Here is a 230,686-nt window from a genome sequence, read left to right as displayed (position 1 = left end):
TTTAGCAAGTTCAGGCGAATTGTCAATAACTTCTTTCACTCAATTATCATCTAAAAGTATAGGATTAATATTTGGTTCTCTAAAGTATTTATAATCTATTGCATCAGTTTTTACTCTCATTAAAATAGTTTCTTGCTTAGTTTCATCAAATCTTCTGGTTTCTTGTTGCACAACTTTTCCATCTAAAATTAATTTTGACTGTCTTTCAATTTCAAACTCTATTGCTTTTTTTACATTATTTAATGAGTTTAAATTTTTAATTTCAACCTTGTTTCCAAAACCTTCATACCCATATGGTCTTAAAGAAATATTTACATCACAACGTAAAGAACCTTCGCTCATCTTTACATCACTTACTCCAAGAAATAATAATATTTCTCTTAAATTATTTACGTATTCTACAGCTTCATAAGCACTTCTTATAACTGGTTTGGTAACTATTTCAACCAAACCAATTCCGCTACGATTATAATCTAAAAAAGTTAAATCACCTTTGTGAATTTGTTTTGCAGTATCTTCTTCAATATGCAATCTTTCAATTTCTATTTTTTTAGTTTCACCATTTTCTAAAATTATTTCTAAACTTCCTTCTTTTCCAATTGGGAAAAATTGTTGAGTTATTTGAAAACCTTTAACTAGATCAGGATAAAAATAATTTTTTCTATCAAATCTTAAAAGTTTATCAATTTGCATGTTCAATGCATTACAAGCTAAAAGAGCATATTTAACTCCTTCTTTATTCACACTTGGCATTGCCCCAGGATATCCTAAATCAATTTCACAAATTTGCGTATTTGGTTCTTTACCAAAACTTACAGGTGCTGGTGAAAACATTTTTGATTTCGTTTTTAATTCGACATGATTTTCAATTCCAATTATAACTTCAAAATTATTCATGTGAATCACCTCTTTTGCTATTTTTTATTAGATTTTCTAAAAACTTTGCAGCTTGTAAAACTTGTAAGTCATTTTTTGGTTTTGCATTTATATTTATTCCAATAGGTAAATTATTTTTTTCTATAAAAGGAATTGTAATTGAAGGCATACCATTAAAGTTTGCTAATTCTAAAATATCATCCACTCAGATTCCATCATGATCGCCTCTTTCTTCAACATCTGTTCCTAAAATATTTTTCACAGTTGGTGCAACATCTAATGATGGAGGTAAAAATAAAATATCAATCTGATTAAAAACTTTTGTTAATTCTTCAATAATTAATCTTCTAATTTTTTTTGATCTTAAAAGTAAGTCTTCTTGATTTTCTTTTTTTAATTGAAAACTTCCAATAGTAAATCTTCTCTTAACAGTATTTCCAAAATTTTTTGTACGTGTTTTTTTCATTATATCTTTATAATCTTTACCTTCTTCACGCTTACCAAAATTTATACCATCTAAATTTGCATGAGTAGAAACTCCTTCAGAAAAAGAAATCATCATATAAACAGCAGGAATTGTTGCTAATAATTTTTCATCAAAATCTATTTCAATTACTTCAAAACCTTCTGCTTTAATTTTTTCAAATAAATTAAGATAATCTTTTTTTAAATCTTCTTTAAAATATTTTAAAACTGATTTTAAAAATCCAAACTTAGTTTTTTTATCTAAATTATTTATATTTTTATAAAACTCATTTTCATTATTTATAGAAGTAAAATCTTTAGGATCATGTTTAAATGTTGCATCACTTAATATAGCAGCATCATCTACTGAGTTTGTAAAAAAACCTAAATGATCTAAACTTGGAGCATATGGTATAACACCATATCTTGAAATACTTCCATAAGTTGGTTTAAATCCAACAATACCACAATAACTTGCTGGTTTTCTTATAGAATCTCCTGTATCAGTTCCAGTTGCAAAAGGAACTAATCCAGCTGCAACAGCATACGCACTACCACTTGAACTACCGCCTGCTATTCTTTCGCTATCTTTAGGATGTCTTACCTCTCCATTGAAACCAAACAAACCAGTTCCACCCATTCCAAGTTCATCCAAAGAAGCCTTACCTAGTAAAATTGTATGTTCATTTTTTAAATGTTCAGTGATTGTTGCATCATAAGGAGGAAAATAATTTGATAAAATATTTGATCCTGCTGTAGTTAAAATATTTTTTGTTGAAATATTATCTTTTGTTACATAAGGAATTGCTGATAATAATTTATTTTCATCAAATAATTCTTGTAATTCTTTTTCACTATTTTTATTTTCAATCAATGTTACTAAAAAATTTGATTTAAACTCTGCTTTTAAATTTTCATAAACACTATCAACTAAATCTTTAACTTTTAATTCTTTATTTTTTATTTTATTGTGAATATCAACGATTGTTAAGTTTTTAAAATTCATAATTATTTAACCACCTTTTCTATAACAACATAGTCATTGTCTTTTTTAGGTGCATTTTTTAAAAAGTCTTGCTTGTCAATTTTTCTAATATCATCATCATCTCTTAAAAAAGTATTTGCATAATCAAAACAATAATGACTAGGTTCAACCCCTTCGATATTTATTGCATAAGCTTTATTAAACTTTTCTAAAAGTTGATTTTCTATTTTTAAAAAATCTTCTGCTTCTTTATCAGTTATTTCTAACATAATATCTTCAGCTAATTCAAATATTAAGTCTTTTTTTATTTTCATTATTTTTCTCCTAACATTTCTAAAAATTCTTGTTCATTAATTATTTTAACACCAAGTTTGTTTGCTTTTTCAAGTTTACTTCCAGCATCTTCACCAACTAGTAAATAATCTGTTTTTTTACTTACACTATCAATTACTTTTGCTCCATGTTCTTCTAAAATATTTTTGAAATAATTTCTAGAATTTGATAGGGTGCCTGTAATTACAAAACTTTTATTTGAAATAATTTCATTATATTTAGATCCAATGTTTCCTAAATAAGAAGTATTTACTCCAAGTGATACTAAATCTTCTAAAAGTTTTTTATTATTTTTATTTTCAAACCAATCAATTACCGATCTTGCCACAATTGGCCCTACATCACGAACTTTTTCTAGCTGTTCAAAACTAATTTTATCAAAGTCTTTTATATCTTTAAAATTTGTTACTAATAATTGAGCAGTTTTTTTACCAACATGTCTTACTCCCAAACCAAAAAATAATTTTTCTGCAGAGTTTGTTTTTGATTTTTCTATAGCTTCTAAAAGATTTTCAACAGATTTTTTTCCCATTTTATCTAGACTAATTAATTCTTCTTTAAAATTTTTTAATTTATAAATATCTGCTACATTATAAATAAAATTATTTTCAAAAAGTTTTTCTATTATTTTTATACTCAACCCTTCAATATTCATAGCTTCTCTTGAAACAAAGTGCTCCATCAATCTAACAACTTTTCTTCTACAAGAACTATTAATACAATATTGATCAACTTCATCTTCTACTCTCTCTAAAACCGAGTTACATTCAGGACAAACATGTGTTTCTTTTCAAACTGATAATAATTTAAAAGTTTCATCTTTAATTGGTTCTATTATTTCAGGAATAATATCTCCGGCTTTTTTTACTTTAACTATTGATCCAACTCTAATATCTCTTTGTTTAATAAAATCTGCATTATGTAAAGTTGCAGATTGAACAGTTGTTCCTGCAAGTTGAACTGGTTCAAGATTAGCATTGTAAGTAATTTTTCCTGTTCTTCCTACTGTTGCAAAAATATTTAAAAGCCTGGTATTTTTAATTTCTGCTGGAAACTTGAATGCTATGGCTCACTTAGGAAACTTTGAAGTATAACCAACTTTTTCATATAAATCAAAATTATTTACTTTAACTACGACTCCATCAATTTCATAATTTAGTTTGTTTCGTTGCTCACTAATATAATTGATGTGTTGCATAACTTCATCAATGTTTTTACAAATTTTTCCTAACTCGTTAATTTTAAATTTTAAGTTTTTTAAATAATTTAAGGATTCAGAATGTGTTTTAATTTTTTCTCTATCCATATAATAATAAAGATATGCATCTAAATTTCTTGAAGCAGCGATATTTGAATCAAGTTGTCGAATTGTTCCGGCAGCTGCGTTTCTAGGATTTGCAAATAAAGGTTCTTCATCAAGTTGTCTTTGTTGATTTATTTTTTCAAACTCTTTTTTTGACAAAAAAACTTCTCCTCTTATTTCAACATAGTCATCTTTATTTTCGATAACCAAAGGAATGCTTTTTATAGTTTTAACATTATTGGTAACATCTTCTCCAAATACTCCATCACCTCTTGTAACAGCTTTAAATAATTTTCCTTTTGAATAAATTAATGATATTGATAAACCATCAATTTTTGGTTCTACAAAAAAACTATAATTTTTATTTTCTATTTCTTTAAAAATTTGATCATCAAAATTTTTTAAATCTTTTTCATTAAATGCATTTGCGAGACTTAACATTGGAACTTTATGCTGATATTTTTCAAACTTATCTAAAACAATACCTCCAACTCTTTTAGTTGGTGAATCATATGTAATTAAATCAGGATGCTCTTGTTCTAGCTTAACTAGTTCATTAAATAACTTATCATACTCTGCATCATCAACAACAGGATCATCTAAAACATAATAGGCATAACCTCATTCGTTAAGTTTTTGTTTTATTTCTAAAATTTTTTCTTTAACATTATTCATAAAATTTCTCCTATAGTTTTAATCAATTAAAGTTTTTTATCACAACCACGCTTTTGTTTTTAGTATTTTTTTCTTCTTGTTTATTAAAGAATCAATAGACAAGAATATTCATAAGTACTGATCCTTGAACAATCATAATTAAACCATTCGACTGACTCATCATTGGATAAATTAAATTTATAAACTTAACAGCTATTGGATTATAAAAAGTTAAATAATTTATTAATGTTAAATCTACAATCCCTGTAATTAGTGATAGCTTAAACTTTTTTCTTAAAAAAACTCAAACAACAGACAAAATCAATATTGACATTGCAGCAATAAAGGTTGCTCAAAATCTTAAAGTGTTACTTGGCAATAAGTTTGTTCAAACATATAAAAAATTCAAATAGCTTTCTTTTGGATCAACAAAAGATCTATTTGTTTTTAAAGTCATTGCAATTGAAACTATCATAAAAACAATTGGTAGCAACAATGTTACTAATGTAATTTTTGAATCAACAAAAGTTTCAAACCGTACAACAGCTGAATATTTTTTTGACATAAAATAAGTCGTAACAATTATTAATAATAATATTGCTGCAAACAAAATTGTTGGAATGTAATATTTAGAAACTAAATTAAAGAATATTAAATCAATTACAGCAATAGAAGAAATCTTTAAAAAGTCTTTTGTAAAATTTGTATTATATTTTTTTTGAATAATAAACAAAATACAATAAATCAAAAATAAAACTTGATAGGAACTATTTCATGAAAATGAAATATATCCTCCAATAACTAAACCGATAAAAAGTGGCATCTTTCTTTCTCGAAAACCAATGTTTGTATATCTTAAAGCTAAAACCATAGCATAAAAAATTAAGTATAAGAAAATTGTATCTCCAGTTCAATAAGCATAATCATAATGTATAAATGCAATTTTTGTTAATGTAAATAAAAATAATGATAAGATGTATAAAGCATATTTTTTATAAGCTGTGCTAGTTTTATCAAACGAATCAAACATTGTTATAAATATTGAAGCACATAAAAATACATCAAGTATAAATGATAAAGGCATAATTATATCTTGATATTGATAGCTTTGTACTCCAGTTAAAATTATCATTGATAATTGGAAGGTATATCAACCTTGAAAAGGTCTAAAACCTAAGAAGTTAAATAATGTAGAATTGTTAAAAAATGAAACTGGATTATCTCTTAATCATGAAAGTATGGATAAAATATTTTTATGTCTAGAAAACTCATTTTCTATTCCTAATTTTTTATATTCAAAATATGTTGCAACACCAATAACTATTACTGCTAAAATAAAAAATCATAGATTTTTACTTAATAAATTTAAAGACAATCAATGTTTTGCAAAAACTAAGCAAAATATTATATAAACAATTGATAAGGCTCATAAATAATATATAAAAAATATATAAGGTAAAACTGAGATTAATTGTAATGGAAAGGTAAATATTGAAATAAATGTAAAATATGAAAAAAATCCTGCCGCAATTGCTGCATATGGATTTTTTGTTTTAAATTTAATTAACTCCAAAATAATTACACCAGATGCATAAAAAACAAATATACATGTTATCGCAATAGCTATTGGAATAATGATGTTTGAACTTCCCATTAATTTCACCATTTTGATTATATCATTATATAACTTTTGATATTAAGACTATATTCAAATAAAAAACCTTATTTAAATAAGGTTTAATCTTTTCCTTTTAAAACATAAATTTTATCATTTTTTTGTTCAACATTAATATCGATTGTATCAAGTGATAAATCTGCCGCTGAAGATTCGCTCACTATTCCATAAATTGCTGGAGCAAGTTCATCGGTTTTATCGACAATTTTTTCAATGTCAATACCATTTTCTTCAAATCTTTTTAATCTTGCATTTGTTTGTTTTTTATTTAAGATTCTACTTATTAAAGGCATATTTTTCATAATTCCATTCATCATTTTTGGTGAAAAAATATATGCAGTTAAAATTAAAACTATTCCGCTTATAAATATAACCCCAAAGAATAATATTACTAATGGCAATATTGGTGTATTTGTACCAGTTGCTTTTTCTTGTATATCAAAATGTTTTGTTAAATATAATAATGTAAACAATGTCATTGTTGTTGGTGCTGTGAATAATATAGCAATATTATTTCAAACATGTTTTCAAGTTGAGTTATAAGTTGCATATCTTCAAACATATAATCATAAATAACAATATCTAACAATTAAAAATAGTCCTTTTACAACATATAAAGTAACTATTCCAGAAATTAATTGATTATTTGCTCCACCAATTGCAAATTTTTTTGCTAAAAATACTAATCCTAAAACCACAAATATATAAACGGTTCCTAAAATATTTTGAAATTTAGAAACCTCTCCATATCTTCCTTTTGCATGAATTAAAGTAATTTGACCTTCACATAAAATTATAATTGCGGTTGAAAAAGCATATAAGATTGAAAATTTAGGACTAAAAAACATAAATGTTAAAGCATCTCTTTCGGCATTTGCAAAATGTCCTGATTCTAAATTTGATAACGCAAGATCTGAATATAAAGCACTTACAAAATATGGAGATAAAATTGCAATATTTATAAAAGTGAATGCAGCAACTAAATATGTATAAAGTTCATATTTTGAATAACTATCTCAATTTATTCTTCCTCTTTGAGCAACAAGTGTTATAAAAAATTCTCTAAAAGAAGTTATAAAGTTTGTCATAATCAATCTAACATTTATAGCAATAACCAAATATAAAGAAAGTGTTGAAGAAACGCCTAATCCTAATAACAAAGCAGCAACTATCATATCTGAGTTAATTAAAATTGATGTACCGATTGAAGAATATGATATTCTTTTTGAAATTGTAGTTAATTTAAAACTATTAAAATCTTTATAAAATTTTAACCACAAATATTTTCGCTTAACATATAGAGAAACTAAAAACCCTTTTATCGGACTATAAATTATTAAACTGAAAAATGGAATATACGGTGGAATGTTGTTTAAGCTCATCAAATAAAATACCAATGAGTAAATAAAAATATCGCTAAATAATATTATTAATCTTCTAACAGTATTTCTATTATCCGCTGCCATTACACACTCGATTGAGTTAAATCAAAAGTTACCAACAATATTTTTAGCCCCAAATGAAAATGCTATTAATATTAGCACTCAATAACTTGCATCTCCACTTACTTTTCCAGATAAAGGAATGGCAATATTTTCTCAGCTTTGTGCACTAAATATACCTTCTTGAGAAGATAATCCTGCATATAAAGGATATAACAAACAAATAGCAGCAGTAATGGCAAGTTCTGATTTACATGCTTTTCGATATAGTTTTCTTGATGTTGAATATACTTCATTTGCTGTGATTCAGTCATTATGCGCAATTGGTCTAACTAATAAAATAGTTGTTGCAATACCTAATGAACTCTCTGCTGTTGAAACAAGCATAGAAAAAGAACCAACAATTTTAACAAACCCGTTAAACTGTGTTCCATATTTTTCTAAAACTCAATAAATTAGTAAGAATTGTATGATTGTATTTAATAGGGAAATAAATGTTCCTATAATAGTACTAAAAATACTTTGTTTTGTAGATAACATAGTTTTTCCCCCTAACCTTATAATAATAACATTTTAGAAAATGAATGTGGAGCAAAATTCTTTGTCATTTAAATAACTTAATTCATCACTAAAGTTTTTAAATATTAATTTATACGCAATTAAATCAATTGATCTATTCTTAGATTTTTTAGCTCCATATCTAAAGTCATCAACTATTGGAGATTTAAAATAAGAACAAATTGCTCTGATTTGATGTTTTCTACCGGTCAAAAGTTTTACCTCTAAAATATTTTCTTCTTTATTAAATCAATTTTGTTCTTGAGAACAAGATTTAAAAAACTTGTTATCTTTTAAGCTGAAATTTGCTAATTGAGTATCACTATTATAATCAATAAAACCTTCAATTAGTCCTGTTTTAATATTGTTATTTTCCAATTTGGCTAGATAAAATTTTTCAATATTATCTTTATCTTGAATTGCTTGTAATAAGATATCTAAACTTTTTTTATTTTTGGCATAAATAACTAATCCCTTTGTTAATTTATCAAGGCGATGAACGTGGCTTATTACAAAACTATTTTCAAGTTCCACATCATATTTATTAGTATCTATCAAATAACTTCTTACTATTTGATCTAAACAAATGTTTATTAAAGAATGCATTTCAAGATTTGAAGGTTTATCTACAATTAATAAATTTTCATCTTCATATATTATTTTTAATTCAGAATAATCTACAAGTTTTTCTTCATTTCTTTTAGAAATAGAAGCACTATCATAAACTTTGATTTCATCTCCTAATTTTAAAACTCTCTTTTGATCTTTAATTCTTTTTTCATTTAATTTTATTTTATTGGTTCTAAATCATTTATATATAACTGATAAACTTGTTGTTTTAAAATTCTTTTTAATAAAATTAAAAATTGTTTGATTTTCATCATTTTTATTTACTTTTAATATTGTCATATTTCTCCTATCAACTTACGCTTACTAATAACACAATTACTGCAAATAAGTTGTTTCCCATGTGAACCAATCAACTGTATGTTATATTTCCTTTGGTTCATATAAATACTCCACCAAGAATAAATCCTCCTGCTGAATATGAAAGTACGTGTTCAAAATCTCCACTAAATCCATAGTGAATAAACCCAAATGCAATTGAGCTTGTTACATATGCTAATCATTTATTTGAAACGTTTAAAAATCAAGCACTTCTAAATGCCATTTCCTCAACAAAAGGAGCCACCATCACTGCATAAAGAACTAATAAAATTGCATATGTTATTTTTGTTGTTTTAGAAGCATTTTGATCAGATAATGCTCCTGCTAAATTAGACTCATTTTTAGATTCTGCTAACTTAAATAATTTTTGCTCTATCACTCCAGACACTAATAAATTTATTCCTATAATTATTATAAATCCAAAAACACAAGTGATTAAAAGTGTTAATCAATGTTTTTTAAATGTTTCTATAATTATTTTTCTTGTTTTTTTATCAATATAAAGTATCAAGATAAGTAATATGAATTTTGGAACTAAATTTACAACCATAGCTAAAATATATTGATTAGCATTTGAAAATGCGATAACCAAAATTAATGCTAATAAAGGTATTATTACAAATAAAAACTGTCATGCATAACCATATTTAAAATAACCAGATTTATGATATGCAATCAAAACAATTGCCCCAACTGTAACAGAAATAATATATATGAATTGCAATGCAGTTTCAGTTTTATCAGATCAAGTAAAAAGCAACTTTGCCATAACAGAAATTAAAAATGGAAAAAATAAAGTTGATGCCAGAAAAATTAAACCATCAGTTTTTCATTTTAAAGACTTAAAATTAAAACCACTTGTTGTTAAACCATAAACTTTTTCTTGAAAATTTGTAAACTTATTTAAAAAAATTTTGTTATTTGTATCTTTATATTTACCCATAAAAAATTTATAAGAATCATCAAAACTTAAAACTGTATAATTTTCTAGATTATTTCCATAAACTTTTTCAAAACCACCATTGTCATAAAGCCTTTTCTTTTTTTTATCAGTCAATACAATTGCAGCTTCACATAACTCTATAAAATCGTTTTTATTTTCCATGTCAACATTAACATTTAGTTCTTTTGCTTTGTCTTTATATGATTTTTTAATATCTTTAATTTTAGTTTCTTTATTAACATCTAAAATTTTATAATAGTCTTTTTTATTAATCATTTATTTCAGCTCCAAAATTAATCTAAGGTTATTTTACTCTATAAAAATAAAAAAAATGTTTATATATAAACATTTTTTTCTTATTTTACTATTGCTACTAAGTCACCTTTAGAAACTTTACCTTTTTTTACAATTTCAATTTGCTTACCTTGCATTGAATCAGTTGTAAAAATTAATGGTGTTTGCATTGATGGAACTTTTGAAGATACTTCTTTTAAATCTACTACTACAAGTAATTCACCTTTTGATACAGTTTGATTTTGTTTAACTTTAACATCAAACCCTTTTCCTTCAAGAGAAACTGTGTCAATTCCAATGTGTAGTAAAATTTCTACTCCATTTTTATTTGCAATTCCATAAGCATGTCCTGATGGAAATACTGTAACTAATTTTCCATCAATTGGAGCATAAAATTCTCCACTTGCAGGAACAAAAGCTAAACCATCACCTAGCATACCTTCTGCAAAAACATCATCTTTAACTGTTGATAAGTCTATTACTTCTCCATCAACAGGTGCAAAAACTTCTAAACTTTTATTTTTTGTAAATAATCCCATAAGAGTTATCCCCTTTCTAGATTATTTTACAATATAAAATAAGATTTTAATTAATATTATTTTATTTTAAAATACAGCATAAATTTAAGCTGCTATTGTTACTTCAATATCTACTACTGCATTGGCAACTAATAATTTTCCAGCGACAAATGGCAATAATACATCATGTCCATAAATTTTAGATGAGCCCGAAATGACATAAACTGTATATCCTGATTCTTTTTTTTCCACCCTTGAATATTTGATAAATTCGTTGACATCTACTTTGCTTTTTCAATTTCCTGTATTACCTAATTTATTATATGCCGCTTTTTTTATTTCAATGTAATTATTTTTTGAGTCTTGGTTAACGGTTTTATTTAGTTGTATGTTTTGAGTATCAGAACTTGTTAACACTACTCTATCATCTTTAACAAACTTAGTTTTAAATACCAAATCTTGTGCAGCTACAAATAATCCATCTAAAGAAGGTGTCTTTGAAATATTAAACTCAGTTGGAGTAAAACTTGTATTAGGTATTATTCCTGCAGCGCCATACATCATTGGTGTAGCTAATGCTTCAAGAGCTGGATTTGCAACTCCTATTTGTTCAATGATAAAAGCAGCAAATGCTTGCATATTACTTTCATTTTTCATTTGATTTTCTAAATCATTGAAAATATCTTCTTTAATGTATATATTATCTAAATTGGTATTACCAACTAGAGCTTTGAAATCAATACTTTGATTTAAAATTAAAGATGCTTCTCCTTTTGCTTTTTTTGATCCAGTTTTAGCTTTAATAACAGCTACTCCACCATAACCATTATGTGATTCTCCATTTGATATTTCAGAAATATCAACATCGTCACTTGATAAACTTAATTTATTCATTTGATTTAAAGAAAATAAAACAGACTCTGAATTAATTTTATAAAAATCTACTTGATTTTCATTATTTTCTGATCCTAAATTTTTCCCATTGTTTCTATCATAAGCACCAGCTTCCATGAAACCTGCTGGAAGATTTTTATATTGTAATTTTGCTAAATCAATCAAATCTTCATTTGGAGTATTTGGGTCTGTTGGACTTTCTGGATCAACTGGTTTGTTATTACTTGAATTATCAGATGTATTATCTTCTCCACAAGCTACAACTACCGAAGATGTTGTAGACATCATTGTTAATACTCCTAAAATAGCTAGTAATTTTTTCATTTTTTTTCTCCTTTTTTACTTAATTTAAGTATTTAAAATATAGTTTTACTGGTTCTTTTTGATCAAAAATAAATGAGTTTTTATCAAGTTGTTCATTACTTGCATCATTTGGATATTCATTTTTATATTCTTTAAAATAAATATTTACCATAAAATCTTTTCCTTCAATAGCATTTGGTTTATCTGATTTTTCTGGTTTAAATGAGTTTTGTTCTTCAGATAAAATATCATTTATTATTATTGGTCAATAAAATTGTGATTCACCAGTAGTAAAATTTGTAATAATTAAACTCATTAATAAACTATAAATATTAAATTGATTTATTATTCCAATATTATTAGGCATATTTATATCACTACTAGAAATATAATTTAAATTTTTTCAAAATTGATTAAATGTTATTCCTTTTTGATCATCATTTAATTTTGCATAATCAAATTTTTGTATTTCAAAATTAACTTCTATTGACCCATAAAACTTTTTAGGGATAACATCTTTTCCACCACTTAATTTTGGAAAATCATTATCTTCTGAAATTTTTATAATTGCAGATTTATTATTTTGATTGTAAATATAATTTTTTACATCAATTAACTGCTCTGAAATTTGTTCAATCATATTTATTAAGTTTAAATTCTTAGTTAGTAAACCTATCAATATTGATTTTGGACGACTGTCATAAATTGTTCCAATATTTAAAGCACTAAATATATCAGCTAAATTTAATGAGTTTGTAATAATTAGTTTTGCTTTTATATATTCTTTATCATTATTCTTATTAGAAAAAGTTCATTCATATGTTCCATTTCTAAATAAATCGGAATTATCTTTATCTAAAGTATTTATTCCGTTTTTTATAACACTTACATTAATATCATTTACATTATAATTTGCTTTTTTAAGCTGTTCAATTACTTGTTCATACAAATCATAGTTGTACATAATTTTATCAATTTCAATTGCATCAATATTTACATTTTCAAATCCCTGTTTAGAGATAGGTAAAATTGGTTCTGGTCTATCTATTAAAGTATTGGTTTGTTTTTTATCACAACTTACAATAATAATAGGTTGAACCATACTTGTAACTACTAAAAGTAATTTTAAAAGTTTTTTCATTTTATCCTCCTTGAACAGCAATTAGCATATTTACTCTTCTTAGTGCATTTCAACTTATAGCAACACTAATTAAGTAAAGAACAAATGTTCCAAACCCTCCAACGATTAAATATCAAATGTAGAAATTAAATGGTAATAATATTGAAGTTATTGCATTATATAAAGTTAGTTTCAAAAAGAACCAGCCTGCTACAAATCCTAGAATTGATCCTAGAATTGCAGGTGGAATATATATACCTATAAATAATCTAGAAATATAAACTTTGCTATATCCTAGTATTTTCATCATCGCAATAATTTTTTGATTTTTTGCAATAACAGAGTTAATTGTTAATAAAATTACTATAAAACTAATAATTAATATAATTGGCAACAATGTAAAAATAATCGAGTTAAGAGTTTTTTCAATTCTAGATAAAATTTCAATTGCAGCATCATATTGTCAAACGCTTTCAATTGGTGATTGTGAAAATGCTGAATATGAAGTTTGGTTAGCTCCATTTACTTTTCCACCTTTTAATCCAAATATTGTGTAATCTCCATATCTTTGAATTGTTGTAATACCCTTAGATAAATCACTAAATGATTTATCATTTGAGTTTTTATAATTAAATATCGGATACTCATTATTAAATAAAGTTAAATATTTATTAAAATCTTGGTTTGAATTTGTTCAATTTACAAAATTTTCATAATTACTATTAAATAAAGTTGATGTATTGTTAAACTCTTTCAACTTGTTTACAAAAATTTGTTCTTCTGAACCACTCACTAAACTTTTTGGATTTGATCATTCTTTAATAAATAAACTAAATAATAATGGTTTTGTTTTATTGTATTGTGCTTGTTCATTTGCAGTTTCATTATCTATTCATGCTTTTGAAACTCCATACTGATTTGCAATTCCTACAACTTTATATTCTTTATTTATTTTCTTAACCTTTTTTTTGATTGCTCCTTTTTTAATTTGTTTTGACATACTAGTTGGAGAAACCATACTATCACTTGATAAGTCTATTCTAGAATAATAAACTAAATCTTTTTCTTGCTCATCTACATCATCTTGAATCATTTTGCTATTAGTTCACCCTATTTTTTTTGAATTTAAAACTGAGTTTTTATAAATATTTTTAGAACTAGTATATCCTTCAGAATCTTGTGCATTGATCTTATTAGTATTTCAACTATCAACACCAAGTTCTTGACCATCTTTTTCTAAATATTCAATGATGTGATTAATATCAACTGTTTGTCCAACTTTTAATTTTAATTTCTTCGCTAATGTTTCATTTATTATTATTGAATCTTTTTCAACAAGTTTTGCTTTAATATCATTTGAATTATTGTCATAAAGTTTTTGTAATCCATTTTGATTAATACCATAAACTTTAAAATCAATATTTTTTAATTCAGAATTTAAATATGTTCCCAACTCTTCATTTTCTTGATTAAAAGGAGTTGTCCCAAAAGACATATTAAATGAGCCATTATCCTTTTCAAATTCTTTTAACATTATGTCTCTAATGTTTGAAGGTAAGCTTGTATAAATTCCTTGTAAAAAAATTTGTTGTAAGTTAGCTCTAAAATAAGCAACTATTCAATTATAAATCGGTCCACATATAACAACTGACTCTGACATATAATTTGAACTATTTACAAATTTATATAAAGAGTTTTGAAATACTTCATCATTCATTATGCTTCCGTCTTTTTCGATATTAACACTTATTGGTATTGAAGAATTACTTGCAAACTCATTTGCAGATATTAAGTCATTATTAGGTCCACCATCACTTGCAAGCGATGTAAGTAAAGATGTTCTTTTTACAAAGTAACCTTCTCTTCTAATATTTAATCCGATTGTATGTTTATATTTTAAATAAAATAATCTCATATTTTCTAAGTCTTCAATTGCATTTCTTGAGTTATTAGCATTAAATAGTACATCCATAAATTCTTTTTTATTATTTAATCATGAAGGTTTTACATATCTATATATATCAGGTCACAAACTTCCTGTTAGAGAAGTTATTAATAAATCAGAACTATTTTGTGAGTTATTTTGTAAATATAAATCTTTGCTTTTTAAATAATCTAAATCAATATTTTTATAACTCATATCATTTAATTCACCCAAGTCATTTGATGGATTAAAAAACTTTGAACTTATATTATTTTTTAAATAACTATCAATTAAATTTTTTGCATCTAAAGAGTCATAATTTTTATTTGTTGATTCAGGATTATAAGTTTTATAAAAAGAAACTGGATCATTATAAATTGGAGAATAATAAGTAACCTTATTATCATATTCATCACCGCTGTAAATATATTTTTGGTTTTCTTTTAGAACATGTGGCATAATTATGCTTGCTGTTGTCATTGTTGCTGCAACAAACATAGAAACTAAAACTGCAAACAATTTTAATACAGAGCTTGATAAGATTGCTCCTGAGAATTTAGAGTTAAAGTTTTTTGTTCTTCTAATAAATAATTTTTTAAAAAATAAATTAAATCTAGTTGTAGCACTTCTTTGTTCGTAATTTATCATTTCTAAAACAGTATTTTTGTTAAACATATAAATACATGTTATAAGAGTTACAAACTCTAAAAATGCAAAAATCCCAAAAATAGATATAATGAATGATTCTAAATTAAAACTAATTTGTTGAATTTGAATAGCAAAAAATTTATCAAAAACAGTAATTATTAAAAATTGTAAAAAGTATCCACAAATATATCCAATAGTTCCTCCAACTAATGCAATAATAAATGCATAAATACTATTTGAAAGTATCAACTGAATTTTTTTATAACCCAATGAAATCATTACTCCCATTTGGCCAAAAGCTTTTTCTAATTGCAATTTTAATTGTGCTATTAAAATTACAATTCCAATTCCTAAAATAATTGCAATTAAAACATATGAAACAACATTAAATATTATTAATATAAACGGAAAAGTACTAGTTCTAGCTCCCATTGAATAGTTAGAATCACCTGTTTTTGTAAATATTTTTGCATTTTCATTTAAAGCATTTATGTAATTAGACTTTAATCCAATTTCTTTTGATACTTCAAAACTTTCTATTAAATTATTCAAATATTCTATAGAATTTGCTTTATATTTTTCATTTGCAAATTTTCCTACAAAATAAATTTCTTTATCAGCATCAGATATAACTTTCAAAGTTTCATAGTTTGATATTTGATTGTCTGAATATCAAATTTTTGTAGAACCATAATTGTTTAAACTAAATTCATTATTTGCAAAAACTGTTTCATAGTATTTATATGTAATTCCAAAATTTAATGGGTTCACATAAACCAATGCTTCTTCTTTATAATTAGGAAGTGGTTTTTCAGAATTTACAATTGGTGTTACAAAATCAGCTGAACTACCAAATCCAACTACTTGAAATCAACTAAGTTCATTGTATGGAGTATTGTTCATTCACAAACTAATATCTTCATTTTCATGTTCTTTTAAAGTTTTATCAAAATCTTTATCCTTATTTTGGCTATTCTTTACAAGAATTGAACTACCAAATTTATCATCTTGTAATCTAATAATATCGTTTAATTTAATATTATTATAATCTGCAAATCTTCTATCAATATAAGCTCATTTTAAACTTAAATTATTTGTAGCTTTTGAATAAGTTGTCCAAGTGTTTAAATCCATACCTTCTTCAACAACAAATTTGTCTACTTTTTGTTCAGGATTTAAAATTACAACTTTTAAAGTTTTATTTGTAGATAATGAAAACTGTCTTGCTTCAACTCTATCAAAAACAAAACTGTTATTAGTATCTTGTAACTTATTTTTTATATAAGTTAAAACTAAATTATCTCTTATTAATGGATCAGATAATTTTTTAAAATTTATTTTGTCTTCATTGTCTTCGTTACTGATGTAAGAAGTTGAAGTGAAATCTGCAACAAAATCATGTAAATTACTTTCTTTTTGTGAAGAATATTCATTGTATGATTTATTTATTCTAGAAGTTGCAGAGTAACACATTGTAAAAACCAAACTACTTATAAAAATCAAAATAATAACAGTAATAAACTGAATTTTGTTTTTTAAAATGTTTTTAAATGCGTTTTTAAAAAAAGGTTTTTGTATCCGCATATTCATCAAGGTCGTTAAACCTATTCCTCTCTTAATATTAATTCATTAAAATTTTGAATAAAAAGAATTAAAAAGATAATCGAGGAGGAGTTGTTGCCTTTTTGTTATTGTTTAATAAAATAGAAAAATAACTATTAACTTTTAAGTTATGTTTTTCATTTTCAACTAAAATAAAAGCTCTAATGTTGTTTTCAAAAATAATATTAATTGAATTATAAAATTGATTTACTTTAATTTCAAATAAATCATTTGTATCTAAATTTAATTGATTTAGCAGCACTTCTTCTAAATCATTGTTTTTCAATATTAAGTTACGTTTTTTCATATCAATAAAATAAGAAACTATTAAAAAATAACTAGCTAATGATAACAATACTGCTAAAGTGCATATTATAAAAAGTGATAACAAATAATAGTTTTGATTAAAGTCTTTTAAAAATAGATTTGCTATTAATTTTACTCTATAGCAAGCTATTGGCGCTAAAACAATAATCAACTTATTTAACAAAATTGGTGTTTGTGATCTGTTAAAAGTTTTAATCAATGAATATTTAGAAATATTTAATTTTACTTCTTCAAAATATCTAGAAAAAATTATAATTATTGAAATTGATGAAAAAAGTAAAAATAAAACAAGTAAAAAAATCAAAACTTGATTAAAAAGAATTGATAAATTTTGATTTTTATCTAGACTACTAAATAAGAATCATAACAATATTGCAAAAATAACTATTTTAATAAAGCTATTTTGTTTTTTTTCTTTTTTCATATTTCACCTTTATTAATAAAATAATTATAACTTTAAAATTATAAAAATATATTTTTTTTATACTTAAATAAAATGTTTTTTCTAATTGTTTTTGACTTGTGCATTAACTCTAACAGATCCTTGTTCATCAAATAATTTACCTGACATAAAGAAAAGTAAAAAGTCATGACCATAAAGTTTTGAAGACCCAGCAATTACATTTATATAATACATATTTCTTTTTCCTTTCTGAACTCTTGTAAATTTTATAAATTCTTCTAAAGATACTTTGTTCTTTCAAGAATTAGAGTTATTTAACTTTTTGTATACTGTTTTTTTTAAGGAAATGTAATTTTCAGATGGGCTAACATCAGTATTTTTATCTAACTCCATATTTACTAATGGGAGCGAATCTTTATTTTTTATAAAAAATGCTCTTTCGTCTTTAACAAAATTTAATTCAAATTTTAAATTCTGATCAGCTACAAACAATCCATTAAGTGATGGTGTTTCCTGAATCACAAATTCTTTGCTTGTAAAATTGACTTTGGGTAATATTTTTTCTGCACCACTAACCATAGGTTCTGCAAGAGCCTCAAGAGCAGGATTTGAAACTCCGATTTGTTCTACTATATATGCAGCAAAAGCAGATTTGTTATTTGGATCTTTTATTTCAGTTTCTAAATTATCAAAAATATCTTGTTTAATATAAATATTATTAAGTTTTCTATTTCCAACTAAAGCTGAAAAATTAATATTTTGATTTAATATTAAACTAGTTTCTCCTTTGACACTTTTAGAACCAATTGCAGCTTTAATAACAGCAACTCCATTCATCCCAGCTGTTCCGTTATCGATTTCCGATATTTCAATGTCACTACTTTTTAAATCTATTTTGTTTAATTGGTTTAAAGAAAACAAAATAGATTCAGCATTAATTTTATACTCTAAATTTTTTTTATTTCCTAAATTTGCACCATTGTCTCTATCATAGACTCCGTTTTCCATATAGCCTGCTGGTAAGTTTTTATATTTTAATGCACTCAAATCTATTAATTCGTTATTTTCTTCTTGTGGTTTTTCTTCGTTATTATTTTCATTATTATTATTCACATTATTGTTTTCATTAGATGGGTTATCGTTTTTTTCGTTTTGTTGATTATTATTGCTATCACATGCAACAAGAATAGAAGCTGAAAATGAAGACATAGTTAATACACTTAAAATAGTAAGTAATTTTTTCATAAATTTTTCTCCTTTTATTTTTTTAGATATAACAAAAAATATTTTGTTTATTACAAAAATATAAATTTATAAAAGCTTTTAAAATACATATTTAATAAAAATCAGGAGGAGTGCTGGCCTTTTTCTTATTTGACAATAATAAAGAGAATCGCGCATTAATTATTAAATTATGTTTTTTACTTTCTATAAGTAAAAAAGATCTAATATTATCTTCAAAAATTAAATTTATATTTTCCAAAAAATTGTTTTTTTGTAACTCTACAATATTTCTAAATTCCAACTCAATTTTGCTATAAATAATCTCTTGTCATAACTCTTCTTTTTTTGTTAAATTTCTTTTTTTTGCTTCTAGTAAATAAGAAAAAATTAAAAAATAACTTACATAAGTCAAAATAACTGCTAATGCACAAATTACAGTTAAAGAAATTAAAAAGTTCTTTCCATCATCTGTATCCAAAATAATTTTTGAAGTAATATTTACTCTATAACAAGCTAGAGGTAATAAAAATAAAGTAATTTTATTCAGTAAAATTGATTTTTGAGATTTTCTAATATTTTTTATTAATGAATATTTAGATATATTTAATTTTACTTCTTCATAAAACTTTGAAAAAATTATTATTATTGAAAGTGATGATAAAAATAAAAAAAGCACCATTAAAAAAACTAATACTTGATCAAACAAAACCATAAATTTATTATTATTGTCTAAACTTTCAAAAAGTATAACTAACAAAAATGTAAATATTAATATTTGTAAGTAAACTTTTAATTTTTTATTTCTTTTCATAATGCACCTATTGAGTTTTATTATATATTTTTTTAGATTAAAATGACTATTTATAAAAATTGTTTATAATTAAAAAAATTTTTAGTAACAAAAAAATCCTATTTCAAATAGGATTTTTATATTATTTATCGCTCATTAATTTATGCACTAAATCTAAAACTTGACTTGATGTTTCACATTCTAATGCTTTTTTTGCAAGTTCTTGAGTTTCTACTAATGTTAATTTTGACATTATGCTTCTTGCTTTTGTAATACTTGTTGCAGACATTGAATAAGCATCAAGACCTAATCCCATTAATAATGGAACTGCGTCTGGTTCTCCAGCCATTTCTCCACACATACCAGCTCATTTTCCATGTTTATGAGCTCCATCTATTGTCAATTTTAATAATCTTAAAATTGATGGGTTAAATGGTTGGTATAAGTATGTAACATTTTCACTCATTCTATCTGCTGCCATTGAGTATTGAATTAAATCGTTTGTTCCAACACTAAAGAAGTCTGCATGTTTTGCAAAGTTTTCGGCATTAACTGCAGCTGCAGGAATTTCTACCATCATACCAATTTCTAAATCTTTTCCAACTGCAACCCCTTCTTTTTCGAGTTCTGCTTTACATTCAAGAGTGAATTTTTTTGCACTAACAAATTCATCAATTGTTGCTATCATTGGAAACATAATTCCAACAGGTCCAAATGCACTTGCTCTTAATAATGCTCTAATTTGATCTCTAAAGATGTCTTTTCTATCCATTGTAAATCTAATAGCACGATATCCTAAAAATGGGTTCATTTCTTCTGGGAATGCAAAATAACTTAGCTTTTTATCTCCACCAATATCAAGTGTTCTAATAACAGTCATTTTACCATTCATATCACTTACAACTTTTTTGTAAGCTTCAAATTGTTCTTCTTCAGTTGGGAAATGATCATTGTCCATGTATAAGAATTCAGATCTAAATAGTCCAACTCCTTCTCCACCATTTTCTAAAACAGCTGCAACATCTTTTGGACTACCTATATTTCCTTCTAAAATGAATTTATCATATCCATCTTTTGTAATTGTTGATTTTGTTTTAAATTGTTCTAACTCTGCTTTTTCTTCAAGGAATTTTTTTGCTTTTGCTTCTCAAACTGATTTGTCAGAAGGATTAATTTCAACATCTCCTGTACTTCCATCAATTGCTAAAACATCTCCTTCTTTAGCTGTTGATAAAATTGTTCTTAAACCTAAAACTGCAGGAATTTCTAAACTTCTTGCCATAATTGCAGCATGACTTGTTCTTCCCCCAACATTACATGCAAAACCTTTGACATATTTTGGGTTCAATTGTGCTGTTTGACTTGGTGTTAAGTCTTCTGCAACAATTATAACTTCACTACTAATTGATGCTAAATCTAAAACTGGCATTTTTAATACATAACGAATTAATCTTTGAGTTACATCTTTTACATCTGCTGCTCTTTCTTTGAAGTATGCATCTTCCATAGCTCCGAACATTTCGATGTATTTTTTAGAAACTTCATCAATAGCTCTTGCCGCATTATAGTTTTTTTCTTTTATTAATGCTGTAAATTCTTCAGCCATTGCTGGATCTTCTAAAATTGAAGCATGAGCTTCAAATATAGCTGCTTTTTCTTCTCCTAATTTTTCTTTTGCAATTGCTTGTAAACTTTCTAAGTCTTTTTTTGCTTTTGCGATTGAAGAGTTAATTAATTCTAATTCTTGCTCTAAATTGGTTGCATCCTTTTTAGGAATAACAATTGGTTGTTCATCTAAAACATATACGCTAGCCACTGCAATTCCGTTACTTGCTCCAATTCCGTTTAATTTATTTGACATGATTATATTCCTCCTAAAGTTTTATATCATATTAATTATACACAAAATAAAGTTTTATTTTAAAAGGTTAAATAAATTGAATGTTTTTAACCATAAAAAAAATATTTTGTACTATTCATACAAAATATTTTTTTATAAACTAGATTCTTGATTGTCTTCTAAATAGTAAGAAAACAAGGATTGTTGCTAATAATGAAAATGCAAAATATGATAATGCAGCTAAAATAATATTGAATCCCAATCCTTTTTGCAATGGATTTTCTTTAAAAATTGATTGCAATTTTGTTGTTGTATTTAAATTTTTTACAATTACTTTTACATCTTTAAAGTTATATTGACTTCCACTAGTTTCTTCTGGATTTTTTCAGTAACTTTGATTTTTGACTGGTCTAATATATCAATCACTTCCACTCTTTACAGCAGTTAATCCTGCAATAGAAACTGATTGTATATTATTTACATTATTTTTACTTGCTATAAGAGCTTTTTTATTAAGCATTTGTAATCCGTTAAATATTTTTTCTCTACTTAATTCACCATCAATATTCTCCAAAGTTATAGATCAATCTGTAACTTTACCTTCTGAGTCTTTTGGCATATAATCTGTTATTTGGTTTTTAAAATATGAATCACTGCTAAATTTGTATTTTATTTGTCTATCTGTTTTAGCAGTTGCGTATTTTGCATAATCAACAAAATTTTCAATGCTATTATTTACTCCTTTTGAAGCCAATTCATAAGTATTTGTGAATAATGCATCTCCATATGCACTATCATATATTAAACCTTCGTACATAATTCAAAAATGATTGAATAAGTTAAGTTGATTCATTTTTACAAAATCTTTCATATAATTTTGTAAACTATTTTGAGCTTCATCAATCCCTAAACTATCTTCAAAATTTAAATTTCCTAAAATTCTTAAAAATTCTGTTGAATAAGTCATTGTATTAATTCAATTTTGTATAATCAAATTATTTATCATCATCAATTCTGGATATCTTTTGTAAACCAATAAATTGCTATCCGTTTGTCCATTAATACTATATAAATCTGTTCCAGTATTTGCAGGCACTCTAAAAATTGATTGAGCTTCATTATCATTAAATGAATCTCCGGTTTGACTACTTGTTCATTTAGATCTATTAAATAAAATTTCATTATAGTTATTATATTGACTATTGATATATTTTAATAAATTACTATAGTCTGGCAATTTTTTTTCTAATCATTTAGATAATGAATCTATATCTAAGAATGACTGATTAATTGATTTAAGTTGTTCATCAACTGGATCTATAAACAATCCCCCTTGATATCCAGGGTATGAAACTGGTGCTTGATCTTCTGTAAAAATACTTTCTGCTACTTTATTATATATTTCATTTAAAACATTATTTATTTCTAATCCACTTAAAACCGTTTTTTGAGAAACAGTTGATGCTTTAAATCTTATAGATTCAAGATTGTTTTCTTTTAAAGCAATTTTTGTGTTTAAATTATCTTTACTATACTCATTAAAACTTCCTGAATTATTAGGATTTGAATTAATAATCTTTTCTTCAATATCATCTAAATGATTTTTATATTCTCTAATTGATGAATCTAATTCTAAGTTAAATTGTCCTGCGTACAAAGCCCTAATTAGTTTTGAAACAACTGTAGAATATGAAAAACTTATTTGTGAGTTTGAATCAGAATTACCATTTGGTCTACTTGATTCTGAGCTATTTGAGTTTATTGCTTCTTTAATAAGACCTGTTTCTAAATTATCTAATGCTAAATCTTCTAAATTTACTACTTCTAAATTATTAGCTATTGTTTTTAAAATATCTGTATCTGAATCTTCTTCAAAAATTCCTTTTACTTTATCATCAGTGATAAATTTTTTATAAAAATCATTTGCAAAACTTAATTTTGCAATTTGAGAACGAATTATAGCTCTATATTTAACTTTATCATAGTCTTCATTTACCCCAATCATACCATTAATAAATGGTGTTAATGATACAATTGCTCCTAAAAATATGTTACCAAATGTTCCCATTGCAACAGATGATATTAATGAAATTGTACATAAAATAGGAAATCATATTAATGTAAATAACATTAAAAATAATACTGGCGAGAAAATAAGTAAAGCTGAACTTAATGGTTGGTTTGAAAAAGTTGTTGATAAAATTGCTGCTATAATTAAATTAATTAATAAATATATATAGGTTACAGTAATGTAAGCTATATATTTAATTAAAAATGATTTAAATAGACTTATTCCAGCTCTTGTTTCAATTTGTTGAATACCTTCTAGAATTGGCACTTTAAATAAACTTACAACTATAATACTTGCAAAAACTAAATAGAAAAATATTATAAAAATATATCCAATAGTAATAGAAATTTGAGAGATAGATTGATCTACTCTAAAACCTTTATTTGTTAAAGCTGTTATTAATGTAAATATAAAACTTAAAATTAAAAATGTAATTCCAGTTCCTTTGCTTGCTTTGCTAGAAAATGATTTTCTAATAGTAATAAAAAATAATAGCATTTTCCCTTCAAAACGAGGCATAATTTTAAATGGTTTTTTTTCAGATTTATTTTTAACTAATTTTGCTTCCATTATTTTACTCCTCCTTGATCTATAGGAGAATAAATTTCTGATAATAATTTAATGTTATCTGATTTTTCAGCCATTAATTTTTTATATATTTGAGCAATGCTCTCTTTTTGATTATCAAAGTCTTTTTCATAGACTATTTCTCCATTTTTAATTAAAACTAAATAATTTGCCACCTCTTGAAGTTCTTCAAGAATATGACTAGTAATTAAAATTGTTACTCCGATTTTTGATAATTCATGCAAAATATTCATAAATGAAAGTTTTGCTTCAACGTCAACATTTGCTGTTGGCTCATCAAAAACTATAAATTCTGGAGATCTTATAAGAACGCTTGCCATAATAGCGCGTTTTTTTCATCCTGCAGATAGTTCTCTAAATTTTTTATTAATATATTTTTCTAAACCTAACATTTCAAATACTTCTTTTGATCTTTCTTTTGTTTGTTTAGAACTCATTGCATTAATAGCACATATGTATTTAACATAATCTTTTAATGTCATATCCATAGGTACATTGTTTGAGTCTGGAAAAAATGCTATTCTTTGTAAATTTTCATTAATAAAAAGACTTTCTCCATCTATTAATATTTCACCACTATCAAGTTTAATTTCACCAAACAAAGATTTAATTGTTGTAGTTTTACCAGCACCATTATCACCAACAAAAGCAACAACTGCACCTTTTTTAATTGTAAAACTTACTTGATTTAAGAAGAATCCACCTAGATCTCTAGTAATTTTTTTAATCTCTATCATTGTATTATCTCCTAAACTCTAATTTTTTTTCTATAAGCTAAATAACCTAAATAAGCTAGTGGTGAAGCAATTAATAAATACATTGCATATGCTAATGGTATAATAAATGAATTTTTATAAATAACCGCACCTTCTTCAAGGTAAGGTTTTTGTACATTATAACTATCTACATACTCTGGTAAATATTTCTCATAATCTAAAATATTTTTAATAGATGATGTTTGTCCTTGATAAATTGGTGCACCTGAATAATTATTATATGAGTCATTAATTGAACTATTTGATAATAATCCACTTGACATAACTGCAAAATGTCTAAATATATCAAAAGTTAATTTTGATCCATTTTTTGAATTTACATAGTAATCATATAGATCGTCAACTGAAGAAACCGCAATAGCAAGTGACTCATATCACATATTAACAATTAGTCAGTTAATTATTGTAATTTCAGGAAATTTTTTATACAAGTTTTCAACTTTTTTATTATTTTCTATTATACTTTTTTCATTATCATTAAGTTCTTCCAATCCTGTATCTCCCAGATCATACTCATTTTGGTTATTTGCTTCTTCGTTTGATTGAGCTTTGTACTTTTTGTACTCGCTAAAATATGCATAATCAACAGAGTAAGCTTCTCTATAATTTTTCCCTTTATTTGGATTATTTACAGGATTATAAAGTTGTCTAGAAGAAAATGAGTTTGCTCTAAAATCAGAAGTATAAAAATCTTCTGCTTTATATCCGTCGCTATTATAATTGTAAACAACATTAAGTGGTTTACTATTTTTTAAGATAGAAGTTTGTTGTTCATTAAATACAGCAGCATATTTATCATAAATTTTTGCTACTGAATTTAAAATATTTGAAAATTCTGGAATATAATTTCCAAGTTGCCTTGCAAAATTATTTACAAGAATTGTTTTTGTTTTTACAGCCTTATATTGTGATTGCTTATTGATAAATAAAGAAGGAATTTGGTTTTCGTTATTTGAGGAAATGTTGCTTTGATTTTTTTCTAAAGCATCATAAATTTTATCTAAGACATTTTTTATTTCTGTACCTTCAAAAATACTTTTTTTAATTCTTTGTGTTTTGCTTACTGATGGGACATAAGAAAAATCATAGTTAACTTGACCAATACTTAAAGAGTCAGTTAAAATTGAGTCTCATATTAAACTAGTAAAAGGAATACTCAAGAAATTATTATTCATTGTACTTGGATCATTATTAACAAGATTTCACTCATAAGGGTTGATTGGGTACTGTTCTTCTGATTCAGATTTTCTCATTAAATTATTTGAATAATCTTTTATGTTTTGAGGAATAGGAAATGCTAAACTTTTAAACTGAGAAGTTGATGAACCTACAAAATTTTTTTCAATAGTTGTTAAAAGTTTTGATCTAGAATCAGTTGTTGAAACCGCCTCATCTTGAAAAATTTTATTAACATTTTGATCATTTTTTGTTGCATTATAAAAATCATTAATTGCATTGAATTTTAAAGCATAATCATCTTGAACATCCCTTCCCATAAAACTATATCTAATTGATGCAAATATAGGACTTAATGAAAACGCAAACATTAAAACAGTTGATAATAATGTTCCTACCATAGTTGATGAATATATAAACAATGGCAATAAAATAAGAATAATAATGATTGCTAAAAAGAAATTAAACGCAGCTTGTGAATAAGGAAATGCTAAGTATAATTCATTTGAAACAGGCATTAAAATTCCTAATATTGCAACAAATCCTAAAATAATTAAATTAGCAATTGTAATAACTGAAAAAGCTACTAAAAATCTAATTATATATGATTTTCAAGTTGCAAGACCCGCTCTTAACTCAATTGCATGTATACCTGATTTTTTTTGTTTTTTAAACAAAAATAACATAAGCATCATCACAAAAAATATAGTTGATAATGTTGTTAGTACATAAAATAAAACTTTATATGTAGAAATATCTTTTATAGATTGTGGTTGAATTCCAACACTTGTTTCTACAAACAATATCGCAATTAATGCAAGCAAATGAAGTATGAATGCAACAATTACACCTGGGTTTTTAAATGTCATTTTAAGGTTAATACAAAAAATTACTCTCGTATTAACTTTTGGCTTTCTGAATTTTTCATTATGTTGTACTTGATTTTGTTCAAATGTTTTTTCCATTTTATAACTCCTTGTTATACAATTTTCTTAAAATTGATAAATCCTTAATTGGGTTTTTCATATATTTTTTATATACGTCCATAATGTGTTGTGTTTTATTATTAAATTCAGAAGCGTGAACAATTTCACCTTTTTTTATTAAAACAAGATAGTTAGCAACCTCTTGTAACTCTTCAATAATATGACTTGTTATCATAATTGTTATCCCTTGATTAATTAATAATTCTAAAATACTCATAAAATACATTTTTGACTCAACGTCAACATTAGCTGTTGGTTCATCAAATACTATATATTCTGGTCTTCTAATTAGAACACTTGCCATAATAGCTTTTTTCTTTCAACCAGCTGAAAGTTGTTTAATATACTTATTTTTATATGGTCTTAGTTCTAAAAGTTTGTAAACATCATCAATTTTTTTTGCAGCTTTTGATGATGGAATACCGTTAGCGGCACAAATATATAACATATAATCATGTACTTTGATATTTAACGGTATATTGTTTGAATCTGGAAAAAATGCTAATCTGTGTAAATTATTTTTTGAAAATAAATTTTCACCATCCATAAGAATTTCGCCACTATCAATTTTTAGTTCTCCAAAAATTGCTTTAATAGTTGTAGTTTTACCCGCGCCATTGTCACCAACAAAAGCAACAACAGCACCTTTTTTAATTTGAAAACTAACATCTTTTAGACTAAAATTACCAAGTTTTCTACAAACATTTTTTAGCTCTATCATTTTATAGTTATCCTTTCTTCTAAGTTACATAATCTCTATTTAAAATTTTTATCTTCAAAATACAGTATGAAAAAATTTGTTAAAATTAATATTAAAATAAATTTTTAAATACAAGATAATTATAACTTTAAATAAAAAAAAATGATTTTATTATAAAAAAACCATTTTATGTTTATATTTAGATAATTGAGTTTTCTCTCATAGCGTGTTCAATTGCTGTGATAGCTTCTTTTTCATCTTCTCCTGATGCTTGAATAGTTACTTCAGCCCCTGATTTAACCGCTAAAGCCATAACGTTCATAATTGATTTTAAGTTACCTTCTTTTTCACCACAAATAATTTTAATATCTGAAGCGTATTTTGAAGCTTCTTTTGTTAAAACTGATGCAGGTCTTGCATGTAACCCAACTGGATCAATAACTTTTGCTGTAAATGAAGTCATACTTTAATCCTCCTAACAAAGTATATTATATATAAAAAGTTTAATATTTTTGAAAAATACTATTTTTTATTTCAACTATTTGAACTTATTGGTATTAGTTTTGTTCCATAAGCCGGATTTGAAAATGATACTTGAATATATTTATCCATTATTTTATTAACAACACCTTCTCCAAACATCAAATGTTCAATAATTTCACCAGTTTTTACACCAGCATCTAGTTTTTGAGGTACTGTTTCAACTACTCCTGAGTCGTATTTTTTGCTTGACATTTCTGTTGAAGAGTGAAAAAAAATACTTTTTTCAATACTGTATAAATTTGGGTCTAATTCGTTGATAAAACGACTAGGTCCAAATTCACCGTTTGCTAAATATGAATACTCTCCTGAAACATAAGAAATATATAGTCTTTCTTGCGCTCTTGTTATAGCAACATAAAAAGTTCTTCTTTCTTCTTCTAACCCTTCTTTAGAATACATGCTCATTCTTGATGGAAAAACATCACTACTTAAACCAACTATGAATATAACTTTGTTTTCTAGCCCTTTAGCTGCATGGATAGTCATTAAAGTTACTTTATTTGGGGTTTCAAATATATCTTCTGAAGTCATATTTAATGTTTCTTCTTGTAGAAACTTAATTAATCTATTTCCATCTGATTCATTTGCTTCATAATCATTATCAAATCTTCTCATTTGATCTAAATAAGCATTTAAGTTTTCACTAGAATCTACTCCGTCTTTATCTTTTAAATCAAGTCTTTCTTTATATCCTGATTTGTTAATTGCATAGCTTGCAATTTCAACAACTGGTTTGTTATCTAAAAACATTTGATTACAATCTCTTAGAACATTTGTAATTTCACCTAAGTGCTTAGATATTTTTGCAACTAAATCTTCTCTTTGTGTTAATAGTTCAAACATATTTAAGTCATTTTCTTCTGCACAATTAAATAATCTATCAGCAGTTACTGCACCAACTTTAGGAACAAAACTAAATACTCTTTCAAAAGAAAAATTATCTTTTATTGCAATTGCTTTTAATAAGGCAGTTACATCTTTAATTACTTTTCTGTCTCTGAATTGAAATCCTCCAACTAATTGAAAAGGTATTTTAGAGTTTGCAAACTCTTTTTCAAAGTCTACTGATCAAGCATTTATTCTATACAAAACAAAAATATCTGAATATGCATATTTATGATTTTTAACTAATTCTTCAATTTTTTTTGCTATATATTTTGCTTCAAAATATTTTGTAGCACATTCTTTTACTTCTACTTTTTCTCCTTCTTTTTTTTGAGTATAAATATTTTTATCTTCTCTATTTTTATTATTTTGAATAAAACTATTTGCTAAATCTAAAATTGGTTTTGTTGAACGATAATTTTGGTCTAATAAAATTGTTCTTGCATTTTGAAACTCTCTTTCAAAATTTAAAATTATGTTAACCTTTGCACCTCTTCAAGAATAAATAGTTTGGTCTGGATCTCCAACTACTGTTAAACAACCTCTTTTATCTGTTAATCATTTTATTAAATCATATTGAACATTATTTGTATCTTGAAACTCATCAACTAAAATATAACTAAAACGATTTATTCATTTTTTTCTAGTTTCAATATTATATTTTAAAAGTGCATGAACCTTTAAAAGTAAATCATCAAAATCTACATATCCATTTTCTTTTAAATAATCTTCATAATCTCTATAAACTTTTGCATAACTTTTATCAGTAGGATTAAAACTACTTTCATATGCATCATCTCAAGTAACAAAACTAGACTTTCATTTACTTATTTTTGAAATTATTTTTCTTTCTGGTTTATTTTTAGAATCATCTAAATTTAAAGTTTTTAAAAGCTTTCTAATTATTTTTTCTTGCTCACTTGTATCAATGATAACGAAATCTTTTTTTAAATTTAAAAGTTCATAATCTTCTCTCAAAACTCTTACACAAAATGCATGAAAAGTCATTATGTGAGGAATAGTATATTTATTGTGTGATATTTTTTTTATTCTATTTTTCATTTCATTTGCAGCTTTATTTGTAAATGTAACTGCTAAAATTTTGAATGGATTTATTTGTTCTTGCTCTACAAGATAAGCAATTTTGTTTGTTATAACTCTTGTCTTACCGCTACCTGCTCCTGCAATAACTCTTAACGGAACATCTGTAGTAATTATACTTTCTAGTTGATTGTCATTAAGTCCTTCTAAAAAACTGTGCATATTTCTCCTTAAATTAATTTTTCTTCTTTTAAATCTTTATAAAAAGCATCTAAAAAATCATGCTCTATAATTTTATTATTTCCTGGTTTTGAACTTAACATAATTGTCATAGTGATTTTATTTTTAGGATCTACAAGCGCTGTTGAACCAAGTAATCCTCCTCAACCAAATTCTCCTATAGCTGTTAAAGGATAGTTCTCGTTTTTTATTCTGACTCTAACTCCATAACCATAACTGTAATCTTCATTTAAAGTTCATCTAAAATCTTTTTTTAATTCTTTAATTTGGTCTTTTGAAATTTCATTTATTAATCTTAACTCTAAAAGTTCATTTCCATTTTTATCTTTACCATCTAGTAGAAAATTCAAAAATACATTGTAGTCATTTGCTGTTGTAATAAGTCCAGAACCACCTAGCGCTATTGGAGTTTGCTCATGAACATCTTGAAATAAAAACTCAAAATTATTATTTTTTGTTAAAGTATTTATTTCATTCTCTGTAGTTAAATTATAAACACAAGCCTCGCGACTTCTATCAAAAATATTAAAAGCACTATCTTTCATATCTAGCTTGTCAAAAATTGTTTCTTTTACAAACTCATAAAATTTTTGTCCACTAACTTTTTCTATTACTGCTGATAAAACGTCTAAGCCAATTCCATAGTATCAACTTGTTCCTGGTTGAAATGCTAAAGGTACTTTTGCTAATTCTTTACAAAACTTATTATAATCTCAGTGACCAACTTCATTATTTTTTTCAAAATTATTTAAAAAAACTGATGTAAGTTTTTCAGTTTGATTAAACATACCATGATATGTAAACCCTGCTGTCATAGTTAATAAATGTTTCATTGTAATTTTATTTTTTATACTTTCTGTTTCTTTTGTTTTATGATCTTTAAAAACTTTTATATTTTTAAAATCTTCATATATATCTTCCAATTTTGTTTCTAATGAAATTAATCCTCTTTGTACTAAAATAAAAAAAGCAACTACAGTTAGTGGTTTAGTCATAGAATAAGCTTTGAATAATAAATTTTCTTTCATTGGTTCATTTATATCTGTATCATTTATTCCTATACAATCTTTAAAAATAACTTTTTTATTTTTTGAAACAACAAATACTGCTCCTGTATAATATTTTTTTTCAACTAGTTCATTAATTTTTCTTAATGAGTTTTCAAACTTATTCATATATTTCTCCTTTAAAAAATCTAGTTCATTCAGATTTATTAAACCTGGTCTATCATCTTTAAGATGAGTATGTTTTTTATTAATTAATTTTTCTTTTTTTAATTCTGTTAATTTTTTGATTTTATGTTTAACAAAAATTTTTCTTTTCATATCAAATCCAGTTTGATGTTGTTTTTGTAATGAAATTGTTATTATAATATATAAATACCAACAAACATAAAACAAGTAACTTATATTTTGAAGTAGTTTAATTGTTTCTTTTCCTTGGGGCTTCTCGTTATTATCTTTATTTATATTTCAAAAAACTGTAATAATAATAATTTGAAAAATAATTTGTATTATTATTGGTATGAAAGTAAAATAAATTTCTCTTAAAAAAATATCTCAAAAAGTTATTTTTTTATTTTCTTTTAATATTCTTAAGTTAAAAATTAATTTTCCAATAGTGTTACCCTTTAAAAAATAAGTTAAAACTACAAAGTAAAAAAATAAAAATATTAAATTAGTTGAAGTTACAACAACAGCTGTTTTTCAGTTTTCAGCTTTGTATGTAAAAAAAAGTATAATCATTGGAATTGAAGAAAGAACTATGTCAAATAGTCTAGCAAAAAAAATTCTTCCCAAATGTGGTACATTCCACTCTTGTGAAGAAGTGTATTCTTTATATTTATTTTTTGCATTTATTTCTTTTTGCATGATTGTCCTTACTTAGAAGTTTTTAATAAATCTTTTAAATATTTATTAAAGTCTTCACAAATGTTATTAAAAACTTCATCACGTTTTAATTTGAACACTTCATTATTTTTTATAAAGTCTTCTCTTTTTTCTGAAAATTTTCTTTCTGCAAAGCTAACAGCTTTTTTCATTAATAGTTTATTATCATATAATCTTATTAACTCTAATCAAACATAACATAAAGTTTTGTAATAAGCATAAGTAATATAATCTTTTAATAATTTATATTTTCCTATTCTACGATAATAATTTGTTATATGAGTTCACTGATTTACAATATCAAATGCAGAATGTTTTGATTGTTCTAAAAATCTTGTTCCCATTTTTAAATTATTTAATGCAAGAAATTTTTTTGTTTGTCCTAAAAATTTATACACAAACAACATATCAAACCTTACAAATCTTCTAAACTTAAATCCAAATTCATGAATTAATTTTGTTCTAAAAATTTTGTTAAATAAAATCGGATTTAAAAAAGCAAAAGGTTCGTAATTATTTTCAAGATTATAAATTCTTTGATTTTCTAAAAAATTCTGAGTTGATATTCCTTTTCCTATTCCATCTAGTTCTACCAAATGCTCAATAAGATCAATTTGATCCTTTGAATTTTTTTGCAAATTTTCTTTTAATACTACTACAAAATTCGGTTCAATTGAATCATTAGCTGCTATAAATTTTAAATATTCACCTTCAACTAAATCCATAGCTATATTTCAAGAAACAGAATATCCTTGAATAGAACTATTTAAGACTAATTTACAATTTTTTAATTCTCAAAACTTTTTTTTCAATTCTTTATCCTCAGAATTATCACTAATGTTATTATCACCAACAATTACAATTTCATAGTCATCAATAGTTTGCGCTAATATGCTATTCAAAGAGTTTTCAATGGTACTCAATGATCCTTCAGATACTAAAACGAATGATACTAACATATTTACCTCCATTATTGACAATTAAACTTTATATGATAATAATATCACTTATTAATTAAAAAACTCTTGCAAGAGTTTTTTAATTAAAATAATAAATTGTTTGGTGTTCTTGGGAATGATATAACATCTCTAATATTTGAAGCTCCAGTTATATACATAACTAATCTTTCAAATCCTAAACCAAAACCAGCTGATTTATAATATCCATATTTCCTTAAATTATTGTATCAATCTAATTCTTCAATATTTACTCCCATATCTTTACAACGTCTAATTAATTTTTCAAAGTCATCTTCTCTTTGGCTTCCTCCAACTAACTCACCGATTCCAGGAACTATTAAATCAGATGCAGCAACAGTTTTATTATCATCATTTTGTTTCATATAAAATGCTTTAATATCTTTTGGATAATTAATTATAAATGTAGGACCTTTATAAACAACTTCACAAATATATTTTTCATGTTCAGACCCTAGATCTGTTCCAAATTTTATGTCATTATTTTCAAATACATGACCTTCATCAACTGCTATTTTTAATGTATTAATTACTTCTTCATATGTACATACTTGAAATTTTGCATCTCTTACTTTTGTTAGTTTTTCAATTAAACCAAATTCTAAATTTTTTTCACAAAACTTAAGTTCATCTAAATTATTTTCCATTACATAATTAATTACAAATTTAACCATTGATTCAATTATTTCTAAATTTTTTTGTAAATCAATAAAAGCAATTTCTGGTTCAATCATTCAAAATTCTGCAGCATGTCTAGAAGTATTAGAGTCTTCTGCTCTAAAAGTTGGTCCAAAAGTATAAATTTTATTAAATGCTTGAGCATATGATTCTCCGTGCAATTGACCTGAAACGGATAAAGATGCTTTTTTTCCAAAGAAGTCTTCTTCATAATTTCCATCTTCTCTTGTAGTTACAACAAATGCTTCACCAGCACCTTCTGCATCATTTCCTGTAATAATTGGAGCATTTACATATACATAGTTTTGTTCTTGAAAAAATTTATGAATTGCGTATGCTAAAGAACTTCTTAGTCTAAATATAGATTGAAAAGTTTTTGTTCTTGCTCTTAGGTGAGCAATTTCTCTTAAAAATTCTGGTGAATGTTCTTTTTTTTGTAAAGGATATTCTTCAACTGCTTGATCTAGTAAAACAAGTTTTTTTGCTTGTATTTCAAATGGTTGAGGTTTTCTTGGTGTTACAATAACTTCTCCATATACTTCAACAATACTGCTCACTCTTGCGTCTTTAATTTTATCAAAGCCTTCAACTTCACTTTTGTAAACTACTTGAACGTCATTTAAAGATGTACCATCGTTTAAAACTAAAAAGCTCACAGCCTTACCTTGTCTATGACTCCTCACTCTTCCTAAAAAAGTAACATTTTGACTCTCATGTTTTTGATAATTTAAAAATAAATCTTTTAAATCCATACTACCTCCTATTTAAGATCTGCTGCTTCTTGATCTCTTTTATTATATTCTACCAAACTTCACTCATCTACTACATTATAAAAATCTTTTCTATTTTTATCCATACTAGAAATGTATTTGGCAATTTTAAAATTATAAGTTTTAAAGTGTTCTCTTATTGCTTGTGTATGCATTGAATAAGAATAAATAAGATAGTCATCACCAGCCATTTTATTTCTTTCAATAATAAATTCATAAGTATCAGTTGGTGGTGTTACTTTATCATCTTTACTGTGAAAAAATAAAGTTGGAAATACTGGTTTATACCCTTCTCTTAATAGTTTAAAAACACTCGCATCTCTTAAATCAATATTATGTTCCGACTCATTATATTTAGCTATAAGTTTTCTAATTATTTTTTTAACTCTTTTTTTACTAATAAATAATTTTAAATATATATTTCTAACATGAATTAATAAACGATAAACACTTCCATATGCACAATCCGAAACTATATATTTCAAATTTGCTTGCTTGAATTCATCACTATATTTTAATGCAACAAAATTTGAGCAAAACGCTCCCATGCTTATACCAAAAAGAGCAAGTTGATCTATAGTTTTATTTTCTTTAAGTCAGTCAAAAACTCCCATTAAATCATAAACTTCATTTAATCCCATTGTGGTTGGAATGTTTTGTGAATCACCATGCCCTCTGAAATCAAAAGCGATAATATTGTATCCCATTTTTGTAAAAACTTTTGCGTGGTGTAATGACCAGTTTTTATAACCACCGAACCAATGGCTTGCAATTACCCACTTGTTAGAATTTTTATTAGGAGTATAAAGATAAGCCGATATATTCACCCCATCTCTTGATTTACAATTTATTAGTTCAACATTTTCGTAATCTTCAATTACTAATTCTTCTCTTTTATAAAACCTTCTAACAACATTATTAGTTTTAATAAGTGGTCAGACACTCTTATCATATTTTTTTAAAAAGAATTTTGTCGGTGCAAATGGTTTTTCTAATGCACTATATAAATTGACAAAAACTTTTCTCACTTTATTGAAGGTACCAATTTTTTTTACTTTCATTTTTTCACCTTAATTAAGATTTAATTCATGATATTAAAATTTTTAAATCCCCTTCCATTTTTAAATCTTCATCTACTAAGTAGATCAATGATTCACTTTCTTTAACTTCAATATTATTTAATTTGCCATTACCTTCAATAATAGTCATCAACATTCATTCAACATTTTCTTCAATTTTAAAATTACTATTCTTTTCATATATAAACAATGAAAAATACTCTGATTCAAAAACCTTATCTTTTGCATTTCTTATAATAATATCTTTTGAATCTGGAATTTTTATATTATTTAAAGAATCATCGATATGTAATTCTCTTTTAACCCCATTTTGATCTGCTCTATCAAAATCATAAAGTCTATATGTAATATCACTTGATCTTTGCAATTCATATAATGTAACTCCTGGGGTAATAGCATGGATTTTTCCAGGTGGAACATATAAAAAGTCCCCTTTGCTAATTGGTACTCTTTTTAAAATTTTATCTCATTGATTATTTTCAATAGCTTTTTCAAATTCTTCTTTTGAAGTTGCGCTATGACCATAAATTAAAGTAGCATCTTTTGGACAATCTAAAATATATCAGCTTTCTGGTTTTCCAAGTGAATTATGCTTTTTTAAAGCATAATCATCATTTGGATGAACTTGGACTGATAAAAAATCATTTGCTGTAATTATTTTTACTAACAAAGGAAAATGCTCACTTTTATTTTTAAAAAAACTATTTTGTTTGTAAAAATCTTTTAAACTGATTTCTTTACCATTTCAATTCAAATAACCCATTCCATTTTCATGTGCCGAAACTACTCAAGCTTCACCAACATCATTGCTATTTATGTTAAAACCTAGTTCTTTTAATTTTGAGCTACCTCAAATTCTTTTTGAAAAACTAGGTTTTATTTTATAAATACTCATTTAATTATCCCTCTGAATTTAAATAATGATAAATTAATAGGTCATTAAAATAGTTAAATGGAACGGATTGAGAAATATGACCCTTAAATACTTTTTGATCTGGATTATCTACTATTAAAGTATGAATTGAAGTTAAATATTGTGTAATGTTATTTGAAGCCACTTTTCCAGAAACATAAACTATTTTTCTTTTAAGTTCTCCAATACTTTCTATAAAACTATTTAATCTAGATGAGTTTCCATATCTTGTGAAAAATACAAAAACATCATTTTCGACCGAAGAGTTTATTCTATCTTTTAAGATTTCTTGATCGCTATCTAGCAATATTGCATTATAACCTTCTTTATAAAAGAAGTTAAATAGTTCTTGTGCTGGTCCAGATAACAAATTCTCCCAATAACAGAAGAATACTCTTGCGTTTGAAACATCTCTAATTACATTTAATGTTTCAAAAATAGATCTTTTTTCAATTAGTGCATAATTTTGTTTTATTAAATTAATATAACCATAAACAACATTTTCATCATTTTTCGCTATATTAATTTCTTGGTTTTCTGCATCATTTGCTAATAAAATGGCAAAATCTCTAAATCCTTTTATATTTAGTTTCTTTAACAATCCATATATTGCACTATAACCAGTTCCAGCTTCCTGTGCCATTCTTTCAATCTTCATATTAGTTTCGACGATTTCTTTAAGGTGGTTTTTTATATAATCAACTATTTTCTTTTCTTTAATTGTTAAATCTTTTTCGTCAATTGTTGTTAATTTACTTAAAAATGATCTCATTTTTTATTGTTATTCTCCTGTCTATTGTTAAATTTATTTGATTAAATATTCATTGCATAATTTAGCAATCATTGCAGCATTATCGGTGCAGTATTGCAATTTCGGTACTATTGTTCTATCTATATTATACATTGAAGAAATGGAAAAAATTTTTTTTCTTAACATTTTGTTGGAAGAAACCCCTCCTGCAATTGTTATAGTTGCTGGAAAAAATTTTTTTATAGCTTTTTCAAACTTTATCATTAAGTTATCAATTGCTGATTTTTGAAAACTTGCACAAAAATTTTCTAAATTTATTTCTTCCTTGTTTTGCTTAAGTTTATTGATTAAATTAAGACTTGCTGTTTTTAAACCAGAATATGAAAAATCTAGACTTTCGTCATTTTTAACAATTGGAAATTTATAAAAATTTTCATTACCATTTTGTGCAAGTTTATCAATTTTAGGACCACCAGGATAACCAAGTCCAATTGCTCTCGCCACTTTATCATAACATTCACCTATTGCATCATCCTGAGTTGTTCCTATAATTTCAAAATTTAAAGACTCTTTCAAATAAACTATTTGAGTATGGCCTCCGCTTACAACAAGTGCTAAAACAGGATATTTAAAGTCTTCTTCAATAGCAGCCCCATATATATGACCTTGAATATGATTAAGACCCATAATTGGAATATCTAAATATAACGCTAATGTTTCTGCAACCATTTTTCCGATAATTAAACTCCCTATTAAACCTGGATTAGCAGTATATGCAATCTGGTTAATTTCTTCTATTTTTAAATTTGCTACATATAAAGCTTCTTTTAAAACATAAGAAAAATTTTTAACATGTAATCTTGAAGCAAGTTCTGGAATAACTCCTCCATATTTAGTATGATCTTTTATCTGCGAAGAAATTATATTTGCTTTAATTTTTCCATCAATCATTATAGCGATACTAAACTCATCGCAACTTGATTCTATTGCTAATATATTCATAAAACCCTTTCTTAAAAAAATAACAGTTTAATCTGTTATTTTCAAAACTGAATCCAAAGCCAGTTCTATCATTGATAAAAAATTATTTTGTCTTTCTTCTGCAGTTGTTTTTTCTTCAGTTATAAGACTATCTGAGACTGTTAATAAACATCCTGCTTGTTTTTTAGCATGAATTGCATTTGCAAATAATGCAAATGATTCCATTTCAACAACATCTAAATTATTATCTTCTGCAAAATTTTCTTTTGTTTCATATGTGTAAAAAACATCAGAAGAATAAATTCTTCCAGTATGCATGCTTATTTTTTTTTCAGCTGCTGTTTTTTGAATTATTTCATAAATTTTATTTCCAGCAGGAATAACTTTTTCATCAATATTAGCAGCGATTTTTGCATAATTACTATCTCCGTATGCTTCTTTGACGTTGTAAATATCATAAACTTTAATTTCTTTACGATAACTTCCACATGATCCAACTCTGATTATATAGTCAACATCATAAAAGTTAAACAATTCATATGAGTAAATACCTATACTAGGACAACCCATACCACTTCCTGCAACAGTAACTTCAATACCTTTATATTCACCAGTATACATAAACATATTTCTAACTTTATTTACTAATTTATAATTTTCTAAATATTTTTCAGCAATCATTTTAGCTCTTAATGGATCTCCTGGCATTAAAACAACTTTTGCAATTTCGTTTTTTTTAGCACTGATATGTGGCGTCATTAATTGTTCTCCTTTAAATATATACTTATTTTACACATATTTTTATTTATTTTTTGTGCTAAACTTATAAATAAAAATTTTTCCTAATTTTAATTTATAATAAAGTCTAGGTGATAAATATGGACTTCAAATTAGTAAAACCAGTTTTAAAAAAACCGCTTATTTGAATGGGAGCAATTATATTTACAACAATAATAATTCTTTTTATAGTTGTATTTACAATTTCGATTGATAAAAAACAAAAAGTTATATGATCATGTCAATTAGTTCTAAACTTTTTAGTGATATATTTTATTAGTATAGTTTTAAATTTCTCTAAAACTTCGGTAACTTTATTTAACGATATTCATACAACAACAAATTTAGAAACAAATGTAATTAGTGTAGAAGTTAAATCAAGTAGATACATCCATATATTTATAATATTTTTTGCAGTGATTTGTTTTTTTATTCATTTAACTAGTGGAGCACAAATTCAAAAACTAAAGTGGGCAGATTATGCAAGCGGTTATTGGTGAGCATTTATAATAGTAATGGTTTATAACTTAGTATATTTTTATATATTTTTTAATATAAATTCTTATCTATTAAATAACAATGATAAGTTTAAAAAAAATTATATTAATTTTTATAAAAAGTCAAAAGAACAAATTGAAAATAAAAAATCAGATAACATTAAAAATGAATAACTATCTGATTTTTTTTATAACTAATTTATTTATAGTTTTATTTTGACTATGAAATTTTTCTTCATATTCAGTAGCAATGTTATTAACTAAATTTTTTTCATACTTATATAGATCATTTGTACTAAATATTAATTCAAAATTTGAGTCTTTTATTTGTTCTAAACTAAACTCATATAAATTATCATTGTCGGTTTTTATTTCTATTAAGCCATCTTTTTTTAAAAGCTTTTCGTAAATATTTAAAAAACAAATATAAGTTAATCTTTTTTTATAATGTTTTTTCTTAGGTCAAGGATCTGAAAAATTTAAATAAATTCCGTCAAATGTGTTTTCTAAAAAAATGTCTAATAATTTTTCAGCATAACAATTTAAAAACTTTAAGTTTTTGGGATGACCTTTAAAAGTTTCTATAGCTTTTTTTATAGCAATACCAATAACAGTTGTTTCTTTTTCCATGGCTATATAATTTTGATTTTCATATTTAATTGCATTTTTAATAATAAATTGTCCTTTACCACAACCTATTTCTAAATATGTTTTTTGAGTTTTTTCAAAAAGATTTTCTACCATAACTTTGTTTTCTGTTTTAATCATTAAACTATTATTTTTTTCAATATATTCTTTTGTTCAATTTTTATTTCTTAATCTCATCTATAATTTTACTTTCTATAATACAACAAAAAAGAAAATCATTCCTATTCCAAAAAATATCGCTGTTGAAATTGCATCAATAATTGTTGTAAGTAATGGCCCTGCTGTTATAGCTGGATCAATTTTCATCTTTTGAGCTAGCAACGGAAATGTTGCTCCAATTACTTTTGAAAATACAATTGCTAAAAACATCGATATTGAAAGTGTTGCTATTGCATACCATAACTCTCTTTGATTGATATTTCCTTTAAACTCTACTGCATAAATTGCAATCATACGAACAAAGTTGATAGCAACTAAAATTAATCCAAGTGTTGTTGATACCCTTAGTTCTTTTCATAATATTCTTCAATAGTCTTTTGGTTCCACTTCTTTAAGTGAAAGCGCTCTAACAATCATAGTTGAAGATTGGTTACTTGCATTTCCCGTTGTCCCTGATATTACTGTTAGTAAAGGGGTCAATAGTATTGCCATTACATAACTTATTGAAAAATTATTATTTCCTATATCAAATGATGCAGTTTCTTTTGTAACACCATAAAGATTCATAAAAACTAAAATTATCACTTGAGTTATAGTTGCAGAAACCATTAGTAATAGCAATCAAATAATTCTTGATTTAACCATTTTAAATACACTTGTTTTAAAATATTCATCTTCTGTTGGATTTATTCCTGCCATAATATGTATATCTTCTGTAGCTTCTTCTTCTAAAACATCTAAAATGTCATCGACTGTAATTATTCCTACAAGTTTATTTTGACTATTAATAATCGGTAAAGTTGTTATGTCATATTTTTTAAACATATTTGCAACTTCTTCTTGATCTGTTTTTGTATTTGCATAAATGTATCTATCATCCATGATATCTTCAATTAATGCCTCATTTTTTGAAAAAAATAAAGTTTTTAGTTCAACTACTCCTTTTAAGTTATTTAAATCATCAACTACAAAGAAGTAATGAACTTCTTCTGCTTCATCTCTTTCTTTTTTAATAATATTTATCGCTTCTTTAACCGTTCAATTTATTTTTAAACTTGTATAATCAACAGACATTATACTTCCTGCAGTATTTACATTATATTTTAAAATTGAGTTAATCAATAATCTTGATTCTGGAGTAGTTGCTCTTAATATTTTTTCAACAATATTTGAAGGTAGTTCTTCTAAAATTTCTACAATATCATCTGTAAAAATTTGATCAAATAATTCTTTTATTTCTACTGAAGTATATGATTCAATAATTTCTTCTTGTATTTCATTATTAAAATGCGGAAATATTTCCGCCAAATCTTCTGTTGGCATAATTCTTAATGCAATTATTATTCTTTCTAATGGTAAACAACTTAAAGCCTCTGCTAAATCTGCGGGATAATAATTTTTTAAAGTTTCTCTATATAAAATAATATCATCTGCTTTTAAAATTTCATTCAATCTTTCGGCGAGCTGCTCTGGTACTATGTTTTGTTCTTTCATGTTTCTCCTTTTATTTTACTAATAAGTATTTTAATTCGTTTTCTAATTCCATTTTTGGTTCTATTCCATGACCAATAAGATTTCCCTCAAAATATTTGATACCAAGTTCTTTTAATGATTTGTAAATCATATATGTATCTACATCTGTTGCAACTAACTTTGCATTAATCTTATTACAAATATTAATAATATTTTTGATAATTTTTTCATTTTCTTTAATTAAATTTATTTTTTTTACAATACTTCTTTCCAAAAAAACATAATTTGGTCTATAAATTCCTAAAAGACCAAAATCTGTTGCTTCTGATCCCAAATCTGATACTGAAAAACTAACTCCATTTTCTCTTAGTTCATTAATGTTTTTTTCTAGTAAATCTCTATTCTCGACTTCTTGAGTTATAGGAAAGTTAAAAACTAGTTTTTTCAAATCTATTTTTAAAGATTTTAATTTCAAAATAAAACTATCTACACTAAAACTTTCACTGGAGATAAATAATGGATCATATTCAATAAAATTTCTTTTTTTATAAGATTTGTATTTAGCAATACTTTTCAAAGCATTCAAAGCTAAGTACCTTATAAATATTGAGTTAAGTCCATATTCTTTAATAGTTTCAAGTTTTTCTTTAAATAAATTGGATGTTATTTCAATACCTTCAACGGCACTATTTAAATAAAAACTTTCATAATCATTTTTTTCAATACTATAAATTGATTCAAAAATTGGTGCAGAATTATTTAATGAAACCAATTCATTTAAGGTTAAGATTTTTTTATATTTAGTCTTTTCTTTTAAAACTTTTCTTGGGTCTACTAATACAACTTTTTCTCTATCGCTAAAAGCTGCATTGTTTTGAGTAATAACATTATATTCAAAAAGAGTTTCCAAACTATTTGAATGAAACCCATAATATGAAACTACACCTCTAACTTTAATACTAACTTTAAAATTTTCTATTTTAAAAGTTGTTTGAATTTTAGAAATAGACCTTGAAATTTTTTCTGCAAATTTTAATCTTTGTTCTTCTTTAACACTATTTTGCATTTCAAGCATTGGAATAAATATGCCAAAAGTTTTGTAGTTAGGTTTAAAAAAAATTACTTGATTATAATTTTTAGTAAAAATTTCATGAGCTTGTTTTGCAATTGATGTAACTACTGTTTCTCTAATTTCATTATTTACTTTTTCATCAAACTTATCATAGTTAGAAATGAAAAATGTGAAATAAGTTCCAAATCTAATTTTATTTTTATGTATGTAATTTAATATTTCATCATGTGCTGATGCTTGATTTAAATAGTATTGATAGTCATAAGTAACTAAATTTCTTAATTTTAAAGCATGATTATAAATTTGATTTATAATAGCAAAATATGCATAAGTAATATATCCAGTTCCTAATCATAACAATATTGTTATTAAATAATCAACAGTGCCATCGGATTTAATATTTGGAAAAGCTAATACTATTCCAACGATTAATGATGTAATTGTAATGATTGATCAAATTACTCAGGTAGTTAATTTTTTATAAAAAATATTTATTATATATATTACAAAAGCCATCAAGTAACTTGTAATAATTAAAATAATTGAACTTGTGTTTAAAAATGATATAAAGTATTGTGGGAATAATGTTGGAAATAAAAATAAGCCTAACAAGTTTCAAACAACAACTCCAATAGTTGCATAAATTGAAATAAATATTAAACAAGTTCAATATAAAAAGATTGGTAATAAAATTAATAACATATAGTTTTTATTTTCTCCCATTGTTAACGAAAGAATAATAACTCCAAAAATAGATATAACTCCAAGAATAACTCCAAGAACTAATTCATAATAAATTTTTATTTTTTCAAATAAATGTCTAGATAATCCTCAAGCAAATGTATAAACAATTGCTACGATTGCAGTATAAGAAAGACATGCAATTGCTGCTAATAAAATATTCATAATAATCACAAACCTTTCTTATAAAACAAAAAAAAATGGTGGAGATGGCGGGAATCGAACCCGCGTCCAAAATACTCCGAACCACAACGTCTACAGTTTAGTTTCTTCTAACTTACACTATAAATCAACAGAAGAAGCGAGATTTAATTTATAGCGTTAGTAATAGATTTTCGATAATACTTATTACTAAAATCATATTATCTATCGTATTTAGTATTGCATTAATTTTGAAAAACACGAGTAACCAAAATTAACGTGAACTGCTATTAACTCTTAAAGGGTTAATTAAGCCATTAACATAGCTCCAGCTGATGCGTTATTGATCATAAATGCTGGCATTTCAATTTTTTCTGATTTTTTGTTTGCATTTTATCAAACCTAGAAGTAATTAAGGTCTACTACACCACTGCAATTATGGACTAAAGTTATCCTGTCGAAACCGGGACACCCCCATAAAATAATTATAAAACAATTTTATAATTATTTTTAAATAATTTAATAAATAAAAAATGCCAATTGGCATTTTTTATTTATTAGTCTTCAATAAAGAAGTTATTTGCTCATCTTTCAGCAAATGTTCCTTTTTTCATTATTATTGTAATAAAATTTATAATTAAAGGGATAAACAAAATACAGAAAAGTGCTTCTAAAATTCTGCATAAAAATAGTTTACCCATTGCAGAACTATCAGAGTAAGAAACTGATGCAGCATACATACCCATGTTTTTTTCTCCAGATCAAAATCTAATACAACAAATAATAAAATATACACCTAATGTCATAAATATTAATAAAGCATTAACAACATTCATAGCATATCTTTTTCAATATCCAGCGTTCATATATATATATCTCCTTTCTAAAAAATATTATCATAAATATAAAAATCTAAACAAAAAAGTGTTAATTTATTTACTTAAATATACTTTGTCAAGTATACATAATGTTTTTTATAAGAATGTTTCAACATAGTTTGAAACATTCTTTTTATTTTGTGTTAGTTTTAAATAAACATAGGCTGGTGGGGTTTTATGTTTTACCATTATTCTTTCATAATTATAAAATTCTATGTAATTATCAATTGATTTTTCTAAATCTAAAAAGTTATTTTGTTTTAGTTGTTGTTTTCATTCTTCTTTTAATGATGAAAAAAAAGTTTCACACATTGCATTATCTATAGAATTGCCGGGCCTAGATAACGAAATAATAATATTATTTCTTTTAGCATATTTTTTCGCAAATATAGAAGTGTATTGATTTACATTGTCAGAATGAATTATAAGCTTTTTAGATAAATCATTTCTATAAAAAGATGCCTTTTCAAGCGTTTTTCTATATAGTTCAACATCATTTTTTAGTGATAATTTATGACCAACAATAAAACCAGTATTAGCATCTTTAATAATGCTTAAATAAGCAAACTTTTTATTCAAAGGTATATAAGAAACATCAGTTACTCAACATTCGTTTTTTAAAAATATTGATCAGTTTCTATTGACGTAATTTGGACCATGAGTAATTGTTTTAATTTCTTTTGGCTTTCTATACATTTTTTTTACCCTTATAATTGAATATAATTTGAATATTTTCATAATCCTAGCTACTTTGGTTTGACTTACCTCTAAACCTTGATTATTTAAAATAATTCTAATTCTAGGTGATCCATATATTCCATTATTATTTGTAAAAATATTTTTAATCTTAAGAGCTAGATTCATATCAATTTTTAAATCATATTCTGGTTTACCTTTACAGCATCATCTATAATAACTTGCTCTTGTAATTTTAAATAGTTTACATAATGATAAAACAGTGTACTTATTTTTATATTTCTCTATGGTTTTATAGTAATTTATTACTCTTTTTCTGAATCCTCCATTAGTTCATTGAACTTTTTTAAAACTTCATTCTCCATTTCTAGCCATTTTAATTTTTTATTTAATTCTGCTATTTTTTAATCTTTTGGATCTTTTGAATTAATCTTAACTTTACCATTGTGCTTGTTGTGCTTTCCAGTTTTAGAAATAAGTACTGCTTCTCCATAAATTTCTCAATCTATACACATCCTTCTAGCCGCTGAATAAGAAATGTTATATATCATTGATAATTCTTTGTAAGAAATATGCTCATTGAAATGTTTATTCACATGATCTTTTTTAGCGTTTAAGTCTAAAATTGTTGATTTGTTGCCTTTATGATTTGCCATATAAAAAATTCTCCTTGTATAATTTTATGTTTTTTTTAACATAATGTATACTTAGAGAATTATATTTATTAGTTTATTTACTAAATTTTTTATTTTTTAATTATTCTATATTTTCTTTGTTTTCTTCTTTATTTAAATATGTATCATTATTTTTTTCATTTCTTTTATTCCTTGAACTAGAAACGATTCCAACCATTAAAAACACACAACTAATAACAGATATTGGACCTGTTTCAAATGATCAAAGTATTATAAGCATAACAAGTCCTGTAGTAATTGTTCATCTTTTTTTTGTAGTTAGATAAAGAATAAAGAATAATAAATTTAAAATCGCAAGTGCCATTGTGATTCCGTTTATATAGATAATTATATTTGTAAAATCATACCCTAAAAATTCAAATCTAAAATTTTTTTCATAAAAATTAATACCAGCAATAATTAAAGATATTAATATTGAAATAATGCCACATATTGCACCGTATTTAAAAAAAATAGCGTTTTTTTGATCAAAAGTAATGTTAGAATCCAAATTTTCTTTATTTTTTTCTAATATACTTTTACAGTAAATTCCAGTTATTAAACCACAAACAACAAGAGTAACACCCAATCTTGAATATTTCATTATTTTTTTATATTCAATATTCAATATTTCGTTAATTGCAAAAATAAATACAGTACCTACAATCGAAAGTGTTAAAAACAATACTATATAAAAGTCTTTTTTAGATTTATAAAACATAATACAAGAAATAATACCAGCTAATAAAGATAAAATACCTAAAGTGTCCATAACTACTTTTGTAAGTTGTTTTCATTTTTCACCATACATGTATTCATTTTTTATGATTTTTGGCAAATCAATAGCATATATAAATATACTATTTAAAAAAAACAATACCACAACAGTAGTAAAACCTCAAATTAATAGGGTTTTCATATTTTTGTAGTATTTCATAAATAACCTTCTTTCTAAAAATATAACAAAAGTATTATATCAAATTTATGAAAACTTATAGTGTAAATAAAAAAGACTTCCATATTTAAAAATTATTTTTTAAATATGGAAGTCTTATATTATAGAATTGTTATTCTTGGATTGCTGCTTTTGCAGTTTTGTATACTTCTTTTAATGTAACTCCAGAGTGACGTAATCCTTCAAGTTCATCATCTGATAATTTTCATTCAATGATTTGTTCGATACCTTTTGCTCCAACAATACATGGAACACTAATGTAAACATCTTCTACTCCATATTGTCCTGTTAAATATGCCCCAACCATCATTGATGCTTTTTCATCATTTAAAACCGCTTTTACAATTTTAGCTAAACAAGCTCCTATTCCATAAAATGTTGCTCGTTTTTTTTCTATAATTTTATAGGCCATATGAGTTGCATCATCTTTTACTTGTTCTAATTCAGCTTCAGTCACAACTCCTTCTTGAATATATTCAGCAATAGTTTTTCCCATAATGATTGATCTACTTCAAATAGCAACTGATGAATCACCATGTTCTCCGATTAGGTATGCTTTTACTGATCTAGGAGAAACATCTAATTTTGCTCCTAATAATTTTCTTAATCTTGATGAGTCTAATGTAGTTCCTGATGAGATAACTTTTGATGAGTCATATCCTGTAACTTCTTGATATACTTGAGTTAAAATATCAACTGGATTTGATGCAATAATTGTTATTCCTGAAAATCCTGAACCTTTAATTCCTAAAGCTACTTGTTTCATAATTTTTGCATTATCTGCAACCATTTGTAATCTTGTTTCTCCTGGTTTTTGAGGTCTTCCTGCTGTAATAACAACGATATCAGCATCTCCACAATCTGAATAATCTCCTGCTTTGATTGTTGCGAAAGGCGTAGGTAAAACAGCGTGAGTATCTGTTAAGTCCATTTCATTTCCTTCTGCAAAATCTTTTACAACATCTATTAATACATAGTGTTGTGCTAAACCTTGGTTAATTGCTGAGTAAACAAAACTAGTTCCTACAGCTCCACAACCTACTAAAACAATTTTTCTACCATTTGTCATATTTAATTCTCCTTATTTCTATTTAAAATATTAACATAGTAAATACTAGTTTTATTATAAATTACAATTATGAAAAAAATTTTATAAATTTTTAACAAATTAAAAAAATCCTCTAAAAAGGATTTTTTTAATTTTTATTTTATTGTTTTTTCTACTGTATCTGTGTCCTTTGGACCTTCTTTTCTTTGTTCTGCTAAAACTTCTCTCATATATGGTTTAATAACTTCTTGTTCTCCACCATATACAACTTGTACACTTGTACCTTTAGCAACAATTCCTGAAGCTCCTCCAAGAGCCATAATTCCTTGTTTATCAACAACACTTGCATCGACTACTGTCAATCTTAGTCTTGAAGCACATGAGTCAACAGCTTTAATATTTGCTTCTCCTCCGAGGAATTCAATTATTTTTGTAGCTTTTTCTCTGGCAGCTTCTTTTGTAGCTTCTCCAGTACTTCCTGCTTTTTTAGCTTTTACATCTGCTTTTGTAAATAGTTTTACTTCGCCAGATCTACCTGGAACTTGTACTTTTCCATATTTAACTGCAAAGAAGAATGCAAAGAAGTAGACGGGCGCCATAACCAGTGCAATTAATATTGCATATAATGCATTAGTTTTTAGGTTTAGTGGAATTAGACCAAATACTATGTAATCAATAAATCCACCTGAAACAGTCATTGTCACGTGGACATGTAATAAACCAGCTAATAAAAATGCAATAGAAGCCAGTGGCATGTGTACTCCATAGAATAATCAAGGTGCTAAAAATAAGAATGAGAATTCTATAGGTTCAGTAATACCAGTTAAGAAACAAGTAAATGCTGCTGAAAAGTAAATACCAATAACTGATTTTCGGTTTTGTTTAGGAACATTCAATCACATGGCAAGTCCAGCTGCTGGTAAACCAAATAACATAAATCCAAATTTTCCAGATTGAAATCTTCCTAAGTTAAGTCCCATTTTTTCTAAGTCTTTAAAATTTAATAGCGGAGCATTACTAGAGGCAAAATCAGGATTAATTCCAGACAATGCAGATAATTTATTTGCACCCCCTAAGATTCAATACATCATGTATTGATCACCTATTAATTGACTTTTATCTGGTAAACTATTTAAATAATCATAAACTTGTCTAATAGTTGCACCAGAAGCTAAAACATCAGTTTTATCTCAAGCGTCATTTTTATTTGCATAATTTTCTAATGCACCTATAATTGATCCTCCTGCTGATGATCACCATAATGGAGCATAAAAAACGTGGTGTAATCCAAATGGAATTAGAGAACGTTCAATTATTTCATAAATAAATGAGTCAAGACCTCCTGGTAATTCTCCAGATTTTGTTCCAAATCATTCTAATCCTTTACCCACTGCTGGTCATATAAATATAAATGCAAATGATAATGGTATAACTGCAAAGAAATTTATAATTGGAACTAGTTTTGAACCTGAAAAAAAACTTATAAATGATGGCAATTGAGTTTTATGAAATCTATTATACATATAAGCAGCAATAAAACCGACAAATATAGAAGCAAATACTCCAGTATTTAGTGATCTAATACCAACATTTGCAGTAATTAATCCTGCAGGAATTCCTTTTCATCATAATAAACTATATTCTGCAGGTCCATATGATTGTCAACCTTGTTTAATAATATCTCCTGCTGCATTTTTTTCCTCAGTTCAAAATCACCCATTTTGAAAAACACTACCTGCATTTTCCGCTTTGTTTTGATCACCATCAACAACTCATTGTCAGATAGCTTCATGATTTTCTTTTAATAATGCCGCTTGAATACCATTCATAACTAAAAATCCAACAATCGCAGTAATAGCAGCAACCCCTGAATCTTCAGTATATGCAATGGCTACTGAAACTGCAAATAATATGGGTAAGTTTCCAAATGCAACATCACCCATTGTATTCATAACTTTACCTAAATATCAAAAACCTGAATATTCAGTAGTTTGTGCAACAATTGTTGCACCAATCCCTAAGAAAACACCAGCAATTGGTAATAAAGCAATTGGTAATAAGAATGCTTTACTTAATTTAGAAAGTGTTGCACCACTAGATTGTCTAAATTTTTTTCAATAAATAGAACCTTTAGACGGTGGACCGCTTTTAATCTTTTTCTTAGATTTTTCTTTTGTCATTTCGTTTTGTGACATATTTCTATTTCCTTTCTACTTTCTATATTAACATATATAAAATTTTTTCTAAATAAAAAAAGAAAATTGAAAAAAATTTTTAATATTTTTTATTGAAACATCATAATAACGGCAATTATTCCAAATGCACCACATGCAAGTATAGCAAAAGAGAAAATATGTCTTTTTGTAAACTGTCATACTCCAGCTAAACCTGTATAGTTAATTTCTTTTAAAGTGATTTTTCCTAAATTGCGATTCCTTTTATCTAAAATTAGTTTTATAGTCATTAAAATAATCATTAAAATTAAAAAAGAAACAGCAACAGCTAAATAAATAATTCTTTGATGTGTTAATTCCATAAAATCACTCCTATTGTTTTATTTTTTTTAAGCGTCTTTCGACATCTCTTTTTTTGATAGTTTCTCTTTTGTCTACAAGTTTTTTACCTTTACCTAAGCCAATCTCTAGTTTTGCATAATTTCCTTTAAAATAAAGTTTTAATGGTACTAAAGTTAAGTTTTCTAACTGTATTCTTTTTAATATTTTTTTTATTTCTTGTTTATGAAGTAATAATTTTCTATTTCTAATTGAATCTTGATTAACATAATGAGCATACTCATACTTTTTAATATTCATATTTAAGATTTCAACTTGGCCTTTTCTAATTAAAATAAACGCTTCTTCAATCGAAACTTCTTTTCCTCTAATCGATTTTATTTCAGGCCCAGTTAAAACAATCCCTGCTTCTCAACTATCTAATATTTCATAATTGAAATAAGCTTTTTTATTCTTTAATATAACATGCTCTCCCATAATCAAGTTCCTTCTAATAATGATTATACTAGCACAAAATCAATAATACGTTTTTTTACATCTGCGTTTTTTACTTTAATTTTTACTTTTTGGCCTAGTCTAAAAATTTTATTTTGATTATTAATTAAAATATTTGTTTTTTCATCAAATTTAAAATCTGGTAATTCTGAAATGTGAATTAAGCCTTCAACGCAATTTGGTAATTGAACAAATAGCCCAAATTTTAATACAGCTGCTATTACTCCTTCGTATTCTTGATCTATATGTTTTGTCATATATTCAGCCATACAAACTTTGTTAACTTCTCTTTCTGCATTAACCGCTCTTTTTTCAGTATCATTAATTATTGAACAAGCTTTTACAATAAATTTTTCATTTAATTGTAATTTATGTTCATTGTAATCTTTATCAATTAAGTATTGTTTTAAGAATCTGTGAACCATTAGGTCACTATATCTTCTAATTGGACTTGTAAAATGAGTATAACATTCACTTGCTAATCCAAAGTGCCCTATATTTTCAAGATTATAGATTGCTTTTTCCATATATTTTAATAAAGTTACATTAATTACATCTCTTTCGGTTTGATCTTTCACTTGAGAAGATATTTGATCTAATGCCATTCTTATCGTTTTTGGATTTATTTTATCTAGTTCAGTTAACTTAACATTTATTCCAAGAGCTTTTAAATTAGTATGTCATTCAATTAAGTTTTCTTCTTTTGGAACACCATGATCTCTATAAACATAAGGCAAGTTTTTTTCAAAAATAATTTCTGCAACAGATTCATTAGCACTAACCATAAAGTTTTCAATTAGTTTTTCACTAATACCTCTATCTCTTGCTAGTATATCAATAACGTTACTATCTTTATCTAAAATAATTTTTGGTTCTGGAACATCAAATTCGATTGAACCTCTTGAAGTTCTTTCTTTATCTATTAACTCATGTAATTCCTTGGCTATAAACAGCATATCAATAATTTCTTGACTTCTTGAGCTTATGTTTTTTTCATATAATTCATTTACTTCTGAATAAGTCAATCTTGCTTTTGAGTTCATAATTGATTCATAAACTTTTTTACTTTTCATTTTTCCGTTATTATCAAAATCCATTTCTGAAACCATACATAATTTATCTTCATTTGGATTTAAAGAACAAACTCCATTTGATAGTTTTTCAGGTAACATTGGAATTACTTTATTAGCAAGATAAACTGAGTTTCCTCTAAATAAAGCAGAGTTATCTAATGGAGAAAATGGTTTTACATAATAACTTACATCAGCAATTGCAACAAATAATTTATAACCATAATTTGTTTTTTCAACATAAATAGCATCATCCAAATCCTTAGAGTCAACTCCATCAATTGTTACTAAATTTTTGTTTGTAATTAAATTTTTTCTTCTACTAACTTTTGGATCATTATAATCAATTGGTTTTGCAACAAGTTCTGCATTATCTAAAGTTTGTCTATTAAAATCAGGATTAATATCAAATTCATAAGCGATTGAAATTATTCTATCGACAGCTTTATTAGCATCTCCAATTACTTTTTGAATTTTTGTAAATAACTTTTTTTCTTTAACATATAAAATTTTTACTTTTATTATTAAGTCTTTTTTAAGTTGAAAGTCTTTTGCATTAACCATTACAATACGATAATTTTTAAATCCTGGTTCATTTGCATGGAAATCTAAAAATCTGCCATCTCTTGATGGACGAATTTCTCCAACTAGATTTGTTTTTGTTCTTAAAGATACATCTTCAATTACTGCTCTATAACGATTATCATCTTCTTTGTATACACTAAAAACAACTTCATCAGTTGTAATAGCTCCTTTTAAAGCATCTGGAGGTACAAAAAAATCTTGTTCAAGATCATTTAAATCTTTAACAAAACCAAAACCACGATCATTTATTCTTAAAGATCCGACTCTATATTTTTGTCCGATAAAATAAACTACATTATCTTTTGATCATCCAATTTTGTAGTCATACTGTAATTCTTTTAAAGAATTTGTGATTAATTCTTGATCAACATTTATTAATTTAATTATGTCATTTAAGTGAAGTATTTCTTTTTCTTTTATAATTGCTAAAACCTGGTCATTCATTTATTTTACCAACCTTCTAACTACAAATAAAAAGATTAAGAAGCAGATTGCGGCTCGACAAGTACAACATGTGTTATTACACCAATAGCTATTGTACAAACAAAAACAATTATTCCTAGACTAAACATTCATATTGATAAAGTTTTATCTAAACCTCTTTCTTTTGAGTTAGAGAATAACTCGTCATTTCCCCCGTTAAGAGCACTTAATCCAGTTTGAGAAGTTTTGTTTTGAATCATACCAATTGTTATCATCATAACAGATATTATTAATGCTAATATTTCAAACGCAAAAATGACTCTATTACCCAGCAATCTTTCAGAAGAACTTGCGAACATTTCAAGCATCATTTTTCGCCTCCAATTCTTATTTAATAGTTTAAACCTTACTATAATATTCTAAACTAATATGCTGAGTTTTACAACAATATTTAAAATAATATGTATAAGTTTATATTATTTTAAATATCTTTATGTTCTAATAGTTTTTTATCAAGTATTTAATTGACCTTTAATGTTTAATTTTTGACTCAAAATTTATTTTGTTTTTTTGTTTTAAAAATCAATGAATAAATATAGTAAATAGTCTCATACCTTTAATAATAATTGCTTTTTTAATTTCATGAATTATTTTAATAATAGTTGAGCAAAATATTATTGCAAAAACTGCATAGTTTAAAAAAATATGTGCAGGTCAAAAATAAAATTTTGGTATACATAAACTAAATTTTCTATTGCTAATTAACTACGAACTTCTAGACTAAAAAATGCAGCCTATATAAATAAAAAAAATTACCTATTAAGGTAATTTTTATAATTAAGCTTTTTTCTTAGGTGTTTTAACACCATCATCTCATGATCCATTAAATGCTTTTGCGAAGTCATATTCACCTAAATAACCCAGTCCGTGACTTACTAGTGATTTTGGTCTAGAAATATTGCTAATTTTTCCTCTATCATCGTTCATTGATCACATTCCAATGTATGAAATTCCATTATTTTGAGCTCAGTTGTATAAGTCTTTTGCATCTTCTAATGTAAATACTCCAGCAACTGTATCGTTTACCCCTATCATTGGTGTTGCACCAATTAGGTTGTAAACTTCTCCATTATTAATAGAACTTTTTTTGTAATTATTTAAGATTGATTTTGCAAGATTTTCTTTTGTATTTTCAATTGCTTCAACTGCAAGATCGTAATTTGTTTTTCCAGCATTTTTAGCTGCAATATAAATTGGATCTCCATAATCCATTAACATTAAGTTAACTACAGGAACTTCATTATAACTTAATCCCGCTTCTTTGTAAGCTTTTACAAAAGTATCCATAACTGCATATCCATCTCTTGTTAAACCTGATGGTAAAACAGGAAGTGTAACTGAGAAGTTTCATGATTTATCTTGTTTTTTCATATTAGCTAAAGTTTTTGCTAATACTTGATTTCCTGTTGTATCATGTTGAGCTTCTCCTTCAATATCAAAGTCAATATTTTTTGGTGTTGATAATGATTTGCCACTTTTTTGACTAGCAAAATCAGCTAAGTCTTTATTGTAATTTTCAAGAGCTGTTTGTAGTAAACTACTTGCTTGATTAATATCTCCTCCAGCTAATTTATATGCTAAGTTTCATGGATTTTTTTCAATATATCCACCAGTTGTAGCACCACCATATGCAACTTTAATATTTCCAAAATTATTTGAATTAATTAATGGTAATAAAGCTTTTTGATAAAATACTGATTCTTTTCATCAATTATATCCTTCACCTTTATTTTCAATTCCAGCTACCGATAAATCAATGTTATTATTGTGTGCATTTACTTGTTGAACAAATGCTAATGTTAAGTGATTTAATCCAGTTTGTTTTACAATATCATCCACATTATTTCCTTCATATAATCCAGCATCTAAGTAAGGTGAGAAATATGTTTGACCATTTTCTTTTGCTTTTTCAGTAACATTTTTAGTTCTGTTTGGGTTAGCATCTTCTCAACTTACATAGTTGTTTTTAGATGAAACAGTTGGAGTAGTTGGAGCGATAACGTTTCCATCATTTGTTGAAGGTTGACCTTCACTTCATTGATTTTCATTCCCCCCAGTTACACCATCTCAACCACTTGCTCCTTGTTGTTTTTGTATTTCATCTAATGAAGTATTTTGACGAATATCTCTATCATAATCCATAAAACCAGATAGTGATTTAACATTTTCACCTGTAGCTTCTTCTGGTATACTTGTACCTGATAATTTTCCTGTTAAGACTTTTGCATATGTAAATTTCTCATATCCGCTTCCAGATCTTATATTTTGATCGATTGGGTTTTTATCAGCTAATGCATCTTCGTTTAATCCGTTACTTTCAAATAATGAAGGGTAATCTCTTGTTAAATAAAACATTGAAATTTGACCAATTTTTTTAGCTTTTGCAAATACTCTTAACTTTTCTGCATCCTTTGCATTAAAGTCATAAATTGCTTTTTCAGCTCTTCTTCCAATTCAAGGTGTAATAGCCATTCTACTGTAAGCGTTATCTATTTTTATGGCATTTGAACCGTTAACTCTTTGATTGATAGTTTTTCAAGTATTTTCTGTATTAGTAATTGCTAATTCCATTATTTGTTCTTCTCAATTCTCTTTATCTTTTAATTGAGATGTGTTGAAATCAGATCAAGTTAAATAAGGTAGAACTAAATTAAGTCTAAAATTCATCCCTAAAAATTTTGTAAACATGTACAATGGAAACTCTTCGCTTCCAATTAAACTTATATCTCCATTTCATCCGCCTTGACTAGCTATTACACTTGAAATACCACTCTTTGTTGAAACAACTAATGATAATCTTAAATCAAATTCATTATCTCTTTCTAGTAATATTTTTAGCGCACCTGCTAATAATCTTTGTGAATCTGCATAACTTCCTGTATTAGTTAAATAAGGGGCCGCAAAATAAAAGTCAAATTTTTTTGTTCCATACTTTGTTGATATTTCAGCTAATTTATCTGCTAATTGTTCTTCTGTATAGTTATTTTTGTATGCTTCATGTCAAAATGAATTTGCAAAAGGTCCAAATGAGATAGTTACTTTTTTAGTATCCAATTCTTCTTTTACTCATTTATCTCATCTGTCTTGAAATCATTTTGCTGACTCATTAGAAGTTAAATTAGGTGCTGCGTCTCACATTGGCACTAATTCACTTTCATCGCTTGCGTTTTGCATAAACCCAAGTGTAATTCCATCTTCATTTTGATTAAAAAGGCCACTATTTTTTCATAGATATCCTAAATCATTATATTTATTATTTACTAAATCTGCATTTTTTTCAAATTTTACATCATCTCTGTAAGAAGAACCTAAACCTTTATTTTTTAGTAAATATTCAGTGCTGTCTTCTACAATTCCAATGTCTGTATATGGATTGAATGATAGAGTTTTATTAGCTAATCTATTTGAAACTAAATCTCTTGTTGCTAAAGTTGAAATTTGTTTATCTGAATCAGGAACTGCTGCTTGAGCTACATTTACTAAACTTCTACTTGAAATACTCTTTCCATTTAAGCTCATATAACTAGCTTTGCTTGAACTTGTATTTGTATAATCTTTTGTTAAAATACTTCCTCAGTTCATTTTTCTTGTACTCATTAGATTGCTAGCAGTAGAATCATTTGTTCCACCATCAGCATCAGGATTTTGAAAATCAACTGGTTTATTTCTGTGTGAGTTCACTGGAGAACATCCAATGGTTGCTGCTGATACTTGAGTTGATACTAAAACCGCACTCAAGAATCCAAGTAATTTTTTCATTATATTTACCTCCTAGTTTATAGGATAACAAAAAAAATTGTTTATATCAAATAAACAATTTTTATAATGTAAAAGTTATTTTATATATTTTCAGTTTCTCGACTACCAAATATCTTGCTTTCTAAATAGTCAGACTCTTTTTGATCATTTGACTCAATACCTTTATATCTATTTTGTCTTACTAACAAAACTATTCAATAAGCAAAATAAAGTATTCCGAAACATAAAAAAATACTTATAATTGTCATTACAAAAATTCCTTTTGTATAAACTATTTTTCCTTCTTTTCTAGCAGCTAACCTTCTATGAATTATTGACGCAAATATTATTGCAAAAAATCCACTAGCAAAAAATAAAACATGAACTATTATGAGATATTTTATTTGGTTTAATTCAAACATTGCATAAATAACAGGTCAAATTCCATATTTAAAACTAAATTTTACAATAAAATATAGTGTTCAAATTTCTTGTAATAATACAAAAGCTCCAATTACAATAATTGCAACTGAAAATCTTGAAATCATTTTATCGTATTTAAGAACATCGTCATTGTTAGTGCTTTTGCTAATATTTTTCATTTTTAAATCCTTTTTAAAACCTATGCTTAAGATTTTAAAATTCTTTCTATTGCTTTTATTATTTTACTATAATTATCTAATTTTACATTAATTGCATAAGGAATAATATTTTTTGGGTAACTATGACCAAAATTAATATTTAAAACTATTGGTAAATTATATTTTTGAGAGTATTTTAAAAGTATTTTTTTATATTCATCATAATATATATTATCTTGAGGTTTTCCCAAAATTAAGCATTTTACGTTTTTTAAAATATCTCTTTTTTCAAATTCTTTTAACATGTTTTTAAAAGTAATCTCATTTGGTTTTTCTTCACTAGTTTCTAAAAATAAAACAATTTTTTTTCATTCATCAAGAGTTGGTAGAATATTATATTTTTCAAAAACCTCTGTTTGATCATTATATCGATCGCTTGTAAAAATTGAGTAAAAACTTTCTAAACAACCTCCATATAAAATTCCTTCTAAAGGTTTTTTGAAATTGATAAACTCATATCCAACTTTTTCTATATGTTCTACTCTTGGTTGTTTATACTCAGATTTATCAAAAGATTTTCTTTCTTCAAACCAAGTGTTTGAAGAAAGAATCTCATAACTTTCGAAATTTTCAAATAATGATAAAAAAGATTTCTTAGTATATTCTAGCATTCTTGTGTCTAATTCTGCAATATCTGTTAAAAAAGCATGACCATAAATTGTAGAAACCCCTAATTTAGTTAAAAATAAATGTATATTAGTTGTGTCTGAATATCCTATAAATATTTTTGGATTATTTTGTACTATCGATTTAAATTCATCATTCATCAAGTAAGGTATTATCTTATAACTGTCATCTCCCCCAATAGCTGACATAATTATTTTTACATCTTTATCTAAAAATGCTTGTTTTAAATCCTCTGCCCTTTTTTGTGGATTACTTTTTATATATTCTTCACCTTTTAAAGTATTATTCATAAACTTTACTTTTAATCCAAACTCTTCTAATCTTTTAGTTCCAATTTCAAGTTGATATTTACAAAAATCTTCTCCTAATATTCCATTTGATAAACTTACTATTGCAATGCTATCACCTTTTTTTAGTCTAAAAGGTTTTATAATATTATTAAACATCTTGATTTCTCCTATTTATTTTTTTGCTAAAAAGTTTTAATTTAATCAAATTATAATATAATTTTTAAAGGTGATAGCATGCAATGATTAGATTATGTATTTAAATTTATAAGCAAGGTATTTGCTTCAAATGCTTTTAAAAAAAAGTATAAAGTAAAAACAGCAAATAAATTATTAAAAATTTTAAAAAATAATAAATGACAAGTAGTAGATATAAGAGGTCCACTTGTTTATGCAAGTAATCATATAAAAAATACTATTAATATACCAGTTATGACTTTTAACTATAACTACTATAAAAAATTAGAAAAACATAAAAAAATTTTACTAATTAACAGTAACTACCGAAGTGATTTAAATATATATAGGACCTTAAAGTCTAAAGGTTTTAAGACTTATATTTTATATTCTAATTATGCAGATCTTATAATCAATCCAGAAATTGATGAAATGACAAAAATAATGATATATGACTAATTAATAGCTTTTTTTTTCTTTTTTTTTATTTTATAATTTTAGTATGAAAAAAATACTTATGATTGGTACTGGTCATATGGGTGAAGCTATTTTAAAAGCTTTATCGATTAAACTAGAAAAAACAAAATATAAAATGTTTATATTAAATAGAAACGAGCAAAAATCACAAAACTTAGCAAATTTATATAAATGTAATTATTTAGATTACAAACAAGTAATTAATTTTAATCAGTTTGACATATTTATACTTGGTTTTAGACCGAGTGACGCAAAAAATTTTTTTAAAACTTTTAAATTAAATGATCAAAAAAATAAGTTAATAATATCAATGTTGAATGCTTATACAATTGATACTATAAAATTAAATTTTGAAAATAATATAAACATTGTAAGAATTATGCCTAATATGAATGCAAGCGAATGCAAATCATCAACAGGTTATGTTACTTATGGAGTTAATAAAAACTTAATAAATATAGGAATTGATATTATTAAGTATTTTGGAAAAGCATATGAGCTTGAGGAAAGTAATTTTTCAGGGTTTGTTGCACTTACAGGTTGTGCACCTGCTTTTATTTATGAATTTATAAATGGGTTTAAAGAATTTGCAAAAGAGTGTGGTTATGATCTAAAACAAGCAAATGAATTTATTAAAGATACAATTGTAGCGACAACTAATTTTGCTTTAAGTGAAGAATATAAATTAGATGATTTAATAAATAAAATAATAGTTCCTGGTGGTCCAACTGAAGCTGGTCATAATGTTTTAATACATAATAACTTTAAAGATATATTAATTAAATGTTTTGAAGCATCAAAAGAAAAAAGCTAAAAAAAATATGCAAACACGTATTGCATATTTTTTATTTATTTAGTAATAGTACTATTATTAAATAGTTCTTGGATTGTAACTCCAAGTCCAGCTGCTATTTTTTCCACAGCTTTTAGTGATACATTTCTGCGACCACGCTCTGTATCAGATATATAGTTTCTGTGGATACCTGCTTTAAAACTTAGTTCTTCTTGAGTTAAGCCTTTTTGCACTCTTAACTCTTTCATGTTTTGACTAAAAATAGCTATTACATCGTTACTTTTCATAAATTTCACCTATGCTTTCCGATAGTTTTGCAATTATTTTAAATAAATTGCTAATACCAGATTTAGTAATACTAATACCTTCATCATTCATAAGTTCTTCTAAGCGACTAAATGATGCATCCGGGTGAACCAAACGTATGTTGGCCAATTTTTGAGCCTTATCTGACAATTCACTAAATAGATTATTCTTTTGAATTGCTTCTATTTGTGAAATTTGTTTATCACTAGTCTTGGATGTTTTTTTAATGTTATAAACATCAATATTATTGATACGATTAACATTATTTGTAAAGTCTCTTGATATACGTGTATTTTCAAACTTTAAAACTGCTTCAGGAGCATCTATAAACTTTAAAAAATCAGAAACAACTAAACATCTTTTAACATAGCAGATATAATTGCTTTTTCTTGTGATTACTTTAAAACCAAATTCAAATTTATTAAGAAGATCTCTAATATAAATAGCAGATTCTTCTTCTTTGAATTGGAGTTCTAGATGATAGTTAACGGTATCTGGATTATTGACGCTGCCAACGGCAATAAAAACCCCAGAGATATATGCGCGTACCAAGCTATTATCGAAATCCTCGTTTAAACTAATCTTTATAATTTTAGCACTTTTATCAATATCATATAAGTTATATTTACTTAAAAAGTGTATCACGTTGTCAGTCAATAAAAGTTGATAAACTTTATCTTTTTTTAATATTTGAGTTTGAATAATAGATATTTCTATATTTCCACTATATACTATTTTTAGTAACTCATAAATTTTTCGTATTACATGATTTGATTTTGAATGGAGACGCAAAGAAAAACCTGATAAAGTATAAATTAATTCTCCATTATATTTTATAAATCCAGACAGCAACATAATTGCTTGTTCTTTATCAAAGTTATGATCAAGTATTTCTTCTTTAACAGTTGTTGCAAAAGACATTGCATCACCTTCTTAATATATTAAATTATTTTTTTTTTCGATTTAGTCCTTGAGTTTTGATATTTTGATGTTTTGCACGCTTGCTTTGAATTTGCATTCTTCTACTTGGATGTTTAACATAAGTTGATTTATTAACTTCTCTTTTTTTAGAATCTTGATTTTTCATTTGAGTTTGTACTTTTGCTTGTTGTTTTCTTTCAGCCTCTATTGCTAATTGCTCACTCATTTTTACCACGCTATTTTTAATTTTTCGATCTGCGATTTTGTTATCTTTTTCTAGTACTTCTCTTGTAAAGAAATAAGGTTTTTCATAAATATATCCTGGAGTTCTAAATAAATATGGTCCAATAAATTGAGCATATATCATTATTATTACTCCAACAATTCCAGTAATTGCAACTAATGCAAGTGAAAGTTCTGGTTTATGCATAACAAATAAACCTTCTTCACTTCTGTTTGTCTCGACATAAAATCTTATAATATTTCATCCTAAAAAATATGCTCCAAGTTGTACACCTGCTCTTGCACATTTATATCCATGTGGGTTATTAGCTTTATCTAATAAAAGCCCTTCTTTTCATTTTTTTGCCACAATATTTTTTGTTGTAATTTTACTTTTTTCTTGTTCATATCAATTTACTCTTGATTTTTCTACTTTTGTATAAAAAGCATTTCTTCAAATTTCAAAATAAGTGTTATCAATTGAGTCTTTATTGAAAGTAAATGGTGCTTTTCATGATTCTTTTCAGCTTAATTGGAATTGATTTGGTTCTACTTTTCAAGGTTTTTTGCCAATTCATTTTCCAATTCCAGGAATGATTAAAACAATGCATAAATACACTATTAAAAATCCAACTGATTCATATAAAAATAATGGTTGCATCACATAATGTTGCCCATTTTCAAGCGTAACACCATTTAAAACATTTCCAGATGGTCCATTATAAGTATAAGTTAAATTATCTTGTAATCATTTTGGTAAATTTACTCCACCATATATACCTAAAGGTCTACCAAATAATTCATGGTTAAAAAAGTTCCCTCATCTACCAACTGATTGACTAATCAAAATGCCTGGAGCAATACAATCTCCATAAGTAAATAATGAAATTTTACGTTTTTTTCTTAAAAAATAAAGAATTAAAAATGCAGATATTGTTCCAAATAATATAGCTCCGTGAATTGACATTCCTGGTTCTCAAAATGCAAACAATTTAAAGAATCCTTCTCCATTTAATCAATCATCTCCACTGGCATTAAGCTTACCAAAGAAGCTTCCTCCAAATAGTCCGCAAGGAACTATAAAAACTGCTGCTATTAACATCTCTTGTGCTGGCAGTCTTCTTCTTCATAACCGAAAAGCAGCAAGTGCAATTGCAACAATAACTCCAGTAGTTATAAAAAATGCGTACATGTGTAATGGTCCATAGTCACTTTTAACAGATCAATTTGCGTCGTATGGACTAAATCACTTGTCCTCTCATTTTTCCATTAATAAATCACCTCTAACTTTTAAATTTTATCACAAAAAACAAAAACCTTGAAATTAATCAAGGTTTTCAATATATTTAACTGCATTTTGACCTGCTAAAGCTCCATCTGAAACCGCTGTTGCTATTTGTTTTAATGGGGAACGTCTTACATCTCCTGCTACAAATAAACCTTCAATTGTTGTTTTCATATTTTCATCACCTACAATATGTTTATTTTCATCTAAAATTGTAGTTTGTTCAATGAATTCTGTAACAGGATTTTGACCGATAAAAGGAAATATTGCTTTAATACCAATGCTTTTTTCACTATTATCTAAAAGACTTTGAATTGTCACACCTTCAACAGAGTTTTGACCATTAATTGATTTTACAACACTATCTAAATGTAATTCTACTTTTTCATTTGCTTTTAATTTATCTAGAAGTTTTTGGTCAACTCTAAACTTTTGACTTCTATGAATTAGATGTACTTTTGAAACTAATCTTGATAAGAAAATAGATTCTTCAACTGCTGAATATCCTCCTCCAACAACTGCTACAACTTCATTTTTAAAATTAGCTCCATCACAAACCGCACAGTACGATACACCTTTACCATATAACTCTTTTTCTCCTGGCACATTTAATAGCCTTTCTTTTGTACCAGTTGCTAAAATTAAAGTTGTTCCTGTTATAGTTTTTCCATTAGTTAATTGAACAATAAATGAATTTCCTTCTTTTTTGTATGATTTCAATCCAGAGTATTCAATGTTTGCTCCTAATTTTATTGCTTGATCTACAAATTTAAAAGCTAATTCAGGACCTTCAATTTTATCGAAACCTGGATAATTTTCTATTTCCCCTGTCTTCCCAACTTTTCCTCCAGGTAATTCTTTTTCTAAAACAACAGCCTTCATTCCAGATCTAACAGCATAAATTGAAGCAGTCAATCCAGCAGGACCTGCTCCAGCAATAATTACATCATAATCATTATTAATAGGATTTTTCATATAATCAGCCTTCCTCTCTCCATTTTTTTGGCGCTATAAATTGAGATATTACTAAAAAGATTATTCCAAGAAACATAATTCCACTTAGAGATAAGTAGTTAAATACAGGGCTTCATTTAAATGCGAGTTCATAATTAGTTCTAAATGAGTCAAGAATAATTCTAATCAATGCAATAATTATAATATAACTTGAAGACATTACTCCTGATTTAATTACAAAATATTTATTAGGATTGTTTATTTCATATAATTTTTCACTATTTAAAGTAAAAAATGATTTTAATCTTGATTTTTCGCTTCTTGATTTTTCGCTATCATTTTTAAACTTTGCTGCAAGTTCTTTTTTTTGTTTTAATAATTCATTTTTATCGATTTTATTATTTTTATATTTATATTCAATTTTTGTAATTTCTTCTTTTAATTTTGTTTTTAAAACCTTATATCGCTCTGTTGCTTTTAAATAAATACTTTTATGATCATCAATAACTTTTTGCGCTTTATTTGCTTCAATTAAATCAGCTTGATAAGCAAAATATGCTTTTAATCAGGCTTGTCTTTTAGACATTTTATATAACTCTTCTCCCTTTATATAAACTTGTTTATATTTAATATCAATATATGTATCAACATTTTTTATTTGGTTTAATTTAATTGGATGTTTTATTGGAAATGCTTGAGGGTCAACTATTCAAGGTTTTTTACTAAATCATTTACCTAAATTTTGAATCACAAAAACAATAACAACTCAACTTATTAAAGTTCCAAACATTTCATATAAAAATAATGGTTCTTTATAAACTAAATCTTTTGCTTCCATTCCTGTTGCTGGATCTACATAATAAAATAATCTTTGTCAAATTCATGAAGGCAGTCACTGTAATTTTTCCACAGAAGTTGTTCTACCTAAAATTTCATGATTAAATAAGTTTCCTCATCTTCCAATTGCTTGACCTAATAATACATTAGGAACAATACAATCAGCATATGCATAAATTGAGATTTTTTTGTTATGTCTTTTTGCATATAAAAAAGCAAAACCTCCAACAAAACCACATAAAAAAGCTCCAAAAAAGCTCATTCCTGGTTCTCAAATAAACACAACTCTATATAAAGGAACTCCTGTACCTAGTTTTCCAAAAATTGATCCCCCTAAAACACCACAACCAATAACAATATAAGTTGCATGAATCAATTCTTGCATAGGAATTTTTCTTAATTTAATTGTTATAAAAGTTGCAATTAAAGTAACAAATGTACCTATTACTAAAAAAGTTGAGTATAAAAAAGAAAGATTATCTCCTTCTCCTTGTCCTGTTACTCAAGCATTTCATAATGGATTATCATAGGCAAAACTATTCATCATCTGAAAAATCTCTCATTCTTTCTGTTAATAAATCTGCATCATCTTTATAAAGGCCACTATTTTTAATTTTTAATTTAGATACAGCTGTTTCAACAATATTTTGTATATTTCTTCCTGAAGATACAGGTATTTTTATATATGGAATTTCCATTCCTAAAATATTTTTAGTATTAAAATCATGTCCTAATCTTTCAGAATCATCTACTCCATCTTTTTTAAAAATTGACAATTCAATAATTAAATCAACTGTTGATTGTTCCATTATAACTTTATAACCATTAGTTTTTGCAACATCAATAATTCCGATTCCTCTTACTTCAACTAAGTTTTTTAAAATTGGATGCGACTTACCATAAAGTGCTCCGGCTTTTTTTGTCACAACAATTCTATCATCTCCAACAAATAAGTGGTTTGCTTTAACTAACTCAAGCGCTAACTCAGATTTACCTATTCCAGATTCTCCAGTCAATAAAGTACCTTGTCCAAAAATATTTATAAAAGAAGCATGTAATTCTGTAGTTGGTGCAAAATAATCATCTAATAAGTCTAAAACATCTTTTGAAAAATCACTTGTAGATTCGGCTTGTGTTTGTAAAATTGGAATTCCAAGACAGTGACCTACTTGTACAAAAATAGGATCATCAAACTTTTTAGTTAAAATAACTCCTGGAATATGTTTGTTTAAAAGTTTTTCGTATCTAACTTTTCTTTCTTCATCACTAAATTTCATTATATAATTATATTCTTTTGTAGACATCAAGATTAATCTATGTGCTTTTTCCCCTTCTTCAAAATTTCCAGTTAATTCTAATCCAGCACGATTTAATCCATAAACTTGAATAAAATTATCTAATCCACTTTCACCAGCCAAAACTACTAAGTTTAGTTTAGCGGCTACTTTTCTAACAGTAATTTTTCTCATAAAAGATACCTCACTTCTAGATTATAACTTAATTAATCTTTGAATGTATAACCATATTTTTTAGTTCATTCTTCTCTCATTTTTTTAACAACTTTTTTAAAATCTAAAATAGCAATCGATTCATCTAAGATATACTGATTATATTTTTTATCTAAAATTTCTCAATTTTCCTTTTTAAAGTCATGAGGTTCAACTTTTTTAAATTCCATATATCCTTTTTCATCATCGCTATCTTCATTTAATTTTAGTTCTTTCCTTATCGATTTATACAGCAATGATTGCATTGTTATTAGATTATCAATATTTATTCTTTCTATAACTGAATTTGAAATAGGATTAGATGTACCACTAGATTTTTGTAATGCTAAATAGTATAAAATTCTATTTTTAAAATCAATTGAAATTGGAGGCAAACCCATTTTTAACGCTTCTAAAGTTAATATCATTCTTCCTACTCTTCCATTGCCATCAGCAAAAGGATGAATGATTTCAAAACCACAATGTAAAAATGCTAAAGCTTGAATTTTACTTTCTAAATCCTTTACTTTTTTTCTCATTTCATAAAAAATATCAATTACTGTTTCTAAATCTTTTTCAATATACTCAGGAAATGAATTTTTTACACAGGTATTTGAAATGTGTACATTTGCTTTTCTAAAATTACCTTTATTTTCTTTTTCAAAATTACTAACTAACTCCATTAAGATTAAGTGAAACTCTTTTATTAAATTTTTATCTAGTCTATCGTGACTATTATTTTGAATTGTTTTATACAAGAGTGAATATGATCTTTTAAAACCTCATGCTTCTTCATATCATTTCGCAAGAATCGGATTATAATCAACTGAATAGTCTTTATAAATTTCACTTCAAATTTCTTTTTCGTCAAAATGAAAAATAATTTTTTCAAAAACTACCGCTGATAACTTGTTCCCTTCAATTTGAGCAGAGTTATAAGCATTTTTACAATAACTATTTTCAAAATAACTTTTTTTAAATTTCATAAGCCATATCCTTTTTTCTTTAATTATTATATCAACTTTTGTGAAAAAAATAATGGCATAACCATTATTCAAATTCTAAACTTAAGACTTGCATGTTTCTATTTTTAAAACATCATATATCTTCTGTTTGTCATCTATCCAGTAGTTTTTGTAATACTTTGAAAGTACTATAACTAATTATTATATAAATAGGTAAAGTAATTGGTAGCTTTATTAGTTTGGGAACTATATCTAATCAAGCAGCTTCTCCTTTTCAAGACATCATTCAAATTTGATTAAATAATAAACTTTGTAAAGTATAAGGAATTCCGTAGAACAAGGCTGTTTTTAAAATAATTCAGTTATCTTTTTTTGATATAAAAACAAGTGCTCCACAAATTCCTAATATAGATTTGTTCATCATATAACCCGAATGATATCCAAACGCATTAGGAATTAGATTTCCTACTGTATCAATCGCAATAGCAGATATTACCCCACACAACGGACCAAACATCATTCCTAGTAAAAAGATAATTCAATCTCCAAAAGCTAATCTAACATTTCCCAGAATAGGAATGTTATATCCAACCAAATTAGTTAAAACAACACTAGATGCTCCGAAAGTTGCCATAACTGTGATATGTCTAACTGAAATTTTTTTAAAAGTAAATTTTTCTAAAGCCAATGCTCCGACAAATAAAGCGGCAACACCTAGAAAACCAATAACATTAGTAATTATATAATAGTTACTCATTATTTACCTCCCATAAATCACCTATATACTAATGGTATGAAATATAAACTACCACACACTAATATATCCTTATTAATATTATCATTTAAAAACTGTTTTCAATCATAAACTTTATTATCTTCATTAACAAGATTTAACTCTCAGGCTTTAAAATGATCAAAAGTAGTTACATAAAATTCTTTGCATTTACTTTTTAAAAACGCTACCATTTCACTGTTTTCTCTACCTTTGCTTGATGCAAACAAAATAGTATACTTATCTAAATCTTTAATAGATTTAACTAGTTCTTCTGCTCCATTAAAGTTATGACATCCATCAATAATAAAGTTAGGATCTTCCTTTAAAACTGATTGTCTTCCTAAAGGCACATTAGTATTTGCATCAAACTGAATATTAAATAACTTTAAGACTTCTTTTGCTATTCCTTGATTATACTTTTGGTATGTTAAATTATTTGTTGGTTCACAGTAAATAATTTCATTGCTTACGAAAGATTTAAAAATATCATCATACTTATAATTGTTTATAGTTGTATAGATTTTATTATTGTTTTTAACAATCTTTATTTTGTTTTCTATTATGTTTTCTATTTTATTTCCTAACACATCTGTATGATCAAATCCGATCGATGTTAAGCAAACTGCAATTTGATTTTCAAATAAACTTGTTGCATCTTTCATTCCACCTATTCCAGCTTCAACTACTGCTAATTCAATTTTTTTTAAATTAAAATAAACTATTGCTATATAAGTTCATATTTCGAAAAAAGTTAACTCATACTTTTCAAATAATGGTTTACTATCTTCAATGATTTTTAATAAAATTTCATCTTCTATTCATTGATTGTTAACTTGTATTCTTTCATTGTGATAAATAAATGCAGGTGAAAAAAATAATCCTACACTTTTATTATTTTTGTATAAGTTTTTATAGATGTAATTAGAAGTTGATCCTTTACCATTTGTACCAACAACACTAATAACTTTAAAATTATTTTGTGGATTTTTTTGTTCTGCTAATAGTTTTTTTAAATTATATTGTTTTTTGAAAAACAAACTCATCGGAACAATTTCTTCTTCTACATTAATCATTTAAGTACTCCCTTAGATATTTTGCTGTGTAACTATTTTGTGCTAATACAACTTGTTCTGGAGTTCCTGTAGCAAGAATTTCCCCTCCAGCCATTCCTCCATCAGGTCCTAAATCAATTAAATAATCCGAAACTTTAATAAAGTCTAAGTTATGTTCAATTGTTAAAACGGTGTTTCCTTGATCTACTAAAATATTTAAAACTTTTATTAAACGATTTACATCATCAACATGTAATCCTGTTGTTGGTTCATCTAATAAAAATAAAGTTTGGCCTGTTGATTTTTTTAATAAGAAAGTAGACAGCTTAACACGTTGTGCTTCTCCACCAGACAAAGTTGTTGCATTTTGTCCTAGTTTAATATATCCGAGTCCAACTGCAAGTATAGTATCAAGTTTTTCTTTTATTTTAGGAATATTTTCAAAAAAGTCTGCAGCCTCTTTTACTGTCATAGATAAAACATCTCAAACATTTTTAGATTTATATTTAACTTGTAGAGTTTCTTCGTTATATCTTCTACCTTCACAAACTTCACAAATGACTTCAACATAACCAAGAAACTGCATATCAACTCTAACAACTCCATCACCTTGACATGCGTCACATCTTCCGCCAGGAACGTTAAAACTAAATCTTCCTTTTTTGTATCCACGCATTTTTGCTTCTGGAGTTTCTGCGAATAAATCTCTGATATCATCAAAAACTGAAGTATAAGTTGCAGGATTTGATCTTGGAGTTTTTCCAATTGGATCTTGAGAAACATAAATAATTTTATCTATGTTTTCAGTACCTTTCATTTTTTTATATTTACCTGGGTGTATCAATTCTTTTGCAACTTCTTTTCTTAAACCTTTATAAATAATTTCTTCCATTAATGTAGACTTACCACTTCCACTAACCCCTGTTATAGTTACAAACTTTCCTAACGGAATAGTTACATCAATATTTTTTAAATTATTTTCACTTGCTTGAATGATTTCTAGTTTTTTACCATTACCACCACGTCTTTTTTTTGGAACAGGTATTGATAATTTTTTTGATAAGTATTGTCCGGTAATTGATCTTGGTTCATTACAAATATCATCATAACTTCCTTGTGCAACTACTTCTCCACCATGAACTCCAGCTCCAGGTCCAATGTCAACAATTCAATCAGAATGCTTCATTGTATCTTCATCATGTTCTACAACAATTAAGGTATTTCCCAAGTCTCTAAGCTTTTTTAATGTTGCAATAAGTTTATCATTATCTTTTTGATGTAAACCAATCGAAGGTTCATCTAAAACATATAAAACTCCTGAAAGTTTTGAACCTAATTGTTTTGCAAGTCTAATTCTTTGAGACTCTCCTCCAGATAAAGTTGTTGCGCTTCTTGCTAAGGTTAAATAATTTAATCCAACTTCATTTAAGAAACTTATTCTTGATAAAAGCTGATTTAAAACTAATGAAGCAATTTGTTTTTGTTGATCTGTTAATTCAAGATTTAATAAAAAATTTAACTCATTTTCTATAGTTAGCTCAACAAAATCTGCAATGCTAAGTCCGTTTAATTTTACAGATAATGCAAGTTCATTTAATCTTTTTCCATTACAAGTTTTACATACTCTTGATGACATAAACTTACCATAAAATTTTCTGTTATCTTCTGACTTAGTTGTTAAATATCTTCTTTCAATTAAGTTTGCTAGACCTTCTGTATAATTCATTTTGTTAAAAACATTCCCACTTGTTGAGTTTAAAGTTACTTCAAGTGGTTCATCACTTCCGTATAAAATTACATCAACTTGTTTTTGTCTTAAAGAGCTAATTGGCATATCCATATCAATTAAATAATAGTCACACAAAATTTTAAACTCTTGTCATTCTAAGTTTTGAGTACCTACTAAATTTTTGTAATATAAAATTCCACCTTGTTTAATTGATAAACTTGTATCAGGAATGATTAAACTAGGATCAGCTTCTAGATTAATTCCTAAACCAGAACAAGTTTCACATGCTCCAACTTTTTTATTAAATGAAAATAAGTTTGGTTCTAGATTTGGAATCATAAATCCACATTCACTACAAGAATATTTTGTTGAGTATAGTTTTGTTTCGTTATTTTTATTTGGATAGTTTATTTTTATTATACCATTTGAATAAGTCAATCCAATTTCAATCGCAGAATATAATCTTGATTGTAAATCTTCATCCTCTACTTTATAAACTAAACGATCAACAACAATATCAATATCATGTCTTTTATTTTGTTCTAATTCAATTTCTTCATCTAAAGTTTTTATTTCGCCATTAACTTGAACTCTAATAAAACCTTCTCTTTGCAATCTTGAAAATAAATCTTTGTGAGTTCCTTTTTTATCTCTAACAACTGGTGACAAAATATAAATTTGTTCATTGTCACTTGTCATTTTTTTTATAGAGTTAATTATTTCTTTTAATGATTGACTTTTAATTGGACCATGTCCATTTATACAATAAGGTGTACCAACATTTGCATAAAGTAATCTTAAATGATCATGAATTTCAGTTGTCGTTCCAACTGTTGATCTTGGGTTATGACTTGTAGTTTTTTGATCAATTGAAATTGCAGGACTTAATCCTTCGATGTCATCAACATCTGGTTTTTCAGTTGATTTTAAAAATTGTCTAGAAAAAGATGATAGTGATTCAATGTATCTTCTTTCTCCTTCTGCATAAATTGTGTTGAACGCTAAGGATGATTTTCCACTTCCTGATAAACCTGTAAAAACAATTAACTTATTTTTTGGAATAGTGATGTCAACATTCTTTAAATTATTTTCTCTTGCCCCTTTAACTATAATTTTATCTAAACTCATTTTTTTTCTCCTAATCTGATTGAATTTCTAAAATAATATCTCTTAACTCTGCTGCTTTTTCATAATTTTGTTCTTTTGCAGCTTGTAACATTTCTTTTCTTATTCCTTCAATTAACTTTTCTTTTTGTTTTGCTTTATCTTTTTTAGATTTATTTATTTTATCTATTTCGCTTCTTATTTTAGAATCCATAATTCCAAAGTCACTAATTTTTTTAATAATAGTTTTAGGAGTAATGTTATGTTCTTTATTATAAGCGATTTGTATATTTCTTCTTCTTTCCGTTTCTTCCATAGCTTCTTTCATTGCTTGTGAAATTGAGTTTGCAAAAAATATAACTCTTCCATCAACGTTTCTTGCAGCACGACCAACTGTTTGAATTAAACTTCTTGTGTTTCTTAAAAAACCTTGTTTGTCAGCCTCTAAAATACAAACTAAACTAACCTCAGGAATATCTAAACCTTCTCTTAATAAGTTAACTCCAACAATAACATCATAAACACCTTTTCTTAAATCTGATAAAACTTCATTACGTTCTAAAGTTTTTAACTCAGAGTGAAGATAAGCAACTCTAATATTTCTTCCTTGTAAAAAACTTGTTATGTCTTCTGATTGTTTAATTGTTAAAGCTGTGATGAAAACTTTTTGTTTTTTTTCAACTACTTTATTGATGTTATCGATGATGACTTCAATTTGATTTGTTGTGGGCAACACTGTGATAATTGGGTCTATCAAACCAGTTGGTCTAATAATCTGCTCAACATATTCATGATTTGCTAATTCTAATTCATAATCTCCTGGAGTTGCAGAAGTATAAATTACATTATTTAATTTTTTTACAAACTCTTCAAAGTTTAAAGGGCGATTATCTAATGCGCTTGGTAATCTAAAACCATGTTCAACTAAAGTTTCTTTTCTACTTCTATCTGTATTAAACATTCCTCTAACCTGAGGAATCATCATATGTGACTCATCAATAATTGTCAAAAAATCTTTTTCAAAATAATCTAGTAATGTAAATGGTGTAACTCCTGGAGGTCTAAAGTCTAAGTGAGCAGAATAGTTTTCAATCCCGCTACATACCCCAAACTCTTCTAAGGTTTCCATATCATATTTTGTTCTTTTAGCTAAACGATCTGCTTCTAAAATTTTTCCTTTGTCTAAAAAATATTGAACACGCTCTTCTAATTCATTACCAATATTTTCAATTGCTTTTTTTAATTTATCTCATTGTGTAACATAAGCTGCTGCTGGAAAAATTGTAAACATTCTTAGTTTATCTTTAACTGTGTTATTTAAAACATCCATTATATCTAGTGCTTCAATTTCATCGCCATACATTGATATTCTTAAATTAAATGAATCAGTTCAACTTGGAGCAATTTGAATTATATCTCCTTTTGCACTAAACTCTCCCATTGCAAGAGCATTATCATTTCTTATATAACCTGTTCTAACTAAAAAAGACAATAATTCTTTTTTAGAAATTTTTTGTCCAACTTTTAATTCAAAAAATACTTCACCATATTCACGAGGATCTTGACTCGCATAAATTGCAGCGACTGATGCAACAACAATTGTATCAGTTCTAGTTATTAATGCATTCTTTGCACTAAGTCTCATCATTTCTAAGTCATTATTTCTTTTTGCATCTTTATCGATATATAAATCTCTTGAAGGAATATACGCTTCAGGTTGATAAAAATCAAAGTTAGAAACAAAATACTCCACTCGGTTATTTGGAAACAATTCTTTTAACTCAATGTACAATTGCATCGCTAAAGTTTTATTATGCGCTAAAACTAAAGTTTGCTTATTAATATTTTTTATAATGTTTGCCATTGTAAATGTTTTTCCTGTTCCAGTTGCCCCCAATAGAACTTGATGTTTTCTTTTGTTTTCTAATCCTTTTAATAAACCCTGGATTGCTCTTGGTTGATCTCCACTTGGACTATATTCAGTTACTAATTCAAAATTTCTTCTTTCTTTAATCATAAAAAACCACCTATGTAAAAATACTAGGCTTTTGCCTAGTTTGATTTATACGCTCAATGATAATAACATAACAAATTAAATTTTTATATATTTTAATTTATTTTTAAAATTTAGTAAAAAATTTTCAAATAAGAAAATAAGTTACTTAGCATATTTAAATCAAGTTGAACTTTTTTTATTAGCTTGTTTTTTAAGTTTTTTATAGTAATAAAATTTTCAAAGTCTATTAAACCAATTTGATTAAAATATTGCACTTGTGAAACTTGAAAAATATTAGCGTAAATATTTTTCTTCACTCCTATCGAATATAACTTATCATAACTTAAAGTTGCTCAAGCTTTAATATACTCTTCTTTTAAAAAGTTTTTTGCTCTTGCATCATCTTGCTTTAAGTTTATGCAATACTTTTTATCAAAGTCATTATAGTTTGTTTTATAAAAGTTTTTCTTTCAAGATTTGTTATAAAGAATTACATCATCATATTCTTTATTAAATAAGATATTATCTATTAAAATAATTGCACTTGAAATATAAATATCTTTATTAAAATAATCTTCTTTATTTTTATCTTGTTCTTTTAAAAATTTTATTGGATTATCAATATAAAACTTTACTTTATGGTCCTTGTAAATAAAACTTATACAATTTAAATTTTTTATTTTTTCTATTTGAGGAACTAAATAATTTTTTTCTATACTTGTTTTAGTTTTATTAAAAATAGTTGTTTCATTTAAGATATTTAAATGAAACTCATTTATATTTCAATTTTTTATATTTTTATAAAATGAACTTTTATAAACATTATTTAAAAAATTATCTTTTAATAAAATGTTGATCAATTTTGTTTTAATATTAACTTTTTTAAAAGCTTTATATTTCAAAAATGACATTATAAATAAAACAACTCCAAAAACTGTTAAAGCAAGAAATAAACCACTTATTAGAATATTAATATAAACTTTTTCAAAACTCTTAAACCAAATAAGAATAGTTGGAATTGGAGAATATAAAGTTAAAAATATTGCTAAAGTTAAAAATATAATTATTTTATTTTTTTGCTGTGTTATTTTTTTTGTAAATTCCATTAACTCTAGATTACTATTAAACAAATTGTTAATATTTTCTTTAATCATTAAATCATTAGCCATTATTTATCACTCCTTATTTTGAAAAAAAATCTCTTAATAATTATTAAGAGATTTTTTATTATCCAATTTTAATTTTTGTTTGAACTTGTTCTGTGTCTTCTAGTTCATCTTCATTAATTGATCCATCTGGGTTTGTTTTAATTTTTTTAACAACATTACCTTTTTTATCTTTCATAACATATTCACCAGATTTATCTTCGTTTTTATTATCACCAACATTTTTATCTTCTTCTGCTTTTCTTTCAATAGCTTCTGCGATTGCATTTAAAATATTTGCTTCAACATCAAGTTGATTTTTTAATTCCTCCGTATTTTGCTCTGGTAACAATCTTTCAAATGCTTCTTTAACTTCTTGTGTTGTAAATAATTTTCCTTTAAGACCAAACTTTTCAACAATTTTATCAATACCATCTTGAGTAAGTTCAAGTGCTTGTCTTCTTTTTTGATCTACAACTTCATCTAATTTATCCATTAATCCAGAAATAATATGTTGTTGAACATCTAGTTTTTTCATTTTTTGAGAATCGTCTTTAAACTCTTCTTTAAGTTCAGCAAATCTTTTTTCCACATTTGGTCTAGAAAAGTCTTCAGGTTTAATTCCAATTTCAGTTAAAATGTTATCAATATCTTGTTCTGTAACATTTATAACTTGCTCTTTTGGTTGAGGTTGTGGTGCAACTTGAATTGAAATATCATCTGAGCCTAAACTCCCCAAATCAATTTTTGATCTAGAACTATTTTCAACACTACCTTCACCATTAAATGATTGATACAATCTATCAACTGCTTCTGTTGCGATGTTAATTTTCATTTTGTTGAATAGTTTAGCTGATTGTTCAACATATTCATGTAAAGGGTTATTTTGTGCATATTGTTGTAGATATATTCCACTTCTTAATTTTTGGCTTAGGTTAATATGACGAGTTCAAAATCTATCAAATGATTGTAAAATAGTTCTTCTTTCCATTTCGTGAATAACATTTTCAGGAACTCCTTCAACTTTTTGTAAATATAATTCCATCATATGTTTTTGAATTATTTTTGCCATTTGTTGTTTTTCTAAACCTATTAAATCTTTTTCTTCTAATGAATCTTTTACAATGTATTGAGTATTTAATCTTTTAATTAATAATTCCACATTAACAGTTCTTTCTCCTCTTACTAATTCTGAGCACTCTTCAATTATTTCAAATGCAATAGTGTATTGGAATTTTGAAAGAACTACTTTTAAATCTTCTTGTTGTAAAATATCATCACGTTGAGAATACATAGCTTCACGTTGTTGAGATAAAATGTTATCATAATCTAAAACGTTTTTTCTTTGATCAAAGTTTAAACCTTCTAATTTTTTTTGAGCATTTGTAATGGCTTTTGTAAACATTTTTGATTTAATATGGTCATCTCCTAGTTTTAAGAAATATTGTCTTACTTTTGGAGCTGTAAAACGAATTAACAATTCATCTTCCATTGAAATATAAAATCTTGAGGTCCCTGGATCACCTTGACGACCAGCACGTCCTCTTAGCTGATTGTCAATACGTCTTGCTTCGTTACGTTCGATTCCCATAACAAATAAACCACCAAGTTTTCTTGTTTCATCAGTTAGTTTAATGTCGGTACCACGACCAGCCATGTTGGTTGCTAATGTAATAGCTTTAACTTGTCCAGCTTTTTCAACAATTTCTGCTTCACGTAAGTGGTTTTTTGCATTAATCATTTCAAATTTTAGTCCAGCTTTTTCTAAATATCTTGCAACTTGTTCTGAAGATTCAACACTAGTTGTACCAATCAAAACAGGTCTTCCGATTTCATTTAACTCTTTTAAATCATGAACTAATCTTTTTAATTTTGCATTTTTTGTACCAAAAGTTAAATCAGGTTCATCTTTTCTAATAACTGGTTTATTTGTTGGACAAACAATAACTCTAGTGTTATATATTTTTAAAAACTCTTCTTCTTCAGTTTTTGCAGTTCCTGTCATACCAGAAAGCTTATTGTATAAACGATAAAAATTTTGATAAGTAATTGTAGCAAGAGTTTGAGTTTCTTCTTCTATCTCTACGCCTTCTTTTGCTTGTAATGCTTGTTGTAATCCGTCACTATAAGCACGACCGGGCATAGTTCTTCCTGTAAATTGGTCAATTAAAATAATTTCTCCATCTTGTACAGTATATTCAATTTCTTTTTTGAAAGTAAAGTTTGCTTTTAAAGCGTTCATGATTAAGTGAAAAATTTCAGTATTTCTAAAATCAAATAAGTTTTCAATACTAAAATACTTTTGTGCTTTTTTGATTCCTGAATCTGTTAAATAAACTTGTTTTGATTCTAAATCAATTTCAACATCTTCTGGTTCTTTTAAAGTTTTCGAACAAGCGTCTGCTGCCATATACATATTAATTCTATTTTGGCTTCCTCCAGAAATAATAAGTGGAGTTCTAGCCTCATCAATCAATACTGAGTCAGCCTCATCAATAATTGCAAAATTTAATTTTCTTTGCACTTTATCTTCAAAATTATAAACCATATTATCTCTTAAATAATCAAATCCTAATTCTGCATTAGTTGTATATGTTATGTCTTGAGCATAAGCTTCTCTTTTATCTGATTTACTAATATCTCTACTATTTAGACCAACTGTTAAACCTAAAAAATTATAAACAAGTCCGTTTATTTCACTATCCCTTTTTGATAAATATTCATTAACTGTAACAACATGAACACCTTGTCCAGTTAATGCATTTAAATAAGCAGCAAAAAGACCAGTTAACGTTTTTCCTTCCCCAGTTTTCATTTCTGCTATATCACCTTCGTGAAGAATAATTCCCCCAATTAATTGAACTCTATAAGCTTTTAATTTCAATACTCTAAAAGCAGCTTCCCTTACAACTGAATAAGCTTCAACTAATAAACTATCTAAAGTTTCTCCATTTGCCACACGATCTTTAAATTCTTGAGTCTTATTTTTTAATTGTTCATCAGTAAACTGAGCATATGCTTGCTCGTTTTGTATTATTATGTCTGCGATTTTACCGTATTTATTAACTAATTTACTATCTCTTGCCATTAAAAAGTAGCTTCCCTTCTTTGCCATAAAAGTATTGCAACAAAAATATTATATAACAATTGTATTAATTTTATTTGTAATTTTTATTATACTTTTTTAATTAATAAGTTAATAAATATTGATTAAAGTTTCTTTTTTTAATAAAAAAATGTAGAATATAAATGGTGACTAAGTGACTTATATGAATATAATCAAAGAAAAAAAGTTTTATATTTTTGAAGAAACTATTAAAAAGTCAAAATTTATCACCTATATTGCAACAATTTGTAATAGAAGCGAATTTGAAAGATTTATTGAAAAATACAAACGAAATGATGCTAAACATAATTGTTGAGCCTATCGTTATGGGACTAATAATAATATTAAATATGGTTATAACAATGACGGAGAACCAACCGGAACTGCTGGAGAACCATTATTAAAATTAATCGAAATCAATAATTTAACAAATGTTATAATTTTTTGTGTTAGATATTATGGTGGTATTAAACTTGGAACTGGTGGTTTACAAAGAGCATATAGCAATGGTGCTATTCAGCTTTTAAAAGAGATAGAAATAAAACCACTTGAACTCTTATACTTAGTAAAAATTAAATTTAATATAAGCAATATTAAAAATATAAAATTGACATTACACAATTTAAAAGTTGAATATAGTCAAGAGTTTTTGAACGATGATGTTTTTTTTACTTTTAAAATTGAGGATTTAAATAAGTTAGAGATTTTAAAACAACATTGTACAATTGTTTTTCAACAACAAGATTATTTTTAGAAGGGATTAATTATGGAAGAAAAAAAGAAAATAGTTATTATTGATGGATACAACCTTTTACATAAAGGATACTATGGATCTTTAAAAAGAAAAAAATTAGCAATAAATAGAGAGGGAGTTTTAATAAATGCTGTTTATGTGTTTATTGCTAAAATTCAAGAAATGATAGATTCAAAAGAATACCATACAATAATAGTTACTTTTGATGTAGGAAAAGATTGTTGAAGAAAACAACTATACCCTGCTTACAAAGCAACAAGAAAAGATACACCAGGTGAGTTAATTCCTCAAATGCAAAAAGTTAGAGATTTTTTAACAAGCGCAAACATTCCTTGATATGAAAAAGACTCTTTTGAAGGTGATGACATTATGGGTACCATTGCGAGAATCGCTGTTAAGCTAGGTTATAAAGTGGATATTATTTCTAATGATAAAGATACTTACCAATTAATTTCACAGGATGTTAACGTAATTTCACAACAGTCTAAAAAATGTAAAAAAGAAGTTGTTACAGCCGAAGAAGTTTATGAAAAGTTTGGTTGTAAACCAGCTCAAATACCGGATATGAAAAGTTTACTGGGTGATCATTCTGATAATATAAAAGGTGTTAAGGGAATGCATTTTAGCACCGCAACAAGATTAATAGAAAAATATGGTTGTGTTGAAAATATTTTTAAAAATTTAAACGACTTTAGTAGAGAGCATAGAGTTAAATTGGAAGAATGCAAAGAACAAGTTCTACTAAACAAAAAAATTACAAGAATTTTAAAAGATGTAAATTTGGGTAGAGTTAACTTTAAACCTTTAAATATTAATTACATCAGATTTATGGGATTTTTAAAAAAAGAAAAAATTTGAGCATTTACAAAAAGCATTGAAAAAAGAGCAGATTTACAAATAAAAGAGAGAAAGAAACGCTTAGATTTAAGAATAAATAATGAAACTATAATAGATATAAAACAAATTAATAAAAAAATAAAAAAATAAAAGTATCTACCTTACTACACTATCAAAATAAAATAAACATCCGTAAAGCAACTGATTTATATATAATTTAGTCGCTTTTTTCTTATATATTTCTTAAGCTGTCACGCTAAACTACATATTTTTTAACAGAATACCAGCAAATATTATTAGGAGTAGTTTTTAATTTGTTGATTTTCTATTATTAGCATAATTTCATATGCCATCTTTTATTTCAATTACAAAATATTTTTTAGCTTAAATCTTTCATCTTCATAATAAATTGGTTTTATACTTTTAAGAAATACTTCTATTATAAAATTTTTTCAAATTCATATTTTTCTTTCATGCTTTAAATAATATTGTGATTTTTGCAAAACTTTTTTATAATTAAGTTCCTAAATTAGGATAATATGCCCGTATAGATAATGCTATTTTTAAAATCATATCTATTAGCTACAAGTTTCCTACTATTAATAAGTGATTCATTTGTTTACACATTTTAAAATATGTTATTCAAGATAATATAAAATATAATAATGAAAACAAGTAAGTAATTTTTTTGTTTTCCATTTAAACATTGATATATTTAAAAAATTTTTTAATAATTCTTTTCTATAAGTTCATTTTTATTTTTTTATTTATTTTTTAATAAATGAGTAACAGTATTTATTAGGCCTTTGTTTTTTATTTTAGACTTTTCATTTGCAATTATATTAGCAATTGTTAAGAACTAAAATTTGTGATTTCATAAAACTAAAAAATTTTTTTTAATTAAACCAAAATTTTATGATAATTTTTATTTTGCTCATTTACGATGAGTTCTGTATTTTGAATCTTTTTCATAAAAAACTTAGATTATAGATAAATCATAGCATGTGTTTTTTTATTAGTTTTTATAGCATTTGCTAATAATGTTAATAAGCTTTAAAATTAATGATTAAAAGCCTAATTAATATGATAATACTATATTTTTTTGCTCCTCTTTTTTTGTTTTAGAAAATTAAATATTTAATTATTTTTTTATACTTTAACAAGATATGCTTTATACATTCTATAACCCCTAATTTATTTGATTTTTTTTCTTTGATCTGTATATCTTTTCATAAATATTCAACTCTTATTTTATAAGCGAAACATAACTTTTTATTTATTTTTTGGTTTTTAACTCTTTTTTCTTATTTAGGCCAAAAAAACCTTTTTATATATAAAAATTTATTCAAACATAAATAATTAATGTTTGTTCGCTACTGAATTTATAGTTAACTTTTAGGTCTTATATGTGTAGTTGTAAACGCACCTATTATTTACTTTTTTCTGCAACACAAAATAAACAACTTATTATCATATAAAATCACCTCTCTATAAAAATTAGATACATAATTTTATGTAGTTTATGGTGTTCTTTATTTATGTATCTGCGTTTTATATTTTTTAACTTAGAAAATATTTTTTATTTACACCTTATTTTAATAAAGTTTGTAGTCAAGATTTAAAACACTTTTTTCTTAGATCTTTAAAAGATATAATTTTTGCAATTATATTAATAAAAAATAACAAAAAACTCCATACAAATTATGGAGAAAATATTTTTTTAATTTTAACGAGATTTAAAACTAAAAGTAGATTTTTTAAAAACATGATTTATTTTTCCTATATTGGTAAATAATTGAGTTATTTTATAAATTCAAAATCATTTAAAACCATATATGCATGAACTCCACATTCATAAGTACTTCAGAATCCTGGATTTGTTCTATATGCATAATTTGTAATTGTTAAATCTACAACCATTCTTGCATTTGAATTATAATTCTCAAATCTTACTGCGGCATAGAAATCAGCTCTAATTTCAATCCAAGTATTACCAGATTGGAAATCTGACACTCCGTTTTTAAATGCTTGTGCACTATGATTATAATTTACATTATAATTAACAGCAATTGTTTCTTCGCTATGATGTTCAATATTATTTCCAAAGCTTCCTGTACCAATATATTCTTTACTTCATTCATATTTAGTGTAAAATGTTAACTTTACTTCTTTAAAATCTCTTCGCAATTTATCTAATGGTATATCAAAATCCTTATAATAAGTATTTGATATTTTTGTTTCCACTTTATTTTTATTAGATACAGCTTCAGGTGTTCATCCTGAATTAAAATTAGGACTGTCTTTTAGAGGAACGCTATAATAAACATAAATTGAGTCCCCTGTAAATCACTTTTTAGATAAGTAACTATTATTATATAATGTAGCTCTTGTATATGTATTATCTCCAATAGAAAGACTTTGAAATACTTCTTTATCTAGTCCGATATTGTAATTTAAGTTATATAAAGTATTTGCTATATTAGTTGTATTTCTATCACTTAAATTACCCAAATTAGTATTTAAAGAGCTTAAACTAAATTGTTTTATAACATCAAACTGATACGTTTCTCTGTACTTTCCATCTTTTGATATAACAGTTAAACTAAAGTTTCTACAAAATACATTTTGTGATATTGATCTTATAACAACTTTTTTACTACTACTATTAAATGAAGCTTCAATAACTCCTTGTTTGCTATATTCAAATCTGACAGGGTAGTTATTTTCATGAACTAATTCATAGAAATTAGTTACATTTACTTCCTGAGTTTGACCAACATACATATCTTTTGGTTTTTCTAATTTGAATTTTACTTGAGGTATGATGATTGTTAAACTAATTGACATTGAATATCCCATTTCTGAAGAAATAGTTACAGTTAAATTAGTTACAGTTTTATCAAATGCTTGAATTTGAATTTGTCTATTTTCTTTGTCATATCAAATTTTTGCATAATCTTTTGTATAAATAAATTTAGAAGGAATGTTTCTAGGAGAGTCTCTTACTTCATCTGGATTAGTTATTTTAATTGATGTTGTTTCATAAACCTTCATTGATACATTTTTTCTATCCAATTTGAAAGGCGCATCTTTGGCTTTAACTTTTACATAAATATAATCTGGATAGTTATTCAAATTATCTGAACGAATAGTTAAAACAACATTTTCGTCAACTAAATCATGACTATTTATCACAATACGTTTATTAACTCTATCTAGATAAGCGGTTATAGCTTTTTCATTTGAAGATTGAATACGATATGGCATGTTTTTCTCAATTTTTAATGTATCGAAGTTTGTTATATTTACATATTCTGTGCTATTTACAAGCATTTCAAGTGTTTTTCTATCGTATTGAGCGTTTATACTATTATAATATAGTGTTACTTTTATTACTTCGACATGTCATGGAGAACTTACTTTTACTTCAGCATTTTCTCCATAAACTCCTGTTGATTTTATATATATTTTTCTATGATCATCACTAAATCTTGCTTCAACATCTTTTGAATTAATTTGAATTTTATTTGGTCTATTTACATCATCAATTAATTGATCGTAGTTTTTAACATTAATAACTTGTTCAGTTTGATCCATGATATTTAATTTGATATCATTTTTATCTAACTCAAAGTCCACTTTTTCAACTTTTAATTTAACTTTAATAATTTTTTCATTATCCGGTCTTAAATCATTAGATTTTACAGTTACAATTAAATCACTTACAGGCGGTTTTTTATAATTTCCTACCGCTTTTAAAACTATTGTTCCGGCTTTGTTGTCAAAACTTACTGTTAAATATGTTTTATCATAGCCAAAAACTTCAGGATAATTTAGATTATCTCAATTATCAATACTGTAATTTGTTACTTTAATAAGTTGTTGTTGTGTAGGTCCAGATGGCGCTAATTCAACATTATCTTTTTCTAACACAAAGTTAACTTTATTGTATTTATAAACAGAAAAACTTATATCTGCATATCCACTGTATAGTTTTGAATCGTCTTTAGCAACAACTGATGCACTTCCAATATCCGTATTTAAATCATGTATTTCAACCTGATCCATTTGTAAAGAGGGATTTAAAGCAGCAATAGCTGTAAGTAATAAATCTTCAACAGATTTGTCATAAATTATTTTTAAATTATCAACTTTATTGATTTTAATAACTTCATTTAAATCCAGTTTTTTAGGTTCTGGTTTAGGTTCTTCTTTTTCTTTATTTTGATCATCAGAATTTTGATTTTCAATATTATTGTTATTTTTGTCCTTATTAGATGTATTTGTTTGCAATAAACTAATTGTTGTAGCTCCAACAACTGTTGTTGAAATTGATAATGATGATAAAATTGACAATAAATATTTCATAAAACTTACCCCTTTCTACTAATGTAAATGCTTTACTTTTTATATTCAAATTTGGACTATAACTCTTATTAATAGATACAATTAAATTTTCCTATTAATCCCTTATTTCGTAATCATTGAGATTATAAAAAATATTAAATATGTAAAAATATGTTTTTAAATTTTTATTTTCCATAATCACAACTCCTTATTAATAATATAAAGATAATAATAATATAAAGCAAACTTGAAATTTTTAAATTTAACAAATAACGCAATGTTAATTGCTACTATTTAAGTAAAATAATTTTTAAAACTTAATAATTTTTTTAATAAAAAAACTTTATCTTATTTAGATAAAGTTATATTTTTATTAAGTTCTAGGTCCAATTCTTTTACCTTTTTCATCAACTTCATACAATCAAGGTGTTAATACTTTTACCTCGTTATTATTAACTTGTAAAATTCCTCTGTGAACATGAATATATTTCAAATTCCCTTTAGAATCAGTATATTTAACAATTCCAATATTTAAAGTTGATACAATTGCAGCATGATGAGCATATATTGTCATATCCCCATCCATAGTTTGTACTCCAACATGATTTACTTCTATTGAATTTAGAAATATTCCATTTGGAGTAATTACTTTTAGTTTTAATTCCATAATTATTTTTTATCGCTTTTGTTTCTTTCGATAACTTCTTCAATTGAACCTGCATACATAAATAAAGTTTCAGGAATATCATCGCAATCCCCATTTAAAATAGCTTTAAATGAAGTTATTGTGTCTTGAACACTAACATATTTTCCACTACGTCCTGTAAATTTTTCACCAACTGTAAATGGTTGAGACATAAAGTTTCTTATTTTTCTTGCTCTATTAACAGTAATTCTATCGTCTTCTGAAAGTTCATCCATACCTAAAATAGCAATAATTGATTGTAATTCTTTGTATTTTTGCAATGTTTCTTGAACTTTTAAAGCAATTGAGTAGTGTTCTTCTCCGACGATTTCTGGATCTAACATTCTTGAACTTGATGATAATGGATCAATTGCCGGATAAATTCCTAATGCAGCAATTGATCTATCTAAAACAACCCTTGCATCTAAGTGAGCAAATGTTGTTGCAGGTGCTGGATCTGTTAAATCATCGGCTGGAACATAAACTGCTTGAACAGAAGTAATTGAACCTTTTTTAGTTGAAGTAATTCTTTCTTGTAAAGCTCCCATTTCAGTAGCTAAAGTTGGTTGATATCCAACAGCAGAAGGCATTCTTCCTAAAAGGGCAGAAACTTCTGATCCAGCTTGGGTAAATCTAAAAATGTTGTCAATAAATAATAGCACGTCTTGATTTTTTTCATCTCTAAAATATTCAGCAATAGTAAGACCTGTTAAAGCAACTCTCATTCTTGCTCCTGGAGGCTCGTTCATTTGACCAAATACTAAACTAGTTTTGTCAATAACTCCAGCATCAATCATTTCGTAGTATAAATCGTTACCTTCTCTTGTACGTTCTCCAACTCCAGCAAATACTGAAATTCCCCCGTGAGCTTTGGCAACGTTATTAATTAACTCTTGAACTAGAACAGTTTTTCCAACTCCTGCTCCACCAAATAATCCGATTTTTCCACCCTTAGAGAAAGGCATCATTAAATCAACAACTTTAATTCCTGTTTCTAAAATTTCAGCTGATGTTGATAGTTCATCATAACTTGGTGCAGTTCTATGAATTGGCATTTTTTTAGAATCAACTTGTGGTTTTTCATCGATTGGGTCTCCAAGAACATTAAACATTCTTCCCAATACTTCATTTCCAACAGGCACACTAATTGGTGCTCCTGTGTTTTTTGCATCCATTCCTCTGACAAGACCTTCAGTTGGTCCCATAGCAATAGTTCTTACAAGATCATCTCCAATGTGTTGAACAACTTCTAAAACTAATTTTGTACCTGAATTATCTAACTCAACAGTGTTGTATAATTCTGGCATTTCATTTTCCTTGAAGCGAACGTCCACAACTGGACCCATGACTTGAACTACTTTACCTAAACTTGTTTTCATAAAATAATTTCCTCCATATTAATTATCACTTTGAGCATTTGCCCCACCAACAATTTCACTAATTTCTTGTGTAATGTTTTCTTGTCTTTTACGGTTGTATGCAATACTTAAAGATTCAGATAACTCTTTTCCATTTTTTGTTGCAGCTTCCATCGCTGTTCTTCTACTTGCTTGTTCTGAAAGTTGTGATTCTAATATAGTTCCAAAAATAATTGTATTTAAATAAAGTGCAACTCCAGTTGCTAAAACAGTTTCTGCATCTGGTTCTAACAAGATATCTTCATGTTTTTCACTTTTTTCTTCATTTTTAATAATTGGAAATAAATTAATAATGTGTGGTTCAAAAGTTACATTGTTAATAAATTTTGTATAAACAACATTAATAGCATCAATTTCACCTTGTGAATATCAACTTAATAAGTCTGAAGCTAGATTGTTTGCACTATCACTAGTATAGTTAACATCAACATCAACAACAGCTCTTCTAATATTTAATTTATTTGAATTACAATAACTTACAGCTTTGTTTCCGATTGCTACTACTTCATCATTAATACCAATTTTGCCTTTGATTGCTTTAAAAACGTTTGCATTATATCCACCACATAAACCTAAGTTTGAAGTGATTATAACCCACAAAGTTTTATTAATTTGTGTATCTGCTTTTTTTAAGTAAATTGATTCTTCAGAGTGAGAAACAATGTAATCAAATACATTATAAATTTCATCCATATAAGCATGAATATCTCCAACTCTTTTTGAAATACGTTTTAATTTTGCAGTAGCAACAAGTTCCATTGCTCCTGTTATTTTTCCAATATCTTTAACAGAAGCAATTTGATTTTTTAACTCACTTAAATTTGCCATATTATTTTAGCTTATCTCATTCTTCTTGAGAACCATAAGTTGTTGCTTTTCAATCTTTAATATTTAATACACAGTTTTTTACAACTTTAACGATTTCTTCTCTAACTTTTTTTGTTAAAGCTTCGTCATAAGCTTTTTCTTCTGATAATTGTTTTTTTAATGCTTTTGCTTTGTCATTTGATTTAAAGTGTTTTAGTAATTCTGCTTTAAAGTTCATCATTTCACTAACTGGTAATCATTTAATTAAACGATCTTTAATTGCTAATAAAATAATTGATTGAGTAATTTGACTAATTGGAGAATATTGTCTTTGTTTTAATAATTCAACAATTTTTGCTCCATGGTCTAATGTTGCTTTTGTAGATTCATCTAAATCACTACCAAATTTTGCAAATGCTTGTAATTCATAATATTGGGCTAGTTCTAATTTTAATGTTCCACCCATTTGTTTAACAGCTTTAATTTGTGCAGCACTTCCTACCCTTGAAACTGATAATCCTGTATCAACAGCAGGTCTAATTCCTGAGTTAAATAATTGTTCTGATAAGAAAATTTGTCCATCAGTAATTGAAATAACATTTGTAGGAATATATGCTGAAATATCTCCAGCTTGAGTTTCGATAATTGGTAAAGCAGTAATACTTCCTCCACCAAATTTTTCATTAACTCTAGCAGCTCTTTCTAACAATCTTGAGTGTAAGTAGAATACGTCCCCAGGATAAGCTTCCCTACCTGGTGGTCTTCTAAGTAAAAGTGCAAGTGTACGATATGCAATTGCGTGTTTCGATAAGTCATCGTAAATAATTAAAACATCTTCGCCCTTTGCCATTCATTCTTCGGCAATTGAAACTCCAGTATAAGGAGCAATATATTGCATTGGTGCAGGTTCACTAGCAGAAGCAGATATAACTGTTGTATATTCCATCGCTCCTGCTTGTTTTAATTTTTCAACAACTTGTGCAACAGTTGATTCTTTTTGTCCAATCGCAACATATACACATTTTACGCTTTTTCCTTTTTGATTAATAATTGTATCAATAGCAATAGCTGTTTTTCCTGTCTGTCTATCACCAATAATTAATTCCCTTTGACCTTTTCCGATTGGAATAATTGAGTCAATTGATAAGATTCCAGTTTCTAAAGGTTGATCAACAGATTTTCTTGACATAACTCCTGATGCAATTTTTTCAACTGGTGCAAATTTTTTATTTTTTAATGGACCATTCCCATCAATTGGATTTCCAATTCCATCAAGAACTCTTCCTAATAGTTCATCTCCAACTGGTGTTTCAACAACTCTTTGCGTTCTTTTAACTTTGTCCCCTTGCTTAATTTCTGCATCGTCTCCCATAACAACAGCACCAACTGCTCCATCTTCTAGGTTTAGAGCCATACCATATGTGTTGTCGTTAAATACTAAAAGTTCTCCCATCATTGCTTTATCTAAACCAAATAATAAGGCAACACCATCACCAATGCTAGCAACTGTACCAACTTCTTGAATGACAAGATCTTTACCATACTCTTGGATTTGTTTTTTTATCACATCTGATATTTCATTAATTTTTAGTGGCATAAAATCACCCTATTTTCTATTTTTCATAACTTTTCGTCTCATATCAAGAGATTTACCTTGAATTGATGAGTCATATTTTTTCCCAGCCAACTCAACTTTAATACCAGCGATTAATTCTTTATCTATTACATTGTCTAATATAACTTTTTTGTCTGTTTTTGTTGATAGTTTAGCTTCAATTTTTTTAATGATTGATGGGTCAAGTGGCGAAATTGAATAGACCACTCCTTGAATTGTGTTTGTTGCATCTAAAAGATCCTTTATAACTTGTTTAATTATATGTCTTAATCCAGGAACAATATCTCTTATAACGATTAGTTTTAATGCATTTGTTAAGTTTTTATCAATTTGCTTTGCAAAAATATTATCAATAACTTTTAATCTAGTATTGATATCAATACTTTTATTCGATAAAAATTCCATCAATTCATAATTACTTTTAAAAATTTGATTCAAGTCTTTTGCTGTATTTAAGAATTCTTCTACCTTTTTTGTTTCAATTGCAATATTACAAATTGCATTTGATCAGTTTCTAATTAAACTTTCTTTAATAAACATATTAGTCTAATTTATCTAAGAATTCTTCTATAAGTTTTTTATCAACATCTATATTTACTTCTTTTGCAAGAATTTTTTGAGATGCTAAAAAGGCTAAATCAATTATTTCTTTTCTTATATCTTCTTGGGCTTCATTTTTTTCAAATTCCATAGCTTGTTTCGCATGTTCTTGAATATTTTGAGCCTCTTTTTTTGCATTATCGATGATATCAAATTTTAATTCATCTGCTTCTGTTTTTGCATTTAAGATAATACCTTTTGATTCTTCTCTTGCTTGAATTAACAACTTTGCTGCATCTTTTTTATCTTTGTTAGCAAGTGCTTGTTTTGATGAGGCGTCATCTAATAACTCGTTAATTTTTTTACGACGTTCTGCAACTATTTTTTTGAATGGTTTGTAAACAAGTTTTGCTAAAAATAAAATAATTATTATTGTAGATAAAACATGAGCAATAAAGTTAGGTAAGTTTGGAAATAATGCTTTTGTTACTTCCGGAATCCCAGGAGTTGATTCTGCTTGTAAAACCAAACTAGTTAATGTAGTTATCATTGCTTTTCTCTCTAATCTAAAAAAATCTTATGCTAAAACAAATAAGATTAGAATTGCAATAACAAGAGCGTAGATGGCACCAGATTCTGAGAATCCAGCTGTAATAATTAATGTTGTAGTAATTTTACCTGCAACTTCTGGGTTACGTCCAATTGCAAGACAAGCACCTTGTCCAACAATTCCTTGACCTAATGAAGCACCTATCATACCAATACCAGTGATACCTGCACCAATAGCGTAATCTCCGTTTCCACCAGTTGAAACAAATAAAATTGCTGGAATAGTTGAAACTCATGCTTGACCAAAGTTTGTAACAAAACTAAATAACATTTCTGTAAACATAATTTTAAATCTCCTTTATGCGCTAATCAACGCTTAATAATAAATTTTTGTTTTTTTATTTTAAATTTAAACCGCTGTAGCTACTGCTACTGGTTCTGATAATAAATCTTTTTTACTAGCTTTTTTAGCAACTTTTTTGTCGCTTTCTCTTTCGGTTGGTTCTGGTCCGGACTCATGTTCCCCGTTTTTTGCATTTGCTCAATAAGAGAATGTTAACATTGTAAACACAATTGATTGAATTACTCCATCAAATAAATCGAAATACAAATGTAATATCGGTAATATCATTACTGATAATAAGTTAAATCCGGTTCAAAAATATTTATATTGAGCCATTAAATTGGTTTCGTCTCATATGTCATGAGCTATACCAGTTCCATCTTCAGATTTTGCTCCAAAAAATGATCCTCATAAGTTCGTAAATGCACCATAAAGCAACCCTAAAATTGTTGCTCCTGCTAAAATATTTCCAAACAGCCTGAATGACAATGACAAGATTGGCACAAATTGAGTAATTACTTCAATTGGGTTAAGTGCAAATTTCATAAAGAACATGAATTTTTGATATCTTAATCCATAGTAATAAATACCAAAGAATGACACAATCGCCATTGAAAGCGTAACTGTGTAAGAACTAGATAAAGGTTCAAACCCTAAAAGTGAAATGATAGATGAAACAAGTATATATAAAAAGATGTACATAGCAAATGGAGTTAAATGTCTAAATTTTTTCCCCATTGTAGTAACAACAATGTTTTCCATCATACCAATGAATGTTTCAGTTAAAACTAAAAATCCACTTAGTTCTTCACCATCTTTTAAATTTCTAATTTTGACATTATATACAATACATAAGCTACATATAACTATCATTGTTAGAAATATTGAAAAAAGTTGTGGGGTTATATCTTTTCAGCTTTCAAATAATTGACCCATGGCCTACCCCCTTTTTGATTAATATTTTTTACATTATTATGTATTTATAAATTAATTTCTTAATATCACTGGAAAAAGTAATGATATTAAAAAGCCAATTATTACTCCAAAACTATTTATATATTCCGATAAATAAATACTAATAATGAATGGAACCATATACAAACCTATTCTTAAAACTGAAAAAAAAACAAATAAATATGGATTTTGATGATCTATAAGTTTTTTTGCAGAATAGACTAAAAATATATATGCGACTAGCCCAAATATTAAGGTTAACACAAAACCAGTAAGTCAAGAATATGCGATAACACCACATATTAATAAAACTACTAGCGTAACTGTTGATACAATATACACTGGTAGTAAGTATTTATATATATTTTTTTTGTTATCCTTGAAAAAATCTTTAAACATATTCTCACTTAAAAGGTTCCATCTAAAATATAATACTCCTAAAAATAGCAATATTATAAAAATTTTATTAGAAACTAAAAAATAAAAAATTGTTTCAAGCTGTAATATGCCTTAAAAATAAATTTAATTCAAACACTAAGTAAAAATTGGTATTGAATTCATAACAGAAATATCTCATTTTGACTTGATTGCTTTAAACTTTATATAAACAGTTTTATTGTTAAAATTTACTAAAAAATTATTTACATATTTATCTTATTATAAAAAGTTTACAGCCCTTCATAGTGAATTTTAATATATCAATCTTAACAACTCACATACTCATGTCTTAAACTATATCCTTTTTTCTCATCTTTATTATTGTGAGTTGTAAATCTAAAACAAAATAAACTAATCCAGTTGTAATTTAAAAAATCACATCAATAATATCATAAAATAATTCAATGTTATTTCTATTAATAATGGATTTAATAATCTTATATGTAACTCAAATTTTTGTAAAATATAAAATTTTAGTCTATATTTAAATATTAACGTTTTTGATCACTTAATAATCTTGTAATTATACATATTATAGTACTTTAACTTTGCTCATTTATATTTATTAAATTAGTCACTTTGATACTGTTTAGAGCCAATTTATTATATACGATTGAAAATACTACTTCTCCTTCTATTTTTTTGCTTGAAGGATTTGAAAATACTCTAACAGATCCATTTGTATCACTGGTTGCAGCTTTATATGAACTTTCATCAAATACATAGTCCAATCCTTCTAATAATCTTTGATCAAACTCTAAAACTACTTTTTTAATTAATGAATAAGCTGATGCTTTATCGTTCTTATTGGTATTTACTTGTTGTATAGAAATATCAGATAATTTTTTTAAATATTTTATTGTAAAAGTTACAAAATCTCTTATTTTTTCACTTTTATTTAATGCCTGTACAGTTATAGAACCATCTTCAATATTGTTTGCAGCTCTATAATTTGTAAAATAGTAATCTGAAATTGTTAAATTAGGCACAAAACTATCTAATACTTTTATGGCAGAAATTTTTGCAGTTGCTTCATCATTTTTAGTTACTTTTAAATCTGTGTTTTTTAACTCAGTAAGAGATTTGCTAACATCTTTATAATTAACAATTAATGTTTTTGAACCTCTTATATAAGAACTTGACCCAGTCGCTGTAATAATAACTAATCCAGGGCTATTGCGTGTTGGGTTTTTATAAGTTTCTTCAGATTCAACAACTCTGTAATCTAAATCTTCTTGTAAGTTACTATCATACATATTCATGACGTCCTTAACAGATTTTTTTGCAGCTTCAAATGTATTGTATTCTGGAGATATTTCATTTACAGTAATCATTTCTCCTAATTCTTTTCTGTCATCAGGAAATGCAATATCAAAAGTTTTAGTTGTATTTTTTTTAAAAATCTTACTATTCTGTCCCGCTTTAATGGTTATGCTACCTATTTCGTTTTGAGTTGGTTTACGATATTCGCCCTCACTCGGAATCAAATAATCTGCATTTGGTATTGAATCTTTAAATGCCCCATTGTTAGTGGTTAACATTAAGCATTTAATACTTTCAGTTATTGATGTAATATTATTTTCTTTAGGTTCTATTTGAGATATTTTTATATCAAACAGTGAAGCTCTTTCATCTATGAAATAATGATAAAAATTAGCTTTTCCTTTTATTTTTTTACTGGTACTTACGGCACTAGCTAAAATTGTTCCATAACTAGTTTCTGTTGCTATTTTGTAATTAGAAAAACTAATATCAATATTTTCAACTACTTTAATTCCTAAATCACTATTGATTCTTGACAATATAGCTAATTTTAAATATTCTAAACCATTAGTTTTTGGAGCAACTCTATAATGTTTTACATCTTTTTTTCCTATTTCACTTAAATCAACTCTAGTATCTTCTTCTGGTCTTGTATCTTCATTTTCTAAATTATCATTTGATTTTTGTTCATTGTTGTCACATGATATTAAATAAAAGCTTGTTTGTGAAGTTAAACAAAGAGAAGCTAAAATAGTCAATAATTTTTTCATAGAAAAACCTCCTAATTGTTATAGTAAAGATATTATACTTTATCAAAACTTTAAAAATATATGTCTATGCTAAATTAAAATTCTATTTAATAATTAAAATAATTTTAATAAAAAAATAATGCCTAGTGCATTATCCATTTATTTTGTACCAAATATTCTATCTCCAGCATCTCCTAAACCAGGAACAATATATCCATTTTCATTTAAAATTGGATCTAATGAGGCTGTATAAATATCAATATCTGGATGATCTTTTAGCAATTTATCTACTCCTTGTTGAACAGATACCAAACAAACAAACTTAATGTTTTTTGCTCCTCACTCTTTTGCAATTGAGATTGCTTTAGAAGCGCTTCCCCCGGTTGCTAACATTGGATCTACAACAATAACATAACTTTTATCAATGTCTTTAGTTGCTTTTGCATAATACTGCACTGGTTCTAAAGTTTCTTCATTTCGATATAATCCAACGTGAGCAATTCTTGAAGTAGGAACAAGTCTTTGAATTCCTTCTGTCATTCCTAAACCAGCTCTTATGATTGGTATTAATACAACAGGTGTATCAATAGTGTATCCCTCAGTTTTTTGAACTGGTGTTTCAATTTGAATTTTTGCCAATGGTACATCTCTAAAAATTTCATAAACCATCAGTTGTCCGATTTCATTTAAATTTTCTCTAAAATCCTTTGATGATGTTTCTTTTTTTCTCATTCTTGTTAACTTATCTAATATTAGTGGATGTTCAATAACTTTAAATGCCATAAATTTTCTCCTTAAATTGTGTCAATTTTATTAATTCTATTTTGGTGTCTTCCACCTTCAAAATCTGTTTTTAAAAATTCTTCTACTAATAATATTGCTTTTTGATTTGCGATGATTCTTGCACCAAGAGCAAGGATATTTGCATCATTGTGTTTTCTTGCCATTTTTGTTGTTTCTATCTCATAACACAAGGCTGCTCTTATACCTTTTACTTTATTTGCAGCAATTGAAATCCCAATTCCTGTTCCGCAAATAATGATCCCTTTTGAGTATTTATCATTTGCGACTTTATTTGCAACATTATGTCCTAAATCTGGATAATCACTTGGGTCGCTAGTATCAACTCCAAGGTTTTCAACTTCATAACCATTTTCTAACAAATAATTTACTATACTATTTTTCATCTCAACTGCTGTGTGATCATTTCCTATATATATTTTCATTTTTTAAATTGCCTCTCAATAAGAATATAACATTTTGACATAAAATCAAATAAAAAAATAAACTCAGTTGAGTTTATTTTATAAATTTATAATTTTATTAACATCATCGGTTTGTTTTTGCAATTTGATATATTTGCTTCTTTGCACTAATGAGTAAATAACTAATACTGTAACTACAATAAATGAGGCAAATATAATAACATTTTCTAATGTATAGAATCCTGTTAAAATTCATGCAGTTACTATTGATCAAGTTTGTTTGCTTGATAAATGAACAATTGCAAATATAAGAGATAATAAAACAAATACCCCTTCATAGTATACAGCATTTCTAACAAAACCATTATTTCTATATTCATTATATCCATTAATTGAAATTGCACTAATTCCTAGTAATGCGCAAAATATAATTAAAGATGCACTAATTCTGTAATAATACTTCAATAATTCTATTTTTGCTTCTATATTTGTATTTTTTGCAAACTGATTTAATTTGAAAATCACAGATAATGTTGAAATAATAAATATAGATATTAAGAATATTATTTTAACAACGTTTACTGATCTATTAACGTAATAAGAAAAAAAGCTTGAAAATGATGAGCCAATAACTGCTGTTATAATAAATCCTCAAAATAAGTTTTCTTTATTATTTTTGAAATATACTGAACCAATTACAATAGTTGCAAATAAGATAATAATAGAGACAGTATCAAAACTAATTGTTGCATATAAAGCTTTGCTATGATATTCTCAACCATTTTTATCTAAAACTTCTGTTAAATCTACTAAATATCCACTAAATATATGTGCTAAAAAAGATATTGCAGATAATACTAAAATACTAATTAGCATTCCTTTGATTGCTTTTTGATTTTTCATCATATAACTCCTTTTTTTTTAATTATACACTTATAAGAGTAAAAACTATTTTAATATAAAAAATAAGTGTTTAAAATTCCACACTTATTTTTTTAATATTCTGATTCTAAAGTTTCTTTACCTTTTCTGATAATATCTTCAGATCCTGTTAATCCAGTTCCAGCAGGGATTAAGTTTCCTAACATAATGTTTTCTTTTAATCCTTCTAATTTATCTACTTTTCCTTTTATAACAGCCTTAACAAGAACTCTTGCTGTATCTTGGAATGAAGCACTTGATAATCATGAATCTGATTCTAGTGGTGCCTTTTTAATACCAAAGATTACAAATTTTGCAAGTGGTGGTTTTTTTCCAACTTGAATTGATTTTAAAACTTCATCTTTGAAAGTTTTTTCAGAAATTATTTCTCCAGGTAATAATGATGAATCACCCGAATCAATAATCTTTACTTTGTTTAACATTTGTTTAACAATGATTTCAATATATTTATCTGAAATTTCAATCCCTTGTAAACGATAAACTTTTTGGACTTCTTTTAAAATGTAGTTTTGTACATCTTCAATTTTTGCAACCTCTAGTAATTCTTTAATATTGATAGCACCTTCAGTAAGTTTTTTACCACGTCTTACTTTGTCTCCAACATTAACCCTAGAAATTGCTCCATATTGAGATTTGTATTTTCTTTCATCGTTATCTGATTCAACAACAATTGTAAGAATCTGATCTTCTTCAATTACTTCTTTTACAACTCCATCAATTTGAGAGATTAAAGCAATTGATCCTTTTGGTGTTGTAACGTCAAGTAATTCTTTTATACGAGGAAGTCCTTGAGTTATGTCTGCTCCACCAGCAACCCCTCCGGTATGGAATGTACGCATAGTTAACTGAGTTCCTGGTTCTCCAATTGATTGTGCAGCTACAACTCCAACTGGTTCTCCTAAAGCAACTTCATTTCCAGTTGCTAAGTTAACCCCATAACATTTTCTACACACTCCACGAGCAGCTTCGCAATTTAATACAGTTCTAATTTGAACATCAGTAATTCCTGCATTAATAACTTTATCAGCAAGTTCACCTGTAAATAATGTATTGGCTTCAACTAAAACTTTTCCTTCAAAAGTTACATCTTCAAATGAGTATCGTCCTACAAGTCTATCTTTTAAAGGTACTATTATATTGTTGTGTTTTGTATCAATAATTGAATAAACATTAAATCCTTTTGATCCATTACAATCATCTTGAGTAACTATAATTTCTTGAGAAATATCTACAAGTCTCCTTGTTAGATAACCTGAGTCAGCAGTTTTTAAGGCAACATCAGCCATACCTTTTCTAGCTCCGTGAGTAGAAATAAAGTATTCAGACACAGTTAATCCTTCTCTAAATGAAGACTTAATTGGGATTTCTTTAATGTCCCCTTTAGGGTCATTCATAAGTCCTCTCATACCTACAAGTTGAGTAAAGTTTGATACGTTACCACGAGCTCCAGAGTCGGCCATAACAAATACTGGGTTTTTTGGATCTCTTTTTAGAACTGATTCTAATCTTGATTGAATACTGTCTTTTACACTTGATCAAATACTAATTACACGACGTTTTTTTTCAGCTTTTGTAAGCATTCCCATATTATAGAACTCTGTAATTTGATGTACTTTTTCATCTGCAATTTTGAATTCATCATGTTTTTCTTCAAAAGCAACAACATCAGCTGCACTAATTGTAGTTCCTGATTTTGAACTAAAGTGGAATCCTAAATCTTTCATATTATCTAGCATTCTTGCAGTTTTTTGCGCTCCATAAGTTTTAAAGTATTTTTCGATAATCAAAGATAATTCTTTTTTCTTGATTGGTTGTTGGATTTCATAGTCATTTTGAATATATTCTCTTATATTTGTTCCTTCTGGAACTAAGAATTTTTTAATTTCTTTTTCAGCATCTCAAATATTACTATTTACTACTCAAGCAAATTTTTCATCAAACATTTGGTTAAAAAAGATTTTACCAACATTAGTAATTAAGTATTTATCTTGATCTTCTTTATCAAAAGGTTTATCGCTTAATGCACTAACTGGAATAGCAATAATTGCACTTAATGAAACTGATTCTGTTTCATAAGCAATTTTAACTTCTTCATAGCTTGAAAAGACAGTTCCTTCACCTTTAATTTCAACATCAGCAGATGATTTTTCTTCTGTTGAAATATAATAGTTTCCTAAAATCATATCCTGAGTAGGAGTAACAATTGGTTTACCATCTTTTGGTCCTAAAATTGCTTTACTTCCTAACATCAACGCTCTTGCTTCCGCAACCGCTTCATCACTAATTGGTAAGTGGACAGCCATTTGGTCTCCATCAAAGTCAGCATTGAAAGCTGTAGTAACAAGTGGGTGTAAACGAATAGCTTTTCCCTTAACAAGTTTTGGTTCAAATGCTTGAATTCCTAAACGGTGAAGAGTTGGAGCACGGTTTAAAAGAACCGGTCTATCTTTAATAACTTCTTCTAAAACATCTCAAACTTTTGAATCATTTGCTAAAATCATTTTTTCAGCAACTTTAACATTTTCTGCATAGTCTTTTTCTTGTAATCTTCTAATTACAAAAGGTTTGAATAAAGTAATTGCCATATCTCTAGGAATTCCTGCTTGATACATTTTTAGATCTGGTCCAATCGCAATAACTGAACGACCTGAATAGTCAACACGTTTTCCTAAAAGGTTTTGACGAAATCTTCCTTGTTTTCCTTTTAAAATTGAAGTTAAAGATTTTAAAGCACGTTTATCTTTTCCTGTAACTGGTCTTGGCTTACGTTCATTATCTAATAAAGCATCAACAGCTTCTTGTAACATACGTTTTTCGTTGTTAACAATGATACTTGGCGCTCCCATAGCTTTAACTTTTTTTAGACGTTCATTTCTAATTATAATTCTTCTATATAAATCATTAATTTCAGAGGTTGTAAATCTTCCCCCATCCAATTGAATAATTGGTCTAATGTCTGGAGGTATGACTGGTATTACATGTAATACCATTCACTCTGGACGTGAATTTGATTTTTTTAATGAGTCTAAAATCTCTAAACGTTTCATCATTTTGTTTTGTTCTGATGAACCTTTACGTTCTTTTAGATCTTCTTTAATTTTTTCAATTTCTGAATCTAAATCAATTCCTTTTAATAATTCTTCAATAGCACTTGCACCAATTCCGAATTTTGCACCAATATGTCTTGAAATAAATGTTGCTGCTTCATCCATTGAGAATGGAGTTGAAGTTGATTTTAATTGTTCTAATAATGATTCTGCTCTTTTTCAAGGAAACGTATCAGGAGTTAATTCTGTTCTAATATCTTCTAAAGTTTTAACTAATTGTTGTCTAGTTTTTAAACTTGCTTTCGCATTTCCTAAATCAAGAACTTGTCCTCTTTTTAAATGTTTTGAAGTTCCTGGGTCTAAAACAATGTGACTTACAAAGTAAACCACTTCTTCAACTTCCTTAGTTTTTAAATCTAAAATCGAAGCTATTCTTGAAGGTGCAACTTTTAACATTCAAATATGAGTTACTGGTTCTTCAAGCTCAATGTGCCCCATTCTTTCACGACGCACAATTGTTTCAGTAATTTCTACTAAACAACGTTCACAAACTTTACCTTTGTTTTTTACTTTTTTATATTTCCCACAACTACATTCATAGTTTTTAGTAGGACCAAAGATTCTTTCATCAAATAGTCCCTCTTTTTCTGTTTTTAAAGTTTTGTAGTTTATAGTTTCTGGTTTTGTTACTTCACCACGAGATCATTTTTTAATAACTTCAGGAGAAGTTAGTTCAATTTTGATCATACGTTTATTTCCTGCCATATTAAAACTCCCTTCTTTTTTTATTCAAGTCCATCTTCTGATCCATAATAATCTTCATCTTCCTTATAATCAACATCATCATGTTCATCAGTTTCTTTATAACCTACTTCAACGTCGCTAGAATCAAATGATGTATTTATATCAATGTTTGCAAAGTCAATTTCATCTTCTTCATAAGCATTAATTGGAACTTTGTTTCCATCTTCATCTATCATATGCATGTCAAATCCTAATCCCATAATTTCTTTTGTAAGAACATTAAATGATTCAGGAATTCCTGGTTTTGGAATAGGTTTAGATCTAACAATAGCTTCATAAGTTTTAATACGTCCTTTAATATCATCAGATTTTATTGTTAAAATTTCTCTCAATGTATAAGCTGCACCATAAGCTTCAAGCGCTCAAACTTCCATTTCCCCAAATCTTTGACCACCATTTTGAGCTTTTCCTCCAAGTGGTTGTTGTGTAATCAATGAGTAAGGTCCAATATTTCTTGTATGTAATTTGTCATCCACCATGTGAGAAAGTTTTAGCATATACATAACTCCAACTGAAATTGGTTTATCAAATGCTTCTCCTGTTCTTCCGTCTATTAATTTAACCTTTCCATAATTTGTCATTCCAGCTTCATCCATGATTGCTTTTAAGTCATCTTCTTTTACACCTTCAAAAACTGGAGTTGCAACTTTTATATTTAATTTTTTAGCAGCCATACCTAAGTGGATTTCTAATACTTGTCCAATATTCATACGTGAAGGAATCCCTTGTGGGTTTAACATAATGTCAACTGGAGTTCCATCTTCCATATGCGGCATATCTTCAACTGGTAAGATTTTTGAAATAACACCTTTGTTTCCGTGACGTCCAGCCATTTTGTCACCTTCTTGAATTTTACGTTTTTGAACAACATAGATTTTAATAATTTCTAAAATATCTGCAGGTAAATCATGACCTTCAGCTTTACTAAAACGTTTAATGGATTTAATAATTCCTTCTCCACCATTTGGCACTCTTAATGAATTATCTTTAACATTTCTTGATTTTTCTCCAAAAATAGCATGTAACAATTTGTCTTCTGGCGATAATTGAGTTTGAGATTTTGGAGTAACTTTACCAACAAGAATATCTCCAACTTTTACTTCAGTTCCAATTGCAACAATTCCATCTGAATCTAAATGTTTTTTATGAGATTCACTTATGTTTGGAATGTCTCTAGTAATTTCTTCTGGTCCTTGTTTTGTTTGTCTTCTTTCCAAAGTATATTCATCAATATGAATTGAAGTAAATCTATCTTCAATTACAATTCTTTCAGAAACAATAACAGCATCCTCAAAGTTATAACCATTTCAAGTTGTAAAAGCAACAACAACATTTTGTCCTAAAGCTAATTCTCCTTTTTCCATTGAAGGTCCATCAGCTAAGATTTCGTTTGCTTTAACTTTATCTCCAACTTTTACAATTGGTAAATGAGTAATAGCAGTTCCATTATTTGATCTTGAAAAATCATTTAAAGTATATGATTTAACTCCGTTTTTACCTTCAATAGTAATAGTTTTTGAGTCAACATATTTAACAATTCCATCTTCAGTAGCAACAACAGCATCTCCTGAGTCACGAGCAGCTTCATATTCAACACCAGTTCCAACAATTGGAGACTCTGGATTGATCAATGGTACTGCTTGACGTTGCATGTTCGCACCCATAAGTGCACGGTTAGCATCATCATTTTCTAAAAACGGAATACATGAAGTAGCAATTGAAACAATTTGTTTTGGAGAAACGTCAACAAAATCAACATCCATTGGGTCTGCCATTATATCATCTCCACGATAACGTGCAATTACACTTTCATCAAGAATTTTTCCATCTTTATCTGTTTGAATATTTGCTTGAGCAACAATAAAATCTTTTTCTTTATCTGCAGTTAAATAAACGTGTTCATCTTTTAAAACTTTTCCATTTAAAACTTTACGATATGGAGTTTCAATAAAACCATAAGGATTAATTTTTGCATAAGTAGAAAGGTTATTTATCAGTCCGATGTTTGGTCCCTCAGGAGTTTCAATTGGACAAATTCTTCCATAGTGAGAAGTATGGACGTCACGCACCTCAAGTGCAGCTCTATCTCTACTTAATCCCCCTGGACCTAAAGCGGTTAAACGACGTTTATTTGTTAATTCTGCTAATGGATTTGTTTGATCCATAAATTGAGATAATTGTGATAAGTTAAAGAACTCGCCGATTATCGCAGTTAATGGCTTGTTATTAATTATACTTGATGGTTTCATTTTAAATGGATTTGAAGTTGCTAGTTTTTCTCTAACATTTTTTTCGATACGAACCATACCAATTCTAAATTGGTTTTGTAATAATTCTCCAACAGTTCTTACCCTTCTGTTTCCTAAGTGGTCAATATCATCAACTTCTCCGATATCATCCATTAAGTTAATAGCGTATGAGATTGTTGCAATAATATCTGGTACATTAATAAACTCGTCACTGCTTTTGTTAGTAACTCCGATTATCATTGTTGTTTCATCTCTTGTGTCATTATTTTTATATACTTTTACTTTTTGAATTTCATTTCCTGAAATAATTGCATCACTAAAATTTAATTTTTGAGTCATTGCACCTTCATCTAATACTTTTTCTAAATCATTGTACATTGATTTAGTAATTTCAGTATCTTTTTTGAATGCAACTTTACCATTAATATCAATTATATCTTCTGCTAATACTCTACCAATTAACCTGTTTTTAACAGCTAATTTTTGTTTTAATTTAAATCTTCCAGCTTTTGTTAAGTCATATCTTTTTTTATCAAATAATAATCCATATAAGTGTTTACTTGCACCTTCAGTAGTTGCAGTTTCACCTTGTCTTATTTTTTTATAAATTTCTTGAACTTGGTTTTCAAAATCAATTTGTAAATCACCAGATAATCCATCTTGTTCATAACTTGAAGTTATAATTGGATCGTTATCAAATAACTCAATGATTTCTTGGCTTTCCATTTTAAATGCTGTTAATAAACTAGTTGATGTTGTTTTTCTTGATTTATCAATTTTTACATAGAAAATATTAGATACTTTATTGTCTAGCAATTTTTTAGCATCTAGTTCAAATTCTAATCATGTACCTCTAGATGGGATGATATCTGCATAGTATATCATTTCCCCATTTTTACGGTTCATTTCTTTTTTAAAATAACTTCCTGGTGATCTTACTAATTGAGATACAACAACTTTTTCACTACCATTAATAATGAAAGTCCCTCTATCTGTCATTAATGGGAATTCCCCAAAAAATACTTCTCCAGTTTTATATATATCTATATTTGCAATGTACTTGTCGTCTTCTTCTGATACTATTTCAATTTGGATTGAATCTTTATCTCCTGATTTTGATTTAAATTCATAAAAGAATAAATTGTCTTTTGAGTTTTTAAAATCAACTCCAGTTGATTCAATTTTTTCTTGTAATCAACCTTTTAAGAATGTTTTTTTATCTCCTACAATTTTATCTTCAATCAAAATTTCTGTTGCTTCTTGTCTTATAGTTAAGTTTAAATTAGCATAAATAGGAGCTTCAAAGATTTTTGATTCTTCTTTTGCTTGTCTTACTGATAATCTAGGTTCTCTAAACTCTCAGTCCATCAAGTTTAAAACGATATCTCCATCTGCTGACAGAATTGGAAATACCTCTTCAAAAACTTCTTTAATTCCTTCTTTTAAAAATCAATTAAAAGTTTCTGTTTGCAATTCAATCAAATTTGGTAATGGCAAATCTCCTGAAACTTTTGTATAATCACGACGAGTAACCAATGCATTTACTTGTTTATTTTTGTAACTCATTAAGGCCTCCATTAAAGTAAAACATACGCATACAAATTCTATATTAATTGTTTGTACATTTCAATAGGCATTTGTGTTTTTTTTTATTTAATTTTACTTTTAAATACTTATAAAGAAAAATTATGCTAAATTCATAATAAGAAAGAATGAGAATAAAATAATGAAAGAAAAAGAAATTACTAATTTGGATGCTAGTGATATAGAAAATGAGGCTTTTTTTAAAAAGTATCAAGAAAAATTTAACTCAAAAATTCAAAACAAATTTTGAATAATTATTGCTTTTCTTGTTCTAATTGCCACTTTATCAGTCTCTTTTTTTATCCCTAAACTTATAAATCAAATAATAAGTCTTGGAGTTTTAAAAGATAAATCTATAACAAATATTTGTTTAATATTTCTTTATTTTTTTCTTATTAATGTATCAATATTAATAATTGTTTGTAAAATAAAAAATTTATGTTATGGGACAGAAATAAGAGATCATCGTGAACTTAAAAATTTCATAAATAAACTAGATTATTGTAATTACTATTTAAAATTAGCAAAAAAGAAATTTGAAGATATTGAATCTATAAAAATAAATAGAGAAAAACATGATACATATATTAAATTAAGATTTATAGATAAAGTAGTTGTTGTAAAATTGAGTGTTGCAAAATATAAAACTAAATGACAACTTTTACCTATTAATATATTGTTTTTGTTGCTTACATTATTAAATGTTTTACTGCTTTCTTTTATTTTAATTCTTATTTGTATAGAAGCTGCTTATGATGCTTTTGGCAATAACTATGTTGGTTATAATGAAGGACCAATAAAGGGTGGAAAAATTGATAACTTTATTAAAAAAATAAAAATTTGTAAGATAAATATTCCTATTGTAAATCAAAAAATAACTATTGATGAAAATATTATTAATGAACAAGAAATTCTAAACTGCGAATTATTTAGAGAATTTGGAACAAGATACAACTATAAAAAATCAATTGCTAATATAACAAATGAGTTCAATAATATTTTAGATATTATTAAATCGCGTTATAGTAAAGATAAAGCAATAAAGCATGATTAAAAATAAAAAAATACTACTTTAAAAGTAGTATTTTTAATAAAACTAAGCTACTACTGCTTCTAATGTAATTTTTAAACTATTCATTGAAGAATTAGTTTGTGAAACTGAACTACTTTTTGCTTTAGAAAATTGTTTAAGTAAATATAAAGTGAAAATACTTTCTCCTTTAACACCTTTTAATGAAAATGCATAACCTGTAGATGTTTTTTGCTTCGTCAGTACTTGCTTTTAAATCTTTTAACTCATTAAACAACATAGCAAGTTCATATGTAAGTTCAACATTTGAAATTAAAGTTCCATCCATTGCTCCATATGTTATTTTAACTCCTAATAATTCACCTTCAGATTTTTTTGTATCTTCTCAATCTTTAACTAATTTGTTATCTGCAATTATTTCTGCTTTTGTTAAAGCAGAAACTAAATCTTCTTGTTTTTTTCCTTCAACATAAGTTAAAGTTCCAACTCCATATGATACTACTTGAGATGCTGCAAATCCCATTGAAGCAACCATCCCTAATGCTCCAAATAAACTTAATAATTTATTCATATTTTTTTCTTTTTCTATATAGACAAAATCAATACGAAATTTTCTAATAAAAAATATTATAAAAAAATAAATAATTTTTAAAAAATTTATTATATAAAAACATCTAACTTGTTAACTGTTTTATAATTCGTTTCATAAGAATTTGAAGCTATATTATTTTTATGTATAACTTAGATTAAATATATTGTAAATTTTTATCTCCCTGAATACCTTTTATGCAAAATTATAACCATTTTTATTAGCATTATGTAACTCTAAATCTTTAGAAAGTTAAAACAGTGCTTTTATTTTTTCCAATAAACTATAATTATTTATTGGAGCTCCTTCACAAGCACTAGTAGTAATATATCCAATCAGCATCTTGATAAGATAGACGCTTTTAAATATTCTAATGTTATTTCACATTTATTATCAGCAATATATTTTCTTCATCTAAATATTTAATTAAATCAGATTTAGTTTTTTCATCAATAAAACTTAATTTACCAGCTTTACATGAGACAGTATTTAATGACATAACACTTGTTGAAGCAACCAAACCCATTGCTTCTAATAAAGTAATTAATTTCTTCAGAATATATTCAGAAAAAAACCTAATTAGACCAGTTAAAAAACTGGTCTTTTATATTAGAAAGGAAAAAATGCCTAAAAAGTATACAGAATAAATTAAAAAAATAGCATTAAACAGATTTAGAAATGGTGAATCAGTGGATAAAATAGCTTATGAATTAAATATCATATCTGGGGGTCAGCTAATAAGAATTTGAGATAAAAATGATAAACTTTGTTATTCTTATAATAGAAGCAAATTATGCAATGAGATTGATAAAGTGAGTCAAAAATTAAAAAAAGAGTTCATTTCTAAAGAACTAAAAAATAAAGTATTAAAAGAAAAAATAAAAAGCTTAGAAAATAAATTAAAGTTTGAGCAATAGAAAAACTACTAGCAATAGCGAGCAAAGAAATTTTGGAAAAGTCCATTCCTTCTTGCACAATAACCACAATGTTGAACATGTTAAGGATGGCAAGAAGGACTAGATAATGATAATGGCGACAAAGTCCTATAAACATTTCGCATGCTGTCAAATTTATACATTTATTGCAAAATATGGAATTGGTACAAATTATTTAGTTAAATATTTTAAAGTACATAAAAATACATTCAAAAGATTTAAAAAAACAATTTAGAAAATCCAATAAATTTGTATAATCAAGGTTTAGATCTTAAAGATCTACCTAGTTTTAGGAGTCCTATTTATGATAGAGTTGTTGAAATAATAAAAGACTATAACGATGCAAATAACATGCTAGCATCAGGGTCTGATTTAATTAGAAAATGAATTTTTATAAATAAAAGTATTAGAGTATTTGAAAAATTAGTTAGAAAAATAAGAAAAGATGTATCAAATATTTTAAAAAAAGCAAATAGAGTCAATAAAACTGGTTATTTTAAAGAATCTAAGAAACACAATAGTTATGTTAGAAATGATTTAATCGAAATGAATTATAAAACGCCTAATGTTGTAGGCATTGATGGTACTAACTTTAAAATTTTTTTGAATAACTCAAAAAGTATAACAAAGCTAAGCTGTTTAATTTCTTATGATTGATTAACAAGAACAATAGTTAATTATAAGTTTGATCAAAGCGAGAACTCTGTAATTGCTTTATATGTAATTCAAAAAATTAACAATTATGCAATACAAAACAAATTAAAAAAAATTATTCAATCAGATAGAGGATTAGCTTTTTCAAATGAAAGTATTTTTTACTTATGTTAATAAAAATAAAAATATTATACATTTATGTCAAAAAAGGGATTTAAGCACAATGCACTACCGAAAGTTTAAATGGATGAATAAAACAAAAGTTTTTTGCAACATATGGTAATAGATTTGCAAATAAAGAGTGCTTTTATAATCTATTTGAAAACTTTTCAAAAGATTATAATAATTTACAATATATAAAATATAATTGAAATATATAAAAAACCATTTATTTTACAATAAATGGTCTACTTAGGTTCCGTTATTCTTTCCTTTTCTAAATAGAAATAGATCTATATTAATTATTATAATAAAAAAATAACTAGATAATATTTTAACATTATAGGTATTTAAAATAATAGTTTAAGAAGTTTGAATTTTATTTACTTTAACGCTTAAAACTACAGTACTTGTGAAAAGAGCATTAAATCATCCAATTGGTGTTCCTGGTAAAGTTACTTTTCCATCAGTTTGACTATTACTATCGTATTTAAATGGACTTGCATCTGTTCCATAAGATCCAGATAAACCTCAAACTTTTGGAGTGTCTTTATAAGAAGTATATTTTGTAGATAATGCTTCTAAAATTTTTGATAAAATTTCTTTATCATCTTTAACGCTGATTTCTAATTTTTTATTGTTTTCATCACCAGTAATAACAGTATTTATATCAACTCGTTTTACAATTTTTACTGTTGCACTACCACTTAAAAAGTAACTTGTAACGTCTTTTTCTTTTCCTGATTTTACAGAAATAGTTATACTTTTAACATCTCCACTTTGTCAAGCAGTTTTACCAGCATCATCGCTAAACATTTTTATATCTAATGCACCAATTAATTTACTTTCATCAATATTAAAAGTTAGCTTATTTTGCTCTGCAAGAGCTTTTGCGGTTGCTAAAAACCCTTTTGTATAAGCACTAACTGCTTCTTGAACTTTTTGGGAATTTGTATTATCATCCACAGTTATTCCACCCACATAAAATGTTGGAAGTAAAGCTCCTATTCCTTCTCCATTTACTAATTTTTCAACTAAATTTAAATTTAATTCTCTTAATGCAGTATATGTTAACTCTACACTTCCAGTAAAACTTTTAGTTGTAGAAGTAGCTTTTATCTTAGCTTTTGTTGCTGTTGGAGTTCCGTCAAACTCAACATCAGCATCATTTAAGCCATAATTTGAGTTAACTGCGTTTACTGCGTTAACTATGTCTGAAATTGATGGCACTGAGTTAAGCAAATCAACTGCTGGGTTAGTAATTGCTAAATGCAATTCTCCCAAGTCTTTTTTAGACATTGCTGATAAGTCAGTTTTGGTAGTATCTGTTTTGTTACCTTTGTTACATGCAACAGCAACACTTGATGAAGAAGCAACTAATCCAACTGCTCCTAATAAACTTAATAATTTTTTCACTATATTTCTCTCCTTTTTCTATAAGATAATTTTAAATAAATATATATAAAAGGAATTTTTTATAATCAAAAAATTTTATTAAAATTTTATATCTAATAAAAAATACATTAACTCCTTAATGTATTTTTTAGCATTTATTTAAATTATAGGTGTTGCATGTTTTCTTTCGTATAACATGTCTCATATATTTGTTTCAAATTTCTTAGTACCATTTATTACTGCTAAAAGTGGTTGTTCTCCAACTTTAGCTGGTAATTGTAATATATCTGCTACATATTTATCAAAACCTCTTATCAAGGCTCCTCCACCACATAACACAATTCCATTTAAGAAGATATCTCCTGCTAATTCTGGAGGGGTATCTTCTAATACTTGAACTATTAAATCAATAATTCTTGATACTGGTACTTTTAAAACTTCTCTTACTTCTTCAGGACTCAACTCGACTTCCCTTGGTAATCCTGAAACAACATCACGTCCATAAACTTTCATACGTCTTTCGTCACTATACTTAGCTAATGAACCAATATTGATTTTTATAAGTTCTGCTGTTTTTGTACCAACTTCTAACCCATATTGAGATCTAACAAATTTTTTAATTTCTTCATTTAAATAATTTCCTGCAATTTTTATTGATTTGGATAGCACTATATCTCCAGAGGCTATTACTGCAACATCAGTAGTACCTCCTCCACTATCAACAATCAATTTTCCAGTTGGTGCAAAGATATTTACTCCTCCACCAAGCGCTGCCATTTTCACTTCTTCTTCAATAAATACATTAATTGCTCCAAAACTGTTTGCAATTTTAATTAAAGCTTGTTTTTCTAGCTCTGTAATTACTGAAGGGCATGCTAATAGCATTGTGCATCCTTTTAGTTGGTCTTCCATTCTCAATTTTTTAAAGATAAATCGCAATTGGCTAACGGTTGTTTTTATATCACAAATAACACCTTCTGCCATTGGTTTAACTATTTTAATAGATTTGTTTCCTTTTCCAATCATTTTATAAGCATCATTACCTACTGCAATAATCTTATTTTCTTTTACTTTATATGCAATAATTGAAGCTTCATTGTAAACAATACCTTGTCCATGTATATAAACAAGAGTATATGCTGTTCCTAAATCAATGGAAACAAATTTTTTGTTGTCTTTACTCATAAAAATCACTCACTATCTTCGCTTACATTATAGCACTAAATAAAAAAAATTCTATATTTTTTAAATTATATGGAAAATCTTAAACTTTATTTTTAAGACAAAAAAAATAAGTAAAAACTTATTATTAGTTATGAAAGTGACATTTTTTATTAAAATAAGTTGTAAACTTTTTAAGAATATATTTTGGATGTTTTAATGCATTTAAAAAACTTTCATGATCATTAAAGCACTTTAATAAGACTTCACAAGTTGCTTCTGAATCTGCTAATGCGTTATGATGATTAAACTTTATATTTAATGCATTGGCTAAAGTGGATAATTTATGATTTAAAAATCTTTTTGGAAATGAGTTTCTAATAATTTCAACACTGCATGCATAATCAAAATCAAACATTTCAATATTATTATTTTGCATAGCTCTTTTTAAAACCATCATATCAAATTTGGCATTATGAGCAATTACAACATATCCTTTTTGTAATTTTTCTTTTATTTTTTTACATACTTCTACAAAACCTGGTTGTCCTACTAGTTGCTCATCATAAATGTTATGAATCATTGTATATTTAAAATCAATATAACTATACTTTGGTAAACTTATTAAAGTCTCATATCTATCTGTAATCACACCATTTTCGCAAATTACTATACCAACTTGACATGGTTCATTTTTATAATTGGCTGTTTCAAAATCTATTACTATAAAACTTGGTTTATTCACAATTTAAAACCTCCTTTAAAAATTGATTATCATTTTTTTCTGCTACATTTGTACATTTAAAATATAAAATTTCATATAATATCTTTTCAAATTCTTTTATGTCAAATTTTAATAAGTATATTTTTGAAGTATATAAATTAAACAAATATGTAGCTTTTAAACTTTGTTTGTTCTTTTGTTGAATTATATATGAATAGATACAAGCTTGTAAAAACATTTCATAATCAACATTTTTTGTTAATTTAAACTCTCATAACTCATTTGTTTCACTATTATATCCATCATAAATTCCATATAAATTAATTGTATTTAAGCCTAATTCTTTATTAATTTTTTTTAATATATCATTATTTTCTGCATTAATTATTAAGTCTTCTTCAAAAAGCATAGTTCCTTTTGGATCAATTTCTTCAATTACTTTTAAAGTATCTTCCATAAAAGTTTTATTTAATCAATCAAAGTTAGAATCTTTTAGTTGCAAATATTTGTAGTTTCTACCTGATTTTGCAGTTTCAATAATACATGCAATATGTGTTAAGTCTTGTATAGATAAGTTACCTTTTTTAAAAATATCATTTATATTATTTATCTCATTAGTTAGTTGAAAGTTTTTATCTTGTGCTTTTCTTATTTCAATAATCATATTGATTCATTTAAATACTGCATCAATAAAATTTGTTTTCATATATAAAGGAATATAAGTAATTAGTGAACCATTTATTGCTGAAACATTTTCTTTAATTAATTTGTCTTTAAAATTTAATTCAATACTAAATGGAATTTTTGAAAAATCAACATTGGCTTTATTTGTAAACTCATATTCTTCTACTGAAAGAATTTTTTTAAATTTATACAAAATACTTGGGTCTAAATATTCAATTAATTGAGTTACATCAAAATATATATCTTTATCTTTTTTTCGATTTTCTAATTCACATTTTTTATTTAATGCTTCAAAATCTCCAACTACATTACAAGTATTTAATATGTCATACTTATCTAAAAAGCATAATGGTGCACTTCATGCTGTATTTAAAAGTATAACTTTTTGTTTTGCTCTTGTGATTGCTACATAAAATTTATCACTAGGTATTTTATTATTTTCATCTTTTGCATAAGCTTTAAAATAAAACTCATCAAATCCATAAACTATAACTAAATCTTTTTCTCTACCTTTAGTTGAGTTAATTGTTGTAATTTCTAATTTATTCTTTTTTAAATTTTTATCATTTGTTTTTATATCTTTTTCTTTTAAAAATAAAGCAAATTTATCATTTACAGAATTTAAAATATTATTTAGTGGATTGATATTTGAGTTTGTTTGTAAACTATTTGCTAATAAAAATGTGTTTTTAATTCCGTATATTTCAATATTATTTAAAATAATATTGCTTACTTGATCAATGTTATAAGGATCATAAATCAAATAATCAATAGGCACATTATTGATATTATTACTTTTAATAAACTCTGTTTTATAAAAACATTTGTTTAAAAAATCACAAACTTTATTTGGTACTCTAAAACTTTCTGTAAGCTTTAATCTAATTCATTCCTTTTTAGAGTAAGTAAAAATTTCATCTGCTAATTCTAAATATCGATAGTCAGATTTCATAAATCTATATAAAGTTTGTTTTCGATCTCCTAAAACACAAATTGATATTTGTTCATTATTTAAATCTCTTAATAATTTTTTTATTAGCTTATAAAAACTAATATTCATATCCTGAACTTCATCTAATATTAATACATCAGGAATAAAATCATAAGCTAAAGCTAAATCATTTTCAATTACATCTAAAACTGCATCATCATTTGCTGCATTTCTTATTCCATAATATTTCATTGTAATTGAATGATAATTTTCAACAATTATATTATTTAAATTTTGTTTAACTACTTTTTCTCTTGTATCTTGTTTTAAATCTTTGTTATATGTTACTAATAAAAACTTTTTATCTAAATATCTTTTTGCCATTTCAAGTGCTGTTGTTGTTTTTCCGCTTCCAGCCACCGCTTCTACAATAATGTTTTTAGTTAAAATATTATTAATAATATCTTCTTGCTCTTGTGTTATATTCATAAATTACCTCTTAAAATTTTTATTGATTGTTAAGATTGATACACAAAAACAAAACTTATAAAATTTTGTTCAATACAAAAAATTATAAGTTATTGTTAGAATCTGTCAATAGGGGAATTAATTTTTTTATTTCTTTTTCAGATTTATCTCATCATTTTAAGTCTTGTAGTTTTTTAATAGTTTCATTATCAAACCTTGTTTTTATTACTTTGCAAGGATTTCCAGCAACAACTGTATAAGGATCAACATCTTTTGATACAACAGTTTTTGCACCAATTATTGCTCCATTTCCAATTTTTATTCCAGGTAAAATAGTTGCACCATACCCAATTCAAACATCATTTCCCACAACTGTGTCTCCTTTAAATACAGGATTAGCACATATTAAATCGTGTTCATCATTAAATTCATCGAACATTTCAAATGGAAAAGTTGATAAAGAATTAATTCTATGATTTGCACCACTCATTATAAACTTAACCTCATCTGCAATCGCACAAAACTTTCCTATAATTAATTTATTATTTGAAATTTTATAAAAATGATATAAAACGTTTTTATTTTGAAATTCTTTTAATCCTTGTTCGCCATTAAAGGAATAAAAATAAGTATAATCACCTACTTCTATTCCTTCATTTGTAATATAAGGTTTTAAAAAATTAATTTTATTTGACTTTGCCATTATTAAACTCCTATATATATAATAAATTTTTTATATAAAAAATTGAAAAATGTTTCATAAATGAAACATTTTTTAATAAATATAACTTTGTTTACTTACTTGATGATTTTCATACTACTTCTAAAGTAACTAAACTTTTAAGTTTATCACTATTTTTTGCAGCAAATATAGTTATACTTCCATTTTTATTTTTATCACTTGCAGGTTCAACATAATCTTTTGTATCAAAATCAGTTACTACAGTTGCACCATTTACTTTTGTTCTAATTTGTGTTTGTATTTCAGCTCTGACATATTCTATTTTAACAGCTGTTACTTCTAATTTATTATCTGGAAAAATAGTTGATAAATCTGTTCTAGTTTCTTTTTTGATATCAAACATTACATCACCTTTTAACTTCTTGCTATTTTCAGCAGGTTTAACTCTAAGTTTTGCATTAGTTGCACTTGTTTTACCTACATATTCAAAACTAAAATCAGATTCTACATATGCAACAGTTGGTTTTAATTGTTTATTAATTTCAGCTATAGCTATTGGTTTTGCAAGTTCTTCACTTTCATCGCCATCTGTATATAAAACAACACTACCATCAACTGAGCATAAATCTTTTATTTCTTCTTCAACTGCCTCATTAACTGTAACATTTATGTCTTTAGATCCTTTATCGTATTTTGCAGTAATTTTTGTTAAACCTTCTTTAACTCCAACAACTTTAATTAAATATATTTTCTGGACTTTTATCGTCTTTTTTTGATTCACTTATTTTTGCAATTGTCTCATCTTTTGATTTTATTTCAAAAGTTTTTAAACTTTCTGAATCTGTTGTAGGAATTGTAATATTTATTTCTTTAACTTCTCCCACTGCAATTGATATATCTTTAAATTCTTTACCAAAATCTGCTTGTGCTGAATTGCCGCATGAAACAACAACACTACCCGATGTAGCAACTAATCCCATTGCTCCTAATAATCCTAATAATTTCTTCACTTTATCATGCATTTCACTAAAAATACATATTGTATTTTCACACTTATTATATGCTCAAACAAAAAAATCTATCATTATTTTAAAATACAGAATTTCTTCTTTATAATTTTTTTTGATGAGTATTAAAAAATATCTTAGTGATTTTAATATTATAATCCTTGGTTAATTGGTCCGGTAACTTTGACTTGAATTGTTTTTGAATATCTATTTAGATAGTTAGCAGTTATTGTTGTATAACCTTCTTTTATTCCAGTTATATTAAATGTATATTTACTAAAATTAATTGTATCTCATTTAAAATCCCTTACTTTTGCAATTGATTCATCTTTTGATTTTACTTCCAGTGTTGAAAATTAACTTCCTTTTTCTATAGGTAAAGTTAATTCTATTTCTTTAGTTTCTTATGCGGCTATTCTTAAGTTTTGAAAATTTGGCCCAAAGTTAAAGTTTGTATCTTTACATGCATAAATAATACTTGAAGTAGAAGATATTAGACCAAATGATCCTAATAAAATAAGTATTTTTTCATTTTATCATCCTTTCAATTCAATAAAATATAAATTTACTATTGCTTATAATTAAACTTAAAAAATCTATATATTTTCATATATAGATTTTTAGTTTATTTAGATATTATTGTTTTTTTTTCAAGTTTTTTATTTTTTACAAACTCTTTAAAGTTAAATAAAAGTTCTTCTTGTTTTGGCACATTTAAAGCATTATTTTCTAACGACATTATTATTTGGTTAAAGTTATTTTTCAACACTTTAAGATTTTCATTTTTTAATTCTTTTACTACGCCTTCTACAAATGAATCTGTTAATTCTTTTGCTTTAATACTTATTTTGTTATAGTCTGTATTTAATTCTAAAATTTCTTTAACAAAAACATTAAGTTTTCCATTATATTTATCTTTATCTATTTTAGTATTTAAAATTAGATCATTATATTTCACAACTTTGTCTTCCATATTTTTTTCATAATATTTACTTGCAAGTTTTGAATATTTTTGTTTTAAATTGTCTTCTTTAACAATTAAACTAGTTATTTTATTTTCAATAAGACCTTTTTTATATAAAAATTTTTCAAGTTTTTTAATTTTAAGTTTTGCTTCTTTGTTGTAAATTTCTTTAAACTTATTTATATAATATAAATTATTTAATTTTTTATTTTCTTTTAATTCAAAAGTTCTAATTACTTTTTTATATAATCTTTGAATACCATTTTTCTCATCTATTCTTTCTTTATAGAAGAAGAATGTTATTAAGAATGCTGAAGCCATTGTGATTACATATCCGATCCAACAGTTAACAAAGTTCATTGTCCCACCTTTTAATGTTCCAATAGATGATAAGACTCCATTACCTATTGCATATAATTTACAATCTGTTAAACCAAAATACAATCCACCTAAACCAGAACCTATGCATCCTGCAATAAACGGAATAACTTTAACAAGGTTACATCCATATATGGCTGGTTCGGTAATCCCGAGTAAGGCCGGTGGTGAAGATGATACTGCAATTTGTTTTGTAGCAGATCCTTTTGTTGCAAATATAACTGCAACACAAGCACCAAATTGTCCTAATGATCCAGCTTCTTTAACTGTTCCTAAAACTAATGGTATACCATTTCCAATCATATTATTTATTGGTACATAAAAGGCAGTATGCATACCAGTTAAAACAAGTGGTTGTCATAAAAATCCAAACAAAGCAGTTCCAATTCCAAATGGAATTTTTGTTAATCCATCAATTATTACAAAGTATAAGCCACTTTCTAATAACGCTAATAAAGGACCTGCAATTAAAAATACACTTAGTATTGATACTGCATAACTAATTGAGTGTCTAAAAATTAAATCGACACAAGTAGGTATTCACTTTCTACATCATCTATCAAAATAAACATATACAACTCCAACAAAAATATGAGGAAGTATTGAAGAAGGATATGCAGACACACTAAACGTTCAAGTTCCAATTGTAAATAAATCTCATTTCAATCCACTAAATAAAAATGGTGAAACTAATGTTAATCCTAAAAGGATTCCCATTATTGTATTACCTTTTAAAAACTTAACTGTGGAATAACTAAAATATATTCCTACAAAAGCTCAAGCTGTTTGACTTAGGATGAAAAATAATCCTGTAACTAAATCATAATCAGTTAAAACACTTAAAGCTCCATGACTATAGTCTAATGACACTTGATCAATTACATGAGTTGTTTCAAAAATTGTTTTAACCAATGTTATAAATGATGCAGCACAAATTATTGGTACAACTGGTATTAAAATCCCATTTATAACTTTTACTAATTTAGATTTAAATGTTTCTTTAACTTTTTTTGCATTTTTGTTAATCATTGATCTTGCAGCATAATCATTAAATACTTCTTTAAGTTTATAAGCATCAGGACCAATAATTATTTGAAGCTCATTACCTTTTATATTGATACCTTTAACATTTCTATTTTGTTTAACTGTATCAAGACTAAGTTTATCCATATTTTTAATCTGTAATCTTAATCTTGTATTACAGTTGTTTACATTTGTAACATTATCTTTTCCACTTACACCTTTTAGAAGTTCTTCAGAAAGTTGTTCCCATTTATCTTTAAAAATAATTGGCATAACTTTTCCTGCATCATCTTTTTGAACTTTATTTTCAGAAGCTTTATTTTCAATTAAAGTTTTTTCTATTTCTAAAATCAAGTCTCCTTTTTTATAATCTCCAGGTTTGAAATTTTTAAATTCATATTCAAAATTGTTATCTGTTTCAATTACTATTGGAGTCGATTTAATTATGTTTTTTTGTTCGAATAGTTTGAAGTCTACAGTTGCAACTTCATTCTTTAAACCAACTACTTGACCTGGATTAACTTTTATATCAAATCCTTCTCCATTTAATTGAACTGAGTCAATACCAATATGCATTAATAAAATATTACCATTTAAATCTTCAAAGTGAATAGCATGTTTTGTGTTAAACACTTGCACACATTTTCCTTCGACAGGAGCATATAAATTATTATTTTTTGGATTAAAATAAATTCCTATCCCAAGCATACCTTCACTAAATACTCCATCATTTAGTTCTTTAATATCATTAACAAAACAATCTACAGGAGCATATATTTTTATTGATTGTTTATTTTTCATATTACCTCCTATAAGATTTCAAATTTATCATTTTTTTCTATGTTATTATTTTTTACAACTACTTTGTAATCTTTATTATTAATTCTAAATTCTAAAGTCTCATCATTTACTTCACCATAAATATTCAAAACTATCTTTTCACTTTCAATTTTATTAAATTTATAATTTCCTGATTTCATTAATGGTATTACACTATTTTGCTTTACAAATATTAAAGTATTTTCAATTGGACAATCAATTTCATATAACTTATTTCCTTCGTAAATTTGTTTTTTATCAAAGAAGCTAACTCATTGTCCTTCTGGAAAATAAACTTGTCTTTTATATTTTTGATCACTTAAGATTGGAGCTATCATTATTTTTTGTCCAAGCATAAATTGATTGTCTACTTTTGAAGCGATACTATCATTTTGAAATTCTAAAACTAATGGTCTAATAATTGGTAAACCTTTTTCAATTGATTGTTTTTCATAAACTTTATAATATGGTAATAATCTTCTTTTTAAAATTGCATAATTTCTTGATATTTCTAAATCTTTTTCTCCAAAATATCAAGGCTCTCTCGCTCCAACTCCATGGTATCTAGAAAATGGAGTTAACAAACCAAATTGTGATCATCTTGCATATAAATCTTTTTCTTTAACATTAATATCTAAAAAACCTCCAATATCTGTTCCTCACATTACTGTTCCACACAATGAATTTGATAATCCAGATCACATTTGCATTTTTAACTCATTAAAACTTGATGCTGAATCTCCTGCTCATTTACCAACATATTTATTTGTTCCAATATAACCAGGTCTTGATAAAACAAAACCTTTATCTTTTCCATGAACTTCTTGAGTTGCTTCGTATGCATATCTTAAATATAATTCAATATAGGCATTTCTAAAGTTTTTTCCTAACTCCCCATTGTACATTAATGCTTTTTCATCAATACTATCTCCATAATCAGTTTTTATAAAATCTAATCCACTAATTAGTAAATCTTTAATTTTATTTTTTCAATAAACTACAGCGTCTGGATTTGTTAAATCAATTGCAGTTGCATTTTCTTGATAGTTACATAAACCACTTCAAATATGAGCAACACCACCATCAACACGTTTAGTATAAAATTTATTAGCTTCTATTTCTTTTCAAGTTGATGAGTTATCAATTTGAATATATGGATTAATTCAAAAACACATCTTAGCATTTTTTTTATGAACTTCATCAAGTAACTCTTTTAAGTTTCCAAATTGTTCTTCATTAAATTCAAAGTTACAAGTTTTTGTATAACGATTTTTTATTCATTTTGGATCTAAAGTAAAAACATCAACTGGATAATTAAATTTTTCTGCATTATTTATTTCAGTAAATAGCTCATTTTTATTATGATAGTACAAACGATTTAATCAAATACCGTATGCTTCATCAGGTACTCCTGTTATTCTTCCGGTAAATTCTGTATAAAGTGAAACTAAATTTTTTATAGAGTCACTTGTAAATAAAAGAATATCAAAACACTCTTCGTAAGATAGTACAGATAATGATTCGGTTATTGGCGATCCAACTTCTCATTCTGTTTTATATCCTGTATTAACCAACATAGCTCAATTTTGATTTGAATAAACTAGTGGAACCCCACCATAGCCAAGATCTCCATTTGATACTGCTTGATTATCTAAATTATAAATTACAGATTGAGTCCCATTTTTAACAAAGTTATTAAACTTTTCTCCCAAACCATAAAGTAGTTCTTCACTAGCTAATTGTAAAGTTAAGAATGGCAATTGTACTTTTTCTTTAATTTTATATCCTAATCCAGGAGAACAAAATCCTTCTAAGTTATCTCAACCTGGTCTTACTGAAGTTTGGGTTTTTATTTTTCCATTTACATCAATTAATAAAATTCTAAACTGTTTTTTTTCTATCACTAATCTTTCTTTATTTTTTAATGTAATTTCTATATTTTCTGAGTTGTTTTTATAATTTAATTTTTCTTGTTTTAAATGTTTTTTAAATTGCTCATTATATCTGTTTTTGTTCAGCTGTTTTTGTCAGAACTTAATATTTATAATACTATTTTCAAATTCACCAAATGATAAATAAGCTTTTTGAAAATTATTAAAAGTAACTTCTAATATTAAATTCAAACCTTCTTCTCAAATATCAGATACTCTTAAGGCAATTGCATAATTAGCATTAACTGTAAAAATATTTTCTTTTTCAATATAACTATAACGAAACATTTCTTTATTTATATTATCTTTTAAAGACATTATTATCACCTCATTAAAATTATATTTCTTATAAAAATAAAAATAACTTGTAAGGACAAGTTATTTATACAACTCTAGCTATATAACCAAAGTTAAAATCTTCTATTCTACTTTTATCAAGTGAGCATTGTAATATAGTTTCATCGCTATTAAAAATTATTGAGTACTCACAAACAACATAACTATTATCATTTAAACCAAAATATTCTTTATCTTTTTGATCTGCTTTTTGTATTTTAATAAAGTTATATGATTTACTAAAATCATATCTTTTGCTCAAATAACTTATAACAGAATTTTCTATTTCTTTTTCGTTAGGATTAGGTATTAAATTTAAATTTAAAAATATGTAAGTTAAACACAATTCTTTATTATTTAAATATCTAGCTTTTGTATAACATTGAAAATTTTTACTTTCTAAATTATAGTTTTCTAAAAATCAATTCGGTAAATCTATTTTGAAATCTAATAACTTATTTTCGCATTCATACTCAGGAAACTTTTTTTGTGGGTTTAAGTTTTTCATTCAAAATTTTTTATCATTTACAAAATAACCTTTACCTTTTTGGCTATGAATATAACCATCTATTATTAAGTCGTTATAAACATCTCTTATTAAATTTCTTGATACATTAAACTTAACGCAAAGTTGATTTTCTGATTGTAGTTTGTCATCTTTTTTTAATTCATTACTTAATATTTTATTTTCTAAGTATGAATATATTTTCTTACTTTCCATATTTTGTTACCTTTTTTGATTTTATAAAAAAATTATTTTTTATAAAATATATTATTTAATATATACAAATGATTGAGGTGCATTTTTTATGCCAAAGTGTTGTAAATCCAGTGGTTTTTTGAAACTAATATATTCTTCTATTTCATAGGCTACTGCAATTTTTTATTATGATAATAACTATAATAAAATTCTTTATCAACTCCCGAGAAATTCTTGGCTATATCTCATATTACGCTAGGTTTATCAATATGTACTTTTTTTATTTTTGCAACTCCTACTACTTTTGAAGTTGGATAAGTTGCATAAAAATAAATTTCATTTTCATTAAACTGTCTTCCAATAACTTTTCTAAATTCAAATTTTTTGTGACCTTTTTTTATATTTTCAATGTGTTCGTTGTGTATAGATATTAAAAGTTTCATTTATTTTCACCTTTCTAAAATTAAATTTAAAACTAGTTCTTTATCATTAATTGGATATGCTGGTAAATAAAAATTATCTGGTCATATATTTAAATCATATAAAGCTTTGAGATTTATATTTTTGCCTTCTCCAAATGCAAAAATATGAAAAAATTTAATAATTTTATTTCTACCCATTTTAAACTGTAATTCCAGTTCTTCATCTGTAAAAACAGAGGTGTTTCCGACGTGTTTTTTTCAATTTTTAAATGATAAGTTTTTATCATAAATAACTTCACTAACAATACCAATTCCTGTAACAGCTGATTTAAAGAACTTTTGCTCCTTGCTCATTCTGTATTCTAAAAGAAAATCTCCTCTTTTAGGTAATTTATTATAATTAATTTTTGATAAATATGTTTTGCTTATGCTAATTGAAGAAATATCAAATGCTTTTGCTGTGTTTTGTGTTTTTGCTAAATGATTTTCTGGAAATAATTTATCATGATATTCTGGTTCTAAAGGAATTAAAAAAAGTTTACATCTTTTATATTATTCAGATTTTCTTAATTAAAATATCATTTATAATTTTTTTTCACGTCATTAAGATCTGTGTTTTTCATTTTGACCATAACTATTTCATTATTTTTAGTTCCAACTTCTAAAAAACCTCATGAAAATAATACATTAAGAAGAGCCTTTTGCTTGTCTTTATACATTGTTACATAACATTCATATATTTTTTCTTTATCCATTTCCGAAAAAATGATATTTATAATAGCTTCTGATAATATTAGAGATTTAAAGTCATCATCTATTTTGAAAGTAGATATTTTTATTCTTTTTTTATTAGGTTGAATTGGTAAAATGTCATTTTCTGGTTCATCTTTTATTTGTAGCATTAAGAAAGCTTTAATTTTATTATTTTCATCGTATTTTAAAAATGCTTCATAGTTTTCTGATGCTTTTTTTGAAATCAAGATACAAAATCGTTAGTTCCATAATCATTTTTTAATGAATCAAAGAAACAATCATTTAAGTCAATATTTTTTAGGTATTCTTTTTTTAAAACTTCCAATCAAACCACCCCTTATAAGTAATTTTAACAAATAAAAAATCACTTTTTATAAAGTGATTTAATTTTTAGATAAATTATTTTAAATCTACTGAAGCTCCAGCTTCCATTAATTGTTTTTTCATGTTTTCTGCTTCTTCAACTTTTACGTTTTCTTTAATAGTTGCTGGTAATGTTCCATCAACTAATTTTTTAGCATCCATTAATCCTAATCCAGTAATTTCTTTTACAATTTTAATAACTGCAACTTTGTTTCCTCCTGGATTTGTTAATAATACATTAACTTCAGTTGGTGCTGCATCTGCTGCTCCCCCTGCTGCTGGTGCTGCAACTGCTGCTGCTGCAACAACTCCGAAGTGATCTTCGATAGCTTTAACTAATTCATTTAATTCAGTTAATTTCATTTCTTCTAAAGCTTTAATAATATCGTCTTTTGTAACTGCCATAATTTGGTTCTCCTTTTCATTTAATTTATTAAGTTGCTATTAGTACACTTTAATTTAAACTATTCTGATCTTGTTTTTGCAATTTCTTTTACTGTCAACATAAATTGACGTAATGGGTAGATAAGAGATGAAGCAAACATTGAGTATAGTTCTTCTTTTGATGGAAGAGAAGCAATTTCATTGATTGCTGCTGTATCTAATACATTTCCTTCATAAATTCCCGCTTTTAATTTTAAATCTTTATTGATTTTTGCAAAGTTATCAACTAATTTTGCAGGATATAGAGCTTCTTCATCAGAGAAAATGTAAACATTTTGTTCAGTTAAATATGGTTCTAATCCTGAAATTTTTAGTTCTTGTACTGCTCTTGTAACTAATGAATCTTTATAAACTTTAATAAAAATACCTTGTTCACGAGCTTTGTTTCTTAAATCAGTCATTTGAGCAACTGATAAGTTTTTGTATTCTGCTATTGCCATTCCTTTACAATTTTTAATACGATTAGCAATATCTTTTACAATTTCATTCTTTTTAGCATGTGCTGGTCTTGCGTTTGACACTAATACTACCTCCTTTTACTATTTTTTTGATCAAAATAAAACCTCGAAAATAATTATTTCCGAGGTTAATTAAAAAATACACTAAATAACTATTTTTAAAAATAAAAATAGTTTGTATCTGTAATTTCATTCCTCGGTAACAAATTAAGGGATAAATCCCAGTTACTTTCTTTGGTACGAATAGCATATATATAATATCATAAATTTTAATACTTTATAAAAAGTAAATAGTAAATTATATGAATAACAAGCGATTATGTCACAAACAATTAACAAGCGATTATGTCACAAGTACAATATACTTGGAGGCAAAATTATGAGAGGAATTGAATTAGACATAATGAAACAAGTTAAATTAGAGGTTATAAAAGGTTTATCTAATAAACTACATGACATAAACACAAGCGCAGAAACTCTTGGTTGATCAAAAAGACACACATATAGAAAGTTAAAAGAGTATAAAAAAATTGGACCAAAAGCTTTTATTCATAAAAACACTGGGAAAATCCCAAGAAATAAAATAGATCATGATATTAAAGAAAAAATAATTAGTTTTTATAAATTAAAATATTATGATTTTAGTATGTTAGATTATTGAGAAAATTGTTGAAAAGATAAAATTAGCTATTCTTCATTAAGAAATATAATGAAAGAAAATAATGAGTTAGTTTTTAGTATGCATAAAAAAACCAAAAAAGAAATTAGATTAAGAACAAATCGATTAAACAATGATTTAGACCCATTAGTTATAATCAAAAATAAAATTCCATTATTAAAACACCCTCACCCAACCCAAAAAAGAGAAACAAACTTTGGGGCAATTTTTGAAGCAGATGCTTCAAATCACGAGTGGATTAAGGGAGTAAAAAGTCATTTACACATTGTAATTGATAAGTCAACAAAAAGAATTTTAGCAGGACATTTTAGCGAGCAAGAAACAACAGAGAGTTATTATCGTGTTTATAAAGAAACATTTGTAAATTATGGCATTCCTATTAAGAATGTAACTGACAATCGAAATGTATTTAGCTCTAAAATAAATAGAGACTCTGAAGGGTATTCAGAGTCTCGTACTCAATTGCAATTTATTTTTCATTCTTTAAAAGTATCAACAAAAACTACCTCTATACCACAAGAAAAAGCTTTGGTTGAGAGAACTTTTGGCACCCTTCAAAGAAGATGGCCTCAAAGAATTCGAATCAAAAATATTAAAACAATTGAAGAGTTAAATGATTATTTACCTACACTGATTAAAGAATATAATAAAAAATATTCAACTCCTATTGATAATTGTAAATCAGTTGTAAGAAAATTTACAGAAAATCCAAATATTGTTTTTTCATATAGAACAACAAGAATCGTCAATAAAGGTTCAAGTATTGATTATGATAATAAAAAATGGTTTGTTTGTTCAGGGTATGAGCCGCTGTATTTAAAACCAAAAACAAAAGTTATGGTTATGAAAACTCAGGATAAAAATATTATTCTTCAATTGGTAATGATGTATATAACTTAATAGAAATAGATGAAATAGGCTTCACGGTAATAAATATACAATTAAAAAAGAAGAACTAGAGTCTATTAAACCACCAAAAATTGAAAGTTCATGAAAATATAGTAATTGATACTTCTTTAATAAGAAAAGAAGAAATACAAGAAGCATATATTAATATATTGTTTTTTGTGACATAATCGCTTACAATCAACACATTTTAAAATAACTTTATTTAAAAATTATTGTCGTAATTAAAATTATGTTGCATTTGATTATTTTAACTATTTGTATTTTTTAATAAATAACTTGCTTTTAAAGTTAATTGTAACGGTGTTGCTAAAATCCCAAATACAATCATAGTAAAAATTACTAAAAACAAAATTGTACCAATTGTTTCTACTCAAGTTTTTATAAATAACTTTCTATATTTTTTGAAAATTTTGCTCATACTTTTTTTACCTTTTTTTAAGAATCTATTTAATTATAATTTCATAAATAAAAAAACAATATTTCCTATATTGAAAATAGATAACCTTAAACAGACCGATTATTTAAAAAAATTTAAATAATAAGTTTCTATAGAAAGGTTGTTTTTATATGCCAAAAGTAATAGATAAAAGATAAAATTAATTGCTATTAAGAAGTTTTTAGCTGGAGAAAAAACTTCAAAAATCTTTGAAGAATTAAACTTAAAAAGTGGTCAAGTTCAAATAAAACAATTAATAAAAAGATATAATATTAATGAATTAGAAAGCGAATTAAATTATTCGCTTTGTGAGGTTAATATTTATATGAAAAAAGACATTGAAAATAAATTGCTTAAAGATGAAAATAAGAAACTTGAAAAAGAATTAAACAAACTTAAAAAAGAAAAGTTAAAAGATAAGGCAAAAATTGAGTTTTTGGAAAAGCGCATGCCTTCTTGCATGAATTTATCGAAAACTCAAATGAAGATACAAACAAGTAAGAAGGCATGAAAAAAACAATGCATATAATGTGATTTATTTTGATGAGTCTAGTGATCTAAATATGAAAGATAAATGTGAAGCTCTATTTGTCAATTTTTCTAATTATGCTAAATGAAAAAATAAAAATAAAGAAGAACTTTTAAAGAATAAAACAATATAATTAAAAAGAAAATATAATGATCAAACAATTGATTTAATAAATAAGTTTACAGAAAAAAATGGTTCATCTGTTTCTAGAAAAGTTAGTTCTTGAATAAATGATGAGTTTAAAGTTAATATTAGTTATAAGATAATAAATGAATTACAAATAACAAGTTAGTAAATTTAGCAAAAATTAATAGAGAACATAAAAGACAAAATCTTTAAAGAGGTAATGTCGTGCCGGATTTAATTAAAAAGATTTTAGTACTCAATATAATTTACAAAAAGTTGGAATAGATGGTTCATATTTAGACCTTATAATTAAAGGTAAAAAGTTAAATTACTTGGTGAGTTTGCATATAATTGATATAACAGAGATATGATTGCTTATAATTTTTCTTCAAGTGAAAACTCAAAATTTGTTGCAAAAACAATTAAGAAGTAATAAAAGTTATAACCAAATACAAAGTAGATTTTACAATACTTCAAACTGATAGAGGAACTGCAAATGCATCATATGCAGTAAAAGATGTAATTAGTTCATGTTCAAATTTAGTTTTATCAATATCTAAAGCTGGATTTAAACATAATGCACCAAAAGAAGCTTTAAATGGCTGATACAAAGATTGTTTTTTTGCAGAATATGGAAGTGAATTTAAAAGCATTATAGAGTTTAAATAATTGTTTGATGAATTTATTATTAAAAGAAATAATTTACAAAATTATTTATATAATAAAAAAGAAACCAAATATCATAAGATATTTTTGGTCTCTTTAAGTTTGTCTATTCTTTGTTTTTTTTTATATTAAGTTTTTCTTAAAACTACTTTTACTTTAAATATTAACTTATTATTATTTCTAATTGATTTAAAGTTGTAAAAACAAAATTAGTTGTTGTTTTGCTTTTTTCATTTTCAACTGTTCATTTTGCTTCAATAAGAAAAATAATAAACTTAGAATCTTCTGCATTTGCTTTTGCTGTAAAGATATACGCTTGTTTAGCGTCTTGATTTAAGTGATTTAAATCTTTAGATTGATTAAAAAATACTTTTATTTCATTAAATACATTGTGTTCATTTTCTCTAGTTTTATTTTCTTCTGTTATTTTTTCTGAATCGATTAAGCTTCCCTGATAAGCTCCATAATTTAAAATATTATTATCATCTTCAATTTTGCTAGCTTCTGTATCTGCATAATTTTTTGTTCATTTATTTTGATCATTAATCAAGTTATAATTTTCATTTTTAAATAAATTAATAACATCAACTTTTGATTTACTTTGAGCATAAGTTAAATTTTCAACTGTACTTCCTGGTGTTTGACTTTCTTCTTTTTTAAAAGTATATGTTATATCCACAGTACCTTTAAATTTTTTTGCATTTGTACTTGCTTTTAATCTTGCTTTTGATAAAGTTGGTTGTCCGTCATAAGAAACTTCTCCAATGCTTAAATTGTAATTACTGTTTACATTATTAATAGCTTTTACAAGGTCTTCTAATGTAGGTTTGTCTTCGGCACCATTAATAGTTCCTAATTCTTTTATTGGCAATGTAGATAAATCAGTTTTTTCACTACTATTATTTTCTTTGTTACATGCGATTGCAACACTTGATGATGTAGCAACTAATCCCATTGCTCCTAAAATAATTAACAATTTCTTCATTATATTTCTCCTTTTCCTAAATTATTATATATTATTTATGAAAATATTAGTAATTAGTAGTTTCTTATTAAATATAAATAAAATTAAGTTAAATCAAAATTTAAAATGTCTTCGATTTCAAAAACATTATTTATTTCATATTCAGCATGTTCTCTTACACCAGGTTGATGGTGTTTCATTGTAAATGAGTTTTTAGTTAAAGCAAGCATTTCAATATCATTTTCTCCATCACCACTTGTAATAACATCTTCCATTTTGAAACCTTTTAGTTTTTGTATTTCTAAAATTCCATGTGCTTTTGAAACATCTTTTTGCATTATTTCAATAACATTAATATGAGTTCTTACTACTTTTAAAAAAGGTAATTGTTTTTCTAAAAAAGTTCTCATTTCAATTGCTTCATCTTTATTTACATACACATAAATTAAATTTACATCTTTATTTTCTAAAATATCTTTTTTACCTATTTCATAATTATTTTTTTTAGGAGCATACTTAGATAAGAATGGATTACTATCAATTTCTTCCAAATAAGGTTTTGCATAATCTTTTCTTTGATCTAATAAGCAGTATCCTAAAATATATTTATCTCTTAGTTTATCTAAAACCTCTATAATATCTTTTCGATACTCAAGTGGAATTGGAGTTTCTACAATTACACCTTTATCTTTTTCATAAACCATTGCACCATTGTTACAAATAATATAATTGTATGGTACATTATTTTTTGCTAAAACTTCTTGGACTTCGCTTACCATTCTTCCTGTTGCTATTGCAAATGCATTATTGTTTTTAATTCATCTGTTAATAAAATCTAAATCTCTTGGATCAATTGAATCATCATGTTGTAAATTAATTGTTCCATCATAATCTGAAAATCATCACTTCATAATTTATACTTCCTTTTATATTTTAATTATAAGTTAAATTAATCAGGTTTTTAAATTTCATATAAACATTTTTTTAAATAATTCTTATTTGAATTTTTAAAAACGGTTTTAAAATTACGTCGATTTTTTTATTTGTATTATTATGAAAGTTTATTTTAAAGGGTTGTTAATTTATCATACATAAAACTTTCTATATCTAGACCATATTTATTTATACTTTTATTTTTCAGCTTATCTAAAGAGCAAAATAAGTCTTTAACTTCATTATTCTGCATTTTTAAATAATTAAAATCCTTTATAATTTATCTCTTTAGTTATTTAAAAAATTTATATAAATTAATAACATTTGTTACACATGCAACTTTAATTATATTTAAAATTAAGTTTTGTCCTTTATCATATTTAAACCAAAAATAAAAAATTTATTGTATTGGATTTGTCAAGCTTTTCTTGTATACATATATATTCAAATGCAGGTCAAGATTTTTTTTGTTTTTAAATTTATTTGAATATTTGCAAAAAATCTATTTCAGTTTGAAATTCACCATGAACTTTACATACATTTATTTTTGTTGTATAAATTCCTTTATATTTTTTTCATATATAATATAGGGCATCAGCATAATTTATATAATTTGTTGTTATTATATAAAAAGATGTTTTGATGTCTTCTAAAAATCTCAACTCTATTTTTTTAAAAATTTAAACATAACTCAGTTGTATTTATATAAACAAAAAAATCTAAAACGATACAAAGATTATAAAAGAATATACTTTTCTCACTACTATTATTTTTTTCAAAATACTTTGAGAAGTCCATTCTTATTTTCTGAAGTAAAACTCAACACTTTAATTATCAACTCTATTAATATGTAAATTTAATTTATAGAGACATTTTTCTAATATTTCTATATCAGTAATTTTTACATTAAAGTTTTCTACTCCAATTAACTTTATTACTTCATAATAAAAATCGTATAATTTAGATAAGTTTCTATTAAAATTTTTATTCAATCTCAGATTTCTTTGTTGAAATTTTTTAATTTTTTATTCAAGTTTGATTCAAATCTATTGGCTAAATCACTACATACATATTCTTGTCTTTATATTTATTATATTTTAAATAAAAAAATAATTATGTTGAGCAGTAAAATTTATTTTACAATTCAATAATAATTATTTTTCTCATTAGTTATAAAATATAAAACTATTTTTTTAAAGTAAATTTGTTTCTCTAAATTTTTTAAATCAGTGATAAGATTTTTTTAAATATCTATTTCCAGTTCCGTTATGAAAGTCATCATAATCAACATAAATCATTCCATATCTTTTTGACATTTCATTTGTTCCTGCAGAAACAACATCTATTGGAGTTCACATAGTGTATCCAAATACATCACAACCATCTTCAATTGCTTCACCAATTTGAATCATATGTTCTTTTAGATAATCAATTCTATAATCATCTTCGATTGTATTTTGCTCATTTAGTTTTTCTAAAACACCAATACCATTTTCTGAAATAAATATAGGTAAATGATATTTGTCTCAAATTTCATTAATTGTTATTCTTATTCCTATTGAATCAATATGTCAACCTCAGTCAGTTGCTTTTAAATAAGGATTTTTGCCAGCAATTGTTAAATTTGATTCTGTTTTATCACTTTCATCTAATGAAATAGTTCCAGTCGCATAATAGCTAAATGATATAAAGTCGATCTTGTTATTTTTTATAGTTTCCATTTCATTTTTTTTGATTTCTAAATTTATATTATTTTCCTTAAAAAATCTATTTATGTAACTTGGATAACTTCCATAAACCATCAAGTCATAAAAGAAAAATCTGTGTATTTGTTGTAATCTTTGACACTCTCTAACATTTTTAGGATCGCAGTTTAATGGATAGTTTGTAGAGTTTGCAACCATACAACCAATTTTAGCTTCATGAGAAATATTTTTTGCTTCTTCTATAAATTTAGCTTGTGCATAAAACTGATTGTGCAATCCCTGATAGCAAGCCTCCAAATATAATTTATTACTTTTATAATCTTCTCTAAAAATTCCTAATCCAGTAACACCAGATCATATTGCAACATTAATTTCATTAAATGGCAATCAATAATCAACAATATCTTTAAATTCCTTAAAAATAGTAACTGCATATTTTAAATATAGATCAGTAACTTTTTTATTTACTCATCCTCCATATTTTTCAATAATAGGATATGGTAAGTCAAAATGATTAATTGTAACCATTATTTTAATATTGTTTTTTTTGCATTCTTCAAATACATCTCTATAAAATTTTAAGCCTGCTTCATTTGGTTTTTCATCATCTCCATTTGGAAATATTCTTGCCCATGCCATAGAAAGTCTATAAATACCTAAATGACATTCTTTAAATAATTTTATATCTTCTTTATATCTATGATAAAAATCAACACCAAATCTTTTTGGATAATGTAAATTGTCTTTATTTTCGATTGATTTTAAATAATTTTCTTTTGATATGTCTAATACATCTTTAATATTTTTTCTATCTAAATTTTTTATAAATGGACGCATTTCGGAAATAGTTAAAGATTTATTATTTAAGTTTCATGCACCTTCAACTTGACTTGCTGCAGTTGCACCACCTCATAAAAAGTTTTCTTTTTTAAATTTGTACATTTTTTATTTCTCCTTTTATTTTTCTTTTTGTTTCTTTTGATAAACCATATTTTTTTAAGTCTTCATATCCAAAACCAATTTCAACACTATGAATTGCATTTCAATAACCATTTGCATATGTAGTTGCATCCATAATTTTTAAATCTTGTGATATATCAGAAACTAAGCTAGAAGATGAGTTGACGATTTTTTCTACAACATTTTTGTATTTTTCTAACATTTCTTTATTAGAGTTGTTTAAATCATTTTTTTTATCATCCAACTCATTTTTTATATTATCCAAATTGTATTCATTATATTTTTTTATAAAATCTTTTCGTGTTTCTAAAAATTCTGGTGAAGTATTTTTAGATTTTATTAAAGATACAGCTTTTTTATATAATCTTTTTTTGTTTTTTTCCTCTTTTTGCTCTGTTGATATGATTTTACTCTCAATAATTGACATGCTAATCACATATTTATTATATTGAGCGAGTATTTTTTTAGAGTTTTTTACTTCTTGATCTATATTATTTAAATTTTCATTATATTTTACTAATAATTCTTTATTAACTTTTTCAATTAGTTTTTTTAATTTTCTTGTAACATTTCTTGAATATCTATCTTCTTTTAGTCTTTCTCGATAAGTTACGGCACTTAACAATGTTCCCAATCCTATTGATACAACTCTAACTAAAACCGCTAATGCTTGATGTTTAAATCCAACATATCCTAAAATTGCAAATATACCTTGACCTGCTGGAACTTCGGTTTTTACATCTAAAACTCCTGCTAATATTCCTGTTATTCCTGCTGCTATACATCCCATTAAAAATGGTTTTCCTTTGGGCAATGTAACACCATATATAATTGGTTCGGTTATACCAAACAATCCACCTGGTAAGGCTCCGTATACAGCACTTTTAAGATTTTTATTTTTTGTTACTAAACCAACGCCTAAACCTGCACCAACTTGACCCCATACTCCTAAAGCAGAACCAGTTAGCATTAAACTTGGTATACCTGTATAAAAAGGAATCATTATTGTCATTATAACTGCCACATGAACACCAGTTAATACTAATGGTTGTCATAAAAATGCAAATATTGCAACACCTAACCCAATAGGTAGATCTTCAATTAAGAAAATAAATTGCGCCATACCATATTCTATTAATGATAATAAAGGTCCTAAAAATAATAATATTGACAATGTTGTTACTATTAACACAATACCATATCTAAAAACAACATCTAAACTTGAAGGCATTCAAGTTTTAACTCACTTATCTAAATATGCGACTATAATACCTGCGACTATAAACGGGAGAACACTACCTTCATAAGACTTTATAACTATTGGATAATCAGCAATGCTAAATAAATATCATCCTTGAACTCCAAATTTTGCATTGCTTATGTAATGACCCGCTTGATAAGCATTAGAATCTGATTCTCCTGTAGAAAAATAAAATCTAGATATTAAAGCTAATGCAATTAAAGCTCCCGCTAACGGATTACCTCCAAAAAATTTAACTGTATTTATACAAAAGAATACTCCCACTAGTGTTAACCCTACTTTGCTCATTATAAATAAAATTAAACTTAAAGCATCTGCCCCTTCTACACCATTTGATAAGTCCTTAGTTATGTGAGATTGATTAGTTAGTGCGTAAATAACACTCAAAATACCACTAGCCATTATAACAGGAATACTTGGAGTCATAATACCTGCAACAGCTCCTAATATTCTTTTTTGTAAAGGTGGTTTTATGCCTACTCTTTTACCAAAATCTTCGGTTTTTTTATCCATATTTAGTATTTCATCTTTTAATTTATAACATTCTCCGCCAATTATAACTTGTAATTCTAAGCCATTTCATACAATACCTTTTACTAATTTATTTTTTTTAATACTGTCAGTATCCACTTTTTCTTTTTCTACAATTGCAAATCTTAATCTAGTCATGCAATTATAAACTTCGCTAAAATTATTTTTTCCACCAACAGCTTCTACAAATTGTTCTGCAGCTAATTCATATTTAGATTTAAATGATTTTAAAGTAAGTTCTTGATTTTCTTGATTTTCTTGAATTTCTTTTAAAGAATATTCTATTTCACAAACTAAATCACCTTTTTTTACTTTTCCTAAATTTAAAGTTTTAAAATTATAGTTTTCTATTTCCTGTACTTCAAATACTATTGGAGTTTCAATAGACAAATTATTTTCTTTTATTATTTCTAAATCAGCTTTAAATATTTTATTTCCTTTTTTTAAGTTTTGGTCAACATTAATATAGCTTATAAAAGAAGAACCTTCTAATTTGACTGTGTCCATACCACAATGAATTAAAAAATTTAAATCATCTACTAAAAAACCATATGCGTGTTTAGTTGGAAAAACCATTTTGACAATTGCTTCTTCAAATGGTGAAACAAATTCATTTTCTAAAGGTATTATAACGAAACCATCTCCAAGAGCCTTAGATTTGAAAACTTCATCAATTGAATCTTCGATTTTTTTTATTTCTCCATTAACCGGAGAATATATTTTTAAGCTTTTTCTCATTTTTCTCATCCTTTCATATTTATATTATGAAACTTTTAAGAAATTAATAAGAAAACACAGAAGTACTTCGCTCATACAAAAGTAGTTTTTTAGTTGGAGTATTCCTCAAATATTAAATTAAAAATAAGAATCAACGCTAAAAATCTTTTTTCATAACTAGAATCATCACCATAAAAACTTCAAAACATTACATTTGAATTAGTTAAATTTATAATTTTTTCATGTTGAGAATGTGATATTAATAAAAATGCATTTTCAAAGCTTGTTAAAAAATATGGTAAGTAAATTGAACATAGTGATTCATTGTCGAATCCAGATATTATTGCTAAGTTTACAGTGTTATCTTTTTCATAAGTTCTATATTTAAAAAGTTCTGAAGTTAAATCTATTATATTGATTTCTACATTCATTTTTTTAGTTATTTTTTTTAAATAGGAATTTATATCAATTAAATGATAACTACATAATAAAGTTATTTTTTTATATAATTTAATCTTATTTGTTAATTTATTAATAAAATCTTTATTTAAATCTAATCATCTTTTAATAAAAGTAACTGTATCAAAATTATTATTAATGTTATTATTGTCTTTTTTAGAATTGAAATTAAATCTTTCTAGCTCAACCTTTAACCTTACTATAAGTTCTCTATAACCTTCTAAGCCAATGCTTTTAGAAAATTGAGTTATTGTAGAAATAGAACAAAAACACATACTAGATAATTCTCTTTGAGAAGGAAAAATACTATCAATAAAACAGTCATTTAATTTTTTTGCAATTAATTTATATGTATTACTATCCCCTCTATTAGCTACTGATCATAGCTTTCCTACAATTGATTCCATTAAACTCCTTTAAAAAACTCATTTGCTTTCATTATAGCACTCTTTTTACATAAAAAAATAACCAATCGGTTATTTAGTTAAGTCAAATACAATTCTAGTATGTAATTTATTTTGATCCATTAGTTCAAAATATTTTTCTGCTTCATTAATTGATTTTACTTCAAAATCTGGATTTACTTTTTTCTCATATAAAGCTTCAAGTGCTTCTCTTAAATCTTGACGTGTTCCAACTAATGATCCATAAACCATTTTTTGTCCTAAAGTAATATCTAAAATATCAGTTTCTAATTTTCCTGCTGGCAATCCAATTGAACAAAGTTTACCAAGCTTTCCTAAATTTCTATAAGCTAATTCAAACTGAGGTAATGTTGAACTAGTTACCATTGCTAAATCTAAACCAACTCCATTTGTAAAATCTTTAATTTTTTTATCTACATCATCTTGTTTTCAATTAATAATTAAATCTGCACCTTTTTGTTTTGCAATTTCTAAACTTTTTTCATTAGATCCAACTGCAATTACTTTTAAACCAAAAACATTTTTTGCATATTCAATTGCTACATTTCCTAATCCACCAATTCCAAAAATCGCAACTGTGTCTCCTTTAATTGGATTTGCTAACTTAAATCCTTTGTAAACTGTAATACCTGCACAAGTAATTATACATGCTGCTGCTAAATCAGTATCCTTAGGAACTTTAATACTATATGCAGCTTTTTCAACTGTATAATCTTGCATAGTTCCATATCCTCTTTGACCTGTGAAAACTACTTCATCACAAAATACTTCTTCTCCACGTAAACAATATTTACATTTTTGACATGCCCCTCTTAAACCTGCAGGACCAGCTACATAATCTCCTACTTTTAAGTCTTTTACATTAGCACCAACTTGCACAACTTCTCCTAATGATTCATGTCCAACACTACTATCAGAAACTTCTCCTCAATCACCTTTAGCTAAACTTAAATCACTATGACACAAACTACAATATAAAGTTTTTACTAAAACTTCATCATCTTTTATTACTGTTGGTTTTTCAACTTCTCTTAACTCTGCTACTTTTCCAGGTTTTTTACTTCCAAATACTGCTCTCATTTTTTCTATTCTCCTTTATTTTCTTTTTCTAAAATATTGTTGTAATATTCAATTTTATAATCTAAAAATCCTAATTGTTTTTTTAAAAACTCTAATTGTTCATTAACAACTTTTTTTTGATTGACAATCATTTCTAAACGCTTTGCTGCTGTAACATTTCCTTTTTCAGCAAGTTTAATATATTCTTTAATTTCTAAAATTGACATTCCTGTTTTTTTAAGACATATAACTGTATCAAATCATTTAACATCATCTTCTAAAATATAGCGATAATTATTTTTATCTCTTTTCATATAAGGCATTAATCCTTTTTTCTCATAAAACCTTATTGTATTTTCTGTTAAGTTAAACTGTTTTGCAATTTCACTTACATATAGTTTTTTTTCCATACCAACTTTCCTTTCTTAAATATAATTTTGTAATTCATTAACAGCTTTTATAATATGTTTTCCAGCTGCTAATGCTTTTTTATTTCCTGATTCAATTGCAAATGAATTTTGAAATCCTTTTAACATTTCTACATCATTTTCTCCATCTCCAGTTGTATAAATATCTTTTTCATCAATGTTATAAATATTTTGAATTTGTTTTATTCCATCTAGTTTTGAAGTATCTTTATTAGTAAGTTCTAAAACAAAATAATATGTTTGCATATATCTTGTATTATTTAGTTTTTTAAAATCATTTTCTATTGCTTCTAAATCTTCATAATAACTAAAAAACTTAACTGTATCTAAATTTAAATCTTTTAAAACTTGATCTTGAAAATCTTTATTAACATTTGGTTTAAATGTCCATATCTTTTCAAAAAGTTGATCTGGTTCTACATCTTTTCTTTTTTCTTTTAAAATTGAAACTATCATGCTTTCATTTCCAAAACAAAGTTCAATACCAACTTTATCCATCCATTTTTCAATTAATTTTAAAATATCTTTTCTAACATCCATTGGTATTACTCTATGCAATATAATATTGTCATTTTTATCATGAACCATAGCCCCATTATTTGTTATCAAATAATTGTAATTTAAATTAGCTTCTTTTAAAATACTTTTTACATCATCTCTATTTCTTCCAGATGCAATTACAAAGTTATTACCATCTTTTATTCATTTATTAATAAAGTCTCAATCTTTTTTTGTAACTCCTTTGATTGAATCAATTAATATTGTTCCATCATAATCTGAAAATCACCATTTTTTGTTCATATCTTTTCACTTCCTTATGTTTTAATAATAAAACATTAACCTTAGGTTAAGGCAAGTAAAATTTTTATTTTTTTAAAAAATTTATAAAAAAAATGTTCTTAGAATTCTAAGAACATTTTGCTTATTTTAAATTTTATGCTTAAATATCAAAAATTATTTTAGTTACTTCCTCCAAGAATTTTTAAATCAAAGGTTGTTCTATTTATAGTTGTAAAACTATAATTTGTTTTTTCACCAGATTTAACAACAATTCCTTTTACTAAAAATAAAGTTACTTTTTTATCTCCTGCATTTGCTCTTGCAGAAAAGAAATATACTATTTTATTTTTGTTGTCCAAATGTTCTAAATTTTTAGTATCTGTAAATACTACTTTTAATTCATTAAATATAGTTTCAATTGAACTTGTTGCTTCTGATTCAGGTAATTCAGGTTCTGTTCCTTCTAAACATTTTCCATCAAATTTTCCATAATTTACATTACCTTCTGAAAATTCATCAGTATCTTTAAATGTTTCTTTTCATGTAAAATCTTCATTAACCATATTATGTTTTTTTAATATTGATCTTGCATTATCAATATCTTGATTATTTTCTGTATCAACAACCAATTGTTTTGCAAATTTGTATGTTAATTCAACACTCCCTTTATAAAGTGTTGAATTATTAGATGCTTTCAATGTAGCTTTTGATCATGAAACATCACCATCAAACTGAACATCTACTTGATCTAAATGCATACTTTCATTTCCAATTGTTGTATTTATAGCACGTACAAGATCTCCAATTGATACAACATAATCACTTCCTTCAATTTCACCTAACTCTTTTATTGGTAATGTTGCTAAATCAATTTTTTCTACTTCTTTTTCTTTTTTGTTACATGCTATTGCAACACTTGATGATGCAGAAACTAAGCCTATAGCTCCTAATACACTTAATAATTTTTTCATTTTTTTTCTCCTTTTATACATATATATTATATATATTTAAAAATAAAAAATAAATTTTCTAAACAAAAAACTTAAAAGCTTTAAAATCATAATCTTTTAAGTTTATAACATTATTTATTATAATTTGTATTTGAAAACTAAATCTTCATTTGCGATTAAGTAAGGACTTGATTCTAGTGTTTTAATTTTAAATGAACCATTATATTCCTGTGTTTTTTGACCAACATCAGATTCATCAACCATAAAATCTAAACCTTCTTTAACTTCTACATTTAATCTTGTTTTAATTTTTTCTTTTACAGCAAAAATTAATACTTCTTTCTCAGAACTTTCTGTATCTAGGTTCAAATTACTTCCCATAATTTGTGATAAACTTATTTTATTTTCTAATTTATAATCATAACTTAATTCAGCTGATCCAAAAAATTTTGTAGCATCAGATTTTACATTTATAGTTGCTTGACTAACTGTTGGTGTTGATTCAAACTCAACAATTTCTTTTTTTAAATCTAAGTTTTTGTTTAAATAGTTTAATGCTGTCACAAGGTCTTTTAAGTTGGGTAAAAAATCTTTGCCTTTAATTTCTCCTAAATCTTTTATCAAAATATCGTTTATATCAATTTTACTTGGTAATTTTATACATGAAGTTAAATTTGGCATCAATGAAATAGATAATGATAAACCAAAAATAATAAATACTACTTTTTTCATTTTTGTTCCCCCCTTAGATGATAAAATAAATTATGTTTTTATGTTATTTCATTAACTACTAATTTAACACTTATTTTAAAAGTTCCTAAAATTGTTCAAAATTCTTTTGGTTCACTAAATGCCTTTTTTACATTTTTAATATATATTACATGATATTTTTTACTATAAACATCTGAATTATCTAATGAGTTTGAGTCATATTCTACTTGAAAATATTCATTATTGCTATTTTGACTATCAACAGATGGTTTTCCACAAAATCCAACTGTTTGGTCAATATCTTTTCCTTTTCAAACCAATTTAAATTTATATGTATCTTTATTATCTGCTTCTTTAATTGTTATTGTTTCACCTTTTACAACGAAGTTATCGGACTCTTCTAAAGAGTTCATTTCAAAATAAATTTGTTTATATTGATATTGAAATTTCTTCATATCCCCTTTTATTTTTGAAGACCCCGTTTTTGGAGTAACTGATATTCATGAAGCATCTACTTCGATATTAACATCTGTATCTAGAGATAAATAATTTTGACCTTTTTTAAATTGTTCTGCTATTTTTTGATTGATTATATTTAAAGCATCATATTTATCAATTTTTTCATTATTTCCATTTGTTTTTCCTTGTTCAGCACTTGGTATATTTAAATCGTTTAAATCAACTCTTATATCAACATAATTTGTACTAAACGTTGAATGTTTTTCATTTACTAAATATTGACTATTGTTTATTGAAGTTATTTTTAAAATACCTTTACCATTAGGAGTAGCTCCATTAAAACTATCTACTTTAAAATCTGTATTTTCTTTTACATCAACTTTTAATACTTCTTTTATTTTTTTTATAGCTTCATTTACAGCCTCGGTTTTTGAATTATCAACTGGACTTAACTCTAAATTTTCACCTTGAATTTTTGTTAAGTCAGCACGTTTTTCAACATAAGTTAAACTAAATGTTGCTGTTTTATTTCCAATTAATGCATCACTTTCTTCTTTTGAAGTTACTTTCAATGAACCTTCTTGCGATCATGTTGCTGGATTATAATCACTTCCTCCAATTGTAAAGTCAACATCGTTTTGAACATCAACTCCAAGAACTGCTTTTATTTTTGCAATAGCAGAGTTAATTGCTTCTTCTTTTTTATTGTCAGTAGGTTTTAATTTTAAATCTTCACCTTGAATTTTTGATATATCCACTTTTTCTTTGCTATAATCTAAATCAAATTTTGCTGTTTTATTTGCAATCAATTTTGTACTTTTTTCTAAAGCCTTAACTATAAGTTCTCCTTGATTGCTAGATTTTGATGGACTAAAATTATTGACTTCAAAATCTTGTCCTTCAATAGTTTCAAGTCCTAATACTTCACTTATTCTTTTCACGGCTGCTTTTATTGCGTTATCTCTTGAGTTATCAATTGGTTTTAATATTAAACTATCTCCTTTAATATCAGATAAATCTTTTTTAATAACAGCATAAGTTAAACTAAATGTTACAGATTTATTTTCAATTAATTTTGAACTTTCTTCTTTTGCTGTAATTTTTAAAGTTCCTGATTTTTCTAAAGAAGCTGGATTAAATTGATCTAATGTGAAGTCTGTATTTTCAGTAACATCAACTTTTAATACATCTTTAACTTTATCAATAGCTGCTTTTAATGCGCTTGGTTTTGAATTATCTTCAGGGACTAAGTTTAGATTTGCCCCATCAATTGTTGATAAGTCTTTTCTATTTTCATTGTAATTTAAACTAAATGTTGCAGATTTATTTTCTATTAATTTTTGACTTCCTTCTTTTGCCACAACTTTTAATGAACCATTCCCTTTTGAACTTGCTGGTTTAAAATCTTCTTTACTAATTGTAAAATCAATATCTTGTTGTACATTAACTTCAAGTTTTTGTTTAATTAAAGCAACTACAACATCAATTGCAGAAATTAAAGATGGATTAGCTGGATCTAAAACTTCATTATCTAAGGTTGATAAATCTTTTCTGTTTTCGTTATATGTAATTTCAAATGTTGCAGATTTATTTGCAATTAGTTTTTTACTTTCAGATTTTGAACTTAAAGTAATTTTTCCACTTGTTTCTAGAGAAGCAGGTTTAAAATCAGTTTCGACAATAAAGTCTATATCTTGTTGTAAATCAACTTCAAGTTTTTCTTTTATTAGATTAATTGCAACATCAACTGCGGTTTCTTGTGTAGGATTACTTGGATTTAAAATTTCTCCATTTAAAGTTGATAAATCTTTTTTTATAAAGTTTTGTGAATAATTATAAGTTATTTGAGTTTTACCTGTAAAAGTAGTTGCTAAATAAACTGCTTTTATAACTGCTTCATTTGTTGTTGGTTCAGATTCAAATTCCACTTGATCTATAGTTAAATTTAGACCTTCGTTTTTTTCGTTTATTGCTTGCACAATTTCTTGTAAGCTTGGAATTTCATCATCTCCAAATATTTCCCCAAGATCTTTATTAATTAATTTGTTTAGTGACATAGCTTTTGGATGACAAGCAATTGACAAAGTGCACGTACTTGATATTAAAGTTGTTATTCCTAATAAATTAAACAGTCTTTTCATAAGTAAAGTCCCTATATCCATTTATCATTTATTTGTTAATCTAATTATACAACTATGCTTTTTAAAAGCAATTTATTTAATTAATTTTATAAATAGTGTATGTCAATAACATATGATATTTTCCCTATATACAACAAATAAAAATAACCCAAGTATATAATTTATAGGGGAAGTTTAAATATGAGGATATATTTAAAAATAAATAAAAAAAAACAAAATGGAAATAATTAAAGATGTGATTAATGGAAAATTATCTAAAAAAGATTATGCAATAAAAATATGTCAAACAATAAGAAATGTTAACTTATTAAGCAACAAATATAAAAAGTATGGTTACACAGCATTTATACACAAAAATACAGGAAGAATATCAAATAAAAAAAAAATAGCAAACAAGCGAGCAAATAATTGATTTGTACATTAATAAATATGAAGAATATAACTATAAGCACTTTTTAGAAAAACTTTGATCAGACCAACAAATAAGTGTTTCATATACTTACTTAATTAACTTATAAAAAGAGAATAATTTATATTCACCAATAATTCATAAAGTAACTAAAAAAAACGATTAAACAAAAAATTACTAACTCATTAAAAAATGACAATATTTAAAATCTTGAGAAATGAGAGTATTTAAATAATTTGCTTTCGATAGAAAATATTCATCCTGTGCAAAAGAAAAAAACTAAGTTTGGTTAACGCTTACAAACTGATGCGTCGATCCACTACTAAGTTGATAATGAGAAATGGTATTTACATGGTTTTATAGGTGATACAACAGGTAAAGTTTTAACTTTATATTTTGGTAAAGAATAAACTCTTATGAGATACTAAAATATAACAAAAAAAGTTTTATTGTTATATGGGACTCCTAAAGAAATACTTACTGACAAAAGGACTGTTTTTTGCAGTCAAAAAGAAAAAGAGTCAGATCTACACTCTGATTCTTTAACACAATACGTATTCTTATGTCATAACTAGAAATTAAGCTAACAACTTCAAGTGTTCATCAAACAAAAGGCCGTATTGAAAGATTGTAAAATACACTTCAAGATCGCCTACCAAAGGAGCTCAAAAAATAATATATTTGGTATAAATAATATATTAAAATATATAATTAACAATTTTTAGTTCAGTTCAATAATATCATTAACTCTTTTGCTATTTTTAACGAACAAAAAAACATAGACTTTTATTTATAAAGAAGATTTGAACGAACTATTAATAAAGTATATACAATAAAATACTAACATAAATTTTATTTACCACACTCGAATGGCAAGCCAGTCTTTTATAAAAAAAATTTTATTAGTAGAAACTTTTGATGGGCAATTATATTCAAACTCATTTAGTGAATGAATGCCATTAATTGAAGTTCAACAAAACTCCACTTATAAAGATAAGAATGTTTATGATATACAAAAAACTCATAAGCAAATTAAAACAAAGAGCCCAGGAAAATATACTAATTGAATATTTTAAAAAAACTCTAAAAATAAAGTCTTGGGAAAAATATATTAGTTATTAACACACTTTTGCTGACTATTGTTTTTAAAAGTAATAAAAAGAGTATAAAAAATCTATACATTACTGTATAGATTTTTAAAAATTTTATTAGCTAGTTTGTTTTAATACAAAAGTTGCTGTACCTTTTACTAATCTGCTTGATTCAGATGCAGTAGCAACTAATTTACCATCAACGCTAGTACTTGTAGATGCTTGAAATTCTGAAAATACAACATCAGTTGTTTCTTTTGGATCTCCTGATTCAGCTAATTTTTCTTTAATTTTAGCTAATGCAGCTGTTTTAGCTCCAGCTTCATCGTATGCTCCAGCATCACTTTTTAAGTCTAAAGCTCCTGATAATAATTCTGTTAAATCTTTTCTTGCATCAGCAACTACTGTAACTGTTAAATCTTTTTTTAATTCTCCATAAGCTAGTGATAATTTTCCATCTACACCTTCAGCTTTTCCAGTATAAGTAACTGTAAATTTGTTTTTATCGTTACTATCAACAACTACTGTAACGTCTTTATTAATTTTTACATCATCTCCTACAGCTGTTAAAACTGTTTTTGAATCTCCATTTGTAATTGAAACTTCAATGCTAGTTTTAACTCCAACCATTGCTTCACTTGCTTTTAAAGTATCTGCAAAAGCAGGTGTTTTTGCGTCTTTTTCTCCCTTGTTACATGCAACTGCAACACTACCTGAAGTAGCAACTAATCCCATTGCTCCTAATAAACTTAATAATTTTTTCATATTTTTTATTCCCTTTCATGGCTGATAGCCATATTTATATTATATATATATAAATATAAAAATCAAATTATTGATGTTCAATTAAAATTTTTTAATAACAAGAATAGACAACCTTAAAGAGATACAAAAATTATATTTTTTTCTTAATTAGTAAACAAATCTTCTTTTTACAGCAGATTTATAAAATTTTATATTGTATTTTTATATACTAAGTATGATTTTTATCTATGAATAAAGCATATTTTAATTTTTACACTTTTAGCTTTTTAAAATACAGCTTTAGATTTTTTTCTATTTTTACATATAAAAAATCCCTATGTACTGAACTTGTCAATTAAAATTGACATTAAAAATGTACTTTCTCCATACGAAATTCGTATGGAGTTTTTTTATGTTTCAACATAGGTCTAACATAATTATAAAAATCAATATAATCTGAAATTATTGTATAGATATTTGAAAAGTTTAACTCTTTTATTTTATAAGTATAAATACATTCATTTTTTATTGTTCCAAAAAAGATTCGAACGCTCCGTTATCAGGAGAGTTACCTCTTCTTGACATGGATATACTTATCTTGTTTTCATCACATAAACTTTTTCAAGTTTCATTGGTATAAGGACTACCTTGATCAGAATTAATAATATTAGGAGTGCCTCTCTTTTTGATTACAGAGATAAGGATTGTATAACATAATTTACCAATAGGACTGTTAGATAATTTTCAAACAACAATTTCTGAATTATATAAATCTTTTATAACAGATAAATATGCATTTCCTAATGCTGTCTTTATATAAGTAACATCTGTAACTCATTTTTGATTTAAACAATCTGCATTGCAGTTCCTTTTCAATAAGTTTTCATATCTCAAAGGACCAGATTTATCATATTTAGGTACTCTTTTTTTTCGAACTGCTTTTAAATTATTAATTTTCATATATCTATAAACTACTCATGGTTTTAAGTTTTGATTAAAATATTTGTTTAAAAGTAGAGTTATCATGTTGTAACCAAAACATTCTTTAAATAAATAGAAAGTAAATTTAATTTTTATAGCAAGAATTCGATTATAGTTTTTGTTCATAGGTTTTCCATTTTTTAGTCATTTTAAATAACCAAATCGTGAAACGCTTAAATATTTACAAGTTAATGTTAAAGTAAACTTTTTAGAACAATTAAAAATAGCGAAGTACTTTTCTTTAGTTGTCTTCGCCAAATGCTTTTTTAGAGCTCGCTCCAATTTTAAAGCTTCTCTTAATTCTTCTGTTGTCATATCGTCAGGGTCTTTAAAAATTCAATCATGAGATTTAAATTTCTTAATATTTCCTTTTGTTTGGATTCCGTTCCCTCATTCAAGAGCGCCTTCACCTTTAGTTTTAATTTCTGATTTTCATCTTTTGACTGTACTTGTGCTAACATCATATTTTAATGCAGCATCTGTTATTCCAATTTTTTTAGACTCTTCAATAATTTTAATTTTTTCGTTTTTTGATCATTGTTTTGCCATATAAAAATAACACTTTTCATAAAATTTTAACAATAAAAGTACTTTTTTACTGTCAATTTTATTTTAGATATTCAAAAATGGTTTTTTTTATTTGATATAATTTTGTTATTTAGAGAGGAAATAAATATGAAAAAAGATAGACAAGATATAAATATATTTTTAGTTAAACACAAAAATTATGAACTTGATATTTCTGTAGAAGGAAATCTAGAAAAATTTTTAGAAAAACATAAAAATGAATTAAATAGTGCTGATATGCAAATGTTTATGTTTAAAGCATTTGTATTAGTAGAAAGTATATTGGGGGCTGTTGAAGACGAAAAAAAAGAATAAATCAGATAGTAAGCTATTTAAAGAAGTTAAAAAAGGAATCGAAAAAGAATCAAAAGATCTATCAAGTGAAGAAGATATGACTTTTGTTACTAAGTTATTAATAGAATATAAAGAAATACATAATAAATTTGATAAAAAAGGCTTTTATAGATTTTAGCAATAACAAAATTAGCACTTGACCCAGAGATAGAGCTCAAGAAATTATTTTAACTATTGAGAAAGTTATCTCTAAATATGATATTTCTTTAAAAAATCATATTAAATATCATATTAAAAAACTTAATGATATTATTGTGCCAAACAAAACTCATTTAAGTAGAAATTATGCTAAAGAAGATAGTTTGTTTGCTGACATAAATATTACTTTAGCTGAACTTGAAGCTTTAAGAAATAATAGAAAAGTAATAGAAAATTATCAACACTATATAATAGAACTTGAAATTAATTATGAAAAATTAAGACAAGAAAGTGAGAATAAAACTAAAAAAATAGTTAGTGTATCACAAGAAAAAGAAAAAATAGAACAAGAAAAAAACAAACTATCACAAGAAAAAGAAAAAATAGAACAAGAAAATAAAGAAGTTTTAGCAGAAAACTTTATTTTAAATAAAAAAGTGAAAAACGCTTTAATTGCAAAAAACAATTTAAGTGCACTTAAAAACGATATTGATAATTTTTTAGAAAATGATAGCACTTTAAAAATTAATAAAAAGGCTAAATTAAAAAAAATATCTAACGGGATAAAAAAAGAATTTAATAAAATTAAGTAATTAAAATGTTAAAATTAAAAAAAGGAAATTTAAATTATGGATGATTTTTTAAAAGAGCAAAAAAAATGAATGAAAAAAAATAATAAAAAAATTGAAGAAACAAATAAAAAATTTATTCAAGCTTTGAAATGAAATGAAGAAATAAATAAAAGAAGTGAAGAAACAAATAAATGAAATGAAGAAATAAATAAATGAAATGAAGAAATAAATAAAAGAAGTGAAGAAATAAATAAATGAAATGAAGAAATAAATAAAAGCAGTGAAGAAACAAACAAAAGACGAAAAGAAGTTTGGAAAGAAACTATAATATTATTAGAAAAGTGAGATTATATAGAACAAGAATTTAAAGGCATAGCTCATGATATTAATATGAAAATTAAAAGATTTTTAGATTCAGATGAAAAAGATAGAATTTTTGATGCTTAAAAAACCGCTTATGTGGTTTTTTTCTTTCCCCGGGGAAAATTTTTTGTTTTGTTATAATGAATTTATTAATTTCTTGTTTTTGCAAGAAATTAATAAAGGAGTGGTTACATATCAAAAAAGAGTTTTGCACTATTGTTCTGCTAATTTTAACCAAATAAAAAATATCAAGTTTAATGTTATTGAGAATTTTTTTGATGGGGAACCTTTTTTAAACAAAACTATACAAGAAGCTTTTAAAAAAGATACAAGTTTTGAAAGAGGCATTAAACTAGAACAAGATTTTAACGAAAATGACAATATAGAAAATTGTGTGTTTTCTGTTATAGCAGATCTTGATAAAAAAAAATTTTATTTAGATCAAGGCGATATAAGTTTAGATATGATATTTAATTTTCAATTTGAAGCAGAAAAAAAAGAAATTTCGTTTGAAGAAATGAAAAACTAAATAGATAAATATAGTTATTTGAATAAAGAAAAAAGTACTTTAAAAGTAAATAAAAATGCTGCTTTAAAAAAAATAGAAAAACAAAATGAAAAAAATAAGAAAAAAGACATTTAAGATGAAAAAAGAAGAAACAAACAAAAGACGAAAAGAAGTTTGAAAAGCATAGCCCATGATATTAATATGAAAATTAAAAGATTTTTAGATTCAGATGAAAATGATAGAATTTTTGATGCTTAAAAAACCGCTTACGTGGTTTTTTTCTTTCCCCGGGGAAAATTTTTTTGTTTTGTTATAATGAATTTATTAATTTCTTGTTTTTGCAAGAAATTAATAAAGGAGTGGTTACATATCGAAAAATATTTATGATATAAAGACTTTTGAAAATATAATTTTGTATAAGAACCAAATTGAAATCGATCATATTTTATTAAGAATTATTTTTTAAAAAAGCTTTATATGAGTGGGAAAAATATGTTGTTAAAATAGTTTTAAATAATTTATAAATGAAACGAATTACATATGAGTAGAATTAAATTATCTGATGTTGTAAGTTTATATAGTGACATAAAAATAATGTTTATTGAAGATTTTATAAATGATAAAGAAAGAAATAAAATGTATTCATTTTTTGATAAAGAAAACAAATTAAATAATAACTATTCTAATAATTTTTTAGTTGCAATAATATATACGGAATTTTTAAATTCTAAAATTTTTAAAGAGATATTTATTTGTTATATAAAAAATTTTTTTTATTTAGATTCAAGAAAAAAAGAAATGATTTTAAGAATTGCTTCAAAAGAAGATGATCATAATTTTTATGAAAGTTATTTAAACATAGTTGAATACACTCTTTCTTCACTAGAAAAAATAGGTAATGATATCTATAACAACACCTTTCTTAAAAAATTAAAAGTTTATAATTTATTGTAAAAAAAACTTAAATTTTTGGTGTAGAAATAATTATTAAAGTAAAGAAAAGAAAAAAATAAGAAAAGAGAAATTTAAGATGAAAAAAGAAGAAAAAAATAAAAAAATAGCTAATTTTTTAAAAGCTGAGATATCTTTAGAAAATTCAAAAAACAAAAAAGTGTATGAAGAAAACTTAAATAATTTCACAGATTCATTTAAAGGTTTGAACGATGATTGATTTTAGTAACATTAAAAATATAGAAGTCAAAGAAATTGAAGCAGAATTATATTAAGAATTAGAAGAAGCTTTTAAAAACCCAGAATCAATAGAATTATTAGTAAATGACTTGATTAAATACAATAAAAAAACCAATATTTTTCAAAAATACTCATTTAAAAATGCATTACTTTTAATGAGTCAGTCCAAAAATATAACTGAGTTAAAAACATATAACGCATGACAAAAAGGAGGAGTCAATGTCAACAAAGGAGCAAAAGCTTTATATGTTTTATCTCCCCTACCAATGTGTAAAGAACATGGAATAGCATCAAAGTGCGGTTCAAATAAATGTGTAGATACATATATGAAATATAAAAAACAACCCCTTTTTGATGCTAAACAAACCAATTTAAAAGAAGAAGAGATAAATAAAATTGTTGAAGAAAACTTTCAAAATAAAATAAAAAATCCAGAGTTTAATTATCTTGTTGAATACTTACAATCTATTAAACCTTTTGCCCTTAATTATAGTCTTAGCGAAAAAGGAGAAGCTGGATACACAGACGGTAAAAAAATCAATATATCAGTTGATAGTGATCCGGATTTAAAAAATCAAACTTTACTACATGAATTTGGTCATATATATTTAGAACACAATACAGATAATTTAGGTTACGAAGGACACATTCGCGGTGTTAAAGAAACACAAGCTGAAATGTTTGCTTGAGTAAGTGAAAAAATGTTGGGAATAGAAAATGAAAAAACTAAAAAAATAGCTTCTAATTACATTAATTCATGAACAAAAGAAACTAAAGATATGAACCCTATGAAAGAATTCAACAAAGTATTTAATAGTGTAAACAAAGTCTTTAACAAACCAACTATAGAACAACAAAAAGAAATAGTTAGTGATTGAAACAAAAATAAAGAACAAGTGAAAGAATTATTTAATGATAAAAAAACTTTAAATGTAGATAAAACCAGAAACCTAAATATAGAGTTTTTAAATAAAAAAGAAGAAAAAAAAATAAATAGATAAAACGGGCGGAGAAAATATGAATAATTGTGAGCATGGTTTCACATCTACAGAAATCAATGTAAATAATAATGAAAAAAATGAATATTTCTTAACTAAAAACACTATTTGTAATATTTGTTCTAAAACTATTGAAGATTATCATTTTCGAATAATGGGTGTTAAATATTTTCAGCTTTTAGAAGAAAATATGAAAGAACTAGCTATTGACGAAAAAGTTTACAATGATCAGTTAAAAAGAAGTAACGATTTATGAAACAATCAATCAACTTTAAAAGTAAATAAAAATGCTGATTTAAAAAAAGTAGGAAGTTCTTTAAATAAAAAGAAAGAAAGGAATAAATAAAATGAAACCGTATTTTAATTGTTTGCATAATAATGAATATGTTATAAAACTTCAAAAAGATATAGAAAAACAATTTCCCAATATTATTGAAGCAAATTTGGTCTGATTAACGTTAGATAACGTAAGAGAAAAAACTAATAATTTTTTTTATAAAGATTTAGGATGAAATTTTGTGCTTAAAAATAATAATGAAGATATTTTATGTATCCCTTTAAAAAATCTTTCTTTTAAAAAAATAGAACTTATAAAAAGTATCTTTAAAAAAGAGCTAAAACAATATGTTAAAGAAAATAAACAAATTATTAATAAATATTTTGGTTTTGTTGATTCACAAGGAGAAAAATGAAGTTTACAGATTTAGAAAATTTTATAAATTTAAAATTAGAAGAAATAAAAAAAGATTATAAGTACTATAATAATCAATATGAAAATTTAGAAGAAGAACTACAAGAAAATGATGGTGTTTATCCTGATCCTGATTTTGCAGCTGAATATGAATTTGCTAAAGGTTTAGCTGGAGGTTATGAATCTCATTATGAAACTTTAAAAGAAGCTAAAAAAATTATTAAAGAGATTAAAAAAACTTTAGTTGAAAAACAAAACACTTTAAAAGTTGATAAAAAAGCAGATATAAAAGATAGAGTTGAATTTGTGGTTGTAAAAGGAAAAAGCAAAACCAAATAAAAAAACAGATTTATTTCTGTTTTTTTATTTCCCTGCACTTTTGTGATATCTTTTTTACTAAGGAGATTCAAATATGGAAAAATTAAAAAAAGAACAAAATAGACAATTATTTTGTTGGATATTCAATTTATTTATGATGGTGTTTTTTCTTTTATACTTTTTTACATTTGATTTAAAATTTTTAATTGAAAATAAAAAATTATCAAATTTTAATTATTTATGATATTTATTTATATTGTTTTTTTATTTTTTTTTAAACTTTAAACTTTTAAAAGATAAAGCTGAAATTGAAAATTTTATTAAAATTTATGATGATTTAAATTTATAGTTTTTTAAATACTTAAAAAGGTTAAATTAGGTGTAGAACCCGTGTAGAACCCAACGAAAAAAAGCAAAGTGGTAATATAAGTCAAAATAAAAATTTATGCTTGTTTATGTTTCTTATAAGAGTTTTTATTTTTTTTTTAAAAATAAAAAAAATAGTGTGTTATATTTTTTTTGTCGAAAAGAATTTTTCGGCTCTAAATAACACAAAGTTATTTTCAGGTTATTGATATATATTTCTTGTTTTGTGCACTTGTGCATAATAAAAAAGAACTTTAAAAAGGGTTCTTTTTTATTTTTTGATATAATTTAAATAGCTTTAAAAAAGGAGAAAAAAATGAAGAAATTATTAAGTTTATTAGGAGCAATGGGAATGGTTGCTACCTCAAGCAGTGTTGCTGTTGCGTGCGGTAACGATGATACAAAAAAAGATAGTGATAGCGGGAACGAAACTTCAGAACCAGAACTTAGTTTAGATGAATTAGTAGCTAAACATAAAGAAATGTTAGATAAATATGTACCACTAGAAAAAATCGTAGTAGATGGCGAACCAACTTTTGAGCAGAGAGTAGAATGTAATAAAATGTGAATTTATTTGAGTGAGTCTGCTTACAAAATATGCAAAATAGATGCTAGCAAATTACCAGAAAATCAAACAATTATTCCACTAAATTCTAAAGAAGAATTTTTAAAATCACTTAAAGATGCAGTTAAAGATCTTAAAGAAGAAAGCCCAGAAGTTTATGAGCAATTAAAAAACGATTTTGATAAAATGATAGAAAAATATTCAAAATAAAAGAAGTTTTTAAAACTTCTTTTTTTTTATTTTTAAAAATTTGTATAATTAAAAACTAAGGGGGTATTTATGAAAAAATACAAAAATTTAATAATTATTAGTTTTTTGTTTATTACAAGTTTTATTATATTGTTTATTTTTTTCAGACAGAACAAAAATTTGAACAATCTAGATTTTGAAAAACAAAAAACTAATAGCATAACTAATAAAATTTCTACTGAAGGAGGATTTTATCCAACGGTTCATGATACAGGATTTAATAGCGACAAGGCAAAATGAATATATATTGATAGAACTGATTACAAAGAGAGTGTAGATCCTGTCGGAAAATATTGATTTAGTTATAACTATGGACAATCGTTTTGATCACAACCTAAACTCCAAACACAAAGTGTAAGTTTTGATGTATATAGTTTTGAATATAGTAAATATAGTTATAACAAAGATGATTTTTGAAGAAATTATAATTCAGTAAGTATTAAATTTGATTATACTTATAATTTTTGAGACGGCGCTATTGGTTGGGGATGATTTCATAAGCCGGTAGATGCTAAAAATAATAAAGCTAATGGTTTTGATCCACCTTTATATAATGAAAGTTATAATATAAAAAAATCAGATATAGGTAGATCAATATCTTCTGGTTATTTAAGAAGAGAACCAGACCACGATAAAGAAACATTGTGATATGAATTATATATTCATGAATCTGGGAATAGAATAATTTTTACAATTTCTTTGTATGGATATATAAATTGAAGCAATTCTGGTAATAATCATGCTTGCTTTTTATCTTTTAGAAATGAACAAATAGATTTATATTCTACATTTAAATGAGGCGATTATTTTAATAAATTAAACAACAATACTAATTATTTAGGAAAAGGAAAAATTGATAATTATGATAAAAACGGAGTTGAAGCTCGTCACATAAAAGTTTCAAGTTCAACAACTACAAATATTAACGATTCTTCTGTTTATCAAAAAGTCAAAGAAGAAGTTGAAAATAGAATAGTAAATTGTTTTGATGGTCAAAGATATATTTTAGATTATTTATATAATAGCTATTCTGGTGGAAAAACGAGTTTAGAAATAACAATTCCTAAACAAAGTTCTTGAGATGACAATGGAAATAAACCATATGCTCTAACACAATTTACTTTTAACACTAAGGATTATCAACAAATAAGACAAGAAAAATGAACTTTTAAAACTTATATAGATTTTAGTCTTTCTGCGGATTTTTGAAATAAAAATATAGCACAAAGAATTACATGGTCTCCAGGAAACATTATTGATAGAGATGGAATAACTGTTGTTCAAGATAAAGAAGAAGTTATTAATTCTGGTGGTGGTTTATCTAGTAGTTATAACGGTGGAAAAATAAAATTTCACACAACAGTAGGTTTAAGTTTTGCAGAAAAGAAAACTGACCCAAATTCTAAGGATTATGATCACATCTCTATTAATGGTCAACAACTTAATGGATATAATGGTTTTTATTCTTATACTTTAGAACATCTTCCGGTTAAGTTTGACGATGGACAAATTGATAAAACAAATTCAACAAGTTATGAAATTTTAATTGTTCATGATAAAAATCCAAATATTTTGGGGGATCAAGGTGGAAAATACTCAATAACTATTATTATAGAAAATAGTATGGATACTCTTGATTTAACAATGATGAATTGAAATTCAAATAATCCAGATTTTGAAAAACTAACATCCCCTACTATTACAAATAAAGTAACTGGAGATAAAGAAGATAACCCAAATTATGACCCAACAATTAATCCATTAACAGGAACAAGAGAACAATTAATTTGAGTTAATAAACCATCAAAAAAAGATGTTAGTTTTGAATTAGACCCTGTAAGTAGTGATAATTACAAAATAGATTCAAAAAACAAAAATGATTATGAACAAGGTTACATAGCTTTAGCTAGCGAAGTTGGTGGAGTTGGTTTTTCTAATTCGTGAAATAATGAAACTTTTAATTCAGTTTCTAGATGAAAAATAGATACAAATTTAGAAACATCTGTTGAAAATGATAAAAATGTTTATAAAGTAAATAAAAATGACACAACTATACAAACATATGAAGGTTTATATCATTTTGTTATTGAAACAAAAACAAATAAAGATTTAAATGATAAAAAAAATCCGCCTTTCTTTTTGCAAAAGTTTATGTATGTTAATAAAAAATATGGAGATTTTATAGAAGACATAAACGAAATTAATCAAGATAGAAATCTTATCTCTAGTTATTGATCTACTTCACACGGAAATCATTTAAGAAATTATATGATTAATTATAAAGGTTGAAATAATGCTAATAGTGAAGATTTTATGAAATTATCTTACGAAGGTGTTATAGCTTATTGAAGAAATTATGTTAGTGACATTAGACAAAATAAAGCTACTTCTGATCCAAGTCCAGATAAAAGATATGACATAAAAGACTTAAATGTACATACTTTAAAATTTGGTTTTCAAACTTCTACTTCAGAAGAATATAAGTTAAAAATTCAAGAAAAAGTAAAAAAAGATATCATATGAACATCTAAAATAAAATTGACAGTAAAAAAGTACTTTTATTGTTAAAATTTAATTGAAAGGTGTTCTTTTTATACGGCAAAACAATGATCAAAACAAGAAAAAATTAACATAGTTAATGAGGCAAAAGAAGTTGGAATAATTAATACTGCAGTAAAATTTAATTTAAGTACCAGTACTATTAAGAGATAAAAACATGAAATAAGAACTGAAGGTGAAGGTGCTTTAGAATGAGGTAATGGAGTTCAAGCTAAAAGTAATATTAAGAAATTCAAATCTCATGATTGGTTATTTAAAGATCCTGATGATATGAGTTTAGAAGAATTGAGAGAAGCGTTAAAATTATAGCGCGCTTTAAAAAAGCATTTGGCGAAGACTGTTAAGGAAAAGTACTTCGCTATTTTTAATGAGAAAAAGTGTTTTTCATTAAAAATAGTTTGTAAATACTTAGGAGTATCAAGATATGGTTATTTAAAATGATTAAAAACAGGTAAACCTAAATACAAAAACTATGATACAAAAATTGCTAACAAAATCATTTATATACATAATCTTTTTAAAAACGTTATGGCTACAATATGATTACACTCATGTTAAATAAGTATTTTAAAATGAACTTAAAACCTTGGGTTTTATACAGATATATGAAAATATTAGGCATTAAGGCAGTCAAAAAGAAAAGAGTACCCGATTATGATAAATCAGGTCCATTAAGATTTAAAAATATTTTAAACAGAAATTTTAAAGCAAATAACTTAAATGAAAAATGGGTTACAGATGTTACTTACATTAAAACAAGTTCAGGGATGGTTTATTTATCAGCCATTAAAGACTTATACAATTCAGAAATAGTAGATTGAAAACTTTCTAAAAAACCTGATAATGAACTTTGCCATACAAATTTAAAACCTGCAATCACAAAAAAAGGTAAACCAAAACTTATTCATTCTGATCAAGGTTGGCCATACACAAACAAGACTTGAAAATATTTATGTAATTCTAATAATATAAAGATTTCTATGTCGAGAAGAGGAAATTCTCCTAATAACGGTGCATACGAATCGTTTTTTTGAACTTTAAAAAACGAGTGTATTTATACTTATAAAGTAAGTGAGCTAAATTATTCTAATATATATAATGTAATTTCTGATTATATTGAGTTTTATAATTACGTAAGACCTTCATTAAAGTATAAAAAAACTCCATACGAATTTCGTATGGAGAAAGTATCTTTTTAATGTCAATTTTAATTGACAAGTTCAATTGTAAGTATTTTTTCTCAGTTTTCCTTAATTGAACGCTTTATAAAAATTTATTATTTATTAAGCGTAGTTATTTTAGTTTTTTAATAAAAAAACAATTAAAAAACTTTGAAAATTATTAGATAAATTTCAAAGTTTTTTTAATATTTTGTTTTATTCTTTTACAGTAACATTTAAAGTTAAATCTTTTGTTGCTCCTGTATATTTAACAGTTACTTCAATTGGACTACTATCTGTTTTTGCTTTTCCTGTTAACTCAACAGTATATGTTTCATTATCACCAGAAACTTGACATATTTCTAGTTTCGCATTACTATCATCACCAGATTTTTTAACTGTTGGCTTTACATCCTTTGTAGGATTTTCAACTTTAATTGTGATAGTTTTTTTTGCACTGTTTTCTTTCATGCTTATTTCCACTGCATTTTGAGATACTTCATCTCCAAAAGACAATACTGGAGTTTTTGCAGCCTCTTCAGCTTTAAATGCTAAACTAAATGTTACTGTTTTTCCTTCAGTTAAAACTTTGCTTCCTGATTTAGAAGTAATTTTTAATGATCCAGTTGTATCTGATTTAGCTTCGGTATAGTCTTTTTCTCCTACTGTAAAGTCAGTATCTAATACTACATCAACACTTAATTTTGCTTTAATTTTATCAACAGCTGCTGTAACTGCAGCATCTTTTGTGTTAGCTTCTGGAGTTAATTTTAAATCTTCTCCTGTAATTAAACTGGGAAAAATAAATTCTACAGTTTTAAATATTAACGCAGGCACTAGCTGGCGTTTTTCAATTTAAAACTTTTTGTATTCTTTTTTTATTATACCAATCTATATGGTTAAAAATTTCTTTGAAGCTCATTTTGCTTGTATTAATATGATTTAGATATTCTCCTTTTAAACAACTAAAAAAATATTCAATTTCTCTATTATCTAAGGAATTACCAACTCTGCTCATTGAAGTTTGGCCATTTATCTGTTTTACTAATTCAGTAACCTCGTTACTTGAATATTGAGAACCATGATCTGAATGTAGAATAAAATTAGATTTATTAATTTTAGTTATAGTATCAACAACCAACTGTGTATTATTATTTTTTGACAAGCATCATGACTCAATTTTTTTAGTTTTATGACTAATAGCCGCAGATATATAATAATAATTTCCTTCTACCAAACCAGGTATGTAAGATACATCAGTCGCAATAATATTATCAATACTTGGATTATAATTGCGTTTAACTAAGTCTTTATATTTAGCATAAATATTTTTCGATTCTTGTTTTCTTTTTTTAATTCTTGTTTTGATTATATAACCTCATCTTTTTAAATAATGTCTTAAAGTTCTATCGCATATGAATATTTTTTCTTTTTCTAATAATATACTTATTTTTCTACTGCCATAGATAAACTTAGACTCACTTAAGATTTTCACAACTTCACTTTTTAAATTATTGTATTTATAACTTCTAATTTTTTGCTTTTTATAAAAAGTTGTTTTATGCATTGATATAATTCTTGCCTTCGTACTAATATTTAATGATTTTATTTTATTAATGGATTCTTTCTCTCTTTTATCTCTTTGGTTTTTTATTCAATCTTAGATTATTTCACGTTTTTGTTCTTCTGTTAGATCATTAATTATTCCAGGAATATCAGAATCATCTCTCTTTTTATGTCTTCCTGAACCTTTTTTTCTTTTTAAACTTTTCATACCATAATTATCTAATAAATAAGCTTTTTGTTTTATTCTTTTTTGAAGATTTTGCGAAAATTTAATTTCTTTTAATTTAAATTTACGATACTCTTGTTCAGCTATTTTAATTCCTTTTGTTTTATATATTCCAATTATCTCAGCTCATTGTTCTATTGTTAAATTTTTTGACATAAAAAATTCTACACCTCTTTCTTGTGTAGAATTTATTTTTCCCTGTTTAAAGTATGATTTTTTTTAAAAGGCCATATTAAATATCATATTAAAAGACTTACTAATATTATTGTTCCAGACAAAACACACTTAAAAAGAGATAATGCTAAAGAAGATAGTTTATTTGCAGACATAAATATTACTTTAGCTGAACTTGAAGCTTTAAAAAATGATAGAAAACTAATAGAAAATTATCAACACTATATAATAGAACTTGAAATTAATTATGAAAAATTAAGACAAGAAAGCGAGAATAAAACTAAAAAAATAGTTAGTGTATCACAAGAAAAAGAAAAAATAGAACAAGAAAAAAACAAACTATCACAAGAAAAAAACAAACTATCACAAGAAAAAAACAAAATAGAACAAGAAAAAGAAAAAATAGAAAAAGAAACAAACAAACTATCACAAGAAACAAACAAACTATCACAAGAAATAAACAAACTATCACAAGAAAATAAAGAAATTTTAGCACAAAACTTTATTTTAAATAAAAAAGTGAAAAATGCTTTAATAGCGAAAAACAATTTGAGTGCACTTAAAAATGATATTGATAATTTTTTAGAAAATGATAGCACTTTAAAAATTAATAAAAAGGCTGAATTAAAAAAAATATCTAATGGGATAAAAAAAGAATTTAATAAAATTAAGTAATTAAAATGTTAAAATTAAAAAAAGGAAATTTAAATTATGGATGATTTTTTAAAAGAGCAAAAAAAATGAATGAAAAAAAATAATAAAAAAATTGAAGAAATGAATAAAAAATTTATTCAAGCTTTGAAATGAAATGAAGAAATGAATAAAAGAATTGAAGAAACAAATAAAAGAATTGAAGAAACAAATAAAAGAATTGAAGAAACAAATAAAAGAATTGAAGAAACAAATAAAAGAATTGAAGAAACAAATAAAAGAATTGAAGAAACAAATAAAAGACGAAAAGAAGTTTGAAAAGAATCAATAATATTATTAGAAAAGTGAGATTATATCGAACAAGAATTTAAAAGCATAGCCCATGATATTAATATGAAAATTAAAAGATTTTTAGATTCAGAAGAAAACGAAAGAATTTTTGATGCTTAAAAAACCGCTTATGTGGTTTTTTTCTTTCCCCGGGGAAAATTTTTTTGTTTTGTTATAATGAATTTATTAATTTCTTGTTTTTGCAAGAAATTAATAAAGGAGTGGTTACATATCGAAAAAAGAGTTTTGCACTATTGTTCTGCTAATTTTAACCAAATAAAAAATATCAAGTTTAATGTTATTGAAATTTTTTTGATGGTGAACCTTTTTTAAAAAAAACTATACAAGAAGCTTTTAAAGAAGATACAAGTTTTGAAAGAGGCATTAAACTAGAACAAGATTTTAACGAAAATGACAATATAGAAAATTGTGTGTTTTCTGTTATAGCAGATCTTGATAAAAAAGAATTTTATTTAGATCAAGGCGATATAAGTTTAGATATGATATTTAATTTTCAATTTGAAGTAGAAAAAAAAGAAATTTCGTTTGAAGAAATGAAAAACTAAATAGATAAATATAGTTATTTGAATAAAGAAAAAAGTACTTTAAAAGTAAATAAAAATGCTGCTTTAAAAAAAATAGAAAAACAAAATGAAAAAAATAAGAAAAAAGACATTTAAGATGAAAAAAGAAGAAACAAACAAAAGACGAAAAGAAGTTTGAAAAGCATAGCCCATGATATTAATATGAAAATTAAAAGATTTTTAGATTCAGATGAAAATGATAGAATTTTTGATGCTTAAAAAACCGCTTACGTGGTTTTTTCTTTCCCCGGGGAAAATTTTTTTGTTTTTTTATAATGAATTTATTAATTTCTTGTTTTTGCAAGAAATTAATAAAGGAGTGGTTACATATCGAAAAATATTTATGATATAAAGACTTTTGAAAATATAATTTTGTATAAGAACCAAATTGAAATCGATCATATTTTATTAAGAATTATTTTTTAAAAAAGCTTTATATGAGTGGGAAAAATATGTTGTTAAAATAGTTTTAAATAATTTATAAATGAAACGAATTACATATGAGTAGAATTAAATTATCTGATGTTGTAAGTTTATATAGTGACATAAAAATAATGTTTATTGAAGATTTTATAAATGATAAAGAAAGAAATAAAATGTATTCATTTTTTGATAAAGAAAACAAATTAAATAATAACTATTCTAATAATTTTTTAGTTGCAATAATATATACGGAATTTTTAAATTCTAAAATTTTTAAAGAGATATTTATTTGTTATATAAAAAATTTTTTTTATTTAGATTCAAGAAAAAAAGAAATGATTTTAAGAATTGCTTCAAAAGAAGATGATCATAATTTTTATGAAAGTTATTTAAACATAGTTGAATACACTCTTTCTTCACTAGAAAAAATAGGTAATGATATCTATAACAACACCTTTCTTAAAAAATTAAAAGTTTATAATTTATTGTAAAAAAAACTTAAATTTTTGGTGTAGAAATAATTATTAAAGTAAAGAAAAGAAAAAAATAAGAAAAGAGAAATTTAAGATGAAAAAAGAAGAAAAAAATAAAAAAATAGCTAATTTTTTAAAAGCTGAGATATCTTTAGAAAATTCAAAAAACAAAAAAGAATATGAAGAAAACTTAAATAATTTCACAGATTCATTTAAAGGTTTGAACGATGATTGATTTTAGTAACATTAAAAATATAGAAGTCAAAGAAATTGAAGCAGAATTATATTAAGAATTAGAAGAAGCTTTTAAAAACCCAGAATCAATAGAATTATTAGTAAATGACTTGATTAAATACAATAAAAAAACCAATATTTTTCAAAAATACTCATTTAAAAATGCATTACTTTTAATGAGTCAGTCCAAAAATATAACTGAGTTAAAAACATATAACGCATGACAAAAAGGAGGAGTCAATGTCAACAAAGGAGCAAAAGCTTTATATGTTTTATCTCCCCTACCAATGTGTAAAGAACATGGAATAGCATCAAAGTGCGGTTCAAATAAATGTGTAGATACATATATGAAATATAAAAAACAACCCCTTTTTGATGCTAAACAAACCAATTTAAAAGAAGAAGAGATAAATAAAATTGTTGAAGAAAACTTTCAAAATAAAATAAAAAATCCAGAGTTTAATTATCTTGTTGAATACTTACAATCTATTAAACCTTTTGCCCTTAATTATAGTCTTAGCGAAAAAGGAGAAGCTGGTTATACAGATGGTAAAAAAATCAATATATCAGTTGATAGTGATCCGGATTTAAAAAATCAAACTTTACTACATGAATTTGGTCATATATATTTAGAACACAATACAGATAATTTAGGTTACGAAGGACACATTCGTGGTGTTAAAGAAACACAAGCTGAAATGTTTGCTTGAGTAAGTGAAAAAATGTAGGAATAGAAAATGAAAAAACTAAAAAAATAGCTTCTAATTACATTAATTCATGAACAAAAGCAACTAAAGATATGAACCCTATGAAAGAATTTAACAAAGTATTTAATAGTGTAAATAAAGTCTTTAACTAACCTACTATAGAACAACAAAAAGAAATAGTTAGTGATTGAAACAAAAATAAAGAACAAGTGAAAGAATTATTTAATGATAAAAAATCTTTAAATGTAGATAAAACCAGAAACCTAAATACAGAGTTTTTAAATAAAAGAGAAGAAAAAAAAATAAATAGATAAAACGGGCGGAGAAATTATGAATAATTGTGAGCACGGTTTTACATCTACAGAAATTAATGTAAATAATAACGAAAAAAATGATTATTTCTTAACTAAAAACACTATTTGTAATATTTGTTCTAAAACTATTGAAGATTATCATTTTCTAATAATGGGCGTTAAATATTTTCAGCTTTTAGAAGAAAATATGAAAAAACTAGCTATTGATGAAAAAGTTTATAATGATCAGTTAAAAAGAAGTAACGATTTATGAAATAATCGATCAACTTTAAAAGTAAATAAAAATACTGATTTAAAAAATGTAGGAAGTTCTTTCAGCGAAAAGAAAGAAAGGATAAAATAAAATGAAACCATATTTTAGTTGTTTGCATAATAATGAATATGTTATAAAACTTCAAAAAGATATAGAAAAACAATTTCCCAATATTATTGAAGCAAAATTGGTATGATTAACATTAGATAATATAAGAAAAAAAACTAATATTTTTTTTTATAAAGATTTAGGATGAAACTTTGTGCTTAAAAATAATAATAAAGATATTTTATGTATCAGAATAGACAACCTTAAAGAGACCAAAAATATCTTATGATATTTGGTTTCTTTTTTTATTATATAAATAATTTTGTAAATTATTTCTTTTAATAATGAATTCATCAAAAAATAATTTAAACTCTATGATGCTTTTAAATTCATTTCCATATTCTGCAAAAAAACAGTCTTTGTATCAACCGTTTAAAGCTTCTGTTGGTGCGTTATGTTTAAATCCAGCTTCAGACATTGATAAAACTAAATTTGGACATGAATTAATTAAATCTTTTACCGCATATGATGCATTTGCAGTTCCTCGATCAGTTTGAAGTATTGTAAAATCTACTTTGTATTTGCTTATAACTTTTATTACCTCTTTAATTGTTTTTACAACAACTTCTGAGTTTTCACTTAAAGAAAAATTATAAGCAATCATATCTCTGTTATATCAATTATATGCAAACTCACCAAGTATTTTAACTTTTTTGCCTTTAATTATAAGGTCTAAATATGAACCGTCCATTCCTACTTTTTGTAAATTATATTGAGTACTAAAATCTTTCTTAATTAGATCAGGTACAACATTACCTCTTTGGAGATTTTGTCTTTTATGTTCTCTATTAATTTTTTCTAAATTTACTAACTTGTTATTTCGTAATTCATTTATTATCTTATAACTAATATTAACTTTAAACTCATCACTTATTAAAGAGCTAACATTTCTAGAACCAGATGAACCATTGTTTTTGTAAACTTATTTATTAAAACAACTGCTTGATCATTATATTTTCTTTTTAATTCTATTGTTTTATTTTGTAAAAGCTCTTCTTTATTTTTCTTTTTTCATTTAGCATAATTAGAAAAATTAACAAATAGAGCTTTACATTTATCTTTCATATTTAGTTCACAAGAGTCATCAAAATAAATCACATTATATGCATTGTTTTTTCAGGCCTTCTTACTTGTTTGTATCTTCATTTGAGTTTTCAATAAATTCATGCAAGAAGGCATGCGCTTTTCCAAAAACTCAATTTTTGCCTTATCTTTTAACTTTTCTTTTTTAAGTTTGTTTAATTCTTTTTCAAGTTTCTTATTTTCATCTTTAAGCAATTTATTTTCAATGTCTTTTTTCATATAAATATTAACCTCACAAGGCGAAAAATTTAATTCGCTTTCTAATTCGTTAATATTATATCTTTTTACTCATTGTTTTATTTGAACATAACCACTTTTTAAGTTTAATTCTTCAGAGATTTTAGAAGTTTTTTCTCTAGCTAAAAACTTTTTAATAGCAATTAATTTTATCTTTTTATCTATTACTTTTGGCATATAAAAACAACCTTTCTATAGAAACTTATTATTTAAATTTTTTTAAATAATTGGTCTCTTTAAGGTTGTCTATTCTAATATATTATTAGATTTTTATTATTAAAATAAGTTAACCAATCTCAGTTTCTACAAATGATTGAATATTTTTAATTTCTATTAAGGATTCGTTATTTAAAATAAAATCCTCTTCTTTGAAATTTGGTCCTGAAAAAATTATACTAATGCCAAGCTTTATTGAATCATTTTTAATTAAATTAAAGAGTTCTTGTCTGTTAATTCTTATTGCATAGTTATAATCAACTTTTTCATGAGATTTTATAATATTTTTGTTATTTAAGAGTTTATATTCTTTTTTGTGTGAGGTAAAATATTTGCCATCATATAATCTTCTTTTAGATTCTGGTAAATATTTAGATCTTTTTTTTCAGGCCATTGAGTTATTTTTTTCTAATTCTCAAGCATGAAATTCTGGAGTGTAACTATTTTTCCCACTTTTATCATAGGGTAAGTTTTTTCAATTTTTTTTATATTTAATTAAACTAACATTAAAATTTGTAATTGAATATTCTTCTCCTAATGAAGGTAAACTATTTACATGGTTTGCTCATGCTATAGAAACATTTTCAACATTATCTAAATTTATATCAAAATATTTATTTTTTACTCCGCTTTCAAATTCTAAAGTTGTTTTTAAAGAAGTCGCTTCTTTATTGCAATCTTCGATATATCCAAATAATGAGCTTAAATTTGATGGAGTTTCACTTTTTGCTAAATTTATTAGTGTTGACTTAACTTCTAAAGTTGAATATCCATTGCTAATTAAATAACCTGCAATTCTTGAAACTTTTGGCGCACTAAAAGAAGTTCCTCTTGAAGGTTGGATTATATCAAATGAGCCTGCAGTCATTAATTTAGAACCATTTTTTAATTTTGGTCCTCCAAAAGCTGATACTTCAGGTTTTCGACAATGCAGCGTAACTCCTATTGAAGAAAAATCAGAAGGTACAACTTTATTTTTATCATTCAATGTTACTGATCCTACACTAATACAATTTAAAGAATCAGCCGGAGAACACAAAGAATCATAACCATAATCTACTCTATAATTTCCTGAAGCCACAACAAATAAACAATCATATTCTTGAGCCAATTTATCTAAAACTATGGACTCATATGATAATAATTTATTATTTACTTGTTTTTTTAATGCACCAAGTGATATATTTCAAACTTTTATATCTTTATTATTTTTAATGATACTTTTTAATTGCTTACTTAAGAAATCCATATTAACTGTTGCAATACCCTTAGAATATGATTTCTTACTTGAAACTTCAAAATATCTAATCTTAAAATTACCTAAATTATCTTTATCATCATTTAGTTCATCGTGTGCAATGATCAATGAGGCAACTCTATTTCCATGTTCATATGTTGTAGAACCATTTGGTTCAATCATTTTACTGTAAGAGTCAATGAAATTTTTAAAATCTCCATCAAGATTCATGCCAGAATCTATAACACCAATAATTGCACTATTAGTTTTGTTATTGGGTATTTTTAAGCTATTAGGTATTTCAAGATCATCAAGCAAGTTATCTGACAACTCTTTTGCTTCAATTGATCTATTAATAATATAAGGCATTTTTTCTTTTATCAAAGAGTACTGATAGGGAGTAATGGCAATTGTGTTATTAATTTCCACTTCACAATCTACACCTATATTTTTTAAAGCCAGCTTCATATCATCATACATATTATAAATTTTAACTACTTTTGCAGTTTCTAAGTCTGATAAATTTTCTTTTTCATTTATTTTTTTTACAGATTCAATAAGTGATAAGCAAGTTAACAAAAACTTTTCATTCTTTTTTTTATTGCTAAACTCACCTTTGTATAAACTCTCTTCAAATAGTCTATTATCTTCTATAATATTTATTAATTTAGTTTTAAAAAATTCAAAATCTTCATTAGAAACTTTATATATTATTTCTGTTGAAATACTATTATCTAAATTAAAGTTTACAACAATATCTTTTTGATTTAAGTGAAATTTGTCTAAAGGAGTATTTTTGTACATTTTTACTCTACTTGTTTTTGGAGGTAATCCCTTATATAAAAATTTGAAAAATTTATTACCTTCTTTATCAATATCGTGAGGGAAATCTTCATCAATTAGTTTTTCTATTAATTTTTTTACTTGTTTATTTATTTTATTAAATTTATATATTGTAGGAGAGGACTTGTTTTTGTGATTTATTGCTTTCTCATTATTTATATTGTAAACTCCCATATTTTTTTATTACCCTTTCTATCTCCTCTTTTTTATTTTTAGATAATTTTTCTAAGTTAATTTTTGATACACCATTTAAGTTATGTAATATGTATGCTCAATTATTATCTATACTAGATAAATTACAATCTATTTTATAATTTGAAACAAACTGTTTTGCTTCAGATATTGTAAAATTATGATCTTGAAAAACCTCTTTTAAAAGATTTTTTTCATGTGTTGATAACTGAAGAGTTAATTCTGTATCAATAAAGTTATAAAACATTTCAAAGTTAATAACTTTACCTTCTATTTTTACATTAAATCTTCTGATAATAGCAGCATCGATTTTATCTATTAAATTTGTTGCTGCTATTAAAATTATATTAGGTTTTAATAGGTCCATAAATTTTATAAAAGTTCCAACTATTCTTGAGTATTCTGATACATCATTCATCTCATTACGATTTGTTATTAAAGAGTCTAATTCATCTAAAAAAATTATTTTCTTTTTTTTAAAATTACTTAGCTCGTTTTCTAATTGCATTATATTCATTTGTGTTTGACCAAGTTTTGGAGAAACTAAGTTGTGTCATTTAATATTTTCGTATTCAATATCATTATTATAGTTAATTATATTTTCAACTAAAGATGTTTTACCAGTTCCTGTTTGTCCATATAATAAGATTTTTAAACCTCCGATTTCTTGTAATAATTTATCATTATTTATGATCATATTTATTTTTTTAATTTCATTCAAATAAAGTTCAGTTGATCATAAATTATAAGTTTTCTCTTTATCATCCATGCTCAATAAATCATAATCTTTTAATGTATATCTTCTAATCAATAACTCAATTTCCTTGTCTGAAACCTCTATTTTATTTTTCAACATATCGATAATAAGATTAAATTCTTCGTTATTTAATTTATAAATCAAATTATAAATATTTTTAATGTCATTTGTTTTCATTTGTTTCACCTAAAAATTATTATATATACAAATTTAAAAAATACCCTTATTTTTAAAAAAAATAGGCACTTTTTTGAAAAAATACCCTTATTTTTAAAAAAAATAGGCTTTTTAATAAAAAAATTATTTTAATTAATTTTGTAAGTTTTAACTACCTTATCATATTTATAAGTTAAATAGGCTGATCCAACAACTTTTGTTGAAGAATCTTTTGCTTTTAACACACAAGTTTCTTTTGTTGGTTTTCCATCAAAATCAACATCATCTGTTGAGAGTGTAAAGTTTGGGTTTTTTGCATTAAAGAATTCTATTGCTTGTTCTAAAGAAGCAAAGGGCTACCATTCCCATTAACTGATCCTAAATTTCTAACTATTCTATTGTCAAAAGATAAACTTATTCTTTTTTCAACTAATACAAATTTTGTTGCCCCTTTAATATACTCATTTTTATCTTTAGCAGTTACTTCTATATATCCAGTACCATCTTCTTTTAATGGAGTCTGTGCGTTGTAATTACTAAAACTTACATCTTTTTCTTCTACAAGAGTTTTATTAAAAGTTTCTTTGAATTTATCTATCACACTTTGTTTTGCATCACTTTCACTATAAGTAGAAAAATAAACTTTTTTATCATCAACTGATAAATTATCTAAATCAATTCTATCATCAAAATAATTTATGCTAAATTTTGCACTTGAATTAGCAATTAAGTATTGACTTGTTTCTTTAACTTTTGCTGTCATTGAACCTTTTTATTAAATATTGTTGCTTGATTAAAATTACTAAAATCTAAATCATCTTCACTTATGTTATTATTAAAATCTTCTTTTAATTTTTTTGTTATTGCTGTTTTTACAGATTGTTCATCATTTCCATTTGGATTAATAATTAAATCTTCATCTTTAAGAGTTGATAAATCTCCTTTTTTAAGTTTTAAAATAAATACAACAGACTTATTTGGTAATAAATATGCACTATTTTTTGTAGAAGTTACTTTTAAAAAACCATCATCACTATAAGTAGAAGGTAAAAAATCTTTATCTCCAACTATAAAATCATGATCTACTTGCACATTAACATTTAAAGCTTTTATTATTCTTCTTGTTGCAATATTTATTACATATTCTTTTATAGTTTGTTGAGTATCAATTTGTAAATCTTTGAACTAAGTGTTGTTAGATATTTTCTATTAACTAAAGTATATTGATAAGATAAATCAACTTGACTTGTAAATATTTTTGAACTTTTCAAGGCTAATAGTTTTGCGTTTTTAATAGTTAGTTCAGCTTCAAATTAAACACTACTTTCTTTTAAATCATAATTTAAGTTTGTAAAATTAACATCATTTACAATTTCAGTTAAAGTTGGTACTTCATTTGATCCATAAACAACACCTAAATCTTTTTCATCAATTGCTGCTAAATCAAATTTTGGAGGTATCTTTACACATGCGCTTGTAAAACTTAATAAAGGCATAGGCAAAAATATAATGCTTACAAAAGCTATAATTTTTTTCATACTCATTCTCACTCCTTTTTTAAGAACTTATCGCAACTAAATTGGTAAAAAAAATATTATTTCTCACTATTAATATTCAATCACTTAAATGAATAAAATTTTTTTCATATTTTTAAATATACATTTTTACTTATAAAAGATTTTAGGTTTTATAATTTATTATAATTATTTGAAAACTTATTAATAATTACAAGTATAAAAAGGAAACATAAATAGACCATTTATTTTATATTAAATGGTCTATTTATGTTATGTCATTCAAGTCTTTATTATTTAAACTAAAATACTTTATAATTAATTTATTATGTACTTTTTTAATTAAAATAAAAATTTGCGCTTCAATACGCAAATTTATAATTAAATTATGAGTTTTTTATTTGAATAGTTGTTGTACCATATAATAATTTAGACTCTTTTTTAGCTTTTACTGTTGCTCCTACACCGTTTTCTTTATCTCCTGAATTATTTGTCAAATCAAAATCACTTTCAGATATTTTTTGGTCTTGATGTTGACTATTTCAATAATTTGCTAATTCAGTTGCTGTAGGTTTGTCATCAACTCATGAAAATGTATATGTACCGAATGGTATTAATAAATTTAAATCATTTTTAACTACTATAACATTTACTTTTTTAGTTAAATTTCCATATGCAAGATTTATTACTGTAGGAAAACTCTCTTTTGCTTCACCATTATCTTTTTCATTAGCTTTTCCAGCTATTACATCATATTTAACAGTTCATTTTCCAGCTTCTTTTTTTTCAACTTTAATTTCACTTAGCATTCCAGATGAAGATGCTTCCTGAGCTGTTAATGCACCATCACTAGTTGGATTAGAAATTGTAACGTCAAAACTTGCAGCTTTATCAAAAACTTTAACATTTTGATCCGCAACTGTTCCAATGCTTGTTTTTTTAGTTTGTGTATATGTGTATGTAACTTCCACACTACCTGAAAAACCAGCTGAGTCAGATAATGCTGTTAATTTTGCTCCTTTTGTTAAATCTTTATCATCTGAAATTTTTGCCATTTGAACATCTGCTTTACTTAAATTTAAACCTTCATTTTTTAAATTTACTTGTTCTACAACTTCATCTATAGTTGGTAATGAACCAACTCCTTCTCATTCTCCTAATTCCTTAGTTTTAACAGCTTCACTTAAATCCTTTTTAGTATCTGTAGTTGCTTTTGTATATTTATAAGTGACTACTACTTTTCCTGTAAATTTAGTTGAAGTTGATTTAGCCTTTAAAGTTGCTTTTTCAGTAGTAGCTGCTCCGTCTAATTCAACATCACTATTTGATAATCCATAGTTACTATTTACTTTGTTGATTGCTTTTACTAAATCTGCAGCAACTGGTAAATCTCCTGATCCTGAAATATCTCCTAATGCTTTAGTAGATAATGCACTTAAATCTGTTTTTGAATCTTTATTACATGCTACAGTAACACTACTTGAGGTAGCAACCATTCCCATTGCTCCTAATAAACTTAATAATTTTTTCATTTGTTTTATTCCTTCCTGTATCATTTTCTAAAATTTAATTATTTTCTACTATAAAAATTTTTCATTTAGAATATCTTAATAGTTTAAAACTATTTAATCATACTAAATGACAATAATATAATATCAAATTTTATAATTTTGTAAGAAAAATTATTTTCTACTATATATAAAAGTTTTTCCAATTTAAGGATAAAAAAACTCTTTAAATAATAAAGAGTTTTAGTTTATATTAAAGTAAGTCTGATGCTTTAAATGTTAATGTAAATTTTAATGGACTACCTTTAACTAAAGCGCTTGATTTAACAGCTGTTGCAATAATGCTTCCTGGTTTTGAAGATTCTGTTGCAGCTTTAAATTCACTAAATGTAATATCAGTAGATTCAGCTGCTTCTATTGATAATTTTTCATTTATTTTTGCTAATACAACTTTTTTTGCTTCTACTTCATCATTTTTAGCTGGGGCTACAGTTAAATCACTCTCACTTAATCCTGATAAATCTTTTCTTGTTTCTTTTTTATAAGTGTATGATACTTCAACACTACCTTTAAATTTAGTTGATTTTTCAACTGCTTTTAAAGTAGCTTTTTCAGTTAATTTATCTCCTGACATTGTAACATCTTCTTTTGTTAAGTTTAAACCTTCGTTTTTAGCATTAACTTGTGCTACAACTTCATCAACAGTTGGGTTTTCTCCAGCTCCTGATAAATCTCCTAAAGCAACAACTTTAACAACATCTTTTAAATCTTTAATTGTTGCTTTTGAAACTGTTACTTTAATGCTTTCTGTAATTGTTCCATAAGTTACTTTAATAGTTGCAGTACCTTCTGCAACTCCAGAGATAACTAAGTTAAATTCTCCTTTAGAATCGCTATCTTTTGCAATACTTGTTTTTACAGTAGCAGTAGCAACTTTATCAGATTCTGCTTTAACATCTGCATCTTTTACAGGAGTTGCAACTTTTAATGCTAAAGTTAAATCACTTCCTGCTTCAACTGTTGAATTTACAAATTTGTCTCCAAATTGACTAGCTTTTGTTTTGTTACATGCAACAGCAACACTACCTGAAGTAGCAACCATTCCCATTGCTCCTAAAATACTTAATAATTTTTTCATATTTTTTATTCCCTTTCATGGCTGATAGCCATATTTTTATTTTATTTTAAATATTGGAAAAAAGCAATATTTTTATTATTCTAGTTATTTATAAATTGTCAATAACATATGATATTTTCCCTATATATAACAAATAAAAATTTCCCAAATATATAATTTATAATGGGGGATTTAAATATGAGGAGATATTTAAAAATGAATGAAAAAAATAAAATGGAAATAATTAAAGCTGTAATTGATGAAAAACTATCTAAAAAAGCTGCAGCAATAAAAATCTGTCAAACAATAAGAAATGTTAACTTATTAATTAACAAATATAAAAAGTATGGTTACACAGCATTTATCCACAAAAATACTGGAAGAATATCAAATAAAAAAATAAAACATCAAATAAGTGATCAAATTATTGACTTGTACATTAATAAATATGAAGAATATAATTATAAACACTTTTTAGAAAAGCTTTGATCAAACCATCAAATAAGTGTTTCATATACTTACTTAATCAATTTATTAAAAAAGAATAATTTATATTCACCAAGAATTCATAAAGTAAATAAAAAAATGATTAAACAAAAAATTACTAACTTATTAAAAAATGAAAATATTAAAAAACTTGAGAAACGAGAGTATTTAAATACTTTGCTTTCAATAGAAAATATTCATCCTATGCAAAATCGAAAAACAGAGTTTGGTGAGCGCTTGCAAACTGATGCTTCAGTCCACTACTGAGTTGATAATGAGAAATGGTATTTACATGGTTTTATAGATGATGCAACAGGTAAAGTTTTAGCTTTATATTTTGATAAAGAAGAAACTCTTATGGGATACTACAATATAACAAAAAAAGTTTTATTGGAGTATGGGGTTCCAAAGGAGATACTTACTGACAAAAGGACTGTATTTTGAAGTCAAAAAGAAAAAGAGTCAGATCTTCACTCTGACTCTTTAACGCAATACGGATTCTTATGTCATAACTTAGGAATAAAGCTAACAACTTCAAGTGTTCCTCAAACAAAAGGCCGTATTGAAAGGTTGTGAAATACACTTCAAGATCGCCTACCAAAGGAACTCAAAGAAAATAATATATCAAATATAAATGAAGCAAATTCATTTTTAAATGAATATATTAAAAAATATAATTCACAGTTTTCCCTTCAATTAAATAATATCATTAACTCTTTTGCTATTTTTAAAGAACATAAAAACATTGACTTTTATTTATCAAGAAGATTTGAAAGAACTATTAATAAAGGTTCTACAATAAAATACCAAAATAAATTTTATTTACCACATTCGAATGGCGAGCCAGTCTTTTATAAAAATAAAACAAAAATTTTTGTAGTAGAAACTTTTGATGGGCAATTATATTCAAACTCTTTTAGTGAATGAATGCCTTTAATTGAAGTTCAACAAAACTCCACTTATAAAGAAGCTTATGAAGATAAAAGTGTTTATGATATACAAAAAACACATAAGCAAATTAAAACAAATAGTCCATGAAAATATACTAATTGAATATTTTACAAAAACTCTAAAAATAAAGTTTTGGGAAAAATTGATTAGTTATTGACATATTTTTATTATTCTAGTTATTTATAAATATTGAAATGATTATAAAAAAAATCTATACATTACTGTATAGATTTTTAAAAGATTTATTAGCTAGTTTGTTTTAAAACAAAATTTACTGTACCTTTTATTAATTTACTTGATAATGATGCAGTAGCAACTAATTTACCATCTTCGCTAGTACTTTTAGATGCTTCAAATCCTGAGAATACAACATCAATTGTTTCTTTTGGATCTGCTGAATCACCTAATTTTGTTTTAATTATTTTTAACGCAGCTTCTTTAGCTTGAGCTTCACTATATGCTCCAGCTTCGCTTTTTAAGTCTAAAGCCCCCCCTGATAATAAAGTATCTAAAGCTTTTCTTGCATCACTAACAACTTTAACTGTTAAATCTTTTTTTAACTCTCCATAAGTTAATGATAATTTTCCATCTTCGCCTTCTGCTTTACCAGTATAAGTTACTGTAAATTTGTTTTTATCTGTATTGTCAACAACTACTGTAACTTCTTTGTTCAATTTAGAATCATCACCTTCTGCTTTTAAAACAGTTTTTGAATCTCCATTTAAAATTGAAACTTCAATACTAGTTTGTACTCCAACCATTGCATCTTCTGCTTTTAAAGTATCTGCAAAAGCAGGTTTAGTTGCTTCTTTTACAGTAGCTTTTAAAGAAGCGGATTTGTCTCCATAACTAACAGTGATTACCACTTGTCCTTTTGCGACACCAGTAATTGTTAAATCAAATTTACCTTCTCCGTTTGCATCAGTTTCGGCACTTACACTAACTTTTGCAATTTTTTCATCAGCTGATTTTGCTGAGATTTTTGCATCTTTTGCTTTATTTGCAGCTACTAAATTTAAAACAACTGGTGTTCCAACAGTAACTTCTGTATCTTTAAATTGTTCACCAAATTGTTTAGTTCCATTAACGCCGTTGTTACATGCAACTGCAACACTACTTGAAGTAGCAACCATTCCGATTGCTCCTAATAAACTTAATAATTTTTTCATATTTTTATTCCCTTTCATGGCTGATAGCCATATATATATTATAAATGAATGAATTTTAAAAAACAAATTTTAGTTCGTACAAATATAAAAGATAACTTATAAATCTATCTTTTATATTTATTTTTATTTTGGTAATTCTCTTTTTATGTAATTAAAACTTAAACATACTTTTTACTAAACTATGTTGAGCTGGTCTTTGTTCTTAATTAATTTAACTTTGTAATTGTTTGTCCTAGTTTAAAGAAATAATAATACTGTAGATTGATATACAATAAACAGATTTTTTTTATTAATTGCATAGAACAATTGACTTAGAGTTGATTTTACATAAATTAGCCAATCATTTAAACGCTTATAAACCTTTATTTAATTTTTTATTTAGATTAATTTTTAATTCAGCTTTTACTTTTGTTTAAGTAAGTTAAACTAACATTAATTTTTTTCTAAAATATTAAACTACTAATTTTTTGAGTGATTCTATTTACTTCGGTATCATTATTACACAAAACAAAAAATAAATTTTTAAACAACTTAGTAAATTATAATTTCATTTGTAAAAATGTCATTACAAACTTTTAAATTTTAAATATCATTTTTTGGTAAATTATTTAAATTTATTTTGTCCTAACTGGCTAACATACAATTACGGAACTAAAAGCAGTTAATAATGGTCCTAATTAACTAAATATTGATAAAGACTTTTTATATCTAACCTATAACAATTTATTTTATATTTTTGATAATATAGTACAATTTTTAAGCAAAAATAAATCATAGAAGTCACTTTTTTATAGTTTATAAATATTTAAAATTAATATAAATTAAACAAAATAAAAAAAATTATCCTTATAAAGGATAATTTTAATTTTATGAAATTATTGACTTGCTCTTTCTGAAGCAGTTACTGCTAAAACAACTGCGTCTGCACCTTCATAGTTAAAAGTTACATTTACAGCTTCGCTGATTTTATCTTTTGAAGTTAAAGTAACTTTAAATTGTCCTGATTGATCAGGAACAGCAGAAACTTCTCCAGCTGATAATTTATCTTCACTTTGTTCTGCTACACTAACAGTTACTACTTTTTCAGCTACTGGGTTTGTTACTGTGATGATAACTTCAATAGTTCCATTACCTGATTGTGGCATAGCAATTTCAACAGCATTGTTTTTAATTTTACTATCTTTATCTGATAATGCCATTACTGGTTTTGTTGTTCCTTCAGCTTTAAATGCTAAACTAAATGTTACTGTTTTTCCTTCAGTTAAAACTTTACTTCCTGATTTAGCAGTAATTTTTAATGATCCAGCTGCTTTTGAAGTAGCTTCAGTAAAATCTTTTTCTCCTACTGTAAAGTCAGTATCTAATACTACATCAACACTTAATTTTGCTTTAATTTTAGCAACAGCTGCTGTAACTGCTGCTTCTTTTGTGTTAGTTTCTGGAGTTAATTTTAAATCATCTCCTTTAATTGTTGATAAATCTTTTGTTGTAGTATTTTTATCACCTTTGTTACATGCAACTGCAACACTACCTGAAGTAGCAACTAATCCCATTGCTCCTAATAAACTTAATAATTTTTTCATTTTTTTATTCCCTTTCATGGCTGATAGCCATATTTATATTATATATTTATAAATAAAAAAATCAAATAGTAATACTTAGGTATGGTCATTCTTTTTGTCAGTAACATATGATATTTTCCCTATATGTAATTAACAAAATTTAAATATATAAATTGTACTACAAAAATTTTATTTAAAAAATTGTTTCATCCCAACTACTCAATCTTTAAAAAATACTCTCAGAATTTTCTTTGATAATGTTTTTAAATGTCTTTATTATTTTATTGTTAGAATAATTTAATATACAATCTTTAATTAAATTTATATACTTTTAATGACTTTAAATTTATTATCTACACAATAGTTTTGTTTAATGCTTTTAAAAAAGTTTATAATATTAAGTTTTTTAAGAAAAATATCTACGCATCCTAATATTGAATTGATGCAAAACGCTATTATGATCAAGTTTCTAAATTACTATCCTCTATCATTATAAATAAAACTATTTTTTACATCATATTTATTAACTAAAAATCTCACACTATTAATAAGTTCTTTGTTTTTATAATTATTTACAAAGTATGTTATTAAAGGTAGTCTTAGATATATCAATATAAGCAAAAGAATCATTTTTTTAGTTTTTTACTTTAAACTATAAGATAGCTAAATAAAATTTTTAATGCTTTATATGCATTAAATCTCATTTTATTTGTTTCTTGGTTTTCTAATGCATTAGAATCTATATTTATAGGTTTTTTTTAATATAAGATATTCACTTTTTATAATTTTGTCAATTGACATAAGCAAAATTCTTGGTTTCATATATCTTTAGTACATTTTTCGACTTAAACTAAATTTTAGTATTTTTTTATACCATTGTTTTTAATGCTTTTTGTATTCAGATCTTTATCATCAAAACTTGACTTGTAAATAAGTCATAACTTAATACTCATTTTATTAAATATTTTTTTATACAATTTTCTAACCATTTTTTATAAGTTTTGTATTAATATTAAGAAAGTTTAAACAGTAATTATAATGCTATATTTTTATATTGTAATTTTTTTACTATTTTATATAGTTAAATATAAATCTTTTATTTTTTAATATGAATTTCTCCTCTAAATGTTACAAATCTTGCTTGGCAGTTTCCAACATAACTTCATTACTTATTTTTATTTTTTCTCCCTATTTGTGCATATATTAGCCCAAAAATTTATTTTTATTTAAAATGATTTTATCAAACATAAATAATTTATGTAATTTTAATATTGAACTTTAAATCTACTTTCTTGCATTTATATCTGTATCTTAAACTATTTTATTTTTTATTCAATACTAAATAGTTTAGCATTTGCTATAAAAAATTAGCTACCTACAAAATTAGATATGAAGCTTTTATATAGTTTGTGTGACGCTCTATTCTTTAATAAGTTTTTTTAAACTTAGTTTTTTATTTTTTTATGATCATAGTTAATACATCTTTTTTATAAAAAAATAAATATCTTATTTAATATTAAATAAGATATTTGATGTTGAAAAAATATTATAAAGTTATACATGATATTTAAGCTTTTAACAAAAAAATCACTTAAATTAAAATTACATTTAAGTTACAAATTTTTATCTTAGAATTATAGAGTCTCAATTCAAAATTTAAATACTTATTTAAAAATCTTAATTTAGCTTTTATAAAGATATTAAATTTTTAAACTTTATTATCCGATTAAGGATAATATTTTTTTATTATGCAAGCATATCTTTAGTTGCTATTGAGTTTATCTTATTTTTAAGTTTGATCATATTTTTAAGCTTTATTTTATTTTTAAAAGAAATGTTTTAGAAAAAATTAATTAAATTTTAAATAGTTTTTAATTTTATTATAAAAAATAAAAACAACCTATTTTAAAAGTGATATATAAAAATAATTTTCACTTTTATAATTAAGGTTGTTTTTTAAATTGCTTTTTAATTAATTATATTTTATCCTTTTGAGTAAGTTAATGATACACTACCTTGGTATTTATCACCTTTTGCAGTAATTTTAGCAGCTGTTGCTGAAATTGCTGGTTCTGAAGCAATGTCAAAATCATCTTCTGTTAAAGCACTTGCATCACTATTTTTAACTTTAATTTGTGCTAATAATTCAGTTTTTGATGGTGTACTTTCTGAAAATGAGAAAGCTCCTAAATCAAGTGTTTTAATAACTGAACTTAATTCAGCTTTAGATGATGCTTCTCCTTTTGAGTAAGTTAATGATACACTACCTTGGTATTTATCACCTTTTGCAGTAATTTTAGCAGCTGTTGCTGAAATTGCTGGTTCTGAAGCAATGTCAAAATCATCTTCTGTTAAAGCACTTGCATCACTATTTTTAACTTTAATTTGTGCTAATAATTCAGTTTTTGATGATGCTTCTGCTGATTTAAATGTTAAAACAAAAGTTGTTGTACCTTTAACTAAAGTACTTTTTTCTGCAGCAGTAGCCACAATTGATCCAGCTTTTTCAGCTGATGTTGCTTGACTAAATTTACTAAATACTACATCTGTTGTCTCAACGGCTTTAACACTTAATTTTGCATTAATTTGTGCTAATACAGCTTTTTTTGCTGCTGCTTCATCATTTGCTGTTGGAGCAACTGTTAAATCAGCTGTTTTTATTGTTGATAAATCTTTAACACTTGTACCATTGTTACATGCAACTGCAACACTACTTGAGGTAGCAACCATTCCCATTGCTCCTAATAAACTTAATAATTTCTTCATTCTATATTTTTCTCCTTTTTGATGAATATCATCTATATTATTTTACTACTATTTAAAGCAATGTATAAATTTTTTAAACTTATAAAATTTTTTTATTTTATAAAACTATTTTTATTAACTTATAAGTTTATAGGACTTAAATAACATTTATATATCCAGTTTCATTTATTAGTCCATATTTAAACACAACTGTTGCTTTTCCTTGACTTTTTCCTATATATGAAACATTAAACTTATTTTTATTATTTTAGTATTGTATTATTTTTATTTTATTATCAATACATTCTCCTGTTTCTTTAACCACATCCCCAAATAAATATGTTCTATTATCACCATTAATTATTTCAACATCAAAAGATACTTGTTCTCCTACTTTAACGCTTTGTAAATCTCCTTTTAATTGATTTAATTTAGCAAGTTCTCCATTATATTTAATTTTCACATTCAAACTTCCATTAAAGATTAAACTACTTTCAATTGCATATACTAATAATTCACCAGGTTTACCATTACTTGTTGGCATATAGCTTTTAAATTCATCAAAATCATAATCTATACCTAAAATAGCATTTTTATTTTTTAATTTTATAAAATCTATTGCTTTTCCTGTGAGTGAAGCAAAATCATTTGCTTCAGGTCCTAATATATTTCAACCTAGTGAAGCAATATTTGTTCGATTAACTTTAAAAATAACTTTAAAAATAACTTTTCCTTTAATTATAGATGAACTATCATTTGCAATAATACTTATGTATCCATTTTGTATTGGAGATGCTTTTCTAAATTCATAAATAAAATCATTTTCTTCAATATTTTTAACCTTTAAATTTGTTTTTATATAACTTAAAGCATCATTTAAAACATTAGAATCTTCATTATCCATAGGTGTTAAAGATGTATCATTTTCAATTTTTGATAAACTTATTTTTTGATCTTCATTATTTGAATAAGCCATTTTAAATTCTTTTTCTTTTGCAAATTTGAATATATTATTTGAACTTAACTTAAAATATCCATCACTATCTTTTGAAGCTGCTTTAAAATTACTTTTATTAAAATTTAAATCACTTTCTACAAAAACTATTAAAATTTAAAAACAAAGATACTTCTGCTAAAACAGCTTTTTTAGCAGCTTCAAAAGTATTATTGCTTGGATATAAACTTGTAGTTTTTATTTGATCTAATTTTTTGATTTAAAATAAGAATTTTGAATTACAAACTCTTTAGAGTTCTTTATTTTTGAATTATTTGAAGTAGCATTTACAATAACACTTCCATTATAAGATTCACTCATAGGAGTGTATTTTGTAAATATAAAATCTTCATTTTCTACTAAGTTTAAACTTGTTATATATAAAAGTTTTTCTACAATTAATTGTTTTACACTTAATTCACTAGTAGTAAAAGGACTAACTATGGCACTTTGAGAAGCAATAGTTTCTAAGTCAAATCTTTTATCTTGACTTTCTTTATTACTTGGTGTTTTACATGCTATTAATAAAGATGAAGAACTAATAGCTAAAGTTAAAGACATTAATACAATTTTTAATTTTTTCATATAATTTCATTCCTTTTTTTTATGATTTTAACATTTATTTAATTAACACTAAAAACTAAAATATTCAGTTATATAAAAAAACTTATTCTAAATAATAGAATAAGTTTGTAATTTTAATCTAGACTAATATTTTTTTATATTTATTTGATAAGTTTCGCCTTTTAAATAAATACTATTTCTAGTTGCATAAACATGTCCTGATAAAAAACGACCATATATATCTATTTCTTCTATATCCGAAAATGTATAATCGATATTTTCTTTGACATTGGTATTAAGTTCTAATAAAGCGTTTGTTACAATACTTTTTCAAGCTTCTTCATTGTATGCTGTTGAGTTATTTGGGATTGATAGTTTATTAACACTTATTCTATCATCAACATATTCTAAAGCAAATATTATATATCCTTTTATAATTTTACTTTTTTCTAATGAAACCACTTTTAATCAACCAGAATATAAAGGTGTTGATCTACTAAAATAACTCTTATCAAAATTATAATCTTCTCCCTCTTTTAATGAACTATTATAATTTTTTAGTATTGCTACTGCTTCTGCTTTTGCATCTTCTAAACTATTGGATAGATGTTTTAGTATTTTTACAGGAATATCATTTAAATCAACTTTTTTATCGACTTGTTGATTATTTTCATTACTTGAACTAGAGCTGTTCTTATCTCCTGTACATGCATTTATTGATAACACAGATGTAGTTGTTAAAAATAATGTTGATAACATGCTAATTAATTTTTTCATAACTGCCTCCTTTAAAAATCTTAAAAATATAATAACACTTATATGTGTAAAAAACTCTTAAGTTTATTAAGAGTTTATTAATATAGGAATTTTAAAGTTATTTAAAAATATATAAAATGGTTTTGTTAAAGATATTAAAAGCATTTTTTTAAATCACATCTAGTTCTATCTCTTCACTTTCAAAAACATTGCTAAGGTTTTCTATAATTAATTCTCTATTATTCATCGCAAAATCAGATAAGCACTTTTCAACAAGTGGTTTTAAATGAACTACAATTCCATATTTAATTTCAGGAAAAATATTATCAATTAAATCTACTCTTTGTACTACAAAAGAGAAAACATTTGTTATATTTTTTGTTGTTTTTTTATTATTTTCTAAAAAGTCTGAGTCCAATATAACTCTATTTGGATTATATTTTCCAAAATGTTTTCTTAGGTAATCTTCATTAGCAGAAACACCATCAATACTATCCTTATCTTTTTTTAGTTTTACTATATTAGATCTTTTATTATCAACTGTTTCTGCAATTCTAAATGCAATATCAGAAGAACAATATTCATCACCAAGTGTCAATTGATTTGGCACATTATAAGACAATGAGTACGATATTGCAAACTCCGTTTTATTATTGCTTTTAGGTAATTTAATAGTAATTTCCTTTTTACTTTTTTGTTTTATTGAACCTTCAATAAATAAAAAAATTTCATCTTTGTTTTTTAAAACATCTAAATTAGATATGTTATTTTTATCAATTTTAGCTAAATAATTAATTAACGCTCTTGTAGTATATGTTTGTAATTTAAATTTTTCCAATAAATAAGCATATTTTCTTGTAACCAATGGAGTTGTAAAAGAAGTTCCATCACTAATGCAAATTTTTTCTTTTGAATTTAAAGTATATAAATAATTTTTATCTCAATCTACTTGTTTATTATTATTTCCATACTCATATGTATTAGGCTTGTTATAAAAACCAAAGATTTTAGATGACCCAGAGTATTCACATATATTAGTTTCCCCATTGTAATTTTTATAAACACTTCCTACAGAAATAGAAGATAAAGAATCACCAGGAGAAGTTAAATTATTAGCTTTCTCGTTACCTGCTGATACAATAAATTGAACATCATATTTATACTGTAATACATCAAGGAGTTTACCAAAAATCGATACTTTATTACCATTTTTATAGCAACCTATTGATATATTTCACACTTTTATTGATTTATAATTTTTTTTAACAGCTAACTCTATTTGTCTCATTAAATAAGAAGTCAATATTTTTCCTTGCGGTAAAACCTCAAATAGTTTTATTTTGAAACATCCTAAATTATCTTTATTTTTATTTATTAAATCATTACATGCTAATACCGAAATAACTTCTGTACCATGTTCAAAATCTCTATTTTTATTAATTGGTAATAAATTTTCATGTGATTCTACTACGTTTAAATACCCTGGAAGCTTTACAGCAGAATCAAAAACTCCAATTATTGTATTATTAAATTTCAATTTATTTTTCTTTTCTAAGTCTTTTTTCAATTCTTGTTCTAATTCTTTATCTAAAATTTCTATTTCATCATCGCTTGTCATAAAAGAAAACAAAAATGGATATAATTCAATAATTTTATTGGTTGTTTCAATATCTAAATTTCAGAATTCAGACCCAATGTATGAATCAAAATTAAAGTTAACTCCTTCTTTTTCTAAAAGAGTTTTTATTTCTTCAACTTTTTTAATATTTAAAAAAGAAAAAATTTGTGGTTTGTCTATTTTTGCATATTTTTTTATTTCTATTTTTTCAATATAAATCAAGTCATTAATTATTCAAAGATCTTTATTTTTAAGTTCTTTATAGTTTAATTTTATCCAACTATTTATTGACTTATTATAAGATTCACTTGATATAGTTTTTATTTTTTTATTTTCTAATTTTTTATTAAACTCTATTTCAAAATTACATTTAGATAAATTGTTTGATATGTTTTTGAGTTTTTCTAATGTAAATAATAATGCTTTTTTATCACATCCATAAATTAATCTTATTTTAGAAACTTTTTTTCCATCAGATAAATATTCTGCACTAATCTGCTTTGGGTTATTTCCCATTAAAAACATATGCTTTATTCTGGAAGTTTTAGGTACAATTTTATTGTAAGTAACAGAAATGGGCATAATTTGAAAGATTTTGTAATTATCAAAGATAACTATCATTTTTTCTAAAGTTGATATAATTTCATCTACCTTTTTTCTTATATCAAAAGTTCATTTAGCGTAATTAATTGTATCTCTACCATTTGTTTGTAATTCAGTTGAAGGTTCCTTGATTTTATATATATTTGCCATTTCTTAACCAGTCTCCTTCGAATACATTCTTTGAAGTGTGGATCGACTCATGCCTGTTATAGTTTGTAAATCCCTTAATGAAAAACCTTTTTCTAGTAACTGATTTTCATCAATATTTAATAATTTTATTGCTGCTTGTTCAACTTCCTGTTCATAAAGAATTGCATTTAAAATAATTTCTTCAGGGAAAGAATAATTTATTTCATCAATGAATGTAGAAAATATTTTTTCAATTAACTTTTCATTAAAATTAATTTCTAAACCCTTCGACTTATCTTGTAGCAATAACATCAATTTTGCTATATCAATATTATTCATTGTGATTTTCATATTAAATCTTCTAATAGTAGATTCATCTATAAAATTTTGTTTATTTGTTATAGCCACAAATATTAAACCAGGTTTTAAATTATCGACACAATTATTAAATACTCCTATCATTCTGTGATATTCATCATTTATGTTTCTGTCTCTTGAACCAATTAAAGAATCGAACTCATCAAATAATATAATTGCATCATTACATTGATTTATCTCTTGAAATAATGTTTCTATATTTTTTTGTGTTTCACCAAGTTTAGAAGAAACTATTTTTGCTGCACTTACAGAATAAAGTTTTTTTTCTAATGATTTTGCTAGATTTTTTATCAAACTTGTTTTCCCTGAGCCTGGTCTACCTTCTATGATTAATTTAATACCATTAAATTTATATAAAACCTTTTCATTTTCTAAAATCTTTTTTAGTCTAAAATAAGTGACATCATTATCATTTATTAAAAAATCCTTATAATTATTTTCTAAAGTTAATAATTCAAAATTTTTATCATTGCCAAATAAGACATCTTTATTTGCAAAAGTTACTGAGTCTATTCCCATAAGGTCTAAAATATAAGAAGCTTCTTTACTATAACCTTGATTTGATATATCTTTACTCAAACTTTTTAAAATACTTATTGTTTCTTTATCTATATTATTACGAACCTTTTCTATAATATTTATTAAGTCCTTTAAATGTATTTGCGCTTTCATTTTATCACCAATTTAATTATATATGTTTATTAAAAAATGAGACAAAAATGTTAAAAAGTGAGACAAAAATGTTAAAAAGTGAGACACATTAATAAAATATTTCAAAATAAATCTTATTATATTTAAAAATCTATAAGTTTTTAGTTATAAAAAAAATCATTTATTTATATATTAAATAAATGATTATATTGTTTTTTTAAACCAGCTTTAAAACAAAAACTACATGTCCCTCAACACGAGCACTAGATAATTTTGCAGTAACTGTAATTGATCCTTCAGCGCTACTTGTTGGAGCTTTAAATTCTGAAAACACAAATTCATTTTTTATTATTTCTCCTTCTTTATTTTGAAATAACTTATATGCTTGATTAATAGCACTTAACATACCTACTTCAGCTGTGTCTTGTTTGGCATCTTTAACATCAATTTTTGTTAATCAAAAGAAGAGTTTAAATGCATTTTACTTCCTTCTTTAAATGAGAATGTTACTGATCCTTTGGATGAAGTTTTACCTTCTCCTGGTTCAACTTTTAAAGTTTTTTCACTTTCATTTTCACTATGAATATAAGTAAATTTAAACTCTTCTTTTGCTAAGCTAGTATTAAACTTATTGTTAATTAATTTTATATCTTCTTGAGTTGCATTTGTTTCATTTATAGGTTTAACATAAATAGTTTTTTCTTCTTGTGTAAAAGTAGAGAGATCAAGAGCTACTTGATTAGTTTTTTCTGCAACTGTTACATTAATTACATCAACTGTTTTTCCATATGTTAAAGTAACTTCTGCAGTTTCTTTTGCTTTTAATCCTGTTAAAACTAATTGAATTTTACCATCTCCGTTTTCATCTTTAGCAAATATAACTTTTGCTTCAACACCATTTGTATTTTTTGTTTCTACTTTTATGTCAGCATTTTTTTTTGGACTAACAACTTCTATGCTTAATTCTTTAACTTCTCCTTCTTTAATTAAAATTTCAGATTTAAAGTCCCCTTTAAAAGATCACGCTTGAGTAGTTTTTTTAGGACATGCAACAACAGCACTTGAAGCTGTGAAATCATTCCTACTGTTCCTAATATACTTAATAATTTTTTCATATTTTCAAATAAAAACTTATTCTAAATTTCTAGAATAAGTTTTTTCTTATTTTTCCTCTTTATCATTTTTGCTATATTCATAAGTTACAGTCACATTACCTTTAAAATTAATCGATGTTTCTAAAGCCGTAATTAAAGAAGTTAATTTTTTATCTTTTCCTACAATTGCACTAATTTCTACTTCTTGATAGTCTAGATTTAAATTTAGATTTACTTTGTTAAGTTTTTCTACGATTTCTATATCTGATGGATAATCTCTTGAACCGCTTCATTTTCCTAAATCTTTATTTTCTATTGTTGATAAATCTATTTTATCTTTTAAGCCAACCTTAACAGAAATTGTATCTTCATAAATTTCACCATATTTAATTGTTATATTAGCATCACCTGAAGATATTGCTTTTAATGTAATACTAAACTTTCCAGTTCCTTCTGTATCTTTATCTATATTTGAAATGACAGATACAATTTTAATATCGCTTGATTCAACTATTATTGGTGTATCTTTTTTTGGTTCTTTTTCCTTAAGTGTCAAATTAAAAACTTTTTCTTCTCCATACTGCAACTTTATATTTCTATTAATATCAAAACCTGGTGGTTTTGCTCCTTTAAAGTTGCATGATATTGCAACACTTGATCCTGCTGCACTTAATCCAACAGCTCCTAATATACTTAATAATTTTTTCATAATATTTCTCCCGTTCTTAGTTTTTCAACTATTTAAATTATAAAGCAAATATACTTAATAACAAAAAAAGTATTGTGCATCAACACAATACTTTAAATTAGTTTTCTCAAAGTTTTTTTCCGTTACTATCCACAACTTGTTTAAATCATTTTCCTGATTCTTTTATTCTTCTTTCTCCACTACCTTTTCCATAGTCGTCAATGTCAACATAAATTAAACCATAACGTTTTGACATTTCTTTTGAAGATAAACTTACTAAATCAATTGCTGTTCAAATTGTATATCCAATACATTCAACTCCATCTTCATAAATTGCTAATAATAAATTTTTTAAATGTTCTTGTAAATAATTTATTCTATATGAATCATTTAACTCATTTTTTTTATCATCTCATTTTTCATCAACACCCATACCATTTTCAACAATCATAATAGGTTTTTTAAAACGATAATATAAATCATTCATAAATACTCTTAAACCAATTGGATCAATTTGTCATCCTCATTCAGTTGCTTCTAAAAATTTATTTCTTGGTCCTGGTTTACCATGTAAAATATTTTTTTCCTCTTCATCATACTCTACAGTATTAGAAGAATAATAAGAGAAAGTTAAATAGTCAACTGTATTATTTTTTAAAATTTCTTTTTCTTCTTCAGTAATGTTTAATTTAATATTCATTTTTTGAAAATAGTTTAATGCATACTGAGGATATACTCCATTTGCAATTACTTCATAAAAATATCATTTATACATTTGAGAAACTTTTAACTCTGCTAATCCATCTTTTGGATTAGTTGAAGCAGGATAAGAATGTCCAGCTGCATTCATTGAACCCATTTTATTATTTGGATTGATTTTGTGTGCTAACTTTACACACAATGCTTGAGCAACAAATTGATTGTGAACTGCATTGTATAATTTTTCTAATCTTTTATCATCATTTTCATCAACAACAAGTCCAGCTCCAGTATATCCACCATGAGTTGTTAAGTTAATCTCATTAAAACAAATTCAATAATCTGTATATTTATCAAACTCTGTTAGCACAACTTTTGCATACTCTAAAAATTTTTCAATAGATTTTTTATTTTCAAAACCATTAAACTCTTCTAATAATCAAATTGGACAATCATAATGGTTAATTGTTAAAACTAATTTAATATTATTTTTTAAAGCTTCATCAAATATTTTTTTATAATGATCAACTGCTTTTTGATTTACAACTCCATCATTTTTTGGAATTATTCTACTTCATGATATAGAAGTTCTAAATGTGTTTATTCCAACTTGTTTAAACAATTTAAAGTCTTCTGCATACTTATTATAAAAATCTATTCCCCATCTAAATGGAAAAACTAAATCTTTATTTTTTTTAGCATCGTTATATTCTTGTTTTGTCATTTCAAGTCAATTTATCTTTGTATCATTTCTTACTAATTTAGGATTATAAAATTTGTAGTCCGCAACACACATACCTTTATCATCTTGATCAAAAGCTCCTTCGTATTGCGTTGCAGCAGCAGCTCCTCCAATCATAAAGTTTTTTGGAAATTCAAAATTACTCATATTATTTAACTCCTTGCAGTTTTAAATTTTTTATTTCTTTTTTTTCACTTTTACTAAATCCATATAATCTCATATCTTCATAACCATATGAAATATCAACTGTATGAGTTGCATTTCAATATCCGTTTTTAAAATTATTTAAATATTGAAGATTAGTTTCTTTTTCTAAAATACTAATTGTGTTTGCTACTTTACTATCTAAGTCTTTTATTTTTTCTTGATAAGTTTTTATTACAAGTTTATTTGTATTTGTTATTTCTTGTTTTTCTAAATTTAGTTTTAGTTTTTCTTTTTCTAATGAAAATTGATTATACAAACTAATTAAATCATTTTTTTTATCAATTGAAGATTGTGATGTTTTTGATTCAAGTCTTTTAATAGCTTCAAAAAGTTTTTTTCTTTTTATTTCTTCTTTTTGCTCTAGTTTTAAAAGTCTATTTTCTATTTTTGTAATTTTTTGTAAGTATTTTTCATAATCATTAAATTCTTTTTTACAACTTATAAACTCTTTATTTAAACTGTCAAGATTTTTATTATATTTATTTTTTGCATCTACAAAAATATTTGTAATAAATCTTTTTACTTTTGAAGATATTTTAATTGCATATCTTTTTTCATCAATTCTTTCTCTATATAAGAATACTGTTAATAAAATTGCTGTTATTAAACTTACTAGAGATCCAATTACAAATCATAATTGATCTAATCCATCTAATCCCATTGGATATAAAATTCCATCTCCAACAAGTCTTCTAAGTTTTGCACCAAGTGAACCCATTACAATTCCACCAACTGCACCAGCAACACAACCAATTGCAAATGGTCTTCCTTTTGGAATGTTAACACCATAAAGAATTGTTTCTGTTATACCAAATGCTGCACTTGGAAGTGTACCAAGTATGACGGATTTAAAATTTCAGTTTTTTGTCATGATTAATACTCCAATTGCAGCACCAATTTGTCCTCAAACCGCTGCTTGACCTCCAGGTAAGATTAAACTAGCAGCTGTTGGGTCTCCTGACAATAAAGGAACTTGTAAAGTTACATAAACCGCAACGTGAACTCCCATAATAACAAGAGGTTGAATTATTAAAGCAAAGATTCCAACTCCTAATCCAATTGGTCATTTTTCAATAAACCCAATTGCTTTGGCAACTCCAATTTCAATTAAGGATAAAATTGGTCCTAACCCAAATAATGTTGGAACAATAGTAATAATAATTACTAAAGGATATCTAAATACAACATCAATTGTTGAAGGCATTCATGTTTTAATTCATTTATCAACATAAAATCCTAAGAACCCTACAAAGATAAATGGTAAGATTGAACCTTCATAAGATTTAACTGCTACTGGAAAATCTCCAATACTAAATAAATATCATCCAGAAATATGATAATTTTTATCTTGAATATAAGTTCCAAATTTATATAAATCCGAATCTGATGTTCCTGTTTGAAAATAAAATCTTGAAACTAATATTAGGCCTAATAAGGCTCCTAGTAAAATGTTTCCACCTAAATATTTAATTGTGTTCATACAAAAGAAAATTCCGACTAACAATAGTCCTGTTTTACTTAAAATTTTCATAATTGTTGAAAACATATTCGCATCATTAGAAGTATCAATAGCTTTTGTTGCTGCAAGCAAGGCATAAAGTGCTGATAAAATTCCTGATGCTAAAATTATAGGAACGTTTGGTGCCATTATCCCGGTCACAACTCCAAGCATTCTTCTTGATAAAGGTGGTTTTAATATTTTGTCTTTTGATACAACTATGTTTGAAACTTTATTTTTTAAGTTCAAAATTTCATCTTTAACTTTATAACACTCTCCTCCAATTATGATTTGAAGTTCAAGTCCATTTCATACAACTCCTTTTACAAGTTTATTTTTTGATATATTTTTTGTATCAACTTTTGCTTTATCAATAATTGAAAAACGAAGTCTAGTCATACAATTATAAACATCTTTGTAGTTTGATTCTCCACCAATATCTACTAAAAACTGTTCTGCAGCTAGTAAGTATTTTGATTTAAATTCAACAATAGAAGTTGCATTATTTTTTATTTCTTCTACATTTGTTTTTTCAAAAACAATGGTATATAAAAGATCACCTTTTTTTACTTCTCCTATATTTAAATCTTTTAATTCATATTGATATTCACCACTAATAGTAATTGGTGTTGCAATACTTATATTTTCTTTTTTTATATACTCTAAATCAACTTTAACTATAGATGATTTTTTATTTACATTTTTTTTTTCTTTAGAAAGTAGTTCGAACGGTTTACCTTTTAATTTCACTGTATCTAATCCTATATGCATTAATATAGCATTTTCAAAATTAGTGCTTTTAAAAAAGTATGCGTGTTTAGTATCAAACACTTGTAATAAAGTTCCTTTTTCTAAAGGTGAATAAAACATACTTTCTTCAGGATAAAAAACTATACCATCACCAAGTAGTTTTTCTGAAAAGACTCCATCTTTTAAGTCTTCTAATTTTGTTGTAGATCCATTACATGGTGCATAAATTTTTAACTCCATTTCTTTTCCTCCTTATGTATTTAATTAAACCTTTTTTTAATTATTCCTACAATAAACAAAAAGTACTAACCTAGGGTTAGCACTTTTAAAATTTTGTAATTCAAATTACAGCTTGATTAAATAAGTCAGGTCCATAATTATAATTTAGTTTATTTTTTATTTGTTTTACATATCTAGGTTCTGCAGTTCATCACTTAATCATGCAAAAAAAATGTAATTTAGAATAATCCTTAATATATGTTTTTAAAAAAACATTAAGACTTTCAAAGTACAGATAAAGATTTTCTAAATGTTTATTTTTTATATAATCAGAAAAACTTGTAAATATATTTTTTCTTATTACTTTTAATTCTTTTTTAAATGTTTCATTTTTATATCATTCAATTCTATAATTATAAAGATCAAACATGACTCCTTTGGCTAAGGTTTCAGACTCAAAATAACCAAAAGTATTTCTATTGATTTCTAACTTTTTATTTTCTGAAAAAGCCACTAAGTTTTTTTCAAAATCATTTAATAAGTTTTTTTCTTTTAAAATAAAATATTTAAACATTTTTAAAAGCTCTATTTCTTTTAAATTGTCTAAAATAATTCTTGTTTCATCTAATGTGAAACCAATTTCTTTTAAAAATTTTATTTTGTATAAAATAATTAATCCTTCATCATCCATCTCTAATTTTTCATTAATTATATCTTTTTTTAATAAATTTTTGTTAATATAATTTTTTATTTGTTTTAATGAACTATTAGTTTTGTGCCTTACAAATTTACTATCATATTTCATAAAAACTCCTTTATTATCTTTTTATATTATATTTGTTTTTTACAATATATAAAAAATGCAAATTTTATTAAACTTCTTCATTTATGATTTTAAAAGTTATATGAACAGTACCTGTATAATTTTCATCAGTTCCAACTATGTCTACTCCGTCATCATTTACTTCATTTTTTACTTTAATATCTTGTTTATTTAAATATTTTGTAGTATCAGGATTTTTTTCTAAAATTTTTTTATAAATTCAATCTAAATCTGGTTTAGGCTTCTCTTCTGATGCTTGATAATCTCCTAAATCTGTTATTTTAATGACATCTGATAATTTTTCTTTTAAATCTTCTGTGCCGCAAGAATAAGTCAATTCTATACTACCTTTAAAGGTTATCCCTTTAGCATTTATTTTGGCATATGTATCTGTTTGACCTTCATCTATATCAAAGTCTTCCTCGGTTAAAAACCTAGCCGATAACATATTTTTCTTTTTTATAGAATTTAAAAGTTCTTTTTTATTTGGCATATTATTATCAGTTTTTATATAACCTAAATTTGTTTCCTTGATTATATCCTCCAGTTTAGTATCTGGAACTATATCTTGTTTTTTATATTCATAATAAAAGTTTGTACTTCCTTGAAATAAAGCTGAACTTTTTTTAGCTTTAATTTTAGCCTCAACTTCTGTTGGATTTCCATCAAATTCAACATATGAAGTTCTTAACTCAAGGTATTCATTTTGCAGATTTATTTGATTTACTAATTCTAATAAGGAAGGTAATTCTTCACTACCTTGGAAATTTCCTAAACTTTTTTCTTCTATAGAATCAAGATCAATTTTTTTAAAAGATTGTAAACAAGCGCTACTAAAAAAACAAACATTAACAACGATGTTTAAAGATAATAAAATATAAATAAGCTTTTTCATAATACTTACCTCATATAAATAAAAATTAACTGTTTTCTGATTCGTATTTAAAAGTAAATTTAGCAGATGAGTTTGCAACAAATCATATACTGTTTGAATTTGCTTTTATGTTATATTGACCATCATAATCGTAGTATGCTTTAAAAAATTCAATTTCTAAATTAGGATCATCATCATATATTCCTAGTTTATTTTTTATTACTTCTTTTACTTCTGTTTCAGCACCTTTTAATGTATTTGTTTTTGGTTTAATTATTAAATCATTGCCTTTAATTGAAGATAGATCACCTTTAACAAAATTGATGGTGAACTTTACATATCTGTTTGCTATAAAATATCTAGCCTTATCTGAAGTATATAAAATAACACTTCCTTTTATATTAGGAGCTTTTGGAGGATCATTATAAAGTAAATCGTTTTCAAAATATTGTGCAGCTCCATTATCAAGTGATAAACCTACACCTAATGTTTTTTCAATTACCGAAAATATTTCTTTATATACTTCATCTTTTGAAACATTTATAGGAGTTATATCTCTATATTCTTCTGGTATTTCTGATAAATCAACTTTTACAAAAACTAATTTAAATTCTAATACTTTATTAGGTATTAAAAGTTTACTATCCTCTAAAGAAGTAAGTCTTAAAACACCATCAAATCCAGGAGTTGCTACAATAAAATCGCTTTCTTTAATTATGTAGTCAATGTTTTCTTCTACATCAACTTTACAAATAGTTTTAATTTTTTCTACAGCAACTTTCTGAGCCGCTTTAAAAGTTTCGTTTTTTGGTTCTAAAATTAAATCTTTTCCTGCTATTTGTGACAAATCAATTTTTTCATTATAATTGAAAACTTTTCTTGAGTACTCATAAGTAATTTCTACTTGTCCAGTATATTTTAGCGATTTAAAAACAGACTTTAAGATTGCTGATGTTTGTGTTGGTTCACTTCCAAAAACAACATCATCTTCTGTTAGTTCTAAACCTTTATTTTTTTGATTAACTAACTCGATTATTTGACTAAGCAATGGTACACTATCTTCTCCTTGAAAACTCCCTATTTCTTTGTTTGTTATACTTTCTAAAGCTAAAGACTTACTAGGACACGCGACTACTAAACTAGATAAATTAGTCGTTAATGTAAAAGTTAATAAAAAACTTATTAATTTTTTCATTTTTTTACCCCATTTTCGAATTGTTATTATTTATATTATATACTTAACACAATTATATGTAAATTGGTTTTAGTTTAATAAAAAAAATATTTCTTAAGAAATATTTTTATTTTAATTTTCCATTAGTATTTTAATTCCTGGCCCCATGGTTGTAGTTACAGATATATTTTTTATATATGTTCCTTTAACAGCTGCTGGTTTTGCTTTTTTAATTACTTCAAATAAGGCTTGGTAATTTTTAATTAAATCTTCTTCTTTAAATGAAACTTTTCCTAAAATTGAATGAATATTTCCTTCTTTATCAGTTCTATATTCAACTTTACCTTTTTTAATTTCTTCTACAGCCTTCTTAACATCTAAAGTAACTGTTCCTGTTTTTGGGTTTGGCATTAATCCTTTCGGTCCCAATACTTTACCTATTTTTCCAAGTTCAGCCATCATTTCAGGAGTAGCAACTATTACATCAAAATCAAATCAGTTTTCTTTTGCTATTTTTTGAATAAGTTCTTCTGCACCAACAAACTCAGCTTTTGCTTCTTCAGCTTCTTTAACCTTAGTTTTTGTTAAAACTAAAACTTTTTGGCTTTTACCTGTTCCACCAGGTAAAACTAAAGCACCTCTTATTTGTTGATCTGCATGTCTTGGGTCAACATTTAAGTTAAACGCTATTTCAACAGTTGAATCAAATTTTGTAATTGAAGTTTCTTTTGCTAATTTAATAGCTTCAGAAATTGGGTATAATTTTGCTTTATCTACTTTTGCATTCGCTATAGTTAATTTTTTACTTAGTTTTGGCATTACTTTTTACCTTCTTTTTCAGGCATACCTTCAACTTTTATACCCATATTTCTTGCTGATCCTTCAATTATTCTCATTGCAGCTTCAATAGTTGTAGCATTTAAGTCAACCATTTTGTATTCTGCTATTTTTCTTACTTCCTCTGCTGAAATTGTTGCTACTACTTCTTTTCCAGAATTTTTACTTCCTTTACTAATATTTGCAGCTTTTTTTAATAAAAATGCTGCAGGAGTAGTTTTTAATACAAAGTCAAATGATTTATCATCATATGCTGTAATAACAACTGGTACTACTTCACCAGCTCTTTCTTTAGTGGCATCATTAAATTGTTGTGTGAATTGCGGCATGTTAATTCCTAATGAAGCTAATTCAGCTCCTGGTTTTGCTTGCATTGCCATAAATTCAAGTTTTGCTATACGTGTGATTTTCTTTGCCACGAACAACACCTCCCTGTTTTCGCTGTGGTCCTAACGTTTAAATATATTCATATTCTAACTTCCACAATTAAAATCTGCCTTATTTAATATTATCACAATTATGCTTGATTTGCATAAAAAAAATTGACCACATCACTAATCAACTTTTTTATCTTATTTAAACTTTTTAATTATTATTTTTTATAAAGTGTATAAACACAAATCCTTTAGTTTTGTTTTCTTGGTCATTAATACAAAATAATCTTAAATTAAATTCTTTAAAAAAATTTAATTGGGTTAAACCCAAAATCATTATATAACACTATTGATAAGTTTACTTTAAAACAACTTTTAAAAATTCAAATTTTTTTACCTTTTATAAAAAATATAATTAATATAATAGTTCAATTGTTTTTATTATAACTGGAGTTTTTGGTACATCATCGTAAAAGTCAATACTTATTGTTTCTACATTTTCAATTTGTCTTGCGACTTCTAAACTTTTTTGCCCAATAAGTTTTCCAAAAGTAGCGTATTGTCCATCTAAAAAACCAGCTTCACCAGTAACTATAAAGAATTGACTTGTAGCACTGTTTGGATCATTAGTTCTTGCCATAGATAAAACACCTTGTTCATGTTTCAATTTTAAGTTGTCTTTTCATCCATTGCTTGAAAATTCACCTTTAATTGGTTGTAAATCTTCTTTTTCTTGCATTTCAATATTAAAGCCTCCTCCTTGAATCATAAATCCTTTAATAACTCTGTGGAAAATCAATCCGTCATAATACTTTTGTTTTACTAAATTTACAAAGTTTTCAACACTTAAAGGAGCTAATTGCGGATACAATTCAGCATCCATAATTCTTCCGTCTTCTAAAATAATTTTAATCTTAACTGTTTTCAAACTAATATCTCCCTATCTTTTTTAAAAAGCAACTTTATAAATAAAGTTGCCGCTATGCTTTGTAAGCTAAATCAAGGTTCAAAAATTCAAATTCTGTTGGAGTGATTCTTCCGAATAACTCAATATTTACTACAGCAACTCCCTTTTCATAATCCATTTCTAATACTTGACCTTCAGTATTAGCAAAAGGACCTTCTTTTACAATAACCACATCTTTTACTTTGAAATCAGCTGTATATAAAACCTTTTCTTTTTTTGGTTGAGTTGTTTGAGTTGCTTTTTGTCCTTGTTGTTTTGCGTTTTCTGTTTGACTATATAAAACTCTAGCCACTTCTTCTGCTGTTATTGGAAAAGGTTTTGCTCCTTTTCCAGAAGATCCAATAAACCCATTTACCCCTGGAGTGTTTCGTACTATAAATCAAGTTTCATCAGTCATTAACATATTAATAAATAAATAACCTGGGTATTTATTTTTATCTGTTAATTTATTATTTTTCCCCATAAATTGAGACTTAGAAATTCTAATGTCAAAAATAACATTTTCCAAACCTGAAGTTTCTATTTTTTGTAATAAATCTCCTCTAACACGGTCTTCATGTCCACTATTACAATTTATAACAAATCACTGACCCTTAAAAGACTCTAACTCTTCAGTAAGGGATGATATTTCTTTATTTTCCATGCTTGTTTATCTCCTAAATAATTTTTATCTCTGCAAATAAATATCTTAATCCTGTATCTACACCATAAAAGAACAAAATAAATATCAATAAAAATATTATAACTCAAGAAAATTTTTGACCTAAATTTGCTCTTCCGCTTCATTTTATTTTATTAATTTCTTTAAGCATTTTAATAGGAGTTTCTTTTAAAGCTAATTTAACATTAATTTTTTTACGATGTTCTTTAACTTTTGCCGCTCTTGCTTTTTTAATTTTTTCTTCTTTTGTTAAACCTTTATCTGCATCAAGTGCATCATAAATTTTTTGGAATTCAGCTTTTTCTTTTGCTTTAGCCTCTGCTTTTAATGCCTTAGTTTTTTCTTTTTCAGCTTTCTTTTGAGCTTTTAAATCTAGATCTTTTTCTTTATCTTTCATGACTATCTTGACTCCTTATGAACAGTTCTTAAATTACACTTATTACAAAACTTTTTAATAACTAATCTATCTCTTTGCGAAATAGTGCTTTTTTGTAAGCTATAATTTCTTGATAGGCATTCTTCACAAACTAACAAGATTTTTTTATTTGATGAAATTGCCATTTTTAAACACTCTTTTCTAAAAGATATTATATAGTTTTATCTTCAATTAGTAAATTAATTAAAAAGTTTTTAAAATTCTTAATTATTTTATCATAATCTCTACGTGTAATTCCTAACATCATACAGATTTTTTTAATTGCATATCCTTTTAGATAAAGACTTGTTGCTAAAATTACAATGTAGTTTGGGTAAGTTTTACAAAAAGCAATAAAAGTACTATCACTTATTTTTTTGAGATTTTCAACTTGGTAGTTTTCATACGAATATCTTTCTATCATAATTTCATAACTAGTTGTTCCATCTTCGTATTGAATAACTCTTTCTGTTTTAAATAAATCTCTATTTTTTCTAGTTATTCATCTTGTATAATCTAATAATCTTTGCCGCAATCTTACATAGTAAAACACAAAAAAATTACTGCATTTATTTTTGTCATAGACATGAGAAATTTCATTAACAGCTTCATAAAAAGGAGTTAATTCTTCACTTAACTCAAACAAGTTATACCGCGAGTTTCTATGAACTTTTTGCATTATTCTTTCTGTATTTTCTGTCATTGTAATTATTTCTTCGTTTGATAAGAAAATAAATCGTTCTTTTAATATAAAATAAATTGCATGCTTTAATCTGTTGCTAGTCAAGACTTGCTTTAAAAAGAATTATACCAGTAGCAACAGATACATTTAGTGAATCAATAATATTTGTTGTGTTAATTTTAAATTTAAAATCAGAGTGACTTACTAGTTTATTTGATAAACCTTTGCCTTCACTTCCTATTAAAATTACTTTTTTGTTTTCAAATTTTAAATCAGCAATATTTGTTGCATCATTTGATAAATAAGATGCATAAACTCAAAAACCTTTTTGTTTTAATACATTAAGTGCATTTGCTAAGTTTGCAACTTTTGCAATGGCAATTTCGTATGCTGTTCCTGCTGAAGTTTTTAAAACTGCAGCTGTTACATCTACTTGATTTCTGTCTAAAATAACTATTCCATCAACTCCAAATAAAACAGCACTTCTTATAATTGCCCCAAAGTTATTAGGATCTTGCACTCTATCCAAAACTAAAATTGTTTGATTTTCTTTATTACTTATTAAATCTTGTAATTGACTATATTCAAAGTCTTTTACATAAGCAATAATATTTTGATGATTTACTTTTTGATTTAATATTTTCTGAAACTTTTGGTTTTCAATGAATTCTAATTTTAAATTTTTAGTTTTTACAACTTCAAAAATTTCATTATCAAATAAAAACCCTTTAACAACATATATTTTTTCAACTAAACTAGGAAAATTTTTAATAATGCTAAAAATGTTTTTCTTTCCAAAAACTAAATTTGGCATCTTAAATAATTCCTCCTTCTTTCAAAACATCTCTTAAATTATCTGCATTTTCAAAATCTTTATTAGCAACTGATTCTAATCACTCTTTTAATTTAGCTTGTGTTTTTTTATCAATTTTTGGTAGTTCATATTTAAAACCAAGTGTACTTAAAATAGCGTTAAATTTATCTAAAGTTCTATCTAAAACCTTATTTTTAAATTGCTTATTAATATTTTTTGCCATTTCATCAAGTAGCGTTATGATCATTGGTGTATTTAAATTATTATTCATAAATTCTTTAAACTTTGTTATGTACTTGTATGAATCAAAATTATCATCAATTGGTGTTTCGTTATTTAATGTAATTTCATTAATAGCAATTTTTCAGTTTGCAGTTTTTAAAAGATTTAATACTTTTGTATTTCAATCAATTGCTTGATCAATTGTTTGTTGATTAATATTTAATGGTTGTCTGTAGTTAGAATTTAAATACATAAATCTTAACACATTTGCTCCATATTTTTTTATAAAATCTTTAACTAAAATTGTATTGCCTAATGATTTAGACATTTTTTCATTATTAATTGATAAGTGACCATTGTGTGCTCAAACTCATGCAACTTCTTTATTGTTTTTTGCTATATATTGAATTCGCTCGTTTTCATGATGAGGGAATTTTAAATCAATTCCTCCAATATGAATATCTAAAGTTTTTGTAAAGAAATTATCTATTAATAAAGCACACTCAGTATGTCATCCTGGTCTACCATAACTTCATTTTGCTAGTCACTTTTTTCCTTTATCTGTTTTTTTTCATAAAACAAAGTCATCAGGATTTTTTTTATTTTTATCCTCTTCAACTCTAGCACCGATATTTAATTCTTCTTTTTTTTGTTTTGATAATTCTCCATATTTGTTTGCTAATGAAGAAATATCAAAATAAACATTACCATCAACTTCATAGGCATGCTTTTTATCTATTAAAACTTCAATAAAATCAATTATTTCTAATAATTTTGAAGAAATAGGTATTACTTTAGTTGGTAATTTTATATTTAAATCTTCTAAATCTTTTAAAAAGGCTTCGCTATACTTTTTTGCAATATCAATTTCAGATACTCCTTCTGCTATAGCTTTATCAATTATTTTGTCATCTATATCTGTTATATTTAATAAATATTTATACTTAATATCTTTAAATTCTAAAAATCTTACAATTAAATCAGATAATATTAAAGGTCTTGCATTTCCAATATGAATATAATTATAAACTGTTGGTCCACAAGTATAAATACGAACTTTTGATTCATCAATTGTTTTTAATTCACCAGAAAGGGAGTCATACATTTTTAGCATTTATTGAATTCCTATCTATCGTTTTTTATCAATGGTGCGACTGCTTTATATGTGTAGTATAAAATTACTGAGTTACCTAATATTTTAACTGGGGCTTGAACAAGTCTTGCCATAAACATTAAAATATATCCATTATCATCTTTACTTGTTTCTAGACCTAAGAATCCATAGTCTCCTCAAGCCGATATTACCGAAGTTACAATATATTCTGATGCTGTTGCAAATAAAAGGATTGGTAAAAAAACATTAAGTTTTTTCTTATTACCAGTAAAAGTCCCTATTAAATAAGCACCTCATACTATAATTACACAAATAAATATTGAGATTAAAAATACTCATTTAAATACTTCTTTACTCATATAAAAACCAACCATTTTTATAGCTCCGTCTGGAAAGTTTGCAGCATCGATCAAGAAATACATTGCACCACCAAATCCCAATAAAAATATATTTAAAAGTGCAACGATTATTCAATTGTTTCCTTTACCAATTCTTAAAAAACTTGCTCCTATTCCTGCAACAAAACCATAACAAATAATTATAATTATAAAAGCAGGGTGAATAAATGAAGGAACAAATAACATAACAATAATTTCAGTTATTAAACCAACTATTACCCCAACAATTGGACCAAAAATAAATCCTGCTATTTTTACCATTAAACCTTCAATAGCAATACGAATTGGAGGGAAAACTGTAACTGGCGCAACAAGCGAAACAACAATTGTAACACTTGCGCTAACAGCAACAAGCATAGTTATATACGCAATATTTTTTGTTGTAAATCTAATTCCGTGATATCTTTCTCTTAAAATTGAATAAGATAGACTATTGTAAACAATATAGGCTACAATAAAGAAACCAATAATCCCTGCTCCTAAATACGCCAAATTGTTACCTTTTAACAATAACTCTGCGAACCTTTGCATAAAACTTCTCCTTTTATCTGCTTCAATCTATAACTTCTAATCCAAGATTATCTAGGAATGAATTTATTCTAGAAAAGGGTTTTGAATTTGCAAAACCTCTTTTATAACTAAACGGTGAAGGGTGTGCACTAATAATCACATAATCACTATTTATATTAAGATTATTATATAAGTTTTTTGCAAAATTTCCTCATAAACAAAAAATTATATTTTTATTTTTATTGTATAAAAATTTTATTATTTTAAGAACAATCTCTTTTCAACCATAATCCGCATGTGATCCAGGGTTTGATTCAACCACTGTTAATGATGTATTAATTAATAAAACACCTTGCTTCACTCACTCAGATAAGTCATTATTATCAAAATGATCAATATATAGATCATTTTTTAACTCTTTAAAAATGTTTCTTAAGCTTTGTGGTGTTTTTGCGCTTTTATTTGCACTAAATGCAATCCCGTTTGCAACATTTTTTGTGTGATATGGATCTTGCCCTAAAATAATTACTTTTACATTTTCAAAATCAAGCAACTTAAAAACTTTAAATATATCTTCTTTTTTTGGATAAACATTATTAAAATCACTAATTTTATTAATCACTGCACTAATGCCATTTTTAATTTCATAATGGTTAAAAACTAAAGCTCAACTTTTTTTAATATCTTTTAATAAATCTTCCATAAGACTTATTTTAACATTTTTTCATATTTTTTACGGTTTGCTTGTTCACTTTTTTTTATTTTTTTAAGTAATTTTTTGTCTTGTTTTGTTAATTCTTCTTTTTGATCTTCTTCTTTAGCATCCATTCTTGGCGTTGAATAAATTGTATCATCATCAATTATTGGTCCTAAATCTATAACATCATCATTTTTTTTACCTAATTGAATACTACTTGTTGGTATTAAATTTTGTTCATATATTTTTGTTATTGTTCCTGAGTCTTCAACACTTTCTAAATCTGCAATTAGTTGTACTGGTGTTTGAACTAATGGTTGTACAATATTACTTGTACTGATTTTATCTAATGAAATATCATCATTTATAATTTCGGGTTCTTTAGATTTTTGTTGTTTTTGTAATTTTTTATTTAATTTTTCTTCTTTTTTAATTGCTTTTTTATTAACTAAATTACCATCAACATTGCTAATCATCTTATTATCTACAACATAAGACAATGCTTGAGTATTGCTTAATGGATCTCGATTTTTATTTTTCCTTTTTTTAGCTTTTTTGAGTGCTTTTTTATCATTTTTTATTGCACCAAAATCTTCATAGTCTTCTTGTTGGGCATCCATTCTTGGAGTAGAAAAAATTGTATCATCATCATCTACTGGTCCTAAATCGATAACACCATCATCTTTTTTTACTAAATTTAAATCACTTGTTAATAGTCCGTTTTGATATTGTTGTTCTAAAGTGTTTATATCATATATATCTGAAAGGTTAGCCCTACTATTTAAATTATCATTTTTTTGCTCATTCATATTAGATGATTTATTATAATTTAATTCATCTAACGCTCTTTTTTCAGATTGTCCTTGTATTCTACTATCTAGATTATCTAAATCATTAATTTTGCTCTGATTTTCTAGATCCCTATTATCAAACACAAAAGATTCGGACTCGTTTTGTCCTCTATCGTATTTTCATTTTCCACTTAAATGTCTTTTTTCATAGTCTTCAAGTGAACTTAATGCATCTAAATCATAATCATCCATTTGTTCAGAATGATATTTTTCTTCCAATTCTTTTTGAATTGATAGTCTTTGCTTATTGTAATCAGATTCACTTTTGTTACTATAAGATTGTCAACTTTCACTTAAATGTCTTTTTTCATAGTCTTCAAGTGAACTTAATGCATCTAAATCATAATCATCAATATGATTTTTTTTATCATCTCAAGAAGTTTTGCTTTGACGACCACCCTCTAAAACTGAACTCATATTATCTTGATTTTCAATAATATTTTCTTGAGCATCTTGTTCACGTTTTAACCTGTTAATTCCTTTACTGTTTTTGTTGTGATGTATAATTTCATCATTTTCAAAATCTATATCATTCACAAACATTGAGCTGTTTATTTCGAAATTATCTAGAGCTTCGTCTTCTTCCTTCTTTTCTTTTGATTTACCTACTTTTGTTTTTTTAGAATAAACTGATGCTTCTCCCAAACTATCATCATCTTTATTATTAACTTCTAAATCATCAATTTGAACAATTGCGCCTTCATCATCATAGGCACTTATATCAAGAGCCATTGTTAAATCATCAAATACAAATTTTTTATTTCTTTTTGATTTTTTGTTATTTGCACCATTTTCATTATTTGCTTGAGCTCCACTACTTTGATTAAAAGTATTATTGTCATCAGAACTTATGTTGTCATAGCTTTGATTGCTTTCAAAACCACTTTCTTGATTTTGTTGCGTATTTTGAGATTGTAGATCTGCATCTTGATTTTGATTTCCCAGGTTTTGAGGACGCTGTACTTGATTGTTTCTTTGTAAACTTTGTTGTGAATTATTTGGTTGCTTGTTTCATCCTAGTTGAGTTGAGCTATTTTGTGGTTGTACTGAATTATTTTGGTTATCACTTAAACTTTGAGGTTGTTGTAATTGATTATTTCTTGTTTGGTTTTGTGGTACTGCAATGTTTTGAGCGGCTTGATTATTTGAACTTTGTTGTGTTGAACTTGTCTGACCACTTAAACTTTGAGGTTGTTGTAATTGATTATTTCTTGTTTGGTTTTGTGGTACTGCAATGTTTTGAGCAGGTTTGTTACTATTAATTTGTGGTTGTGATTGACTTCATCCATTAGTATTTGAATTAACTTGTGGAGGATTGGAATAAATATTACTATTAAAACTTTGAGGTTGATTTAAACCTTCACTTAATATTGGTGGCGTGCTAAACATAGGACTTGAAGGAACTCCTCCGTTGTTTAAAAAACCACCATTGTATAAAGGTGTACCTCCTGTTGGGGTCCTGCTAAATAATGATGAGTATTGAGCGCTAGGGCTATAACCAAAAGGTAATTTATTTTCTATTATAATTTGTTGAGGTAATTGTAATGACTTATGACATGAAGGAGAGCTTGATTCATAATATAATGGTGAAGCACTTATGATTGGTTGTATAACTACTGGATTTTCGATTAGCGTTCCATAAACAGCTGATCAAGGTTCTCCAAAATTACTAAAAAGTGATTGTAAGAATTTATGAGCGTCTATTTCACTCACAAATGATGCAATCACTTTATTCACATTGCCATCAACAACATGAAAATAGCCGTTATCTAACTTAATGTAATAATTCACAACTGCCCCTACCTAACTTTTTGTTAATTATCTCATATTTTTAGTAATTTTTAAACTCTATTTTGAACATCTAAAATAAAAAGAAACGTAAATGTGTACTTTTATTATTAAATTTTATAAATGGCAAAATAATGATCAAAAAAAATCAAGCTTTTTGAAAGGCAAAAAAATGGGAATAAAAAGTGGCGCACTAAAGTATAATGTTAGCACAAGTGCGGTCAAAAGACGAAAGCCAGAATTTAAACTAAAGAAAATATTTTTAAATTTAGATCTTATTGATGAATAGTAAATATCATAATGATACGACAACAAAAAATTAAGAAAAGCTTTAAGTTAACTCAAGATAAAAAAGAATTAGGGAAGAAAAGTAATTAACAGTACTTTGAATTTTTGAAAAACAAAAAACATTAATTTAACGCTAGTTTGTAAATATTTAGGTATTTCAAGATTTGGCCATTTAAATCAGCTAAATAATGAAAAGCCTGTGGATAAAACTATAATCGCATTCTTACTATAAAAATTATATTTATTATTTATGTAACAATGTTTTGGATACAACATGATACTATAAGTCGCTTATAAATATATAAAAATTAACAATTTAAAAGAGATATGAAAAAGCTACAAAATATGACAAACCTGGTCCTTTGAGATAAAAAAACTTATTCAATTAAAGTTTAATACAGATAGCTTGAATCTAAAAAGAGTTACAAATATAACTTACGTAAAGACAGCTTTAGGATATACAGTTTATTTGTCATAAAAGATTTATATAATTCAAAAATTATAGATTTAAAATTATCTAATAGTATAAATGATAAATTATGTTATGCGAAGTTTATTTTTTCTAATTAAAAAAGTGGTATCTCTCATATTGTTCATTTTTGTCAAGGTATTCACTATATAATAGAACTCTGAAAATATTATATTAAAAAACAAGATAAGTATGTATATCACCCTAAATCACTTTCCTGGTTATGGAGCGTGAAATCTTTCTAGAACTATAAAAATGAATATATTCATACTTATAAAATAGAAGGGCTTAATTATTTAAATATCTATACAATAATTTCATTTATATTGATTTTCATAAATATGTTAGACCTAGTATAAAATATAAAAAATACATACGATATTCGTATGGATAAAGTATCTATTTAATCAAAATTTTAATTGACTAGTTCAATTTATACCTATTTTCTAAAAATTGTGATATTTGGTGTGAAATTTTTATCATATATGTTAAACATATCTTGTTTTTCGTTTTCTGTTGTATTTTTAAATATGTATTGATATGGTTCATATCAATAAATTGAATGTTCAATACCATCTGGGTTATTTGTACTTGTTACAGCTGTGATGTCAACAGTTTTTAAACTTCATTGTAAAATAACTTTATCTAAATTATTATAATCTATTCTAAATTTTCTCTCTTCTATACTATTGTTTCCTGGATCATCAAAATCCAGACTGATTTTTGCAAAACTTTTTGACTCTGTATGAATAAGAGTTGAGCTTGCTTGAATTATTTTTCCATCATCAGAATTGTAAAGTCTAAATTTATCATCAGTTTTTCCTGCTTTTGGTGCATTTCCATCTATTGGTTCAACTACTTTATTATCTACTTGTTTAGGAACTTCAAACTCTCCTAACAGTTTAAGTGGTTTGTTAGTTTTTTCATCTTCTAAAGTTGAGTCTAATTTTCTTGCTCTTGTAACTATTTCTTGATCATAAGTGTTTGCTGAATCATAATTTTCAAAAATTCTGTTTTGAGCATCCGAACCTTGTGCTAGAGCTGCAAATGTTTCATTTAAAGAAGCACCAGTTTTTATAATATGTTCTGCATCACTTTTAAATGATGTATGTCCATCTAAACCATCTGCTAAATCAAAACTATCTACAATTTCTGATTTTGTTACTTCTTTATTTTCTTTTGTTTTTTTAACAACAAAAACTCTAGCATCATCTTTTAAACTAAATAAACTATTTTGACCTTTTTTTGCAGCATCTGATCTTTCAAAATTAACCGCAATAAAGTTAGTATTTCTAGATGCTTCGTATGAGTTTTTAAAATCTTTAAAAACCGAATCTGTAGAATCACTATTTTTTTTAATGTAATTCATAAGTGATAAGCTTTGTCCTTGATCACCTAAAAAATCTTTTTGTTTTTTTAATGTTTTTGAATCTTGATATTTTTCATCTGTAAATGTGATTGCTTCTAACAACAAATTAGTAACTCCAACTACTTTATTTTGCCCTACTGAATTATCATAATTTTTTACTTCTAAAACATCTTCATTATCTTCTGATTTTTCCTTACCATCAACTGTAATTTTAATTGCTTTTGTGGGAATTTGACATCCTGCTGAGGTTGCTGATACGCTTGATATGGCACCTAAACTAAATGCACTAACTAAAGACAACAATTTCTTCATATTTTAAACCGTCCTAACTTTTTAATTTTACATTATTTTTATACTTTTTATGAATTTTTTGATCTATCAGTGAACTTACCATAATTTCTTAAGAAGTTAACTTTAATTACACCTGTTGCACCATTTCTGTGTTTTGAAATGATTACATCTGTTTCGTCATTTTGACTATCATCAAAAACTTCATATTCTTTCTTTTCATAATATGCTTTTCTATATAAAAACATTATTATATCTGCATCTTGTTCTATGGCTCCCGAATCTCTTAAATCTGACATTAAAGGAACTTTTTCTTCTCTCTTTTCTACACTACGTGATAGTTGCGATAAACACACTATTGGTATGTTTAGTTCTCTTGCTATTTTTTTTAAGTGCCTAGAAATTGCAGCAACTTCATTTTGACGATTATCCATTCTACTTTGCATTGATGAAATCAATTGTAAATAATCTATAAAGCATATATCGATTTCAAAGTCTCTTTTTAATTTTCTTAATTTTGATTGAATTTGCATCACATTTAATCCTGGTGAGTCATCAATCACAATATTTAACTTTTTTATTTGCTCAGCTCCATTTGTTATTCTTTTTCAAACAGATTCTGTTAAGTTTTGAGCAGTTCTTAGTGATGAAGAATCAACTGCAGAGACAGATGATAACACTCTTTGAACTAATTGTTCTTTTGGCATTTCTAACGAGAAAAAAACTACTCCTTTTTTTCTTTCTGCTGCATTTATTGCTAAATTTAAAGCAAAAGCAGTTTTTCCCATACTTGGTCTTGCGGCCAAAATAACAAAATCACCTTTTTGCCATCCATTTGTAATATTATCTAAATCTTTAAAACCTGATGCAACTCCATTAATTGAACTTCCTGTATTTTGTAAGTCATGAATTTTTTTAACTACATCAACAACGGTTTCTTTAATTGCCTGAGCATCATCCTTTTGAATTTCAGTTTTTATATCTAATATTTTTTGTTGAGCAACTAAAAATATTTCATCAATAGGAGATTTTGCTTCTCTTAATCTTTTAACTTCATTAACAGCTCTATCAAGTTGTCTTCCGATTGAGTTTTTAAAAACTATTTCAACATAATCTTCAAAACCTTCATCTGTATAAAAGTAACTTGAAACTTCTCCAATGTATTCAATTCCACCAACTTGTTCTAGTTGTTTTTTTTGTTGTAAATGATCTGCAATTTTTGTGATTGTAGGATTTTGACTATTTTGATTTAAATCTCTAATAGCTTCAAAAATCATTCTATGCGGTTCAATTGAAAAATCGTTTGCTTCTAGCTGAGTTAATATTTCAAAATTAACTTTTGGTGAATGCATTGCGATTGCTAGAACTGCTTTTTCTGAATCTAAAAGAACTGTTTGTGAATTTAAATCTAAATTTTCATTCATTATTTTATTCCTTCTACTTGAACTTTTAATGTAGCTATTATTTTAAAGTCAAGTTTGATTTTTAAGTAATGTAAACCAATATCAGTTAAATTATCATGTTTTTCAAACTTTCTTTTATCTACATCTATAGCATATTCTTTTTTTAATCTATCACAAATCTGAGACAAAGAAATAGATCCAAATGATTTATTATCTTTAACTTTTAAACCAAAATTTAAAATATTTGCTTCAATTTTTGTTTTTAAATCCTCTACTTCTCGTTTTTGTGAATCTATCTTTTCTTGCTCCTTTTTTAATTTAACTCCTAAATGACTTAAATCATTTTTTGTAGCAACAATAGCTAGTTTTTTTGGTATTAAATAGTTTCTTGCATAACCATCTGAAACTTCAACTATTTGGTCTTTTTTCCCATAGTTTTTGACGTCTTGTAATAAAATAACTTTCATAAAAATCACCACCTTTATTATAACAAACAATTAAAAAGCACCCAATCTTTTTGAGTGCTTAATAAAATTAAAAATTAGTTGCTTACAAATGGAAGTAATCCCATTATTCTAGCTCTTTTAATTGCAGTTGCTAGCATTCTTTGATGTTTTGGTGAAGTACCAGTAATTCTTCTTGGTAAAATTTGTCCATTAGTTGATATAAATTTTTTTAATAAATCTACATCTTTGTAATCTATATAAGCAATATTATTTTTAGCAAAAAAGTTAACTTTTTTTCTTCTTACGAATTTTGGTTTCATAATCTATTCTCCTTTTAGTCTTCTCATAAAATTGAATCGTCATCATTTGAAGGTTTGTTATCTTCAACTAAATCAAAATCATAATTATTTGTTTGTGGTCTACTCATTTCTGGTTGAGAATTGCTTTGAGAAACATTCATTCCACCAGCTTGATTTGCCCCTAAAAATTGAACTCTGTTTGCTCTTATCGAAACAACTGTTGAATATTGTCCATTGTTATTATCTTGACGAACATTTATATTTCCTTCAACAGAAATCTGTGCACCTTTTTTTACATAACGCGCCATATTTTCTGCTGTTTTTTCTCATGCAAAACATGGAATAAACTGAGTGTATTGGTTTCCTCCTCCAAACTCATTTACAGCTAATGTAAATGCTACATAAGATTTACCTCCACTTGAAGTTCTTAATTCAGGATCTTTTGTTATTCTTCCTATTAAATTAACTGAGTTCATATTTCCTCCTAAGAAATCAGATTATTAAGAATCTTTTTTAGTTACTTTTTTTTCTGCAGTTGCTTTTTTAGTTACTTTTTTTTCTGCTGATTCTACTTTTGTTGGTTTTTCAGCAACATCTTTTGCTGTTTTAGGTGTAGATTCAACTTCTTTAATAGCTTCTTTTACGCTTTCTGATTTAATAACATTTTCTTTTTGAGGTGCTTCACTAGCAGTTGTATCACCTTCAGGTCTTCTATAACCTGGTTTTCTTTCAAAATTTCTTGAAGGTTTTTTTTCTTCTTTAAATTTTGACATATCTGTTTTTGATAATTTTGTTGATTGAACGTATTTTTTTTCATTTTCAGTATTGATAATTAATTCACGAACAACACTTTTATCAATTCTTGAAATACGTCTAAATTCTTCAATGTTATCACTTTGTGTTTCTACTATTAAAACAAAGTAATGACCTTTTTTCTTTTTGTTTATTTCATAAGCAAAATCTTTTAACCCTCATTCTTCAGATTCAAGAATTTTACCCCCATTAGCAACAAGAACATCGTTAAGTTTCTTTTGAACACCCTTAACATCACTAGCGTCTTGGTCAATAATATACATAACTTCGTATTTTCTGATCATATATTTTATAAATTCTCCTTATGGTCTTTTGGCCTAATTTCAGGCAAGGAGTTAATAAAAATTAACTCGCTTATATATTATATATTAAAACTATTTAATTCTTTGTATTTTTTATGACAATTTTTGTTATTGATAATTGATTTATATATTTATTGTAATTTTTACTTAGTTTAAGATTCATGCTGTTAATTGTGCTACTCTCATCAACTTCTTTGATATATGAAAACCTAATAATAACTTTTCCTCTGAAATTAGTTGATGTTGAAGATGCTTTTAACTTTACACTGCTTGTTGTTATTTTCCCACTTACTTCAAAATCAGATGCACTTATACCAAAGTCAGCATTTTTATCTAATACTGCGTTAATTATTTCTGTAGCAGTTGGCAAGTCTTTTGTTCCTTTCAATTCACCAATATCTTGAACCGGAAGTTCTCTTAAACTCTTTTTTACTTTAATAGGATAACACGCAGTAACTGAAGATGTTATAGTTAACGATATGCCAAACGCACCTAATATACTTAATAATTTTTTCATTATATTCTCCATATTTATCTATATATTATTTTATTATATTTAGCCCTAAAAAAACTTTTAACTCTTGATATCCTTTTTAAAAGTTATTTTCTTATTTGTTTCTTCTCCTATAATAGTTTTTAATTTATACCCTTTTAACTCTAAGGCTTGAAAATCATCATATCAATTCTCGTCAATATTTGCATACTCTTTTTTTATAGAAGTAGTTTTAAATAATTGAGGAGTTTGACTTAATACATATTCTTCTCTGTTTACAGTTTTTATAGTGTCGCCAATCTTTTTTAAACAACTTGTTATTTTAAGTATTGGAATTATTCCATCGCTATCTTTTATATTTTCTATTAGACTGTTTATTAACTCTTGACCCACATAAGGTCTTGCTCCATCATGAATCATCACAAAACTACTTTTAACATAATTTAAACCTTTTTGAACGGAAAGACTTCTTGTTTTTCCGCCTTTTACTAGTATTAAATTTTTATATTTATTATCTAAAATATTTTTTATTTCATCATTTGTAACAATGATTATATTTTTAATTTTTTCAATGTTGATAAATTTTTCAATTGTTAGTTCTATTACAAATCTTTCATCAATTTTTTCTAATAATTTATTTGAACCATATCTTTGGCCAGTTCCATTTGCAACTATAATTAAATCAACCATAAATTCTCCTTAATAAAATTATAAATAAAAACCAACCTTATAGGTTGATTATAATATTTTAATATTGTTTGTATTGCAATAATCAAGAAAATCTTGATCCCAAATAGAAGATTGAACTTCGCCTATGTGTTGTTTTTCTAAAATACCCATTGTGATTCTATCTATAAATATTCCACATGACAATGTCATAGGTAGCTTGTTAGATTTTAACAAATGATGATATTGAGTTTGTGTTTTTACATTTTCTTTTAAAATATTATTTTGTCTTTTTAACATTTCTCTATCAACTGTATAACTTACATAACCAATACTTACAACTTTTTCACAGTCACTATTATAATAATAAATTTTTGAAAAAGTTTTAAAATCAAATATATCGCTTGAAAACTGGTTGGCGCTACTTTGGTTTAATAATTTTTCAACATAATCTTGTAAAACAAAAGAGCCATTGTCTCTTCCAAAACGATTTATTCTTTCGTTAAAAGTTAAAAGTGGATAAAGTTCTTTTAATTTTTTATGTGTTACAAAAATCAAAGTATTTCCAAAATGACTTATATTTAATTTAGTAAAATTTCTCGAAACTTCTTTATCTACAGTTGAAATAATTTGAAAAATTCCTGTAATAGCTTTATTAACTTCTTCAATGTTATATTCTGTTTTTATAATTTCCATTCCAAACTCATGATAAGTTACAGATGAAATATTACTAATTTCAGAGTCTCTTTCAATAGCTTGAAAGTCTGTAAAAATCCCTACATTGTTTTCTTTTAAACCTAATTCACCTAAAAAGTATCTTCTTCATTTATTATTTGATTGTAAAATTTCACCATAACTATTGTTATAGGAAATATCAAAATCTATTGGTCTTTTGGTTTGTTGATTATCATCATTCAATCACAAGTGTTTATCTGTAACAATTGATGAGTTAACTTCGATAAGGCTAAACTTTACTTTCAAACTTTCTTTAATTTTCTTTTTGATTTGTTCCATTCCTTGAATAGTTTCTAACAAACTAAGCTTTGAAACATAACCTAATGCAATTCCAAACTTCATAAAAGTTACCCTCTTGGTTTCATTTGTGGGAATAATAATACATCTTTAATTGATTCTGAGTTAGTTAATAACATAACTAATCTGTCAATTCCTATTCCGATTCCTGCAGTTGGAGGCATTCCATATTCTAATGCTTCAACAAAATCAATATCCATATCATTTGCTTCATCATTTCCACTTCTCGCTTCTTTTAATTGATCTAAAAATCTCTCATATTGATCAATTGGGTTGTTTAACTCAGAAAAACAGTTCGCATATTCTCTATTAACAATAAATAGTTCATATCTTTCTGTAAATCTTGGGTCTTTGGGGTTTGCTTTTGCTAAAGGTGATATTTCTCTTGGGTGACCATAAACAAAAGTTGGTTCAATAATTGTTTCTTCTACAAATTCTTCATAAAATAAATTAATAATATGTCCTACTGAGAAATGATGTTTTTCAACTTTTATACCTTTTTCTTTTGCTATTTGTAAAGCTTCTTCATATGTCATTTCTTTTCAAAAATCTACACCAGTAATTTCTTTAATAGCATCAACCATATGTCATCTTCTAAATGGTTTTCCTAAATCTAAATCGTGTCCACCATATGATAAAGTTGTTTTTCCATTAACTTCCATTGCGCATTTTCTAATTACTTCTTCACATAAGTCCATCAAAAAATACATATCTTTATATGCAACATATAATTCTATTGAAGTAAATTCAGGATTATGTCTTGTACTTAAACCTTCGTTTCTGAAGATTCTTCCAATTTCATAAACTCCTTCGAATCCTCCAACAATACATCTTTTTAAATGTAATTCTGTTGCGATTCTTAAATAAAACTCACTGTCTAACGCATTGTAATGTGTACAAAATGGTTTCGCTGCCGCTCCACCACTTAGAGAGTGTAAAATTGGAGTTTCAACTTCCATATATCCTTTATCATCTAAATACTTTTGAATTGTTCTAATAATTTTTGTTCTATTTATAAATGTTTGTTTTGTTTCTGGATTAACAATTAAATCAACATATCTTCTACGATATTTTTCTTCAATATCTGCTATCCCTGCATGTTTATCAGGTAATGGTTTTAAAGCTTTTGTTAATAAAATAGCTTCTTTAACTCTTATTGTTATTTCCCCATGGTCTGTTTTCATCATTTTTCCTGTAACTCCAATGATGTCTCCTAAATCTAGGTTTTTAAAGTATTTAAATTCTTCTTCTCCAATTTCATCTTGTCTTACATAGATTTGAATCATTGCTTCTTGGTCTTGAATATTTGCAAAAATTGCTTTACTTCCTGCTTCTCTAAAGAATCTAATTCTTCCTGCAGTAATTACTACATCTGTTTTGTTGGCCAATTCTTCTTTATTAAACTCTGAGAATTGATCGATTATTTCTTGAATTTTGTGAGATCTATCAAAAATTGTGTTTAAATACGGATCTCTTCCATCTTTTACAAGTTGCTGATATTTTTCTCTACGAATAATCTCTTGTTCACTAAAATCTCTTTCCAAATTGTTATCTTTCATAATTTTCTCCTGTTTCTGTTTCATATATTTTAAATATATTATATATATCATTCAAATTTTCAATTTGTATTGCTTTTTGTTTCATTTCTTGAATGATTGTATTTTTTCCTAGTCTTGCAAGATACCACAAAATTTGCTTCCGCATTTCCCTTATTGCAAACTCTTCACCACGCATCTCAATTAATAAATCTGTATGCCTTAAAATTGTGTTTTTAATTTCTTGATAATCAGGTTTTTCTAATTCCTGACCTGTATCTAAATAGTGTTGAATTTCTCTAAAAACTCACGGATTTCCTTGTGCTGCTCTTGCAACCATTATTGCATCGCATCCAGTTTCTTCTATCATTTTTTTTGCACTTGGACCATCAACTACATCTCCATTTCCTATTACAGGAATTGATACAGCTTCTTTTACTTTTTTGATTCAGCTTCAGTCTGCATTTCCATTGTAAAATTGATTTCTTGTTCTTCCATGAACAGCTATTGCTGATGCACCGTTTTGTTCTGCTATTTTAGCAAGTTCCACAATGTTCTTATTGTTTTCATCCCAACCTATTCTCATTTTTACAGTAACTGGTTTAGAACTATTTTCAACAACTGCCTTTATAACTTCTCCCACACGTTCTGGAAATTTTAATAAGTTTGCTCCTGCTTGGCTTCTTTGAGCAACTTTAGGAGCTGGACATCCCATATTTATATCAATAATGTCACAATCTGAAAATTCTTCAACAATGCTTGCTGCTTTTACAAATGAATTTACATCAAAACCAAAAATTTGTAAGGTGATTGGGTGTTCAAGTTCTGAAACTTCGATCATGGTTTTAGTTTTTTGATTATTATGAACCAAACCTTCAGTACTTACCATCTCAGCATAAACAAGAGATGCTCCCTTTTCCTTACAAATTATTCTAAAAGCAGCATTTGTAGTTCCAGCCATAGGACCTAAAAATACCTTGCCTTTAATATCTATGTTTTTAATTTTCATTAATCAATGACGTCTCCATTAATATATAAGAAACTATTGATTTCTGTAAACTTAACATAAATGTGCTTAGATAATGAGCCAAAAAATTCTTGAATATGCATTGTTACTACTTCTTGCTTCAAGGGTCTACCCTTTCATTCAATTGAGACATAAATTGCATCCTTATCATAACCGTTCCCAATTAACTTTGTATCTTCACATCAAAAAACAAACTGTTTTACATCAGCATTAACTAATTGTGCTATTTCTCCAACCTTTTTAAAATATTCTTGTACTTTTTCTTCAGGTACACCTCTAAAAGTAAATAATGGCATATTTAATATCTCCTTAAATCTCTTTAAATTATGATCAATCTATTTCAGATGGTTTTTTAGGATTTGAGTTATGTGCTAACTTATCTATTAAACCATTTCTAACATGAATTACTGTATCTCCAATTTCTGCAATGTTAGGGTTGTGAGTAACAATAATAACAGTTGTTTTAAATCTATTTTTAACTTCTAATAAAATCTCTAAAACTTTTCTACCCATTTCTTCATCTAACGCCCCTGTTGGTTCGTCTCCAAAAAGGATTTCTGGGTTTTTAGCTAAAGCTCTTGCAATAGAGACCCTTTGTTGTTGTCCCCCTGACATTTGGTGAGGGTACTTATTCATCTGTTCTTTCATACCAATTGTTTCAAAAATCTCTTCAATTGTCATAGAGTTTTCTGTTGGTACACTTAAGTTTTCTCCCACTTCTGCATTTTCTCTTGCAGTTAAGTTTGAAAGTAAGTTATATTGTTGAAAAATAAATCCAACATTTTCTCTTCTAAATTTTGTTAAATGTGAGTCTTTTAGTAAAGTTAGGTTATGACCTACCGAAAAAACATCTCCTACTGTAACCTTGTCTAAACCAGAAATTGAGTTTAGTAAAGTAGTTTTCCCAGATCCAGATGGACCTAAAATAACTATAAATTTACTTTTTTCAATTTTTAAATCTACACCTTTTAAGATTTGAGTTACCATATCTCCATTGGTATATCATTTTTTAGCTCCATAAATTTCAATTGCGTATCTACTAGTATCTGGACGATTTCCTGTTGTTGAAATTATATCTCCATTTAAAATATCTTTAGAATACTTACTAGTTAATTGCTTTTGTAATCTAATTCTTGTTTTATGACCTTTTAGTCCAGTTTCTTTAACTTCTGGAAAGTTAACAACTTTGAATGCTCCACCTTTTTTAGCTTTTTTCTCTTTATATTTTTGTGCTTTTGAAAGAATTTTTTCCTTTGCTTTAGAGTCCTTAGCATCTTTTCTTTCTTGTTCTGTTAATTCTGGTAATCATTCAGTTTTAGTTTTTGGAGTCTTTGGTGCTTTTGGTTGTTTACCATTGGGTTTCAATGGTTGTCCATTAGGTCCTAAAGGCATTTGACCATTTGGCATTATTGGTTGTCCCATAATTGGTTGACCTTTTGGTCCAATTGGTATTTGACCATTTGGCATTATTGGTTGTCCATTAGGCCCCTTTGGTTGTTGATTATTTAAATTATTGTTGTTGGGATTATTATTTGGATTTTGACCCCTATTTGTATTTTGATTTGACATAAAACACTTCCTCTATTCAAATTAAATAACGTCTAATGTATTATATCATAATTAATTTATTAAGTTTTTCAAATCTTTTGAATCAATATTGTATTGCTTTTTACAAAAATCACAAATAACTTCTATAATTTCTCCCTTGTTGTATGCATTTGAAATTTCTTCTTGCCCAAGCAATTTAATTGAGTCCATAACCTTTCGAACATCACATGTACATTCAAATTTTAAAGGTTTTACTTCTAAAACTTTTGCATCTTGACAAATATCTTTCAATAAAGATTCGTAGTTTGTTGAATCAACTAAAGTTTTTTTTAAGTGTTCTAGAGATCCAACTTTTTTTTCAATAAAGTCAATATCTTCATCTTTAAATCCTGGCAATAACTGTATTATGATTCCACAGGCTTTTTTTATAGATCCATCATCATTGATTTCTACAGTTGTAGTTATCAATGAATTTATTTGATCTGATTGTTGTAAATAATACATAAAGTCAATATTTATTTCTCCTGAAACAAGCTCTACTCTTGATGTATAAGGTTCTTTTTCTCCATTATCTCTAGATATTTGTAAAAAACCCATCTTGCCAACTGCTTGAGATAAAGGACTACCTTTATTTTCTTTAATTAAAGAAATATCAAAGTTTGGATTTTCAATATATCCTCTAATTGAATCATTTTGGAATTCTGCGATTATCGATCCAACTAAACCCATTCCGTTAATGTTTGTAGTCATTTTACTTCTATCTTTAATACTTATACTTAATAAAGCATTCGCAATAATAGTTCTTCCTAAAGCAACAGAAGCTAAAGGGTTACTTTTTTGTAATTTTATTATTTCATCTAAAGCTTCAGATATATCAACAATAGCTATTTTGACGTTTCTTTCTGAGCTAGTTGCTCTAATTTCCATATCCATAAGTTTTCCTCCAAAAGTTTTACATAAATTAATTATAAATAAAAAAAACCTCTCATAACAAGGTTTTATAAATATTAAGATTATTTTTTTGTTTCGTCCTCTTCATCAGGTTCAAATTCTAAAATTTCTCCTGCTTCACGTTTTTTATCTTCTTTAGCTTTTCTTTCTTTTTCTAAAATTACTTCATTAGGTAATTTGTTATTTTTTTCAATGTAATCAATTTGCTCTGCTGTAATTGTTTCTAAAACTCTTAACGACTCAGCAATTAACTCAAGTAATGGTTTGTATTCATTAATAAGTTTAACTGCGATTACATAACTTTCATCTAACATTCTACTTACTTCTTGATCAATTTTATAAGCTACTTCATCTGAGTAAACTCCTTTTGTTTGACCATATGCCTCTTCAGCCATTGTTAAGTATTTTGTTAATCCTAATTTAGACATACCAAATTGTGTAACCATTTTTCTTGCAATGTTTGTGGCTTTATCTAAATCATCATGTGCTCCAGTTGTTACATTATCTTTCCCAAAAATAATTTCTTCAGCAGCTCTACCTCCAAGATAACCCGCAATTGCTGCAAATAAATCTTCTTTTGAAGAGAAATTAGATTCATCTTTTGGAGTCATAATAGTATATCCTCCAGCATTTCCACGGGGTATAATTGTAACTTTTTGAACTTTTGATGCTGATCTAAGTTTTAATCCAATTAAAGCGTGACCTGCCTCATGATAAGAAACAATTTGTTTGTCTTGTAAAGTCATAACTCTTGATTTTTTTGCAGGTCCTCCAACAACTCTATCAATAGCTTCATCAATATCATTGATTGTTATCATTTTTTTCTTTTCTCTAACAACTAAAATTGCAGCTTCATTTAAAACATTTTCTAACTGAGCTCCTGAAAATCCTGGGGTTCTTTCTGCAATACGTTTTCAATCAATTTCAGGTGAAACTGATTTATTGTTCGCATGTAATTTTAAAATAGCTTCTCTTTCTCTAATATCTGGAAGAGAAATTTGAATAGTTCTATCAAAACGTCCTGGTCTTAATAAGGCAGGATCTAAAACATCAGCTCTGTTAGTTGCAGCCATAACTATAACTCCAGAGTTTGTACCAAACCCATCCATCTCAACTAGTAATTGGTTAAGAGTTTGTTCGCTCGTTCCTAACCCCATTGATGAATTTCTTTTTCTACCAACAGCATCAATCTCATCTATAAAAATTATACATGGTGCTGCTTTTTTTGCATCTGAAAATAAATCTCTAACCCTGCTTGCTCCAAGTCCAACAAACATTTCTTCAAACTCTGATCCAGCCATTGAGAAGAATGATACATTAGCTTCTCCAGCTACGGCTTTTGCAAGTAAAGTTTTTCCTGTTCCAGGAGGACCTTCCATTAGGACTCCTTTTGGAACTCTTGCTCCCATTTGAGCGTATTTATTTGGATTTTTTAAATAGTCTACAATCTCCACTAGTTCTTGCTTTTCTTCATTGATACCTGCTACATTTTTAAACTTAACGTCAGATTTTGTTTCTCTGGGTCTTTGTTTGTTATTACCAAACATATTTCCGCCCATTCCTCCACCTTTCATCATGCTTGAAAACATTCATATGTAGAATAATATAAAAATAAGTGTTGGAGCTAGACTTATTAGTAACTGTTGTCATCCATTCCCCGCTGTATAAGATAGCATCATATCTGTTAGACCTAAATCTTTAAATGCATAATAGTCTTTTTCATCTATTACAGCTGTAAATTTAAACAATTTACCATTTTGTTCATAATAACCACTTAATACATAAATACCATTTCCTACAGAGTTAACAGATACCTGACCTCTAATTTTTGAAGCATTTTCGCATAAATCACTATAATTTCATTTTGTTGCATTACCTTTTTGGAAGTAATATATTGCAAATCCAACCGCTAATGCAATCATTATAGTCAATAAAATTAAAAGTCATTTTTTCTTATTCTTCATTTATATTTCACCTTTTCTAGGACATTATTTTGATTTTATCATTAATTCATAATATTTTTTATAATCTTATTTTTTTTATCATAAATTATAGGTTGAAAATATCTCTTGTAGTAACTTGTTTTATTTTTTTTATAAAACTCACTTAGTTTTTTATTGTTATATAAGAGGTCTAACTTATGTTTTTGTCAGTCATTTGTGATAATTAATGAGCCATCAAAATCTTTTAAATTTATAGATGGTTCAAAATTTTTTAAATCCTTTTCTGTCAAATCATTAATTTGTTTATCTAAAACTTCATAGTTGAATAAATCTATACAATAAATGTTTTGTCTATCTTTAATCAAAAGTAAATTTTCAATCTTAACTCGTACAAAACTTTTTGTAGATTTTATTTGTTTAATTGTTTCTTTTAAAGTGTTTTTTTTTCTAGAATAAAAAATTTGTCCAAAACCTTTTTGTTCTAAAAAAGAAAACAATAGTCTTTGATTAAAAGATTCATCCCTATTGAAGTGAGCTTGTTTTAATTGTCCGGCTAAAATTTTTTTAATCTCAATGTTAATTTTATTTAGCTCTAAATTTTTAAGATTTTTTTCTTCTAATAGTTTTATAAAATCGTCTTCATTCAAAGTGGCTCTTATAGAGTTTCTAAAATATTTAATATCACAATTAGTTGAATCGGTTGCATAATCAATATTGTTTTCTTTTAAGTATTTTAATATTTGACTTTTTTTTGTATCAATTATTGGTCTCATAACTTTTTTGTCTTTATAAAAAGTTTCTTTTTTTATACCAAAATAACTTGATAAAGCTTTTTTTTGTTTTTGCATTAAGTAAGTTTCAATGTCATCATTCATATTATGAGCAATTAAAATTTTATCAAAATTATTTTTTTCTAACTGATCTAAAAAAAAGTCATATCTTTCTTCTCTTGCTCATGCTTCAAAATTTTTTTTTAAATTGTCATAATCAATGTTAATGTTTTTTATTAATAATTTTATTTTATTTTTTTCGCAATATTTTTTACATATTAACATATCAGTAGTTGAATCTTTTCTAAAATTGTAATTAACATGACAAGCGATTATTTTGTTTACATTAACTTTTTTTATTAAATTATCAAGTAAATAAATACTATCTGGTCCACCAGAAAGTCCAACTATGTATTTCTTTTTATTACAGATTCTCATTTAATCACCAAATATTTCTAAAACTTCATTTGTATAACTTTCATCATCATTGTGAACATATAAGTTATTCAAAATTTTTATTCCTGAATTACCATCATTAATTGCATCTATCAAAACTTTTTTAGGTTCTTGATTTTGTTTTGAACAAACAAATCTTAAATTCTTTAGACTAAAATTATTTTTTTTGAGTAAATAAATAATTTCATCTAGACGTTCTGCTAAATGTACCATAACAAATCTTCCGCCATTTTTTAGACCAACTTTTGCAGAATAAATTATCTCTTCTAAATTTATTAGCAATTCATGTCTTGCAGGAATTAAATTTTTGCTTTTTTTATTTAAATTTGATCCTTTACTAATTTTAAAAAAAGGAGGATTACAATAAATAACATCAAAAAAATTATTTTTATCTTTAACAAAAGTTTTAATATCTTCGTTTATAATTTCGATTTTATCAGACAGATTATTTATTAAAATATTTTCACAAGCTATGTCACAAGCTTCCTTTTGAATTTCTATTCCATAAATCTTTGCGTCTTTTCTTATATATTTTGAAAGAAGCAAAGGTATTATTGCATTATTAGTTCCAAAGTCACAAATTTTTTTATCTTTTACTTTTGGAATATAAAACTTGGCTAATAGGACAGAATCTAAACAAAAAGAAAAGTGTTTTGTATCTTGAAAAATTTTTAAGTCTTTAAAGTTAAGTACTTGATTTAAAACTTTCATTACAGCACCTCATAAATTTTTATAAATAAATTTTCAATTAATAAACTTGAGTATGAAGATTTTTTTAGTTCTAAAATTGTATCTAAAAACAAAGTTGCAAGCTGTGTATGTTTTTTTATAATTATGTTTTGAAAAACAGATTCTAAAATATTAACTTGCTCTTTTTTTTCTAATTTCTTAAATTCATAAGAATAGATTAATAAGTCATCTCTTTTTTTGTTTGTTATAAGTTCTTCCATGATTGAGTTTTTTAATATCTCTTTTCGTTCATAATCTAAAACAAATACTTTGCATCTTGATTTAATAGTTTGTAAAATTTGGTTTCTATCTTTTGTTAATAACAAAGCAAATGTATTTTTCGGAGGTTCTTCTAAAAATTTTAATAATGAGTTAGCAGAAGTGTCTGCTAAATTTTCTGCATTTGAAATTTTATAAACTTTTTTCTCTTCTCCGCTAATTGAAGAGCTGGAAAATACTGTTATTAGTTCTAAAATTTTTTCTTTTTTAATTGACTCAGTACCATCACCAATTCTCAAAATATTAAAAGTTAAATTATTTATAACCTTGTTACAACTTTTACAATTATCATTTTTTAATGAGTCATTTACACAAAAAATTATTCTTATAAATTCGTTTGCTAGATCTTCAAGTAAATCTTGATTGTTACACGAAAATATAATTGAATGATAAATCTTATTCTCGTTTTTTAATTGCAACAATATTTTTAAAATTTCATTTTTAGTCATTATGGTTAGAAATTAAATCTCCAATAGCATTATCTATAATAAATTTAACTTGTTGTAAAACTTCATTAATTGGTTTTCTAGAATCAACTATTTTTATTCTTTCTGTATTTTCAGAAATCAACATTTGATATCCTTCATAAACTGATTCATGAAATTTTTGACTTTCTTTTTCAATTCTGTCAGGATTTCTTTTTCTATTTAGTAATCTAATTTGTGCTTCTTTAGGAGTTATATCAAAAAATATTGTTACGTCTGGTTTTGTTAAACCTAAAACAATATTTTGAACTTCTTCAACATCGGCTATTCCAATGTTTCTTGCATATCCTTGATATGCTGAAGTTGAATCCATAAATCTATCACATATAACAATAATTCCTTCTTTTAAAGCTGGAATAATTACATTATCTAAATGTTGTTTTCTTGCTGCGATGTATAAAAGAGTTTCTGTTCAAGGTGTTGGTTTCTGATTTGTATCTAAAATCAATTTTCTTATATCTTCTGCTAGTGGTTCTCCGCCCGGTTCCCTTGTTAATAAAACTCTATGTCCACTCTGAATTAATGAGTCTTTTAACATTTTTGATACTGTTGTTTTTCCAGATCCATCAATTCCTTCTAATGTAATAAATAGCAAAACTTTTTATCCTCTCTATTTTTTCAATGCTTTTCTGTTCTTAATAGCATCTTCTAAAGTTTCTGTATCTATATAGTCTAGAACTCCTCCCAAAGGAATTCCTCTAGCTATTCTAGTAACGCTTTTGGTATTATCTTTTATTTGGTTAGCAATATAATTTGCTGTAACTTCGCCCTCAAAAGTTAAATTAAGTGCCAATAATATTTCTACTTCCTTATTAATTCTAGCAAATAATTCTTTTATTTTTAAACTTTCTGGTTGAAGATTTTTATTTAAATTTATCTCACCATTAAGAATATGAACCAACCCTTTAAAATTACTTTCTAAAATCCTTTGCCCATCTGTTATATAAGATACAACGCATATTAGATTTCTATCTCTTGATGAATCATCGCAAAACTGACATACCTTTTTATATTTATAAAAGTTACAAATCTGACAAACTGAATAATTATCAGAAATTTTATTTATAACTTCTATTAATTTGTCTTTCTTAGAATTACTTGTCATGATCTGGAAAAATATTTTTTTAGCAGCCTTGCTCCCGATTCCTTCAAACTCTTTTAAAATTTCAATAATTTCATCCATATTAATCCACCACTTTTATATTTAAATTTAACAGTTTTTTCGCTCTTTCTAAAAAGACATTTTCTGTTTCCACTTTTTTTAAGCTTTTATAAAAAGTTTCAACATCTATTTTTTTATAATTGTTATGTAAAATGTTTGCATCTTTTTTATATGTATATTCTTCTCTAATGTGGTCTCATCTTTTTTTATCAATACAAATTATAGCTATTCTTTTATTTATAACTTTAAAAATGTTTTCTCTAAAATTTTTGTCTTGGAGCTTATCGTTAATTCATTTAGAATTTAGATTTTCTTCAACCACCATAATAACTGCATCTTCATTTCCAGCTCTTATTTTTACTTTATAAAAACATATAAAGTTTTGTAGTTCTTCAATATTATTTAAATTATTATAAATTAAATTACCAAATAATTTTTCATATGTTTTTCTTGCTTCTTTATTTGCTCCAACTAAAACGTTTAAAATTTGATCGTCTTTTATTTCAAATTCTGTTTCTAAAGACTCAACTTCTTTTTTCAAAATTGCTAATTGAAGTCTGTATAATTTTGTTTCTTCATCAGTTATATTTAAAATTACTTCAAGCTGACTATTATCTCTTTTTTCATCTTCCTTTTGCTTTAACATTGACTGCGTTTCTACTTCTTGATCAGTTATTTTTGTTTTAACTTCTTTTTCCTTTTCGTTTAATGTTTGTTTTTCTACAACTACAGATGTCACTTCATCAACAGATTCTTCTAAATTAGAATTGAAAGTATTTTGATTTTGGTTTTTAACAATCACTCCGTTTGATTTGTTATCTACACTTATAAGTGTAGATAGTTCAGCAACGGTTTTCAGTATGCTTATCAAAATATACTGATAGCTAACATTTGAGTTTTTTGTTTTACTAAAAGCTTCAGAAATATTTTCAGCTAATAAAAACAAATCTTTTAAATTCGTATTCTCAAAAAACTTTATATCTTCGTCGTTTAATACTTTCAGGTGTTCTTTTTCATTTGTCATTTTTATTGTTATAAGTTCTTTTACAATATTCAATATTCCTAAAATTGTTGAGTTAAAATCCAAACCTTGATTGTTTGCTTTTTCAAAGTAAGTAATAATTCCTTTCACATTTTTATTAAAAACATTTTTTAAAATTTCAAGTTTTTCTTTTTTTGTTGAAATGTAAAAAACTTTTTTTAATTCTTCAATTGTAATTTTTTCTTTTGCTACTGTCAAAGTTTGTTCTAAATAATTTAACGCGTCCCTTAAAGATCCATCAGACATATAAAAAATTTCTTCTAAAGCCTCGTTGTCAATTTGAGAATTTTCTTTTATTGTTATTTCTCTAATCTTATTTTCTAATGATTTTTTTGCTATTTTTTTAAAATTAAACAACTGGCATCTTGAAACAATAGTTGCGGGAATTTTAGAAAACTCTGTTGTGGCTAAAATAAAAACCACATGGCTTGGTGGTTCTTCTAAGGTTTTTAACAATGCATTAAAAGCAGAGTTAGTTAGCATATGAACCTCATCAATAATATATACTTTATATTTTGATATTGCTGGTAATGTTGACACATTTGCTTTTATGTTTCTAATTTCATCAACACCATTGTTAGATGCTGCGTCCATTTCAAAAATATCTGGATGAGAGTTTCTATCAAATTCTATACAACTTTTGCATTCATTGCATGTTTTGTTATCTATTAAGTTTTGACAATTTACAATCTTTGCAAAAATTTTCGCAATTGATGTTTTTCCGGTTCCTCTTTGACCAGAGAAAAGAAGAGCGTGCGGATAATTGTTTTTACTAATTTGAGATTTAATGATCTCTTTTATTCCTTCATGACCTGCAACTTCATCTAAAGATTTTGGTCTATAAATTCTATATAAAGATTTTTTATTTTCCATTTACCCTCCTTATTATTTATAATAATTTTACCTATTATTCCGAAGTTTTTTAAAAAATTCTTTTAGGATAATTTCAAAGTCTTTATTCTTACTTGATAGTATTTTTAAAAAAATTATATTTGTTTTAAATCTACTATAATCTACTTTTAAGTTATCTAGGAAATAAAATACAGATTTTATGTTAGCTTGTTCAATTGCTGCCAAACACATTAAACAAGGTTTCAAAGTTACAACCATGTTAAATTCTGATAGGTTTTTTGATTTACTTTTTCTATAAACTTTATTAATTGCTTTAATTTCAGCATGACCTGTAATATCTTTATTTTTAAATCTAACGTTTCTTGCTGAAGCATACATTTTTTTGTCCTTAAAAATTAAAGCAGCTACAGGAACGTCTTTTGATTTTTCACATTCTTTTAACTTTTCACTTAATTTATTTCAAACTTCATCTATCATATATTAAATTTCTCCAAATAAAAAAGTCACTGTACAAGGCACTAGATTCTTATGGCTGCTACCTTCCGGTCCTGACCAGGTTCGAACGTCACCCTTACAATGACATACTAATATTACCATAAAAAACTTTTATTACATATAATCTTTAATTTTATTATTGTTTCACGTATGAATAACAAGCGATTATGTCACAAACAATTAACAAATAAAAAATGTTTCACGTGAAACAATTAACAAATAAAAAATGTTTCACGTGAAACAATTTATTTAATATAACTTTCTTTATTAAAGTAAGGTCTTAATACTTCTGGTAATACAAGTTTTTCCCCGTCATAATTGTTTTCTAAAATAGCTGCAAACAATCTATCTATCGCTAATCCAGATCCGTTTAATGTGTGAACGTACTCTGTCTTACCTTCTTCATTTTTAAATCTTGCCATCATTCTTCTTGCCTGAAAATCTCCACAGTTTGAGCATGAAGATATTTCTCTAAACTTGTTTTGATTAGGAAATCATACTTCTAAGTCATAGGTTTTTTGAGATGCAAATCCAACGTCTCCTGTACACAATTCAACTACTCTATAAGGAATATTAAACATTTTTAAACAATCTTCTGCATCAAGTAACATTTTTTCTAGTTCTTCATCAGAATTTTTCGGTTCACAAACTTTCACCATTTCAACTTTATTAAATTGATGAAGTCTAATCATTCCTTTAGTGTCTCTTCCAGCACTTCCTGATTCTCTTCTAAAACATTGAGAGAATGAAGTTAAATACATGGGAAGTTGTTTTAGATCTAAAATTTCATGTCTAACAACATTAGTTAACGATACTTCTGAAGTTGGGACTAAAAATTGATTATCTACTTTATAAGCATCGTCTTCAAATTTTGGTAATTGACCAGTTCCTAGCATATTTTCTCTATTCACAAGAATTGGTAAAGACATTTCCTTATATCCTTTATTTGTGTGTCTATTAATTAAGATGTCTGCAATAGCTCTAACCATTTTTGAGCCTTTTCCAGTATAAGCTAGAAATCTTGATCCAGAGATTTTAACTCCTAATTCAAAATCTACAAGGCTTAGTTTTGTTGCGATATCTCAATGAGCCTCGGAATCTTTTTTTAATCCTGGTTCCAATCATTTTTTTATTTCGATGTTTTCCTCATCATCTTTTCCTAATGGCATGTTTTTGTTTGGTACATTAGGAATTTCTAGCATTAAAGTTTTTAACTCTAAGTCAATTTTGCTTTGCTGTTTATCTAACAAATTAATTTTTTCATTTGTGCTTGCAATTTCATTTTTTAATTTTTTAATTTCATCATTTTTATTTTCTCTTGATAAAACACCAATTTTTTTTGAAACTTTATTTTTTTGTGCTTTTAATTCTTCTACTTGTTTGATTATATCTTTTCTTTTTTTATTTATCTCAATTATGTTTTTTAATTGCTTTTCATAATTAGTTTGTCTTTTGTTCAATTGTTCAAGAACAAAATCAAAATCATTTTCAATTCTATTAATATCTAACATTTACTTAAACTCCTTTTTTATATTCAACAGTAGTTGCTGTAATATATTCACCATCTTCTAATCCAAAACCAATTACACCGATTGAATTTCTAGATTGTAAATTAATATCTTTTGCTTCTATTTTTATAATTTTTCCTTTTGAAGAAATCATTATAAGATCATCCGAATCTCTAATGGCATGCATAGATTTAAACTTACCTGTTTTTTCGTTCAATTTCATCCCAGCAATTCCTTTAGATCCTCTTCCAAAAATATTATATTCACTTATTAAAGTTTTTTTCAGTATTCCAGTTTCTGAAATAGTTGCTATGATATCATTTTTATAATTTGTAATAGCTTTTGTCACTTCATCATCATTATCTAAAGTTATTCCTTTTACTCCAACTGATGATCTTGATATTGGTCTCACATCATTTTCATCAATTTTTAAAATTTTTCCTTTTTTAGAAGCTATAAGAACTTCGTTTAAACCGGAGCTTGGAACTACTGAAATTAGTTCGTCACCTTTATTTAAAATGATTGCAATTTTTCCATAATTGTTAATTCTATCAAATTCTTCAATAGGAACTTTTTTAATAGTTCCTTTTTTTGTAACGAATATTAAATACTTAAATTTCTTTTCTTTATTTTTAAAAGAAAGAATTGTTGTGATTTTTTCTGACGAGTTTATTCCAATGAAATTTATAATTGGAAGTCCTCTTGAAGTTCTTGTAAATTGAGTTATATTGTAACCTTTGATCTTATAAACTTTTCCTTCATTAGAAAAGAATAAAACATCATCTTTTGTTTTTCCAATTTGAGATATCACAATATTATCTTCAGGATAAGAGTTTATAATTATTCCTTTTCCACCACGTTTTTGTGATTTAAAATCTTCAGAATTCAATCTTCTAATATATCCATTCTCTGTAATTGTGATAAACATTTTTTGATCTTGAATAAGTTCTTCTTCTTCAATTTTGGTTTGCGACTCGTTAATAATTTTTGTTCTTCTTTCATCACCAAACTTTTCTGAAATTTCAATTAGTTGTTCTTTTAAAATTCTATTTTGTTCTTCTTTAGATTCAATTATTTTTTCTAACTCAGCCAATCTTGCTTCCATGTTTGAAATATCTGTTTCAATTTTTGCACGTTCAAGTCCAACTAACCTTTGCAATCTCATATCTAAAATTGCTTTAGCTTGTCTTTCATCGAAACCAAATGCTTCATTTAAAGATTTGTAAGCAACTTCGTTTGTGTTTGATTCTCTAATTATTTTTATGATCTTATCGATATTGTCTGCATCCAGTGCAACTCTTAATGCATACAATAAGTGTAATCTATTTTTTATCTTATTTTTTTCAAAAACAGATCTTTTTAAAATTACATTAATTTGATGTTTAACATAAAGTTTAATTACATCTTTTATATTTAAAACTTCAGGTATTCCGTTGTTCAAAGCTAACATGTTAATTGCAAAACTTGTTTGCAAACTTGTATATTTATAAAGTCTTTTGATAATCAATTGAGCGTTTGCAGAACTTGAAAGATCTAAAACAACTCTTATTCCTTCATAGTTAGATTCATCTCTAATGTCTGTTATTCCTACTATTTGTTTATTTTTATACAACTCAGCAATTTTTTCCACAATTCTAACTTTGTTTGTTTGATATGGAATTTCACTTATTACTATTCTTTGTTTTTTTTCTGTGTCTTCAATATCAATTTTTGCTCTAACAATTAAATTTCCTTTACCAGTTTTATAACCTTCAATCATATTTGTACCATTAGTCATAAGCGCGCCTGTTGGAAAATCTGGACCTTTAATAAATTCTAAAATTTCATCAATTGTAATTTCGTTATTTTCAATGTATGCAATTATTGCACTAATAACTTCTTTTAAGTTATGAGGAGGAATGTTTGTAGCCATACCAACCGCAATACCAGTTGCTCCATTTACTAAAAGATTTGGAAAGTATCCTGTTAAATACTCAGGTTCTTTTTCTGAAGCGTCATAATTATCAATATAAGGAACTGTTTCCATATCAATATCTTTCAATAACATTGAAGATATTTTTGAAAGTCTTGCCTCAGTATAACGCATAGCAGCAGCTCCATCGCCATCAATTGATCCAAAGTTTCCGTGACCTTCTACTAATGGATAACGATATGAAAAGTCTTGCGACATTCTAACCATTGCTTCATAAACTGAACTATCACCATGTGGGTGATACTTACCAATTACATCCCCAACGATACGTGCCGATTTTTTATGTGGAGTATCTGATGTAATTTTTAAGTCATTCATTGAATATAAAATTCTTCTTTGAACAGGTTTTAAACCGTCTCTTAAATCAGGAAGTGCACGACTAACAATAACGCTCATTGAATATTCTAAAAAATCTTTTTCAACTTCATCTTTGATGTCGATCTCCAAGATTGTTTCTTTGCCATCAACCATCTAAACTCCTCCTTACTATATATCTATATTTTCTACAAACTGTGCATTTTCAGTAATAAAATTTCTTCTCATTTCAACGTTTTCTCCCATTAAACTAGAAAAAACTTCATTAGCCATGAATGCATCATCTACTTTAATTTGAATCATAGTTCTTCTTGCTGGATCCATTGTTGTTTCTCACAACTGGATAGCATCCATTTCTCCAAGACCTTTATATCTTTGAATTATGTATTTTAAATCTCTATATTTTTCGTTTTTTAATTTTTCTAACTGAGCATCAGAATAAGCATAGTCAATATTTTTTCCTGATTCAATTTTATACAAAGGAGGTTGTGCTATATAAATATTTCCATTTGTAATTAACTCTTTCATATAACGATAAAAAAAAGTTAAAAGTAATATTCTAATGTGAGCACCATCAACATCAGCATCAGTCATAATTACAATTTTTTTGTATCTTAATTTTTTAAGATTTAAATCTTTTTTAACTCCTGTACCAATAGCTGCAATTATTGATTGAATCTCATTATTTTCAAACGCTTTTGCTTGTTTTACTTTTTCTACATTCAAAACTTTTCCACGTAAAGAAAGAATAGCTTGATACTTTCTATTTCTTCCAATTTTTGCGCTCCCACCAGCTGAGTCTCCTTCGACTAAATATAATTCAGATTCTTCAGCATCTTTTGATTCACAGTCTGCTAACTTTCCTGGTAAAGAAAAATTATCTATTGCAGACTTTCTTCTAGTTTCTTCTCTAGCTTTTTGAGCTGCTTTCCTTGCTTTTTGAGAAATTAAAATTTTATCAACGATACTTTTTGCGTCACTTGGATTTTTTAATAAGAACTCTGTAAAATTTTCATATAAAACTTGAGATACTGCTTCTTTAGCATCAGTATTTGAAAGTTTAGCTTTTGTTTGCCCTTCATAAAGTGGATCAACATGTTTAATTGATATAACAGCACATAACCCTTCTTTAATATCATCAAATACAAACTTATTTCCTTTAAAGTTTTTTTGAGAACCAACATATGAGTTAATTGCTCTTAATAACGAAGTTTTGAATCCATCTTCATGAGTTCCGCCTTCGCTTGTAAAAATATTGTTACAGAACGAGAAAATATTTTCATCATAGTTATCATTATATTGAATCGCTATTTCAACATCAATTCTATTAATGTTGTTGTTAACATAAAAAATTTCTTGACTAACTTTTTCTTTACCACTATTAATTTCTTTAATATAATCTTTAATCCCATCTTCAAAACGATATGAAAGATGTTTTGAATTTTTTTGATCTATAAGATTTATTTTTAATCCTTTATTTAAAAAAGCGAGTTGCTTAATTTTTGTTTGAATAATTTTGAACTCAAATTCAACAGATTCTTTAAAAATTTCTGGATCTGGTTTAAACTTTATAATTGTTCCATTTTCTTCAGTTGATCCAAGTTCTTCTAATGAAGTTGCTTTTGTTCCTCCATCAGAAAATAATTGACGATATGTTTTGTTATCTCTCATAACAATTGCTTCAACATATAAAGATAATGCATTAACCACACTTGCTCCAACTCCATGTAATCCACCAGAAATTTTATATGCAGATTCATCAAATTTTCCTCCAGCATGCAAAACTGTAAAGATTGTTTCTAAAGTTGTTTTGTTTGTTTTTGGATGGATATCAATAGGAATTCCTCTCCCGTTGTCTTTAATAATAATTTCATCGCTTAATGTCATTATTATTGTGATTTCATCACAAAAACCTGCTAACGATTCATCAACAGCATTATCTAAAATTTCTCATATTAAATGATGAAGACCGTTTTTGTTGGTATTTCCAATATACATTCCCGGTCTCTTACGAACAGCTTCAAGCCCTTCAAGAACTTGAATTTGGTTAGCGCCATATTTGTTTGACATAATGATATTCTCCCACTATTGCTATTATATCATTTTTGGGGCGCTTTCCTTGCTTAGTTAGAAAACATAGGTAAAATTATCTGACTTAATGATAAATCTTCACTAGAAGCGATCATAATCGGTGTTTTTGAGTCAATAAAACTAATTTCTACAACTTTTGTTTCAAAACTTTTTAAAGATTCTAAAATAAATTTTGAGTTAAAATAAATATTTTGATTGTCTAATCCTCTTAGTTCAAAGTTTTTAAATTCTTCTTCAAAACTAGCTATTTGTTGAATATTTGATTTTATTATTATAGTTTCCCCGTCAAGTATGAAATTTACAACAGTAGAGGTATTTTCTTCACTCGGAATATCAGCTCTAGAAATTAATTTAAAAAACGCTTTATTTTCAACATAAATTGTACTATTAAAATCAGTCGGAAATACTCCTTTAACATCTGGGAATTGTCCTTCTAACAAAGTTGATTGAATAATTGTGTTATTTGAAATTATAGTTATTAAACTATCATGAATCATAATTTTGGTTTTGTTTTTATCATTTAAAACTTTTATAATTTCAAAAACACTTTTAAAAGGAACGTTAGCTGATAATTTTTCATCAACAGATCTATCTAAAACAATTTTTTTTCTAGACACTCTATAACCATCAGTTCCTGTTATATAAAAAATACTTTCTTCTGTTAAAAAATTCAAACCTTGTAAAACTATTTTTTGATTTCATTCATTTACAGAAATAATCGTTTGATTCAAACCTTTCTTAAACTCAGCTGTATCTATTTCAAAAAATTCTCCCGTTTCATTAAAAGTTATTTGTGAGAAATCGTTTTCATCTAAAACATTTAAAAGAAACTCTGAATTTTCTCCAGACAAAGTAATTATATTTTTTTCGACTTTATTAATTGAGATTATCTCGTCATCCATTCTTTTTAAAATCTCAATAAAATTTTTTCCTCTTATTAAAAATGATCCAACTTCTTTTATTTCTAAACCTTCTTTATTAACAAAAGTAGACGTTTTAATAGACACAGAGGTATTTGTTGAGACCAAAGAAATTTTATCAACCTCAACTTCAATAAAAATCGCTGTATATGATGGAACTGAAGATTTATAATCAACAATTTTATTACACTTTGATAATTCTTCAATGAAATAATTTCTATTTATCTTAAAAAACATTTATACCTCCACTATTAGATTCTATTTATTTTTTATTATTATTATATTGTTAATAAGTGGACAAATCATAAAACCTTTAAAATAATAAGTTTTATGAATAACTTAATAACAATACAAAAAGTTATTAACACTATGAAGTAATTTCTTTTTTTATTTTAGAAACAAGGTTTCTAAAAACTTTATCCTTTTTAAGATTTGCTTCAATTTTCTTAAAAGCGTTCATAACTGTTGTGTGATCCTTTCCTCCAAAAGACACACCTGTCTCAGAGTAGTTTTTCTTCAATACATCAACTGTTAGAAACATGGCTAAGTGTCTTGCTGCAACAATTTTTTGTAACCTGTTTTTAGTATCAATTGAAGAAGGAGAAATACCATAGTTTTGAGCAACAACATTTTTAATTTTTTGTATTGTAACTTCTCCGCCAGGAGCGAAAGAATAATCAGAAAGAAAATCTGTAACTTTTTCATCTGTAATTAAAATTGACATATCGATTTTATTTTGAATTAAAGCAAACTCAATTTTATTGATAGCTCCCTCAATTTTTCTTACATCGGACCCATAATAAGAAGAAATGTACTTTTTTGCTTCATCAGATAAGTTAATATTTGAAACCTTAGATTTATAATCGACAATATTATACGCTGTTGTAGCATCAGGTTTTTCAATTTTAACGTTTAAACCCTGACTAAATCTTGAAACAAGTCTTCTATCAAAACCATTTAAGGCTTCTGCATATTTATCTGAAGTTATAACGATTTGTTTGTTGTTTTCGATAAAAGAATTAAAAAGCTCAAAAAATATCTCGTTTGTTTTATCACTATTTGCTAAAAATTGAATATCATCAATTAATAAAACATCTAAACTCGATAACCTATCTTTTGTAGATTCTATTTCTTGAAAACCACCTTGTAAAGAATCAATTATTTCTTTTCTAAAATCACCAGAAGTATAATATTTAACGCTAAAGTCATCATTTTTTCTGCACAATTCATTATTGATTGCTTTTAATAAATGAGTTTTTCCCAAACCAGAATCTCCAAATATAAAAAGCGGGTTTCATTTTGTACCAACGTTTTCAATAATTGCTTTTGTAGCATTTAATGCAGTTATATTACTTGACCCAGAAATAAAGTTTTCAAAAGAAAATTCTTTACTTTTATTACTTTTTTGCTTTTTAACAGCATTTAAAAAAGACTTTTCTTTTTCAAATTCCTCTTTAGTTAAAAAAGAAACATCAACGTCTTTTTCTAACAAAAAACTGACATGCTCATTTACTTCTTTTATGATGTATTCAAGATGTTTTTTTGCAATTTCACTAGCAACAACAATTGCTAAATCGTTTTGACCGAGTGTTTGCAATAAAGCTTTTTTAACATAATCATCATAAACATTAGGATCAACAAGATCTGAAGCCATTAACCACTCTTTAACTTTTTTTCATAATTCAGAATTTGTCAT

209 protein-coding genes, 2 other RNA genes, 3 pseudogenes and 1 other annotated feature (1 of these 215 cut by a window edge) are annotated in these 230,686 nt (G+C 25.7%); of the genes and pseudogenes, 37 read left to right on the top strand and 177 right to left on the bottom strand.

Annotation, left to right across the window (positions count from 1 at the left end):
• From gatB to deoD, 30 genes are all read right to left on the bottom strand, one after another.
• Positions 1-897, bottom strand: partial view of an Asp-tRNA(Asn)/Glu-tRNA(Gln) amidotransferase subunit GatB gene (gatB, locus tag STABA_RS01065; protein ID WP_156005680.1) — the 5' portion only. It extends 543 nt beyond the left edge of the window; the window shows 897 of its 1,440 coding nt (coding positions 1-897); its start codon is at positions 895-897; its stop codon lies off the left edge, out of view.
• Entirely contained in the window at positions 890-2,347 is a 1,458-nt protein-coding gene (locus STABA_RS01060) for an amidase family protein (RefSeq protein WP_156005678.1), read from the bottom strand. Before STABA_RS01060 ends, gatB begins: the two co-directional genes overlap by 8 nt.
• Before the next feature lie 2 nt (positions 2,348-2,349).
• Positions 2,350-2,640, bottom strand: a complete 291-nt coding sequence (locus tag STABA_RS01055; protein ID WP_156005676.1) for an Asp-tRNA(Asn)/Glu-tRNA(Gln) amidotransferase subunit GatC — start codon at positions 2,638-2,640, stop codon at positions 2,350-2,352.
• Complete coding sequence (gene ligA / locus STABA_RS01050) at positions 2,640-4,637, bottom strand: NAD-dependent DNA ligase LigA (protein ID WP_156005673.1); 1,998 nt, start codon at positions 4,635-4,637, stop codon at positions 2,640-2,642. The genes STABA_RS01055 and ligA overlap by 1 nt, the downstream gene beginning before the upstream one ends.
• A 10-nt stretch (positions 4,638-4,647) precedes the next feature.
• On the bottom strand, positions 4,648-6,282 hold the full coding sequence (locus STABA_RS01045; RefSeq protein WP_170264668.1) for a hypothetical protein: 1,635 nt from the start codon (positions 6,280-6,282) through the stop codon (positions 4,648-4,650).
• A gap of 71 nt (positions 6,283-6,353) precedes the next feature.
• Positions 6,354-8,273 (bottom strand): hypothetical protein, encoded by a 1,920-nt coding sequence (locus STABA_RS01040; protein ID WP_156005668.1) that lies wholly within the window; start codon positions 8,271-8,273, stop codon positions 6,354-6,356.
• Positions 8,274-8,306: 33 nt separating this feature from the next.
• Positions 8,307-9,200 carry a pseudouridine synthase gene (locus STABA_RS01035; protein WP_156005666.1) on the bottom strand — a complete coding sequence of 298 codons (894 nt, stop codon included), beginning with the start codon at positions 9,198-9,200 and terminating at the stop codon, positions 8,307-8,309.
• Positions 9,201-9,207: 7 nt separating this feature from the next.
• Positions 9,208-10,458 carry a CPBP family glutamic-type intramembrane protease gene (locus STABA_RS01030; RefSeq protein WP_156005664.1) on the bottom strand — a complete coding sequence of 417 codons (1,251 nt, stop codon included), beginning with the start codon at positions 10,456-10,458 and terminating at the stop codon, positions 9,208-9,210.
• 80 nt (positions 10,459-10,538) lie between these two features.
• Positions 10,539-11,015 (bottom strand): PTS sugar transporter subunit IIA, encoded by a 477-nt coding sequence (locus STABA_RS01025; protein WP_156005662.1) that lies wholly within the window; start codon positions 11,013-11,015, stop codon positions 10,539-10,541.
• Positions 11,016-11,099: 84 nt separating this feature from the next.
• A complete protein-coding gene (locus STABA_RS01020) occupies positions 11,100-12,212 on the bottom strand; it encodes a lipoprotein (RefSeq protein WP_156005660.1) in 1,113 nt (370 codons plus the stop codon).
• A 19-nt stretch (positions 12,213-12,231) separates the two neighbouring features.
• A complete protein-coding gene (locus tag STABA_RS01015; protein WP_156005658.1) occupies positions 12,232-13,332 on the bottom strand; it encodes a transcriptional regulator in 1,101 nt (366 codons plus the stop codon).
• Position 13,333: 1 nt separating this feature from the next.
• A complete protein-coding gene (locus STABA_RS01010) occupies positions 13,334-17,467 on the bottom strand; it encodes an ABC transporter permease (protein ID WP_170264667.1) in 4,134 nt (1,377 codons plus the stop codon).
• 67 nt (positions 17,468-17,534) lie between these two features.
• Entirely contained in the window at positions 17,535-18,236 is a 702-nt protein-coding gene (locus STABA_RS01005; protein ID WP_156005654.1) for a hypothetical protein, read from the bottom strand.
• A gap of 81 nt (positions 18,237-18,317) precedes the next feature.
• The gene (locus STABA_RS01000) at positions 18,318-19,460 is read right to left on the bottom strand and encodes a hypothetical protein (protein ID WP_156005652.1); all 1,143 of its coding nucleotides are present in this window, start codon (positions 19,458-19,460) and stop codon (positions 18,318-18,320) included.
• A 91-nt stretch (positions 19,461-19,551) separates the two neighbouring features.
• Complete coding sequence (locus STABA_RS00995; RefSeq protein WP_156005650.1) at positions 19,552-20,250, bottom strand: hypothetical protein; 699 nt, start codon at positions 20,248-20,250, stop codon at positions 19,552-19,554.
• Between the two features lie 121 nt (positions 20,251-20,371).
• Positions 20,372-22,090: a phosphoenolpyruvate--protein phosphotransferase gene (gene ptsP / locus STABA_RS00990; RefSeq protein ID WP_156005648.1), complete on the bottom strand. Its 1,719-nt coding sequence runs from the start codon at positions 22,088-22,090 to the stop codon at positions 20,372-20,374.
• A gap of 139 nt (positions 22,091-22,229) precedes the next feature.
• A complete protein-coding gene (locus STABA_RS00985; RefSeq protein WP_156005646.1) occupies positions 22,230-24,710 on the bottom strand; it encodes a hypothetical protein in 2,481 nt (826 codons plus the stop codon).
• Positions 24,710-25,465 (bottom strand): ABC transporter ATP-binding protein, encoded by a 756-nt coding sequence (locus tag STABA_RS00980; protein WP_156005644.1) that lies wholly within the window; start codon positions 25,463-25,465, stop codon positions 24,710-24,712. Before STABA_RS00980 ends, STABA_RS00985 begins: the two co-directional genes overlap by 1 nt.
• 11 nt (positions 25,466-25,476) lie before the next feature.
• Entirely contained in the window at positions 25,477-27,645 is a 2,169-nt protein-coding gene (locus tag STABA_RS00975) for a hypothetical protein (RefSeq protein ID WP_156005642.1), read from the bottom strand.
• A gap of 1 nt (position 27,646) precedes the next feature.
• Positions 27,647-28,387: an ABC transporter ATP-binding protein gene (locus STABA_RS00970; protein ID WP_156005640.1), complete on the bottom strand. Its 741-nt coding sequence runs from the start codon at positions 28,385-28,387 to the stop codon at positions 27,647-27,649.
• Between the two features lie 178 nt (positions 28,388-28,565).
• Positions 28,566-28,829: an HPr family phosphocarrier protein gene (locus STABA_RS00965; protein ID WP_156005638.1), complete on the bottom strand. Its 264-nt coding sequence runs from the start codon at positions 28,827-28,829 to the stop codon at positions 28,566-28,568.
• 59 nt (positions 28,830-28,888) lie between these two features.
• The gene (locus STABA_RS00960) at positions 28,889-31,057 is read right to left on the bottom strand and encodes an ATP-dependent helicase (protein ID WP_156005636.1); all 2,169 of its coding nucleotides are present in this window, start codon (positions 31,055-31,057) and stop codon (positions 28,889-28,891) included.
• Between the two features lie 8 nt (positions 31,058-31,065).
• Positions 31,066-32,946, bottom strand: coding sequence for a serine hydrolase (locus STABA_RS00955; RefSeq protein ID WP_156005634.1), 1,881 nt, complete (start codon positions 32,944-32,946; stop codon positions 31,066-31,068).
• 8 nt (positions 32,947-32,954) lie between these two features.
• Complete coding sequence (locus STABA_RS00950; RefSeq protein ID WP_156005632.1) at positions 32,955-33,923, bottom strand: glycosyltransferase family 2 protein; 969 nt, start codon at positions 33,921-33,923, stop codon at positions 32,955-32,957.
• A gap of 83 nt (positions 33,924-34,006) precedes the next feature.
• Entirely contained in the window at positions 34,007-35,371 is a 1,365-nt protein-coding gene (gene asnS, locus STABA_RS00945) for an asparagine--tRNA ligase (RefSeq protein WP_156005630.1), read from the bottom strand.
• A gap of 8 nt (positions 35,372-35,379) precedes the next feature.
• Positions 35,380-36,450 carry an alpha/beta hydrolase gene (locus STABA_RS00940; protein WP_156005627.1) on the bottom strand — a complete coding sequence of 357 codons (1,071 nt, stop codon included), beginning with the start codon at positions 36,448-36,450 and terminating at the stop codon, positions 35,380-35,382.
• Positions 36,451-36,463: 13 nt separating this feature from the next.
• On the bottom strand, positions 36,464-37,363 hold the full coding sequence (locus tag STABA_RS00935) for a type I phosphomannose isomerase catalytic subunit (protein WP_156005624.1): 900 nt from the start codon (positions 37,361-37,363) through the stop codon (positions 36,464-36,466).
• A gap of 4 nt (positions 37,364-37,367) precedes the next feature.
• Entirely contained in the window at positions 37,368-38,153 is a 786-nt protein-coding gene (locus STABA_RS00930; RefSeq protein WP_156005621.1) for a MurR/RpiR family transcriptional regulator, read from the bottom strand.
• Positions 38,154-38,186: 33 nt separating this feature from the next.
• Positions 38,187-39,134, bottom strand: a complete 948-nt coding sequence (gene tsaD / locus STABA_RS00925; protein WP_156005618.1) for a tRNA (adenosine(37)-N6)-threonylcarbamoyltransferase complex transferase subunit TsaD — start codon at positions 39,132-39,134, stop codon at positions 38,187-38,189.
• A 27-nt stretch (positions 39,135-39,161) separates the two neighbouring features.
• The gene (deoD, locus tag STABA_RS00920; RefSeq protein WP_156005615.1) at positions 39,162-39,872 is read right to left on the bottom strand and encodes a purine-nucleoside phosphorylase; all 711 of its coding nucleotides are present in this window, start codon (positions 39,870-39,872) and stop codon (positions 39,162-39,164) included.
• Positions 39,873-39,991: 119 nt separating this feature from the next.
• Here deoD and STABA_RS00915 point away from each other — a divergent pair, with 119 nt between their 5' ends.
• On the top strand, positions 39,992-40,561 hold the full coding sequence (locus tag STABA_RS00915; RefSeq protein ID WP_156005612.1) for a hypothetical protein: 570 nt from the start codon (positions 39,992-39,994) through the stop codon (positions 40,559-40,561).
• On the opposite strand, the gene trmB is transcribed toward STABA_RS00915, so the two are convergent.
• The 17 genes from trmB to STABA_RS00830 form a co-directional block, all read right to left on the bottom strand.
• Positions 40,562-41,212: a tRNA (guanosine(46)-N7)-methyltransferase TrmB gene (gene trmB / locus STABA_RS00910; protein WP_156005606.1), complete on the bottom strand. Its 651-nt coding sequence runs from the start codon at positions 41,210-41,212 to the stop codon at positions 40,562-40,564.
• Between the two features lie 15 nt (positions 41,213-41,227).
• Positions 41,228-42,688 (bottom strand): magnesium transporter, encoded by a 1,461-nt coding sequence (mgtE, locus tag STABA_RS00905; protein WP_156005603.1) that lies wholly within the window; start codon positions 42,686-42,688, stop codon positions 41,228-41,230.
• 10 nt (positions 42,689-42,698) lie between these two features.
• Positions 42,699-44,645, bottom strand: a complete 1,947-nt coding sequence (locus tag STABA_RS00900) for an EAL domain-containing protein (protein ID WP_156005601.1) — start codon at positions 44,643-44,645, stop codon at positions 42,699-42,701.
• Positions 44,646-44,681: 36 nt separating this feature from the next.
• Positions 44,682-45,097: a transfer-messenger RNA gene (gene ssrA / locus STABA_RS00895) on the bottom strand.
• Positions 45,098-45,178: 81 nt separating this feature from the next.
• Positions 45,179-45,487 carry a hypothetical protein gene (locus tag STABA_RS00890; protein ID WP_156005598.1) on the bottom strand — a complete coding sequence of 103 codons (309 nt, stop codon included), beginning with the start codon at positions 45,485-45,487 and terminating at the stop codon, positions 45,179-45,181.
• A 108-nt stretch (positions 45,488-45,595) separates the two neighbouring features.
• Positions 45,596-46,570, bottom strand: coding sequence for an IS3 family transposase (locus STABA_RS00885; RefSeq protein WP_156005595.1), 975 nt, complete (start codon positions 46,568-46,570; stop codon positions 45,596-45,598).
• A 29-nt stretch (positions 46,571-46,599) separates the two neighbouring features.
• Positions 46,600-46,851, bottom strand: a complete 252-nt coding sequence (locus STABA_RS00880) for a hypothetical protein (RefSeq protein ID WP_156005592.1) — start codon at positions 46,849-46,851, stop codon at positions 46,600-46,602.
• Between the two features lie 100 nt (positions 46,852-46,951).
• Positions 46,952-47,806, bottom strand: a complete 855-nt coding sequence (locus STABA_RS00875; RefSeq protein ID WP_156005590.1) for a hypothetical protein — start codon at positions 47,804-47,806, stop codon at positions 46,952-46,954.
• A gap of 130 nt (positions 47,807-47,936) precedes the next feature.
• Positions 47,937-48,893: an L-lactate dehydrogenase gene (locus tag STABA_RS00870; RefSeq protein ID WP_156005588.1), complete on the bottom strand. Its 957-nt coding sequence runs from the start codon at positions 48,891-48,893 to the stop codon at positions 47,937-47,939.
• A 134-nt stretch (positions 48,894-49,027) separates the two neighbouring features.
• Positions 49,028-51,067 carry a PTS transporter subunit EIIC gene (locus STABA_RS00865; protein ID WP_246157334.1) on the bottom strand — a complete coding sequence of 680 codons (2,040 nt, stop codon included), beginning with the start codon at positions 51,065-51,067 and terminating at the stop codon, positions 49,028-49,030.
• An 89-nt stretch (positions 51,068-51,156) separates the two neighbouring features.
• A complete protein-coding gene (locus STABA_RS00860; RefSeq protein WP_156005585.1) occupies positions 51,157-51,408 on the bottom strand; it encodes a hypothetical protein in 252 nt (83 codons plus the stop codon).
• A 10-nt stretch (positions 51,409-51,418) separates the two neighbouring features.
• Positions 51,419-51,862 carry an SsrA-binding protein SmpB gene (gene smpB / locus STABA_RS00855; protein ID WP_156005583.1) on the bottom strand — a complete coding sequence of 148 codons (444 nt, stop codon included), beginning with the start codon at positions 51,860-51,862 and terminating at the stop codon, positions 51,419-51,421.
• A gap of 23 nt (positions 51,863-51,885) precedes the next feature.
• A complete protein-coding gene (rnr, locus tag STABA_RS00850; RefSeq protein ID WP_156005581.1) occupies positions 51,886-53,979 on the bottom strand; it encodes a ribonuclease R in 2,094 nt (697 codons plus the stop codon).
• A 35-nt stretch (positions 53,980-54,014) separates the two neighbouring features.
• Positions 54,015-54,326, bottom strand: a complete 312-nt coding sequence (gene secG, locus STABA_RS00845) for a preprotein translocase subunit SecG (protein WP_156007497.1) — start codon at positions 54,324-54,326, stop codon at positions 54,015-54,017.
• Positions 54,327-54,795: 469 nt separating this feature from the next.
• Entirely contained in the window at positions 54,796-57,777 is a 2,982-nt protein-coding gene (locus tag STABA_RS00840; RefSeq protein WP_156005578.1) for a glycoside hydrolase family 18 protein, read from the bottom strand.
• 80 nt (positions 57,778-57,857) lie between these two features.
• Positions 57,858-58,358, bottom strand: coding sequence for a hypothetical protein (locus STABA_RS00835; RefSeq protein WP_156005576.1), 501 nt, complete (start codon positions 58,356-58,358; stop codon positions 57,858-57,860).
• A 26-nt stretch (positions 58,359-58,384) separates the two neighbouring features.
• Positions 58,385-59,470: a S66 family peptidase gene (locus STABA_RS00830; protein ID WP_211360462.1), complete on the bottom strand. Its 1,086-nt coding sequence runs from the start codon at positions 59,468-59,470 to the stop codon at positions 58,385-58,387.
• Between the two features lie 78 nt (positions 59,471-59,548).
• Here STABA_RS00830 and STABA_RS00825 point away from each other — a divergent pair, with 78 nt between their 5' ends.
• Together STABA_RS00825 and STABA_RS00820 are read left to right on the top strand one after the other, a co-directional pair.
• Positions 59,549-59,947, top strand: coding sequence for a rhodanese-like domain-containing protein (locus STABA_RS00825; protein WP_156005574.1), 399 nt, complete (start codon positions 59,549-59,551; stop codon positions 59,945-59,947).
• Between the two features lie 43 nt (positions 59,948-59,990).
• Positions 59,991-60,779 (top strand): pyrroline-5-carboxylate reductase family protein, encoded by a 789-nt coding sequence (locus STABA_RS00820; RefSeq protein ID WP_156005572.1) that lies wholly within the window; start codon positions 59,991-59,993, stop codon positions 60,777-60,779.
• Between the two features lie 35 nt (positions 60,780-60,814).
• Here STABA_RS00820 and STABA_RS00815 read toward each other — a convergent pair whose 3' ends face one another.
• From STABA_RS00815 to secA, 13 genes and pseudogenes are all read right to left on the bottom strand, one after another.
• Positions 60,815-61,045, bottom strand: a complete 231-nt coding sequence (locus STABA_RS00815) for a helix-turn-helix domain-containing protein (protein WP_156005571.1) — start codon at positions 61,043-61,045, stop codon at positions 60,815-60,817.
• The gene (gene whiA, locus STABA_RS00810; protein WP_156005569.1) at positions 61,035-61,985 is read right to left on the bottom strand and encodes a DNA-binding protein WhiA; all 951 of its coding nucleotides are present in this window, start codon (positions 61,983-61,985) and stop codon (positions 61,035-61,037) included. The genes STABA_RS00815 and whiA overlap by 11 nt, the downstream gene beginning before the upstream one ends.
• 25 nt (positions 61,986-62,010) lie before the next feature.
• Positions 62,011-63,477, bottom strand: coding sequence for a prolipoprotein diacylglyceryl transferase (locus STABA_RS00805; RefSeq protein WP_156005567.1), 1,467 nt, complete (start codon positions 63,475-63,477; stop codon positions 62,011-62,013).
• Positions 63,478-63,531: 54 nt separating this feature from the next.
• Positions 63,532-64,467, bottom strand: a complete 936-nt coding sequence (trxB, locus tag STABA_RS00800) for a thioredoxin-disulfide reductase (RefSeq protein ID WP_156005565.1) — start codon at positions 64,465-64,467, stop codon at positions 63,532-63,534.
• A complete protein-coding gene (locus tag STABA_RS00795) occupies positions 64,451-65,830 on the bottom strand; it encodes a prolipoprotein diacylglyceryl transferase (protein WP_156005563.1) in 1,380 nt (459 codons plus the stop codon). Before STABA_RS00795 ends, trxB begins: the two co-directional genes overlap by 17 nt.
• Complete coding sequence (gene hprK, locus STABA_RS00790) at positions 65,820-66,752, bottom strand: HPr(Ser) kinase/phosphatase (RefSeq protein ID WP_156005561.1); 933 nt, start codon at positions 66,750-66,752, stop codon at positions 65,820-65,822. The genes STABA_RS00795 and hprK overlap by 11 nt, the downstream gene beginning before the upstream one ends.
• A gap of 32 nt (positions 66,753-66,784) precedes the next feature.
• Positions 66,785-67,756 (bottom strand): Fic family protein, encoded by a 972-nt coding sequence (locus STABA_RS00785; protein ID WP_156005559.1) that lies wholly within the window; start codon positions 67,754-67,756, stop codon positions 66,785-66,787.
• 64 nt (positions 67,757-67,820) lie between these two features.
• Positions 67,821-68,492, bottom strand: coding sequence for a folate family ECF transporter S component (locus STABA_RS00780; RefSeq protein ID WP_156005557.1), 672 nt, complete (start codon positions 68,490-68,492; stop codon positions 67,821-67,823).
• Positions 68,492-69,583, bottom strand: coding sequence for a Mur ligase family protein (locus STABA_RS00775; protein WP_156005555.1), 1,092 nt, complete (start codon positions 69,581-69,583; stop codon positions 68,492-68,494). The genes STABA_RS00780 and STABA_RS00775 overlap by 1 nt, the downstream gene beginning before the upstream one ends.
• Complete coding sequence (uvrA, locus tag STABA_RS00770; RefSeq protein ID WP_156005553.1) at positions 69,576-72,419, bottom strand: excinuclease ABC subunit UvrA; 2,844 nt, start codon at positions 72,417-72,419, stop codon at positions 69,576-69,578. The genes STABA_RS00775 and uvrA overlap by 8 nt, the downstream gene beginning before the upstream one ends.
• 10 nt (positions 72,420-72,429) lie before the next feature.
• Positions 72,430-74,412 (bottom strand): excinuclease ABC subunit UvrB, encoded by a 1,983-nt coding sequence (gene uvrB / locus STABA_RS00765; protein ID WP_156005551.1) that lies wholly within the window; start codon positions 74,410-74,412, stop codon positions 72,430-72,432.
• Positions 74,413-74,522: 110 nt separating this feature from the next.
• Complete coding sequence (locus STABA_RS00760) at positions 74,523-75,560, bottom strand: hypothetical protein (protein ID WP_156005549.1); 1,038 nt, start codon at positions 75,558-75,560, stop codon at positions 74,523-74,525.
• 457 nt (positions 75,561-76,017) lie between these two features.
• Positions 76,018-78,624 (bottom strand): annotated as a pseudogene (secA, locus tag STABA_RS00755) (preprotein translocase subunit SecA); the annotation flags it as partial.
• Between the two features lie 181 nt (positions 78,625-78,805).
• Here secA and STABA_RS00750 point away from each other — a divergent pair.
• Both STABA_RS00750 and STABA_RS00745 read left to right on the top strand, forming a co-directional pair.
• Complete coding sequence (locus STABA_RS00750) at positions 78,806-79,396, top strand: IMPACT family protein (protein WP_156005545.1); 591 nt, start codon at positions 78,806-78,808, stop codon at positions 79,394-79,396.
• Positions 79,397-79,408: 12 nt separating this feature from the next.
• Positions 79,409-80,383, top strand: coding sequence for a 5'-3' exonuclease (locus STABA_RS00745; protein WP_211360461.1), 975 nt, complete (start codon positions 79,409-79,411; stop codon positions 80,381-80,383).
• A gap of 1,650 nt (positions 80,384-82,033) precedes the next feature.
• Here STABA_RS00745 and STABA_RS00740 read toward each other — a convergent pair.
• The 16 genes from STABA_RS00740 to rpoB all read right to left on the bottom strand — a co-directional run bounded on the left by STABA_RS00740 (position 82,034) and on the right by rpoB (position 103,754).
• Positions 82,034-84,601 carry a hypothetical protein gene (locus STABA_RS00740; protein ID WP_156005541.1) on the bottom strand — a complete coding sequence of 856 codons (2,568 nt, stop codon included), beginning with the start codon at positions 84,599-84,601 and terminating at the stop codon, positions 82,034-82,036.
• A gap of 352 nt (positions 84,602-84,953) precedes the next feature.
• Positions 84,954-85,247 carry a FoF1 ATP synthase subunit delta/epsilon gene (locus STABA_RS00735; protein WP_156005539.1) on the bottom strand — a complete coding sequence of 98 codons (294 nt, stop codon included), beginning with the start codon at positions 85,245-85,247 and terminating at the stop codon, positions 84,954-84,956.
• Positions 85,248-85,249: 2 nt separating this feature from the next.
• A complete protein-coding gene (atpD, locus tag STABA_RS00730; protein ID WP_156005537.1) occupies positions 85,250-86,644 on the bottom strand; it encodes a F0F1 ATP synthase subunit beta in 1,395 nt (464 codons plus the stop codon).
• An 18-nt stretch (positions 86,645-86,662) separates the two neighbouring features.
• Positions 86,663-87,511, bottom strand: a complete 849-nt coding sequence (gene atpG, locus STABA_RS00725) for an ATP synthase F1 subunit gamma (protein ID WP_156005535.1) — start codon at positions 87,509-87,511, stop codon at positions 86,663-86,665.
• A gap of 1 nt (position 87,512) precedes the next feature.
• Positions 87,513-89,087, bottom strand: a complete 1,575-nt coding sequence (atpA, locus tag STABA_RS00720) for a F0F1 ATP synthase subunit alpha (protein WP_156005533.1) — start codon at positions 89,085-89,087, stop codon at positions 87,513-87,515.
• Positions 89,088-89,096: 9 nt separating this feature from the next.
• Complete coding sequence (locus STABA_RS00715) at positions 89,097-89,645, bottom strand: F0F1 ATP synthase subunit delta (RefSeq protein ID WP_156005531.1); 549 nt, start codon at positions 89,643-89,645, stop codon at positions 89,097-89,099.
• 1 nt (position 89,646) lies between these two features.
• Entirely contained in the window at positions 89,647-90,195 is a 549-nt protein-coding gene (atpF, locus tag STABA_RS00710; protein ID WP_156005529.1) for a F0F1 ATP synthase subunit B, read from the bottom strand.
• 27 nt (positions 90,196-90,222) lie between these two features.
• On the bottom strand, positions 90,223-90,537 hold the full coding sequence (locus tag STABA_RS00705; protein WP_156005527.1) for an ATP synthase subunit c family protein: 315 nt from the start codon (positions 90,535-90,537) through the stop codon (positions 90,223-90,225).
• 66 nt (positions 90,538-90,603) lie between these two features.
• Positions 90,604-91,473, bottom strand: a complete 870-nt coding sequence (locus STABA_RS00700) for a F0F1 ATP synthase subunit A (RefSeq protein WP_156005525.1) — start codon at positions 91,471-91,473, stop codon at positions 90,604-90,606.
• A gap of 51 nt (positions 91,474-91,524) precedes the next feature.
• A complete protein-coding gene (locus STABA_RS00695) occupies positions 91,525-91,890 on the bottom strand; it encodes an MG406 family protein (RefSeq protein WP_156005523.1) in 366 nt (121 codons plus the stop codon).
• Positions 91,891-92,471: 581 nt separating this feature from the next.
• On the bottom strand, positions 92,472-93,962 hold the full coding sequence (locus STABA_RS00690; protein ID WP_156005521.1) for a lipoprotein: 1,491 nt from the start codon (positions 93,960-93,962) through the stop codon (positions 92,472-92,474).
• A gap of 138 nt (positions 93,963-94,100) precedes the next feature.
• Positions 94,101-94,724: a uracil phosphoribosyltransferase gene (gene upp / locus STABA_RS00685; RefSeq protein ID WP_156005519.1), complete on the bottom strand. Its 624-nt coding sequence runs from the start codon at positions 94,722-94,724 to the stop codon at positions 94,101-94,103.
• 11 nt (positions 94,725-94,735) lie between these two features.
• Positions 94,736-95,167, bottom strand: coding sequence for a ribose 5-phosphate isomerase B (gene rpiB, locus STABA_RS00680; RefSeq protein WP_156005517.1), 432 nt, complete (start codon positions 95,165-95,167; stop codon positions 94,736-94,738).
• A gap of 78 nt (positions 95,168-95,245) precedes the next feature.
• A complete protein-coding gene (locus STABA_RS00675) occupies positions 95,246-96,049 on the bottom strand; it encodes a hypothetical protein (protein WP_156005515.1) in 804 nt (267 codons plus the stop codon).
• Between the two features lie 92 nt (positions 96,050-96,141).
• Complete coding sequence (gene rpoC, locus STABA_RS00670; RefSeq protein WP_156005513.1) at positions 96,142-99,900, bottom strand: DNA-directed RNA polymerase subunit beta'; 3,759 nt, start codon at positions 99,898-99,900, stop codon at positions 96,142-96,144.
• Between the two features lie 20 nt (positions 99,901-99,920).
• Positions 99,921-103,754 (bottom strand): DNA-directed RNA polymerase subunit beta, encoded by a 3,834-nt coding sequence (gene rpoB / locus STABA_RS00665; RefSeq protein ID WP_156005511.1) that lies wholly within the window; start codon positions 103,752-103,754, stop codon positions 99,921-99,923.
• A 160-nt stretch (positions 103,755-103,914) separates the two neighbouring features.
• On the opposite strand from rpoB, the gene STABA_RS00660 reads away from it, so the two are divergent.
• Positions 103,915-104,826: a hypothetical protein gene (locus tag STABA_RS00660; protein ID WP_156005509.1), complete on the top strand. Its 912-nt coding sequence runs from the start codon at positions 103,915-103,917 to the stop codon at positions 104,824-104,826.
• Between the two features lie 166 nt (positions 104,827-104,992).
• On the opposite strand, the gene STABA_RS00655 is transcribed toward STABA_RS00660, so the two are convergent.
• Positions 104,993-105,373 carry a hypothetical protein gene (locus STABA_RS00655; RefSeq protein ID WP_156005507.1) on the bottom strand — a complete coding sequence of 127 codons (381 nt, stop codon included), beginning with the start codon at positions 105,371-105,373 and terminating at the stop codon, positions 104,993-104,995.
• A gap of 394 nt (positions 105,374-105,767) precedes the next feature.
• Entirely contained in the window at positions 105,768-105,917 is a 150-nt protein-coding gene (locus STABA_RS00650) for a hypothetical protein (protein ID WP_156005505.1), read from the bottom strand.
• A 163-nt stretch (positions 105,918-106,080) separates the two neighbouring features.
• Here STABA_RS00650 and STABA_RS00645 point away from each other — a divergent pair, with 163 nt between their 5' ends.
• The 3 genes from STABA_RS00645 (at position 106,081) to STABA_RS00635 (ending at position 107,154) form a co-directional block, all read left to right on the top strand.
• A complete protein-coding gene (locus STABA_RS00645; RefSeq protein WP_156005503.1) occupies positions 106,081-106,308 on the top strand; it encodes a hypothetical protein in 228 nt (75 codons plus the stop codon).
• Positions 106,309-106,414: 106 nt separating this feature from the next.
• Positions 106,415-106,561 (top strand): hypothetical protein, encoded by a 147-nt coding sequence (locus STABA_RS00640; RefSeq protein WP_156005501.1) that lies wholly within the window; start codon positions 106,415-106,417, stop codon positions 106,559-106,561.
• Positions 106,562-106,575: 14 nt separating this feature from the next.
• On the top strand, positions 106,576-107,154 hold the full coding sequence (locus tag STABA_RS00635; protein WP_156005499.1) for a hypothetical protein: 579 nt from the start codon (positions 106,576-106,578) through the stop codon (positions 107,152-107,154).
• A 348-nt stretch (positions 107,155-107,502) separates the two neighbouring features.
• Here the strand turns inward: STABA_RS00635 and STABA_RS00630 are convergent, their stop codons facing one another.
• The 16 genes from STABA_RS00630 to rplJ form a co-directional block, all read right to left on the bottom strand.
• On the bottom strand, positions 107,503-108,555 hold the full coding sequence (locus STABA_RS00630; RefSeq protein ID WP_156005497.1) for a lipoprotein: 1,053 nt from the start codon (positions 108,553-108,555) through the stop codon (positions 107,503-107,505).
• A 138-nt stretch (positions 108,556-108,693) separates the two neighbouring features.
• Positions 108,694-109,719 (bottom strand): rod shape-determining protein, encoded by a 1,026-nt coding sequence (mreB, locus tag STABA_RS00625; protein ID WP_156005495.1) that lies wholly within the window; start codon positions 109,717-109,719, stop codon positions 108,694-108,696.
• 124 nt (positions 109,720-109,843) lie between these two features.
• Positions 109,844-110,440: an exonuclease domain-containing protein gene (locus STABA_RS00620; RefSeq protein WP_170264666.1), complete on the bottom strand. Its 597-nt coding sequence runs from the start codon at positions 110,438-110,440 to the stop codon at positions 109,844-109,846.
• Positions 110,433-112,523: a UvrD-helicase domain-containing protein gene (locus STABA_RS00615; protein ID WP_156005491.1), complete on the bottom strand. Its 2,091-nt coding sequence runs from the start codon at positions 112,521-112,523 to the stop codon at positions 110,433-110,435. The genes STABA_RS00620 and STABA_RS00615 overlap by 8 nt, the downstream gene beginning before the upstream one ends.
• 82 nt (positions 112,524-112,605) lie before the next feature.
• Positions 112,606-113,205, bottom strand: coding sequence for a CatB-related O-acetyltransferase (locus tag STABA_RS00610; RefSeq protein WP_156005489.1), 600 nt, complete (start codon positions 113,203-113,205; stop codon positions 112,606-112,608).
• 91 nt (positions 113,206-113,296) lie between these two features.
• Complete coding sequence (locus tag STABA_RS00605) at positions 113,297-113,965, bottom strand: hypothetical protein (protein ID WP_156005487.1); 669 nt, start codon at positions 113,963-113,965, stop codon at positions 113,297-113,299.
• Positions 113,919-114,194 (bottom strand): lipoprotein, encoded by a 276-nt coding sequence (locus STABA_RS00600; protein ID WP_156005485.1) that lies wholly within the window; start codon positions 114,192-114,194, stop codon positions 113,919-113,921. Before STABA_RS00600 ends, STABA_RS00605 begins: the two co-directional genes overlap by 47 nt.
• 401 nt (positions 114,195-114,595) lie before the next feature.
• On the bottom strand, positions 114,596-114,715 hold the full coding sequence (locus STABA_RS06065) for a hypothetical protein (protein WP_170264719.1): 120 nt from the start codon (positions 114,713-114,715) through the stop codon (positions 114,596-114,598).
• A gap of 101 nt (positions 114,716-114,816) precedes the next feature.
• On the bottom strand, positions 114,817-117,357 hold the full coding sequence (locus STABA_RS00595) for a glucose PTS transporter subunit IIA (RefSeq protein ID WP_156005483.1): 2,541 nt from the start codon (positions 117,355-117,357) through the stop codon (positions 114,817-114,819).
• Between the two features lie 8 nt (positions 117,358-117,365).
• A complete protein-coding gene (locus STABA_RS00590; protein ID WP_156005481.1) occupies positions 117,366-119,624 on the bottom strand; it encodes a TIM-barrel domain-containing protein in 2,259 nt (752 codons plus the stop codon).
• A gap of 64 nt (positions 119,625-119,688) precedes the next feature.
• Positions 119,689-120,363, bottom strand: a complete 675-nt coding sequence (locus STABA_RS00585; protein ID WP_156005479.1) for a GntR family transcriptional regulator — start codon at positions 120,361-120,363, stop codon at positions 119,689-119,691.
• A 149-nt stretch (positions 120,364-120,512) separates the two neighbouring features.
• Complete coding sequence (locus tag STABA_RS00580; protein WP_211360460.1) at positions 120,513-120,785, bottom strand: hypothetical protein; 273 nt, start codon at positions 120,783-120,785, stop codon at positions 120,513-120,515.
• Positions 120,786-121,118 (bottom strand): hypothetical protein, encoded by a 333-nt coding sequence (locus tag STABA_RS00575; protein ID WP_156005477.1) that lies wholly within the window; start codon positions 121,116-121,118, stop codon positions 120,786-120,788. It lies immediately after the preceding gene.
• Positions 121,119-121,330: 212 nt separating this feature from the next.
• The gene (locus STABA_RS00570) at positions 121,331-121,744 is read right to left on the bottom strand and encodes a hypothetical protein (RefSeq protein ID WP_156005475.1); all 414 of its coding nucleotides are present in this window, start codon (positions 121,742-121,744) and stop codon (positions 121,331-121,333) included.
• Between the two features lie 172 nt (positions 121,745-121,916).
• The gene (gene rplL / locus STABA_RS00565; protein WP_156005473.1) at positions 121,917-122,285 is read right to left on the bottom strand and encodes a 50S ribosomal protein L7/L12; all 369 of its coding nucleotides are present in this window, start codon (positions 122,283-122,285) and stop codon (positions 121,917-121,919) included.
• A gap of 59 nt (positions 122,286-122,344) precedes the next feature.
• Positions 122,345-122,845, bottom strand: a complete 501-nt coding sequence (gene rplJ / locus STABA_RS00560; RefSeq protein WP_156005471.1) for a 50S ribosomal protein L10 — start codon at positions 122,843-122,845, stop codon at positions 122,345-122,347.
• A 73-nt stretch (positions 122,846-122,918) separates the two neighbouring features.
• Positions 122,919-123,038: a sequence feature (ribosomal protein L10 leader region), on the bottom strand.
• 123 nt (positions 123,039-123,161) lie between these two features.
• Here rplJ and STABA_RS00555 point away from each other — a divergent pair.
• Positions 123,162-124,515: pseudogene (locus STABA_RS00555) on the top strand (ISNCY family transposase).
• Positions 124,516-124,617: 102 nt separating this feature from the next.
• On the opposite strand, the gene STABA_RS00550 reads toward STABA_RS00555, so the two are convergent.
• Positions 124,618-124,788 carry a hypothetical protein gene (locus STABA_RS00550; protein ID WP_156005467.1) on the bottom strand — a complete coding sequence of 57 codons (171 nt, stop codon included), beginning with the start codon at positions 124,786-124,788 and terminating at the stop codon, positions 124,618-124,620.
• Positions 124,789-125,131: 343 nt separating this feature from the next.
• Between STABA_RS00550 and STABA_RS00545 the strand changes: the two genes are divergently transcribed.
• Positions 125,132-125,335 (top strand): hypothetical protein, encoded by a 204-nt coding sequence (locus STABA_RS00545; RefSeq protein WP_156005465.1) that lies wholly within the window; start codon positions 125,132-125,134, stop codon positions 125,333-125,335.
• Positions 125,336-125,883: 548 nt separating this feature from the next.
• Here the strand turns inward: STABA_RS00545 and STABA_RS00540 are convergent.
• From STABA_RS00540 to STABA_RS00485, 12 genes are all read right to left on the bottom strand, one after another.
• Positions 125,884-126,114: a hypothetical protein gene (locus STABA_RS00540; protein WP_156005463.1), complete on the bottom strand. Its 231-nt coding sequence runs from the start codon at positions 126,112-126,114 to the stop codon at positions 125,884-125,886.
• A 176-nt stretch (positions 126,115-126,290) separates the two neighbouring features.
• On the bottom strand, positions 126,291-127,112 hold the full coding sequence (locus STABA_RS00535) for a lipoprotein (RefSeq protein ID WP_156005461.1): 822 nt from the start codon (positions 127,110-127,112) through the stop codon (positions 126,291-126,293).
• Positions 127,113-127,195: 83 nt separating this feature from the next.
• A complete protein-coding gene (locus STABA_RS00530; RefSeq protein ID WP_156005459.1) occupies positions 127,196-128,002 on the bottom strand; it encodes a Cof-type HAD-IIB family hydrolase in 807 nt (268 codons plus the stop codon).
• Between the two features lie 1,215 nt (positions 128,003-129,217).
• Positions 129,218-130,672: a glycoside hydrolase family 1 protein gene (locus tag STABA_RS00525; protein ID WP_156005457.1), complete on the bottom strand. Its 1,455-nt coding sequence runs from the start codon at positions 130,670-130,672 to the stop codon at positions 129,218-129,220.
• Positions 130,659-133,220 (bottom strand): glucose PTS transporter subunit IIA, encoded by a 2,562-nt coding sequence (locus tag STABA_RS00520; protein ID WP_170264663.1) that lies wholly within the window; start codon positions 133,218-133,220, stop codon positions 130,659-130,661. The genes STABA_RS00525 and STABA_RS00520 overlap by 14 nt, the downstream gene beginning before the upstream one ends.
• Positions 133,221-133,309: 89 nt before the next feature.
• The gene (locus STABA_RS00515) at positions 133,310-134,065 is read right to left on the bottom strand and encodes a MurR/RpiR family transcriptional regulator (RefSeq protein WP_156005453.1); all 756 of its coding nucleotides are present in this window, start codon (positions 134,063-134,065) and stop codon (positions 133,310-133,312) included.
• A 69-nt stretch (positions 134,066-134,134) separates the two neighbouring features.
• Positions 134,135-135,163, bottom strand: a complete 1,029-nt coding sequence (locus STABA_RS00510) for an alcohol dehydrogenase catalytic domain-containing protein (protein WP_156005451.1) — start codon at positions 135,161-135,163, stop codon at positions 134,135-134,137.
• A 5-nt stretch (positions 135,164-135,168) separates the two neighbouring features.
• On the bottom strand, positions 135,169-135,552 hold the full coding sequence (locus tag STABA_RS00505) for a MerR family transcriptional regulator (protein ID WP_156005449.1): 384 nt from the start codon (positions 135,550-135,552) through the stop codon (positions 135,169-135,171).
• Between the two features lie 15 nt (positions 135,553-135,567).
• A complete protein-coding gene (locus STABA_RS00500; RefSeq protein WP_156005447.1) occupies positions 135,568-136,371 on the bottom strand; it encodes an HAD-IIB family hydrolase in 804 nt (267 codons plus the stop codon).
• Between the two features lie 158 nt (positions 136,372-136,529).
• Entirely contained in the window at positions 136,530-137,321 is a 792-nt protein-coding gene (locus STABA_RS00495; RefSeq protein WP_156005445.1) for a lipoprotein, read from the bottom strand.
• A gap of 117 nt (positions 137,322-137,438) precedes the next feature.
• On the bottom strand, positions 137,439-138,032 hold the full coding sequence (locus STABA_RS00490) for a hypothetical protein (RefSeq protein WP_156005443.1): 594 nt from the start codon (positions 138,030-138,032) through the stop codon (positions 137,439-137,441).
• A gap of 38 nt (positions 138,033-138,070) precedes the next feature.
• Positions 138,071-140,611, bottom strand: coding sequence for a hypothetical protein (locus STABA_RS00485; RefSeq protein WP_156005441.1), 2,541 nt, complete (start codon positions 140,609-140,611; stop codon positions 138,071-138,073).
• 217 nt (positions 140,612-140,828) lie between these two features.
• Here STABA_RS00485 and STABA_RS06060 point away from each other — a divergent pair.
• Positions 140,829-142,096, top strand: a pseudogene (locus tag STABA_RS06060) (transposase family protein).
• 132 nt (positions 142,097-142,228) lie between these two features.
• On the opposite strand, the gene STABA_RS00470 reads toward STABA_RS06060, so the two are convergent.
• The 3 genes from STABA_RS00470 to STABA_RS00460 all read right to left on the bottom strand — a co-directional run bounded on the left by STABA_RS00470 (position 142,229) and on the right by STABA_RS00460 (position 144,385).
• Entirely contained in the window at positions 142,229-142,876 is a 648-nt protein-coding gene (locus STABA_RS00470) for a lipoprotein (RefSeq protein ID WP_156005435.1), read from the bottom strand.
• Positions 142,877-143,222: 346 nt separating this feature from the next.
• Positions 143,223-143,345 carry an IS3 family transposase gene (locus tag STABA_RS06055; protein WP_425505171.1) on the bottom strand — a complete coding sequence of 41 codons (123 nt, stop codon included), beginning with the start codon at positions 143,343-143,345 and terminating at the stop codon, positions 143,223-143,225.
• Positions 143,346-143,380: 35 nt separating this feature from the next.
• Positions 143,381-144,385: an IS3 family transposase gene (locus tag STABA_RS00460; RefSeq protein ID WP_156005433.1), complete on the bottom strand. Its 1,005-nt coding sequence runs from the start codon at positions 144,383-144,385 to the stop codon at positions 143,381-143,383.
• Between the two features lie 126 nt (positions 144,386-144,511).
• Here STABA_RS00460 and STABA_RS00455 point away from each other — a divergent pair, with 126 nt between their 5' ends.
• From STABA_RS00455 to STABA_RS00385, 16 genes are all read left to right on the top strand, one after another.
• Positions 144,512-144,718, top strand: coding sequence for a hypothetical protein (locus tag STABA_RS00455; RefSeq protein WP_156005431.1), 207 nt, complete (start codon positions 144,512-144,514; stop codon positions 144,716-144,718).
• A complete protein-coding gene (locus STABA_RS00450) occupies positions 144,696-144,875 on the top strand; it encodes a hypothetical protein (protein ID WP_156005429.1) in 180 nt (59 codons plus the stop codon). The genes STABA_RS00455 and STABA_RS00450 overlap by 23 nt, the downstream gene beginning before the upstream one ends.
• Positions 144,847-145,488 (top strand): hypothetical protein, encoded by a 642-nt coding sequence (locus STABA_RS00445; protein ID WP_156005427.1) that lies wholly within the window; start codon positions 144,847-144,849, stop codon positions 145,486-145,488. Before STABA_RS00450 ends, STABA_RS00445 begins: the two co-directional genes overlap by 29 nt.
• A 36-nt stretch (positions 145,489-145,524) precedes the next feature.
• Positions 145,525-145,914 (top strand): coiled-coil domain-containing protein, encoded by a 390-nt coding sequence (locus STABA_RS00440; RefSeq protein WP_156005425.1) that lies wholly within the window; start codon positions 145,525-145,527, stop codon positions 145,912-145,914.
• 79 nt (positions 145,915-145,993) lie between these two features.
• Positions 145,994-146,359 (top strand): hypothetical protein, encoded by a 366-nt coding sequence (locus STABA_RS00435; RefSeq protein ID WP_170264662.1) that lies wholly within the window; start codon positions 145,994-145,996, stop codon positions 146,357-146,359.
• Positions 146,360-146,878: 519 nt separating this feature from the next.
• On the top strand, positions 146,879-147,292 hold the full coding sequence (locus tag STABA_RS00430) for a hypothetical protein (protein ID WP_156005393.1): 414 nt from the start codon (positions 146,879-146,881) through the stop codon (positions 147,290-147,292).
• 76 nt (positions 147,293-147,368) lie between these two features.
• Positions 147,369-147,515, top strand: coding sequence for a hypothetical protein (locus STABA_RS00425; protein ID WP_156005421.1), 147 nt, complete (start codon positions 147,369-147,371; stop codon positions 147,513-147,515).
• Between the two features lie 103 nt (positions 147,516-147,618).
• Positions 147,619-148,530 (top strand): ImmA/IrrE family metallo-endopeptidase, encoded by a 912-nt coding sequence (locus STABA_RS00420; protein ID WP_156005419.1) that lies wholly within the window; start codon positions 147,619-147,621, stop codon positions 148,528-148,530.
• Positions 148,531-148,546: 16 nt separating this feature from the next.
• Positions 148,547-148,873, top strand: coding sequence for a hypothetical protein (locus STABA_RS00415; protein WP_156005417.1), 327 nt, complete (start codon positions 148,547-148,549; stop codon positions 148,871-148,873).
• Between the two features lies 1 nt (position 148,874).
• Positions 148,875-149,234, top strand: coding sequence for a hypothetical protein (locus STABA_RS00410; RefSeq protein ID WP_156005415.1), 360 nt, complete (start codon positions 148,875-148,877; stop codon positions 149,232-149,234).
• On the top strand, positions 149,216-149,557 hold the full coding sequence (locus tag STABA_RS00405) for a hypothetical protein (RefSeq protein ID WP_156005413.1): 342 nt from the start codon (positions 149,216-149,218) through the stop codon (positions 149,555-149,557). The genes STABA_RS00410 and STABA_RS00405 overlap by 19 nt, the downstream gene beginning before the upstream one ends.
• 73 nt (positions 149,558-149,630) lie before the next feature.
• Positions 149,631-149,885, top strand: a complete 255-nt coding sequence (locus STABA_RS00400; protein WP_156005411.1) for a hypothetical protein — start codon at positions 149,631-149,633, stop codon at positions 149,883-149,885.
• Between the two features lie 333 nt (positions 149,886-150,218).
• Positions 150,219-150,677, top strand: coding sequence for a lipoprotein (locus STABA_RS00395; protein WP_156005409.1), 459 nt, complete (start codon positions 150,219-150,221; stop codon positions 150,675-150,677).
• A 69-nt stretch (positions 150,678-150,746) separates the two neighbouring features.
• Positions 150,747-153,284, top strand: a complete 2,538-nt coding sequence (locus STABA_RS00390; protein ID WP_156005407.1) for a hypothetical protein — start codon at positions 150,747-150,749, stop codon at positions 153,282-153,284.
• A gap of 318 nt (positions 153,285-153,602) precedes the next feature.
• A complete protein-coding gene (locus STABA_RS05820) occupies positions 153,603-153,833 on the top strand; it encodes a hypothetical protein (RefSeq protein WP_170264661.1) in 231 nt (76 codons plus the stop codon).
• Positions 153,834-153,880: 47 nt separating this feature from the next.
• Positions 153,881-154,474 carry an IS3 family transposase gene (locus tag STABA_RS00385; RefSeq protein ID WP_170264660.1) on the top strand — a complete coding sequence of 198 codons (594 nt, stop codon included), beginning with the start codon at positions 153,881-153,883 and terminating at the stop codon, positions 154,472-154,474.
• Positions 154,475-154,651: 177 nt separating this feature from the next.
• Here STABA_RS00385 and STABA_RS00380 read toward each other — a convergent pair whose 3' ends face one another.
• The 3 genes from STABA_RS00380 to STABA_RS00370 all read right to left on the bottom strand — a co-directional run bounded on the left by STABA_RS00380 (position 154,652) and on the right by STABA_RS00370 (position 156,383).
• Positions 154,652-155,272 (bottom strand): hypothetical protein, encoded by a 621-nt coding sequence (locus STABA_RS00380; protein WP_156005403.1) that lies wholly within the window; start codon positions 155,270-155,272, stop codon positions 154,652-154,654.
• Positions 155,253-156,002, bottom strand: a complete 750-nt coding sequence (locus tag STABA_RS00375; protein WP_156005401.1) for a DDE-type integrase/transposase/recombinase — start codon at positions 156,000-156,002, stop codon at positions 155,253-155,255. Before STABA_RS00375 ends, STABA_RS00380 begins: the two co-directional genes overlap by 20 nt.
• A gap of 93 nt (positions 156,003-156,095) precedes the next feature.
• The gene (locus tag STABA_RS00370) at positions 156,096-156,383 is read right to left on the bottom strand and encodes a hypothetical protein (RefSeq protein ID WP_156005399.1); all 288 of its coding nucleotides are present in this window, start codon (positions 156,381-156,383) and stop codon (positions 156,096-156,098) included.
• A gap of 21 nt (positions 156,384-156,404) precedes the next feature.
• On the opposite strand from STABA_RS00370, the gene STABA_RS00365 reads away from it, so the two are divergent.
• The 8 genes from STABA_RS00365 to STABA_RS00335 all read left to right on the top strand — a co-directional run bounded on the left by STABA_RS00365 (position 156,405) and on the right by STABA_RS00335 (position 160,460).
• Complete coding sequence (locus STABA_RS00365) at positions 156,405-157,076, top strand: SH3 domain-containing protein (protein ID WP_156005397.1); 672 nt, start codon at positions 156,405-156,407, stop codon at positions 157,074-157,076.
• Positions 157,077-157,112: 36 nt separating this feature from the next.
• Positions 157,113-157,502: a coiled-coil domain-containing protein gene (locus tag STABA_RS00360; protein ID WP_156005395.1), complete on the top strand. Its 390-nt coding sequence runs from the start codon at positions 157,113-157,115 to the stop codon at positions 157,500-157,502.
• 311 nt (positions 157,503-157,813) lie between these two features.
• The gene (locus STABA_RS05995) at positions 157,814-157,948 is read left to right on the top strand and encodes a hypothetical protein (protein WP_281349603.1); all 135 of its coding nucleotides are present in this window, start codon (positions 157,814-157,816) and stop codon (positions 157,946-157,948) included.
• Between the two features lie 518 nt (positions 157,949-158,466).
• Positions 158,467-158,880 (top strand): hypothetical protein, encoded by a 414-nt coding sequence (locus STABA_RS00355; RefSeq protein WP_156005393.1) that lies wholly within the window; start codon positions 158,467-158,469, stop codon positions 158,878-158,880.
• A 76-nt stretch (positions 158,881-158,956) separates the two neighbouring features.
• Entirely contained in the window at positions 158,957-159,103 is a 147-nt protein-coding gene (locus STABA_RS00350) for a hypothetical protein (protein ID WP_156005392.1), read from the top strand.
• 103 nt (positions 159,104-159,206) lie between these two features.
• Positions 159,207-159,824 carry an ImmA/IrrE family metallo-endopeptidase gene (locus STABA_RS00345; protein WP_156005390.1) on the top strand — a complete coding sequence of 206 codons (618 nt, stop codon included), beginning with the start codon at positions 159,207-159,209 and terminating at the stop codon, positions 159,822-159,824.
• Entirely contained in the window at positions 159,803-159,955 is a 153-nt protein-coding gene (locus STABA_RS00340; protein WP_156005388.1) for a hypothetical protein, read from the top strand. The genes STABA_RS00345 and STABA_RS00340 overlap by 22 nt, the downstream gene beginning before the upstream one ends.
• Positions 159,956-160,133: 178 nt before the next feature.
• On the top strand, positions 160,134-160,460 hold the full coding sequence (locus STABA_RS00335; protein WP_156005386.1) for a hypothetical protein: 327 nt from the start codon (positions 160,134-160,136) through the stop codon (positions 160,458-160,460).
• Between the two features lie 241 nt (positions 160,461-160,701).
• On the opposite strand, the gene STABA_RS00330 is transcribed toward STABA_RS00335, so the two are convergent.
• From STABA_RS00330 to STABA_RS00290, 9 genes are all read right to left on the bottom strand, one after another.
• Positions 160,702-161,169: a hypothetical protein gene (locus STABA_RS00330; RefSeq protein ID WP_156005384.1), complete on the bottom strand. Its 468-nt coding sequence runs from the start codon at positions 161,167-161,169 to the stop codon at positions 160,702-160,704.
• Positions 161,170-161,351: 182 nt separating this feature from the next.
• A complete protein-coding gene (locus tag STABA_RS00325; RefSeq protein WP_156005382.1) occupies positions 161,352-161,975 on the bottom strand; it encodes a hypothetical protein in 624 nt (207 codons plus the stop codon).
• Between the two features lie 109 nt (positions 161,976-162,084).
• Positions 162,085-164,268, bottom strand: coding sequence for a S8 family serine peptidase (locus tag STABA_RS00320; RefSeq protein WP_156005380.1), 2,184 nt, complete (start codon positions 164,266-164,268; stop codon positions 162,085-162,087).
• A complete protein-coding gene (locus STABA_RS00315; RefSeq protein ID WP_156005378.1) occupies positions 164,246-165,220 on the bottom strand; it encodes an AAA family ATPase in 975 nt (324 codons plus the stop codon). Before STABA_RS00315 ends, STABA_RS00320 begins: the two co-directional genes overlap by 23 nt.
• A gap of 319 nt (positions 165,221-165,539) precedes the next feature.
• Positions 165,540-165,962: a hypothetical protein gene (locus tag STABA_RS00310; protein ID WP_156005375.1), complete on the bottom strand. Its 423-nt coding sequence runs from the start codon at positions 165,960-165,962 to the stop codon at positions 165,540-165,542.
• Positions 165,926-166,291 carry a hypothetical protein gene (locus STABA_RS00305; protein WP_156005372.1) on the bottom strand — a complete coding sequence of 122 codons (366 nt, stop codon included), beginning with the start codon at positions 166,289-166,291 and terminating at the stop codon, positions 165,926-165,928. The genes STABA_RS00310 and STABA_RS00305 overlap by 37 nt, the downstream gene beginning before the upstream one ends.
• A 221-nt stretch (positions 166,292-166,512) precedes the next feature.
• Positions 166,513-166,737 carry a hypothetical protein gene (locus tag STABA_RS00300; RefSeq protein WP_156005370.1) on the bottom strand — a complete coding sequence of 75 codons (225 nt, stop codon included), beginning with the start codon at positions 166,735-166,737 and terminating at the stop codon, positions 166,513-166,515.
• 362 nt (positions 166,738-167,099) lie between these two features.
• Positions 167,100-168,245 carry a lipoprotein gene (locus STABA_RS00295; RefSeq protein ID WP_156005367.1) on the bottom strand — a complete coding sequence of 382 codons (1,146 nt, stop codon included), beginning with the start codon at positions 168,243-168,245 and terminating at the stop codon, positions 167,100-167,102.
• Positions 168,246-168,474: 229 nt separating this feature from the next.
• Positions 168,475-169,359: a lipoprotein gene (locus STABA_RS00290; protein WP_156005364.1), complete on the bottom strand. Its 885-nt coding sequence runs from the start codon at positions 169,357-169,359 to the stop codon at positions 168,475-168,477.
• A gap of 195 nt (positions 169,360-169,554) precedes the next feature.
• Between STABA_RS00290 and STABA_RS00285 the strand changes: the two genes are divergently transcribed.
• A complete protein-coding gene (locus STABA_RS00285) occupies positions 169,555-170,925 on the top strand; it encodes an ISNCY family transposase (protein ID WP_156005361.1) in 1,371 nt (456 codons plus the stop codon).
• Positions 170,926-171,020: 95 nt separating this feature from the next.
• On the opposite strand, the gene STABA_RS00280 is transcribed toward STABA_RS00285, so the two are convergent.
• From STABA_RS00280 to dnaA, 55 genes are all read right to left on the bottom strand, one after another.
• Positions 171,021-171,944, bottom strand: a complete 924-nt coding sequence (locus STABA_RS00280; protein ID WP_156005358.1) for a lipoprotein — start codon at positions 171,942-171,944, stop codon at positions 171,021-171,023.
• An 875-nt stretch (positions 171,945-172,819) separates the two neighbouring features.
• On the bottom strand, positions 172,820-173,527 hold the full coding sequence (locus tag STABA_RS00275; protein WP_156005356.1) for a lipoprotein: 708 nt from the start codon (positions 173,525-173,527) through the stop codon (positions 172,820-172,822).
• Positions 173,528-175,489: 1,962 nt separating this feature from the next.
• The gene (locus tag STABA_RS00270; RefSeq protein ID WP_156005353.1) at positions 175,490-176,272 is read right to left on the bottom strand and encodes a lipoprotein; all 783 of its coding nucleotides are present in this window, start codon (positions 176,270-176,272) and stop codon (positions 175,490-175,492) included.
• 247 nt (positions 176,273-176,519) lie between these two features.
• On the bottom strand, positions 176,520-177,227 hold the full coding sequence (locus STABA_RS00265) for a hypothetical protein (protein WP_156005350.1): 708 nt from the start codon (positions 177,225-177,227) through the stop codon (positions 176,520-176,522).
• A gap of 225 nt (positions 177,228-177,452) precedes the next feature.
• Positions 177,453-177,830, bottom strand: coding sequence for a hypothetical protein (locus tag STABA_RS00260; protein WP_156005347.1), 378 nt, complete (start codon positions 177,828-177,830; stop codon positions 177,453-177,455).
• Positions 177,831-177,953: 123 nt separating this feature from the next.
• Positions 177,954-178,586: a hypothetical protein gene (locus tag STABA_RS00255; RefSeq protein ID WP_156005344.1), complete on the bottom strand. Its 633-nt coding sequence runs from the start codon at positions 178,584-178,586 to the stop codon at positions 177,954-177,956.
• A 148-nt stretch (positions 178,587-178,734) separates the two neighbouring features.
• Positions 178,735-180,936, bottom strand: a complete 2,202-nt coding sequence (locus STABA_RS00250; protein ID WP_156005341.1) for a S8 family serine peptidase — start codon at positions 180,934-180,936, stop codon at positions 178,735-178,737.
• A gap of 3 nt (positions 180,937-180,939) precedes the next feature.
• A complete protein-coding gene (locus STABA_RS00245; RefSeq protein ID WP_156005338.1) occupies positions 180,940-181,965 on the bottom strand; it encodes an ATP-binding protein in 1,026 nt (341 codons plus the stop codon).
• A gap of 196 nt (positions 181,966-182,161) precedes the next feature.
• Positions 182,162-182,350 carry a hypothetical protein gene (locus STABA_RS00240; RefSeq protein ID WP_156005335.1) on the bottom strand — a complete coding sequence of 63 codons (189 nt, stop codon included), beginning with the start codon at positions 182,348-182,350 and terminating at the stop codon, positions 182,162-182,164.
• A gap of 755 nt (positions 182,351-183,105) precedes the next feature.
• Complete coding sequence (locus STABA_RS00235; RefSeq protein WP_156005332.1) at positions 183,106-183,747, bottom strand: lipoprotein; 642 nt, start codon at positions 183,745-183,747, stop codon at positions 183,106-183,108.
• Between the two features lie 97 nt (positions 183,748-183,844).
• Positions 183,845-185,314 carry a glycoside hydrolase family 1 protein gene (locus STABA_RS00230; RefSeq protein WP_156005329.1) on the bottom strand — a complete coding sequence of 490 codons (1,470 nt, stop codon included), beginning with the start codon at positions 185,312-185,314 and terminating at the stop codon, positions 183,845-183,847.
• A gap of 1 nt (position 185,315) precedes the next feature.
• On the bottom strand, positions 185,316-187,862 hold the full coding sequence (locus tag STABA_RS00225) for a glucose PTS transporter subunit IIA (protein ID WP_156005326.1): 2,547 nt from the start codon (positions 187,860-187,862) through the stop codon (positions 185,316-185,318).
• 85 nt (positions 187,863-187,947) lie between these two features.
• Positions 187,948-188,646, bottom strand: coding sequence for a MerR family transcriptional regulator (locus STABA_RS00220; RefSeq protein ID WP_156005323.1), 699 nt, complete (start codon positions 188,644-188,646; stop codon positions 187,948-187,950).
• Between the two features lie 67 nt (positions 188,647-188,713).
• Positions 188,714-189,559: a hypothetical protein gene (locus STABA_RS00215; RefSeq protein ID WP_156005320.1), complete on the bottom strand. Its 846-nt coding sequence runs from the start codon at positions 189,557-189,559 to the stop codon at positions 188,714-188,716.
• Positions 189,560-189,584: 25 nt separating this feature from the next.
• Positions 189,585-190,733, bottom strand: a complete 1,149-nt coding sequence (locus tag STABA_RS00210; RefSeq protein ID WP_156005317.1) for a hypothetical protein — start codon at positions 190,731-190,733, stop codon at positions 189,585-189,587.
• Positions 190,734-190,844: 111 nt separating this feature from the next.
• On the bottom strand, positions 190,845-191,531 hold the full coding sequence (gene rplA, locus STABA_RS00205; protein ID WP_156005313.1) for a 50S ribosomal protein L1: 687 nt from the start codon (positions 191,529-191,531) through the stop codon (positions 190,845-190,847).
• Positions 191,531-191,968: a 50S ribosomal protein L11 gene (gene rplK / locus STABA_RS00200; RefSeq protein WP_156005310.1), complete on the bottom strand. Its 438-nt coding sequence runs from the start codon at positions 191,966-191,968 to the stop codon at positions 191,531-191,533. The genes rplA and rplK overlap by 1 nt, the downstream gene beginning before the upstream one ends.
• A 370-nt stretch (positions 191,969-192,338) precedes the next feature.
• A complete protein-coding gene (locus tag STABA_RS00195; protein WP_211360459.1) occupies positions 192,339-192,851 on the bottom strand; it encodes a peptidylprolyl isomerase in 513 nt (170 codons plus the stop codon).
• 52 nt (positions 192,852-192,903) lie between these two features.
• Entirely contained in the window at positions 192,904-193,533 is a 630-nt protein-coding gene (gene nusG / locus STABA_RS00190) for a transcription termination/antitermination protein NusG (RefSeq protein WP_156005307.1), read from the bottom strand.
• Positions 193,534-193,546: 13 nt separating this feature from the next.
• Positions 193,547-193,948: a preprotein translocase subunit SecE gene (gene secE / locus STABA_RS00185; protein ID WP_156005304.1), complete on the bottom strand. Its 402-nt coding sequence runs from the start codon at positions 193,946-193,948 to the stop codon at positions 193,547-193,549.
• A 2-nt stretch (positions 193,949-193,950) separates the two neighbouring features.
• Positions 193,951-194,112: a 50S ribosomal protein L33 gene (gene rpmG, locus STABA_RS00180; protein WP_156005302.1), complete on the bottom strand. Its 162-nt coding sequence runs from the start codon at positions 194,110-194,112 to the stop codon at positions 193,951-193,953.
• Positions 194,113-194,138: 26 nt separating this feature from the next.
• Entirely contained in the window at positions 194,139-194,669 is a 531-nt protein-coding gene (locus tag STABA_RS00175) for a hypothetical protein (protein WP_156005299.1), read from the bottom strand.
• A gap of 76 nt (positions 194,670-194,745) precedes the next feature.
• Positions 194,746-195,462, bottom strand: coding sequence for a 23S rRNA (guanosine(2251)-2'-O)-methyltransferase RlmB (gene rlmB / locus STABA_RS00170; protein ID WP_170264659.1), 717 nt, complete (start codon positions 195,460-195,462; stop codon positions 194,746-194,748).
• A 1-nt stretch (position 195,463) separates the two neighbouring features.
• Entirely contained in the window at positions 195,464-196,789 is a 1,326-nt protein-coding gene (gene cysS, locus STABA_RS00165) for a cysteine--tRNA ligase (protein WP_211360458.1), read from the bottom strand.
• Positions 196,790-196,809: 20 nt separating this feature from the next.
• Positions 196,810-197,727 (bottom strand): hypothetical protein, encoded by a 918-nt coding sequence (locus STABA_RS00160; RefSeq protein ID WP_156005291.1) that lies wholly within the window; start codon positions 197,725-197,727, stop codon positions 196,810-196,812.
• 13 nt (positions 197,728-197,740) lie between these two features.
• A complete protein-coding gene (locus STABA_RS00155; RefSeq protein ID WP_156005288.1) occupies positions 197,741-198,409 on the bottom strand; it encodes a uracil-DNA glycosylase in 669 nt (222 codons plus the stop codon).
• A gap of 5 nt (positions 198,410-198,414) precedes the next feature.
• Complete coding sequence (locus tag STABA_RS00150; RefSeq protein WP_156005285.1) at positions 198,415-201,045, bottom strand: hypothetical protein; 2,631 nt, start codon at positions 201,043-201,045, stop codon at positions 198,415-198,417.
• A 1,193-nt stretch (positions 201,046-202,238) separates the two neighbouring features.
• The gene (locus STABA_RS00145; protein WP_156005282.1) at positions 202,239-203,480 is read right to left on the bottom strand and encodes a hypothetical protein; all 1,242 of its coding nucleotides are present in this window, start codon (positions 203,478-203,480) and stop codon (positions 202,239-202,241) included.
• A 47-nt stretch (positions 203,481-203,527) separates the two neighbouring features.
• Complete coding sequence (gene dnaB, locus STABA_RS00140) at positions 203,528-204,880, bottom strand: replicative DNA helicase (RefSeq protein WP_156005279.1); 1,353 nt, start codon at positions 204,878-204,880, stop codon at positions 203,528-203,530.
• Positions 204,880-205,326: a 50S ribosomal protein L9 gene (rplI, locus tag STABA_RS00135; protein WP_156005276.1), complete on the bottom strand. Its 447-nt coding sequence runs from the start codon at positions 205,324-205,326 to the stop codon at positions 204,880-204,882. Before rplI ends, dnaB begins: the two co-directional genes overlap by 1 nt.
• 74 nt (positions 205,327-205,400) lie before the next feature.
• Entirely contained in the window at positions 205,401-205,625 is a 225-nt protein-coding gene (gene rpsR, locus STABA_RS00130) for a 30S ribosomal protein S18 (protein ID WP_156005273.1), read from the bottom strand.
• A 14-nt stretch (positions 205,626-205,639) separates the two neighbouring features.
• Positions 205,640-206,080 carry a single-stranded DNA-binding protein gene (locus STABA_RS00125; RefSeq protein ID WP_156005270.1) on the bottom strand — a complete coding sequence of 147 codons (441 nt, stop codon included), beginning with the start codon at positions 206,078-206,080 and terminating at the stop codon, positions 205,640-205,642.
• Between the two features lie 24 nt (positions 206,081-206,104).
• Entirely contained in the window at positions 206,105-206,701 is a 597-nt protein-coding gene (gene rpsF / locus STABA_RS00120) for a 30S ribosomal protein S6 (protein ID WP_156005267.1), read from the bottom strand.
• A 94-nt stretch (positions 206,702-206,795) separates the two neighbouring features.
• On the bottom strand, positions 206,796-207,236 hold the full coding sequence (locus STABA_RS00115; protein ID WP_156005264.1) for a lipoprotein: 441 nt from the start codon (positions 207,234-207,236) through the stop codon (positions 206,796-206,798).
• Positions 207,237-207,293: 57 nt separating this feature from the next.
• Positions 207,294-207,902, bottom strand: coding sequence for a 2-C-methyl-D-erythritol 4-phosphate cytidylyltransferase (locus tag STABA_RS00110; protein ID WP_156005261.1), 609 nt, complete (start codon positions 207,900-207,902; stop codon positions 207,294-207,296).
• 48 nt (positions 207,903-207,950) lie between these two features.
• Positions 207,951-208,955, bottom strand: a complete 1,005-nt coding sequence (locus STABA_RS00105) for a class-II aminoacyl-tRNA synthetase family protein (RefSeq protein WP_156005257.1) — start codon at positions 208,953-208,955, stop codon at positions 207,951-207,953.
• Between the two features lie 5 nt (positions 208,956-208,960).
• A complete protein-coding gene (gene lysS, locus STABA_RS00100; RefSeq protein ID WP_156005254.1) occupies positions 208,961-210,469 on the bottom strand; it encodes a lysine--tRNA ligase in 1,509 nt (502 codons plus the stop codon).
• Positions 210,459-211,454, bottom strand: a complete 996-nt coding sequence (gene dusB / locus STABA_RS00095; RefSeq protein ID WP_156005251.1) for a tRNA dihydrouridine synthase DusB — start codon at positions 211,452-211,454, stop codon at positions 210,459-210,461. The genes lysS and dusB overlap by 11 nt, the downstream gene beginning before the upstream one ends.
• A complete protein-coding gene (locus tag STABA_RS00090; RefSeq protein WP_156005248.1) occupies positions 211,454-211,768 on the bottom strand; it encodes a DUF1904 family protein in 315 nt (104 codons plus the stop codon). Before STABA_RS00090 ends, dusB begins: the two co-directional genes overlap by 1 nt.
• Positions 211,769-211,796: 28 nt before the next feature.
• Complete coding sequence (locus STABA_RS00085; RefSeq protein ID WP_425505170.1) at positions 211,797-212,777, bottom strand: ABC transporter ATP-binding protein; 981 nt, start codon at positions 212,775-212,777, stop codon at positions 211,797-211,799.
• A gap of 315 nt (positions 212,778-213,092) precedes the next feature.
• On the bottom strand, positions 213,093-213,953 hold the full coding sequence (locus STABA_RS00080; protein WP_156005245.1) for an Hsp33 family molecular chaperone HslO: 861 nt from the start codon (positions 213,951-213,953) through the stop codon (positions 213,093-213,095).
• A gap of 80 nt (positions 213,954-214,033) precedes the next feature.
• Complete coding sequence (ftsH, locus tag STABA_RS00075) at positions 214,034-215,935, bottom strand: ATP-dependent zinc metalloprotease FtsH (protein WP_156005242.1); 1,902 nt, start codon at positions 215,933-215,935, stop codon at positions 214,034-214,036.
• A 41-nt stretch (positions 215,936-215,976) separates the two neighbouring features.
• Positions 215,977-217,122, bottom strand: a complete 1,146-nt coding sequence (gene tilS, locus STABA_RS00070; protein ID WP_156005239.1) for a tRNA lysidine(34) synthetase TilS — start codon at positions 217,120-217,122, stop codon at positions 215,977-215,979.
• Complete coding sequence (locus STABA_RS00065; RefSeq protein ID WP_156005236.1) at positions 217,123-217,851, bottom strand: tRNA1(Val) (adenine(37)-N6)-methyltransferase; 729 nt, start codon at positions 217,849-217,851, stop codon at positions 217,123-217,125. It lies immediately after the preceding gene.
• A complete protein-coding gene (locus STABA_RS00060; protein WP_156005233.1) occupies positions 217,851-218,597 on the bottom strand; it encodes a hypothetical protein in 747 nt (248 codons plus the stop codon). The genes STABA_RS00065 and STABA_RS00060 overlap by 1 nt, the downstream gene beginning before the upstream one ends.
• On the bottom strand, positions 218,590-219,228 hold the full coding sequence (gene tmk, locus STABA_RS00055; protein WP_156005230.1) for a dTMP kinase: 639 nt from the start codon (positions 219,226-219,228) through the stop codon (positions 218,590-218,592). The genes STABA_RS00060 and tmk overlap by 8 nt, the downstream gene beginning before the upstream one ends.
• Positions 219,229-219,243: 15 nt before the next feature.
• Positions 219,244-219,816, bottom strand: coding sequence for a toprim domain-containing protein (locus tag STABA_RS00050; protein ID WP_156005227.1), 573 nt, complete (start codon positions 219,814-219,816; stop codon positions 219,244-219,246).
• 1 nt (position 219,817) lies between these two features.
• The gene (gene dnaX / locus STABA_RS00045; RefSeq protein WP_156005224.1) at positions 219,818-221,710 is read right to left on the bottom strand and encodes a DNA polymerase III subunit gamma/tau; all 1,893 of its coding nucleotides are present in this window, start codon (positions 221,708-221,710) and stop codon (positions 219,818-219,820) included.
• Positions 221,711-221,737: 27 nt separating this feature from the next.
• Positions 221,738-222,166 (bottom strand): nucleoside deaminase, encoded by a 429-nt coding sequence (locus STABA_RS00040; RefSeq protein ID WP_156005221.1) that lies wholly within the window; start codon positions 222,164-222,166, stop codon positions 221,738-221,740.
• 19 nt (positions 222,167-222,185) lie between these two features.
• An RNA gene (gene ffs / locus STABA_RS00035) (signal recognition particle sRNA small type) lies at positions 222,186-222,273 on the bottom strand.
• 156 nt (positions 222,274-222,429) lie between these two features.
• Positions 222,430-223,695 carry a serine--tRNA ligase gene (gene serS / locus STABA_RS00030; RefSeq protein ID WP_156005218.1) on the bottom strand — a complete coding sequence of 422 codons (1,266 nt, stop codon included), beginning with the start codon at positions 223,693-223,695 and terminating at the stop codon, positions 222,430-222,432.
• 4 nt (positions 223,696-223,699) lie between these two features.
• Positions 223,700-226,135 carry a DNA gyrase subunit A gene (gene gyrA / locus STABA_RS00025; RefSeq protein ID WP_156005216.1) on the bottom strand — a complete coding sequence of 812 codons (2,436 nt, stop codon included), beginning with the start codon at positions 226,133-226,135 and terminating at the stop codon, positions 223,700-223,702.
• Positions 226,136-226,150: 15 nt separating this feature from the next.
• A complete protein-coding gene (gene gyrB / locus STABA_RS00020; RefSeq protein WP_156005213.1) occupies positions 226,151-228,049 on the bottom strand; it encodes a DNA topoisomerase (ATP-hydrolyzing) subunit B in 1,899 nt (632 codons plus the stop codon).
• A gap of 53 nt (positions 228,050-228,102) precedes the next feature.
• Positions 228,103-229,227 (bottom strand): DNA polymerase III subunit beta, encoded by a 1,125-nt coding sequence (dnaN, locus tag STABA_RS00015; RefSeq protein WP_156005210.1) that lies wholly within the window; start codon positions 229,225-229,227, stop codon positions 228,103-228,105.
• 130 nt (positions 229,228-229,357) lie between these two features.
• A complete protein-coding gene (dnaA, locus tag STABA_RS00005; RefSeq protein ID WP_170264718.1) occupies positions 229,358-230,686 on the bottom strand; it encodes a chromosomal replication initiator protein DnaA in 1,329 nt (442 codons plus the stop codon).

Origin of the sequence: Spiroplasma tabanidicola (assembly GCF_009730595.1) — a bacterium.
GTDB classification, from domain to species: domain Bacteria; phylum Bacillota_I; class Bacilli_A; order Mycoplasmatales; family Mycoplasmataceae; genus Spiroplasma_A; species Spiroplasma_A tabanidicola.
The sequence above is the reverse complement of the archived record's forward strand: the minus strand, read 5'-3'. Positions and strand labels throughout refer to the sequence as shown.